Origin of the sequence: Alkaliphilus sp. B6464 (assembly GCF_018141165.1) — a bacterium.
Lineage (GTDB): Bacteria > Bacillota > Clostridia > Peptostreptococcales > Natronincolaceae > Alkaliphilus_B.
Map to the genome: position 1 here is coordinate 2,710,558 of NZ_CP058557.1, position 230,686 is coordinate 2,941,243.

At 31.8% G+C, this 230,686-nt stretch carries 238 protein-coding genes, 1 tRNA gene, 1 other RNA gene and 1 riboswitch (2 of these 241 running past the window's edge); of the genes, 20 read left to right on the forward strand and 220 right to left on the reverse strand.

Annotated elements, in window-relative coordinates:
- From tsf to HYG84_RS13990, 68 genes are all read right to left on the reverse strand, one after another.
- A protein-coding gene (tsf, locus tag HYG84_RS13655) for a translation elongation factor Ts (RefSeq protein WP_212378118.1) crosses the window boundary here: on the reverse strand, positions 1–572 show its 5' portion. 79 nt of this gene lie to the left of the window's left edge; 572 of the gene's 651 nt are visible here — the first part of the coding sequence; it begins with the start codon at positions 570–572; the stop codon falls past the left edge of the window.
- Positions 573–665: 93 nt separating this feature from the next.
- Complete coding sequence (gene rpsB, locus HYG84_RS13660; protein ID WP_212378121.1) at positions 666–1,364, reverse strand: 30S ribosomal protein S2; 699 nt, start codon at positions 1,362–1,364, stop codon at positions 666–668.
- 270 nt (positions 1,365–1,634) lie between these two features.
- Entirely contained in the window at positions 1,635–2,081 is a 447-nt protein-coding gene (locus tag HYG84_RS13665; protein WP_212378123.1) for a hypothetical protein, read from the reverse strand.
- A gap of 55 nt (positions 2,082–2,136) precedes the next feature.
- Positions 2,137–3,942 carry a FapA family protein gene (locus HYG84_RS13670; RefSeq protein ID WP_212378125.1) on the reverse strand — a complete coding sequence of 602 codons (1,806 nt, stop codon included), beginning with the start codon at positions 3,940–3,942 and terminating at the stop codon, positions 2,137–2,139.
- Between the two features lie 23 nt (positions 3,943–3,965).
- The gene (locus tag HYG84_RS13675; RefSeq protein WP_212378127.1) at positions 3,966–4,694 is read right to left on the reverse strand and encodes a FliA/WhiG family RNA polymerase sigma factor; all 729 of its coding nucleotides are present in this window, start codon (positions 4,692–4,694) and stop codon (positions 3,966–3,968) included.
- Positions 4,695–4,735: 41 nt separating this feature from the next.
- Positions 4,736–5,221, reverse strand: a complete 486-nt coding sequence (locus tag HYG84_RS13680; RefSeq protein WP_212378129.1) for a chemotaxis protein CheD — start codon at positions 5,219–5,221, stop codon at positions 4,736–4,738.
- Positions 5,222–5,839 (reverse strand): chemotaxis protein CheC, encoded by a 618-nt coding sequence (locus HYG84_RS13685; RefSeq protein WP_212378131.1) that lies wholly within the window; start codon positions 5,837–5,839, stop codon positions 5,222–5,224.
- 12 nt (positions 5,840–5,851) lie between these two features.
- On the reverse strand, positions 5,852–6,289 hold the full coding sequence (locus HYG84_RS13690) for a chemotaxis protein CheW (RefSeq protein WP_212378133.1): 438 nt from the start codon (positions 6,287–6,289) through the stop codon (positions 5,852–5,854).
- Between the two features lie 45 nt (positions 6,290–6,334).
- The gene (locus HYG84_RS13695; RefSeq protein WP_212378135.1) at positions 6,335–8,392 is read right to left on the reverse strand and encodes a chemotaxis protein CheA; all 2,058 of its coding nucleotides are present in this window, start codon (positions 8,390–8,392) and stop codon (positions 6,335–6,337) included.
- 4 nt (positions 8,393–8,396) lie between these two features.
- Positions 8,397–9,482 carry a protein-glutamate methylesterase/protein-glutamine glutaminase gene (locus HYG84_RS13700; protein ID WP_212378137.1) on the reverse strand — a complete coding sequence of 362 codons (1,086 nt, stop codon included), beginning with the start codon at positions 9,480–9,482 and terminating at the stop codon, positions 8,397–8,399.
- Position 9,483: 1 nt separating this feature from the next.
- Positions 9,484–10,140 carry a flagellar brake protein gene (locus tag HYG84_RS13705; RefSeq protein ID WP_212378139.1) on the reverse strand — a complete coding sequence of 219 codons (657 nt, stop codon included), beginning with the start codon at positions 10,138–10,140 and terminating at the stop codon, positions 9,484–9,486.
- 10 nt (positions 10,141–10,150) lie between these two features.
- Positions 10,151–11,041: a MinD/ParA family protein gene (locus HYG84_RS13710; protein WP_212378141.1), complete on the reverse strand. Its 891-nt coding sequence runs from the start codon at positions 11,039–11,041 to the stop codon at positions 10,151–10,153.
- A gap of 4 nt (positions 11,042–11,045) precedes the next feature.
- The gene (gene flhF / locus HYG84_RS13715) at positions 11,046–12,179 is read right to left on the reverse strand and encodes a flagellar biosynthesis protein FlhF (protein ID WP_212378143.1); all 1,134 of its coding nucleotides are present in this window, start codon (positions 12,177–12,179) and stop codon (positions 11,046–11,048) included.
- Complete coding sequence (flhA, locus tag HYG84_RS13720) at positions 12,180–14,210, reverse strand: flagellar biosynthesis protein FlhA (RefSeq protein ID WP_212378145.1); 2,031 nt, start codon at positions 14,208–14,210, stop codon at positions 12,180–12,182.
- Positions 14,211–14,220: 10 nt separating this feature from the next.
- Positions 14,221–15,309 (reverse strand): flagellar biosynthesis protein FlhB, encoded by a 1,089-nt coding sequence (gene flhB / locus HYG84_RS13725; protein ID WP_212378148.1) that lies wholly within the window; start codon positions 15,307–15,309, stop codon positions 14,221–14,223.
- A 4-nt stretch (positions 15,310–15,313) separates the two neighbouring features.
- Positions 15,314–16,108, reverse strand: a complete 795-nt coding sequence (fliR, locus tag HYG84_RS13730; RefSeq protein ID WP_212378150.1) for a flagellar biosynthetic protein FliR — start codon at positions 16,106–16,108, stop codon at positions 15,314–15,316.
- A 13-nt stretch (positions 16,109–16,121) separates the two neighbouring features.
- Positions 16,122–16,391 carry a flagellar biosynthesis protein FliQ gene (fliQ, locus tag HYG84_RS13735; protein ID WP_212378152.1) on the reverse strand — a complete coding sequence of 90 codons (270 nt, stop codon included), beginning with the start codon at positions 16,389–16,391 and terminating at the stop codon, positions 16,122–16,124.
- Between the two features lie 10 nt (positions 16,392–16,401).
- Entirely contained in the window at positions 16,402–17,172 is a 771-nt protein-coding gene (gene fliP / locus HYG84_RS13740) for a flagellar type III secretion system pore protein FliP (RefSeq protein WP_249168637.1), read from the reverse strand.
- Positions 17,173–17,256: 84 nt separating this feature from the next.
- Positions 17,257–17,598 (reverse strand): flagellar biosynthetic protein FliO, encoded by a 342-nt coding sequence (locus HYG84_RS13745; RefSeq protein ID WP_212378156.1) that lies wholly within the window; start codon positions 17,596–17,598, stop codon positions 17,257–17,259.
- 1 nt (position 17,599) lies between these two features.
- Positions 17,600–17,962, reverse strand: coding sequence for a response regulator (locus tag HYG84_RS13750; protein WP_212378158.1), 363 nt, complete (start codon positions 17,960–17,962; stop codon positions 17,600–17,602).
- 108 nt (positions 17,963–18,070) lie between these two features.
- Complete coding sequence (gene fliY / locus HYG84_RS13755) at positions 18,071–19,231, reverse strand: flagellar motor switch phosphatase FliY (RefSeq protein ID WP_212378160.1); 1,161 nt, start codon at positions 19,229–19,231, stop codon at positions 18,071–18,073.
- On the reverse strand, positions 19,224–20,219 hold the full coding sequence (gene fliM, locus HYG84_RS13760; protein WP_212378162.1) for a flagellar motor switch protein FliM: 996 nt from the start codon (positions 20,217–20,219) through the stop codon (positions 19,224–19,226). The genes fliY and fliM overlap by 8 nt, the downstream gene beginning before the upstream one ends.
- 15 nt (positions 20,220–20,234) lie before the next feature.
- Positions 20,235–20,651, reverse strand: a complete 417-nt coding sequence (locus tag HYG84_RS13765) for a flagellar basal body-associated FliL family protein (protein WP_212378164.1) — start codon at positions 20,649–20,651, stop codon at positions 20,235–20,237.
- Positions 20,652–20,671: 20 nt separating this feature from the next.
- Positions 20,672–21,424 carry an OmpA family protein gene (locus tag HYG84_RS13770; protein WP_212378166.1) on the reverse strand — a complete coding sequence of 251 codons (753 nt, stop codon included), beginning with the start codon at positions 21,422–21,424 and terminating at the stop codon, positions 20,672–20,674.
- Positions 21,424–22,209 carry a motility protein A gene (locus HYG84_RS13775; RefSeq protein ID WP_212378168.1) on the reverse strand — a complete coding sequence of 262 codons (786 nt, stop codon included), beginning with the start codon at positions 22,207–22,209 and terminating at the stop codon, positions 21,424–21,426. The genes HYG84_RS13770 and HYG84_RS13775 overlap by 1 nt, the downstream gene beginning before the upstream one ends.
- A gap of 35 nt (positions 22,210–22,244) precedes the next feature.
- The gene (locus tag HYG84_RS13780; protein ID WP_212378170.1) at positions 22,245–22,463 is read right to left on the reverse strand and encodes a flagellar FlbD family protein; all 219 of its coding nucleotides are present in this window, start codon (positions 22,461–22,463) and stop codon (positions 22,245–22,247) included.
- 58 nt (positions 22,464–22,521) lie between these two features.
- The gene (locus HYG84_RS13785) at positions 22,522–23,841 is read right to left on the reverse strand and encodes a flagellar hook protein FlgE (protein WP_212378172.1); all 1,320 of its coding nucleotides are present in this window, start codon (positions 23,839–23,841) and stop codon (positions 22,522–22,524) included.
- An 81-nt stretch (positions 23,842–23,922) separates the two neighbouring features.
- Positions 23,923–24,309, reverse strand: coding sequence for a TIGR02530 family flagellar biosynthesis protein (locus HYG84_RS13790; protein ID WP_212378174.1), 387 nt, complete (start codon positions 24,307–24,309; stop codon positions 23,923–23,925).
- Positions 24,310–24,398: 89 nt separating this feature from the next.
- Positions 24,399–24,824 carry a flagellar hook capping FlgD N-terminal domain-containing protein gene (locus tag HYG84_RS13795; protein WP_212378176.1) on the reverse strand — a complete coding sequence of 142 codons (426 nt, stop codon included), beginning with the start codon at positions 24,822–24,824 and terminating at the stop codon, positions 24,399–24,401.
- 12 nt (positions 24,825–24,836) lie between these two features.
- Complete coding sequence (locus tag HYG84_RS13800) at positions 24,837–26,270, reverse strand: flagellar hook-length control protein FliK (protein WP_212378178.1); 1,434 nt, start codon at positions 26,268–26,270, stop codon at positions 24,837–24,839.
- A gap of 137 nt (positions 26,271–26,407) precedes the next feature.
- Positions 26,408–27,643: a hypothetical protein gene (locus HYG84_RS13805; RefSeq protein ID WP_212378180.1), complete on the reverse strand. Its 1,236-nt coding sequence runs from the start codon at positions 27,641–27,643 to the stop codon at positions 26,408–26,410.
- An 11-nt stretch (positions 27,644–27,654) separates the two neighbouring features.
- On the reverse strand, positions 27,655–28,095 hold the full coding sequence (fliJ, locus tag HYG84_RS13810; RefSeq protein ID WP_212378182.1) for a flagellar export protein FliJ: 441 nt from the start codon (positions 28,093–28,095) through the stop codon (positions 27,655–27,657).
- Between the two features lie 11 nt (positions 28,096–28,106).
- Positions 28,107–29,420, reverse strand: coding sequence for a flagellar protein export ATPase FliI (gene fliI, locus HYG84_RS13815; protein ID WP_212378184.1), 1,314 nt, complete (start codon positions 29,418–29,420; stop codon positions 28,107–28,109).
- Between the two features lie 4 nt (positions 29,421–29,424).
- On the reverse strand, positions 29,425–30,216 hold the full coding sequence (locus HYG84_RS13820) for a FliH/SctL family protein (protein WP_212378186.1): 792 nt from the start codon (positions 30,214–30,216) through the stop codon (positions 29,425–29,427).
- Positions 30,209–31,228 (reverse strand): flagellar motor switch protein FliG, encoded by a 1,020-nt coding sequence (gene fliG / locus HYG84_RS13825; RefSeq protein ID WP_212378188.1) that lies wholly within the window; start codon positions 31,226–31,228, stop codon positions 30,209–30,211. The genes HYG84_RS13820 and fliG overlap by 8 nt, the downstream gene beginning before the upstream one ends.
- A gap of 10 nt (positions 31,229–31,238) precedes the next feature.
- Positions 31,239–32,780: a flagellar basal-body MS-ring/collar protein FliF gene (gene fliF / locus HYG84_RS13830; protein WP_212378190.1), complete on the reverse strand. Its 1,542-nt coding sequence runs from the start codon at positions 32,778–32,780 to the stop codon at positions 31,239–31,241.
- A 24-nt stretch (positions 32,781–32,804) separates the two neighbouring features.
- Complete coding sequence (gene fliE / locus HYG84_RS13835) at positions 32,805–33,107, reverse strand: flagellar hook-basal body complex protein FliE (RefSeq protein ID WP_212378192.1); 303 nt, start codon at positions 33,105–33,107, stop codon at positions 32,805–32,807.
- 14 nt (positions 33,108–33,121) lie between these two features.
- Positions 33,122–33,565, reverse strand: coding sequence for a flagellar basal body rod protein FlgC (flgC, locus tag HYG84_RS13840; protein ID WP_212378194.1), 444 nt, complete (start codon positions 33,563–33,565; stop codon positions 33,122–33,124).
- A gap of 6 nt (positions 33,566–33,571) precedes the next feature.
- Complete coding sequence (flgB, locus tag HYG84_RS13845) at positions 33,572–33,967, reverse strand: flagellar basal body rod protein FlgB (protein ID WP_212378196.1); 396 nt, start codon at positions 33,965–33,967, stop codon at positions 33,572–33,574.
- Between the two features lie 435 nt (positions 33,968–34,402).
- On the reverse strand, positions 34,403–35,185 hold the full coding sequence (gene codY, locus HYG84_RS13850) for a GTP-sensing pleiotropic transcriptional regulator CodY (protein ID WP_212378198.1): 783 nt from the start codon (positions 35,183–35,185) through the stop codon (positions 34,403–34,405).
- A 354-nt stretch (positions 35,186–35,539) separates the two neighbouring features.
- Positions 35,540–37,618, reverse strand: a complete 2,079-nt coding sequence (gene topA / locus HYG84_RS13855; RefSeq protein WP_212378200.1) for a type I DNA topoisomerase — start codon at positions 37,616–37,618, stop codon at positions 35,540–35,542.
- 74 nt (positions 37,619–37,692) lie between these two features.
- Positions 37,693–38,790, reverse strand: coding sequence for a DNA-processing protein DprA (dprA, locus tag HYG84_RS13860; protein ID WP_212378202.1), 1,098 nt, complete (start codon positions 38,788–38,790; stop codon positions 37,693–37,695).
- A gap of 237 nt (positions 38,791–39,027) precedes the next feature.
- Positions 39,028–40,560: a YifB family Mg chelatase-like AAA ATPase gene (locus HYG84_RS13865; RefSeq protein WP_212378205.1), complete on the reverse strand. Its 1,533-nt coding sequence runs from the start codon at positions 40,558–40,560 to the stop codon at positions 39,028–39,030.
- Positions 40,561–40,686: 126 nt separating this feature from the next.
- The gene (locus HYG84_RS13870) at positions 40,687–41,040 is read right to left on the reverse strand and encodes a YraN family protein (RefSeq protein ID WP_212378207.1); all 354 of its coding nucleotides are present in this window, start codon (positions 41,038–41,040) and stop codon (positions 40,687–40,689) included.
- A gap of 27 nt (positions 41,041–41,067) precedes the next feature.
- A complete protein-coding gene (locus tag HYG84_RS13875) occupies positions 41,068–41,679 on the reverse strand; it encodes a ribonuclease HII (protein ID WP_212378209.1) in 612 nt (203 codons plus the stop codon).
- 33 nt (positions 41,680–41,712) lie between these two features.
- On the reverse strand, positions 41,713–42,555 hold the full coding sequence (gene ylqF / locus HYG84_RS13880) for a ribosome biogenesis GTPase YlqF (RefSeq protein ID WP_212378211.1): 843 nt from the start codon (positions 42,553–42,555) through the stop codon (positions 41,713–41,715).
- A 76-nt stretch (positions 42,556–42,631) separates the two neighbouring features.
- Positions 42,632–42,982, reverse strand: a complete 351-nt coding sequence (gene rplS, locus HYG84_RS13885; protein WP_212378213.1) for a 50S ribosomal protein L19 — start codon at positions 42,980–42,982, stop codon at positions 42,632–42,634.
- A 124-nt stretch (positions 42,983–43,106) separates the two neighbouring features.
- Complete coding sequence (gene trmD, locus HYG84_RS13890) at positions 43,107–43,853, reverse strand: tRNA (guanosine(37)-N1)-methyltransferase TrmD (protein ID WP_212378215.1); 747 nt, start codon at positions 43,851–43,853, stop codon at positions 43,107–43,109.
- Positions 43,850–44,353: a ribosome maturation factor RimM gene (gene rimM / locus HYG84_RS13895; protein WP_212378217.1), complete on the reverse strand. Its 504-nt coding sequence runs from the start codon at positions 44,351–44,353 to the stop codon at positions 43,850–43,852. The genes trmD and rimM overlap by 4 nt, the downstream gene beginning before the upstream one ends.
- A gap of 108 nt (positions 44,354–44,461) precedes the next feature.
- Positions 44,462–44,692 (reverse strand): KH domain-containing protein, encoded by a 231-nt coding sequence (locus HYG84_RS13900; protein WP_212378219.1) that lies wholly within the window; start codon positions 44,690–44,692, stop codon positions 44,462–44,464.
- A gap of 23 nt (positions 44,693–44,715) precedes the next feature.
- Positions 44,716–44,961 carry a 30S ribosomal protein S16 gene (gene rpsP, locus HYG84_RS13905; protein WP_012159320.1) on the reverse strand — a complete coding sequence of 82 codons (246 nt, stop codon included), beginning with the start codon at positions 44,959–44,961 and terminating at the stop codon, positions 44,716–44,718.
- Positions 44,962–44,991: 30 nt separating this feature from the next.
- A complete protein-coding gene (gene ffh / locus HYG84_RS13910) occupies positions 44,992–46,338 on the reverse strand; it encodes a signal recognition particle protein (protein ID WP_212378221.1) in 1,347 nt (448 codons plus the stop codon).
- A 23-nt stretch (positions 46,339–46,361) separates the two neighbouring features.
- Positions 46,362–46,730 carry a YlxM family DNA-binding protein gene (gene ylxM / locus HYG84_RS13915; RefSeq protein WP_212378223.1) on the reverse strand — a complete coding sequence of 123 codons (369 nt, stop codon included), beginning with the start codon at positions 46,728–46,730 and terminating at the stop codon, positions 46,362–46,364.
- Positions 46,731–46,815: 85 nt separating this feature from the next.
- The gene (gene ftsY, locus HYG84_RS13920) at positions 46,816–48,165 is read right to left on the reverse strand and encodes a signal recognition particle-docking protein FtsY (protein WP_212378225.1); all 1,350 of its coding nucleotides are present in this window, start codon (positions 48,163–48,165) and stop codon (positions 46,816–46,818) included.
- Positions 48,166–48,175: 10 nt separating this feature from the next.
- Positions 48,176–51,760: a chromosome segregation protein SMC gene (smc, locus tag HYG84_RS13925; protein ID WP_212378227.1), complete on the reverse strand. Its 3,585-nt coding sequence runs from the start codon at positions 51,758–51,760 to the stop codon at positions 48,176–48,178.
- 178 nt (positions 51,761–51,938) lie between these two features.
- Positions 51,939–52,979 (reverse strand): elongator complex protein 3, encoded by a 1,041-nt coding sequence (locus HYG84_RS13930; RefSeq protein WP_212378229.1) that lies wholly within the window; start codon positions 52,977–52,979, stop codon positions 51,939–51,941.
- Entirely contained in the window at positions 52,972–53,691 is a 720-nt protein-coding gene (gene rnc / locus HYG84_RS13935) for a ribonuclease III (RefSeq protein ID WP_212378232.1), read from the reverse strand. The genes HYG84_RS13930 and rnc overlap by 8 nt, the downstream gene beginning before the upstream one ends.
- Positions 53,692–53,834: 143 nt before the next feature.
- Positions 53,835–55,073: a beta-ketoacyl-ACP synthase II gene (gene fabF / locus HYG84_RS13940; protein ID WP_212378234.1), complete on the reverse strand. Its 1,239-nt coding sequence runs from the start codon at positions 55,071–55,073 to the stop codon at positions 53,835–53,837.
- A gap of 51 nt (positions 55,074–55,124) precedes the next feature.
- Positions 55,125–55,355: an acyl carrier protein gene (gene acpP, locus HYG84_RS13945; RefSeq protein ID WP_212378236.1), complete on the reverse strand. Its 231-nt coding sequence runs from the start codon at positions 55,353–55,355 to the stop codon at positions 55,125–55,127.
- A gap of 155 nt (positions 55,356–55,510) precedes the next feature.
- Complete coding sequence (gene fabG / locus HYG84_RS13950) at positions 55,511–56,257, reverse strand: 3-oxoacyl-[acyl-carrier-protein] reductase (protein WP_212382305.1); 747 nt, start codon at positions 56,255–56,257, stop codon at positions 55,511–55,513.
- Positions 56,257–57,207, reverse strand: coding sequence for an ACP S-malonyltransferase (fabD, locus tag HYG84_RS13955; RefSeq protein WP_212378238.1), 951 nt, complete (start codon positions 57,205–57,207; stop codon positions 56,257–56,259). The genes fabG and fabD overlap by 1 nt, the downstream gene beginning before the upstream one ends.
- A 2-nt stretch (positions 57,208–57,209) precedes the next feature.
- Positions 57,210–58,160, reverse strand: coding sequence for an enoyl-[acyl-carrier-protein] reductase FabK (gene fabK / locus HYG84_RS13960; protein WP_212378240.1), 951 nt, complete (start codon positions 58,158–58,160; stop codon positions 57,210–57,212).
- Between the two features lie 69 nt (positions 58,161–58,229).
- A complete protein-coding gene (locus HYG84_RS13965; protein WP_212378242.1) occupies positions 58,230–59,225 on the reverse strand; it encodes a beta-ketoacyl-ACP synthase III in 996 nt (331 codons plus the stop codon).
- Entirely contained in the window at positions 59,218–60,225 is a 1,008-nt protein-coding gene (plsX, locus tag HYG84_RS13970; RefSeq protein WP_212378244.1) for a phosphate acyltransferase PlsX, read from the reverse strand. The genes HYG84_RS13965 and plsX overlap by 8 nt, the downstream gene beginning before the upstream one ends.
- Positions 60,226–60,236: 11 nt before the next feature.
- Complete coding sequence (gene fapR / locus HYG84_RS13975) at positions 60,237–60,806, reverse strand: transcription factor FapR (protein WP_330655479.1); 570 nt, start codon at positions 60,804–60,806, stop codon at positions 60,237–60,239.
- 168 nt (positions 60,807–60,974) lie between these two features.
- Entirely contained in the window at positions 60,975–61,154 is a 180-nt protein-coding gene (rpmF, locus tag HYG84_RS13980; RefSeq protein ID WP_212378248.1) for a 50S ribosomal protein L32, read from the reverse strand.
- Between the two features lie 13 nt (positions 61,155–61,167).
- The gene (locus tag HYG84_RS13985; RefSeq protein ID WP_212378250.1) at positions 61,168–61,719 is read right to left on the reverse strand and encodes a YceD family protein; all 552 of its coding nucleotides are present in this window, start codon (positions 61,717–61,719) and stop codon (positions 61,168–61,170) included.
- Positions 61,720–61,856: 137 nt separating this feature from the next.
- Entirely contained in the window at positions 61,857–63,050 is a 1,194-nt protein-coding gene (locus tag HYG84_RS13990) for an acetate/propionate family kinase (RefSeq protein ID WP_212378252.1), read from the reverse strand.
- A 199-nt stretch (positions 63,051–63,249) separates the two neighbouring features.
- Here HYG84_RS13990 and HYG84_RS13995 point away from each other — a divergent pair, with 199 nt between their 5' ends.
- The gene (locus HYG84_RS13995; RefSeq protein WP_212378254.1) at positions 63,250–64,515 is read left to right on the forward strand and encodes a nucleotidyltransferase; all 1,266 of its coding nucleotides are present in this window, start codon (positions 63,250–63,252) and stop codon (positions 64,513–64,515) included.
- A 154-nt stretch (positions 64,516–64,669) separates the two neighbouring features.
- A complete protein-coding gene (ylbJ, locus tag HYG84_RS14000; protein WP_212378256.1) occupies positions 64,670–65,986 on the forward strand; it encodes a sporulation integral membrane protein YlbJ in 1,317 nt (438 codons plus the stop codon).
- Positions 65,987–65,989: 3 nt separating this feature from the next.
- On the opposite strand, the gene HYG84_RS14005 is transcribed toward ylbJ, so the two are convergent.
- The 6 genes from HYG84_RS14005 to HYG84_RS14030 all read right to left on the reverse strand — a co-directional run bounded on the left by HYG84_RS14005 (position 65,990) and on the right by HYG84_RS14030 (position 71,732).
- Positions 65,990–66,436 carry an ATPase gene (locus HYG84_RS14005; RefSeq protein ID WP_212378258.1) on the reverse strand — a complete coding sequence of 149 codons (447 nt, stop codon included), beginning with the start codon at positions 66,434–66,436 and terminating at the stop codon, positions 65,990–65,992.
- Positions 66,437–66,470: 34 nt separating this feature from the next.
- Positions 66,471–66,944, reverse strand: coding sequence for a pantetheine-phosphate adenylyltransferase (coaD, locus tag HYG84_RS14010; RefSeq protein WP_212378260.1), 474 nt, complete (start codon positions 66,942–66,944; stop codon positions 66,471–66,473).
- Positions 66,945–67,505 (reverse strand): 16S rRNA (guanine(966)-N(2))-methyltransferase RsmD, encoded by a 561-nt coding sequence (rsmD, locus tag HYG84_RS14015; RefSeq protein ID WP_212378262.1) that lies wholly within the window; start codon positions 67,503–67,505, stop codon positions 66,945–66,947.
- A gap of 67 nt (positions 67,506–67,572) precedes the next feature.
- Positions 67,573–69,630: an ATP-dependent DNA helicase RecG gene (gene recG, locus HYG84_RS14020; protein ID WP_212378264.1), complete on the reverse strand. Its 2,058-nt coding sequence runs from the start codon at positions 69,628–69,630 to the stop codon at positions 67,573–67,575.
- Positions 69,631–69,713: 83 nt separating this feature from the next.
- Positions 69,714–71,318 (reverse strand): DAK2 domain-containing protein, encoded by a 1,605-nt coding sequence (locus tag HYG84_RS14025; protein ID WP_212382307.1) that lies wholly within the window; start codon positions 71,316–71,318, stop codon positions 69,714–69,716.
- Between the two features lie 57 nt (positions 71,319–71,375).
- Positions 71,376–71,732 (reverse strand): Asp23/Gls24 family envelope stress response protein, encoded by a 357-nt coding sequence (locus tag HYG84_RS14030; RefSeq protein WP_212378266.1) that lies wholly within the window; start codon positions 71,730–71,732, stop codon positions 71,376–71,378.
- Between the two features lie 347 nt (positions 71,733–72,079).
- Here HYG84_RS14030 and rpmB point away from each other — a divergent pair, with 347 nt between their 5' ends.
- Positions 72,080–72,271 carry a 50S ribosomal protein L28 gene (rpmB, locus tag HYG84_RS14035; protein ID WP_212378268.1) on the forward strand — a complete coding sequence of 64 codons (192 nt, stop codon included), beginning with the start codon at positions 72,080–72,082 and terminating at the stop codon, positions 72,269–72,271.
- A 60-nt stretch (positions 72,272–72,331) separates the two neighbouring features.
- Here rpmB and HYG84_RS14040 read toward each other — a convergent pair whose 3' ends face one another.
- From HYG84_RS14040 to dapF, 19 genes are all read right to left on the reverse strand, one after another.
- Entirely contained in the window at positions 72,332–72,496 is a 165-nt protein-coding gene (locus tag HYG84_RS14040; RefSeq protein ID WP_212378270.1) for a hypothetical protein, read from the reverse strand.
- Between the two features lie 96 nt (positions 72,497–72,592).
- Positions 72,593–73,234 carry a thiamine diphosphokinase gene (locus HYG84_RS14045; protein ID WP_212378272.1) on the reverse strand — a complete coding sequence of 214 codons (642 nt, stop codon included), beginning with the start codon at positions 73,232–73,234 and terminating at the stop codon, positions 72,593–72,595.
- Between the two features lie 21 nt (positions 73,235–73,255).
- The gene (gene rpe / locus HYG84_RS14050) at positions 73,256–73,912 is read right to left on the reverse strand and encodes a ribulose-phosphate 3-epimerase (RefSeq protein WP_212378274.1); all 657 of its coding nucleotides are present in this window, start codon (positions 73,910–73,912) and stop codon (positions 73,256–73,258) included.
- A 3-nt stretch (positions 73,913–73,915) separates the two neighbouring features.
- Complete coding sequence (gene rsgA, locus HYG84_RS14055) at positions 73,916–74,794, reverse strand: ribosome small subunit-dependent GTPase A (RefSeq protein ID WP_212378276.1); 879 nt, start codon at positions 74,792–74,794, stop codon at positions 73,916–73,918.
- Positions 74,795–74,805: 11 nt separating this feature from the next.
- On the reverse strand, positions 74,806–76,791 hold the full coding sequence (pknB, locus tag HYG84_RS14060; protein ID WP_212378278.1) for a Stk1 family PASTA domain-containing Ser/Thr kinase: 1,986 nt from the start codon (positions 76,789–76,791) through the stop codon (positions 74,806–74,808).
- Between the two features lie 4 nt (positions 76,792–76,795).
- Positions 76,796–77,545, reverse strand: a complete 750-nt coding sequence (locus HYG84_RS14065; RefSeq protein WP_212378280.1) for a Stp1/IreP family PP2C-type Ser/Thr phosphatase — start codon at positions 77,543–77,545, stop codon at positions 76,796–76,798.
- A 49-nt stretch (positions 77,546–77,594) separates the two neighbouring features.
- Positions 77,595–78,635 carry a 23S rRNA (adenine(2503)-C(2))-methyltransferase RlmN gene (rlmN, locus tag HYG84_RS14070; protein WP_330655481.1) on the reverse strand — a complete coding sequence of 347 codons (1,041 nt, stop codon included), beginning with the start codon at positions 78,633–78,635 and terminating at the stop codon, positions 77,595–77,597.
- 25 nt (positions 78,636–78,660) lie between these two features.
- Entirely contained in the window at positions 78,661–79,998 is a 1,338-nt protein-coding gene (rsmB, locus tag HYG84_RS14075; protein WP_212378282.1) for a 16S rRNA (cytosine(967)-C(5))-methyltransferase RsmB, read from the reverse strand.
- A gap of 75 nt (positions 79,999–80,073) precedes the next feature.
- On the reverse strand, positions 80,074–80,772 hold the full coding sequence (locus tag HYG84_RS14080; protein WP_212378284.1) for a zinc metallopeptidase: 699 nt from the start codon (positions 80,770–80,772) through the stop codon (positions 80,074–80,076).
- 82 nt (positions 80,773–80,854) lie between these two features.
- Positions 80,855–81,637 (reverse strand): DUF116 domain-containing protein, encoded by a 783-nt coding sequence (locus HYG84_RS14085; protein ID WP_212378286.1) that lies wholly within the window; start codon positions 81,635–81,637, stop codon positions 80,855–80,857.
- Between the two features lies 1 nt (position 81,638).
- Positions 81,639–82,571, reverse strand: a complete 933-nt coding sequence (fmt, locus tag HYG84_RS14090) for a methionyl-tRNA formyltransferase (protein WP_212378288.1) — start codon at positions 82,569–82,571, stop codon at positions 81,639–81,641.
- Between the two features lie 10 nt (positions 82,572–82,581).
- Positions 82,582–83,025, reverse strand: a complete 444-nt coding sequence (def, locus tag HYG84_RS14095) for a peptide deformylase (RefSeq protein WP_212378290.1) — start codon at positions 83,023–83,025, stop codon at positions 82,582–82,584.
- Between the two features lie 13 nt (positions 83,026–83,038).
- Entirely contained in the window at positions 83,039–85,525 is a 2,487-nt protein-coding gene (gene priA / locus HYG84_RS14100) for a primosomal protein N' (protein ID WP_212378292.1), read from the reverse strand.
- Between the two features lie 89 nt (positions 85,526–85,614).
- Entirely contained in the window at positions 85,615–86,808 is a 1,194-nt protein-coding gene (coaBC, locus tag HYG84_RS14105) for a bifunctional phosphopantothenoylcysteine decarboxylase/phosphopantothenate--cysteine ligase CoaBC (RefSeq protein ID WP_212378294.1), read from the reverse strand.
- 12 nt (positions 86,809–86,820) lie between these two features.
- Complete coding sequence (rpoZ, locus tag HYG84_RS14110) at positions 86,821–87,030, reverse strand: DNA-directed RNA polymerase subunit omega (protein ID WP_212378296.1); 210 nt, start codon at positions 87,028–87,030, stop codon at positions 86,821–86,823.
- Between the two features lie 14 nt (positions 87,031–87,044).
- Positions 87,045–87,647, reverse strand: a complete 603-nt coding sequence (gmk, locus tag HYG84_RS14115) for a guanylate kinase (protein ID WP_212382310.1) — start codon at positions 87,645–87,647, stop codon at positions 87,045–87,047.
- A gap of 25 nt (positions 87,648–87,672) precedes the next feature.
- Positions 87,673–87,954: an extracellular matrix/biofilm regulator RemA gene (gene remA, locus HYG84_RS14120; protein WP_212378298.1), complete on the reverse strand. Its 282-nt coding sequence runs from the start codon at positions 87,952–87,954 to the stop codon at positions 87,673–87,675.
- A gap of 13 nt (positions 87,955–87,967) precedes the next feature.
- Positions 87,968–88,849 carry a YicC/YloC family endoribonuclease gene (locus tag HYG84_RS14125; RefSeq protein WP_212378300.1) on the reverse strand — a complete coding sequence of 294 codons (882 nt, stop codon included), beginning with the start codon at positions 88,847–88,849 and terminating at the stop codon, positions 87,968–87,970.
- Between the two features lie 94 nt (positions 88,850–88,943).
- Positions 88,944–89,792 (reverse strand): diaminopimelate epimerase, encoded by an 849-nt coding sequence (gene dapF / locus HYG84_RS14130; protein ID WP_212378302.1) that lies wholly within the window; start codon positions 89,790–89,792, stop codon positions 88,944–88,946.
- 307 nt (positions 89,793–90,099) lie between these two features.
- On the opposite strand from dapF, the gene HYG84_RS14135 reads away from it, so the two are divergent.
- Entirely contained in the window at positions 90,100–91,884 is a 1,785-nt protein-coding gene (locus tag HYG84_RS14135; protein ID WP_212378304.1) for an Rqc2 family fibronectin-binding protein, read from the forward strand.
- A gap of 69 nt (positions 91,885–91,953) precedes the next feature.
- On the opposite strand, the gene HYG84_RS14140 is transcribed toward HYG84_RS14135, so the two are convergent.
- From HYG84_RS14140 to HYG84_RS14235, 20 genes are all read right to left on the reverse strand, one after another.
- Positions 91,954–92,607: a pentapeptide repeat-containing protein gene (locus HYG84_RS14140; RefSeq protein ID WP_212378306.1), complete on the reverse strand. Its 654-nt coding sequence runs from the start codon at positions 92,605–92,607 to the stop codon at positions 91,954–91,956.
- A gap of 21 nt (positions 92,608–92,628) precedes the next feature.
- A complete protein-coding gene (gene pyrR, locus HYG84_RS14145; protein WP_212378308.1) occupies positions 92,629–93,165 on the reverse strand; it encodes a bifunctional pyr operon transcriptional regulator/uracil phosphoribosyltransferase PyrR in 537 nt (178 codons plus the stop codon).
- Between the two features lie 19 nt (positions 93,166–93,184).
- Positions 93,185–94,114, reverse strand: a complete 930-nt coding sequence (locus tag HYG84_RS14150) for an RluA family pseudouridine synthase (protein WP_212378310.1) — start codon at positions 94,112–94,114, stop codon at positions 93,185–93,187.
- Between the two features lie 74 nt (positions 94,115–94,188).
- Complete coding sequence (gene lspA / locus HYG84_RS14155; protein WP_212378312.1) at positions 94,189–94,623, reverse strand: signal peptidase II; 435 nt, start codon at positions 94,621–94,623, stop codon at positions 94,189–94,191.
- Positions 94,624–94,705: 82 nt separating this feature from the next.
- The gene (locus HYG84_RS14160) at positions 94,706–95,389 is read right to left on the reverse strand and encodes a TraR/DksA C4-type zinc finger protein (protein ID WP_212378314.1); all 684 of its coding nucleotides are present in this window, start codon (positions 95,387–95,389) and stop codon (positions 94,706–94,708) included.
- 10 nt (positions 95,390–95,399) lie between these two features.
- Positions 95,400–95,705, reverse strand: a complete 306-nt coding sequence (locus tag HYG84_RS14165; protein WP_249168638.1) for a DUF5665 domain-containing protein — start codon at positions 95,703–95,705, stop codon at positions 95,400–95,402.
- A 73-nt stretch (positions 95,706–95,778) separates the two neighbouring features.
- Positions 95,779–96,564, reverse strand: a complete 786-nt coding sequence (aroF, locus tag HYG84_RS14170; protein ID WP_212378316.1) for a 3-deoxy-7-phosphoheptulonate synthase — start codon at positions 96,562–96,564, stop codon at positions 95,779–95,781.
- 13 nt (positions 96,565–96,577) lie between these two features.
- Entirely contained in the window at positions 96,578–97,276 is a 699-nt protein-coding gene (locus HYG84_RS14175) for a 5'-methylthioadenosine/adenosylhomocysteine nucleosidase (RefSeq protein WP_212378318.1), read from the reverse strand.
- Positions 97,277–97,421: 145 nt separating this feature from the next.
- Entirely contained in the window at positions 97,422–97,901 is a 480-nt protein-coding gene (locus HYG84_RS14180) for a DivIVA domain-containing protein (protein WP_212378320.1), read from the reverse strand.
- 25 nt (positions 97,902–97,926) lie between these two features.
- On the reverse strand, positions 97,927–98,715 hold the full coding sequence (locus HYG84_RS14185) for a YlmH family RNA-binding protein (RefSeq protein ID WP_212378322.1): 789 nt from the start codon (positions 98,713–98,715) through the stop codon (positions 97,927–97,929).
- An 18-nt stretch (positions 98,716–98,733) separates the two neighbouring features.
- Complete coding sequence (locus HYG84_RS14190) at positions 98,734–99,006, reverse strand: YggT family protein (RefSeq protein WP_212378323.1); 273 nt, start codon at positions 99,004–99,006, stop codon at positions 98,734–98,736.
- Positions 99,007–99,068: 62 nt separating this feature from the next.
- Positions 99,069–99,506: a cell division protein SepF gene (locus HYG84_RS14195; protein WP_212378325.1), complete on the reverse strand. Its 438-nt coding sequence runs from the start codon at positions 99,504–99,506 to the stop codon at positions 99,069–99,071.
- A 32-nt stretch (positions 99,507–99,538) separates the two neighbouring features.
- Positions 99,539–100,234 carry a YggS family pyridoxal phosphate-dependent enzyme gene (locus HYG84_RS14200; protein ID WP_212378328.1) on the reverse strand — a complete coding sequence of 232 codons (696 nt, stop codon included), beginning with the start codon at positions 100,232–100,234 and terminating at the stop codon, positions 99,539–99,541.
- A 15-nt stretch (positions 100,235–100,249) separates the two neighbouring features.
- On the reverse strand, positions 100,250–101,563 hold the full coding sequence (locus tag HYG84_RS14205; protein WP_212378330.1) for an HlyD family efflux transporter periplasmic adaptor subunit: 1,314 nt from the start codon (positions 101,561–101,563) through the stop codon (positions 100,250–100,252).
- Between the two features lie 172 nt (positions 101,564–101,735).
- Positions 101,736–102,116: a hypothetical protein gene (locus HYG84_RS14210; RefSeq protein WP_212378332.1), complete on the reverse strand. Its 381-nt coding sequence runs from the start codon at positions 102,114–102,116 to the stop codon at positions 101,736–101,738.
- 78 nt (positions 102,117–102,194) lie between these two features.
- On the reverse strand, positions 102,195–103,100 hold the full coding sequence (locus tag HYG84_RS14215) for an MBL fold metallo-hydrolase (RefSeq protein WP_212378334.1): 906 nt from the start codon (positions 103,098–103,100) through the stop codon (positions 102,195–102,197).
- Between the two features lie 100 nt (positions 103,101–103,200).
- On the reverse strand, positions 103,201–104,964 hold the full coding sequence (locus HYG84_RS14220) for a DUF4153 domain-containing protein (protein WP_212378336.1): 1,764 nt from the start codon (positions 104,962–104,964) through the stop codon (positions 103,201–103,203).
- Between the two features lie 184 nt (positions 104,965–105,148).
- On the reverse strand, positions 105,149–106,087 hold the full coding sequence (locus HYG84_RS14225) for a tetratricopeptide repeat protein (protein WP_212378338.1): 939 nt from the start codon (positions 106,085–106,087) through the stop codon (positions 105,149–105,151).
- Between the two features lie 332 nt (positions 106,088–106,419).
- On the reverse strand, positions 106,420–106,788 hold the full coding sequence (locus HYG84_RS14230) for a DUF2500 domain-containing protein (RefSeq protein WP_330655484.1): 369 nt from the start codon (positions 106,786–106,788) through the stop codon (positions 106,420–106,422).
- A gap of 421 nt (positions 106,789–107,209) precedes the next feature.
- Positions 107,210–107,695, reverse strand: a complete 486-nt coding sequence (locus HYG84_RS14235; RefSeq protein WP_212378340.1) for a prolyl-tRNA synthetase associated domain-containing protein — start codon at positions 107,693–107,695, stop codon at positions 107,210–107,212.
- Between the two features lie 193 nt (positions 107,696–107,888).
- On the opposite strand from HYG84_RS14235, the gene HYG84_RS14240 reads away from it, so the two are divergent.
- Positions 107,889–108,770 carry a LysR family transcriptional regulator gene (locus tag HYG84_RS14240; RefSeq protein ID WP_212378342.1) on the forward strand — a complete coding sequence of 294 codons (882 nt, stop codon included), beginning with the start codon at positions 107,889–107,891 and terminating at the stop codon, positions 108,768–108,770.
- A gap of 616 nt (positions 108,771–109,386) precedes the next feature.
- Here the strand turns inward: HYG84_RS14240 and HYG84_RS14245 are convergent.
- From HYG84_RS14245 to HYG84_RS14270, 7 genes are all read right to left on the reverse strand, one after another.
- Positions 109,387–109,695, reverse strand: coding sequence for a helix-turn-helix domain-containing protein (locus HYG84_RS14245; protein ID WP_212378344.1), 309 nt, complete (start codon positions 109,693–109,695; stop codon positions 109,387–109,389).
- A 176-nt stretch (positions 109,696–109,871) separates the two neighbouring features.
- Positions 109,872–110,021 (reverse strand): hypothetical protein, encoded by a 150-nt coding sequence (locus tag HYG84_RS14250; protein WP_212378346.1) that lies wholly within the window; start codon positions 110,019–110,021, stop codon positions 109,872–109,874.
- A 29-nt stretch (positions 110,022–110,050) separates the two neighbouring features.
- A complete protein-coding gene (locus HYG84_RS20535) occupies positions 110,051–110,179 on the reverse strand; it encodes a hypothetical protein (protein WP_256442546.1) in 129 nt (42 codons plus the stop codon).
- Positions 110,180–110,182: 3 nt separating this feature from the next.
- On the reverse strand, positions 110,183–110,356 hold the full coding sequence (locus HYG84_RS14255) for a helix-turn-helix domain-containing protein (protein ID WP_212378347.1): 174 nt from the start codon (positions 110,354–110,356) through the stop codon (positions 110,183–110,185).
- Positions 110,357–110,585: 229 nt separating this feature from the next.
- Positions 110,586–110,789, reverse strand: coding sequence for a hypothetical protein (locus HYG84_RS14260; RefSeq protein WP_212378349.1), 204 nt, complete (start codon positions 110,787–110,789; stop codon positions 110,586–110,588).
- Positions 110,790–111,230: 441 nt separating this feature from the next.
- Entirely contained in the window at positions 111,231–111,386 is a 156-nt protein-coding gene (locus HYG84_RS14265) for a hypothetical protein (protein WP_212376799.1), read from the reverse strand.
- Positions 111,387–111,632: 246 nt separating this feature from the next.
- Positions 111,633–112,454 carry an alpha/beta fold hydrolase gene (locus HYG84_RS14270; RefSeq protein WP_212378351.1) on the reverse strand — a complete coding sequence of 274 codons (822 nt, stop codon included), beginning with the start codon at positions 112,452–112,454 and terminating at the stop codon, positions 111,633–111,635.
- 390 nt (positions 112,455–112,844) lie between these two features.
- Between HYG84_RS14270 and HYG84_RS20420 the strand changes: the two genes are divergently transcribed.
- The 3 genes from HYG84_RS20420 to HYG84_RS14280 all read left to right on the forward strand — a co-directional run bounded on the left by HYG84_RS20420 (position 112,845) and on the right by HYG84_RS14280 (position 114,546).
- Positions 112,845–113,381 (forward strand): hypothetical protein, encoded by a 537-nt coding sequence (locus HYG84_RS20420; protein ID WP_249168639.1) that lies wholly within the window; start codon positions 112,845–112,847, stop codon positions 113,379–113,381.
- The gene (locus tag HYG84_RS20425) at positions 113,375–113,719 is read left to right on the forward strand and encodes a hypothetical protein (RefSeq protein ID WP_249168640.1); all 345 of its coding nucleotides are present in this window, start codon (positions 113,375–113,377) and stop codon (positions 113,717–113,719) included. The genes HYG84_RS20420 and HYG84_RS20425 overlap by 7 nt, the downstream gene beginning before the upstream one ends.
- 371 nt (positions 113,720–114,090) lie before the next feature.
- On the forward strand, positions 114,091–114,546 hold the full coding sequence (locus tag HYG84_RS14280) for a tyrosine-type recombinase/integrase (RefSeq protein WP_212378353.1): 456 nt from the start codon (positions 114,091–114,093) through the stop codon (positions 114,544–114,546).
- Positions 114,547–114,587: 41 nt separating this feature from the next.
- Here the strand turns inward: HYG84_RS14280 and HYG84_RS14285 are convergent.
- The 42 genes from HYG84_RS14285 to HYG84_RS14490 all read right to left on the reverse strand — a co-directional run bounded on the left by HYG84_RS14285 (position 114,588) and on the right by HYG84_RS14490 (position 155,754).
- Positions 114,588–114,664: transfer RNA gene (locus HYG84_RS14285), tRNA-Pro, on the reverse strand.
- A gap of 209 nt (positions 114,665–114,873) precedes the next feature.
- Positions 114,874–116,352 (reverse strand): stage IV sporulation protein A, encoded by a 1,479-nt coding sequence (spoIVA, locus tag HYG84_RS14290; protein WP_212378355.1) that lies wholly within the window; start codon positions 116,350–116,352, stop codon positions 114,874–114,876.
- A gap of 288 nt (positions 116,353–116,640) precedes the next feature.
- The gene (locus HYG84_RS14295) at positions 116,641–117,672 is read right to left on the reverse strand and encodes an NAD(P)H-dependent glycerol-3-phosphate dehydrogenase (RefSeq protein WP_212378357.1); all 1,032 of its coding nucleotides are present in this window, start codon (positions 117,670–117,672) and stop codon (positions 116,641–116,643) included.
- A 13-nt stretch (positions 117,673–117,685) separates the two neighbouring features.
- Positions 117,686–118,279, reverse strand: coding sequence for a glycerol-3-phosphate 1-O-acyltransferase PlsY (plsY, locus tag HYG84_RS14300; RefSeq protein WP_212378359.1), 594 nt, complete (start codon positions 118,277–118,279; stop codon positions 117,686–117,688).
- A gap of 3 nt (positions 118,280–118,282) precedes the next feature.
- On the reverse strand, positions 118,283–119,605 hold the full coding sequence (gene der, locus HYG84_RS14305) for a ribosome biogenesis GTPase Der (RefSeq protein WP_212378361.1): 1,323 nt from the start codon (positions 119,603–119,605) through the stop codon (positions 118,283–118,285).
- A gap of 20 nt (positions 119,606–119,625) precedes the next feature.
- Positions 119,626–120,957: a DUF512 domain-containing protein gene (locus tag HYG84_RS14310; protein WP_212378363.1), complete on the reverse strand. Its 1,332-nt coding sequence runs from the start codon at positions 120,955–120,957 to the stop codon at positions 119,626–119,628.
- A gap of 108 nt (positions 120,958–121,065) precedes the next feature.
- On the reverse strand, positions 121,066–121,524 hold the full coding sequence (locus HYG84_RS14315) for a DUF3189 family protein (RefSeq protein ID WP_212378365.1): 459 nt from the start codon (positions 121,522–121,524) through the stop codon (positions 121,066–121,068).
- A 19-nt stretch (positions 121,525–121,543) separates the two neighbouring features.
- Positions 121,544–121,816: a DUF3189 family protein gene (locus HYG84_RS14320; protein ID WP_212378367.1), complete on the reverse strand. Its 273-nt coding sequence runs from the start codon at positions 121,814–121,816 to the stop codon at positions 121,544–121,546.
- A gap of 13 nt (positions 121,817–121,829) precedes the next feature.
- Complete coding sequence (locus tag HYG84_RS14325) at positions 121,830–122,027, reverse strand: capping complex subunit for YIEGIA (protein ID WP_212378369.1); 198 nt, start codon at positions 122,025–122,027, stop codon at positions 121,830–121,832.
- Positions 122,028–122,030: 3 nt separating this feature from the next.
- Positions 122,031–122,969: a YIEGIA family protein gene (locus HYG84_RS14330; RefSeq protein ID WP_212378371.1), complete on the reverse strand. Its 939-nt coding sequence runs from the start codon at positions 122,967–122,969 to the stop codon at positions 122,031–122,033.
- Positions 122,970–122,984: 15 nt separating this feature from the next.
- Entirely contained in the window at positions 122,985–124,154 is a 1,170-nt protein-coding gene (spoIIP, locus tag HYG84_RS14335) for a stage II sporulation protein P (protein WP_212378373.1), read from the reverse strand.
- Positions 124,141–124,866 (reverse strand): DUF1614 domain-containing protein, encoded by a 726-nt coding sequence (locus tag HYG84_RS14340; RefSeq protein ID WP_212378375.1) that lies wholly within the window; start codon positions 124,864–124,866, stop codon positions 124,141–124,143. The genes spoIIP and HYG84_RS14340 overlap by 14 nt, the downstream gene beginning before the upstream one ends.
- Before the next feature lie 216 nt (positions 124,867–125,082).
- Positions 125,083–126,849 (reverse strand): two-component system histidine kinase PnpS, encoded by a 1,767-nt coding sequence (pnpS, locus tag HYG84_RS14345; protein WP_212378377.1) that lies wholly within the window; start codon positions 126,847–126,849, stop codon positions 125,083–125,085.
- 8 nt (positions 126,850–126,857) lie between these two features.
- Positions 126,858–127,556 carry a response regulator gene (locus tag HYG84_RS14350; RefSeq protein WP_212378379.1) on the reverse strand — a complete coding sequence of 233 codons (699 nt, stop codon included), beginning with the start codon at positions 127,554–127,556 and terminating at the stop codon, positions 126,858–126,860.
- A gap of 13 nt (positions 127,557–127,569) precedes the next feature.
- Complete coding sequence (gene pgeF, locus HYG84_RS14355; protein WP_212378381.1) at positions 127,570–128,382, reverse strand: peptidoglycan editing factor PgeF; 813 nt, start codon at positions 128,380–128,382, stop codon at positions 127,570–127,572.
- A 61-nt stretch (positions 128,383–128,443) separates the two neighbouring features.
- Complete coding sequence (gene nrdR, locus HYG84_RS14360) at positions 128,444–128,905, reverse strand: transcriptional regulator NrdR (RefSeq protein WP_212378383.1); 462 nt, start codon at positions 128,903–128,905, stop codon at positions 128,444–128,446.
- Between the two features lie 114 nt (positions 128,906–129,019).
- Positions 129,020–129,343 (reverse strand): YlmC/YmxH family sporulation protein, encoded by a 324-nt coding sequence (locus HYG84_RS14365; RefSeq protein WP_212378385.1) that lies wholly within the window; start codon positions 129,341–129,343, stop codon positions 129,020–129,022.
- A 102-nt stretch (positions 129,344–129,445) separates the two neighbouring features.
- Positions 129,446–130,219 (reverse strand): RNA polymerase sporulation sigma factor SigG, encoded by a 774-nt coding sequence (gene sigG / locus HYG84_RS14370; RefSeq protein WP_212378387.1) that lies wholly within the window; start codon positions 130,217–130,219, stop codon positions 129,446–129,448.
- A gap of 216 nt (positions 130,220–130,435) precedes the next feature.
- The gene (gene sigE, locus HYG84_RS14375) at positions 130,436–131,149 is read right to left on the reverse strand and encodes an RNA polymerase sporulation sigma factor SigE (RefSeq protein WP_212382313.1); all 714 of its coding nucleotides are present in this window, start codon (positions 131,147–131,149) and stop codon (positions 130,436–130,438) included.
- Between the two features lie 77 nt (positions 131,150–131,226).
- Positions 131,227–132,117, reverse strand: a complete 891-nt coding sequence (gene spoIIGA, locus HYG84_RS14380) for a sigma-E processing peptidase SpoIIGA (RefSeq protein ID WP_212378389.1) — start codon at positions 132,115–132,117, stop codon at positions 131,227–131,229.
- Between the two features lie 246 nt (positions 132,118–132,363).
- A complete protein-coding gene (gene ftsZ / locus HYG84_RS14385) occupies positions 132,364–133,461 on the reverse strand; it encodes a cell division protein FtsZ (protein WP_212378391.1) in 1,098 nt (365 codons plus the stop codon).
- A gap of 372 nt (positions 133,462–133,833) precedes the next feature.
- On the reverse strand, positions 133,834–134,187 hold the full coding sequence (locus HYG84_RS14390; protein WP_212378393.1) for a small basic family protein: 354 nt from the start codon (positions 134,185–134,187) through the stop codon (positions 133,834–133,836).
- A gap of 1 nt (position 134,188) precedes the next feature.
- Positions 134,189–134,914 (reverse strand): DUF881 domain-containing protein, encoded by a 726-nt coding sequence (locus HYG84_RS14395; protein WP_212378395.1) that lies wholly within the window; start codon positions 134,912–134,914, stop codon positions 134,189–134,191.
- 18 nt (positions 134,915–134,932) lie between these two features.
- A complete protein-coding gene (locus HYG84_RS14400; RefSeq protein ID WP_212378397.1) occupies positions 134,933–135,661 on the reverse strand; it encodes a DUF881 domain-containing protein in 729 nt (242 codons plus the stop codon).
- 3 nt (positions 135,662–135,664) lie between these two features.
- Positions 135,665–136,450, reverse strand: a complete 786-nt coding sequence (locus HYG84_RS14405) for a cell division protein FtsQ/DivIB (RefSeq protein ID WP_212378399.1) — start codon at positions 136,448–136,450, stop codon at positions 135,665–135,667.
- Between the two features lie 108 nt (positions 136,451–136,558).
- Positions 136,559–137,809: a UDP-N-acetylglucosamine 1-carboxyvinyltransferase gene (gene murA / locus HYG84_RS14410; protein ID WP_212378401.1), complete on the reverse strand. Its 1,251-nt coding sequence runs from the start codon at positions 137,807–137,809 to the stop codon at positions 136,559–136,561.
- 107 nt (positions 137,810–137,916) lie between these two features.
- Complete coding sequence (murG, locus tag HYG84_RS14415) at positions 137,917–139,023, reverse strand: undecaprenyldiphospho-muramoylpentapeptide beta-N-acetylglucosaminyltransferase (protein WP_212378403.1); 1,107 nt, start codon at positions 139,021–139,023, stop codon at positions 137,917–137,919.
- 5 nt (positions 139,024–139,028) lie between these two features.
- Positions 139,029–140,147, reverse strand: a complete 1,119-nt coding sequence (gene ftsW, locus HYG84_RS14420) for a putative lipid II flippase FtsW (protein WP_212378405.1) — start codon at positions 140,145–140,147, stop codon at positions 139,029–139,031.
- Between the two features lie 4 nt (positions 140,148–140,151).
- Positions 140,152–141,516, reverse strand: a complete 1,365-nt coding sequence (murD, locus tag HYG84_RS14425) for a UDP-N-acetylmuramoyl-L-alanine--D-glutamate ligase (protein WP_212378407.1) — start codon at positions 141,514–141,516, stop codon at positions 140,152–140,154.
- A 16-nt stretch (positions 141,517–141,532) separates the two neighbouring features.
- Positions 141,533–142,531, reverse strand: a complete 999-nt coding sequence (mraY, locus tag HYG84_RS14430) for a phospho-N-acetylmuramoyl-pentapeptide-transferase (protein ID WP_212378409.1) — start codon at positions 142,529–142,531, stop codon at positions 141,533–141,535.
- Between the two features lie 4 nt (positions 142,532–142,535).
- Entirely contained in the window at positions 142,536–143,927 is a 1,392-nt protein-coding gene (locus HYG84_RS14435; RefSeq protein ID WP_212378411.1) for a UDP-N-acetylmuramoyl-tripeptide--D-alanyl-D-alanine ligase, read from the reverse strand.
- Positions 143,924–145,387 (reverse strand): UDP-N-acetylmuramoyl-L-alanyl-D-glutamate--2,6-diaminopimelate ligase, encoded by a 1,464-nt coding sequence (locus tag HYG84_RS14440; RefSeq protein WP_212378413.1) that lies wholly within the window; start codon positions 145,385–145,387, stop codon positions 143,924–143,926. Before HYG84_RS14440 ends, HYG84_RS14435 begins: the two co-directional genes overlap by 4 nt.
- A 140-nt stretch (positions 145,388–145,527) precedes the next feature.
- A complete protein-coding gene (locus HYG84_RS14445) occupies positions 145,528–147,696 on the reverse strand; it encodes a penicillin-binding protein (RefSeq protein WP_212378415.1) in 2,169 nt (722 codons plus the stop codon).
- 14 nt (positions 147,697–147,710) lie between these two features.
- Complete coding sequence (locus HYG84_RS14450) at positions 147,711–148,202, reverse strand: septum formation initiator family protein (RefSeq protein ID WP_212378417.1); 492 nt, start codon at positions 148,200–148,202, stop codon at positions 147,711–147,713.
- A 33-nt stretch (positions 148,203–148,235) separates the two neighbouring features.
- The gene (gene rsmH / locus HYG84_RS14455; protein WP_212378419.1) at positions 148,236–149,171 is read right to left on the reverse strand and encodes a 16S rRNA (cytosine(1402)-N(4))-methyltransferase RsmH; all 936 of its coding nucleotides are present in this window, start codon (positions 149,169–149,171) and stop codon (positions 148,236–148,238) included.
- Between the two features lie 22 nt (positions 149,172–149,193).
- On the reverse strand, positions 149,194–149,625 hold the full coding sequence (gene mraZ / locus HYG84_RS14460; protein WP_212378421.1) for a division/cell wall cluster transcriptional repressor MraZ: 432 nt from the start codon (positions 149,623–149,625) through the stop codon (positions 149,194–149,196).
- A 414-nt stretch (positions 149,626–150,039) separates the two neighbouring features.
- Positions 150,040–150,189, reverse strand: coding sequence for an aspartyl-phosphate phosphatase Spo0E family protein (locus HYG84_RS14465; RefSeq protein ID WP_212378423.1), 150 nt, complete (start codon positions 150,187–150,189; stop codon positions 150,040–150,042).
- Positions 150,190–150,442: 253 nt separating this feature from the next.
- Positions 150,443–151,177 (reverse strand): prolipoprotein diacylglyceryl transferase, encoded by a 735-nt coding sequence (gene lgt, locus HYG84_RS14470; RefSeq protein WP_212378424.1) that lies wholly within the window; start codon positions 151,175–151,177, stop codon positions 150,443–150,445.
- Between the two features lie 136 nt (positions 151,178–151,313).
- Positions 151,314–152,606, reverse strand: coding sequence for an EF-P 5-aminopentanol modification-associated protein YfmH (yfmH, locus tag HYG84_RS14475; RefSeq protein WP_212378425.1), 1,293 nt, complete (start codon positions 152,604–152,606; stop codon positions 151,314–151,316).
- A gap of 13 nt (positions 152,607–152,619) precedes the next feature.
- Complete coding sequence (gene yfmF, locus HYG84_RS14480) at positions 152,620–153,888, reverse strand: EF-P 5-aminopentanol modification-associated protein YfmF (RefSeq protein ID WP_212378426.1); 1,269 nt, start codon at positions 153,886–153,888, stop codon at positions 152,620–152,622.
- 20 nt (positions 153,889–153,908) lie between these two features.
- Positions 153,909–155,063 (reverse strand): hypothetical protein, encoded by a 1,155-nt coding sequence (locus HYG84_RS14485; RefSeq protein WP_212378427.1) that lies wholly within the window; start codon positions 155,061–155,063, stop codon positions 153,909–153,911.
- A gap of 97 nt (positions 155,064–155,160) precedes the next feature.
- A complete protein-coding gene (locus tag HYG84_RS14490) occupies positions 155,161–155,754 on the reverse strand; it encodes a YhcN/YlaJ family sporulation lipoprotein (RefSeq protein WP_212378428.1) in 594 nt (197 codons plus the stop codon).
- A gap of 221 nt (positions 155,755–155,975) precedes the next feature.
- Here HYG84_RS14490 and ychF point away from each other — a divergent pair, with 221 nt between their 5' ends.
- Positions 155,976–157,070 carry a redox-regulated ATPase YchF gene (gene ychF, locus HYG84_RS14495; protein WP_212378429.1) on the forward strand — a complete coding sequence of 365 codons (1,095 nt, stop codon included), beginning with the start codon at positions 155,976–155,978 and terminating at the stop codon, positions 157,068–157,070.
- Positions 157,071–157,209: 139 nt separating this feature from the next.
- On the opposite strand, the gene HYG84_RS14500 is transcribed toward ychF, so the two are convergent.
- The 31 genes from HYG84_RS14500 to HYG84_RS14650 form a co-directional block, all read right to left on the reverse strand.
- Positions 157,210–158,184, reverse strand: coding sequence for a 2-hydroxyacid dehydrogenase (locus HYG84_RS14500; RefSeq protein WP_212378430.1), 975 nt, complete (start codon positions 158,182–158,184; stop codon positions 157,210–157,212).
- 74 nt (positions 158,185–158,258) lie between these two features.
- Complete coding sequence (locus HYG84_RS14505) at positions 158,259–158,831, reverse strand: flavodoxin family protein (protein ID WP_212378431.1); 573 nt, start codon at positions 158,829–158,831, stop codon at positions 158,259–158,261.
- Between the two features lie 64 nt (positions 158,832–158,895).
- Positions 158,896–160,716: a DUF2207 domain-containing protein gene (locus HYG84_RS14510; protein ID WP_249168641.1), complete on the reverse strand. Its 1,821-nt coding sequence runs from the start codon at positions 160,714–160,716 to the stop codon at positions 158,896–158,898.
- Between the two features lie 276 nt (positions 160,717–160,992).
- The gene (gene deoC / locus HYG84_RS14515; RefSeq protein WP_212378433.1) at positions 160,993–161,661 is read right to left on the reverse strand and encodes a deoxyribose-phosphate aldolase; all 669 of its coding nucleotides are present in this window, start codon (positions 161,659–161,661) and stop codon (positions 160,993–160,995) included.
- Positions 161,662–161,676: 15 nt separating this feature from the next.
- Complete coding sequence (gene pduL / locus HYG84_RS14520; RefSeq protein ID WP_212382315.1) at positions 161,677–162,243, reverse strand: phosphate propanoyltransferase; 567 nt, start codon at positions 162,241–162,243, stop codon at positions 161,677–161,679.
- A gap of 298 nt (positions 162,244–162,541) precedes the next feature.
- Positions 162,542–163,825, reverse strand: coding sequence for a 3-phosphoshikimate 1-carboxyvinyltransferase (gene aroA, locus HYG84_RS14525; RefSeq protein ID WP_212378435.1), 1,284 nt, complete (start codon positions 163,823–163,825; stop codon positions 162,542–162,544).
- The gene (aroB, locus tag HYG84_RS14530) at positions 163,806–164,903 is read right to left on the reverse strand and encodes a 3-dehydroquinate synthase (protein ID WP_212378437.1); all 1,098 of its coding nucleotides are present in this window, start codon (positions 164,901–164,903) and stop codon (positions 163,806–163,808) included. The genes aroA and aroB overlap by 20 nt, the downstream gene beginning before the upstream one ends.
- Position 164,904: 1 nt before the next feature.
- Entirely contained in the window at positions 164,905–166,071 is a 1,167-nt protein-coding gene (aroC, locus tag HYG84_RS14535; RefSeq protein ID WP_330655632.1) for a chorismate synthase, read from the reverse strand.
- 54 nt (positions 166,072–166,125) lie between these two features.
- The gene (locus HYG84_RS14540; RefSeq protein WP_212378439.1) at positions 166,126–167,907 is read right to left on the reverse strand and encodes a GAF domain-containing SpoIIE family protein phosphatase; all 1,782 of its coding nucleotides are present in this window, start codon (positions 167,905–167,907) and stop codon (positions 166,126–166,128) included.
- Positions 167,908–167,930: 23 nt separating this feature from the next.
- Positions 167,931–168,938, reverse strand: coding sequence for a restriction endonuclease (locus tag HYG84_RS14545; RefSeq protein WP_212378441.1), 1,008 nt, complete (start codon positions 168,936–168,938; stop codon positions 167,931–167,933).
- 246 nt (positions 168,939–169,184) lie between these two features.
- On the reverse strand, positions 169,185–169,358 hold the full coding sequence (locus tag HYG84_RS14550; protein WP_212378443.1) for a hypothetical protein: 174 nt from the start codon (positions 169,356–169,358) through the stop codon (positions 169,185–169,187).
- 134 nt (positions 169,359–169,492) lie between these two features.
- Positions 169,493–170,032: a hypoxanthine phosphoribosyltransferase gene (gene hpt / locus HYG84_RS14555; RefSeq protein ID WP_212378445.1), complete on the reverse strand. Its 540-nt coding sequence runs from the start codon at positions 170,030–170,032 to the stop codon at positions 169,493–169,495.
- A 299-nt stretch (positions 170,033–170,331) separates the two neighbouring features.
- Complete coding sequence (locus HYG84_RS14560; RefSeq protein WP_212378447.1) at positions 170,332–170,856, reverse strand: cob(I)yrinic acid a,c-diamide adenosyltransferase; 525 nt, start codon at positions 170,854–170,856, stop codon at positions 170,332–170,334.
- A gap of 207 nt (positions 170,857–171,063) precedes the next feature.
- Positions 171,064–172,032: an ABC transporter ATP-binding protein gene (locus tag HYG84_RS14565; protein ID WP_212378449.1), complete on the reverse strand. Its 969-nt coding sequence runs from the start codon at positions 172,030–172,032 to the stop codon at positions 171,064–171,066.
- A 25-nt stretch (positions 172,033–172,057) separates the two neighbouring features.
- Positions 172,058–173,026, reverse strand: a complete 969-nt coding sequence (locus HYG84_RS14570; RefSeq protein ID WP_212378450.1) for an ABC transporter ATP-binding protein — start codon at positions 173,024–173,026, stop codon at positions 172,058–172,060.
- Positions 173,027–173,054: 28 nt separating this feature from the next.
- On the reverse strand, positions 173,055–173,966 hold the full coding sequence (nikC, locus tag HYG84_RS14575; protein ID WP_212378452.1) for a nickel transporter permease: 912 nt from the start codon (positions 173,964–173,966) through the stop codon (positions 173,055–173,057).
- 120 nt (positions 173,967–174,086) lie between these two features.
- On the reverse strand, positions 174,087–175,016 hold the full coding sequence (nikB, locus tag HYG84_RS14580; protein WP_212378454.1) for a nickel ABC transporter permease: 930 nt from the start codon (positions 175,014–175,016) through the stop codon (positions 174,087–174,089).
- Positions 175,017–175,243: 227 nt separating this feature from the next.
- On the reverse strand, positions 175,244–176,809 hold the full coding sequence (locus tag HYG84_RS14585; RefSeq protein WP_212378456.1) for a glutathione ABC transporter substrate-binding protein: 1,566 nt from the start codon (positions 176,807–176,809) through the stop codon (positions 175,244–175,246).
- Between the two features lie 449 nt (positions 176,810–177,258).
- Entirely contained in the window at positions 177,259–178,227 is a 969-nt protein-coding gene (locus HYG84_RS14590; protein WP_212378458.1) for an ABC transporter ATP-binding protein, read from the reverse strand.
- Positions 178,228–178,252: 25 nt separating this feature from the next.
- Positions 178,253–179,221 carry an ABC transporter ATP-binding protein gene (locus HYG84_RS14595; RefSeq protein ID WP_212378450.1) on the reverse strand — a complete coding sequence of 323 codons (969 nt, stop codon included), beginning with the start codon at positions 179,219–179,221 and terminating at the stop codon, positions 178,253–178,255.
- A 28-nt stretch (positions 179,222–179,249) separates the two neighbouring features.
- A complete protein-coding gene (gene nikC / locus HYG84_RS14600) occupies positions 179,250–180,161 on the reverse strand; it encodes a nickel transporter permease (RefSeq protein ID WP_212378459.1) in 912 nt (303 codons plus the stop codon).
- Between the two features lie 51 nt (positions 180,162–180,212).
- Positions 180,213–181,142, reverse strand: a complete 930-nt coding sequence (gene nikB / locus HYG84_RS14605) for a nickel ABC transporter permease (protein WP_212378462.1) — start codon at positions 181,140–181,142, stop codon at positions 180,213–180,215.
- A 132-nt stretch (positions 181,143–181,274) separates the two neighbouring features.
- The gene (locus HYG84_RS14610; protein ID WP_212378463.1) at positions 181,275–182,825 is read right to left on the reverse strand and encodes a glutathione ABC transporter substrate-binding protein; all 1,551 of its coding nucleotides are present in this window, start codon (positions 182,823–182,825) and stop codon (positions 181,275–181,277) included.
- 465 nt (positions 182,826–183,290) lie between these two features.
- Entirely contained in the window at positions 183,291–183,716 is a 426-nt protein-coding gene (locus tag HYG84_RS14615) for a MaoC family dehydratase (protein ID WP_212378465.1), read from the reverse strand.
- Between the two features lie 124 nt (positions 183,717–183,840).
- Positions 183,841–184,032: a hypothetical protein gene (locus HYG84_RS14620; RefSeq protein WP_212378467.1), complete on the reverse strand. Its 192-nt coding sequence runs from the start codon at positions 184,030–184,032 to the stop codon at positions 183,841–183,843.
- A gap of 39 nt (positions 184,033–184,071) precedes the next feature.
- The gene (locus HYG84_RS14625) at positions 184,072–185,058 is read right to left on the reverse strand and encodes an ABC transporter ATP-binding protein (protein ID WP_212378469.1); all 987 of its coding nucleotides are present in this window, start codon (positions 185,056–185,058) and stop codon (positions 184,072–184,074) included.
- A complete protein-coding gene (locus HYG84_RS14630; protein WP_212378471.1) occupies positions 185,059–186,042 on the reverse strand; it encodes an ABC transporter ATP-binding protein in 984 nt (327 codons plus the stop codon).
- A gap of 15 nt (positions 186,043–186,057) precedes the next feature.
- Complete coding sequence (gene opp4C / locus HYG84_RS14635) at positions 186,058–186,972, reverse strand: oligopeptide ABC transporter permease (RefSeq protein ID WP_212378473.1); 915 nt, start codon at positions 186,970–186,972, stop codon at positions 186,058–186,060.
- Positions 186,973–186,990: 18 nt separating this feature from the next.
- Complete coding sequence (locus HYG84_RS14640) at positions 186,991–187,956, reverse strand: ABC transporter permease (RefSeq protein WP_212378475.1); 966 nt, start codon at positions 187,954–187,956, stop codon at positions 186,991–186,993.
- Between the two features lie 87 nt (positions 187,957–188,043).
- On the reverse strand, positions 188,044–189,753 hold the full coding sequence (locus HYG84_RS14645; RefSeq protein WP_249168642.1) for an ABC transporter substrate-binding protein: 1,710 nt from the start codon (positions 189,751–189,753) through the stop codon (positions 188,044–188,046).
- A gap of 341 nt (positions 189,754–190,094) precedes the next feature.
- Positions 190,095–192,191 carry a M28 family metallopeptidase gene (locus HYG84_RS14650; RefSeq protein WP_212378477.1) on the reverse strand — a complete coding sequence of 699 codons (2,097 nt, stop codon included), beginning with the start codon at positions 192,189–192,191 and terminating at the stop codon, positions 190,095–190,097.
- A 315-nt stretch (positions 192,192–192,506) separates the two neighbouring features.
- Between HYG84_RS14650 and HYG84_RS14655 the strand changes: the two genes are divergently transcribed.
- Positions 192,507–193,118, forward strand: a complete 612-nt coding sequence (locus HYG84_RS14655) for an NUDIX hydrolase (protein WP_212378479.1) — start codon at positions 192,507–192,509, stop codon at positions 193,116–193,118.
- Positions 193,119–193,153: 35 nt separating this feature from the next.
- On the opposite strand, the gene HYG84_RS14660 is transcribed toward HYG84_RS14655, so the two are convergent.
- Together HYG84_RS14660 and pglX are read right to left on the reverse strand one after the other, a co-directional pair.
- The gene (locus tag HYG84_RS14660) at positions 193,154–193,669 is read right to left on the reverse strand and encodes a hypothetical protein (RefSeq protein WP_212378481.1); all 516 of its coding nucleotides are present in this window, start codon (positions 193,667–193,669) and stop codon (positions 193,154–193,156) included.
- Positions 193,670–193,847: 178 nt separating this feature from the next.
- A complete protein-coding gene (gene pglX, locus HYG84_RS14665; protein ID WP_212378483.1) occupies positions 193,848–197,153 on the reverse strand; it encodes a BREX-1 system adenine-specific DNA-methyltransferase PglX in 3,306 nt (1,101 codons plus the stop codon).
- Between the two features lie 190 nt (positions 197,154–197,343).
- On the opposite strand from pglX, the gene HYG84_RS14670 reads away from it, so the two are divergent.
- From HYG84_RS14670 to HYG84_RS14680, 3 genes are all read left to right on the forward strand, one after another.
- On the forward strand, positions 197,344–199,014 hold the full coding sequence (locus tag HYG84_RS14670) for a sensor histidine kinase (protein ID WP_212378485.1): 1,671 nt from the start codon (positions 197,344–197,346) through the stop codon (positions 199,012–199,014).
- A 2-nt stretch (positions 199,015–199,016) separates the two neighbouring features.
- Positions 199,017–199,757 carry a LytR/AlgR family response regulator transcription factor gene (locus HYG84_RS14675; protein ID WP_212378488.1) on the forward strand — a complete coding sequence of 247 codons (741 nt, stop codon included), beginning with the start codon at positions 199,017–199,019 and terminating at the stop codon, positions 199,755–199,757.
- Between the two features lie 132 nt (positions 199,758–199,889).
- Positions 199,890–201,389: a carbon starvation CstA family protein gene (locus HYG84_RS14680; protein WP_212378490.1), complete on the forward strand. Its 1,500-nt coding sequence runs from the start codon at positions 199,890–199,892 to the stop codon at positions 201,387–201,389.
- 295 nt (positions 201,390–201,684) lie between these two features.
- Here the strand turns inward: HYG84_RS14680 and HYG84_RS14685 are convergent, their stop codons facing one another.
- Complete coding sequence (locus tag HYG84_RS14685) at positions 201,685–201,951, reverse strand: hypothetical protein (protein WP_212378492.1); 267 nt, start codon at positions 201,949–201,951, stop codon at positions 201,685–201,687.
- A gap of 241 nt (positions 201,952–202,192) precedes the next feature.
- On the opposite strand from HYG84_RS14685, the gene HYG84_RS14690 reads away from it, so the two are divergent.
- Together HYG84_RS14690 and HYG84_RS14695 are read left to right on the forward strand one after the other, a co-directional pair.
- Positions 202,193–202,513, forward strand: a complete 321-nt coding sequence (locus tag HYG84_RS14690) for a PadR family transcriptional regulator (RefSeq protein ID WP_212378494.1) — start codon at positions 202,193–202,195, stop codon at positions 202,511–202,513.
- A complete protein-coding gene (locus HYG84_RS14695) occupies positions 202,506–203,747 on the forward strand; it encodes a DUF4097 family beta strand repeat-containing protein (RefSeq protein ID WP_212378497.1) in 1,242 nt (413 codons plus the stop codon). The genes HYG84_RS14690 and HYG84_RS14695 overlap by 8 nt, the downstream gene beginning before the upstream one ends.
- A gap of 203 nt (positions 203,748–203,950) precedes the next feature.
- Here HYG84_RS14695 and HYG84_RS14700 read toward each other — a convergent pair whose 3' ends face one another.
- The 7 genes from HYG84_RS14700 to HYG84_RS14730 form a co-directional block, all read right to left on the reverse strand.
- Positions 203,951–204,592: a lactate utilization protein gene (locus HYG84_RS14700; RefSeq protein WP_212378499.1), complete on the reverse strand. Its 642-nt coding sequence runs from the start codon at positions 204,590–204,592 to the stop codon at positions 203,951–203,953.
- A gap of 150 nt (positions 204,593–204,742) precedes the next feature.
- Complete coding sequence (locus tag HYG84_RS14705; RefSeq protein WP_212378501.1) at positions 204,743–205,741, reverse strand: serine hydrolase domain-containing protein; 999 nt, start codon at positions 205,739–205,741, stop codon at positions 204,743–204,745.
- Between the two features lie 225 nt (positions 205,742–205,966).
- A complete protein-coding gene (locus HYG84_RS14710; RefSeq protein WP_212382322.1) occupies positions 205,967–206,416 on the reverse strand; it encodes a GNAT family N-acetyltransferase in 450 nt (149 codons plus the stop codon).
- Positions 206,417–207,245: 829 nt separating this feature from the next.
- Positions 207,246–207,636: RNase P RNA component class A (rnpB, locus tag HYG84_RS14715), an RNA gene on the reverse strand.
- Between the two features lie 74 nt (positions 207,637–207,710).
- Positions 207,711–208,118, reverse strand: coding sequence for a ribonuclease HI family protein (locus HYG84_RS14720; protein WP_212378503.1), 408 nt, complete (start codon positions 208,116–208,118; stop codon positions 207,711–207,713).
- 47 nt (positions 208,119–208,165) lie between these two features.
- Entirely contained in the window at positions 208,166–208,993 is an 828-nt protein-coding gene (locus HYG84_RS14725; RefSeq protein ID WP_212378505.1) for a Nif3-like dinuclear metal center hexameric protein, read from the reverse strand.
- Entirely contained in the window at positions 208,984–209,739 is a 756-nt protein-coding gene (locus tag HYG84_RS14730; RefSeq protein ID WP_249168643.1) for a tRNA (adenine(22)-N(1))-methyltransferase, read from the reverse strand. Before HYG84_RS14730 ends, HYG84_RS14725 begins: the two co-directional genes overlap by 10 nt.
- Before the next feature lie 44 nt (positions 209,740–209,783).
- Here HYG84_RS14730 and HYG84_RS14735 point away from each other — a divergent pair, with 44 nt between their 5' ends.
- Positions 209,784–209,987 (forward strand): hypothetical protein, encoded by a 204-nt coding sequence (locus HYG84_RS14735; protein ID WP_212378507.1) that lies wholly within the window; start codon positions 209,784–209,786, stop codon positions 209,985–209,987.
- A gap of 237 nt (positions 209,988–210,224) precedes the next feature.
- On the opposite strand, the gene rpoD is transcribed toward HYG84_RS14735, so the two are convergent.
- From rpoD to HYG84_RS14795, 12 genes are all read right to left on the reverse strand, one after another.
- Positions 210,225–211,340 carry an RNA polymerase sigma factor RpoD gene (rpoD, locus tag HYG84_RS14740; protein ID WP_212378509.1) on the reverse strand — a complete coding sequence of 372 codons (1,116 nt, stop codon included), beginning with the start codon at positions 211,338–211,340 and terminating at the stop codon, positions 210,225–210,227.
- Between the two features lie 18 nt (positions 211,341–211,358).
- Complete coding sequence (gene dnaG, locus HYG84_RS14745; protein WP_212378511.1) at positions 211,359–213,176, reverse strand: DNA primase; 1,818 nt, start codon at positions 213,174–213,176, stop codon at positions 211,359–211,361.
- Between the two features lie 204 nt (positions 213,177–213,380).
- Entirely contained in the window at positions 213,381–214,394 is a 1,014-nt protein-coding gene (locus HYG84_RS14750; protein ID WP_212378514.1) for a deoxyguanosinetriphosphate triphosphohydrolase, read from the reverse strand.
- A gap of 294 nt (positions 214,395–214,688) precedes the next feature.
- The gene (locus HYG84_RS14755; RefSeq protein WP_212378516.1) at positions 214,689–214,862 is read right to left on the reverse strand and encodes a hypothetical protein; all 174 of its coding nucleotides are present in this window, start codon (positions 214,860–214,862) and stop codon (positions 214,689–214,691) included.
- Complete coding sequence (locus HYG84_RS14760; protein ID WP_212378518.1) at positions 214,859–215,446, reverse strand: DUF1700 domain-containing protein; 588 nt, start codon at positions 215,444–215,446, stop codon at positions 214,859–214,861. The genes HYG84_RS14755 and HYG84_RS14760 overlap by 4 nt, the downstream gene beginning before the upstream one ends.
- Positions 215,439–215,756 carry a PadR family transcriptional regulator gene (locus HYG84_RS14765; protein WP_212378520.1) on the reverse strand — a complete coding sequence of 106 codons (318 nt, stop codon included), beginning with the start codon at positions 215,754–215,756 and terminating at the stop codon, positions 215,439–215,441. Before HYG84_RS14765 ends, HYG84_RS14760 begins: the two co-directional genes overlap by 8 nt.
- A gap of 332 nt (positions 215,757–216,088) precedes the next feature.
- The gene (locus HYG84_RS14770) at positions 216,089–218,140 is read right to left on the reverse strand and encodes a sigma-54 interaction domain-containing protein (protein ID WP_212378522.1); all 2,052 of its coding nucleotides are present in this window, start codon (positions 218,138–218,140) and stop codon (positions 216,089–216,091) included.
- Positions 218,141–218,327: 187 nt separating this feature from the next.
- On the reverse strand, positions 218,328–218,720 hold the full coding sequence (locus HYG84_RS14775; RefSeq protein WP_330655488.1) for a RidA family protein: 393 nt from the start codon (positions 218,718–218,720) through the stop codon (positions 218,328–218,330).
- Positions 218,721–218,738: 18 nt separating this feature from the next.
- Entirely contained in the window at positions 218,739–218,993 is a 255-nt protein-coding gene (locus tag HYG84_RS14780; RefSeq protein WP_212378524.1) for a glutaredoxin, read from the reverse strand.
- 12 nt (positions 218,994–219,005) lie between these two features.
- The gene (locus tag HYG84_RS14785; RefSeq protein WP_212378526.1) at positions 219,006–219,374 is read right to left on the reverse strand and encodes a RidA family protein; all 369 of its coding nucleotides are present in this window, start codon (positions 219,372–219,374) and stop codon (positions 219,006–219,008) included.
- Between the two features lie 17 nt (positions 219,375–219,391).
- A complete protein-coding gene (locus tag HYG84_RS14790; protein ID WP_330655489.1) occupies positions 219,392–220,663 on the reverse strand; it encodes a dicarboxylate/amino acid:cation symporter in 1,272 nt (423 codons plus the stop codon).
- Positions 220,664–220,684: 21 nt separating this feature from the next.
- Positions 220,685–221,854 (reverse strand): MalY/PatB family protein, encoded by a 1,170-nt coding sequence (locus HYG84_RS14795; protein WP_212378528.1) that lies wholly within the window; start codon positions 221,852–221,854, stop codon positions 220,685–220,687.
- A gap of 305 nt (positions 221,855–222,159) precedes the next feature.
- Here HYG84_RS14795 and HYG84_RS14800 point away from each other — a divergent pair, with 305 nt between their 5' ends.
- Together HYG84_RS14800 and HYG84_RS14805 are read left to right on the forward strand one after the other, a co-directional pair.
- Positions 222,160–223,449, forward strand: a complete 1,290-nt coding sequence (locus tag HYG84_RS14800) for an L-cysteine desulfidase family protein (RefSeq protein ID WP_212378530.1) — start codon at positions 222,160–222,162, stop codon at positions 223,447–223,449.
- 299 nt (positions 223,450–223,748) lie between these two features.
- Positions 223,749–223,901 (forward strand): DUF3796 domain-containing protein, encoded by a 153-nt coding sequence (locus HYG84_RS14805; protein ID WP_212378532.1) that lies wholly within the window; start codon positions 223,749–223,751, stop codon positions 223,899–223,901.
- A gap of 329 nt (positions 223,902–224,230) precedes the next feature.
- Positions 224,231–224,326, reverse strand: a riboswitch (guanidine-I (ykkC/yxkD leader).
- A 181-nt stretch (positions 224,327–224,507) separates the two neighbouring features.
- Here the strand turns inward: HYG84_RS14805 and HYG84_RS14815 are convergent.
- Together HYG84_RS14815 and HYG84_RS20900 are read right to left on the reverse strand one after the other, a co-directional pair.
- Positions 224,508–225,434 carry a DegV family protein gene (locus tag HYG84_RS14815; protein WP_212378535.1) on the reverse strand — a complete coding sequence of 309 codons (927 nt, stop codon included), beginning with the start codon at positions 225,432–225,434 and terminating at the stop codon, positions 224,508–224,510.
- 439 nt (positions 225,435–225,873) lie between these two features.
- Positions 225,874–226,053: a hypothetical protein gene (locus HYG84_RS20900; RefSeq protein ID WP_442860813.1), complete on the reverse strand. Its 180-nt coding sequence runs from the start codon at positions 226,051–226,053 to the stop codon at positions 225,874–225,876.
- Positions 226,054–226,282: 229 nt separating this feature from the next.
- Between HYG84_RS20900 and HYG84_RS14820 the strand changes: the two genes are divergently transcribed.
- The gene (locus HYG84_RS14820) at positions 226,283–226,798 is read left to right on the forward strand and encodes a DUF6143 family protein (RefSeq protein WP_330655490.1); all 516 of its coding nucleotides are present in this window, start codon (positions 226,283–226,285) and stop codon (positions 226,796–226,798) included.
- Positions 226,799–227,152: 354 nt separating this feature from the next.
- A complete protein-coding gene (locus HYG84_RS14825; protein ID WP_212378537.1) occupies positions 227,153–227,530 on the forward strand; it encodes a hypothetical protein in 378 nt (125 codons plus the stop codon).
- Between the two features lie 810 nt (positions 227,531–228,340).
- Here HYG84_RS14825 and HYG84_RS14835 read toward each other — a convergent pair.
- The 3 genes from HYG84_RS14835 to HYG84_RS14845 all read right to left on the reverse strand — a co-directional run.
- The gene (locus HYG84_RS14835) at positions 228,341–228,604 is read right to left on the reverse strand and encodes a hypothetical protein (protein ID WP_330655491.1); all 264 of its coding nucleotides are present in this window, start codon (positions 228,602–228,604) and stop codon (positions 228,341–228,343) included.
- A 186-nt stretch (positions 228,605–228,790) separates the two neighbouring features.
- The gene (locus tag HYG84_RS14840; protein ID WP_212378539.1) at positions 228,791–229,492 is read right to left on the reverse strand and encodes a lysophospholipid acyltransferase family protein; all 702 of its coding nucleotides are present in this window, start codon (positions 229,490–229,492) and stop codon (positions 228,791–228,793) included.
- A 604-nt stretch (positions 229,493–230,096) separates the two neighbouring features.
- Positions 230,097–230,686, reverse strand: the 3' portion of a protein-coding gene (locus tag HYG84_RS14845; protein ID WP_212378541.1) for a PLP-dependent cysteine synthase family protein. 370 nt of this gene lie beyond the right edge of the window; the window shows 590 of its 960 coding nt (coding positions 371–960); the start codon falls outside the window, past its right edge — the gene reads right to left on this strand; it ends in the stop codon at positions 230,097–230,099.

Below are 230,686 nucleotides of genomic sequence, written 5' to 3' on the forward strand. Positions count from 1 at the left end.
CTTGTAAATCTTCTAATAGTGATATTTTCTCCGATTTTAGATATTTTTTCTGTCAATAATTCCCCAATTGTAACATCAGGATTCTTAACAAATGGTTGCTCCAATAAACATATCTCTTTGTAAAATTTTTCAATTCTTCCTTCAACCATCTTATCAACGATTTTTTCTGGTTTACCTTCATTTAATGCTTGTTTCTTTAAAATTTCCTTCTCTTTTTCAATCATTTCTTGATCTACTTGATCACGGCTTACGTATTGAGGATTTGCAGCTGCAACTTGAAGAGCAACATCTTTTACAAAATCTTTAAATTCTTGATTTTTAGCCACAAAGTCAGTTTCAGAGTTAACTTCAACTAATACTCCAATTCTACCTCCATGTATGTAGGCTTCAACTAAACCTTCAGCTGCTATTCTACCTGCTTTTTTAGCAACAGCAGCTAGACCTTTTTCTCTAAGAACCTCAACTGCCTTGTCCATATTCCCATCTGTCTCAGTTAGTGCTTTTTTGCAATCCATCATGCCAGCACCTGTTTTTTCTCTTAATTCTTTAACCATTGCTGCAGTTATACTCATATCTAACTCCTCCTAGCATATTATTAAAGGTAAGGAGTAAGGGAAAATCCCTTGTAGCCCTTACCTTCTATAACTTAGTTGTTTTATATTATTTTATGCCTCTGTTTGAACCCCTTGTTTTCCTTCAATTACAGCGTTTGCCATAGTAGCAGTAAGTAACTTAACAGCTCTTATAGCATCATCATTCCCAGGAATAACATAGTCTACTTCATCTGGATCACAGTTTGTATCAACAATTGAAATAACAGGAATTCCTAGAGTGTGAGCCTCTTGGATAGCAATTCTTTCTTTTCTAGGGTCTACTACAAATAAAGCATCTGGCATCTCGGTCATGTCTTTAATACCACCTAAAAACTTTTCAAGTTTTTCTTGTTCATGACGAAGTTTAATAACTTCTTTTTTAGGCAATACTTCAAATGTTCCATCTTCTTCCATTTTTTCTAATTCATGAAGACGTTCAATTCTCTTCTTGATAGTTTTAAAGTTAGTTAACATTCCACCTAACCATCTTTGGTTAACATAGAACATTCCACTTCTCTTAGCTTCTTCCTCAATAGCTTCTTGCGCTTGCTTTTTAGTTCCTACAAATAAAATTGTTCCTCCTTCAGAAGCAATTTCCTTCATAGCACTATAAGCTTCTTCTACTTTTTTTACAGTTTTTTGAAGGTCTATAATATATATTCCATTTCTTTCTGTAAAAATGTACTCACCCATTTTAGGGTTCCATCTTCTAGTTTGGTGTCCAAAGTGAACCCCAGCTTCTAATAATTGTTTCATTGAGATTACTGACATTTTACTACCTCCTTAGTTTTTCCTCCATCTTAATCATTTCTACTTAGGACCATTTAGGCACTACTAAGTAAATTATAAGATGTGTGTTATCTCACCTTAAATATTCTAACATAGAGACCAGTATGAATCAATAGTTTATTTTAAAAATTGTATTTTCTGCTATATTATTTCCTTTTTTTTCTTAATTATTCATGCGGTACTTATTATTTAGTCAGATACATATCATCATATATATTTTTTAGTATTTATATCTTTATCAAAAACTTCACTTTATTTAACTAATTTTATTACCATATCTATTTCTCTTATACTCTTATTTAAAACTTTAGCTATTTCTTCTTTAGATATACCTTTTTCATGTAAATCAATAATAGTACTATTTTTTTCTTTAAATAGGTTATAGTTTAATACAGGTTTAAAACTGTTATTTTTTAGATTATTTTGATTAATTAAATTACTATTTTTTCTATGTTCTTCTATTATCCTATTATTCTCCTGCTTCAATATCAAAACTTCCTGTTCTAATCTCTTTATTCTTTCGACTATAATTTCATTTTCTACTTTAAATCCTTTATTTATTTCTGAACTATATTTTTCTTCTTTTTTATAGAATTCAAGTTTATTATGATTTCTCTTATTTTTAAGTATAAAAGATATAATTAACGGCACTACTAATACAATCCCGCCTACTAATAATAAAATATTGTTTCTTTCCATAATACACCTCTTTTGTTTTCATTAATATATTTTAATAAAAACAGATTAACTAAAATTACTTTTCATATGGACCAATTGAAACGTCACCATCTTTTACATATAAGGTACAATTTGATAGTTCATCGTAAATTTGTCGAGAGCTGCTGCCTATAGTTACCTTTACACCAGTATAAATAATTGTTATAACATGAATTTTACCGTTATTTGGCTCCTTGAATCTTGCTGATAATTCTTGCAATTCTTTGGTAATATCGTCATACTTAGCATTTAAAACCTTATATGTCTTTAATGATTTAACTAATAGTTCTTGCTTTTCATTAGTTAACTGCTGTTTTTTCGATATTTTATTTAATAGTTCAATAGCTTTTTTTGAGTTATCAATATTTTTCTCAATATCTAGCATTTCAACTTTAAGTTGTTCATAATATTTTTTTTCCTCAGGATCAATTCCAACTTCTATTTTAGTAATAGTTCCCATATTAGATCCTACTACATTAGCCCTTACTTCCTTACCAGCTTTTATATCCCCACCAACAATCAAGCCTTTTTTGCCCGAAACTATAATTTTTCCCTTAGTAGTAACATCACTGTGTAATATAGCATCCGACTCAACATTGCCGCCACATTTTACGCTTGCATTTTCAAGGTATTTTGCGTTTAAATTTCCAGAACATTGTAGATAAGCTTGGTTATTGCCTTGTACCCCTCTGTGAATAATAATATTTCCTTTAGAAACTAAGGTAGCACCTTCTACTACTCCCCCAATTTCAATATCCCCTTCTGCTTCAACCTTAAACCCTGACTTTACATTTCCCTTAATATTAACTTTACCATTAAATTGGATATTACCTGTTTCATTATCTATATCCCCATTGATATTTATAACTTCATCTACATATATAGTGCCATCTACGAAATGTACCTCTCCGTCTTTAGCAGCATAGATTTTCAAACTATCTTCACTTTCTACTACATTTTTTCCCTTTTTTATAAGAACTTCTTTACCGTTTTTAGCAACTATTTCATTTCCATAGACATCTACCCCATTTATACCTTCAGTAGGAGGAATGATTTCTATAAGTAAAGTACCTGCCTTCACATTCCGTATTCTATCCAAGTTTTTATAATCAATTCTTCCATCTTCATCAATGATTGTATTTCTACTTTCTGTTTCATCATTAAAAGGATAAATAATTTGTCCATCTTCTCCGCTTATAGCTGCCTTACCTTGTGCTATTAAAATAGATTGATTAAATACTTGTCTATTAACTACTTCTTCTATTTTTTTATTGATAATTCCAAACTTAATATTATTTTTATTTAAGTTGTCTACAATTTCAGTAGCAGATAATATTTTCCCGCCACTTGGCTCTGTCAGTAATATTGTTACTTCTAGTTTATTTTTAGACACATCTATTTGCAAACTGCTATCAATTAAAAATTCATCTTGAAAAGGTGCAATTTTCTCAGGATCGCCATTTTTATTCTCTAAACACCGAGCGATTTTCTCATAATCATAGTCTTTTACATGTTTTTTAGTTAAGAAATCTAATACATTTCCTATACTAACTTTTGATGGTGTATCTGTAATGGTAAGATAGACTCCATCTGGACAATAGTCTAGGTAAAATCCACTCTCTTTTGTATCATTTATATTTTTGTCTGATTGTATATCGGTGTCATAACTAATTGATATAGGAGTGATTTTTAATTTAAATAATCCTTTTTTAAATAAAAAACCTTTCTTTTCATCTAAAACTTCGACTTTAACTTGATCATCTGTTAAGTTTAAACTTTTTAATCCTTTAGTTAAAGCATCATTATAAGTCTCACCTTCAACAACAATATACTCATTTGTCATGATTCTCCCCCTTTGATCATGCGCTATTTTACGGTTAATTTAGATTTTAATCTTGAAATGGCTTTAGAGTGTAATTGAGACACTCTTGATTCGGATATTTCTAGTACCTGTCCTATTTCTTTATATGTTAAATTATTATAATAATATAGCGATATGACCTGTTTCTCACGTTCAGGTAATTGTACTATATTATTTTTTAGAGTATCATATGTCTCTTGGCTACACACTAACTCTTCAGGTAATTGTTTTTCATTTTCTATTTTTCCTAGTGTATATCCTTCGAAAACAGCCTCCTCTAATGAGATTACATTAAAGGAGGCTGTTTGTAGCATAATTTCTTGTAGCTCCTTAACCGTAATCCTCAATTCTCTTGCTACCTCTAAGTCAGAAACTGATCGTCCTAGTTGGTTTTCCAATCTACAATAAGCATCTTCAACTTGCTTGGATTTCTGTCTAGCAGATCTTGGAACCCAATCTAAGCTTCTTAAATGATCAATGATCGCTCCCCTTATACGTATTTGTGCGTATGTTTCAAACTTAACTTGTTTATCTAGATCAAATTTTTCTATAGCATCTATTAAGCCAAAAATACCGTAGCTAACTAAGTCATCATATTCTATATTTGTGCCATAAGATGTATATAATCGGCCAGCAATAACTTTTACTAGTCTAACATACTCTTCTATGAGTAATGTTTTTGCTTGTATATCATTATTCTGTTTGTAATTATGCCATAGGGTTTTATGCTCCATTTTCAAACCTCCTGGCTTCATTTATTGTTATAATAAGAATATTAAATTTCATGTACACCATGTCCTATAGTTTTAATAATAAGTTTTCCATTATTAGAATAAAATTCAATAGTTCGACCATAATTTCCACCAGTATCCTCTGCAATTATAGGTATATTTAGTAATTGTAATATTTCCTTAGTGGCTAATACATTTCGCTCACCTATTTTCATTATTTCGTTATTAGTTTGAAATGAAAACATTTGACTACCTCCAGCGATTTTCGCCGTAATTCTAGACCTAGTGCAACCTCTTTCCATCATTTTATCAAGCAATAATTGTATACCAGTGTCCGCAAACTTAGCTTTGTTCTCATTATTTTTAATATGTTTGCTGCTAGGTAACATAATATGAACTAAGCCAGCAGTTTTAATGGCCTTGTCATATAGAATGATCCCTACACAAGATCCTAGTCCTAGAGTTGTAATGACCCCCGGATCTTGAACTATATTCATATCAGCCATACCAACCTTAGTAATTGTTTGCATTTAAGTATACACTCCTAGACTATTTAATAAAGTTTTGAAAGATTTAGCTTCTGGAATGAGAAAAAAATTACCTTTTACTGTGTCATTACCATCTTGGAGTATTGTTTCAATTAATAAAACTTTATCCCCCATATATCCAAATTGTATTGCGGGTACACTGATTATTGCTCCTGCCATGTCTATACATAATGATGGAATAGATATTTTAATGTTTAAATTAGTTAAAGATGACAGTGAAGATATATAGGCTCCAGATAAAATATTTCCTATTTCCTGTAGAGCCGAATGATCCATTTCATCTAATTCATTGCTAGGATCTTCCCTACCCATTAAAATATTTGTTAAAACCTTTGCAGATCTTAAGTCAAGCAAAAACATAATATTACCTTCAATATCACCGTCAACTTCAAAATAAACACCAGATACAACAATTTCTTCTCCGCCCAAAACTGCACTTACATCATTAAAATCTAAAATTTTTACAGATGGTACATTCATATCTATTCTTTTATTAATCAATCCAGCTAAAGCTGTAGCTGCATTTCCAGCACCAATATTACCAATTTCTCTTAATACATCTAAATGCAAATTATTTAAATCCTCTATTGATAAATCCAATACTATTCCTCCTTACCCAGTAATATTATTTATTAGAAGTTTAGGAATATCTACTATAATGATCATTCTTTCATTAAACTTACCAATACCCTGAATATAGTCATCCTCAAAGGAACTTATTAAATCATAGGCTTTATCAATCTGGTTCGTATCCAATGTAACAACCTCAGAACATGAATCTACTAGTATCCCTACATTCATCTCTTCAAAAGAAAGGACAATAATTCTATTTTCATCTGTGTTACTAATATTTTCCAACTGAAATCTTCTTCTAAGATCTACTACCGGTATAACCTCTCCCCTTAAATTTATTACTCCACTTATGTAGTATGGTGCACTAGGAACTCTAGTTATTTCAGTAAGTTTTTCAATTGTTTCAACATAATCAATTAGTAATCCATAGCTCTCATTATTTAACTTAAATACAACATATTGATTCATCGAACTCATATTATTCACCCCTTAAAAAATTATCCTTTATTAGACTATAAAGAATTAAAAGAAAGAATTAGTATCTACAATTAAGGCTACTGATCCATTACCTAAAATTGTAGCGCCTGCAATTGACCGAATTGTTGAAAGATACTTACCTAATGATTTTATTACAATCTCCTGTTGTCCTATTAGTTTGTCCACAATTAGACCTGCATCCTTATCTCCCTTTTTTACGATAACCACGATTACATCTTCATCAAAATTATCACTATTGCTATCAATATCAATATCATTATTCGTATTAGGTACATTCAGTAACTCAGAAAGTCTTAATATAGGTAATGTCGAATCTCTATATAAAACAACTTCGTTTTTTTGAACTCTACGAATACTACTTTTCTCTATAGTTGTAATTTCTTTTATTGAATTTAAAGGTATAGCATACTTTTCTGACCCAACTACAACTAACAATGCTTGAATTATAGCAAGTGTAAGGGGAAGTCTAATAATAAACTTTGTTCCTTTTCCTAAAGTTGTATCTGCTTCAACTATTCCACCTAAGGACTCTATTTTCGTTTTAACTACATCAAGTCCAACGCCACGTCCAGAAATATCCGATATTTTATCAGCCGTGCTAAATCCAGGACTAAATAATAGCTGTATAAGTTCTTTATTATCCATTAATTGTGTATCCTGAGTTGTAATTATTCCTCTCTCAATTGCTTTATTTTTTACTTTCTCAATATTTATTCCGCTACCATCATCTTCTACTTCAATTACTACACTGTTACCATCAGGATATGCGGAAAGTTTAACGGTTCCAGTTCTTTGTTTTCCTAACTCTAGTCTTTTATCGATCTCTTCAATACCATGATCAATGGAGTTACGTATTAAATGAATAAGAGGATCCCCTATTTCGTCAATTACAGTACGATCTACCTCAGTTTCTTCTCCCGATAAAATCAGCGTTATATCCTTTCCTAAATCCTTAGATAAATCTCTTACCATTCGAGGGAAACGATTAAATACTCTTTCAATTGGAACCATTCTTACTTTCATTACTGCATCATGTAAATTTGTTGTTATCCTTTCTAGGTATTCAATAGCTTCACTCGTATTTTGTCTACCTCTTTCATCTCCAGCATCTTCTAATCGGGTCTTTATTATAATAAGCTCACTAACTAAGTTCATTAAGTTATCTAAACGATCTATATCAACCCTTACAGTTTTACTTGTTTTTGACTTTTTATTTTTCGCTTCTTCATTTTCTTGCTGCTTGTTTTCCTCTACTACTTGTATCTTGTCAGTATTATTAACAACATCATTTTTTGGAGATATATCAATACTTTCTGATAGCATCGGACTTATTTCTATAGATTCAACTTCAGATATAGAGCTTAGTTCCTTTCTAATAAACTCCTCATTGTGTTTTGTTATTAATACTAGTTCAAAAGATAGATCAAATTTTTCATCTTCAATCTCTTCTATACTAGGATTAGATTGAACTATATCTGAAAATTTTTCAAGTGTACTTATAATTATATAAGCTCTTGCTGACTTTAACATACAATTACTATCTAATGTTATTTTTATTAAATTAACATTAAGTCCATCTTTTATAGCTGTAGAAACAACATTACTCAGATATTCGTTGAATTCAATAGCTGATTTTATTGTTTTGTTAGTATTAGGATTTATTTTCTTTTCATCTTGGTCTTTACCATTAGCATTTATATCAGCTAGTTTGGATATTTGCAACTTGTCAATCAATTCTAATGCAGAATCATTTCCTTCTTCACTATTTGCTTCAACATTATTTATATAACCTTCCAATCTATCAAAACATTCAAATAAGAGATCTGTTATCTCTGTGTTGACTTTCATATTTCCTCTTCGGATATAATCTAAAACATTTTCCATCTCGTGAGTCAAATGTGCAATATTATTGAAGCCCATAGTTGCAGACATACCTTTTAATGTATGAGCTACTCTAAAAATCTCATTCAATGTATTTGTATCTTCGGGATGATTTTCTAAATACAATAAACTCGAATTCATGCTTTGTAAATGCTCCTTTGATTCTTCAATAAATATTTCTAAATATTGATTTATATCCATAGAATTACACTCCCAACTTTTTTAATATATAGTTTGTAATTTCATGTAATGGAACAATGTCATCTACAACTCCCATATTTACTGCACTTTTTGGCATACCATAAACTACACTCGTATCTTCATCCTGTGCAATAACATAACAGTCCGTATTATCTTTAAGTTCCTTTACACCATTTGAACCATCTGCTCCCATTCCAGTCATAATTACAGCAATAATATTTTCATCAATATTATTCGCAACAGATTTAAATAGTGCATCGACCGATGGTCTGTGTCCTGAAACGGGTTCTTCCTGTGATAGTTTAATAAAAGTATCACTGTTAGACTTTGTTTTTATCCCCAAATGATAATTCCCTGGTGCAATATAGGCATAGCCAGGGAGAATCTTTTCATCATCCTCGGCTTCTTTTACAGTAATATTTGACATGCTATTTAATCTTTCAGCTAAAGATTTTGTAAAGCCTGGTGGCATATGTTGAACAATTAAAATACTTGCTGGAATATCTTTAGGCATTAATGGAAGTACATGTTGCAAGGCTCTAGGCCCTCCAGTAGAAGTCCCTATAACAATAAAATAATGTTTGTTTTTTCTATTTTGGGTAGATGTTTTGTTGGAGTTTTGAATTAATTCTAATCTATTATCTTTTACAAATTGCTTTTTATTCTTAAAAGTCAAATCTACTTTTGAAGCAATATTGATTTTATTAACTAATTCTTCTTTAAGATCATCTATATTAATTCTAAAAACACTAGAAGGCTTTTGAACAAAATCGACAGCTCCAATATCTAAACAAGTTAAAGTTGCCTCTGCACCATCTGATGTTAAACTACTTAGCATTATTACCGGAACCGGATTAGTCTTCATAATTTCTTTTAGGGCATCTATTCCATTTAAAATAGGCATTTCAATATCCATAGTAACTACATCAGGCTTTAAAAGTTGTATAAGTCTTATAGCTTCTACTCCATTTTTAGCCATGCCTATTACTTCTACTGTTTCATTACTACTTAATATATCTGCTAAGATTTTTCTCATAAAAGCAGAATCATCCACAACAAGCACCTTAACCTTTTTATTGTTAGAACTCATTCTATATCAATCCTTTTTTACGCATTAATCTTTGTTTCTCAAAAATAAAACTAAATATTCTATCTGTGCCTGTTTCGTTAGTTTCTTTAAATTTAATCCCTATTTCATAAAGATTATTATCTGAATCTTTAGTAATACGAATTACTTCTCCGTCCATAGTAATTACCTGATCTTCATCAAGATAAATGTCAATTGTAATATCGTCTGACTTTTCCACTTCATTTTTACAAGCAACTTTAACTCCACCACCACTTAAATCCTTCGTGACACATTCGAACTCAAGAATTTTATCATTTTCATGTTTTTTTAAGATAGCATCAGTAACGATGGGTAGCCTATAATAATTTCTTCTTTGAATCTTTTGTACATCTCCTAGAAGCTTAAGTACAAAAGTTACGATATTTGATTCTATTTTTTTTACTACTGTAGCATCAAATTGGTATACTCCTTTTTTACGATAAAAAAACATAGTAATTTTTTGTCCTTCATAGAGAGAGTATCTTTTCCCTCTATAAATTGGAGATGAAATACATAAACAATTATCATTTATATCAATAAGCTGAGCATTAAGCATATTGTTTTCTGCTTGATTAGCATCTTTCTTGCAAAACTCTATACTTAATTTATCTCCAATTTTCAACTCAGAGAATATATTCATATTAGTCCTCCTATCTTAAAAAATTAACTAGCTTTTTAAAGAAGTTATCAAAAGCATTACTACTTTCAAATGTAACATCATTTACAAGTTTTATAGCAATATTTTTAATGTTTTTACTAGCAATGCTATTAGGATATTCCATTGTAAATGGTCTTTGTTTTTTTACGGATTTACTAACACTATTATCATCAAAAATATGACCTAATTTTTCTAAATTCATTGATAGAAAACGTTTAGACGCATTGTTTAATTTTTCAAAAGCAATATTACCTTCAGTTATATTCTCCACTCTGTTAACTATAACCTTTATTTTTTTATTTTTATCTTTTAAATTTATAGTTTTAATCATAGCATATGCATCTGTTATAGATGTTGGTTCAGGCGTAGTAACAATTATAATTTCTTGAGCTGAAAGAACAAAAGATAGAACTGAGTTAGATAAACCTGCTCCTGTATCAATTAAAATAATATCTGCGTAATTATTTATAGAATTGAGCTTTTCAATTAACTGCTGTATAGATGCTAAAGACATATCTACTAATTCAAGGACTCCCGATCCACCAGATATAATTTTTATGTCATTAGGGCCATTTATCATAACTTCATCTAAAGATTTATCATTATGTATAACGTCAAGTAAAGTATATTTAGGGACTGTTCCTAAAATTACATCAATGTTAGCTAGACCTAAATCTGCATCTATAATAACTACTCGATTATTTAATTTGGTCAATTCCATACCTAGATTAATTGTAAAGTTTGTTTTGCCAACCCCACCCTTTCCACTAGTAACACATATTATTCTAGCGTCCTTAGTGCTATTCTCATTATGTGTGGCAATTTGTTTAGAATACATTCTTCTACTATTAATTAACTCTCGCAATTTGGCGGCTTGGTCCATCTTATTAAATCTCCTTCAGTAACATATCTAAAATTTTATTTGAAGTTACCACTTCAATATCATCAGGAACACTTTGTCCAGTAGTTACATAGGAAATATATTCAGGTTCTCTCATAGCAATATTTAAAATTGGTCCGTAGGTGCTAACTTCATCTAATTTTGTAAAAATAATTTTATAACCATCTATAAAACTGTATGTTTTTAAAATATCTTTTAAATCACTATTCTTAGTGGTCGAGCTAATTACTAAATAAACACTTTTATTTTTTACTTCATTTAAAAGTAAAGCTAATTCATCTACATGTTCACTATTCTTATGACTTCTGCCAGCAGTATCAATCATGATTATATCGCTATTGCTAAGACGATCAAGGGCAGCATGAATTTCCTTAGGCGAATAAATTACTTCCAATGGAATATTTAAAATATCACTATAAACCTTCAATTGTTCTACAGCAGCTATACGATATGTATCTGCACTTATTAATCCAACATTTAAACCTTTTTCCAAATTATAGTTTGCAGCAATTTTCGCAATTGTAGTTGTTTTACCTACACCTGTAGGACCGACAAAAAATATAACCTTTGAATTAAAGTCTATATTGTTATTAATAGTTGTTGGTATAATCTGTGCCAGGATTTTTTTGATAGTTTCTTTGTCTTTCATTTCTAAATCGTTAATATCAATATCGCAGTTATTTAAAAGCTCATTAATTAATTCCTCATCTATTTCATTTTCACGCAAAACGTTATATATGTAGCTATTTTTTTTACTATTTAAATCATCAGTTGCTTTTGATAAGTTAATACTTTGCATTTGGTTGACTACAGTACCTAGCATAGATTTAATATCATTTATTTCCATTTGTAGTTCCTTATCTTTAGACTTTAACGTTGCTCTTTCTCTTAGATTTATCTCTTGAGCCTTAGCCATATTGGTTATATTAGTCATTGTTGTAGCTATTTCATTTTCTTCAATTGCAGCTACCACTTCTACAACTGATTTTTTTAAGAAACCAAATATACCTTTAGGTTTAACTTTTCTCTGATGAAGAATTACAGCATTTGATCCTAACTCACTCTTTACTTTAGTTATAACGTCATGGTTATCAACACCATAAAATTTTTTTACTTTCATCTATATTCTCACCATCCCAACAGATTCGATTTCTACAGATGGATCAACTTCATTGTAAGATAAAACAACTAAGTCAGAAGTAAGTTGCTCCGTTAATCTCTTTAAATACAGTCTAACAATTGGAGCAGTAATAATAATAGGCTGTTCCCCTAGATTAATTAATTTTTGTAGTTGATAAGATAAATTGTTTAAAATCGATTGAATTAAATCTGGATCCATTGCGATATATGTACCTCTATCAGTTTGTTGAATAGATTCCATAATTTTTTGTTCTAATTGCTGATCAACCGTTATTACTTTTGCAGGTTGGTTAGATATAAACTGTTTAGTAATAGCTCTACTTAAAGCTTGTCTTACATATTCTGTGAGCATATCTGCATCTCTAGTCATATTTGAATAATCAGCCAATGTTTCAAGAATAGTAACCATATCTCTTATTGAAACACCTTCTTTTAATAGATTATATAATACTTTTTGGATTTCTCCCAGACTCATTTGGGCAGGAATTAGCTCTTCTACTAAAGCAGGATGACTTTCTTTAACGTTATCTATTAACTTTTTAACATCTTGTCTACCTAATAATTCGTAGGCATGTTTTTTAACTACTTCAGTCAAATGCGTTGCTATAATCGAAGGAGGATCTACCACCGTATATCCAAATATCTCTGCTTTTTCTCGCTCTTGCTCGTTTATCCATTTAGCTGGTAATCCAAAGGCCGGTTCAATTGTGTCAATACCCTCTAGTTCACCATCAGCCATTCCCGGATTCATAGCTAAATAATGATCAAACATTATTTCACCTGACGTAATTTCAACACCTTTAATTTTTATTATATAATGATTAGGCTCTAATTGAATATTGTCTCTAAGTCTAAACATTGGAACTATAATTCCAAGTTCAAGAGCGCATTGTCTTCTAATCATAACTAAACGATCAAAAAGATCTCCACCTTGGCTAGCATCGGCTAGTGGTATAATTCCGTATCCAAATTCCAACTCAATAGGGTCTACATTAAGCAAAGGTATAACATTTTCCGGTTTTCTTTTTTCATCCACTGTTTCGGTAATTTTATCTGGTACTACTTCTGTTTCAGCTTTGATTACAGCTTTTCTTAAATTCATACCTAGATATAAAAATAATAGAGCTAGTAATATAAATGGTACTCGTGGTAATCCTGCAATAGCAAATACAACTAAAACCCCGGAAATTATAAACATTATTTTATGATTATTAAATAACTGCTTAATTAAATCATTACCTAAGTTTCCTTCAGATGCAGCTCTTGTTACAACTATACCAGTAGCTGTTGAAATTAACAAAGCAGGAATTTGGCTAACCAGTCCATCCCCTACTGTTAATATAGTATACTTTTGAATGGCCTCTCCAAAACTCAAATCGCCAGCTAGCATACCTATTGCAAATCCTCCAATAATGTTAATGATAGTAATAATAATACCTGCAATAGAATCACCTTTAACAAACTTACTCGCTCCATCCATAGCTCCATAAAAATCAGATTCTCTTTGTACTTTCTTTCTTCTTTCCCTAGCTTCTTGATCATCTATAAGACCAGCATTAAGATCTGCATCTATCGCCATTTGTTTTCCAGGCATTGCATCTAATGTAAATCTAGCTGCCACCTCTGAAACTCTTTCAGAACCCTTAGTGATTACCATAAATTGTATAATTATTATTATTAAAAATATTACAAATCCAACAACTGCATTTCCTTGCATAACAAAGCTACCAAAAGTATCAATTAATCCACCAGCAGAGCCAGTAGATAATATATATCTAGTAGTAGTAACATTGAGGGCTAATCTAAATAAGGTAGTAATTAACAAAAGAGATGGAAAAATTGAAAATTCCAAAGCTTCTTCTGTGTACATAGCTTTAATCAAAATCAACAAGGATAGAGAAATATTAAAGCTTAACAAAACATCAAGAGCACCTAGTGGAACAGGTATAATAATAATTACTATAATAGCTATTATTGCAAGTGTAACTACAATGTCTCCATACTTCTTCATGTTCTCTCCCCTATTCAATCTTATTATTAATACGATAAACGTAAGCTAATACTTCCGCAACAGCCTGATAAAGCTCAGGTGGTACAAATTGCCCTATATCTACGCTATCATATAAGGTTCTAGCCAATGGCTTATTCTCAACAATTGGAATGTTATTTTCCAAAGCAATTTTCTTAATATTTTGTGCTATAAGGTCTTGCCCTTTTGCAATAACCCTTGGAGCATCAAATTCTTTAGGATTATATTTAATTCCGATGGCAAAGTGAGTAGGGTTTGTAATAATTACATCTGCATTCGGAATATCTTGCATCATTCTTTGCATAGACATCTGTCTTTGTTTTTCTTTAATTTTTGATTTTATTTGTGGATTTCCTTCAGTTTGTTTATACTCTTCTTTAATTTCTTGTTTAGACATTTTTAAATTTTTATTATATTCATATCTTTGATAGAAATAATCTAAGGCGCCAAGTACGACTAATATTGCTCCTGCCTTTATCCCAATACTTATTGACATCTTTAAAATTAATTTTAATATTATTCCTATATCCATCCCTATAGTCTCTAAAATAGTGACTATTTGTCCTTTAACGTAACTATAAGATATATAACCAATAACTATAATTCGAATCAGTGCCTTTAAAAGCTCTATGATAGACTTCATAGAAAACATTCGCTTAAATCCTTCAATTGGATTTATTTTTTTGATATCAATAGCTAAAGGTTTTGTAGTAAACAAAACTCCAACTTGTAGGTAGCTTGCTAGAACACCAACTACCAAATTAGTTAAGGCTATAGGTGCTACAATAATAAAAAAACTTATTATAGCATTAATTAAAAGAGTTTGGAGGTTTTTTAATGAAAATATGAAGTCTAAAGCTAAATATTGATCATAAATATAACTTGTCGTATTTCTAAGAGTGATTCCAATAAATGTAGCAAAAGCATTTATCATTATAAATGTTGCTAAAAGAACAAAAGCCGAATTTATTTCTTTGCTCTGTAGAACATTCCCCTTTTCCCTAGTTTCCTTTTTCTTTTTGGGGGTTGCCTGTTCTGTTTTTTCCTCAGAAAAAAGCTGTAGATTAATTTTAAAATCCATAGAATCATCCTCTAGACAAAATTTGCATTAGTTCATATATGGATTGATACATTTTATCGAACAAACTTTCAGAGTAGGGTATAAAAAATCTTAAAGATAGCAATATAATAATAATACCTATAGCAATTTTCAAAGGTAATCCTACAATAAAAATGTTCATTTGAGGCATTGTACGTGCTAAAATCCCTAGGATTACATTAGCCAAAAAAATAGCAATCAAAATAGGTGCACTTAATTGAAATGCTAAAATAAATGTGTCTGTAAAAATTTTTATTAAATAGTTGATTAAACTCTCACTTACCGAGATATTAAACCCTATTGGAAGTATTTCATAACTATATATCAAACTTTTTATCATTTGATGGTGACCATTAATAGTTAAAAATACTAAGGTAAGTAATATATTATAAAACCCTCCCATTAGAGGCATCTGTGCATTTGTTTGAGGATCCATAATGTTTACCATACCAAACCCCATCTGAATATCAACTATTGTACCCGCAAGGTATACAATACTAAAATATATAAATGCAATAAGGCCAATAATAATACCTATCAAAAATTCAGATATTGACCAAAACATTAATGTTCTCATATTATCAATTTCTAAATAAAATCCATTAATTTTTAATGGAAGTAATATTAATGCTACTGTAATAGATAAACCAATTTTCATGATTGTGGGAAGATTATTACGACCAAATATTGGAGATATAACAAATAAGCCAGTTACTCTAACCAATATTAAGATAAACAGTTGAAAATTTACTAGTATAAAACTTATTAAATCACCTGTCATATTTAATCACTCTTTACTGAATAAAATTATTTAAATTTGTATATAGTTTTAATGTAAAGTTAATAATTATTGATAAAAGCCATGGTCCGAAAACCACTAGAGATCCCAAAACCGCTATAATTTTAGGAATAAAAGCTAATGTTGCCTCTTGAATTTGAGTTGTGGCCTGAAAAATACTAACAGCTAATCCAACTATTAGACCAATTACTAACATCGGGGCAGATAGAATTAAAATAGTAAACATTGTCTGCTGGCCTAATTCAATAATCATTGCTTCATTCATTTTTTCACCTCTATTTAAAACTTAATAATAAGGACTTAATTAAAACATTCCATCCATCTACCATTACAAATAAAAGAAGTTTAAATGGTAGTGAAATCATTGCTGGTGGCAGCATCATCATTCCCATTGACATTAGTGCACTTGAAACAACCATATCTAATACTATAAATGGAATAAATAATACAAATCCCATTTGGAAGGCAGTTTTTAGTTCACTAATAATAAAAGCTGGAATGAGTGAAGTTGTAGGGATATCATCTAACTGAGGATCACTCGATAATTCGGTACCACTGGCTTCTAAAAATAAGGCTATATCATTTTCTCTAGTTTGCCTAAACATAAATTGTCTTAACGGCTCCATAGCCTCTTCAATTGCTTCAGATTGAGTAATTTCCTCATTCAAGTATGGCTGCAATGCATTTTGGTTGATTTCTGAAGCAATAGGACTCATAATGAAGAATGTCAAAAACATAGCTAGTCCTATAAGTACTTGAGTTGGAGGAGTTTGCTGTGTTGCAATTGCATTTCTTAAAAAAGATAAAACAATTATTATTCTTGTAAAACTTGTGACCATAATCAAAATAGCAGGAGCTAATGATAGAACAGTTAATAAACCCAGTAACTGTAACGAGCTAGCAGTTTCTTCAGGACTACTTGCACCATCAATATTCAATTGTACATTGGGTATGCTAATATTAGTTTGAGCAAATGCCCTAGTTGATCCCAATAGAAAAAAAGAGACCATTATTAAACATAGTAATATAATATTTTTATTTTTCATATTAATTATTTGTTTGAATTTACAATTTAGATTTTTCATTATTCACACTACCATTCTAGCCCTATCTTTTATTTTAAAAAAATTTTATTTCTTAAATAATCTATTTTTAAATAAATTATTTATCCTATTGTTAATTTCAAATGAATTTTCATTTCCAGTAGTTAAAAAGTTCCATTCTGATTCATCAATTGCATCTAAAAGTTTAATTGTCTTTCCTTGTAAAGCAATGATATATATTTTTTTATTTATTTTTATAACTGTAATGCTTGCGTTCAGACCTATCATTGTTCTCTCTAAAACCTGAGTATATCGTCCCTTCATTAACTTATTTGTTTTTTTGCCTATTATAATAGTAATATAATAGGCAAAAACAATAGTAATAATTGTAGCTATCAATAAAAAAAGTCCAGACAGAGTATTATTCATTTTATCCGATCACTTTTTTAACAGCTTCTATTACACGATCAGCTTGGAATGGCTTAACTATAAAATCCTTTGCACCTGCTTGAATAGCTTCGATAACCATTGCTTGTTGCCCCATAGCAGAACACATAATTATCTTTGCACTCGGATCTATTTTTTTTATTTCTTTTACAGCTTGTATACCGTCAATTTCAGGCATTGTTATATCCATGATAGTTAGGTTAGGCTGTAGTTCCTTATATTTTTCAATCGCCCTAGCACCATTTTCAGCTTCGCCTACTACGTCAAAGCCGTTTTTAGTTAGTACATCTTTAATCATCATTCTCATAAATGCCGCATCATCAACAATTAAAATTCCATTAGACATTACTTTTCCTCCTCTTTCATTTAGATAGTAATCAGGTAGTAGATATATGTATATATTACCAACAGAATATAGGATAAGTCAATTTATATAGTTTCAAATCTATCTAAATTATTCATATGCCTTAGAAAGACGTTTGACAGGATTAACAATATCAGTAACCCGTATCCCATAGTTTTCATCTATTACCACTACTTCTCCTTTAGCTACATATTGGCCATTAACTAGTATATCTAAAGGTTCACCTACTAACTTATCTAATTCTATAATAGTTCCTGGACCAAACTCTAAAATTTCACTTATTTTTTTTACTGTTCTACCTAATTCAACAGTTATTTTTAATGGTACATCTTGTATTAATGAAATATTTTCAGGCATTCCAGCTTTAATAGATGATTCATCGAAGGACTGAAATTGTACAGGTCTTATATTTACTTTTTCATTAGCTTGGTTTATTCTTTTATCATTATTATAACTATTAGTTTCATACGTATAGGCGCTCTCTGTATTTCTTATCTCTCCTAAGTTAGCAGATTTAGTTTGAATCGATATATCGCTTTTAAGGTTTTCTTTAGCGCTGCTAGTAGTATTGTTTGATGTATCTGTCATATCATTGAATAATCCTTTAACAATTTCCTTAGCAAAATCAATAGGCATAAGTTGCATAATTTCACTATCTATTAGTTCACCAATTACCATACGAAAAGCGATTTTAACTACAGAATCTGTGTAATCTGAAAAATGTTTTAATAGATTATCTATAGATAAATTTAAAATGAAAGCGTCAGGCGGACTTATATCTATTTTTTTACCTAACATCTCTGATAATGATGTTGAAGATGATCCAACCATCTGATTCATAGCTTCACCAATAGCACTTAAGTGTAACTCTGTTAATTCACCTGATTGTACGTTTCCACTTCCACCCATCATCAAATCGGTAATAATGCTTACATCTTGTTCCTTTAATATAAGTAAGTTTGTGCCTTCTAACCCCTCTTTATATTTAACATCAACAGCTACAAATGGTAGAGGATATTCTTTTGATAACTGTTCAAGAGTTAAAACTTCTACCTTAGGTGTAGTAATCGTTACCTTTTGACCTAAAAGAGTAGATAGGGTGGTAGCCGCAGTCCCCATACTAATATTGCCTATTTCACCTATAGCATCCTTCTCTTCTTCTGTAAATCCAATAGAACTTTCATTGCTGCTAGGAGTGTCTGTCCCAGTTAATAGGGCATCAATTTCCTCTTGAGATAACATATCACTCATATAGCTCATCTCCTTTCTCTTCTACTCTAGTAATTTTAACAGCCACATTGTTTTTAATAGTACCAGGAGCTCCAAAATATTTATGTCTGGTCCCAACTTTTATTTCTAATTCTCTATTTGGATTATTATCTAATACAACTACATCACCTAGCTGTAACTCTAAAAAATCTTTAACAGTTATATAGGTATGACCAAGTTCAACAGCGACATCAACAGAGCTATTTGTTAACCTTTTTTCTAAAATATTTTTATCCTTTTCAGTTGCTTGTTTATTTATGTTAGAAAACCAAAATTTTGTGCTTAACTTTGGAAGAATTGGTTCTATTACAATATGCGGAATACATATGTTTAAATAGCCTTGAATATCACCTATTTTTAAATGTAAAGTAATTAGTGCTGTAGTCTCGTTTGGTGAAACTATTTGTGCAAACTGAGAATTTGTTTCAATTTTATCTAATTTAGGTTGAATCTCTATTACATTTTCCCAAGGATCTACAAGTAACGTGGTTAACTGCTTTATAACTTTTCTAATCAACGTCAGCTCTATTTCTGTAAAAGAACGACTCTCTTCTAATGCTCTACCTTGCCCTCCTAATATTCTGTCAATTAGTGTAAAAGCTATAGCTGATGACATATCAATAATTATTTGTCCCTCTAAAGGATAAAAGTCAATAATTGAAAGGACAGCTGGGTTTACGATCGAGTTACTAAACTCATAGTATGATAGTTCCTCTACACTTATAACTTCTGCCTGAACATAGGTACGAAGATAGCCAGATAAAAAGGTATTCAAGGTTCTTGTGAAGTTTTCATGTATAATTTGCAGTGTTTTTAATTGATCTTTAGCTAATTTTTTAGGACTTTTAAAATCATATCTCTTAATCTTTTTTTCAGATTTATCTTCTTTTATTTCCTCTACATCAACTTCACCAGTATTTAATGCATTAAGTAGGGCATCAATTTCATTTTGGGATAAAATATCTGACATTTCTTCACCTCCTGTTTATTGAATAATGTAGTCAATAAAATATATATTAGTAATTTTATCTGAATTAACAATGTCTGCCACTACTTTTAGAATTTCATTTTTCAACTCTAATTGTCCATTAGTATCCAATATTTCATCTGCTTTTTTTCCAATTAAAGTTGATATAATGCTATCTCTAAGTTCAGCATTTTTTTCTTCAAATTTAGCTGATAAGTTTTTATCAGTTGTTTCTATTATTATAGAGCCTTTAAAATAACTTCTTGTGCTTCCTAGATTAGTAGAGAATTCACCTGCATTATATTCGTATGTTTTATAGGTTATTGCAACTTCTCTAGGCTGTCTATTATTCATGAAATAAAACATTACTCCAAAAAAGAGACCTGATACTATAAAGCCAATTAATATATATGTAATTATTTTTTTTAGACCCATGATCTTCCCCCATTTTCATATTATTTAGGTTTAGAAGTAATGTATTCTGATCTTAATATTACAACATCCACTCTTCTATTTTTTGATTTATTTTCTGCAGTATCATTAGGCGCAATAGGATGGTATTCTCCATAACCAGATATTGAAAAACGCTCTGGTGCCAAACTCAAATCTTCTATTAAATATCTAACCACATTAGAAGCTCTACCCGCCGATAGTTCCCAATTAGTAGGATATAATGAACTTGGGTTAACTTTAACCGTATCTGTATGTCCCTCTATACGGATAGATTTTTCTAGAAACTCTGGAGTTTGTAAAAATGCAGAAATGTCTTTTAAAATTTCTTTTGATCTTGGTTTTAATTCAGCCCTTCCGGGATCGAATAAAACATTGTCCTGAAAACGTAACACAAGACCTGCATTTTCTTGAGATACTAAAACATCAGACTCTAGATTATAGCTTTCCAAATACTCTTCTAAAACTTCTTGAAGTTTTCTAAAATCTTCTAACTCTTGTCTTTGATTTGTAGTTAAATCTTCCTTCATAGCCTCAGTTATAAATTGATCCGTTTCAATTGCAGTACCCGAATCTAATATACCTAATGATCCTTGAAAAGATTGCATTATAGCTTGAAACTTCTGAGCATCTACAGTAGAAAATGAAAACAGTAAAACGAAAAAGCAAAGTAGTAAGGTAACCATATCACCATAGGTAGTCATCCATTCTGGTGCGCCAGCCTTAGGCTCTTCTTGGCTTGATCTTCTTCTTGCCATTATGCTCCAACACCTTCCTGTTTACCGTGAAAACCCTCTCTAGCTTTAGGTGGTAAAAATGCCTTTAGCTTTTCTTCAATAATTCTTGGATTTTCCCCAGCTTGTATTGATAGTAAGCCTTCTACCATAATCTCTTTTCTTAAAATCTCTTCTCGACTCTTTAATTTAAGTTTATTAGCTATTGGAATAAATACTAAATTTGCTAATAATGATCCATAGAATGTTGTAATTAATGCAACAGCCATGCTTGGTCCAATTGTATCAGGATTATCTAGTTTTTGAAGCATATTTATTAATCCAATTAAAGTACCAATCATACCAAAGGCTGGGGCAAATGATCCCATAGCCTCAAATATACCTTGTCCATTTTTGTGTCTTTCTTCAATAAAAGATAATTCTGTTTCTAATAAATTTCTCACCAGTTCTGGGTCTGTTCCATCTACAATTAACATAGCACCTTTTTTTAAAAATGGTTCGTCTATCTCTCCAGAGGCTTCTTCTAAGGCTAATAGTCCCTCTTTCCTTGCAATATTTGCAAGTGTGTTAATTTGTGCAATTATTTGGTTAGGATCTTCTGCTTTGTTTGAAAAAGCCTTTGCTGCAATTTTAACTGCCTCCATTACTCCCTTTAAAGGGTAGGCTACTAAGGTAGATGCAACTGTTCCACCAAATACAATTAAAATAGAAGCTAAGTTAAGAAAGTCTATTAAAGCTCCGTCTGCTAATATTCCGCCAACAACAAATACTAAACCAATAACTATACCAAGTATCGTAGCTATATCCACTTCTACACCTCAATTCTTATGTAAGTATTAATAATTTATATTAATTTATTTGGTTTTACTTTATCTATATTTTCAATATATATATTTCTTTTATATTCTATAATTTTTTGTACAACTTCATTTACGCTTTCTATTACAATCATTTTGTGTCCATTGGTTAATGTAATAACTGTATCTGGAGTCTCTTCAATAGTTTCTATTAAGTCCACATTTAGGACAAACTCCTTATTATTCATTCTTTTTAAATATATCATTTTATCATCCTTTCTCTCCCTTGATCTATAATCAAGGGAGAGGGATTGTTATATTACATTATCTTTTTATATTAACTATTTCCTGTAACATTTCATCACTTGTTGAAATAATTCTTGAGTTAGCTTGGAAACCTCTTTGTGTTGTAATCATATTAGTAAATTCATTAGATAAATCTACATTAGACATTTCAAGTGCGCCAGCTCTTAAACTACCAAATCCGCCCATACCTGCATCTCCAAACATAGCTTCACCAGAGTTAGCAGTTTCTCTATACATATTTGATCCTGTTTTAATTAGCCCTGCAGGATTTTTAAAGTTAGCTAATCTAATTTTTCCTAAAATCTGAGTTTGCCCATTACTAAATACTCCTTCTATCTCTCCATTAGCTGCTATTGTAAAGTCATCTAGCTTTCCACTTCCATACCCATTTATATTAAGGGCTGCAGCATCGGAGTTTTCTGCGTAGCTGGTTAATTTAGAAAAATCTAAGTTTATATCTAAAGGATTAGCTCCTTGGAATAGCCCACTACCAGCTGGGGCATCCTCTACTTTAATATCTACCGATTTATTCGTTGAAACTAATTTTCCCTCAGAGTTGAATTGAAGCTTAAAATCAATTAGATTTTCAGTTTGTTCAACATTATTAATCTTAGTAATGTTCACATCGAATTCTCTTGTTGCACCCTTTCCATCATCTGTTCTTTCAAAGGTCACTTCAATATTATGTGGATTTCCTAAGCTATCGTATACCTTCATAACAGAACTAAATTTTTCACCAGGAACAGCGGGAATTGGAGGAGTTGCTGTAGAATCTTCAGCTTGAGGTCCTTTTAATTTACTGTCAATATTACCTTCAAATATAGCTTTGTCTGTAGCTTTAGGAGGGTTTGTAATAGATCTTGAAATTTTAAGACCTGTTAAACTTTCAACAAATCCTCCCTCTCCATCCGATTCATACCCAAGTACATAATAACCATCTGGTGTTACAAGGTTACCATCTGTATCTAGTCCAAGATTACCTGCTCTTGTATAGCTTTTATTAGCTCCACCTGCTGTATCTGAAACTATAAAGAAGCCTTCGCCGTTTATCATAAGGTCTGTATTATATCCTGTAGTTTCTACAGCTCCTCTTATATGGAAGGTATCCATGGAGCTTATACCAACACCTAGCCCCACCTGCTGAGGGTTTGTTCCTCCTCGTCCACCTTCCTGTGGTCTACCTGCTCCACTTAATGTTTGACTAAAAACCTCTTGAAAAGTAACCCTAGATCCTTTATAGCCTACTGTATTAACATTGGCAATGTTATTTCCAATTACATCCATTCTTAATTGGTGAGCTCTTAAGCTTGATACTGCTGAATACATTGAACGCATCATAGTTAAATAAACCTCCTCTTATTTTGGTGTCCAATTTCATCTATCTTTCAGAAACGGAAGGCCTCCCACTAGGGGTCCAGCCTATGCGAATATAGCACCATCTATATTAGTAAATACATTTTCCTTTAGCTGCTTATCTGTTGCAGCTGTAATGACTGTTCTATTTGGCACGCTGGCAATAAAAGCTTTATTGTCCATTATAATCAAGGTTTCCTTAATACCTTTTTCAGCTGCCTTCGTAATAGCATTGTTGAGCTTATCTACCTCTTGAGTAGTCAACTCTATTTTTCTTTCCTCTAACCTCTCCAAAGCATGTTTTGAAAACTTGAGGTTATGATTTTTATGTACTTCTTTTTGCAGTAATGCTTCAAATGTAACTTTTTGATTGTTTATAGTATTTACATTTCTATTTTGATTTTGATTAATATTTTGGTTAATGCGGATTTGATTAATCTTAATTGGATACAATCCACTTCCCTCCTTTAGAAGTGTTGTTCCTAAGCTGACACTTCTCTACTGCCTGTAGTACTATTATGGATTTTATCAGCAAATTCAACTTAAGGCTCTACTACTTCGCCATCCTCAACATCTTCTGGTCCTTCAACATCTCCTGGTTCTTCAGCATCTTCACCATTTAACTTTTTTAGACTTTCATTTACTTTTTCTAATTGCTCTACTATATTGGTCTGACTTTTAACTAAGTTATTATTCATTTGTGCAATATGCTCTAGCAACGTAGCCTGTGTTAGAACAAATGTATCATTTAAATTCTGCATCTGCTCTAATGAGCTAAACTGAGCCATCTGCGCGATAAAGTCTCTATCTTCCATTGGATTTAATGGGTCTTGGTTCTGCATTTGAGTAATTAAAAGCTTTAAAAAAGCATCCTTATCTAAATTATTAGATTGTGTTTTTTGCTGTGCGTTATTTTCGTTATTATAATATCTATACCTATTTTCTTTTACCCCTGAAACATCCGACATTGTTTTACCTCCTTAAACTAAACCATTAAATTGACTTGAAACTAAATATGGGTTTTCTTGGCTAACTTCCTGTTCTAACGTTAAAAAAGCATTATTAGATACAGTAGAAACTTCTTTAGATCTTTGCTTGTTTGTTAATCTTGATTGGAATAACCTACTTCCAAAATTTTGAGGATTATCACCTACATGAACTTCCAGTCCTGAAATACTAAGTCCTTTTTCTTCCAAAGCATCTCTAAGTTGGTTTAAATTTGTCTCTATTATTTCTTTGACTGAATAGTTTTCGGCATAAATTTTCCCCGTTAGTGTTCCGTCATTTAATCCTATTTTAATAGATATCTTTCCAAGATTTTCTGGAGTTAGCTGTATACTCATTTCGTTTCTATCCTTAGACAAAAATGCACCAGCCTTATGAGCGATCTCACTAACAAATTGCTTTTGGTCAATAATTTCATTTTTCATAACCTTTACATTAATCTTTTGATCTAACTTTTCTTGTTGAGATACTAAAACATTATCATTAATTATTATGTCTTCATATCTCTCATGTTGTTTGAAGAAATCATCATTTTCTTTGGCATCAGATAAAGTTTGCTTATATAATTTTTTAGCTTCAGTATTACCTTCTTCATCTATAGCAACTGCATCAACTATTGTTGTATCATTTTCAGATATGTTTTTTGTTTCCTCATCCACTAAGTCAAGTTTACTTTTTATTTCTAGTTTTTGTAGATCACTATTTTTAGTCAAATCAACATTAGTTAAAGCAAGTTCTATATTACTTTTAAGTTCTTCTAAGTTACTTAATACTTCACTTACATTTTCTTTTTGTGTAAAGATTATATCTTTATTGTCCAATAGTGTTTGGTCAATCAGTTTAGTTATAGTTGAAAGTGTTGTGTCGATATTCTCTTTAAGTAATTCGACTGCTTCAATATCAATTGTATCTAATAAGAGATTCAATTGATTATTTAAATCAGCTAAACTTTCCATTTCAACTATACTTAGTTCTATATTAGCCTTAGAACCATCTTTTATTTTAGATATATCTACTTGGATACTAGCAATTAAACTTTGAAGCAAAGAAAGAATATGGTCTAATAGCTCACTATTATCTTTGTGTGTAGATTCACCATCTTCAAGTTTTAACTGTTCCTTTTCTTTAGAGTCTAAAACTTTATTAGTAGGTTTTGTGTCCTTATTAGAAACTTTGTTAGATGAAGATGTGGAGCTGCTCTCTATCTGTTTGCTTGTATTGTTGGTTGCATTCTGGTTATTATCCACAGCTTGTGCTTTCTTATCTTGCCTTTTAAAAATCAAACTTTTCTTTTCATTGTCGAAGACATCTGAAAATAGTTGTTTGTCCTTGCGGGTAGATATTTGATCCTTAGTTACAATAGTGTTTTTTTGACTAAGTAGGTTGTGTATACCTGCTGTATTCATCATTCTAATTTCACCTCCTTTCTATTTTTTTATAATACATGAAAACTATAAATCTCTTTAATATACACTTTCCATAAAATCCATTAGAACAAAGGCTTGTTTCATTTAAAAGGCTTATTCAAAAGCCTTTGTTCTAAACTTTAATCTAATAGTTTTTTAGAAAGAAGAATCCTATTCTTTTCACTCATTCTTTTTATCACTTCTGCTACCTTATTTGCTTTTAACTTGCTTAAGACATCAATTACCAATTGTGCTTCATTAAATACAATATCTTCAGTATCATTTAAACTATATTTTTGATATACCTCATTTTTGTTTAACATAGTCTCTAGCATTTTTGCTAGTTCATCAATAGATGTTTTTTCATATACAGAAGCTAATTCCACTATTTTTTTATCATAATCCTTATAAATTCCAACTCCTTTTATAATTGCAGGAGAAATATTTGGAGTCTCTTTTAATAACTCTTGTAACTGATTAATCTCATCGAATAGAGTTAACATAAAATCATTATCGTCAACTTCAGATAATATCCTAGATGACTTCACAATTGTTAACTCTTTAAATATGAAAGCTAGTTCCTCTATACTATATATTTTTAAATTTCCTAATTCAGCTACAGCCTCATCAAGAGACTTATTCTCATATGCTAGAGCTAGGGCAAATAGTTTTTGTTGTTTTGTTTCTAATTCCTGAAGTTTTTTTTCAATATTTCTTAATGAACTACTAGGTAACTTATATTTAATTTGCCTTCCTAACTCTACATCTAAATAGAATAGATATTTAGATGCTTGATCAGGCTTTAAATTTTGAAATAGGTTAACTAATTCATCTACAGATATTTCATTGCTTGCATAGGTTCTTTCTATTTCCTGCACACCTTTAGAGAGAGTTAAGGATGTATAATACTTTTGCAACGAATTTATTTTTTCTTCACTATCTTTATCAATCTCGCTTAAAATTCTATTTATAGGATCATTTTTTAAGTTTAATAACCTCAAATCTTCTTTTACTTTTTTCATTTTATTTGGATTTTCTTTACTCATTAGGATTAATAAATCCTTAAATAGTTCCTCGTCCTCTCCCTTTACAATAAGCAGCTTATCTACAATTCTACTTTGATCCAAATCTACATAATGCTTAGCAATATTTTTTTTAAGCTGTTCTCTCTCATTTTTTGTAGGTATAGATTGAAAGTAACTTCCTATACTCCCAGGTAATCCAGATAAAATCTTATTGGCATTATCTTTAAAATTTTCATTGCCGAAATACATTATACCCATGATTATTAATGGTAAAGCAATGAAGGATATAAGCATAATGGACAAAGTTTTAATAAAGGACTTTTCTTTAAATTCTTCTCTATTTATAGCCATTGGATCCCCCTTTATCTACACACAGCTTTATAGGATACAATTTCATCAGTTAAAGCATCTTCTTTTTTTAGCTGATTGTATTTATGCTCTTCATAGTCTTTTTCTTTTAATTTCTCAAACACCTTTTTTTGTTTTGAAGCCTCCAGCAGTTGTTTCCTTCTATTTTCTGTTTCAAATTCCGATTGTTCTACCACATTTAACTGTTTATCTATAATGTTTTGCATTATATCTAAATTATTAGATATACTCCTAAGTTCGCTTATTTTTACTATTTTATTTGACTTTTCTTGCCATTGGATTATCATATCATTTTTTCTCTGAAATAATCTTTGTAAGTGCTCCTGCTCAGTTACTAGTTTCTTCATTGAAATGCCAAGTTTATTTTTTCTATCTTCTTCAATTTTTTCTTTAGTATTTAAAATAGTATCAAATCGAAAGATAAATTTTTCCATTATTATCCTCCTTATGCTAGAATTTGTTGCATAACCTTAACTGCATCATCAAAGCTAGTTTTATCTTGTCTTTCCTGTTGCAAAAATTCGTTTATACCATCAATTTTACTAATAGCTTCATCTATTTTTTTATTTGTTCCTTTAATATAGGCCCCTATATTTATTAGATCTTCCGAACTATTATATATAGATAATAGTTCCTTAATTTGATTTGACAACTGAGTGTGATCTTTGCTAACTACATTTGGCATTACCCTACTTACACTAGCTAGAATATCTATAGCTGGATAATGATTACGGTTAGCAATTTTTCTTGACAAAACAATATGCCCGTCCAATATTCCCCTAACCGTGTCCGCTATAGGTTCGTTCATATCATCCCCATCTACTAATACAGTGTATAATCCTGTTATAGAACCTTTATCTGATGTTCCCGATCTTTCTAACAACTTAGGTAACACTGCAAAAACTGAAGGAGTATATCCTCTAGTTACAGGTGGTTCTCCAATAGCTAAGCCAACCTCTCTTTGGGCCATAGAAAATCTTGTTAAAGAGTCCATCATTAGTATTACATTTTTTCCTTGATCCCTGAAATATTCAGCTATAGATGTGGCTAGCAACGCTCCCTTCATTCGAATAAGGGCTGGCTGATCTGAGGTTGCTACAACAAGAACGGATCGTTTTAATCCTTCTTCCTGTAGGTCGTTCTCTATAAACTCCCTAACCTCCCTGCCACGTTCTCCTATTAAAGCTATTACATTTATATCTGCTTGAGTATTTCTAGCTATCATTCCAAGCAATGTACTTTTACCAACACCACTACCTGCAAATATACCTATCCTTTGTCCATTTCCACAGGTTAATAAACCATCTATTGCCCTAACTCCCAATGCTAAAGGTTCTTCTATTTTAGTACGAAGCAATGGGTTTGGTGGTGATGCCATAACAGGATATGTTTTGCAACTATCTAATGGGCCTTTCCCATCTATTGGATTTCCCAATCCGTCTAGGACACGACCAAGCAATGATTCTCCAACATTCACTTCCATAGTAGTTCCCAAAGCCTCCACCTTGCTACCTGGACCAATCCCTTCCATTTCACCTAATGGCATAAGTAGAACTTTTTTTTCTTTAAATCCAACCACCTCTGCCAAAATGGGTTCTGTGCCTTTCAGTGTGTATATTCTACATATTTCACCTAGTTTTACAGCTGGTCCTATAGATTCGATTGTTAATCCTATAACTTGAGAAACATAGCCAGTATATTTAATTAAATCTAACTTTAAAAGCCTATTTTCATATTTTTCTAATGAAATAGTGTGCATCCTATCACTCGCCTTTTAGAATATCATGAAATGTTTGTTCAATTTGTGCTATTTGGGTTTGAATACTTGCATCTACTGTACCTGAAGTTGTTTCAATAATAATACTACCAGTTTCCAGTGCTGGGTCCTTTTTCACTTCTATAGTGTCTATTCCTTCTGTCATCATATATATTTTGTTTTTAGATGAATTAACTATTTCATGATCATTTGTACTTACACGAATTATTAAGCTATCTGTATATGTACACTTTTCAATACCTTTTTCAACAAGATTAAGCAATAAAGCATGTTCTTTTTCTAATTCATAATTTAAAACTTTCTTAACGCATGAAATTACCAATTCTACTATTTCATTTTCTAAAGATTTAGCCATAGCCTTTTTTTCTAACAATGCATTTTCCTTTATCTCTTTAGCTTCCTCAATTATAGAGTCTACTTCTTTTAGCCCTATCTCTTGACCCTGCACTATCCCTTTGCTATATCCTTCTTCTCTTGCAGCCTCTATAATTTCACTAGCTTTTGTATAAGCTTCTGAAATTATAGCTTCTCTTTCTTCTTGGGCCTTACCGAGAATTTCATTGCACTCTAACTCTACATTTTCTAGCAAGCTATCTGCATCTTTTTTTGCTTTATCCATTATTGCTTCAGCATCTTTACTTATTTGTTCATTTACTTGTACTTGATCATCTTTTTGTTTGTCTAAATTTTCACTATGCTTCACTATTTGATTGATTTGAAGCTTAATCATTTTTTCTTCACCTAAAACAATTTCATTTCTTTTATATACTCTAGACAATTATTTCATCTCCCCCACCTCGAGAAATGATGATTTCTCCTGCCTCTTCTAATCTCCTAATAATATTAACTATTTTTTGTTGTGCCTCTTCTACATCTCTTAGTCTAACAGGTCCCATAAAGTCCATATCTTCCTTTATCATTTCTGCCATACGTTTTGACATATTAGCATAAATAACATCGGCGACTTCTTTGGTTGCTCCCTTTAATGCCACTGCTAATTCTTTATTATCAGTATCTCTAATAAATCTTTGAATAGATGTACTATCCAAGCCAATGATATCTTCAAATACAAACATTCTCTTTCTAATTTCCTCAGCTAATTCTATATCTTGAATTTCTAATGTATCCATAATATTCTTCTCTGTACCCCTATCAACAGAGTTAAGTATATCCACAATTGACTGTATACCTCCTGCCGATGTGTAGTCTTGGTTAACTAAAGAAGACAGTTTTCTTTCTAATACCATTTCAACTTCCCTAATGACTTCAGGTGAAGTTCTATCCATAGTAGCAATTCTTTGTGCTACTTCCGACTGCTTTCCTTGAGGTAAAGCAGATAATATTTGTGCTGATTGGGCTGAGGATAAATACGCAAGTATTAGCGCAATTGTTTGTGGATGCTCATTTTGAATATAATTCAGCAATTGACTCGGATCAGCCTTTCGAGCAAAATCAAATGGCTTAACTTGTAAAGAGGCTGTTAGCTTATTTATAATATCCATTGCCTTCTGAGACCCTAAAGCCTTTTCGAGCACATCCTTAGCATAATTAATACCACCTTCAGAAATATACTCTTGTGCTAGACATATTTCATAAAATTCATCTAAAACCCTGTCTTTTTCTTCAGGAGATACTTTTCGCATATTTGCGATTTCTAATGTAAGTTCTTCTATTTCTTCATTACTCAAATGTTTGAAAATTTGAGCAGAGTATTCTGGTCCTAAGCTTATTAATAGTATTGCAGCTTTTTCTCTTCCAGTAATATCTCCTTTAGACACTCTTCTCGCCATATGTTCACCTCTAATCTTCATTCAGCCAATTCTTTAAAAGTTGTGCAACCGCATCGGGTTTTTTATTTACCAACTTTTCAATCTGCTGCTTAACTTGAGATCCAGATAATTCCAAATCTATTTCTTGTATAGTATCTGGTATAATCATTTCTTCAATAGGTTCTATAATTTCTTCTTTAGATCTTCTATTTTTACTTACTATAAAGTATGTAGCGCCTAAAATAGTAGCTAATATAATTCCTATTGCCCATAATGGTGGCATTGCAGATGTTGTTTTTGACAAGTTATCATCTCCGGTACTATCAAAAGCATTTTTAAACTCCTGAACGCCAACCTGTACTACCTTTGTATCTAATCCAGCGGCTGCTGATATTATATTAGTTAAATCTTGTTTTTCTTCTACAGTTAAATCCCCATCGGCTAGAGCTGCTCTATTAAGAAAAACAGCTACAGTAACATCCTTAACCTGACCTTGAGCCTTAACAATTTTCTTATACAATTCGTTAATCTCATAGTTAATTGTCTTACTTGCTTCAGAATAGGTTGAGTAATCTTCATCACCCTCTACATATTCAGGAATATCTTCTGTATTGGTATCAGTTCCAGGTGCCCCGCCATTCCCACCATTTTTTACATTTTGTCTTAGTTCCTGCATACTTCTTGGTATACCTGTGGTTTCACCTTCAATTGGCGGTGCAAATTCTTTTATCTCTGTTACTTCACTATCAAAATCTAATTTAACATTAGCCATAACAACTACATTTCCATGTCCATAAACATTAGATAAAAAATTAGTAATACTTCGTTCAAGCTCATTTTTAACACTTTGTTGCAATGCTATATTGCTATTTGAATTAAATACATCCGAATTTTCTTCTACTCTTTGGTTTAATACCCTACCATCACTTCCATGAATCGTAACATTCTCTGGTTCAAGGCCTTCAACAGCATTTGACACTAAAATAGCAATGCCATTTATACTATTGCTATCTAAAACGGCATTGCCTTCGAGGTCTAGCCTTACAGATGCTTTTGCTCCACTTTGATTATTATTAATAATAAAGCCTGATTTTTCCGGCACAACCAACGCGACATCTGCGCTTTTAACTCCACGTATTTCTTCTATTATGCTAGACAGATAATTTTGTAGAGCATATATGTAACGCTTCGATCGTTCTTCACTTGTCATCATAAACGAGTTGCCAGAAAATGCATCTTCAAAGGAAAACTTTGCTGATGGTAATCCTTGGGTAGCTACTACAACTTGAGCTCTTTTTTCATCGGCCTTAGGCACCAAAACAGTCCCACTAGTCTGACCAATCTTAGCTCGTATATTATTACCCTCTAATGTTTCCACTATTGCACCAGTTTGCTCTGGAGCAAGATTTCTATATAATTCTATATATTCTGGTCGGGTAAAATAATAAATTATTCCAGTTAGTGCTAATAATGTAAAAATCGTGGCTGAGAAAAACATAATCCTTTGTTTTTTTTCAAGCCCCTGGAAGTAGTCATTTAGTTGATTTTTAATCTGACTTAAAGAATCTGACATTAACTCACCTCTCTTCTGCTACGATTAAATCTGCATCCTCATTATTTCTCTATATGCATCTAAAACTTTATTTCTAATTTGCATAGTTAGCTGAAGGGCAATATCGGCTTTTTGGGCTGCTATCATAGCCTCGTGTATGTTTTCCAATTCACCTGTGGCTAACTTTAAGCTATATTGTTCTGATTCCTTTTCAAGTGAGCTTACTTTCTCCAAAGACTCATTTAAAAATGTAGAAAAAGATACTGTGCTTTTTGATGTTTCTTCTGAATAATTATCTATAGATCCAAGCTTTACTGTATTAAGCTGACTGATATTATTAATTTTCATTGTATGTTTCTCCTTTATTTACCGATTTCTAAAGCTTTAAGAGCCATACTTTTTGTTCCGTTTAATGCTGTAACATTGGCCTCGTATGCTCTAGTTGCCGAAATCATATTCGCCATTTCAGTAACTATATCTACATTTGGCATTAATACATATCCACTTTCATCAGCGTCTGGATGTCCAGGTTCATAAACTTTTTTATATGGTGACGAATCATTTTGAATTGACGATATCTCCACCCCTGTTAAATTTGATGCTTTCCCGTTTGATCGTCTAAGATACTCAGAAAAGGGCATGTTGTTATCCTTGCTTTTGAATATAGCCACTTGTCTTCTATATGGAGTGCCATTAGCTGTTCTTGTTGTATTAGCATTAGCTATATTTTTTGTAACTATATCCATCCTTAATCTTTCTGCTGTTAATCCTGAAGCACTAATATTAATCGAGTTGAAAATTGACACTAATACCTACCTCCCTTCATTAATAACAAATTTTATTTTTTGAAATCCACTTTGCATTCTACTTGTTAAAGTATTGTATAAAATTTCATTTTTAGCTCTCTCTGCCATTTCCACATCAATGTCCACATTGTTTTTATCTCTTCGAGTACTAAAACTATCTTCAGTTTTTATTTTATATTTTAGCTCCTCAATATTTCCCCCGTTTATATGTATATGTTTTGGGTTTGTAACAGCTCCTTTTAATTTTTCTTCTGCCAAACTATCTTTTAAAATATCTTCAAAAACTACTTGTGACTTTTTAAAGTTGGGTGTCTCTGCATTAGCAATATTATTTGTAATTATTTCATTACGCTTCCATGAAGCATCTAAAGCTTTTGATAGAATATTAATATTATTATACATATTTCCCTCCATCGATATATTTCGATATTTTTCATGTTTTGTATCATTTAACCAACTTTCTTTTTAACTAAGTATACATCATCTTACAACAATAATAAAGATTTTACAGAGTAACGGACATATGAAATATGATTAAATGCATCATCTCTATAGACCATTGTTTAAAACCTCATATTGATTATACATAATTTATTTGACAAAATCAGCTAAAATCCTCTTTTTTTTTAGGTTTTTCAACTTTTAGGACCCAAGTACTACCACAATATTGTTAAAATTTAGGCCTTATAATTTAGATGTAGGAATGTCACATTATTTTTATGAATATATAGACAATATAGGATTCATTATTGTATTACAACATGAAAATACTAGCTGTTTTTAAATATACACAGCTAGTATTTTCATGTTTTAATTTCATTTAATTAAGATATATAACTATCTTTTTAACTTTCTTAATTCGTTAAGAAGATGATCATTTAAAATTCTAATATGTGTTCCCTTCATACCTAAGGATCTCGATTCGATTACTCCAGCACTTTCGAATTTTCTTAGGGCATTTACTATAACAGAACGTGTAATTCCAACACGATCAGCAATTTTACTAGCCACTAATAATCCTTCTTCTCCTTCTAATTCATTAAATATGTGTTCAACAGCCTCTAGTTCTGAATAGGATAGTGTTCCTATTGCCATTTGAACTACTGCTTTCTTTCTAGCTTCTTCTTCAATAGCATCAGATTCTGATCTTATAATTTCCAATCCTACTACTGTCGAGCTATACTCAGCCATTACTAGATCATCTTCATTAAAGGCTCTATCGAATCTAGCTAAAACAAGAGTACCAAGACGTTGGCCACTACCGTTTATAGGAACAATAGTCACTAACTTTTCGTAACTATCAATATCGTACTTAAAGAATGTTAGAAGCTCATCTTTAGTAATATTGGATCTGGTTTCATTTACAGATAATAACTGCTGGTTATACTCATCTGGAAATCTTTTTTCGCCTGTTTTGTCATCAGCAACAATAGGACAATCCGAAGTATCTGTTAAACTAACACCTAGTACTTTACCCTTTGAGCTAGCTACATATACGTTTGCATCTAAAACTTCACTTAAAATCCTGCATAACTCATTAAATGAAATAGTAACGTCTCCTGATTGTTGCAAAATTTTGTTAATTCTCCTTGTTTTTTCTAATAATGTACCACTACTCATTATTCTTCCTCCTTAGAAAACTTCATTTTAAATGTTATAGTTTAATATTAGTCTATGCTTTTATCCTATGTAGGAAATAATCTAATCATAATACAATAACCCTTTATATAATACAAATTACTAATCTAGCTATATTATTTATAGCTTTTTCTAAAAATCGACTTTCTATACTCACTGTACTTGTTTAAATTTATTTAATTAATATTTAACAATAAATATAACACAGTTAGTTAAATTATAGATTTTTTTAAATATTCCCATATCTTTCCATAGCAGTTTGAATATAAGCACATTAGCAATATTATCACAACTATTATTTTGTTTCAATATATATTTTATTAAATAAGAAAATTTTTAATTTTCAATCCCATACTCATATTTACAATCTTTATCGCTACACATAATTTTTTCACTTTTTTTATTTTTCTTATGTACCAATATATTGTTGCACTGAGGGCATTTTTTATCAATAGGTCTGCTCCAAGATACAAATCTACACTTTGGAAAATTGCTACATCCATAAAAAAGTCTCCCTTTTTTCGATCTTCGCTCTATCACTTCGCCATCTTCGCATTTTGGGCAACTTACTCCTATTTTATGAAGAAAAGGTTTTGTTTCCTCGCATTCAGGATAGTTTGAGCAAGCTAAAAATTTTCCATATCTACCATGTTTAATCAACATTATAGCTCCACAATTTTTACACTCTTCATCGCTTTCCTCTACAAAATCAATTTGTTCCATATGCTCTTCTGCATAGGCTAACATTACATGAAATTCATTATAAAACTCTGAAATAAGTTTCTTCCAATCATGTCCATTCTCTTCTATGTGGTCTAAACTTTGTTCTAGGTCCGCTGTAAAATTAACATCAATAACCTTAGAAAAGTATTCCTCTAATATTTCATTTATAATATATCCTAATTCAGTAGCTACTAAATTCTTGCCTTCTTTTTCAACATATCCTCTAGAAAGTATTGTAGATATAGTTGGGGAATAAGTACTAGGCCTTCCTATTCCTAATTCCTCCATTGTTCTAACCAAAGATGCCTCTGTATATCTAGCTGGCGGTTGTGTATAGTGTTGTTTAGGCAACTTTTCAAGAATACTAATTTTCTCTCCCTCGTTCAAAATGGGCAAATCTACATTTTCTGATGTATTAGCATAACTATATACTTTTAGGAACCCATCAAACTTCAGCCTAGATCCTGTGGCTTTGAAAATTACTTCGTTTATACTTAAATCCACAGATAACGTATCATATAAGGCTGGAGCCATATTACTAGAAACATACCGCTCCCAAATCAATTTATAAAGTAGGTGTTGATCCTTTGTTAATGAAGACTTAATAATATCAGGATGCTTATAAACATAAGTAGGTCTAATAGCTTCATGGGCATCTTGAACACTTTTTTTACTCTTATCTTCTTTTTGATTCTTAGCTTCCTTATTCCCATACTTATCGCCGATAACTTCATTAATATACTTTTTAACTAATTCAGTAGCCTCATTAGATATTCTAGTGGAGTCAGTTCTAATATAAGTAATTAACCCTACTGTGCCCTCTTTTCCAATATCAATTCCTTCATATAGTTGTTGTGCTAAAGACATTGTTTTTCTAGTAGAGAAACCTAATTTGTTTGCAGCCTCCTGCTGTAGGGTACTGGTTGTAAATGGTAAATTAGGATTTCGTTTTTTTTCGCCTTTTCTAACACTTGCAACAGTCAACTTATTATCCCCTACAGTGTTTAAAATCCTATTTACTTCTTTCTCACTATGTATTTCTTTATTCCCTAAATTATCAATTTGAAACTTAACTTGAAACTTTTCTTTTTTAGAATTTTCTACATTTAGATTTAAACTCCAATACTCTTCTGGTTTAAAATTTTTAATTTCTTCTTCTCTATCTATAATAAGCTTTGTAGCCACAGACTGTACTCTACCAGCACTAAGTCCCTTCCTAACGTTTTTCCAAAGTAGGGGGCTAATTTGGTATCCTACTAGCCTGTCTAAAACTCTTCTCGCTTGTTGAGCATCTACTAAATCACGATTAATTGCTCTAGGCTTCTTTATTGCATTAGTAATAGCTGTTTTTGTAATTTCATTAAATTCGATTCTACAGGATGTATCCTCTTCTATACCTAGAGCTCTTGCTAAGTGCCATGAAATAGCTTCACCTTCTCTATCAGGGTCAGTTGCTAAATAAACATTCTTTGACTTTTTAGCCAAAGTCTTAATTTCCTTCAAAACAGGTCCTTTACCTCTTATAGTAATATACTGCGGTTCAAAATTATTATCTATATCAACTCCGAGTTTACTTTTAGGTAAATCAATAATATGTCCCACCGATGCTTTTACAACATAATTTTTTCCTAAGAACTTTTCTATGGTTTTTGCTTTTGCTGGCGATTCAACAATTACTAAAGATTTTGCCAATTCATACACCTCCATTATGCTGTGATTTTCCTCTGGAATTATTAGACAAAATCAAGTCTTTACATTATATCAATTTATTTGGATACTGTAAATGTCTTACCCGGCATCTGGCTTATATAACCTTTAACTTCTAATATAGTTAAAATAGGATTCAATTCAGATGCCTTAATTCCTGTTTCATTTATAATTAAATCAATATTTATGGGTCTTCTTTTTATTATTTCATATATCAAGGATTCTAATTTACTTAGTTCTATTTTTGAGGATTCTTCTAAACTCTTTTTTCCTAATGAGTATTTATACTTAAGATTTTCAATCACATCATCAACCTCAAGTAAGATCCTAGCACCATCCCTAATCAGTTTATTAGATCCTTTACTTTGCATATTATTAATATTACCAGGTAGAGCATAAACATCTTTTCCTTGATCCAACGCATATTCTACAGTAATTAATGCTCCGCTGTTCTCAGATGCTTCAATTACTATTACACCATCAGATAACCCGCTAACAATTCGATTTCTTGCTGGAAAGTTATACTTTAATGGTGGCATCCCTAGGCAATATTCTGAAATAATACAACCATCTACAACCATCTTGTCCATTAGATTTCTATTAGAAGCTGGATAACACTGATCTAATCCACATCCTAAAACACCGATAGTATAGCCATCAGACTCTAATGCTCCCTTATGTCCATATGTATCTATACCTAAAGCTAATCCACTTATAATTCCAACATCCCATTTTGTTAGCTCTCTTGCAAACTGATAGGCTGCCCATCTGCCGTAGGGTGTTGACTTCCTAGAACCAACTATAGCTATTAAAGGTACGTCAAATTTAATTTTGTTTCCTTTTATATATATTACACAAGGGGGATCATATATGTTTTTAAGTTTAGAAGGATATTTATCATCAAAAATTGTTAAAGGAAGTATATTGTTATCATCTAAATTTTTTAAAATTTTAGTGATAAATTGCTCATTCCTATTTTTTATAATTTTATCCATAATTATTCTACGTTTATTCAATGCATTACTAATATGTTTTTCGTCTGCTACCCAAATATCTTCAAGGTTATGAAAATAATCCACTAAATTTCTAATATCTTTATTAGTAATGCCTTCTATATAACTTAACCATACAATAATTTCTTTTTCTTTCAACTCCATATTATTTCCCCCAAATATTGCTTTGTTTGAAGCAAATTATTTTAAATCTATGATTTTAATGAAATAAGTGATACTTTTGAATGTAGAAAAAGATACTGTGCTTTTTGATGTTTCTTCTGAATAAAGGTTTAACCTGTTTTTTACACAGTATTAATTATATACTATATAGAAAAAATAATAAATCTATTGTGTTGAATTTGCATAATAATGTATAGCCATCCTGTTTTCTCAACATAATTATTTGAATATTAATCCACTTAGATTTCTATACTGTAAAGCTTCAGCCAAATGATCTTCACAAATAACATCGCTGTCGCCTAAATCTGCGATAGTTCTTGCTACCTTTAAAATCCTGCTATAACCTCTAGCACTTAATTTCATTTTATCAAAAGCTAAATTCATTAATCGTTCTGAAGAAGGCGTTAATGAGCAGTATTTTTTTATTGATGCTCCATTTAGTTGAGAATTAAATAAATACTTAGTTTTTTTATATCTTTCTAGTTGAATTTCTCTAGCTTTCTCTACACGAAATCTTATATCCTTAGATGATTCTACATTTTTATCACTAATCAAGTCATTATAGTCTACAGCTGAAGTTTCAACAATTATATCTATACGGTCCATAAGAGGACCTGATATTTTACCTACATATCTATTTATCTGATACGGGGTACAACTACACTCCTGACCAGAATTAGTGCCATAATAACCACATGGACAAGGGTTCATTGCAGCTAGCAGCATAAAATCTGCTGGATAGGTATAGGATCCATTTATTCTTGATATGTGTATAGTTCTATCTTCTAAGGGCTGTCTTAATACTTCTAAAGTTGATTTATTGAATTCTGGTAATTCATCAAGAAATAGAACACCATAATGACTCAAAGAAACCTCCCCTGGTTTAGGAATTCTTCCACCACCTGTTAAAGCAACTAGCGAACTAGTATGATGTGGAGAACGAAAGGGTCTGTAACTGACTAACCCTTCATCAGAATTAAGTAACCCAGCAACACTATATATCTTAGTAATTTCTAGAGCCTCATGAAAGGTTAATTTAGGAAGTATTGATGGTAATCTTCTAGCCGCCATTGTTTTACCAGACCCGGGTGGACCTATCATTAGTAAATTATGATTTCCAGATGCAGCTATTTCTAATCCCCTTTTTAAATTTTCCTGCCCTTGGAGATCTTTAAAGTCTTCAGTCACAATTTCTGTCTTATACTCATAGTTGGAAGATCCCATACAACTATATATTCTATCTTCTCGTTTAAGATGGAGTGCTATATCGTTTAAATTTTTAGCGGCAATTATTTCTATATCATCAACAATTTTTGCCTCCTCTAGATTTCCGTCAGGAACTATCACCCTCTTAATACCCTCGTGATACATTTGTAATAGCATAGGGAGCACACCACTTACTTTATTAATTTTTCCATCTAAAGATAGTTCTCCCAGTACCAATGTATGATCTAATTCATCTAAAGGAATTTGCATAGATGCACCTAAAATCCCTAAGGCAATAGGCAGATCAAAATGACTTCCTTCTTTTTTAGTATCTGCTGGTGATAAGTTAATTGTAATTCTTTTTAAGGGAAAGTCAAACTCACTATTTTTTATGGCAGCTCTTACTCTTTCTTTAGATTCCTTTATAGACGTATCAGGAAGTCCAACAACATTTACATTTGGTAACCCATTGGCTATATCTACTTCCACTTCGATCATAGTAACAATTAGACCTGTTATGCAGCAGGTTTTTACCTTAGCTAACATAAATCCACTTCCTATTCTTCTATTCTACAATAAATTATATAAACTGATTCTATATATAAAGTTTTTTTCCTTTAATTTTCTTAATTTTTTGTAAATTTTTTTTAAGAAGCAGCATAGCTGCTGTAATTAAAATGCATTTTCAATATGGTCTATTTTGTATTTTTTACCTATTATCTTTACTTCTATTACATCAAATCTATAGTGACAACAAGTATTATTCAGCTTTTTATGCAATATATACTGCTGAGATAGTCTTTGTATTGTTTTCTGTTTTCTGTAATTAACAGCTTCCGAAGGCATTCCATATGTATTTGAGGTTCTAGTTTTTACTTCTATAAATGCAATAATATTATCTTTTTTAGCAATTATATCTAACTCTCCAAGCCTAGTACGATAATTCCGATCCAGAATATAATAGCCATTATCTCTAATATAATTTACAGCCAATTGTTCCCCTATCAAACCTAATTTTATTTTCATAATACTATCTCCCATATTTAGTATCAACTATAATATTTTGCTCAAAAATGATATTCTATGCATCGGACTTATGCCATACTGCTTCAATGCTTCTCTATGGGCCTTAGTCCCATAGCCTTTATTTTGTTTAATATTATAGTTAGGATACTCCATATGCCATCTTTCACAAAGTCGATCCCTTAGTACCTTAGCTACTATAGAAGAGGCAGCTATACCATGACTAATATCATCACCTTTAACAATAGCCATTTGAGGAATAGGTAAATCAATTTTCTCTGCATCAATTAATATGTAGTCTGGAGTAATGCTATTTTCACATTTATCTTTAATAGACAAAATTGCTTTTTTCATAGCTAACCTAGTAGCATTCTTTATATTAATCTTATCTATAATCTCCGCAGAAACTGTTCCTACTCCTATAGCTATAGATTTCTCTTTAATAATTTCATACAATTGTTCTCGTTTTTTAGGAGATAACTTTTTAGAATCTTTAACACCATCTATAATTAAACCTTTTGGCATAATTACTGCTGCAGCCAAAACAGAACCAAATAAACATCCCCTGCCTACCTCATCACAACAGGCTATATAATTATGTCCCGTATTCCATATTGTGCTTTCAATATCTAATGTTGGCATGTAATCACCCCTTTAGTATTTACTTTTTAAGAATTACGGGCGTTCTAATGAAATACGCCCGATTTTTCCAGACCTAAACTCATCTAATATAATGTTAGATATTCTTGAATAGTCAATTTCGTCACCTTTTAAAATACAACCTCTATTTCTTGAAATATGGTCCATTATATCTATAGTCGAATTATATTCTTCATTAATCTTATATCTTTCAATTACCTTTTCTTTATGATCATTCCATAAAATCTCTAATAATTTATAGGCTAATGTTTCAGTATCCATTATTTCATCTTTAATAGCCCCAGAAAACGCTAAATTTTGAGCAACAATAGGGTCTTCAAACTTTGGCCACAATATACCTGGTGTATCCAATAGTTCCATATCACCTTTTAATCTAATCCATTGCTTTCCTTTAGTTACTCCTGGTCTATCTCCAGTTTGTGTGCTCTTTCTTCCCGCCAATTTATTAATCAATGATGATTTTCCTACATTTGGTATCCCAGCAATCATTATTCTAGCTGGTCTGGCTTTTCTACCTTTCTTAATTAGTGCATCCATTTTTTCCTTTATTGCATTTTGACTTTCTTCTATTACTTGCCTTATGCCTTCACCAGTTATAGTATTAACTGGTATTACCGTCATACCTTCTTCTTTAAAGTAGTTTACCCATTTAGATGTAATCTGTGGATCTGCTAGGTCAATCTTATTAAGTATAATAACCTTAGGTTTGTTACCTATAATTCCATCAATATCAGGATTCTTACTACTCAGTGGTATACGAGCATCAAGCAACTCATAGACCACATCTACAAGCTTTAACTGTTCCTTTATTAACTCTCTAGTTTTTTTCATATGCCCTGGATACCAGTTAATATTCATTACTCCCACTCCTCCTATAATACAATATTATATAATATTATAAACAATAAAGGGACTGAATATCAGCCCCTTTACATTAATATTTCTTCTTTTCTTTGATCTTAAACGCAGCTTTACCGACTCTATCACGTAGATAGTAAAGTTTAGCTCTTCTAACTTGACCTCTTCTTGTTACTTCAACTTTTTCAACTCTAGGAGAGTGTACAGGGAATGTTCTCTCAACTCCTACACCAGAAGCTATTCTTCTAACTGTAAAAGTTTCGGCGATTCCACCGCCTTGTCTCTTAATTACGATACCTTCAAATATCTGAATTCTCTCTCTGTTACCTTCTTTAATTTTAACGTGTACTTTAACAGTATCCCCAGTATTAAAATCAGCAACATCTTTCTTTAATTGTTCGTTTGTAAGTGTTTTTAAAATATCCATAGTTGTCCCTCCTTCCATCGTAGACGTTCATATATTAATCCTATATAGAGGACCGTCCGTTCTACCTTGTAGATTATATCATAGTTATAAAAATATAACAATATATAATTGGCGAATATTTCATTTATTTTTCTTCTTTAATGCTCTCCAAAAAAGCCTCATCTTTTTTACTAAGTTCTACACCCTTTAGCAAGTCTGGTCGTCTTTCAATAGTTAACTTTAAAGACTCTCTTCTTCTCCACTCTTCTATCTTTTTATGATCTCCGGAAGTAAGTATATCTGGGACAATAAGTCCTCTAAAATCTTTTGGCCTAGTATACTGTGGATATTCCAACAATCCAGAATAAAAACTTTCTTCTTCAAAAGATTGATCTTGAGATAATACACCAGGAACTAATCTAGCTATAGCATCTATAATAACCATAGCTGGTATTTCGCCTCCTGTTAATACATAATCTCCTATAGAAATTTCATCAGTTACAATTTCATCTATTACTCTTTGATCAATTCCTTCATAATGGCCACAAATCATTACTATACTCTTTTCCTTAGAAAGTTCAATTGCCATCTGTTGATCAAATGTTTTACCTTTTGGAGACAGATAAATAACCCTTGGTCTTTGGTTTTCTTCTGTGACTAATGTGTCCACTATATTATTATAGCAATCAAAAATCGGTTGTGGAGTCATAACCATACCAGGGCCTCCTCCATACGGATAATCGTCTACCTTTTTATGCTTATTATCAGCATAATCACGCATATTAATATACGCAATATCAACAATTCCATTTTCCTTTGCTCGTTGAATAATGCTATTTCCCAAAGGACCTACAAACATCTCTGGGAACAAAGTCATAACCTTTATAATCATTCTATCATTCCTTCAATAGGATCAATAACTATTTTTCTCTTGTCTAAAGAAATTTCAGGTATAAACTCCTTAACTGCCGGTATCATAATTTCCTTATTATCTGTACCTTTTATAATATAAACCTCGCTAGAACCTGTTTGGATTATATCCTTTACCTTGCCAACATATTCATCTTTTACTGTATATACATCAAGTCCAATAATATCTGCAATATAATAAGTATCCTCCGGCAAATCTCTTCGTTGCGTTTCATCGATAAGTAGATATTTATCCTTAAATTTTTCGACTAAATTTATATCTTCATATCCTTTAAATGATAGAATAACAAGAGTCGGCTTATATTTTATATTCTCTATATAAAACTTTTCTCTATAACCATCTATATAAATCCATTCAAGTTCCTCAAAACGCTCCATATAATCCGTAAGAGGAAGTACCTTCACATCTCCTCTTATACCATGAGTATTAGTTATTTTGCCTACTCGTAGCATGTTTTTCATAGATACATACACCCTTTTCTCAAATAAATCATTTAGTATCATTATAAACACTGTAGTCAATATTTAAAACATATTATATATATAATAAGGACTAGGTTTCCCTAATCCTTACTGAATAATTTCAACAATTACTCTTTTATTTTGTTTTGTGGCAGCAGCTTTAACAACCGTTCTAATTGCCTTAGCAATTCTTCCCTGCTTACCAATTACCTTCCCCATATCCTCTGGGGCAACTTTAAGTTCTATAATAATAGATTGATTTCCTTCTACTTCAGTAACAGTTACCTGGTCAGGATTATCTACTAATCCTTTAGCAATAACTTCTACTAAATGACCCATTTATATACCCCCTAATTAAGGAATTACTCAATGATGCCATTCTTTTTAAATAAGTCTTTTACTGTGTCTGTTGGTTGCGCACCATTTTTTAACCATTTTTCTGCTTTTTCATTGTTGATTTTGATTTCTTTAGGTTCAGAAACTGGATTATAATATCCGATTTCCTCAATAAATCTTCCATCTCTTGGAGATCTTGCATCAGCAACAACTATTCTATAGAAAGGTTTTTTGTGTGCACCCATTCTTTTTAATCTAATTTTAACTGCCATTTTTTCACCTCCTTTAAAAAATAAAGCTTATTATCTACCGAAGAAAGGCATCTTAAACTTTCCACCTTTTTTCGCTGTTTTACCCATATCAGTAAACTGTTTCATCATTTTTCTAGTTTGGTCAAATTGTTTAAGTAGTTTGTTTACTTGCTGAACAGAAGTTCCACTACCTATTGCAATTCTCTTTCTTCTACTTCCATTAATAATGCTCGGGTTTTGTCTTTCGTCTTTAGTCATAGACTGAATAATTGCTTTAACATATACTAGCTCTTTCTCATCTACATCTAAATTTTTGAGTTGCTTACCACCCATACCAGGGATCATTTCAAGTAACTGACTTATAGATCCCATCTGTTGTACCTGCTGCAACTGATCAAGAAAGTCATCAAAAGTAAACTGCTGATTCTTAATTTTGTTTTCAAGCTCTTTAGCTTTTTTAGCGTCAAAATTTTCCTGTGCCTTTTCTATAAGACTAAGCATATCACCCATTCCTAAAATTCTTGAAGCCATTCTATCAGGGTGAAATGGTTCTAAATCATCAAGTTTTTCTCCAAGTCCAGCAAACTTAATTGGTTTATTAGTAACAGCTCTAACAGATAATGCAGCACCGCCACGGGTATCTCCATCTAACTTTGTTAAAATAACTCCATCGATACCCAGTTTTTCATTAAAGTGTTCCGCTACATTTACTGCATCTTGTCCAGTCATCGAGTCTACTACTAAAAGAATTTCATGAGGTTTCACCGTAGATTTTATATCTTGAAGTTCTCCCATAAGATTTTCATCAATATGAAGTCTACCTGCAGTATCTATTAAAACAACATCATTACCATGATTAACACCATGGTCTATACCAGCTTTAGCAATATCTACAGGACTTTGTTTGTCTCCCATTGTAAAAACAGGAACTCCTACCTTCTCTCCTACAACTTGTAGCTGTTTAATAGCAGCCGGTCTATATACGTCACCTGCTATTAAGAGAGGTCGCTTTCCTTGTTTTTTTAGCATACCAGCTAACTTACCTGTCGTAGTTGTTTTACCTGCACCTTGTAAACCTACAAGCATAATAATTGTAGGAGGCTTAGATGAAAAGTTAATCTTACTTTGAGCTTTCCCCATCAAATCAGTCAATTCATCATTTACTATTTTAATAACCTGTTGAGCTGGAGTTAAGCTCTCTAGTACCTCAGATCCTATAGATCTTTCCTTAACCTTGTTTACAAATTCTTTAACAACCTTAAAGTTAACATCCGCCTCTAAAAGTGCAAGTCTCACTTCTCTCATAGCTTCTGTTACATCTTTTTCTGTTAGTTTACCTTTACCCTTTAATCTTTTAAACGTATCTTGAAGCTTTTCTGCTAAACCTTCAAAAACCATCCTTATACCTCCCTTCTCAGGGCTTAATTATTTAGAAAACTATCTAATTCATGCTTAATTTCATTAATTTGTTTTTGTAATTGTTCTGAAGAAGAACTTAGGTTTAGTCCATTTTCTAAATCAATTACTTTATCTAATATTGTTAAGATTTTTCCATTTTTAGTCTGCAATAAGTTTATAAAACCAAGTTTTTCTTCGTACTGATATAAAAGTTTTTCTGTTCTTTTTAACATATCATAAACAGCTTGTCTAGATATATTAAATTCATCAGCTATTTCACCTAGAGACAGATCTTGATTATAATAAAGATCTACTATATCCCTTTGCTTTTCAGTCAACATTTGATTATAAAAATCATACAAAAGCGAAATTTCAACTGTTTTTTGTAACATATCAGCACTTCCTATTAGTTATCTGTAAAGTATATTCACTTTACAGATGTAATTTTATAATAAAAATAATCCTATGTCAAGCATTTTATTCTTCTTCTCCAAATATTGCCTTAACAAAAGTTTGAGGGTTAAATTCTTGCAAGTCTTCCATTTTTTCTCCAACACCTATTAATTTAACAGGAACATTTAATTCTCTACTTATACCTACAACCACTCCTCCCTTTGCAGTTCCATCTAGCTTTGTTAATACAAGGCCAGTAATTTGGGCTACCTCTTTAAAAGTTTTTGCTTGTTGCACAGCGTTTTGACCTGTAGTAGCATCTAGCACTAGCAATATTTCCTTTGTGGCACCATCATACTCCCTATCCACAACCTTAAATATTTTACCTAACTCATTCATTAAGTTCTTTTTATTATGAAGTCTACCAGCAGTATCGCATATAAGAACGTCAATGTTTCGGGCCTTTGCCGCCTGAATAGCATCATATATAACAGCAGCAGGATCTGCCTCTTCTTGGTGTCTTATTACATCGACCCCAACCCTATCTCCCCAAATTTTTAATTGATCAATAGCAGCAGCCCTAAATGTATCACCAGCAGCCAACAACACTTTTTTACCTTCGCTTTTAAAACGATGAGCCATCTTTCCAATGGAAGTTGTTTTACCAACTCCATTTACTCCTACTACAAGTATAATTGCAGGTGACGGTTCAATTTTAATTTCAGAGCCTGGTAGATCTTCTAATATTTCTGTTAGTTTTTCCATAAGTAGCTCTTTTACTTGAATAGGATCAGAAACTTTTTCCTTTCTAACTCTATCTCTTAAGCCATCTACTATTTCCATAGTTGTTTGAACACCCATATCAGAAGTAATTAGAATTTCCTCAAGTTCTTCAAATAAATCTTCATCTATTTTTTTATAGGATTTAAGTAAGTTATCCACCCTATCCGTAATACCACTTTTTGTTTTAGAAAGCCCTTCTTTTAGTCTTTTGAATAAATTAAATTTAGACTTTGTTTCCTTCACTTCTTCTATTTCTTCTTCTATTTCTTCTTCTACTTCTTCATTTTCCTCTTCTACTTCTTCTTGTACTTCATCTAACTCTATTTTTTCTTCTATTTCGATCTCTATATCTTCTAACTCAAATATATCAGTTTTTTCCTGCACTTCTTCTTGGAGCTCCTCTGTTTCCTCTGTTTCCTCTGTTTCCTCTGTTTCCTCTGTTTCCTCAACTTCCTCTAGCTTAGTTTCGTCATCCACGTTCTCTTCAATTATTTCCTGAAATGCTTCTTCCTCATTAAAATAATCTTCGACTTGTTCATCTTGTTCATCATTTTTTTTATCTTCATTAACCTCATTATTTTCTTCTACTTTAGTCAAATATTCTTTTTTCTTATCTTTTCCTGTAAGCTTATCAATAAACTTTTTAAACATAATACTCCTCCTAACTTGCTATTTCATCTTTTTTATTATCTGAGAGTTTTACTGAAACTAAGCTTGATATACCACTATCCTGCATGGTTACTCCATATAGCGCATCCGCACTTTCCATTGTTCCCTTTCTATGAGTAACAACGATAAACTGAGTATCTTCAGACAACTCTTCTAAAAATTGTGCGTATCTATAAACGTTAGCATCATCCAGCGCAGCTTCTATCTCATCTAATATACAGAATGGACTTGGCTTTACTAATAAGATTGCAAATAATAAAGATATTGCTGTTAAGGCCCTTTCTCCACCGGATAAAAGAGATAATGTTTGCAGTTTTTTTCCTGGAGGCTGAGCTATTATATCAATGCCACATTCTAATACATCTTCCTCATTTTCCAAAATAAGATCAGCCTTACCTCCACCAAATAGCTTAACAAAAACATTATTAAAATTCTCCTTAATAATCTTAAACTGATCTATAAATTGTTTCTGCATAGTTTGTTCCATATCACTAATTACTTTAACTAATGATTGTTGCGCCTGACTAAGATCTTCCTGCTGCCCCTTTAGAAAATCATATCTTTCCTTCACCTTTTCATATTCATCTATAGAATCTATATTTACGGTGCCAAGACCCTTTATTTGATCCTTTAATATCTTTATTTCTTTACTTGTATTACTGATATCTGAAATTTCTTCTTTAACACCTAAAGCTTCGTTATAGGTTAATTCATATTCATCCCACAGTTTGGTATAAAAGCTCTGTTGTTGCATCTCTAACCTAGTTCTCTTAACATCTAGTTTATGGATACTCTCCTGTAATTCTAATAAAACCGACTCTACTTGTTTTAATAACCTTTTAACTTCTACCTCTTTAACCTGATATGTTTCTTTATTTGATCTATGTTCTTTTAATTCATCTTCGTATGTTCTTAATTTCAATGACAATTTATTTAATTCACTAGCTAGGCTACTAATCTCGTCTTCACAAAGTACATTTATTTTGTTATTTTCTTTTAATTGATCTTCTTTATTTTCTAAAGCTATTTCATTATTCTTAATAGATTGCTGTAACCGTTCGATATCTTGTAAAAACGCCTTTTTTTGTTCCTCTACAGTCGCCAGTTGTACCTTATACTCAGTAAGTGTACTATTTATACTGTCTAGTTGTTGTTTTTTTTCTACTAATTCCTGTTGATTTTCATTTGCTTTAGTTTTAGTACTTTCAATTTCCAGTTCTAAATTTTTTATTTCGCCTTCAAGTGCTATATACCTGCTTGTAGTTTCTTGCTTTGTATTTTCTATTTGCCCAATTTCATTTTCAGAGTGCTTATATAGATTTTCTAATCTACTTTTCTCTTTGGCACATTGTTCTATATTACTATACAAAGTAGCAAGTTTAATTCGGTTTTCTTGTAAATTTGTGTTTAATAAATCTATTTCATCTGCAATAGTATTTATTTCTTTGTCCAGTTTAGCATACTCTTCTGTCTTTATATTTAATTTATCTTTAATAATATCTATTTCTATGATTAAATCCTCTAATTCTCTTTTTCTCCCCAAAATACTATTACTTTTACTAGAAATGCTTCCACCAGTTAAAGAACCCCCAATATTTAACACATCCCCATCCAAGGTTACTATCTTAAATTTATGTTTAAGTAACTTCGCAATTTCTATTCCCCTATCTAAGTTCGGAACAATTAATACCCTTGATAATAGGCTAGAAAAAATGTTTTTAAACTCTTCATCAAATGTAATTACATCAAAAGCTATTTCAGCATCCTTAAAGTTTCTAACAATATTTAGTTCATCATTAGTAATAAATCGTTCTTGTACAGTTGTTAATGGCAAAACCGTAATTCTACCTAAGTTATATTTTTTTAAGTATTCAATTAATCGCTTTCCATCCCTCTCATCTTCACTTACGATATACTGAAGAGCTGGTCCTAAAGCAGTCTCTATTGATATCTCATATCCTTTTGGTACTTGAATTAAATCTGCTACTGCGCCAAATACACCTTTTCCTAGTTCCTTGTTTTTATCACAGGCAACTAGTATGTTTTTTACACTTTTATTAAAACCCTCATGTTCTTTTTCCATATCTTCTATAATGTTTTTTCTAGTTTCTTTATTCCTGCCTTGGTTTTGAAGTTCATTAACCTCACTTGAAACTTCATTTAACTTTTTTATTAAACTATTTTTCTTATTACTCTTTTCTATAACATCATTTCCAATACTTTTATTATCCTTTTCTAGTTCCTGTAAACTATTATTAAGAAGGCTAAGCTCTTTGGTTTTTTCTACAATTTGTTCTTTATGTCCACTATACTCCAAGCTTACTTGTTCCATCCGTTCTTCCATTGTGTCTAACAAAGTTTTTAAGCTTTTAGATTCACTTTTTCGATCAGATATTTCGTTAATGGTATCTATAATAAAGGTTTTACAATCCTCTAAGTCCTTTTCTTTTTGAGAATTGATATTATATAGATTATTATATTCTTTATTTTGATTATTAAGGCGCTCTTTAATATCATCTAAATCGATACATACTTCTTTAAAATCTTTTAGTTTTTCTTCAAGTTTTTTAGAAACATCAGCTTGAGTATCTTGAATCTCCTTTATTTCTAATTTAATTCTTTCTATGTTTAAATCATTATTATTAGACTTTTCTTTTTTTAAATTGATCTGCCCTTCTATTTTTTCAATCATTTTCTGGACATTATAGTATTCATCTTGCTTATTAGATATCTCCATATCATACTGGCTAATTACCTTTTCTAAATCTTCCAAGTTAGAAGTATAAAATTGTTTTTGTCCCTGTTGTTCTTCAATAGATTTTTTTAGTACATTTATCTGTTCATATATATGTTTTAGTTCATCATCTATTTTGTCTATTTCCTTAATAAAAAGATTCACTTCCAATTTTAATAGTTTTTCTTTTAATACCTTAAACTTTTTTGCCTTAGTGCTCTGCTTCTCTAAAGGACCTAACTGACCTTCTAGTTCATTTAGTATATCTAAAACTCTTAGTAAATTTTCCTTTGTAGAAGATAATTTTTTTTCAGCTTCGTCTTTTCTAGTTTTATACTTAACTATACCAGCTGCCTCTTCAAAAATTTGCCTTCTATCTTCTGATTTATTACTAAGTATTTCATCAATCTTACCTTGCCCAATTATAGAATATCCATCTTTTCCAATTCCAGTATCCATTAACAGCTCCCGTACATCCTTAAGACGACAGGAAGATTTATTTAAATAATATTCACTTTCTCCTGATCTATAGACTCTCCTCGTAATTGTTACCTCACCATAATCAATCGGTAGGGCTTTAGAACTATTGTCCAGTGTAATTGATACCTCTGCCATACCTAAGGGCTTACGACTAGTAGTTCCAGAGAAAATAACATCCTCCATCTTACTTCCCCTAAGGGTTTTAGCACTTTGTTCTCCAAGTACCCAACGTATAGAATCTGAAATATTACTTTTACCGCTACCATTAGGTCCAACAACACCGGTTATGCCCGACTCAAAGTTAATTTCTATTTTATTAGCAAAGGATTTAAATCCCTGAATTTCTAACCTTTTAAGATGCAAAGATATCCCCCCATTATTACATATACTACATATTATAGTTACTGAAATATTTCATCCGAAACTAACAGCTCTAAGACGCCCTATTATACAAGAGGGAGTGAGAATTGTTAGCTCCTAGAACGAAATCACTTAACATTCAGTGGGAGAAAAGTTTCTCTCTGAATGTAGTCTTATTTTATCACAAAGCTGCTATTATCTCTACATTTACTTCTCCAGCTAGAATATTACTTAAGGGGTAAATTCTAATCTTTCTAAATCCATACTTATTTTCAAAATAATGCTTATTAGACTGATTATAGCCAGAAACCTTTGAACAGTCTTTAGAATTGCAATATATATTTAGTACCATTCCTTCTAATTTCTTATTCTTTGTTATTTTATTTTCTATAATATTTTTATACACTTCTGTTTCTACAATTTCTCGAAAGGCAGGGTGGTATGGACCTGCCACAATTCCCTTCCCTATAGATATTTCTTCCGTTGCTTGAAGCCCTAGACGAATAATAGGTATATTATTTTTGTTAAATTCTAAAACTAGCTGTTTGCACAAATAAACAGCCTCATTAAGGCTGATTGGTTTGTATACTCCATCTAAATACAATTTTTCTAATAACGTATCCTGTATAACTATTGTTGGATATATTCTAACAAAATCAGGTTTGCAATCAATAATATCTCTTGCTGTTTTTAGAAGTTTTTCTTCTGTATCACCATATAAGCCAACCATCATTTGAAGTCCAAGCTGAATGTCCCTTTCTCTTATTAAAGATACTGATCTAAAAACATCTTTTCTCGAATGTCCCCTATTGTTTAAATTTAGCACATCATCATCTGTTGATTGTACACCTAATTCAATTATCGAAACGCCATAATCTTGTAAAAAATCAAGAATCTCTTCATTAATATAGTCTGGTCTTGTTGAAATACGAATTTCATTAACTAGTCCTTGTTTTTTCTTTTCATATGCAATTGTCAAAAGCTGGCTTTGTTGTTCTCTTGGTAACCCAGTAAAGCTCCCTCCATAAAAAGCTATTTCCTTACTTTCATCTACGTTTTTTAAATTTTCCAGTTGAAGATTTACTATTTGAGAAACCTTATCGGCAGTTACATCGGTTCCTTCTCCAGCGATTTTCTTTTGATTACAAAAGCTGCAGTCATGAGGACATCCCTTGTGCGGTATAAATATAGGAATAATAATTTTTCTCTTATTCTTATTCATCTTCCATATTCACCTTCTCTAATGCTTTTTTTGCAGCCATTTGTTCTGCTTCCTTTTTACTTTTACCTTCTCCAGCTCCAAGAACTTGATCCCCTAATATTACTTCAATCCCAAAGGTTTTATTATGATCAGGTCCAGTTTCATTTACTACTTTATAACTGATTTTATCATCATATTTTCTTTGTAATAACTCTTGCAGATCAGTTTTATAATCCCTAAATAAACTTCCAGTACTAGCTAGTTCTATACTATGTGCTAACATATGCAAAATAAACTTGCGCGCTATTTCTATTCCACCATCTAAATACAAAGCTCCTATAACAGCTTCAAAGGCATCAGCTAATATAGACACTCTATCTCTTCCACCTGTCACTTCTTCGCCCTTTCCTAATAACAGATATTTACCTAACTTTATTTTCTTAGCTTGGTGTGCTAAAGAGGGCTCACATACAACATTAGCTCTTACCTTCGTCAACTCTCCTTCAGGTAAAGTATTATATTTTAAATAAATATACTCGCTAACTACAATGCTCAAAACCGAGTCTCCTAGAAATTCTAGTCTTTCATTATTATAAATATATCTATTACGACTTTCATTAGCATAGGAACTATGGGTCAATGCTTCATTTATCATAGTTATTTCATTAAATTTATATTCTATTATCTTTTGAAATTCTTTTATTTGTGCTATACGACTTGTATCTAATTTCATTTCTTACCTCCACCATTTCTTATATATGTATTAATAGCAATCAAAAATAAATTTGTTTTAATTGTACTATTATATTATTTAAATTGCAAAAATTATAGGAAGAAGTTTTTCCTTCTTCCTATAATAAGTATATTTATATAAGGCTATTCATATTTCTTAAAAATAACAGTTGCGTTATGGCCACCAAAACCTAATGAGTTTGAAAGGGCATAATTAACCTCTCTCTTTTTGGCCACATTAGCGACATAATCCAAGTCACATTCTGGATCTGGTGTTTCATAATTAATTGTAGGAGGTATAATTCCCTCTTTAATCGCCATAACACATGCAATAGCTTCAATTCCACCAGCAGCGCCTAGAAGGTGACCCGTCATTGACTTCGTTGAGCTTACGGCTAATTTATATGCATGATCCTTAAATACAGTTTTAATTGCAGCAGTTTCAAACTTATCATTGTATGGTGTACTTGTACCATGGGCATTAATATAGTCTATGCTATTATAATCAATATTAGCATCCTTTAATGCGCTAGACATAGCTCTAGCACCTCCTTCACCATCTGGGGCAGGAGCAGTGATATGATATGCATCAGCACTTGTACCATAGCCTATAACTTCCCCATAAATAGTTGCGCCTCGCTCAAGAGCATGTTCTAGCTCCTCTATTAAAAGTATCCCTGCCCCTTCCCCCATTATAAATCCATCTCTATTGGCATCAAAAGGTCTGCTAGCTTTTTTAGGATTATCATTATTAGTTGACATAGCCTTCATGGAGCAAAATCCAGCTATAGATAATGGTGTAATAGAAGCCTCAGCTCCACCTGTAATCATAATATCTGCATCACCCTTTTGAATTGTACGGAAGGCTTCACCAATAGCATTTGTTGAAGCAGCACAGGCCGTAACTATTGTTGTGTTTGGCCCCTTTGCTCCTAGAGCAATAGATACTTGGCCAGATCCCATATTAGATATTATCATGGGGATAAAAAATGGACTAACCCTCTTCGGACCTTTTTCAAATAGTTTCTTACTCTGTTCTTCTAATGTTTCAATTCCACCTACGCCAGAGCCTAGGATAACTCCAAAACGTTCAGTATTTATTTTTTCAATATTTAATTGGCCATCATTTACCGCCATTTGTGCAGCTGCAACAGCAAATTGAGTAAATCGATCCATCTTTTTCGCTTCTCTTTTATCGATATAATCTTCAACATTAAAGTCTTTTACCTCTGCAGCAATCTTGGTAGTAAAATCTTCTGTATCGAATTTTGTAATATAATCTATGCCAGAAACACCCGTTGTTAGTGATTTCCAAAATTCTTCTTTTCCAGTACCTACAGGTGTAATACATCCAATTCCTGTTATTACTACTCTTCTTTCCATAGTGCTACCTCCTCTATTACAAAATCCCGATTATATCGGGATTTAATATTACTATTTATTTAACTCTACATAATCAACAATATCCCCAATATTCTTAAACTTTTCAGCTTCATCATCTGGAATTTCAATACCAAATTCATCTTCAATTTCCATGATTATTTCAACAGCATCTAATGAGTCTGCTTCTAAATCGTTCATTAAAGAGGTGGCTCTAGTAATTTCGCTAACGTCTTCTACACCTAATTGGCCCGCAATAATCTTAACAACCTTTTCAAATGACATATAAAATTCCTCCTAATTGTTTTATATTTTTTATAACGCATAAGAAAGTATAAAACTCCTTAATATACACCTTCTATAAAATGCGTTTCAACAAATGCTTCTTTAGTTTAAAAAGTTTCGATAGAAGCCTTTGTTATTTCAAAGTGTTTAAAAACTTACATTGCCATACCGCCATCAACATGAATTACTTGACCAGTAATATAGCTAGCATTGTCACTACTTAAAAATAATACTAGATTCGCAATATCTTCCGGCTTACCATATTTCTTCATAGGAATAATTTCTAGCATACTTTCCTTTACATTTTCAGGTAAAACCTTTGTCATATCGGTTTCTATAAATCCTGGAGCAATTGCATTTACTGTGATGTTTTTACCTGCTATTTCCTTAGCCAAAGATTTAGTAAAACCGATAACACCAGCCTTTGATGCACAGTAGTTTGCTTGACCCGGATTTCCTACAACCCCTACTACTGATGATAAATTAATAATTTTACCATACTTTCGTTTTATCATTTTTCTAACAACTGCCTTTGTACATAGAAATACACCTTTTAAATTTATATCCATTACTTGATCCCAGTCTTCTTCTTTCATTCTAATAAATAGGTTATCACGTGTAATTCCAGCATTATTTACTAGAATATCAATTCCATCAAATATTTCTTCTATTTTGTACATCATGTAGTTTATTTCTTCAGCATTTGAAACGTTTGCCTTCACTGCTAAAGCTTTAACATTGAAACTTTCAATCTCTTCTACAACCTTTGCTGCACTTTCTTCATTGCTTGTGTAGTTTATAATAACATTTGCACCTTGATTAGCAAGGGCTAAAGCAATTGATCTACCTATACCTCTGGATCCCCCTGTTACTAAAGCTGTTTTGCCTGTTAAATTCAAAATTACACCTCCAATTTTACTTGTAGTACTTGTTTAAAGCTGTTTACATCTTCAACATTATAAATATTAACCTTCTTTTCTTTAGTCTTGGCTATTCTTTTTATAAATGAAGATAAGACTTTACCTGGCCCAATCTCTATAAAATTATCTACTCCTTCATCTAACATTAAAGAAACAGAGTCTTCCCATAGTACAGATTTACTTACCTGCTGAACTAAAGAAGGTATAACCTTTAATTTTGATGATAGTATCGATGCTTCTACATTAGTTATAACAGGGATCTCTGGATCATTTATTTTTAACAATTCAAGATCTTGTTGAAGTTTTTCACCAGCACCTTTAAGCAAACTACAATGAAAAGGAGCACTAACAGGTAATATAACAGCTTTTTTAGCACCAAGCTCTGCTGCCATTTTCACAGCAGCCTCAACTGCCTTTATTTCACCAGAAATAACTATTTGTCCTGGGCTATTGTAATTAGCCGCTTCTACTATTCCATATTGTCTAGCTTTTTCTATACATAGTTGCATCTGATCTCTATTTAATCCTAAAATAGCTGCCATGGTGCCTATTCCCATTGGTACTTCTTCCTGCATATATCTACCTCTTTTTTTAACCAATTTAACTGCATCTTTAAATGAAAATACTTTTGACTTAACTAAGGAGGTATATTCCCCTAGACTTAGTCCAGCAGTCATGTGACAGTTAAGTCCCTCATTTTCCAATACCTTTAGCATAGCAATCGAAGTAGTTAAAATGGCTGGCTGGGTATTTTCGGTCTTCATCAATTCATCGTCTGGTCCTTCGAAACAAAGTTTCTTCATATCAATATTTACTTCATCACTAGCCTCTTGAAAAATACTCTTTGCAACTGGAAAATTTTCAACAAAATCCTTCCCCATTCCTACATATTGAGCGCCTTGTCCTGGAAAAACAAATGCAATTTTCCCCATAACTATGCCTCCCCATTGAACTTGCTTACTAAAGTAAGCTGCTCATTTGCATCTGAAATTATTTCCTCTATTATTTCTTTACAGGGCTGAATTTTTGTAATCATACCAGCTATTTGTCCTGCCATTACAGATCCACTTTCTATATCTCCATCAATTACAGCTATTTTCAATTTTCCTTGTCCAAGTCTTTCAATTTCTTCCGCAGTAGCTCCGTCTTTCTCTAACCTGTTAAATTCTCTTACTAGCTTGTTTTTTAACACTCTTACAGGGTGACCTGTAACTCTTGCTGTAACTACTGCATCTCTGTCCTTAGCATTTATTATCATTTCTTTATACCTATTATGAGCTATGCATTCCTCTGCACAAATAAATCTCGTTCCAATCTGCACTCCTTCTGCACCTAGGGATAGTGATGCTAATAGACCTCTACCATCAGCAATCCCTCCGGCTGCTATAACAGGAATACTAACTATGTCTACAACTTGCGGTACCAGTGCCATTGTAGTAAGTTCTCCGATATGTCCACCAGCTTCAGTCCCTTCAGCTATAACCGCATCTGCTCCCAGAGTCTCCATTCTCTTTGCAAGGGCAACGGATGGGATAACTGGAATTACTTTTGTGGCAACACTTTTAAACTTCTCCATAAACCTTCCAGGATTCCCTGCACCAGTAGTAACTACAGGAACCTTATTTTTACAAACAACTTCTACTACCTCGTCAACAAAAGGAGATAACAACATAATATTTACACCAAAAGGTTTATTTGTCATATTCTTTGCTTTTAAAATTTCCTTTTCTACAATTTCACCAGGCGCATTGCCAGCTCCAATTATACCTAATCCCCCTGCCTCAGAAACAGCAGCTGCCAACTCCGCAGTAGCAACCCAAGCCATACCACCTTGTAGTATAGGATATTTAATATTTAATATTTCACAAAGTCTATTTTTAATCATATATTTGCCTCCAATACAATATGCCTGCTTCACGTCTTAACTACAGAGTATATATCCTTTAATAACAAACTATCTATACCACCTAATTACAGATGATCCCCAAGTTAAACCCCCACCAAATGCAACCAAGGTCACTATATCTCCTGTTTTAATGTTACCTTTTCTAACAGCTTCATCCAATGCAACAGGTACAGAAGCTGCAGACATATTCCCATAATTATTTAAATTTACATAGACTTTATCCATATCCAGATTAAGTCTCTTTGCAGCAGCTTCTATAATTCTAATATTAGCTTGATGAGGGATCATATAATCTATATCATTCAATTTAAGGCCGCTACTTTCTATGGCCTGCAATGTTGACTTTGCCATTATCCTCACGGCAAACTTAAATACTTCACTTCCATCCATTTGCACATAATGTAAGTTATTTGCAACAGTTTCAATTGATGCTGGTATTCGAGAACCACCTGCTGGCTGTGTCAAATAGTCACCACTGGAACCATCAGCTCCTAGACTGCTAGACAGTATACCGTAGCCTTCTTTAACTGGTTGTAATATGGCTGCCCCAGCTCCATCACCAAATAAAACACAGGTGTTACGATCCTTCCAATTAAGAATTTTACTTAGGGTTTCTGCACCAATTACCAAGACATTTTTATACACACCTGATTTAATAAACTGCTCACCAATAGTGATGCCATAAATAAAGCCAGAACATGCTGCTTCAATATCAAAAGCCGCTGCATTCTTTGCGCCAATATTTTTTTGCACAATACAGGCAGTAGAGGGAAAGGCCATATCAGGAGTTACAGTAGCTACTATAATTAAATCAACATCTTCAGCTGATATTCCAGCGTTATCAATAGCTTTTTTAGCAGCTTCTGTAGCTAAATCTGATGTAGCTATTTTATCTTCTACAACTCTTCTCTTGGATATGCCTGTTCTGGTTCTAATCCATTCGTCAGTTGTATCTACCATATTTTCTAAATCAAAGTTAGTTAACTCTTTTTCAGGAAGATAGCTACCTGTGCCTGTAATCCCTACAGATAAAAATTTACTCAAGTGTATCAACTCCCAAACTGGTGATTTCTGTAGTAATATCTTCAATTATATTATTATCTACAAATTTGATTGCCTGTCGTACTGCATTTTTTATGGCTTTCCCATCCGAACTTCCATGAGCTTTAATTAGTACTCCATTAACACCTAGAAATGGTGCACCACCATATTCTGTATAATCAAATCTTTTTTTAAAGTCCCTTAATCCAGATTTTAATAATAAGGCACCAATCTTTCTAAAAGTATTCTTAACAAATTCTTCTTTTAATAAACCAAAAATAGACGATGCCAAACCTTCTGTAAGTTTTAAAATAACATTTCCCGTAAACCCATCACATAAGATAACGTCCGCATACCCGCTAGGTATATCTCTAGCTTCTACATTGCCTTTAAAGTTAAATGATGCATCCTTACAAAGATTATGTGCTGCCTTTACAACATCACTTCCCTTTTCTTCTTCTATTCCTATATTAACAGTACATACCTTCGGCTTTTTAATACCAATTACCTTTTCAGCATAAATACTTCCCATAATTCCAAACTCTAAAAAGTTTCTCGGTTTACAATCAGCATTAGCTCCTCCATCAATAAGTACAGAAATTCCTTTTGTGGTAGGATATACAGGAGCAAGTGCTGGACGATCTATTCCTTTAATTCTACCTAGCAACAAAAGTCCGCCTGCTAATAGAGCGCCTGTATTTCCAGCAGATATAATAGCATCTGCCTTATTCTCTTTAACCAGCTTCAATCCTACAACCATTGAAGAATCCTTTTTCTTTCTAATTGAAATTACAGGTTTATCTTCATTTGTAATCTGCTCACTGCAATGTATTATTTCTATTTTTTCCCTTGGATAATCATATTTTGCTAACTCATTTTCTATCATTGGCTGGTTACCCGTTAAAATAATATTTACGTCATAACTCTTAACAGCCTCTATAGCTCCTTCAACAGTAACTGATGGAGCATTGTCTCCTCCCATTGCGTCAATAACGATTTTCATATTTGGCCTCCTTATTTACTTTTAATTATTACCAATATGAATTTACCACGAAATACTTGTATTTGATTAACGTATATTTTAACATGAACAAAGTGATTATTTCCCCGTACTCTTATCACTTCGGCCTTTGCTACTAGTTTATCTCCTGCACTAACAGGACTTAAGTATTTAATATTCGAAACCCCAGTTAGAGCTACTTCCGCATCTACTACAGCCATAGCTAAGGATTCTGCCTGTGAAAAAATATGGTGACCTCTAACTATACTGGTTTTACTAAAAGCCATTTCAGATGTAGTTTCTAAAATCGATATCCCACTAACACCTAGGTTTAAGTCCACTAGCTCTCCTACAATTTCAGCCCCTATAATACTTCGTACTTTTTCATAATTTTTTTCAGCCACATTTTTTATACGTTGTCTAAGTTCTGGAATTCCTAGTTCCAATCTGTCTAATCGAATAGTCTGTATACTTACTTTAAAGTTTTCGGATAAATCCTCATCGGTTACAAAAGGGTCTTCCCTTAATAGTTCTAATAACTTACTTTGTCTATTTACTTTACTTAATCTTCCAGTTCTACTCACCATTATCACCTCGATTTAGTACTAAAATTTAGTACCTGGTTATAATATAAAGTATATATTCACTTTATAAAAAAATCAAGTACTATATGTTTTTTTCAATAAAAAAATAGTAATGCATAACATAAATCAATGTACGCATTACTATTTTCCCTATATTTATATAATATATTATTGAGCAGCAACAACCTCTTTGTTTTTATAATATCCACATTCAGGACATACTCTGTGAGGTAACTTTGGCTCGTGACACTGTGGGCATTTTACAAACCCTGGTGCAGTGTATTTTGAGTTAGCAGCTCTTCTCATATTTCTTTTAGATTTTCCAGTTTTTCGCTTTGGTACCGCCATGCTTAACACCTCCTTAATCTTGTTCTAACAATTCCTTAAGCTTAGCCAATCGAGGGTCAACATCCTCATCAATAGACTGTGTATGACTACAATCACATGATTTGTCTTTTAATTTGATCCCACAATTTGAACAAAGCCCTTGACAGCTTTTATCACATACAAGTTTCATTGGAATGTTCATGATAATATTTTCTTTAATTAATTCATCAAGATCGATAGTGCTTTCTTGGTAATAAATTATATCCTCATCTGATTCATCAGTTTGATCAGTAGATAAATTTTCATGAACAAACTCTGCATTGATACTTGATTTAAAGGGGTAGGTAAAGGATTCTAGACACCTACTACAGTTTACCTGCATGTGGGTTTTTATTTCTAAATTCATATATAGTCTATCATCAATTACGTACAATTTACCATTCGCGTCAACAGGTGATATTATATCTATAATATCACCATAATAATCAATGGTGTTAAGATCTAAGGCGAAGTTTAAATCTAAAGCGTTCTTATCCCCTTTTTTTATACTATCTATATCAAGTTTCATAGCTCTCACCTCGATCATATCGCTAAGATAGATTATACAAATGATTTTTTTGTTTGTCAAGTATTTTATCTTGATAGCAGACAGTTGTAATTCCGTATCTTAGCTAAATATTTATTTTAAAAATTTTAAAAGGTAGGTATACCTACCTTTTAATATTATTGAACTATAGCCTTAGTCTCTCGTGCAATTGCAAGTTCTTCATTTGTAGGTATTAACAATACTTTAACCTTAGAATCATCAGTACTTACTATTGTTTCTTTTCCTCTTACATTATTTTTCTCATCATCAATTTTTACTCCTAAAAATTCAAGATTCTTGCAAGCTTCTTTACGGGTGTCTGGAGAATTTTCCCCTAAACCAGCTGTAAATACTATAGCATCTACTCCGCCCATTTCAGCAGCATAAGCTCCTATATATTTTGTAACTAATTTATGATATACATCAAGAGCTAATTGTGCTCTTTCATTTCCTTTAACAGCAGCCTGTTCAATATCTCTAAAGTCACTGCTAACTCCTGAAATTCCTAAAACTCCTGATTTCTTGTTCATCATTTCGTTAATTTCGTAGCAGGATAAGTGATCTTTTTCCATTAAAAAAGTAACAATAGCAGGGTCCATATCACCACATCTTGTTCCCATTGCTAACCCTTCAAGCGGAGTAAAGCCCATACTTGTATCTATTGATTTCCCTCCATCTACAGCAGTAATACTTGCACCATTTCCTAAGTGACAAGTAACAATTTTTAGATCTCCAATAGGTTTTCCCAGGATTTCAGAAGCTCTGTTTGCTACATACTTGTGAGATGTTCCATGGAATCCATATTTTCTAATTTTATGTTTCTCATACATTTCATATGGTAATGCATACATGAAGGAAGCCTTAGGCATAGTTTGGTGGAATGCAGTGTCAAATACTCCTACCATAGGTACATTAGGAAGTATTTCCTCGCAAGCATGAATTCCCATAAGGTTTGGAGGGTTATGTAATGGTGCAATATCTGAACACTTTTCTAATGCTTTTTTAACTTCATCTGTTATAAGCACGGAATCAGAAAATTCCTCTCCACCATGAACAACACGGTGTCCTACCGCTGATATTTCATCCATTGACTTTATAGCTCCATGATTTGGATCTACTAATGCATCTAATACAATTTGAATTGCTGCCTTATGGTTATCCATATTTTGTTCAATAACAACCTTTTCTTTACCAATGGTTTCATGTTTAACTACTGAACCATCTATTCCTATTCTTTCAGCTAAACCTTTCGCTATCAACTCTTCATTTTCCATATTAATAAGCTGATATTTCAATGAAGAACTTCCGCAGTTAACCACTAAAATTTTCATTTTAAAACCTCCTCGTTTGTATATACATATTTCATATAATTGATATAACATAAAATTCTAACATATCAATCATAATAAATTATAAGTGATTTATCAAGATATTTAAATATTTTTTAGTAAAATTTATATTTAATTTTAAGTCTTACCAAATTCCATAATATTTATTAAAATAGTAATATAAAATTTTTTAGGAGGTCATATGAAAATTTTAGGTTTAATTACAGAATATAATCCTTTTCACAATGGACATCTATATCATTTAAATGTATCTAAAGAGATTACAGGCGCTACTCATACAATTGCAGTAATGAGTGGTAATTTTGTTCAAAGGGGTGAACCAGCTATTGTGCACAAGTGGGAACGTGCTAAAATGGCTGTAAAATCAGGTGTGGACTTAATAATTGAAATTCCTACTCCCTATGCATGTGCAACTGCAGAGTTATTTGCTTATGGGTCAATAAGCCTACTTAATAGCTTAGGTGCTGTTGACTGCTTTAGTTTCGGTAGCGAAGTTGGTAATTTAGATTTGCTTTTAGAAATTGCAAATGTACTAACTAGTCCTTCCTCTGAATTTAAAAAAATATTAAAAGGCTATGTTAATTTAGGTTTTGCATTTCCTGTAGCAAGATCCATTGCTATAGTTAAATATTTTGAAGAAGTAAGATCATATAATGAGGAACAATTAACTTTAATAAATAATATTATAAAAAACCCTAATAATATTTTAGGTATAGAATATTTAAAAACCATTAAAGAGCTTAAAAGTTCAATTATACCCTATACTATTACTAGAAAGTCTGCCCACTATCATAACAAGCATATTACTAACAGCTCAATTGCCAGCGCTACCGCAATTAGAGAACATCTACTAAAGAACAAGCCTCTATCATATCTTAGCTCTGTTGTACCAAATGATGCTTTTAATATTCTATCTTCTAACATAAATAGTGGTATAGCTCCTATCTTTAGTACAGATTTTCAGGAATCTATTTTTGCTATATTAAGAAGAAGTAAGTTGGATGAAATAAAAAACATTTTTGATGTAGTAGAAGGGTTAGAGAACAGAATATATCAATGCTCTAATAAGGTAAATTCACTTTCTGATCTTTATAATTGCATTAAAAGCAAACGTTATACATTAACAAGGATACAACGTATTTTAATACATATTTTGTTGAATATAAGTAAAGATGATATTTCCTATTTTAACAATAATGGAGGGCCCCAATATGCACGTGTATTAGCATTTAATCACAAAGGACGGGAAATATTACAGACTTTAAAATCTAGCTCTTCTATTCCAATAATATCTAATTTAAAACACTATAAACCGCAAAATATGATTGCAGAAAGAATGCTAGATATAGATATCCGTGCAACAAATATCTATTCCTTAGCATTTAAAAATAAAGCAAATATAACAGGGCAGTTAGATTATACAACTAGTCCATATTATCAAAAATAATCAAATAAGTATCTATTACTAAACTAATAATGAATAACCTTCCTATTTATAAAATATATATTAGTATAGAATTTTGGAGATTGCATGACTTAGCTTAAATATGCAATTTCCTCATTTAATATACTATAATATAGTTTCATCTAGGAGGATAATTATGTCTATAAATATTATTTTAATTGTTAGTTTGCTCTTAATATTTTTTTTGATTTTATCACAGTTTAGAAAATTTACTCGAGGTAAGTCCTATAAAAATTTATCCTACTACTTCATAATATTAGTCATACTATTTCTAATAGCCTCCATTATAATATATCCTGGCGAATCTGTAGATGCAGCCTATGACGGACTAGTAATATGGACAACATTAGTTATTCCTGCTTTACTTCCTTTTTTTATTGGATCAGAATTATTAATTAATCTTGGTGTAGTTAAGTTTTTTGGTATACTTCTAGAACCAATTATGCGTCCAATATTTAATGTCCCTGGCGAAGGTTCTTTTGCCTTCGCAATGAGTATCACCTCCGGATATCCTGTAGGAGCTAAAATTGTTTCTAAGCTTCGTTTAGATAAAATCTTAACTCAAGTAGAAGCGCAAAGATTAATATCTTTTTGTAGCACCTCTGGACCATTATTTATGATTGGTTCTGTATCTGTAGGAATGTTTAAATCTTCAAAGATAGGTATTCTTATAGTAGCTGCCCACTATATTGGGACTATTATAGTAGGTATAATCTTTAGTTTCTATAAAAAATCATTAGATAATTATAGAACTGCCAAATCAAAGGAACACTTACTTAAAAGAGCCTTTAACCAACTATCCAAAGGTAATAATTCAAATTTCTCTATAGGAATAATTCTTGGAAACGCTGTGAAAAATTCATTAAACACCATATTAATGGTAGGAGGCTTTATTATTCTATTTGCTGTTGTTATCCGTATGTTAGAACTTCTGAAAATAATCGATTTAATTACTTCGATTCTAGTTATACTACTTATGCCTTTTAAAATATCACCTTCAATTATTAGTTCTTTTGTTGCTGGACTTTTTGAGGTGACAATGGGAGCAAAAATGGTTGCAGATAGCATAGGTATGGATCTACGCACGAAGGTTGCTATAGCTAGCTTTATAATAGGATGGAGTGGCCTTTCTGTACATGCGCAAGTTTCAAGTATTATTGGGTTAACAGATATAAAGACTTCTTTATATCTGTTTGCTAAATCTTTACATGCAGCTTTCTCTTCATTAATAACCTATTTTGTTTTCCCTATTTTCAGCAATTTTTTTGTTCTATCATTTCCAGTATATAATTCTTATCAAGAAATGAGTCTTCATAGAAAATTTTTATTTAACTGTCAATTATCAATAGAATTATTTATTGCGGTTTTAATAAGCTTACTTATTGTATCTTTACTAACTGCTCTTCTATTAAAAATCCAAATTTATTTTACCAAAGGAAAAGGTATGAAGTAGTAACTACTTCATACCTTTTATTTCATCTCTATTTTCTCTTACTGTATTTACAAGTTCCACCAAGTTTTCTTGTACAGATTCTAACAGACTATCTACATAATCCTTTGCACCTAATCGCATTTCCTTAGCACTATTTTGTGCCTGTGCAATTATTTCTTCTGCCTGATTATTAGCTAGTTTAGTAATTTCATTTTGATCAATCATTAATAAAATATGATCATTTGCTTCCTCTAAAATCGTATCTGCCTCTTGCTGAGCTTCTGCTAATATACGTTGTCTTTCTTCTTTAATCCACTGAGCTTGTTTAACTTCATCTGGTAAATGAATTCTAATTTCTTTAATAATCTCTAATATTTCTTTTTTATCTACTAATACTTTTTGTGCAAAAGGTATTGATGACCCATTTTCAACTATATCTTCTAGTTCTTCAAGCAACTTCAATACACTCATTAAATAATCCCCCTTACCTAATATAAAGTTAATATTAAAATCTATTCATTACTGCTTTATAAACAACTTCAGGAACTAATCCCTTTATACATCCACCAAACCTAGCAACTTCTTTAATTAAACTAGAACTTAAAAATGAATATTCACTACTAGTCATTAAAAATACAGTTTCAATACTAGGACATAATTTTTGGTTCATTAATGCCATTTGAAGCTCGTATTCAAAATCTGATATAGCTCTTAAGCCTTTAATAATAGCTGTAGCTTCATTTTCTTTTGCATATTCAATTAATAGTCCTGAAAAACAATCTACTGAAACGTTTGGATAATTTTTTATCGATTCCTCAACTAGTTTTTTTCTCTCCTCCAAAGTAAACAAAGGATTTTTATTTGGGTTATATATGACAGATACAATTAATTTATCGCACATTTTAGAAGCTCTTTCAATTATATCTAGATGCCCATTTGTAATAGGATCAAAACTACCAGGGTAAATTGCTACTCTCATCTATATCTCCTCCCTCAACTCGTAAAAAGAAACTGCTACATCTCCGTAATTATTAGTTCTATATTTTTGTAAATTATGCACACTCTCTGGAACTTCATCAGTTTTATTATGTTCAACAACAACTATACCATCTGGTTGTAGTATTTCAAAAGAAAAAATGTCCTCTAAAGTAGGTGCAACAAATCCTTTAGAATAGGGTGGATCTAAAAAGATAATATTTGCCTTTACACCTTGAGTACTTAATTTTTTTATAGCAGATAGCACATCCATCTGAATTACTATGGAACTATTAACTAAATTAGTTTTTTTAAGATTTTCTCTAATTGATTGAATGCTATTTTTATTATTATCTATAAAGTAAGCTTTACTAGCATTCCTTGATAAAGACTCAATACCTAGATTACCACTTCCTGCAAACAAATCAATTACAATACTATCATACAATTTCGATTGAACAATATTGAATATAGATTCCTTTACACGATCAGCAGTGGGTCTAGTGTTTAAACCTTGAGGTGCCTTTAAAGCATGACCTCTTGCTTTTCCTGAAATAACTCTCATATGTATCCTCCTACTTTAACTCTATAATTATTTTAGCACACTACACATTAGTAGACAAAATGTTTTTCTATAAAACCTCTTCTACCAATAGAAACTTTTCTTCTAATTTTACTTTAAGCAATGGATAATTATTTAGTGTTAAATCTGGATCAGCAGGAGTCATTTTCTCTATTTCTTTTTGTACTGTCTTTAGTACTGATATATGTCTAAACAAGTTAGCGATTTTCAGCTCTGGTAACCCGTGTTGTCTAGTACCAAAAAATTCTCCAGGACCTCTAAGTTTTAAATCCTTTTCAGATATAATGAATCCATCAGTCGTTTTTTCCATTATATCCATGCGCTCCTTAGAAATTTCCGACTTACTATTATTTACTAAAATACAGTAAGATTGATAACTACCTCTTCCTACCCTACCTCTTAACTGATGGAGCTGAGCTAGACCAAATCGTTCTGCATTTTCTACTACCATAATAGTTGCATTAGGAACATTTACACCAACTTCAATGACCGTAGTAGAAACCAAAACTTCTATATTTCCTGTTTTAAAATTACCCATTATTTCTTCCTTCTCTTTAGCTAACATTTTCCCATGGAGAAGTCCAATTTTATAACCATTTAACAGATCATAGGAAAGCTCATGTGCAATTTCTGTAGCTGACTTAGCTTCTATAGCCTCTGACTCCTCCACTAAGGGACAAACCACATAAGCCTGTCTACCTTCATCTAACTGTTTTTTTACAAAATTATAAATATCATCTCTCTTGTTAGAGGTACTACTATATGTTTTTATAGTTTTTCTACCTGGAGGTAAATGATCTATAATTGATATATCCAAATCTCCGTATAATATTAGAGCTAAAGTTCTAGGGATGGGCGTGGCTGTCATAACTAAAACATGAGGATTTTGTCCTTTGCTAGCAAGTATTGCTCTTTGTCTTACGCCGAATCTATGTTGCTCGTCTGTAATTACTAAAGCTAAATTACAAAATTTTACACCTTCTTGGATAAGCGCATGAGTACCAATTACTATATTAATTTCCCCAGATTCAACCTTATTTAATATTTTATTTTTCTCACCTTTAGATAGACTTCCTACTAAAAGACCTACCTTAATTCCAAGAGGCTCGAGTAACTCAGTTAAAGATACATAATGTTGCTCTGCTAATATCTCTGTGGGAGCCATAAAAGCACCTTGATAGCCATTTATTACTGATTTTAATAATGCTGCTATAGCCACAATGGTTTTTCCAGAGCCCACGTCTCCTTGAACCAGCCTATTCATCGGTGTATCTCTTTCTAAGTCTTTAGATATTTCATTAAGAACCTTTTCTTGAGCTTTGGTTAGTTTAAATGGTAGCTTTTTAATAAAGGCTTCTATTCCATTATTATTTGTAAGGGGTATACCTTTTTTATCTTGCACTATACCTGTTTTTATTTTAAAAAGTCCAAGCTGTAAGAGTAAAAATTCTTCAAACACCAATCTATATTTGGCTATTTTTAAGGCTTGAACATTACTTGGAAAATGAATATTGTTTAGAGCAAACTTTATATTACAAAGCCTACATCTATTCATAATCTCTTCTGGTAAATATTCTTCTATCGATTCATTAACTATTTGAAGAATCCTTTTTTGTATTGAAATAATTTCATTTTGACTCAAACCTTCGGTTAATGGATATATAGGAACAATGCCTTGTCTATTATCCCTATCTAACATATCTACCTTTTCTATAATTGGATTAACTACTTGTAAGCCCTTAAAGCCTTTTTTAATTTCTCCATTTATCATTACTCTTTGACCAGAAGTTAAAGTTTTTTTCAAATATGTTTTATTAAAAAATATAACTTCAATGGTCCCAGTTTCATCCTTAACATTAAATTTAATTAAAGAAAGATTTTTTCTAGGCTTTGATACATCACCTTCACCAAGTATACTCCCATAAAAAGTAGCCTTTTCTCCTGGTCTTAAATTAGCAATCCTTTTTATATTTGTCCTATCCTCATAGTCCCTAGGCATATACCATATCATATCTTCAACAGTGTTAATATTAAGCCGTTTTAAAAGATAAGCCTTCTTTGGTCCAACACCTTTAATATACTGAATATCCTGTTTTAAAATATTCATACTACACACTCCAAATGTCTTTTTGTCTTTATTATAACAGAATGTTGTAATAATGTTAAAGGGAAGCAGCTCATGCTGCCTCCCTATTCAATAGAGAAAATATAATAATATAATGGTTGTCCACCATAGTACAATTCAATATCTATATCCTCGTATTTATTTTTTAATACTTCAAGCAATTCTCTAGTATCTTCCTCTGTAACATCAGACCCATAAAAAATAGTTATTATTTCACTTTCGTCAGTTATCATTTCCTCGATGAGTTCTATAGATACTTCTTTAATATTTTCTCCTACGGATTTTATTTCGCTATCACCAATTCCTAAAATATCACCTTCATGTATTTCTAAATCATTATAACTAGTATCTCTCACCGCATAAGTTACCTGACCTGTTTTAACTGCTTTAATTGCTTCTATCATCGTCTCTTCGTTTTCCTCTGGAGTAGATTCAAGGTTAAATGCTAATAAAGCTGATAATCCCTGCGGTACAGATTTTGAAGGAATTACAATAATATTTTTACTTGAAATAGCTTTAGCCTGACTAGCTGCCATAAAGATATTACTATTGTTAGGTAAAATAAATATTGTTTCAGCATTAATATTATCAATGGCCTTAACAAAGTCTTCTGTACTTGGGTTCATAGTTTGACCACCTTCGATTACATGGTCAACAGTAAAGTCCCTAAATATTTTAGTTAGACCTTCACCCATTGTAACTGTAATAAAACCATACTTCTTCATTTCTTTTTCTATTACAATTTCAGTATTTACATTATTTTTATCTTCGGTTTGCTTAAATATCTCATGCCTATGCTGTAATCTCATATTATCTATTTTAATGTCGCTTAAAGATCCAAGTTCTAAAGCATGTTCCATAACTTTACCTGGATGATTAGTATGTATATGTACTTTTACAACACTATCATTACCAACAACTAACATAGAGTCTCCATATCCCTCTATAATCTTCTTAAAATTATTAATATCGGCAGCACTAGAACGAATAATAAACTCTGTACAATATCCAAATTCAATTTCTCCGTCGATTTCTTCTATATTATGTATATAACTATTGTCTACAATAGCTTCCTCTTCAATAACAGGCATATTACCAGTAATTGCACCTAAAGCACCTAAATATATATATACTAGTCCTTTACCACCAGAGTCAACAACCCCTGCATCCTTTAACACCTTAAGCATTTCTGGTGTCCTACTTAATGATTTTTCCGCATATTTAATAACTTTTTCAATAAATGTAACAATATCTTTTTCCTTGTTAGCAATTATTAAAGCTGCTTCTGCACTTTCTCTAGCAACGGTTAAAATAGTACCCTCTATTGGCTTCATTACAGCCTTATAGGCAGTATCTGCCCCGGATTTTAGTGCTTCTGCTAAGTCCTTCGTATGAATTTGACTTTTGCCTTTAACTCCCTTTGCAAACCCTCTAAAAAGCTGAGATAAAATTACTCCTGAGTTACCTCTAGCACCCATTAAAGAACCATTAGCAGCAGCATTAGCAATATCTTCTAGCAAATCTGATTGTGTTCCTTTCACTTCCTTTGCTGCTGACTGCATAGTTAAAGACATATTAGTACCAGTATCACCATCAGGCACAGGAAATACGTTAAGCGCATTAACTATTTCTTTATTTGTCTCCAGAGACTGTGCTCCAGATATTATCATTTTCTTTAAAAGATGCCCATCAATATATTCAATTTTCACAACTAGTACCTCCTTAAGTTACTTTTGCACTCTGACACCCTGAACATTAATATTAACCTTTTTAACGTTCATTCCTGTCAAATGCTCAATGTTATATTTTACTTTTTCTATGATATTATTTGCAACTACAGATATACGGGTACCAAATTCTACAATTACGAATATATCAATTGTTATTTCATCTTCCTCAGTATGTACCTTCACACCTTTTCCAGACTGCTCTCTTTTTAATAATTCTACAAGGCCTCCAGCCGCAGATTTAGCAGCCATTCCTACTACCCCATAGCATTCCATAGCTGAAACACCTGCAATGGATGTTAAAACATGGTCATCAATTATAATTGTACCTAATTTAGTAACTAATTTTCCTGGCATTAAAAAACCTCCTTTATTTTCTTCTATCTTATATTTATTCCCCACTTTACTTACAATATTATACTTAAAATAGTGATAGTTGTATAAATATCTATAATATATAATATCATATTATATATTATGTTTTAAAATACTGATAGCTAGAATATCACATTATAATATTATATTGTATATGAATACCAAAAATAGTTCAACAATAACCATAATCATAATAAATTTTTATATTAATAATTTACTAAAGCATTGTATTTTACATATATTAAAATATTATTATTGCAAAAATTTGTTATATATGATACTATTATTATGTTTTAGAGGATGAGCTAGGCTTGAAGGAGGTGTTCGTAGTGGCAAGAGTATGCGAAGTTTGTAATAAGGGTAGAGTTTCAGGTAATCAGATCAGTCACTCCAACCGTCATAACAGAAGAACTTGGGAACCTAACTTAAGAAGAGTTAGAGCTATAGTTAAAGGTACAGCAAAGAGAATCAATGTATGTACAAGATGCCTACGTTCTGGAAAAGTTGAAAGAGCTTTATAATTTTATATAAAAAAGCCCCCATTTAAATGGCGGCTTTTTATATTAAGTATCTTTTTTTATTTAACATATTTTAAATATTAGTAATCCTATTGTTACAAATAGGCCAGCAATAATAAGATACCATATTTGTAATGGAATAATATATAGGAACATTAATGCTCCAACTAGTGTAATTATTAATCCAGTAAGTTTTAATGAAGAATGCCTTCTTCTCCTTTTAAACATATCACCACCTACCTTAGAGAATAATATATTATTATACTATTCATAAGCAGTAAAAAATGTCACTAAAAGTTCTAACAACCTTTAGTGACATTTAACTTATACTTCGCCTAAAACCTTAATAATTAAAACAGTTCCTTCTTTAACTGAAATAGTTGCCCTATCTTTTATAAATCTATTACTAATACCTAAAGAGCTTCCCATATCGATATCGTGATTAGTTAAAGGATATTCTAGCCCTTCTAATGTAACACCCTTTACATCTCCACTAATAGGTATTACAGAAATAGTTTGTCCTATTTTCCCTGCTATATTTATAGTACTATCTGTTATAGTAATATCGTTTATCTCATTAATGATATTTGCCTTAATACCCATTTTATGAATTTTATACAGTAACATTATATTACCTAAACTATGGTCCATACGAGAACCTATGGCGCCTGCAATAGTTATTGCGCTCGGTGACTGCTCTAACGCAAATTCTACAGCTAACTCCGTATCTGTCATATCCTTCTTTACAGGAAACTGCTGAACCTTGACTCCGCCGTTTTCTATCCACTGAAACGCATCCTTGTTAATGGAGTCGAGATCTCCCACCAATATATTTGGATAAATATTTAATTTCATTAAGTATTTAGCTGCACCATCTGCACAAATAATATAATCACTGTTTTGAATAACAGATTTTAAAATATTCATGTTTTCAATATGACCATTTGTTACTACGGTTACTTTCATCTTTGCCTCCATATCTACAATTTATAAATTAGCATTTTCTCTAAATTGTTTTACTGTTTGTGTAATATCTTCACTATTAAATATGGCAGAACCAGCAACAACTATATTGGCACCAGCATCTATAACCTTTTTAACATTATCTACTTTAATGCCACCATCTACTTGAATATCGACATTAAGTCCCCTGGTATCTATTATTTTTCTTAATGCCCTTATTTTTAATAGGCTTGATTCAATAAAGCTTTGTCCTCCAAATCCAGGATTAACTGTCATTATAAGAACCATATCTAAGTCCTCAAGTACATGCTCTATTACATTTAAAGGTGTGGCTGGATTAAGCGCAACAGCTGCCTTTGCACCATTATCCTTTATAAGTTGTATAGTTCTATGCAAATGAATACAAGCCTCACTATGGACAGATATTATGTGAGCTCCTGCTTTAGTAAACTGAGGAATATATCGATCTGGATTTTCTATCATTAAATGTACATCAAAGGGAAGCTTAGTTTTACCCTTCAGACTTTCCATAACAAGTGGACCTATTGTAATATTTGGAACAAAATGCCCATCCATTACATCTATGTGAAGAAGATCACAGCCTGCCTCCTCGACTTTTTTTATATCTGCTAATAAGCTAGAAAAATCTGCTGACAATATTGATGGAGCTAATTTCATCATAAGTTAGTACCTCCTACTCTTTCTAATCTCATCAATAAATTGAATATAACTAGTATATCTATTTTTAGATACTTTACCTAATGCAACTGCTTCTTTAACACCACAACTAGGTTCATTCATATGCTTACAGGAATTAAATTTACAATTATCCATACAGGGTACAAACTCTGGAAAATGAAAGTGTAGATCATCTTCATGGATAAAATCCATATTTAGAGAACTAAATCCTGGAGTATCTACAACCCAACCATCTTCCTCAACGGCCATAAGTTCTGCATGTCGTGTTGTATGTTTTCCCCGCCCAATTTTTATACTTATCTCGCCAGTTTGTAACTTTAGCCCAGGATGGATATAATTTAAAAGCGTAGATTTACCTACTCCAGATGGCCCTGCAAACACTGTGGTCTTATTTTTTAACTCTTCTCTTAAATCACTTATTCCTATATCCTGCTTACTACTAGTTAGTATTACTTTGTAACCAGCAGAAGTATATATATTAACAATTTCTCTATACTCTTCTTCCTTTAGTAAATCGATTTTATTAAGACAAATAATTATATTTAGCCTCTGACTTTCTGCCAATACTAAAAATCGATCTAAGAGTGAAAGGTGAGGATCTGGCTGGGTTACTGCAAATACAACTATAGCTTGATCTACATTAGATACAGAAGGTCTAATTAATTCATTGTGCCGTTCGTTAATCTTTTCCATGACACCCTTCTTGTTTTCCCTATCTATAATATCTATTTCAACGTAATCTCCAACTACAGGAACAACCTTCTTTTTTCTAAAAAGACCACGAGCTTTACATTCAAATATTTCTCCATTAATATCAACGTAATAAAAACCGCCGATCCCTTTTATCAACCTACCACTATACATTAAATACCTCCCTAAAAATCAACTTCTACAGGATTTTGTTTTTCACCATTTAGATAGACAGTATATTGTTGACGACCTATTCCAGTTACCTCTACTCGAATAGGACTTTCTTCTTTATCTGCATTATGATCTTTACTATATACTTTCTTGCTATTTGAACCGTCTATTTGATAAATCTCCACATTAACCTTACCCGTATATTTGTTTAAAGGAATCTGAATAGTTTGTGTTCCCTCTGTACCATTTTGATTTTCATCTTCTTCTATTTCTTCCATTTGATCTGGTACATCGCTTCCTTTACTAACGACTAAATTAACTACAGATCCTTCACTTACTTCTTTATCAGCTGAAATATTTTGTTCCATAACATAGCCTCTTACATATACATCGCTATATTCTTCTGTAATACTTCCTTCTTCAAGTTTAAACTGTTTTAGTATGCTTCGAGCTTCCTCTAAAGTTGTTCCTAATAGGTTTGGCATAGGGAAAGTTTGAACCTTTGGCCCTGTGCTCACTACATAATCTACAGCAGATCCAGCAGCAACTTCAACCCCTTTACGTGGGTTTTGATCAATAATAGTTCCTATAGGGTACTCATCACTAGAATCTTCACTTACTTTTCCTGGCTCTAATCCTGCATCTCTTAATAATCTTTTAGCATCTGTAGCATTTTCGTTAACTAAATCAGGAACATAAACTGAAACTAGTTTACTTCCTTCACTAACAATTACTTTAACCTCAAATCCTTTTCTAACCGTCATACCTGCCCGAGTTGTTTGATTAATTATTTCATCCTTTGGAACCTCACTATTATGTTGTGTACTTACATTTAGACTTAGTCCTTTATCCTCTGCCAATTCCTTAGCCTTTTCAATATTCATACCTTTAAAATCCGGTACCTCTACATTCTCTACTTTAAATAAATCGGATATATAAAAGAATCCAAATGTAAATACTAAAGCAGCAACTAATGCAGCAGCAATAGCAGATCCAATTACAAGTTTACGTTTATTATCTTTTTTACTATTGTCTTTTTTACCTTTTTTATTTTTTATATTCATAGTTTTTACTTCATCTTGGCTATCAGTTAATTGTCTTATCTCATTGGCAGTAACCATTGGAATAATTTGAGTCGGTGAATCTTCAATTTTTAAAGTATTATCAATATCATCTAAATCAAAATTGTTTTTTATTTTATATAAGTCTTCTATTAATGCAGAAGCATTAGCATATCTAGCAGACTGCTCTTTTTGAGTTAATTTAATAATTATAGCTTCTAACCCCTTCGAAATAGAAGGATTATACTTAGAAGGAGGTTCTGGCTTTTCCTGAATATGTTTTAATGCAATTGTAATTGGTGCATCTCCTTCAAAGGGTACTCTTCCAGTGGCCATTTCATACATAACAATACCTAAAGAATATAGGTCTGATTTTTCATCAGTATAGCCTCCTCTAGCCTGTTCCGGAGAAAAATAATGGACAGAACCAATTATACTTCCAGTATTGGTAATTGTAGACGAGGTAGCAGCTAAAGCGATTCCAAAATCTGTAACTTTAGCTCTATTATCCTCTGTTACTAAAATATTATGAGGTTTAATATCTCGATGAACAATATGATTGGAGTGAGCATGTTTTAATGCTAAGGCTATTTGTCTTGTAAAATCCAATATTTCGCCCTTAGACAGCTTCCCCTTTTCCTTAATTAACTCTTTTAAGGTTTTTCCATCCACATACTCCATAACAATATAATATACACCATCTTCTTCTCCTACATCGTACACATTAACTATATTAGGATGAGATAAACTAGCAGCAGCTTGGGACTCTTTTCTAAACTTATCTAGTAGATCTTTATCGTTAATAAATTCCGGTCTTAACACTTTAATTGCAACGTAACGATTTAATAGGTTGCATTTAGCCTTATATACTAATGCCATCCCGCCCCCGCCTATTTTTTCAACAATTTCATATCTATTGCCTAATATTTTACCAATCATATATTCACCTACTCTCTATATTTTTCTCATTATTTTTTGCGACTAATACTGTAATATTATCATAGCCACCTCTTTTATTTGCCATTGATACCAACCTTTCGCATGCTTCATTACTATCTTTAAGTTCTGATACAACCTTTTCTATCTCATAATTATCTACAAAATTACTTAAACCATCTGTACATAAAATTAGAGCATCTGCAGCATTAAAGTCAATGGTAAAGATATCCACTTTAATACTTTTACTTGTTCCTAATGCACGGGTAATAACATTTTTCTGGGGGTGCTTCATTGCTTCCAATTCAGTAATACTACCGCTTCTAACTAATTCTGCAACCAGAGAATGATCCTGAGTTACTTGCTCTATAGCACCATCTCTAATAAGATAAGCCCGACTATCACCTACATGCCCTATATAAAGAATAGAATTAATTTTCAATACTAGCGTTGTGGTTGTTCCCATCCCATCACAAGACAAATTTTCATTTGCATGAATAAGAATTTTTTCATTTGCACGATTAAAGGCTTCGTATATAATTCCCTTTATAGATTGTTCTTCCATATCTATAGAAACATATTTATTAATATGATCCTTAATACTATTAACAGCAAGAAAGCTAGCAATTTCTCCTGCATTATGACCACCCATACCATCAGCCACTATAAATAACCCATAACCCTTTTCAGAAATACAATAATTATCTTCGTTAATATCTCTTACCTTCCCAATATCTGAAATAGCACTAACATTCATCTTTTGCTCGCCCCCCTTTATATCTAATCTTGTTGTTCATATTATTTTATCATTTTTGTTGGTTTTGTAAATGTTTTCTTCTTAGTTGACCACAGGCTGCATTAATATCGGAACCCATTTCTCTTCTAACAGTTGCTTCTATACCTGATTTTTTTAATACTTGTTGGAAACTCTTAATAGTCTCTATACTCGGCTTTTTATATCCTCTTTCCTCTACACTATTTACAGGTATTAGATTTACATGACAAAGCATACCCTTTAATAGAGTAGACAGCTCATTAGCATCTTTTTGTCCATCATTAACCCCTTTTATTAAAGCATATTCGAAGGTTATTCTGCGGCTAGTTTTATCAATATAATACCTACAACTAGCTATTAATTCTTTAATAGAGTATTTTTTAGCTACAGGCATTGTCTTTCGTCTTAGCTCATCATTAGGAGCATGTAAAGATATAGCTAAATTAATAGGTATTTGCAAATCAGCTAAGGCTTTAATTTGTGGCACCAGTCCTGAAGTTGATAGAGTAATGTGTCTATTTCCGATATTTAATCCATTCTCATTATTTATTATGCTAAGGAAATTTATAGTCTCATCAAAATTATTTAATGGCTCCCCACTTCCCATCAATACTATGTTAGAAATTCTATCCCCTATATCATTCTGCATTGTTAGTATTTGATCTATCATTTCTCCAGCTCTTAAGTTTCTAACTAGACCTTCAAGTGTAGATGCACAAAAGCTACATCCCATAGCACAACCAACCTGTGTGGAAATACAAGCAGTTAGCCCATGATTATATTGCATAACCACACCTTCTATTATATTATAATCATCCAATAAAAATAAGTATTTTATTGTGCCATCTATACTAGAAACTAATTTTTCTTCAATTTTAATATTAGTAATATAGGTATGCTCCTCTAGTTTGTCTCTTAGAGCTTTAGATAAATTCGTCATTTCGTCAAAGTTTTTGATTCCTTTATTAATCCATTGAAATATTTGTTTTCCTCTAAATTTTTTTTCATTCATACTAACTAGCAATTCTTCTATTTCTGTCAATGTTAAACTTAGTAAATCTTTTTTTTCCATAATTATAATTAACCTCCCGAATTTTCTACTTAATTCGTTTTATCTTGGAAATAAAAAATCCATCCGTATTATGTAAGTTAGGATAAAGTTGAACTGTACTACTATTATGCTCACCTGGAACAAGGTCTTTATACTCCTTATTAAGGTTAATTAGAACATAACTAGGATTGTCTTTTAAAAATTTCTGTACAATATCCTCATTTTCTTTAGTATTTATAGTACAGGTACTATAGACTAATTCTCCACCTGTTTTTACGTATTTAGCCGCATTTTTAAGTATATCATACTGTATAGCTGTAATGGATTTTATATCTTCATCTTGTTTTCTATATTTTATTTCAGGTTTTCTACGAATAATTCCGAGTCCAGAGCAAGGTGCATCTACCAGTACTTTATCAGCCATATTTAATAGTTTTTCATCTAAATCATTTCCACTAAAGTTTTCTGTATGAATAATTTTTATCCCTAGTCTTTGAGCATTCCTTTCTACAAGTTTTAATTTATGCTCATGGATATCTCTAGCGATTATTGTCCCCTTATTGTTCATTATTTGTGCCATATGGGTGGTTTTACCTCCTGGAGCACTACATACATCAATTACATATTCACCTTCCTTAGGATCTAGAACTTTAGCAACTAGCATGGAGCTAAAATCTTGTATTTGAATATATCCTTTTTTATATAAATTAGATTGTTCTATATTCTGCAATCCTTTAACAGCAACTGCCTCCCTTATCAATGGACTTTGCTTTATAGTGTAACCTTCATCAGTAAGAAGCTTTATACAGTCATCTATGGATATTTTCAGTGTATTTATACGAACATACAGCTCTGGCTTAGTATTGTTAGCTTTTAAAAGTTCTTCTGTAAAATCCTTGTCAAAATTATTTAAAAATGTTTTAACCAACCATTCTGGGTGTGAATACTTTACAGATAAATATTTAACAATATTCTCCTCAGGGTTTGGTAGCTTAATATTTTTCATATTTCGTTGAACATTTCTTAAGACTCCATTTATAAATCCTGTTGTTTTTTTGCAATACTTTTTTGATAGATTTACAGTTTCATTTACAGCTGCAAAACTAGGTACTTTATCTAAAAAAACTAATTGATATATTCCAAGTCTTAATAAGTTTAATGTATATGGATTCATTTGCTTTATGGCAAAGGTTGAAAACTGTCCTATTATATAGTCAATATAAATTTGATTTTCTAAGACACCGTAAACAAGCTCCGTCAATAAATTTTTATCTAATTGATTATAAGAATTCCTTCTCAATTCCTTATTTAAAGCGATATTTGAAAAAGCTTCCTTTTCGTTTATTTCATATAAAGTTATTAATGCTCCTTCTCTTGGGTTCATATCCTTGCCTCCTGTATAAATTAAAAATTTATATTTCCTTAGATTATAAAAATAAAAAGGCGTGCTCGACGCCTTTTAGTCTCTTTGTTGACCTCTTATAAGAAGTAATCGGATTAATTGGGACACTGCTGTAGCCGTAGCTGCTACATAAGTAAGAGCTGCCGCTCTTAGTACTTTTCTAGAGTGATTATATTCATCCACTACAATAAAACCACCCTCATCTAATAATTTCATCGCCCTACTACTAGCATTAAACTCCACAGGAAGAGTAATAACTTGAAATAGCACAGCAGCCGTAAATAGTAATATTCCTATATTTACCAAAGTTGGGGCTGACATTATAAGACCAAAAATGACAAAAAACCACGCCGCTTGTGATCCAAAGCTGGCTACTGGAAAAATTGCATTTCTAAAACTAAGAGGTATATACCCGTGAGCATGTTGAATTGCATGACCTGTTTCATGGGCTGCAACACTAATGGATGCTAATGATGTACTATGGTATACCTCATTAGATAGACGTACGACTCTTTTCCTTGGATCATAGTGATCGCTTAACTGACCCCTAGTTAGTTCAATTGGAACATCCCTCATCCCATTATGATCTAATATATATCGGGCAACTTGATATCCTGTATATCCTTTTTTTCCATTTACTCTTAAATATTTTGCAAAGGTTGTTCTAACCTTAGTTTGAGCATACATAGCAAATATAATAGATGGAATCAGAAAAATCATAGTTGGATCAAAACCAAATCGATATGGATAAAACATAGTATCACTCCTCTACATTTACAAAATTGTGCTAGTTCTCTCGCAACACTTCATATTTAGTCACTCTTAATAATTACAAAATTTACTCTTTCTTAGATAATAAAAAATGCTTAATCGCTCTTTCAACTTCGTCTAAGTCAACTAAGGTATTAACACATGGGCCCTCTGGCCGTCTGTTTACTACTGCAATAACCGGTAGCTTTTTTACGTCCTGTAACCCACTAATTAAATCTCTTTCGCATGCTATAGCAACAATAGCTTTAGGTAGTACATCTACAATTATCTTTCTTGCTAAAGTGCCCCCAGTCACTACTCTAAAGCTTACTCCATACTTTTCTTCCAAGCCTATAAGATTATCTACATTACAATTACCACATCGTTTACAATTTTTAATATCTGTAGTAATTTTGTGAGGACATAAAGATTTTTGAATGCAATGGGGGGTCAAAATTAATATATTCTTTCCCTCTATATGATATTCATTACTAAATACTAATTTATTATTTAGCTCCGTGAAAGCTCTTCTTATAGTATTTTCGTTGTATTGCAATAACTTACCTAAAAAAAGTATCATTGGATATATGACTGTAATGGAGGGCTCCAATATTCTTTTGGAAGCCTTAGGTATAGGATAGTCATACCATAAAAGAATAACTGTAATAATAATAGATAATAACAATAGACCTACTCCAGCTAGAGTTATAGTTATAATGAAAAATGTAAACTTGTAAAAATATTGATTTCGTCCTTTTGCAAGTAACATTAAAGTTGTTACAGAAAGGGCTATTATACTAAACATGAGTACTAGCAGAAAAACAAATTTCCTATATACAATGTTTTTCTTTGACTCATTTTGAATCTCCATGCTATTCACCTAAATTCTTATTTGCTTCAATATTATTCCCTATTAAATAATCCTTTACACTCATTCTTTTCTTGCCACTAAATTGTATTTCTTCAATAGCTAATATATTTTTACCCGTAGCAACAAGTATATATTCCTTTGTTATTTCTAAAATTTTTCCTGGTGCATGCTCCTTGTTACTTTCAATTATTCTACTTTTCCATATTTTCATAACCTGACCATTATAGGTAGTGTAAGCCGTCGGCCATGGAATTGTTCCTCTAATTAGATCTTTTATTTCTTTTGCAGACTTACTCCAATCAATTTTACCAAGATCTTTAGTAAGCATTGGTGCATATGATGAATTATCATGATTTTGAGGAATACCCCTTATTTCATCAGTTTCTAATAGTTCTATTGTTTTATCTAATACCTTAGCGCCAAGTTTCATTAAACGATCGTGCAGCTCGCCAGCTGTTTCATTCTCACCTATTTCGATTTCTTCCTTTAACAGCATATCACCTGTATCTAGACCAACATCCATATACATTGTAGTAATTCCAGTCTTTTTCTCACCATTAATAATAGCCCAGTTAATAGGTCCTGCACCACGATATTTTGGTAATATGGAAGCATGGACATTAATACAGCCATACTTAGGTATTTCAAGAACTTTTTTAGGTAAAATTTGACCATAGGCTACAACTATAATAATATCTGGATTTAACTCCTTTATTTCATTAATTACATCCTCATTTTTTAAGGTAGTTGGCTGAAATATAGGAATATTATGTTCTAAAGCCTTCTCCTTTACAGGAGTTATATTAACTTTTTGACCTCTGCCACTCGGCCTATCTGGTTGTGTAAAAACACCAATTACCTCATGTTTGCTATTTACCAAAGTCTCCAAGCAAGGAACAGCAAATTCTGGAGTCCCCATATAAATTATTTTCATTAAATCACCCCTATTTCTTTTCAACTCTATCTGTAAACAGTATTCCATTTAAGTGATCAATTTCGTGGCAGAGTGCTCTAGCTAAAAATTCTTCACCTTCAATAATAATTTCCTGTCCTTTTCTATTTAGACCTTTAACTCTAACAATAGCTGGTCTTATAACTTCTCCTGTGGTTCCAGGTATACTAAGACATCCTTCAGAATCACATTGATTACCTTCTTCATATATAATCTCAGGATTTATTAATTCTATTATACCTTCACCTACATCAATAACTATGACTCTTTTTAAAATTCCAACCTGTGGAGCAGCAAGCCCTACTCCATCTGCATCATACATTGTTTCTATCATATCATCTAGTAAATAGAGAATTTTATCGTCGATTTTATCAACTATCTTTGAAGTCTTTCTAAGTACTGGATCATCTTCTTTACGAATAATTCTAATTGCCATATTTTCTACCTCCTTAAATAATTGTAAATGGATTTATATCAATACTACAAGTTAAGTTTTGTGGAATATATTTATTTCTATTATCTATTAATAAGTACTTTACAGCCTTTTTTAATAATCCAAACGGTACATCCACATCCTTTAGTAAAATTTGATATCTATAGTTTTCTTTTATTTTACTTATCATACTTGGATTAGGACCCAAAATATTATAATCAAAAGTATTGTACCCTTGAGAATTTAAAATATATTTAATGTGATTTGCAACTGAATTAGCTGCATAATCAACTGTTTTTTCATCCTTACCAGAAAAGTTTAATAAAATTAAGTTAGTAAATGGTGGATAATAAAATTCTTTTCTAATTATCAATTCATCTTGAAAAAACTTTTCATAATCGTGATTTCGTGATGCTATAATACTGTAATGATTTGGTTCGTAGGTTTGAAGAATTACTCGGCCTTCTTCTAAGCCTCTACCAGCCCTACCGGCTACTTGAGTAACCAACTGAAAGGTTCTTTCTGCCGCCCTAAAGTCCGGTAAATTCAGTGCAGAATCAGCTGAAATAATACCTACAAGAGTAACATTAGGGAAATCTAACCCTTTAGATATCATCTGAGTACCTATAAGAATATCAATCTCTTGATTTTTAAAACTTTCAAGTATTTTCTCATGAGAACCTTTACGACTTGTAGTGTCCATGTCCATCCGCATAATTCTTGCAGTTGGCAAATAGTGCTTAACTAAATCCTCAATTTTTTGGGTTCCTGTCCCTGAATATTTAATGCTATCACTATTACAACTAGGACATACTGCTGGTACATGCTTCATCTGTCCGCAATAATGACATTTCAGTCTTTCATCTGTTCTATGAAATGTCATTGTAATGTCACAATGCTCACATTTCAAAACATAACCACAGCTTTTACATGATATAACACTAGAATGCCCTCGACGATTTAAAAATAAAATAGTCTGCTTTTGATTTTTAAGATTTTCCTCCATTTCAGCTATTAATTGACTGCTAAAAACTGCCGTATTTCCTAGTTCTAGTTCTTTTGTCATATTAACTACTTCAATATGAGGAAGCTTTGCATCTGTAGCTCTTTTTGTTAAAGTAATTAAATTTAGATTACCATTTAAAGCTTTATGGTAGGTTTCTATGGATGGCGTAGCAGATCCTAAAACTAGTACTGTGTTCTCTAATTGACTACGATACTCTGCAATATCAGTGGCCATGTATCGTGGCGTCTGGTCAGATTTATAAGTATGTTCATGCTCCTCGTCTATAATAATAATTCCTAGATTTTTAAGAGGTGCAAAAATAGCGGATCGTGCACCTATAACGATATCTACCTCATTCATTGCAATTCTTCGCCATTCATCGTATCTTTCTCCATCAGAAAGACTACTATGAAGTACAGCTATTCGGTCGCCAAACCTTCCCATAAATCTTGATACAGTCTGAGGGGTAAGGGAGATTTCAGGGACTAAAACAATTCCTTGTTTGCCCTTTTCTATTACCTTTTCTATCAATTGTAGATAAATTTCAGTTTTTCCGCTACCTGTAATACCATGTATTAAGCATCTATCATTTATATTATTTTTTATAGAATTACCTATTCTATCTATAGCCATTTGCTGCTCTTTATTAGGAACAGGCTTTGGAAAGGCTGAAAAGCTTTTATTAGCAAATGGATCCCTTTTAACCTCTACATCCATAAAACCTATATACCCTTTATCTTTTAAACTATTCAATGTTGTCATTCCAGTATTGGCCATGTATAACAATTCTTTTACACTACACTCACCCTGTTGTTTTAATATCTCTAAGGATACTTTTTGTTTTCTAGCATTTTTTAACGAAGCTAAAGCTTCATTCCATCTGTTATCCTTCACATTTATATATACATATCGCTCTGTCTTTATATTTATTTTACTATTAAATTCATATTTTATATCAATTATATTTTTTTCAAGCAAGGTTTTAATAGCATCGTTAATTTCCTTATAATCTATGTGTTGCATTAACAAATCTAAATATACCTTCCCACCTAAATCATTTATTGTAGTAAGTATATTTTTCAATTTACGTTGACTAGGGGAAATCAATGTATCCCATTGATTATTTACTAATATAATTAATTTTCTTTCTTTATTTATCATACCTTTAGGTATTAGACAATGTATAGCCTCAATGTATTTGCATAAATATTGATTTCTCATCCAAAATGCTAGTCTTAATTGATGTTCTGATAAAATAGGTTGCTCATCTATAACAGCAAGTACTTTTTTTAACTTCATGTCTTTGGCAGACGAGGTAGTTACATTAAATACATAGGCTTCAAGTCTTTGGTTTCCTCTACCGAATGGAACCATTACTCGCATTCCTCTAGTTATTTTATTATATAAATGGGTGGGGATTTCATAGTCAAATAATTTATCAGTTTGATAGCTATTATTATTTACTATTACCTGTACTATTTTAAATTCCTTGCTCAAGAGCCCACCTCCTTATAACAAAATTATGCTATTGCCTTCGCAACGCTTCATAAAATATAAAAGGACTATAAAAGCCCTTTTATTGTACTTTATTTAATAAATTTCTTTGCTTTATCTAAAATACGGTGCGCAATTTCTCTTTTGCTTGATTTTTCTACTTTTTCTATTTCACCATTTTTATCGATAATATTAACAATATTTGTGTCGGTGCCAAAGCCAGCACCTTCCTCTGTGATATCGTTTGCAACAATAAAATCTAAGTTTTTTCTATTAATCTTACCCTTAGCATTTTCAATAACATTATCGCTTTCTGCTGCAAATCCAACTAAAACCCGGTCTTCCTTTAAGCAACCAAGTTCCTTCAAAATGTCAGGATTCCTAACTAGAGTTAATGTTAAATTTCCTTCATTTTTCTTTATTTTACTAGTGGATACCGTTTCTGGACGATAATCTGCAACAGCCGCAGATTTAATAATGATATGTTGATCTATATAATTCTTCATTACTGCATTGTACATGTCTAAAGTAGTATTTATTTTAATTAGCCTAACCCCTTTAGGTGGACAAAGGTTAGTAGGACCACTTATAAGGGTTACATCGGCTCCTCTTTCTACAGCTGCTTCAGCCAAAGAATACCCCATTTTACCCGATGAATGATTAGTAATAAATCTAACAGGATCAAGAGATTCCCTAGTTGGACCAGCTGTTATCAAAACCTTTTTTCCTTCTAAATCCCTATTAGGTTTAGCTATGTTTATTACAAATTCAATAATTTCATCTACATCGGCTAGCTTTCCTCTGCCGATATCACCACATGCAAGGCGTCCTGAAGCTGGTTCAATAAATTGATATCCTAATGAAGTTAACTTTTCTATATTTTGTTGTACAATTCTATTTTCATACATTTTAGTATTCATAGCTGGTGCAAAAATAACCTTCGCAGTAGATGCCATAATTGTAGTAGAAAGCATATCATCTGAAATACCATTAGCAACTTTACCTATAATATTGGCAGTTGCAGGTGCTACTAGTAAGATATCGGCCTTTTGGGCTAATGAAATATGTTCGATATCCCAATATCTTGGTGTGCTAAATGTATCTGTAATTACAGGGTTTTGACTTAAGGCTTGAAAGGTATGGGGCTGAACCATTTCCGTTGCAGATTTAGTCATAATAACATCCACATTTGCCTGAAGTTTCTTTAGTCGACTAACAATATCACAGGCTTTATATGCTGCAATTCCTCCTGTTACACCAAGTACAACATTTGTATTTTTCAACATATCTTCACCTTCTTAATTCGATTCTTCTTCTCCACTTGTGTAAAGTACTTGATCTTCAAATATTTCCTGGGTAGCAATTGATACTGGTTTTGTGGAATAAGGATCAACAATTTTTACTTCATCCCCATCGATTAATTGTCTTGCCCTTTTTGCCGCAGCTACAACTAAAGTATATCTGCTATCTACTTTATCTAATAGTTCATTAATTGGTGGATATAACATTTTATCATCTCCTATTAAAATTTTGATAATATTTTTTCATAATTTCTTAAAACCTTAGATTTTTCTGCCCTTATAATAGCTTCGATATCTTTGACAGCTCTAGTTACATCATCATTAACAACAGCATAATCGTATTTAATCACCTGTTTAATTTCAGAAATAGCAGAACCATAGCGTTTTTCAATATCTGATAGGGTTTCTGTTCCTCTTCCTATAATTCTATTTTTTAATTCCTCTAAGGAAGGAGGTAAAATAAAAATAAATACTGCATCCTCAAATCTTTCCTTAATTTGCAGGGCACCTACAATATCTATCTCTAGTAACACATCATTGCCATTTTCTAAGTTATTCATAACATATTGTTTAGGTGTTCCATAATAATTATCATAAACCATGGCATATTCTAAAAAATCATCACCATCTATCATATTTTCAAATTTATCTCTATTAATAAAGAAATAATTTACTCCATCTTCTTCTCCAGTCCTGGGTAATCTAGTAGTAGCTGATATTGAAACCTTAATTTGAGAATTATTTTTTAATAATTCTTTACAAATAGTTCCTTTTCCTGCTCCAGATGGTCCAGATACCACAACTAGCAAGCCTTTACTAACCATGCTTTTCTCCTCTTCCTGTCTAATATTATTCACCTTCAACAACATTTTCTGCTTCTTTTGTATTATCTTTAGAGTTTAATCTATGTGCTACAGTTTCAGGTTGAACAGCAGAAAGAATAATATGATCACTATCTGTTACTATTACTGCTCTAGTTCTTCTACCGTAAGTAGCATCTATAAGCATCCCTCTATCTCTAGCCTCTTGAATAACTCTTTTAATAGGAGCTGATTCTGGACTTACAATAGCTACAATTCTACTGGCAGATACAATATTACCGAATCCAATATTAATTAGCTTTATATTCATTAGTATTTCCCCCTTATTCAATATTTTGTACTTGCTCTCTCATTTTTTCAAACTCACTTTTTATATTAATAACCAAATTAGCTATAATTAAATCATTAGCCTTAGAACCAATTGTATTAGCTTCCCTGTTCATCTCTTGAAGTAGGAAGTCTAATTTCCTCCCAATTGCATCATCCTCTTGCAAAGTGTTGCTAAATTGATTTATATGACTATATAGTCTAACAATTTCTTCTGTTATGTTGCTTTTGTCAGCAAACAATGCCACCTCTGCTGCCACACGATTATCGTCTAATGAAAACTCTTCATCTAATATTTCTTTAATTCTTTCTATTAGTTTTTGTCTGTATTCTTGAACAATTATAGGACTTCTATCCTTTATTTGAGCAACAAAATCCCTAGTTTTGTTCAAACGTTTTAATAAGTCTACCTGTAATTTGTCCCCTTCCTCTTGTCGCATTATCACTAATTGGTTAAGAGCATTATTAAGAGCCTCTTGTAAGCATTGCCAAATTTCATCCTCATTTTCTTCTTTTTTTTCTACTTTTATTACGTCAGGAAAACGGGCTATTACAGATGTTGTGACATCAGTTTTTATGGCTAATTCTTCTTCTATTCTTAGTAATGCTTTTAAGTACTCTTTTGCTAAGGGCATATCTACAGCTACATTAATATCGCTCTCCCCAATACTTTCATAAGTAATGTAAGCTTCTATACGACCTCTTTGTATATTTGATTTTATAACTTTACGGATGCTTTCCTCTAAGTATGTAAATTTTTTAGGTAACTTTATACTTACATCCATATATCTATGATTAACAGATTTAAGTTCTACCTGAAAACATTTATCTCCAACTTGAGAATCACCTCTGCCAAAGCCTGTCATGCTTTTTATCATAACTTACTCATCCTTCCGTTTGTGTTTCTCGCCTACTATTTTATATTTATATACTAATAATTACAAGTAGATTTAACATTAATTTAATCTAAAACTAAATGAAGTATACTCCAGAACAAATATTTTGGGCAGGCCCATCCATAAATACACTTTCATCTTCCATAACTTCAATTTTAATATTACCACCTTCGGTATTTATATTTACCTTATTATCTACAAGACCTAATCTATAAGCTACCCCAACAACACTACTTACACCAGTTCCACAAGCTAGCGTGTATCCTGCTCCTCGCTCCCAGGTTCTTACTTCTATATTGCCCTCGTCTCTTATTCTAGCGAAGCTTACATTTGTATTTGCAGGATATATATCATGTTTTTCAATTAAGGGACCATAGGTTTTAATCTCTTCTAAATTTAAGGTATCCGTAAAAATAACAGTATGGGGTACACCCATCAAAACTGTAGTAACCGTAAAATTTCTGCCATTTACCATAATTGTTTCATTAATAAAACTAGACTTGTCAGAAGTAACTGGAATTTTACTTGACTCGAAAATCACCTCTCCCATATTAACTTTTACACTTTTAGTCTTATCGCCATCAGTATTAAGACTAACTTTTTTTACACCGGATAAGGTTTCGACTGTAAATAGTGATTTATTTATTAAGCCTTCATCATATACAAACTTAGCAAAGCATCTAATACCATTTCCGCACATAGCTGCTAAAGAACCATCACTATTATAATATTGCATTTTAAAATCTGCAATATTAGACTTATTAACTACTAGAAGTCCATCCGCTCCTATCCCAAAATGTCTATGGCAAGTTTTTTGAGCTAACTCTTTAAATCTTTCTTCAAAGGGGAAATCTTCATATTTGATTACAATAAAATCATTTCCTGCGCCATGCATTTTTTTAAAAACAATACCCCTATTCTCCATATTTTTACCCCATTACTATTATAATTATTAGTTCTATCTTATAAAATTCATATTTTTAATATTGTATTTTTTAGTTAATAATTATATAATAGTGATTTAAAATTTCTAACTAATTTAATTCAACCTTAAATCTTATTTTCCTTTTAATTATTACATTTTTTTAATTTATTTTCTTAAACCTCCATTTTTACATACTTTATATTCGGTGTATTATTAAGATTCAGCTGAAGTTAAAATTTTATCTGAATCTAGTTTTCTTTATCAAATTATGCTATTATGATTACAAATTAAATAGGAGGTAATACTAATGGCTTTAGACGGATTTGTTGTAGCTGCATTAACACATGAATTAAAATCTAAACTATGTAATGGTAGAATAGATAAGATCTATCAACCAGAAGCAGATGAAATAATTTTAACCGCAAGAAGTGGTGGAAAAAATCATAAAATTTTATTATCTACAAATAGTAACTATCCTAAAGTTCATTTTACAAATTCTAGCAAAGAGAATCCAGCAACTCCTCCTAATTTTTGTATGGTGCTTAGAAAACACTTACTTGGAGGAAGAATTATAGATATACTACAGCCTGAGTTTGAAAGAATGATTAAATTAGTTATAGAATCTCATGATGAGCTTAATATATTAAAATCTAAAGAGCTTATAATAGAGATGATGGGTAAACATAGTAATATAATTTTAGTAGACTCAGAAACTAATAAGATAATAGATAGCATAAAACGTATTCCTTTTGATATCAGTAGATATAGACAGGTATTACCTGGGCTAGAGTACGCTATGCCTCCTTCCCAGGATAAAGTTAATCCTCTAGCAATTGTTACAAAAGATGAATTTAACTCTATTATTAAGAGTAAAGATCAACGTACTTCACTATATAAAGCAATATATAGTAGCTTTACTGGGGTATCCCCACTGATTTCTATGGAAATTTGCTACAGATCATCTATAGATGAAAATATAATATTATCAAATTTAGATGAAGAAATGATAAACATAATTTATAATTCCTTTGTAGATACAATCAATATGACAAAAACAAATAATTTTAATCCATCTATTTACTACGATGATACAACAGGAAAATATGTAGACTTTAGCTCTATTAATATTACCCACCTTCATTATTATGAAGAACAGTCCTTAGAATCATCTAGTGAAATGCTAGAGAATTTTTATCTTCAAAGAGATTCTAAGGAACGAATGAAACAGAAAACACATGATTTACGCAAAAGTGTTTCTATTAAATTAGACCGGTTATATAACAAACTAAGCAACCTAAACAAAGACTTAAAAAAGGCTCATGAGGCGGAAAAGTACAAACTTTATGGAGATTTAATTACAGCTAATATTTATCAAGTGGTAAAAGGGCAAGAGGAAGCAGAACTAACTAATTATTATGATACAGATTATAGTACAGTTATAATTTCATTAGACAAAAGATTAACGCCAGCTCAAAATGCTCAAAGATACTTTAAACTATATGCTAAAGCTAAAACTGCACTTTCTCAGGTCAATCATCAAATAGAGAAAACTAAAGACGAAGTTAATTATTTAGAACAAATTCTTATAAGTATTGATCAATGTACACATATTTCTGATATTGAAGAAATTCGCACAGAACTTGAAGAAACTGGATTTATAAAACGTAGAATTAGTAAAAAAGGCATGAGTTCTAATCAGAATAAAAAATCTAATTATCTTAAATACATGTCTTCTGAAGGATTTGAAATACTTGTTGGTAAAAACAACAAGCAAAATGATGAAATTACCTTTAAAGTATCCTCTAAAGATGATCTTTGGTTCCATGTTAAGGATATGCCTGGTTCCCATGTAATATTAAAACAAAATGATAAAACTACAGGAAATTCATCTATATTACAAGCAGCAACACTAGCAGCTTACTATAGTAAAGGTAAAAACTCTACTAAGGTTGCAGTGGATTATACCGAAAGAAGAAATGTAAAAAAACAAAGTGGAGCTAAGCCAGGAATGGTAATTTATGATAATTATTCAACTGTATTAGTTGATAGTGACGACAAATCTATTGCAAATATTTTAAGACAAAATTTATAATACTTCCCAATAAGTGCAAATATAAATAGGTTCCGCTGTTAGCGGAACCTATTTATATTTGCACTTATTTTAGTCTACAATCTTTATTCCCAAAAGCCTGGAAAGCGACACAGCTTGTATAGACGACACTGTAGCTCCATAGACGTCTTCAGGCCTAACTCCTATTCCATCAATGTCACAGCTTGTAAAATCTATACCTTCTAGTTTCGTACCAGACATTTCAGTTTGTTGTAAATTAGAATCCTTGAAATATATATTCTTAAAACTTGAGTTTTGAAAATCTGATTTCTGTAAGAGACAATTTTCAAAACCTACTTGCTTACAATCTAAAAACCTAAAAAAAGCATAGCGAGCATCACAACTATTAAATATAACATTTCTTAACGCTACTTCACTAAAATTTGCACCGAGAATCTTACTATTTAGTATCTCTACTCTATGAAAAACCCCTTCTCTAAAGTCTACATTTGATAGATCACAGTTTTCAAACCTAACATCTGTACAGTCTATTTGCCTAAAGATCACTTGTTTAAACACTACATTCTTAAACACAATCTCTTTAAAAGTAAGTTTTTCTGTAATTTTATCTTCAAATAAACAATCCTTTATAACTCCAGATAAAACTAGACCTTCATTCTCAATATTTTTGTCCTGCAACTGTATTTCTTCTAGTTTACTTGGTAATTTAGGAGATATTATTTTTTTTGTCTTTGAATTTTTCATATAATATACCTCACACTCAATCTATTCGCCTCCAATTATTACAATATTATCCCCATCTATTTCCTCTAGTTGTACTTTTATAATTTCGTCCTTTGAGGTTGGTACATTTTTACCAACATAATCTGCTCTAATTGGAAGCTCCCTATGTCCCCTATCTATAAGTACAGCTAGCTGAATTATCATTGGTCTACCTATGTCTACTAATGCATCTAATGCGGCCCTTGTTGTCCTTCCTGTATAAAGTACATCGTCCACTAAAATAACAATTTTATTATTAATATCTGCTTCAATATTAGATCCATGAATAATAGGATCCATTTGTTCCTTTGTTAAATCATCACGGTATAATGTAATATCTAATATACCTACAGATACTTCTCCGCCTTCAATCATTTTAATTTTTTCTGCCAATCGGTTAGCCAATGGTACTCCACGTGTTTTTATTCCAACTAAAACAACATCCTTTGCCCCTTTATTTTTCTCAAGAATCTCATGGGCAATCCGAGTAATAGCACGGTTAATCGCCTTTTCGTCCAAAAGTTGAACTTGCCTTTTCATTCCAACACTCTCCCTAAAATTATTGTTCTATAGAATAGCTATTATTAAATATTCTTAATAGCTTATTAAAGTATTCTGGTAACTCCGATGTAAATTCCATATACTCTCTCCTAACAGGATGAATAAAGCCTAAGGTTTTTGCATGAAGAACCTGACCTTTTAGATTAAATTTCGAGGTTTTAGCTCCGTACATAGGATCGCCTAATAAAGGATTTCCAATATAAGATAGATGAACTCTAATTTGATGAGTTCTACCCGTTTCTAATCTAGCCTCTATATATGTAAAATTTCTGAATCGTTCTAGTACTTTAAAATGAGTGACAGCATGTTTACCATCACTAATAACAGTTCTTTTTAGTCTATCTACAGGATGACGACCAATAGGAGCATCTACAGTAGCTTCTTCTTCTTTTATATTTCCTACAACAATGGCATGATATTTTCTAGTATTGGTGTGCTCTTTAAACTGCTTTGCCAATATTTCGTGAGAATGATTATTTTTAGCCACTACCAATAGTCCAGAAGTATCCTTATCTATACGATGAACAATTCCCGGGCGCATTACTCCGTTAATATTTGAAAGATTATTTCCACAGTGGTGCAAAAGCGCATTAACTAAAGTACCCGAATAATTACCAGGTGCTGGATGCACCACCATGCCTTGTTGTTTGTCAACCACAAGTACATCATCGTCCTCATAAACGATTCGGATAGGAATATTTTCTGATTCTATTAATATCTCTTGCACCATTGGAAGCTCTATCTCTATTTCATCCCCAGTTTTGACTATATACTTTGATTTTTCTAGTTTTCCATTAACCTTAACAAGTTCTTCTTTTATAAGTTTTTGTATATGACTACGACTTAATTCTTCGTACTGATCCGCTAAATAAACATCTAATCGATTATCCACATCTTCTTCTGCTACTATTAATTTTTCCTGCTCCAAAGCTTATCACTTCCTTTTACACAAATTATTCGATAGTTAATAATTCTAATATTCCATTTAAACTAACTCTTTGTTTATCTATCATATTTTAAAATAAAAATACCTATTAAAACTGCACCAACTACAACAGCAGAATCAGCTATATTAAACACTGGAAAATTTATAATTACAGCATTAAAGTAATCAACAACAAACCCTAATCTAACCCTATCTATTAAATTTCCAATAGCTCCACCTGCTACTAAACTAAGTCCAACTATCATCATTTTGTTTAGCCTATTATGATGTGCATAAAACCATATGAAACCTAATACTAAAAGAGTAGTAATAACAAAAAATAATTTCTGATTTTGAAAAAGTCCAAAGGCAGCACCGCGATTTTCTACATAGGTTAAATGAAATATATTGTTAATAATAGGAATATCTCCAACTGGCACTAAGTATTTCAAGGCTAATATTTTACTCAACTGATCTAATATAAGTACTGCAATAACAATGATATAGTTCATATGTACTCCCCTTCCTATATTTTCTTTCAATAAATGATTATATCATTATTAAAAGAAAAAAGATACAAAATGTATCTTTTTATCAACTATTTTCCTTGTCCATTTGTTCCCTCGCATCCATCATTCCGTCACCAGTATATGGGAGTTGAGATTTATAATAATCCTCTGATATATTTTCTATTTCCTGAACAGTTCCAATATTATAATCATCAAATATACCTAGATGATCTCCTGTAGCAAAGGATGGGTCATTCTTTATATCATTAAATTTGGCTACAGCTTGATATGCATCTTCTCCGTCAAATCCAGTATAATCGTCATAATCTTTATAGCTTGTTCTAAAAGAAGGAGATATTACTTCTTCCTCTACTGGTCTGTCGGTACTTAATCTATGTGCCTCTAGCTTTCCTTTTGCACATTCCATACAAATATTGGCTTCTGGCATAACCTCTAGCCTTTCTTGCGGAACATCATTGCTACAAAGCTGACAGCTACCATAGGTACCATTCTCTATCTTTTCAAGAGCTCTATCTATTTCTGTAATCCTATACCGTTCGTGATTTTCTAGATTAGCCTGCATAGATACCATGAACATCTCTGTACCTAAATCTGCAGGATGATTATCATAGGCTGAAAGTTCTGATGTGTATTCCCTGATGGAAGCATCTGTTGGATGATGTTCTTCCATCATTTTAAGTGTATTCATTGTAGTCTTTTTTTCTTCTAATAATCTTTTTTTAAAGTATTCTAATTTATTTTTATCCAAGGAAATCCTCCTATCTGTAGCCATCTATAATATTTAAAAGATCAGCAACTATTTTACCAATATAAGGGAGATTAACCCAGCTCCGCAATAAGTATATTACGATACCAGCCAAAACTGTAAAACCAATACCCATTCCTAATCCTCTAGCTAACCCTGCAACAAAGTTCATAAAAATGATCCTTCTAGGGTTAGATATCATTTCTACATACTCTGCCACTCTCATATTATCCATCTTTCTTGATAATCTTTCTATTTGACCCATATTAGTTATTTCATTAGCTATTTCACTAGCATGGTTTTGTTTGTTTTGAGACATAATTAACCACCCCAATATTATTTTATCCTATAAACTGATTTTTATCCGATAGCTAAGGATTCTAAGAATTCCTTTATTTTATTTCTTTCATTAAAGCATTAAACTCATAAAAATCTAAAGACTGTTCACCATCTGACAAAGCTTCGCATGGATTTGGATGGATTTCTAGCATAATTCCATCAGCTCCAGCTGCCAAAGAAGCCTTTGACATAGGTAATATAAGCTCTTTCCTACCTGTTCCATGGCTCGGGTCTACTATAATAGGAAGATTAGATAAATTCTTTATTATAGGAACAGCTGTAATATCCAATGTATTTCTAGTATATGTTTCGAAAGTTCTAACCCCACGCTCACACAATATAATGTTTGAATTACCTTCATATGCTACATATTCCGCAGCCATTAGCCAATCTTCTATAGTAGCAGTCATACCACGCTTTAGTAAAATAGGTTTGTTAGTCCTTCCTACTTCTTTTAACAAACTAAAGTTTTGCATATTTCTTGATCCTATTTGTAATATATCAACGTATTTGCAAACCATATCTACATCTCGCGTATCCATTACTTCAGAAACTACAGGTAATCCATGTGCATCTCCTGCTTCTTTTAAGAGCCTTAGTCCCTCTTCGCCAAGCCCTTGAAATGAGTATGGTGAAGTTCTAGGCTTAAAAGCTCCTCCTCTTAAAATATGTCCTCCCAGCTCCTTTACAGTATATGCCGCCTTTTGAATTTGATCTTTACTTTCAACAGAACATGGCCCTGCTATTATTACAGGGTTTTCTTCACCTATTTTTACGCTTTTTACTACAATAACTTTAGTTTTCTCATTATTATTTTTTCCTACTAATTTTAATTTCATATTTTATTCCTTCTTACATCTGTTTTAACATTATTTTTACAATATCCTTAGAATGATCTGCTGCCTGCTCTACAAATTCATTAAAATTACTATGAGCTGATCCATCTGCCTTGTCCGACATAGCCCTAATAATAACAAAAGGCATATTATTAACATAGCATGTATGACCTATTGCCGCACCTTCCATTTCTGTACAGTGGGCACCAAAATTTTCTAATAGACTTTCTTTTAATTTAGAATCACTAACAAATATATCACCTGAAACAATTCTACCACTCACTGTCTTATTTTCCTTTAGCACTTCCTTAGAAGCAATCAAAGCCTTATTTATCAAGTTTTCATCTGCAGGGAAAATAGACTTTTCCATTCTAGGAATTTCACCTAATTTATGTCCAAACCCAGTTACATCAAAGTCATGTTGCTGTACGTCTGTAGAAACAACGATATCTAGTACATCTAAATCATTACTTATAGCACCAGCTACTCCAGTGTTTATAATTACATTTGCATCTAGCTCACTAATTAAAACTTGTGTACATATAGCCGCATTCACCTTACCTATACCACATCTAACAAGAACTATTTCTTTTTTCTCAAGATTTCCTATGTAAAAATTCATATTTGCTATTGATCTTACTTCTTTTACTTCCATTTCACTCTTTAAAACATCCACTTCCTCATCCATTGCACCTATTATACCTATTCTACCCATAAAAAAACCTCCTTAACTATATAATATCCAAATTATTTATTATATTTCATATCTCATAAATCCTTCACCACACAAAAGCCGCATCTCTATGCGGCTTTTATCTAATGCGTTTTCAGTTGTATTATATATATCATCAACCTAATAGTCAAGCTGTTTGACTATCTTGATTTTCCTCAACTAACTCGTCAGAAGATTCAATAAGAGAATCTAATTGAGATTGCAATAATGTTCTAAACCTTGTTTTAAAAATTTGCATTTGCTTTTTTGTACTTTCAAATTCATTTCTAATGTCTTCTACTTCTATATGAGCCTTGGCTATAACCTCTTTAGCTTTTGACTCAGCTTCTTGGATAATAAGCTCTGATTTTTTGTGAGCATTAGCCCTAACATCTTCTGCTGCATTTTGAGCTACTATCAATGTATTTTTCAATGTTTCTTCTATTCCTTTATATTGATCCATTTGATGATTCGCGGCTTCTAGCTTATCCTTTAGCTCTATATTTTCCTTGTAAAGCTTTTCGTAATCAATCATAATTTGATCTAAAAATTCGTCAACTTCGTCTTCTTTATAGCCTCTAATTCCTCTTTTAAATTCTTTATTTTGTATTTCTAAAGGCGTTATCATATTAGTGTGCACCCCCATTATCTATTTAAATAGGTTTATGTAATTTAATTAAAATTCTTTCAGATCTAGTTTTTCCTTCTATTGAAGCTATTATTACTCTGCCTCTTCCTTTAAGAGATATAATATCCTTCTCCATAACTTCGTAGGAAGCCTTTGTAACTTGCATCCAATTAATGCTGACCCTCTCCTTAGATATTAAGCTTTGAGCTTCTGTCCTCGAAACTTTAAAAGCTAGACTTAATACTGCATCTAATCTAAGAGAAGCTACATTTCCATTAATTTGTTTATACGCTATTTGAGATGGAGTGATTTCATCTAATTTTAACTCTTTTACTTTTACAGAAGCATTACCAACTTTGCTTAAATTATATAAAATATAATCCTTAAGGCCACTATTTACTACTACTTGACATGTATTGTTATGTACTATAATATCTCCAATTTTTTCACGTTTTAGTCCCATACCTAAAATCGCACCTAAATAATCCCTATGATCTAAATGTTCAAATTGGGATGTACTCCTAATCTCAAATGCAACTATAGGAGTATCTACTGTATACTCATCTAAATAATCAGGAAAAAGAACCAGTGCCTTTCTTTCAGCTTCCTCATATCCACCTGTTACCATATACCTTATACCTTGAATACCATTTAGTAAGTCACATGCTGCCTTTGTTTCATAGGGAGTTAAGAAATCTGTAGATTTAACGTCATGCCTTTTAAGTACACCATCAGCTTTATCTAGTATCTTAAGCATTACATCTCTTAGTGTTTGTTCTTGAACATGCTCTAATAATTTTTCCTTATCTAACATCAAATCCACCTCTTACAATTATAACATTCTTAAAATTAGAATATATACTACTTGAATTATCAACATTGCTAATAGAGGAGAAAAATCTAAAAATCCAGTATATCCAAATACACTATTAATGATACTACGAGCTGGTGCTAAAATCGGCTCCGTTACACCATATATAAATTGCACAATAGGGTTTGATGGGTTGGGACTTATCCATGGTAAAATAATTCTAATTAAAATTAAAATATTGATAAGCCTAACTAAATAGTATAAAGCCATTGCTATTACTTGTGGTTCAAACAAAATCTATCACCCTCCTCTTTTTCTAATATATAATAGTTCTAAATTCTATCTAATTCGGTTATTTATTTTTGCCAAGGAAATACACCTTTATTTTTTAACTCTTCTTTAATATTGCCAGAAATATCTACATTATTTGGTGCTAATAGAAAAATTCCCGAAGAAACTTTCTGAATATTTCCATCTAGCGCATATAGAGCTCCATTTAAAAAGTCAAAAAACTTTTTGGCCAAATCAGGTTCAATATTTTCTAAATTAATAATTACTGGTTTTCTATTTTTCAAATTATCAACAATACTTGGCGCTTCTTCAAAATTAGTTGGTTCATAGAGTACAACCTTCATTTGAGTAGTAGTATGTATATTAACAACTTTGTTTCTCTTATTATTTACAACCGGAATTAATTCTTCTTCCTCTTCTATTATTTCATCTTCTATTTCTTCTTCCTCAAAAACATCAAACCCCATAAATACCTTAACTTTATCTATTATCTTTGCTGACATATTTGTCCCTCCTTATTAATTTTATCCTTTGCCTACTTAGAGTAATCTCTTTCGCCAAATATAGAACTTCCGACTCGTATAAGACTTGCCCCCTCCTCTATAGCAATTTCAAAGTCATTAGACATTCCCATGGATAAATATTTCATTTCAACATTTTCTAAACCTATTTCAGAGATTTCTTCCGATAAAGTCTTCAATGCGCTAAAATATTGTCTAGTTTCCTCCTGATTCTCTACATGGGGGGCCATTGTCATTAATCCAACAATCTTTACATTATTAAGAGTAACAATTTCCTTCAAAAGTTCCTTTGCACCTTTAACACTTATACCATATTTGCTTTCTTCACCTGATACATTTACTTGCAGCAAACATTCAACAACACGGTTTATCTCCTTAGCCCTTTTATCAATTTCCTCAGCCAATCTGTAAGAGTCTAAGGAATGGATAAGGTCTACCTTATCAATAATATATTTAACTTTGTTACGTTGAAGATGTCCAATTAGATGCCACTTTACCACAGGACCAATTGCTTCATACTTTCTTACTAACTCCTGTACCTTGTTTTCTCCTACGTGTACGATACCATATTCTATAGCCCTTTTCATAATATCTATATCTACGGTTTTAGTTACAGCTATTAACTTAACCTCCTCAGGATTTCGATTGGAAGCAATTGCTGCCCTTTCTACCCTATCTAAGATATCTTCAATATTTTTTTCTAATGTCAATCCAACCCCTCCTAGTTATCTTACTCTTTGTCCTTCATTAGCTTTATCACCATTCATTACTATTTCATCATAAAGATTAATTGTATTTACCCTCTCGGTCTTTTCAGGATTCTCTTTAGACTTAGCTTCAAAATAGCCATGATGAAGTATAGAATATTCTTGATTTGAAGTTTTAATCTTTATTGGTTTAAACTTAGCTATACCATTAACATCTACAGTATATACACCTTTTATTCCATCTTTTTCTACTATAGATGAATTAGCAACCATTACCCCTTCATATCGGCTTTGTATAATCTCTACTGTTAATGTTCGTATATTATAAAAATCATCTATAAACTCATCTAAATCAAATATTACTATTTTTTTACTCTCTTCTTCAATAATATTACGAATAGTAGCTTTAAGCTCTTTATTTTTATCTGTAGGCCTTATTCTAACAACCTTGCCTTTTTCTATTGTATCAGCCTGTTTAGCATCCAGTTCTACAATAATACTCCATTTATAATTTTCTATAATTCTAATAACCGGAGCATCTTCCTCAAGGTCTTTTGAAGGCAAATTTAATTTAGCATTCTTTAATATTTTTAACTGATCGCTATTAATTTCGTGTAGTGTTTTGTAGTTTAATAACTCCTCAAATCCATCGCTACCCATGGCAACAAAACCTGGAGAATCACTATAAATTACCTGAATTGAAGAATTTACTTTATCTTCTAGTTGAACCTTTTGCTGCTCCAATTGACTTATATTTTTTCCTGAAAAGCTCTTTTCACCAACAATAATACTTTTTTTATTTAATAAATCCTCAAGCTCTTCCTTCATAGAAGTTATTCTATCATATCTTTCATCATTTAAATCTTGTTGAATAGATTTTAATAAAGTTGATATTTGCTGTTCAAGTTTTTGAATATCGCCTTGAAAAATATTTTTATCGTCCTGTTTTTCTTTAATATTTTGCAATCTAGAGTTAATAGATTCTAAGTCTTTTCTAGATTTATCATCCAAGCGATCTAAATATACTTCAGCTAGCTTTTCTCCCTTTGCGACCTTTTCTCCTTCTGAAACAAAGTACTTTACATCACCTTTTCCAACACTTGTAAATATTTTTTCTTCTCTTGCAACATAGCCTATAGCTTCTATATTTTTTTCAATTTTTCCATATTCAGCTGGATATGTACTTTGTGATGATGCTAAAAGTAGAGGTGGCATTCTGGAAATGAAGTATAGAACAATTATAAGAACAATTATATATGGACCTTTTTTCCTAGCTCTTCTTTTTTTAATTCTCTTCTTTTCTTTAGCCTGACTCAAAAAATCACCTACCATCAATATTAAATAATATAATTCTTCATTTTCATAAAAAATCCTTCAAATATCAATATATATTTTATAATTCTTAAGCACTAAAACAAAAAACCCTTCATAATGAAGGGAAAAATATTATCTACTAAAGAGTTATACCTCTTTAGTTTTAAATTATGCACTTTTATTAAAATTTCTAAAACCTAGTAAAAAATTTCCCATAACGGCTTATAACTTTTAATTTTCTAATAGACTTAATACTCAGTTGCTCAATATCCCTTCCTTTAGTAATAATAGCAATTGTGTTATTAGATTTATTAGCTCCAAGTACAGTTCCAACAAACTTATTATCGTTTTCAAGCATTATTTTAACTTCATCTCCGACCATAATTTCTGTAGATCCTAACATAAAATGCTTAATGTCTAAGTCTTCCAGATCTTCTTGGTTTAAGTTTTTATGGTCAAGAAAAACAATATTATTATTCAAGTATACTTTCTCTTTTAAAATCATAAGTACATAACCACTAAATGCTAAAACAAACATAGTAATAGATATTGATATTAAACTATCTATCATGCTTTGTCTCACTCCCTAACTATAGCTAAGCTTCATTTTTATAATATTCGGGATGCGACTTATTAATATTGCATTTTACTATAGAGTCGTATTCATCCAACAAATTTTGTTATTTTCTACTGTTTTAATTATACGCTTTTGATTAAATAAATAGTTAACATGAGCTACTATTGCTGTTTTTAATAGAGAATATTGAGTAAGGTTTGTGATTGTTATTTCATAATGTTTAAAAAGATGGCATTCAATCTCCTCTAATGATTTATAAGTTTTCAAATTTTCTACTATAATATTATTTATATTTTCTAATGTTCTTAAGTTCTCATCTACTGCCTTAATAAGTTCCTCCTTATTCATTGGAGAGCAATGGGAAGGAATATAAACTTTGTATTTGCTTTCTCGTAAAAAATTTAATGTTTTAATTTGTTCCTCTATATTTACATTAAATGGAATTTTATGCTTTGTTAGCAGCATTTCATTAAGAATAGAATCTCCACAGAACAGTACGTTATCTATACCAATACCTATATGGTTAATAGCATGACCTAATAATGGCACAACATCTAAAACAACTGAATCAATATTTAGCTTTGTATCAGTTTTATTAATAATATAGTTTACCTTTGAAGGCTTAGCCATAAGAAACTTACCCGTAAGCTCCTTTAAAGGTGTAGCTCCCGCTGAAAGATATATAGGCTCTAAATATGGATTTTCTATAATTGCTGACTCAAATTCTGGAGCATAGATTAATACCCCTAATTTGTTTTGCATATAATTGTTACCACCACAATGATCTGCATGGGAATGGGTATTAATAACAGCCTTTACTTTATAACCTTCACCATCTAAAAGTTTAATTATCTTTTTAGCCACTGTATCTTCAAGGCCACTATCTATTAATATTACGTCTTCGCCGATAACAATATAACCGATATTACATGAATTTTCAATATATCCTAAATTACTTTTAATATTAATAAGCTCCATTTCCCTACCCCTATCTTCAGTAAATTTCATTACATACATATTATAACATATATTTATAGATGGTTATAGGCAAGGGCTTGTAGCCCTTATCTATAAGTATTTACTTTATTTTTACAAATATATAAAACATAGGTGGATGTATTGTTGTTTTAGCACCTGAACTTTCCGTACCTGCAATATTATTAAATACATATTGCACTTCCATATATGGAGTATCATCAATATAGGTCATTTCTTCAATACTAACTTCATGTTTATCAACATTGCTTCCACGAATTTTTTCATGAATTGTAGATGTGATATCATCTATGTTTCCAGTGTAAATTACATTACCATTTTGTAATATTTCTAGTCTTCTATTTGCTTCAGAATAAGATATGGAAATAGTATCCTCTGTATTTTTTGTCTCCATTGCTCTATAAGAAGTGTAGTCTACAAAATAATCATAATTTTTAATATTTAAAAATCTACCATCTTCAGCGATGCTATAATTAAAATATTTATCTTTAGATCCTCCCCAGTATTCCTGCTCTAGTTTAAACCCAAACACATCTTCAGTATGACCTATTTCAAAATCCTCTGGTAAATATTTTAAATCATCTAAATCATGCTTATTTTGAAAATATAAAAGTATAGAGCTAATTTCTTCCCTATCAGTTTTATCTATAGCCGATGATGGTTTTATTATTTTATCATTTGAAATCATATTATTTGCCTTTAATATTTTTTCAAACCTCATATTTTGACTAAACTTAGAAACAGAATAACTACTCAATGGACCTGTAACTACCATTACAGAAATTATTGCTAAGGAAATAGTAAAAACGATATTTTTAGGATTTCTATTTAAAATATAATACAACATACAACCAGTTACCCATAATCCAGCAACTAATACAAAGTATCTATTTTCGGTTATCCCATAGGCATTTATTCGAATACCTAACGAAACAAACATCATTATTAATAGTGGTATTAATAATTTTGGAAAAAAAGATGTGAAGGTTTTAACCCATTGGTTTGTATTACGAAGCGGATAGATAAAAAATATTACAATAGTGCTTATAATAGAAAACCACAGTACAAGATTTGCAAGTATCCCTTGAGGCCATTGGGCCGTTACTAATATTTTTATAAAATATACATATAAGATAGCAGAGTATGCTACTATTAATGGCATTACTATATACAGTAAAAGTACCTTTAAAACCTTAGAATATTCTCTTATATTTAGTTTCTGTCCAAACTCTGGTATGTCAGCCAAGAAAAATGCTGGTGCAAAGATTCCTACGACAATTAGCCAGAGATCGAGATAAATTCTGCCTGAAATATTAGCTGTAAACAAGATATTAATTGTAGATATAATTGCAACTAAACCTAAAAACAATATAACTGAATATAGATAGGTTGTAACAAATCTATTAAAAAGTGTAATTACATAAAGCTCATAATTTTCCTTTTTAAAAAAATATGGTATAAAAGAAAAAGTTAAATATAATGAAATACTAAAGGCGATATATCTAGATACTGATATGTTATTCACCTCATTAAGCATAAATATATAATATAAAACGAGTGCTACTATTGTGCTTAAATATACACCTAGTTTTAATCCTTTATTCAGACTTTGCTTTCTTTCAAAAAATACCTTAATACATAAACATAGTGGAATACCGATAGCTAAAACCATAGCAATACGAGTTAAATCTTCACGAGCATTCATATTTCCATAATCTAAATGATTCATGTAGATTAGAGTAATCACTGTGGATGTTGCTAGTAAAATTGTTTCTGGAAACCGATTTATGCTTGTAACCAGCTTGCTAGTTAATAATTGAAAATACGAGATCATCTTTTTTATCATATTCATATCACCCCTTGTACTTATTTTAATTTTATTGCCATGGAAATAGTGAAATTTCAACATTTTATACTATTCGGTTTTCTTTTTTTATGTATTTTATCGAACAAAGTCGAAAACCCTACGCCCTTACTTAATTATACCATATCCAAGTTCATCTACCTACTAATTGTAAATGAACTATAAATTAATCTATACCAATATTTTCTTCAAATAACAATTTATACGCATCTAAATTTCTTATTGGATTTAGCTCATTGTCATGCTTCATATAATCTATAAGATCTGGGCTCAAACTAGTAGCTTTAATTAAATCCCGTATACCTTTCTCTAATTTCCCAAAATGATATACATAAAGACATGCTCGGTTATAGTAAAGTACGGCTGTATCATTGTTGTATTCTATACCCATAGTAAGTACTTCTACTGAATCCTCATATTCCTCTCTTTCCTTATGGATAATTGCGAGATTTAAAAAACTATTAGGAAACCAGGGATTTTTATCTATAGCTTGTTCATAATAGCCCACAGCTCTATCCTTCTCCCCTAATTTATTTAATATAACTCCCATATTAAATAGAGCTTTAAAATTCTCAGGATTAATTTCCAGCCCTCGGTTTGTCATTTCAAGAGCCTCTTCATTCCGATTTATCTCTTCAAGTATAGATCCTACATTTACATAAGCCCAAAAATCAAAGGGATTTATTTCTATTACCTTTTTATAATACTTAATAGCCTTATCCTTTTCTCCAAGTTCATCATAAATATTAGCTAGAAAAAAATATGCCTTATCATAATATTCATCCATTTCTACAGCCTTCTCATAGTACCTAATAGCCTTGGTAAAGTCTTTTTGGTTGTCATATAGAGTAGCTAAACTATAATATCCCCTAGCATCTTCCGGATCTATGTTTAAAACCTTACTATAATATTCTTCAGCCTTTTCATAATCCTCCAGCTCATCATATAAAAGTCCTATATCTAAAATTAAGTCTATATCTTCATTTCCACCCTCGCAGCCATATGCTTTTTTATAAAACTTTAGTGCTTTTAATAACTGATCCTCTTCTTTAAATTTATTTCCTATTATTTTATAGTTATCTAACATATATTGATTATCACTCATAAAACAACCTTCTTTCATAACATCTTATATGTCTATTAATATTTGTATTTGAAATAGTATTATACCAACACTGAAGTCTAAATACAAAGGTTTTTAAGAAGTGGACTAGAATTTTTATCATTAGAAATACTTGCACTGAAGATTTAAAGCCCTTAGTCTCAAGGCGACCTAAGGGCTTTAAAATTATTCTTTTCCTTTTTTAATCCAGGTGGAACAATAATTGCACCCAGTGTACCATTAATTTGTCTAATATAAGAAAATAATAGGCATTAATCATTTAAAATGACTATTACCTATTACTGAATCTACTCAAATTTGATTGTTTTATTCGATTATAATGTTATTTTTCTCTCGAACTTATGATAGCGTGTTCCTTGAAAAGTTAACTTGCCAATATCTCCCTCTGCTAAAAGACCATACTCCTTTGCAGCAACTCCAAACTCCATTCTATCTCCGCTTTCTACCTCAAAGGTAACATAATAGCTTGTGGAAGTATGGTGATGATGATGTCCTTCATGATTACTACTATTTCTCGAAGTATGATTACGCTTTGCAACTATTTTAGCTTCTACGTTTAAAACTGGTTGTTGATTATTTTCATGCCACTCTTTAACTTCTTTAATTAAAGTAAATATGATAATACCAAATACAAGAATAAAAAACAAAGGGAAAATTGAATACATAATGTCAAACATATCCATAATTACCTCCTAACTAGTCAATCTTAATAGATATTTGTATATTATAATATATTAGACAAAACCTTATAGTATCCTTCAAAAAAATAAAAATTCACCTCTAACTTATTTTAGAGGTGATACATCTACAATATATATTACTTTGATTTTTTCCATGCAGTTAAATATTCTCTTAATTCTTTTACAGTTCCTACAAATACTATTGATTTCATAAATAATTCCTCCTATCAAACGTATGTTCTTGATATCATTATATCCGAACACACGTTTGTTGTAAAGAGAAAAATTCAATTCAATTATTCAATTCTTGGGTTAAAATATTTACTAAGGAATGGACTGGAATCTGAACTATTTATGGACAAAGTTCAGATAAGAATTGAGTTCAAACATACACCAGTCAAATTCATTGATTTATCTCTTTCATTCAAATTGTAAGATAGATGATAGAATTCCCATGTGTATTGATCATGTTTGCCAAATCGGATAACGCTAGCCATACAGTTGCTGTATTTTCATTCGGATGTATACCAATAGCATGAAATGAATGCAAATCCCTATCGAATATGACTTCAACTTTTCGGTTAACATCGTTCAAAATTCCAAAGGGAGTAACAGCGCCTTTCTTCAAACCAAGATAGCTAAACAAATCTTCTTCTGATGCAAAGCTAAGAGGGCGTGAGCCAAGCAACATACGTATTTCTTTTAGATTCACTTTTTTGTCTTTTTGTATGACTAACAAATAGTAGTGCTTCTTTTTGTCGTCACGAAGGAATAAATTTTTTACAATCTCATCCCCATCAGCAATATGAAATGCATCGATTTCTTCAATGGTATTTGCAGGAGGATGCTCTATAATTTTATAACTTATCTGAAGCTTGCTGAGCATATCTAAAATCTGTTGCTTATTCATTTATTTTTCACCTATTTCCTTAATTTTTAAGTTGATATACTATACACTATATTTAACATTAAATATTATGCGTTTTTTTCTTGCAACATGAATATATCTCATGTTATTATTATACATAAAGTAATTAGTTTTGTAAAATTCAACTTTTTAATTAGGTACATGACAATCTTGCATACTGATTTTAGGAGGTACTATGGATACAAAGAAATTTGAGACACTATTAAAAGTCATTGATTACAGAAGCATTACCAAAGCTGGAGAAGATTTAGGATACACGCAATCAGGTGTTAGTCATATGATTAAAGCTATTGAAAAAGAATTAGGTTTCCCTGTTCTTGTAAGAAACAAATCCGGGGTTGTTCCTACTGAAGATTGTAAAAAAATCATTCCCGCATTAAGACAGTTAGTCAATTGGAATGAACAATTTGAACAAATAACTGCTTCCATAAAAGGGATTACAATAGGTAAAGTTCGGATTGGAACATTTACTAGCATGTCAGTGCATTGGTTGCCACGAATTATAAAAGAATTTCAAACAGATTACCCTAATATTGAGATTGAACTTGAGGAAGGGGGTAACCGGACATTATCATACGGAATCGAAAATGGCTTGATCGATGTAGGTTTCTGTAGCAAACCCACAGATATAGATGTAGATTGGATACCATTATTTGATGATTGTTTAATGGCAGTTCTGCCACCAACATTTGAGGTAAGTGGAATGAATACATTTCCTTTGCAGATGTTTAATAAAACCCCCTTTATTGCACTTTCAGAAGATTTTGATTGTGAAGTTCAGAAAATTTTTCAACAGAATAGTATTTGTCCTGATGTGAAATTTTCATCAACTGATGATTACACAATTATCTCTATGGTTGAACAAGAGTTAGGATTCAGTATACTTCCAGAGATGGTTTTGCGAGGATATAAGCATTGTAGTGTTCAGACTTTAGTGTTAGAGCCCTATTGCAAACGCCAGCTCGGTATTGCGCTCTCTTCTATTAAAAACGCTTCTCCTGCAACCAAGAAGTTTATTCAGTACGCAAAGAAAATAATTGATTACAAAGACAGATAGCAGGTGTCATCCTGATTCGCTCGGTCTTTCAGGTAGATATCCACAGCTACAACACGGTGCGGGATTTTATAAGCGTATAAAGAAAACACCCATCCTTCATAAAAAAGCGGAGTGCATATATGCAAAACGGGAGTTTCGAATTCTCCATTCAAAACTCCTGCCAGGCCTCATAAACACCAGGTTTTTAAACCCTGCATCTATATTGACCTAATGTTATGGTCTGGCTGACAGGAATCGAATCAGTGTTTAATATTTTTATATGGTTTGATATAAACTTGTATAGTTGAAAAATAGCCAATTTTGCTCTTGTAATTTCTGTATATTCACTTGCTCTTGGCTCTATTGTGGCACAAATGGCACGCAAAGTGGCACGTGTTTATATATTAATATTATACATTGTATGTAGTAAAGCAGGAAGTTTTATTCCTGCTTTATTTTAATAACGGTGGTAAATGCGATAAAATACATACTTCTCTGTTTGTGTGTTTTATTATTGTATACTATGAAATATTATTTAAAAGAGTGAAAGGACACTTTTAGGACACCGATGTACAATAAGAATATTCTAGGAGTTTACTCAGGGCATTTTTTATATTTTAATTCAACTATAATAAACTTAATCCTTTTTCTCAGTTAACATTCCCACTACTAAAGTACTTTGTTGAAAAATATTTCTAGCATACTCTTTTAGCAACTCATTTTCTTCTCTTAATTTCTCAATTTCCAATTCTAATTTTCTTCTTTCGATTGGAGAAAATTGTTCTAGTCTTACACCTTCTAGTTCAGCAATATGTTGACGACTAAACCTTATAGCCGGGATACCTTTACAAGGTGTTATAACTCCTTCATTTCTATACTTAGTTATAGTAGCAACGTCAACTTGCCACTTTTCAGCTAAATCTTTTTGAGTTAATAGTTTGTCCATTTAATTGTCTCTCTTGTCTTTTAAAATTCTGTCTGTATAATCTGCTTTATATCTAGGTTACTCAATAACTTGTTGCCGTTTTGAATGGCTAGTAACAATACTTGTTTTTCTTCCTAATTTCTCTGTAGTTAAAATTCTTTGATCCTTAAATTCTATTGTGATTAATTCATTCGCTCTTAATCCACCTCTGCATATTCTTTTAAGCTTGGAAAATCCTTAGTAGTAACGACTTTGAGTTTTTGAGCAAGCGCCTTTTGTACTTCCTCTAATGTATGTCCACCTTCAATTCGGTGTGTAATTAGTAAACCTGTCCCTTTCTTCTTCATTGTTTGTCCTCCTTTGTTTTAAATACAGGCTATTTAGCCTTTTTTTCTTTTGCCATTTTCTCGTTGTAAGCTTTTAAAACAGCTTCTGTAAAAGCTTTTTTAGCATTTGGTATTGCTTCTGGATTTCGAATAACTATTCTTATTTCTCTTTTTTTCATAGCTTAATCTCCTTTTATTAGTCCAACTAATCGTTCTACTTCCCACAATGGTATTCTCCTTACAGTACTAACTTTTACTGTAGCTATTTCTCCCCTTTCAACCATTCTAAATATTGTTGAATAACTCACACTAAGCATTTCAGCTACTTCTTTTAACTTATAAGCTAGTTTTTGCATAATCAACCTCTCTTTCATAAATCAATTTTCGAAATTTCTGATAATAATTTTAGTATTTCTCTAATACCTCATAGAATTTATTTTAAACAATTTTATTTTAAATAGGATTAATCTACAGACGAGTAAAAAGTAATTGAATATAACTAATTCTGTAAGGTGTTTTATTTTAAAAATACATAAAAAATAGGGTAAAGCCTAAGCCCTACCCTAATTCTGTTAGTCTATCTATTTAGTTAAAGAAAAAACCACGTCCGCATGAACAAAATAGTACAACAAGTAATAGGAAGAAGAATAGTAAACTATCTCCTGATTCTGCAAAAAGACCACAGTTACAGAAAATTATTACTAAGATCAAAAAGAAGAAAAGCAAGCTACTTCGATTTCCAAAAAAACCACCGCCGCAACCTCCACCCTTTCCAAAAATTTCGCTCATTTATGACACCTACCTTTTTTTATTTTAAGTACTGCTAAATACATAACTTAGTTTATCTTTTAGGAGTATATTTAGCTGTAATATATACTATGAAATTTCGTATAAACTGTTCTATATTTTATGTTGGAAATAAAAAAAGGTAAAGCCTAAGCTCTACCCTAATTATGTTCCCCTTATCTTTTTCAATCGCAAAGCCTACGTCAATATCTACGTTCGCGCCGACATGCACAACATAATATAATAATTAAGAAGATTAAAGAAAACATATATTTCACTACCTTTTGAAACTAAGTAGGTGCAATATATAAGTGGCTTCATCTTTGGTTGTAATATATATTATGAAACAAATTATATATTGTGATATCTATATACAAAATAGAAAAAGAGTAGAGTTTATACTCTACCCTAATCACCTTTCCTTTGCTTTTTACAATTACAGAACTAGCATCCACACCCGCATCTACGTTCACGTCCAAATAGTCCAAATACAAAACATATTATAATAATTATAAATATGAAGGAAATGAAACCGCCTCCGAAAAAACCACCACAACCACAGCCTCCAAATAAACCTTTATTTTCAACGTTTTCACTCATATATTACACCACCTTTCTCAATTTAAAATGTTAGTAGCTGTAATATATGTTATGAAACTACATATAGATTGTGATATCTTTATATAAAATAAAAAAGGTAGCCTACGACTACCACTAATTATCTATTTATTCTTTATCTTTTTCTTTTACTTCTGATGCTATCCCAAATTTCGAAAACTACACCTGCTAATTCAATTATTATATCTAGAATATCATCCCACATAATATCCTCCAAATAACATACGATTATAACTTCTTATCCACCCTTATAAGCCATTCATTAACTAGTGAATTAAATAGTTCTTCTTGTTCTATCTGCAAATTATGTCCAGCCTTATCTAGTACAGAAAAAGTTGCTCTAGGAAAATTATCTAAAATGTTCCATGCATCCTTATATCCTACACTGGAGTCTTGTTTACCTAACAATATGAGAGTAGGTTTATCAAATTTTTTATTTATATTATCTACATCAAATGAAAATTCGTAGCCATTTTCTTTAAGACTTTCTAAAAATCTAATATCTGCTATTTTAACACCAGATATTATTTCGTTTTTATATCTTTCATAGATTATATTATTTTGAACCACTGCCATAGAATTAAAATTTTCAGCATCCTCTGGTATCAGTTCAGATAATAATATATTATCTTTTACTAAAACAACATGTTCAGGAACATTTCGTTTTTTATTATTTGCTATTATAACAGGACAAATTAATAAAACACCATCTACCTTATCCGCCATTTTGTAGATTATTCCTCTTGATAGATAGCCTCCGTACGACTCACCTGCGAGTAGAAAATTTTCATTCGGAATGATTCTTTCAATAAAATCAATTACAATTTCAAGCATAACATCAGAGTTAGTAATCCATTCTGCACTCTCTGATTTGCCCATACCTGGTAAATCAATATATATTCTTTTGTAGTTATCTTTAACACTAAATATAGGTTCCATACATCCAGTCATTAATCTATGATCTGGAGAATAACCATGTAACATAATAATTGGCTTCCCATCACCTATTACTTCGTAATTTATAGATATGTTTTTTATCTTACACTCCATTCTTTTTCCTCCCCTTTGTGTAGTATGCATTTTTACCAGTATGTTCTTAATTGTATACTATCAGAACGTCAGTTCCGTGTAAAGACTTATATAATATAATTAGGTTAAATGAAAAAAGAAGATTTTAAACGCAACCATAAAAACCTTACCTTTGATGAACGATTTTATATCGAAGGATGACTTAAAGAAGGACTAAGCTTTACTGAAATTGCAGATTTATTGAAACGTAATAGAAAGACAATTGCTAGGGAGATAAAAAGTAGGAGATTTGCTAAATGTAAAGATCCAAAGCTTAAGAAAAGTAAATGTGCTTATTTAAAGACGTGCAGCATAACAAATCTTTGTGATAATAGCTATTGTAAAAGAAATGTCCCATGTTCTAAACGCAAAATGCGTACTTGTTCACAGTATTGTAATAACTATGTCCCGGGGACTTGTCCTAAGCTATTAAAGCCACCTTATGTTTGTAATGGGTGTACTTATCCTAGAACTTGTGGTTATGACAAAATGTACTATCGTGCAAGTTATGCAGATGATACTTACCATGATGGCATGTCTTCATCAAGAAAGGGAATAGATTTATCACCCGAAGAACTCAATGAGCTTGATCAGCTTATATCACCTTTACTTCTTAAAGGACAATCTATTGCTCATATTTATGCTACGCATGCTGATGAAATCAAGTGCTCAAAGCGTACTTTATATAGTTATGTGGATCAGGGAGTACTCAAAGTTAGAAACATTGATCTACCGAGAAAAGTACGATACAAGCTAAGGAGTAAAAAGCAAAAAACAGTAAAAATTAGCCAAGAATATAGAGTTGGCCGTACTTATGAAGAATTCCTTGCATTTACAGAAATGAATCCTGAATTAAATGCAGTAGAGGTGGATGTTGTAGAAGGACAAAAGGTGGAAAAGTATTGTTGACACTTTTATTTAGAAACTGTAATTTGATGCTTGTATTCTTATTAAATTCAGCATCACAAGAATGTGTAGCCAATGTTTTTAATAGCCTCGGAGAGGTTATAGGGACTGAGGGAATTAAAAGATCATTTCCTGTTATTTTAACTGACAATGGTTCTGAATTTAAAGACCCTTGGTCAATAGAGCTAGATGATTATGGAGATGTAAGAACACGAGTGTTTTATTGCTATCCACATAAGGCATATCAAAAGGCTAGACTAGAAAAAATCATGAATTTATACGATATATTTGGCCTAAATGAAAATCATTCGATCAACTTAGTCAAGAAGATATTATCTTAATGACAAATCATATTAACAGCATAGCAAGAGCCAGCTTAAATGAAAAAACTCCATTTGAACTGGCTAAGTTGCTACTTGATAATGATTTGTTAAAAGCACTAGATCTTCATCAAATTCCTCATGATGAAGTTCTACTCAAATCGAAGTTACTGAAAAAATAGTAACATAAGTGCAGGCAGACAACGATCCATAAACTATTTTTGGTAAGTGGACAATAAGTCTTGCACACTTATGTCCAGTTGCTTGTTTGCCATGCTAATTTTTCAATAGTATCTACTGCTTTAAGTCAATTATACATTAAATTAAACTATTTTAAGGTGATTTTTGGCACAATGAGTTTTGCATAGCTAGAAAGTGATTGAAACGGGACAATGACTTTTTCAATCAACGCATTCCCAAAAATGCTAATAGACTTGATTATACAACATAAAGAAGATGAACAATTAAGAAGAGAAATGATGGGAGATGAATGGGTATATAAGGATAAAGATACTTCTGAGGATTTTGTTTTTACTCAAAGAAATGGAAAAATGGTCTTTGTAGGCACTATTCCAGACTGGTTTAGAGACTTCATTAGAAAGCATAACCTGAAATACATCACATTTCACGGTTTAAGGCATACTAATGCAACTATTCTAATCAGTAAAAAAATGAATGTAGTAAGTATCGCACACTTACTAGGACATTCTAGTACCTCTACCACTACAGATATTTACGGGCATCATATTAAATCTGTTGAGCAACAAATGGCGGATGAATTTAATGAAATTCTTAGTAGTGGCACAGAAAGTGGCACACAAAGACCAAACTTGAAAGTTGTAAAATGAATACAAACCTTGAAAACACTAACTTTTTAAAGATTTAACACTGGTCTGGCTGACAGGAATCGAACCTGCGACCTCTAGAACCCCATTCTAGCGCGCTACCAAACTGCGCCACAGCCAGATATGTATAGATGAAACTAGTATTGTTTTAGCAACTCTATTGTAAGAGGAATATATCACCTTGTCAAGGATAAAATATATTTAAAATAGTATATATGGCACTCTATAATCATTTATAAAATTTGAGTTAATAATACATTAGGAAGGGCTATAGACCCTTCCATCCAATATATTTCATATAACATCCTTCTCTACAGATTATATATAGTTTTATAGTATTATAGCTATTAGCCCGCCACTACCTTCGTTAACAATTTTTTGAATAGTTTTTTGGAGTTTGACTCTAGTATCATCCGGTACCATAAATAATTTATTTTGTAACTGCTCTTTTACTAAATCATGCAATGACTTACCGAACATATTTGTTTCCCAAATTTTTTCTGGATTTTGCTCAAATTCCTCTAATAAATATTTTATTAACTCCTCACTTTGTTTTTCAGTACCTACTACAGGCGAAACTTCTGTAGCTATATCTGCTCTAATAAAGTGAAGTGACGGTGCATTTGCTCTAAGTTTTACACCAAACTGATTACCATGACGGAACATCTCTGGTTCCTCCAATGTCAATTCATCTAAAGAAGGCGGAACCAATCCGTATCCAATATTCATTACATCGTTTAATGCGCTTTCTATTCGATCATATTCCTTTTTGGCTTTTGCAAGCTCCGTAATCATAGCAATTAGCTGGTAATCTCCTTCTATTTCATATCCAGTTTTCTCTTGTATCACTCTATAAAATAAATTATCTGGGGTAATAAGGTCTATTAATGCAGATCCTTCCCCCATTTTTATTGTATCTAAATTAGCTTTTTTAACATTTTCTACTTCATTTAAACTATTTACTAATACTTCGATATCTCTTAGTCTTTTTACTTCTGCTGCTGCAGATTTTATAGCTTCTAATATTGAACTCTTTAACCAATGGCTAGGTTCGATACTTTCTAACCAGCCAGGTAGATTAATATTAATTTCTGTAACTGGAAACTCGAACAATACATTTTCTAATATCTCATGGATATCATTCATATTAAGCTTAGCACAGTCCTTTATAACAACAGGCACATTATGCTTTTCTTCCAATTGAATCTTTAACTCATATGTAGCTGGGCTATCAGGTTCTCGGCTATTTAGAATCATTACGAATGGCTTATTAATTTCCTTGAGTTCTCTGATAACTCTTTCTTCAGCCTCAACATAACTTTGTCTATCAATATCAGTAATAGATCCGTCTGTAGTTACAACTAATCCGATTGTTGAATGCTCTTTGATTACCTTTCTTGTGCCAATTTCGGCAGCTTCTTCAAAAGGAATTTGCTTTTCAAACCAAGGAGTGTTTACCATTCTAGGTTTCCCATCCTCTTGATGACCTAAAGCACCATTTACTAAGTATCCTACACAGTCAATCATTCTGAGCTTAAATGTAGCATTTTCCTTTAAAACAAGCTCCACTGCCTCGTTTGGTACAAATTTTGGTTCTGTAGTAGTAATAGTTTTACCTGTTCCACTTTGTGGTAGCTCATCCTTTGCTCTTTCTTTCTTATAGGCATTTTCTATATTTGGTAATACTAACAAGTCCATAATTCGTTTTATCAAAGTAGATTTTCCAGTTCTAACAGGCCCTACTACGCCTATATAGATGTCCCCCTGCGTACGTCTAGCAATATCTCTGTAAATATCGTACCTTTCCATACCTTTCCCTCCTTCTTATCTAAATAGGAATAGCCCATTCATATCCTTAACATTATAAATATATGCTTGGATACTAATAATATGACTAGACCAGTTCTTTATTCTATTTAGTATTTTATATTTAAATCTTTGTAGCTTTATGCTAAATATTTTTCAAAAAATTAATAGGAAGGGTCGATAACCCTTCCTATTAATTATATGTATTATTTTTGAGCACTTGAAATTCTAAGCAAAGCTTAGAATTGAGTGCGACATAAAGTTTGTGAGTACAAACGAACAAATTTTATTTTACCAATCTGCATTTATACTATCTACCACTTCTTCAATTTCATGAGTACGGTTTCGGCACATTAAATTAGATACAGCGTCTTTAGCATTATTATTACTATAAAGAATACTATAAATTTCTGATGTAATCGGCATTTCAATATTATATTGCTGTGCTAGTTCATAGGCTACTTTTGTAGTTGTTATTCCTTCTACAACCATTCCTATTTTCTTAAGGGTTTCCTCTAGTCCTTTACCTTCACCAATTAAAATACCCGCTCGCCTATTTCTACTGTGCATACTTGTACAGGTAACGATAAGATCGCCAATACCTGAAAGTCCTGCAAAGGTAGATATATTTGCTCCCATAGCTTTGCCTAATCGTGTAATTTCACTAATACCCCTAGTAATTAAGGCAGCCCTTGCGTTATCTCCAAACCCTAACCCATCTGCTATTCCTGCTCCAAATGCAATTACATTTTTTAGTGAACCTCCAAGTTCTACTCCAATCACGTCTGGATTAGTGTATACTCTAAAGCTTGGTGTAATAAATAAATCCTGTACAAACTCTGCTGTTGATTTATCTTTTGAAGCAACTACAACAGTTGTAGGTATATTTTTAGAAACTTCTTCTGCGTGAGAAGGCCCTGATAATACAACAAATGGATTATTAGGTAGCTCATCACAAGCAACCTGTGAAATCCTTAAGTGAGTATCTTTTTCTAATCCTTTTGAGGCATTTATAATTACTTCATTACCCTTTAAGTAAGGTTTGATATTTTTTAAAATTTCTCTAACAGACTGAGATGATACAGATATTAATATAGCATCTGCATCTAAAACAGCTTTTTCCAAATCTATATATAGGTTCAAATTCGAAGGTAAAACAACATTAGGTAAGTACTTGTTGTTTTTACCTGTCTTTATCATATCTTTATATTGCTCTTCATTTCTCATCCATAGATTAACTTCGTGTCCTTTACTGCAAAGTACCATACCTAGGGCAGTTCCCCAACTACCAGCGCCTAAAACGGCAATCTTTGAATAGCTCATTTTAAACTCTCCTTTATTTCACCCTTGATTTTTCTCCTATTTTTCTTTCATTACCCGCTAAAAGCCTTTTTATATTTTCACGGTGTCTATATATGGCTAATAAAGCTAGAATTAGTCCAAATAATAAATAATTTATTCCATATATAACTATAGTAAAAGGTAAAAGGCTAATCGCAACAATAGAAGCTAAAGAAACGTATTTGTATTTATATAATATAACAACTCCTATAGAAACACAAATAAGTGCTACAAAGGGTTTAATAATTAGAACAACCCCAATAGTTGTTGCAATCCCTTTTCCGCCTTTAAATCTTAAAAGCACGGGCCAATTATGGCCTATAACTACGGATATACCACAAGCCAATGCTAAAGTTTCTCCACCAAATTTATTACCTAAATAAACAGCTAAAACTCCCTTAAATAAATCTCCTAAAAATGTACAAGCAGCGGCCTTTATGCCTAGTGTTCTAAGTACATTGGTGGATCCTGCATTGCCGCTACCATGATCTCTAATATCAATTTTAGCAAATAGTTTTCCTATAAAATAAGATGTTGAAAAGTTTCCGATAAAATAGGCAATTAAAATAAGTAATAGATTGCCCCACATCAATTAATCCCTCCCTGTTTTTTGACGCAAAATAAATCGGATAGGTGTTCCCTCAAAGCCAAAGTTTTCACGAATCTTATTTTCTAAATACCTTAAATATGAAAAATGCATCAGTTCCTTATCATTTACAAATAAAATAAATGTAGGTGGCTTTACAGAAGCCTGAGTAGCATAAAATACTTTTAGTCTTTTCCCCTTATCCGATGGCGCTTGGTTTAATAATATAGCCTCTCCAATTACCTCATTTAAAGATCCTGTTGGTATTCTCATAGCATTTTGGTTAGAAACATGTTTTACTTCTTCCAATACCTTATTCATTCTTTGCCCAGTTAATGCGGAAACAAATAAAATTGGAGCATAACTTATATAAGTAAGCTCATTACGAATTTCTTTTATAAATTCATTCATAGTATGGTTATCTTTTTCTATAATATCCCACTTGTTAACAATGATAATCATACCCTTACCATTTTCATGACTATATCCTGCGATCTTCTTATCCTGTTCTGTGACTCCTTCAGATGCATCTATAACAAGCAAACAAACATCAGATTTTTGAACAGCTGCAATAGCACGAACAATACTGTATTTTTCAACATTTTCCTTAATACGGCTCTTTCTTCTTATACCTGCCGTATCTATAAGTACATATCGATCCTCTCCGCTAGTAAATGGAGTATCTATAGCATCTCTTGTAGTTCCTGCAATATCACTAACTATTACTCTGTCCTCTCCTAGTATGCGATTAATAAGAGAGGATTTACCTACATTTGGTTTACCAATCATAGCAACCTTAATAACGTCCTCATCATACTCGTCATCACCATTAGTATTAAAGTGTTTTACAACTTCATCTAAAAGGTCACCAATACCAAGTCCAAGGGAAGCAGATATTTCAACTGGATCTCCCATACCTAACTCATAAAATTCATAGAAGTGCTCGGATTGGTGCTTTGTATCTACTTTATTTAGTGTAATTATCACTGGCTTTTTAGTTTTTCTAAGCATCTCTGCAACATCACGATCTACAGAAGTCAATCCTTCTCTACCATCCGTAACAAAAACTATTACATCGGCAGTTTCCATAGCTAGTTCTGCCTGCCTTCTCATTTGAGCTGGTATTATCTCTTCTGACTTTGGCTCTATTCCTCCAGTATCAATTAGAGTAAAATTATAATTCAGCCATTCAACTTCTGTATAGATTCTATCTCTAGTTACACCTGGCTTGTCCTCTACTATTGAGATTCTCTCTCCTGCAACTTTATTAAATAAAGTTGATTTACCTACATTTGGTCGCCCAACAACGGCAACAATTGGTCTAGACATTTACTCCACCTCTAATTCTATTATTTCATTCTTAAATTTAATACTCTTTGTATAAACTTTTTACCTTCAACTTCACATACTTGAATAGGTACTCCGAGCTTTTCTTCTAATAGTGTAACAGTATAATCATCTAAAAATATTTCTTCCTCTGCTTTCATCATAGACTCTGGAATAAGTAATTTATCGCCTAAATATTTATCTTTTAAAGTATTATATATATCTTGTCCAGTAATTAAGCCACTTACAGAAACATGTCCACCAAAAAATTTATTTTCTACGCAAATTACTTCTACTTTTAAATTCCCTATTTTTTCTGTCAAATCATCGCACATTGTTTTAATTAATTTGTATGCAGCAGTACCTGTAGCTACTGTAATATGCTTAGGCGTTTTAAGTGCAATTGGCAATCTTCTTAAATATTGATAAAACTCATATTTAAATTTGGTTGACATTCCTACCCCATTTTCTAATTGTGGAAAACCTTCATAGCTTTCGTAGTTAGGGAAGTCTATATCAGCCAGAACATAAAACTCATCTGAAACATGAACAAAATTACGACCAATAGAACTTTTAAATTTCTTCTGCCATTTCTGCACTTGACCTATAGTGTAGGACGCCGTTTCTTTATTAAACGGATCCATCTTATATAATCCTTCTCTATAGGCAGTTAAACCTACAGGCACAACAGCTACACTACCTATACTATAGCTAAGGTTACCTAAATCTTTAATTGTATTATCCAGTTCTTCTCTATCATTTAAATCGGGACAAAGCACAATTTGACAATTCATCTCAATATTGTTTTCTGCGAGTCTTGTTAATATATTTAATATATTGCCAGCAAATCGATTGTTAAGCATCTTCTTTCTAAGCTCACCATTAGTTGTATGTACGGATATATTAATAGGACTAATACGATACTTAATAATTTTATTTATATCTTCCTCACTCATATTAGTTAAGGTAATATAATTTCCTTGTAAAAATGATAACCTAGAATCATCATCCTTAAAATAAAGACTTTGGCGCATATTAGGAGGCAATTGATCTATAAAACAAAATACACATTTGTTTCTACAACTTTTAGCCTGATCTATAATAGGGTTTTCAAACTCTATACCTAGATCCTCATCGTACTCTTTATCAATCTCTACAATCCAATGCTCTCCATCGGTTTTTAAAATTTCCACTTCTAAATACTCATCTGCTAAATAATATTTATACTCAATAATATCCTCTATTTCATGGCTATTTATTTTAAGTAGCTCGTCTCCTACTTGTATACCAACCTCTTCTGCTATACTTCCAGAATACACTTTACTAATAATATTTTTTAAACCTATTTCTCTCAATACTACACCTACTTTTACTTAGTTTTAATACTAGGTACCAATATTGTACCACAGTAAATTACTTGCATCAAATTATATTATCATTTTATTTCAATATCAGTCAAGAGATTAACATCTTTTTTTAACATCCTCTACTAATTCTATAAAAAGATTATACCTTTTCTGTATTCCTGCTACAGTTAATGGTCTTCCTAGTTTAATTAACCCTACTCTTCTAGACAAAAACCCTCCTATCTTCACAGAAAAACTTAATAACGGAATAACATTTATTATTTGAATATTTTTTTTCACATCGTTGCTAAGCTGAAATGCAAAGTTATAGGCTATTTCTGTATATTCTCTGCGGTAAGGTCCCATCCCTAAGGCATATATTTCTCTTAATTTTTCATCTGTACCAATATAAATAGGTGTACCCCTAAATTCTTTTGGCGACTGATCATAATAGGGAATATTTAATATTTCTTCCTTAGTAGGTATACGATCTACTGGTAAATATCCCATGTGTATTGCAGATGCTACAATCGAAGAATGAGCACCACCATAACAAGTATATATTATTTTCATCATTTTATCATCTTTCTTTATTTTATTTGTTATCTAAATCTATAATTACCACTTCTTCATCATATATATTTGCAAAGCCATTTAAAAGATTTTTTAAAATATAACTATTTTTACTGATATAAAGTAAATATACTTCATTTAACCCTTCATCCAAACCTAAGTAATAAAAATATCCTTCTTTACTATAGTTATTTTGAATATTTCTAGGATTTTCAGGGATATTTAATTTTAAATGCACATATGCAGCTGTAATAGCTGCATATGGATTTGTCTTATATATATATATAATTTTCATAACCATAAACACCCTAATGTTTTACAATAATGTATGTTCCCATACCCAGGTCGTGTACTGCCCCATCAACGATCTTTGCAATTGTAGATGATAAATGTATTAATTGTTCTTCATGTTGAGCATAAAAAACTGGAGTCATAGATCCCGGGCTTACCATATCCTTATTCAATGTTACAACTGCAATTATAAATTCTTTTAATCCGATTTCCATAAACTACCCCCTTTTCATATTATCTCTTGATTTTATATGGTGTGCAACAGTTGCATCTGAAGGTTTTCTTTTTGAAGACTCCAATAATGGAGTCTTTTTTACAACTTCAATTAAAGCATCTATATCGGGTTTCATTAAAGTTATAGCCATTACTATATTCCCATTCTCGGCGTTTCTTCTTGCTATTGGTGTAAGCTCTGGTTCATCAACATCCTTTCGTATTCCTAGCTGATTAGCTGCATTATGTTGTATAGCTTGTCTCTGACCAATGTTAGATAAATATGCTATTGCATTTTCATTTTTGGGGATAATTTCCACAGCTAATCCATTTTTTAAAAATATATCTCTTGTTTGTTGTAGACCAACATTCTTAATTACTATATCATTTATTTTTAGCATTGGGCCGTCAAAAGAAATATGTGCTTCTTTTACATCAGCTACATCACCAACTTCTTCACCATGTAATAAATTTTTTATATATATATGTGTTATCAATCCACCTATAACTCCTAAAAATATACCTATATACTTGGTAATTTTTAAAAGTGTAGTAATATATATTATAGCGGAAGTAACTAAAGCAGTAATTGTGGCCATGTAATTTCTTGCTTCAAAGGCCTTGGCAATATCTTCAATATAAGCGGTTCCTCTTGGTACCATCTCTGTTATTTCAATATTATCAAGACTTTCTCTTTCCATACTTCTTACATCTCTAAAGTGTTGGGCGGCCAATGCTAAAAATGTCATGGCTGCAAACTCCTTTTCAATTAGGGCAGGTATAGCTACTGCACCTAGACCTGCAGCGATAAATCCAAGGGTAAAGTGAGTTAAATATCCCTTTGGATATGTTGGATACTGCCTATAGTCAGACTTCATCATATGAACCCTTGCGATTGTTCCCATTATTAAAGCTGGTACAATTAAAATATAATATTTATTCAATACTAAATCACCTATCTACTTTTTATTTTTGCTTCTTCCTAAAAAGTTTGTAAATTCTTGGCCGAAATTAGATATCTTAGACTTCCATTCTGTACCTCCACTACTTAAAAACATAAACCCTACTCCTCCAATTACAATTACAGCTAAAACACCTAATATTCCCGCTCCTGATCCTTTATTGCTTTGTCCAGTGGATTGAGACGGTTTTACTTCCTTTACCACATTTGTCTTTTCTTCCTTAAATGTACCACCAAATAGTGCGGTTGTAATTACTTCTGATATATATCCAGCAGACTTTTCAGCTCTTTCTCTTGTATGTTTATAGGTACCCATTTCTAAAAGCATGGCCCTAGGTGTCAAATCTTGATTATAGTCGCCTTTTGCATAGAAAATATCCTTAATTAAACCTGGATGCATCTTATCTGCTACTGCCTTTACCTTCATTGCCATTTCCTCATTGGCCTTAAAATTTTGATTCCTTCTTCCAACAACTAACCTTACCTTTGAAGTAGGGTCTCCATTAATTTCTGTTAAGTATTCTTCTGCAGGTACTGCGTCCCTGTGCACGTCAACTAATGCAGTAGGTTGGTGCTGTCTTATTAATTGCAGCGCAGTTCTACGTGATCTTTTATAGGCTCCTGCGTCGTGGGGGTCATGAGGTGTATTATCAAATATTGCACTTACTCCATTGCCTTCAAACCCTTCTTTTAACTTTTCTGCTACTTTAAGTACACCACCAGCACCGACTATACTTTCAGTTCCATCAGAGGGTTCATAGGATTCAGCAGTGTGGCTTGCATATATTCCTACTTTTCTTTTACTTTTATCGCCTTGTTCTGCCTGTGTCAATATTGCACTTATATCTATTTTTTGATCTAGTGCCAGCTTTATATTAGCAAAAGCTTCTTCATCTATTTCTGGTAATGAAACATCTTCTACAAACTTTGCATAAGCAATATTAGTTTTCTTATTTACCTTAGTTATCTTATACATTTTGTTATCACCACTTAAATATTGGTCATTCTTTGTAACTTCTCTAGCAGTTTTGAATAATAGTTCATTAGTATTAGAATCATATACTCTGTAATATCCTGATTCTTTACTATACCAATCATCAGCTACTGCTATTTGTGCCATCAATGTAATTAATACTAATAATATACAAAAAAATCTACTTTTCTTCATCCTTATCACCTCTGGTCTCATCTGTTTTTATTTCAATTCTCTTTTCATTTTCACCTAGTGAGCTGACGAAATGTCCTTTATCAAAATGTAAGCGTTTTTTTTCTGTTCCTCCTTGTAGCTTTTCTCTAGTTTCTCCTACTATTTCTGCAATAAGTACGGCCAATATACCTGTAATAACTGTTGTATCTACACCACCAGCTCCACCGAAGCGTGTCGGTGCAGGTATGTTATTAATATTATTCAAAATAAGCTGAATCAAATCACTAATTACAACTCCAACTACCCCAGCAATAAATGCACCTCTCCTAGATCTTCCCAATGCATAAGCTATTATAGCGCCTACAATAGGATAAACATAGTTAGGATCTATGGGTAGTTTCTCTGGCTCAGCAGGAAGTAGGTATCTCTGTACTAAATAAATAGCGACCCCTGCTGCTAATGCACCAATAATTGATCTTGCCTTTTCTTTTCCTGTTTCTGCTTTAATAAATAGATAAATAGCTAATCCCATAGGTATCACAAATCCGCCAATATTAATAGACACTCTATTCGTTATATCAATATCGGGAATAAAAATCGTTGATACAACTATTGCTATAAGTATAGCAAGCGCTGCTTTATCACTCAGTCTTAGCCTATCAAGTACTCTATGCCCTAATCCCATTAAAGTGAGTACTGCTACAACTACTAGTAAAATCATTCCTCCAGACATCTTGATTCCTCCTTGTAAAAAAGTAATTAACTAATTGAATTTTACAAAAACTAGCTACTTATGCTTCAATAATTAATCATATAGTTTATTATTTTAGTTGAATTTATGTTTCCCTTACAATAATTAAACTATACTAAAAGGTATAGTCTAATTTAAAATCTTATATAAAAAAAGATGCTCAAAAAAGTGAACATCTTCTTAAATGACAGGTTAGTATTAAATTTCTTTATTTACAGGAATTATCACAGTAAACTCTGTACCCTTTCCTTCTTCGCTATTTACCTTGATTCTTCCATTTAATGATAATACTATATGTTTTACAATGGCTAATCCTAGACCTGTTCCTCCAACCTTTCTGCTTCTTGCTTTATCAACCCTATAAAATCTCTCAAAGAGTCTGCTAATATGCTTTTTAGGAATACCTATACCAGTATCTTTGACTATAATTATAATATTATTATATTTTTTATAGGCTATTAATTGAACTTTACCACCTGGTGGAGTATACTTAATTGCATTATCTAATAAATTGATTATTAACTGTTTAAACCAATCTGCATTACCATATATAGTAGGTAAATTAAGATCAACTTCGGTATGCAATTCGATTTCTTTAGAATTTGCAATTGGTGTAATAAAATCAGCTACCTCCTTTAAAGTATCTCCAGGGAAAATTTCATGGATAATTAAGTTAGTTTCAATATTTTCTATTTCTGATAATGTTAAAATATCGTTTATTAAACGTTTTAATCTATCAGTTTCAATTTCTATTATATCTAAAAAACGCATTGTTACTTCTTCATCTTCAACGGCTCCTGTCTTTAATGTTTCAACAAATCCACTAATTGATGTAAGTGGAGTTTTTAGCTCGTGAGAAACATTGGTGACAAAATCAGATCTCATCTTTTCTAATCTTCTAATTTCTGTAATATCTTCAATTAGTGCTACTGTTCCTAATGTTCTAATTGGATCATGATCAAGTTGAATTGGATTAGTATGTATTTTTAGTACTTTTTTTTCAGGATAATTTATATTTATTTCAATACGACTTTTATTATTAGTAAATACTTCTATTAGCTGTCTATCTAATGAGTACTTATTTATGACCTCTAATATATCTCTGCCTAAAACATCATTAGTATTTACTTTAAAAAGATCTTCCGCTGATTGATTGAATAATATAATATGTTGATTATTATCTATTGCTATAATTGGATTTATCATACTTGTTAGCAAAGCTTTAAACTTCGTATTACTATCAGATAATTGTACTATCGTATTTTCTAGATGATCTGCCATATGATTAAAATGATTAGCTAACTCCCCAATTTCATCATTTGACTGGACTTTAACTCTTCTATCGAATTTTCCATTGGCAATTTTTTTCGAAGCTTCTATTATTTGTTTAATTGGCTCCATTAGTTTACCAATAAATCTATATCCCAATAATAAGGCAGCTACTAAACTAAATAGAATTGACGCTCCAGTATAATAAAATAGTCGCTGGTTTATCTTATCTCTTTCTACAAGATCCATAGATAATCTTATTACCGCTATATTTTCAGCTTCTAAGTGTGATGGCAATGCAATATATAACATATCTTCTTTTACAGTGCTACTGTAACGGATTTCCATGCCGATCTCACCATCCATAGCTTTTCTTACCTCTGGTCTATTTCCATGATTTTTAGCAGGCAAACTATTAGGCAATGTATCTGCTAGTACTTCCCCGTTTTTATCCATAATTGTTATTCTTGTACCAATTTTATTACCTAAATCCTCCGATAGTCTCTGTAACTCTACAGTATTCGCCAGCTCTTTATTTTCATTAATTACACCCTCTATTAATTGTGCATTTGAAATCAATCTCTGTTCAAGTTCGTTAGTATAATTATTAGTTATAAGGCTTAATGAAAGAAATCCAGTTAACAATGTACTAACAAGCAGTATTAGAGTAAAAATAGCAAATATTTTTTTCTGCATAATGTCACCTACTTCATCTTATATCCTACTCCTCTTATTGTTTCAATATATTCGTTTGACTTATCATCCCCAATTTTTTTTCGTAAATGTCTAATATGTACATCTACTGTTCTTGTCTCTCCAAAATATTCATATCCCCAAATTTCATCAAGTAAAAAGTTTCTAGATAATACCTTTCCCCTGTTCTCTGATAATATTTTAAGAAGTTCAAACTCTTTATAGGTTAATTCTATTGGATCTCCATTAATAGTGACTATATGCTTTTCCGTATCGATAATCAAATTTTTTACACATATGATTTTTTCCATACTTTCCTGTCTACCTTCACTTCTTCTAAGCACCGCCTTTATTCTAGCTATTAGCTCTCTGACACTAAATGGCTTAGTTATATAGTCATCTGCACCTAACTCTAATCCTAGCACTCTGTCAGCTTCTTCACTTTTAGCAGTTAACATAATAATTGGTAGGTTTTCAAATTCATCTATTCTGTGAAGTCTTTTACACACTTCAATTCCACTCATTCCTGGAAGCATCAAGTCCAAGACTACTAGATCAACAGCATTATTCTGTACCATAGAAATACTTTCTTCTCCGTTATCACATAGCAAAACATTATATCCTTCTCTTTCTAGATTAAACTTAATTAGCTCTAAAATATGCTCTTCATCATCAATTACTAATATTGTTTTCTTATATTTTCGATTCATTACGCACCTCACATTATATTAATTGAATTATTGCACCCATTCTACCTGTATTACCTTTTTCCTTTCTATAGGAATAAAATAGATCTAAATTACAGCCTGTGCATAAACCCGATATTATAATATTTTCACTTAATAAACCTGCTTCTTCCAAAGTAATACGGTTAGCATTCCAAAGGTTAAGCTGATACTTATATTCTTGCTTTGGAAATACAAATTTGGATGTATCTATAAAACTATTATTAAATTCATTGATTAGCCTTTGGTCTACCTCGTAGCAGCACTCCCCTATAGATGGTCCTATTACTGCTATTATGTCTTTTGGATTTGATTCATACTCATGCATCATAACTTCTACTGTCTTCTTTCCTATCTTTAATCGAGTTCCTTTCCATCCAGCATGGCTTACGGCAATGACTTTCTTTGTAGGATCTACAAAAAATATAGGTACACAGTCAGCAAATATAGTCATTAAAGGGATGCCCTTAACATTTGTAACTAAACCATCTATCCCACTATAATCCCTTTCTTTGATGTAACCTTTTCCCTTATCTTCATTATTAACAACCTTAATTACATCGCTGTGCACTTGATCTGATATAACTAAGTTTTCATTATCCACCCCTACTGCCAATGTAAATTTCTCAATATTTTTTCTTACATTATTTTCACTATCCTCAGTTTTTAGACCTAAATTTAAAGAATTATATGCACCTTCGCTAACCCCACCTATTCTAGTGCTAAATCCATGTTTAATAAATGGCATATTGTTGAACCTCTCAAAGGTTATAAATTGAACTTCATTTTTATTTACAATATTATATTCCATCTCTACTCCTCCCTAAGCAATAAATAAGAGCAAGAAAAGACCTGCTCTTATAAAATACCCATTATTGTGGTTTTTCACTTAAAATTTTTTTAACTTCATCCATAAAAGTATTTATATCTTTAAACTCTCTATAGACCGATGCAAATCTCACATAAGCAACCTCATCAAGATACTTAATTTTATCAATTACTAAGTTTCCTATTAGCTCTGTTGTAATTTCCCGCTCCATTGTATTATATATTTGCTTTTCTATTCCATCTACTAATTGTTCGATATCTCTTAGCGATACAGGCCGTTTTTCACAGGACCTAATTACTCCATTTAATATTTTATTCCTATTATAAGGCTCCCTATTCCCATTTTTTTTAACTACTATCAATGGGATTTCATCAACTTTTTCATATGTAGTAAATCTTTTAGAGCATAGAATACATTCTCTTCTTCTTCTAATCGCTTGTCCTTCATCAGTTGGTCTGGAATCTACTACCTTTGATTCATGATGTGAGCAAAATGGACAATTCATAATCGTTCCTCCTTCCATTTATCATAGGTTTAATATAAGCCCTTTACCCTAAACGACAAATCATTTTAAACTTATCTATATTATAATATAGTAAAATTTAGATGTCTAATTCTTTTAAAAAGTTTCAGAAGAAGATGTTGTTACTACTTTGGGTATATATATAACTTCCTCATCACCAGATGAAGCTTTTAAAGGCTCCGATCCATCTTTTATTTCGACTAATATTACGTCCTCACCAATTTTTTTTATTTGATTCCATCTAATCTCAAATTCTAATTCTTTACTAAATAATCCTCTTAACCTTCCACTATCTGGAATTATAATGGCATTAATTTTACCCTTTTGTAAATCAACTTCCATATCGGCAATCATCCCTATTCTTTTACCATCAGTTATATTAACTACTTCTTTTTCTGTTAAATCTGATGCTTTTATCATACTTTATCTCCTCCACTTTATAGATTGCATTTTGTCCTATATCTATATTTATATATGTTATATAAAAATTATTACAAAAATAAAACCCCTCACTAGGAGGGATTAAATATGTTTTCTCATATGTCTTAAAGCTGTTTTTTCTAATCTAGATACTTGAGCTTGAGATATACCTATCTCATCTGCAACTTCCATTTGAGTTCTACCTTCAAAAAATCTTAAGGATAAAATATGTTTTTCTCTAGCATTTAGTTTTCTCATAGCTTCACGAAGTGCTATTCCATCAATCCAACATTCATCTTCGCTTTTTTCATCACTCACTTGATCCATAACATATATAGCATCACCACTATCTTGATAGATTGGTTCAAAAAGAGAAACAGGATCTTGGATAGCATCTAAAGCAAATACTACATCTTCTCTCGGTATATTTAATTCTTCAGCAATTTGTGCAATAGTTGGTTCTTTAGAATTTTTATTGATTAGTTGATCCCTTACTTGGAGAGCCTTATATGCTGTATCTCTTAATGATCTACTGACTCTGATCGAGTTGTTATCTCTTAAGTATCTACGTATTTCTCCAATAATCATAGGAACTGCATATGTAGAAAAACGTACATTATGACTTAGATCAAAATTATCAATAGCCTTTATAAGACCTATACAACCAACTTGAAATAAATCATCGACGTGCTCTCCCCTATTGTTAAATCTTTGGATTACACTCAATACTAGTCTCAAGTTTCCTTGAATAAACTCTTCTCTAGCACTATTATCACCCTTATGAATTCGATCAAACAATACCCGCATCTGGCTATTCTTTAATACTGGTAATTCTGATGTGTTTACGCCGCAAATTTCAACCTTATTAATATGCATTGTTTTTCAGTCCTTTCACTATGAATTACCCCTTTAGTATTTTAGATTATTGACCATTTACCCGAAATTATACTGCTAAAATAAAAATTCCTACACTGCTATGTAGTGGTTACTATAGCAGTGTAGGTGCATCTGAAAATATTGCTACAGCTTAAAATCTATCACCAATCAGAAATTTGCTATTTTCTTATACAAAAAAAGCAGCAAAGCTGCTTTTTACACCAAACGATTTATTTCTTTTTGTAATCTAGTTATAATCCTTTTTTCTAATCTTGAAATATAGGACTGTGAAATTCCTAAGATATCTGCAACCTCTTTTTGAGTCTTTTCTTGTCCAGTATTTAATCCGAATCTTAATTCCATTATTTTTCTTTCTCTTTTAGATAACTTTTCTAATGCTATCTTTAGCAGCTCCCTATCCACTTCTTCCTCTAAAAATTTATGTATAATATCATTCTCTGTTCCTAATATATCAGAAAGTAATAGCTCATTTCCATCCCAATCAATGTTTAGTGGCTCATCAAATGAAACTTCCATTCTTACTTTACTATTTCTTCTTAGATACATTAAAATCTCATTTTCAATACATCGTGACGCATAGGTAGCAAGTTTAATATTTTTTTCTGGGTTAAATGTATTTACTGCCTTTATAAGTCCAATTGTACCTATAGAAATTAAATCTTCTATTCCTATTCCTGTGTTTTCAAACTTTCTAGCAATATATACCACTAAGCGTAAGTTTCTTTCAATTAAAATGGTTCTAACAGTACTTTCATCATCCTTAAGCTTAGCTATTAAAAAACTTTCTTCATCATTGCTTAAAGGTGGAGGTAAAGCCTCACTACCTCCTATATAATATAAACTATCTTCATTATAAAGCCTAACTTTCTTTAAAATTTTAATTAAATAATATCGATACATTAGCTTCATTTTGTTAATAATTTTATTCAATTTATATACCTCCAATTTCAATTTTGTATAGAAGGGTTTATAACCCTTCCTATTCGCTATATAATGTCTGGATGTAATAACGCCATATAATCTCCAGTTTTAGACAGTTTCTTATGATAAATAGCAACGATTATTTCCTTAATATCCCTATTATGTTTATCATCATGGATTAGTACATTATCTGGCTTAAATCCAACTAACATTCCGTTTTCGGTACCTAGTGCTTGATAAGGTATTATTCTAAATCTTGTTATCCAATTGCTATCAACCAATTGTTCAACTACTTGTTCAAAGTTAAACGCATGATTATTTAGAAAAACATCTTTAAGTTCAACAGGCAAAAGGCTTTTTATTGCATTATATTCTACAATTATTACAGGATACTTACTAATTGGATCTGTTAACGAGTTACCCGTATCCACTATGCCTTTTAGATCTACTATCTCATCATTAATTTTAATTCTAACATTCATTAATATTTTTTCTTTTGACAGCTGTTTCTGAATATAACCCCAACAAAATTGAATTAAAATATATCCTATGCCACAAGAAATAAATATGTTTTTTATTGATATATTTGTCATGTAAAAGATTCCATTACTTACAATTCCATTGAAGCTTGTGAAATAAAAAAGTGCAAAGCCTGCTCCTCCAAATACTAGTGTTATTAAATAAAATATACCCATTAACCTAAAAAAGTCTTTGAAACGATATGGTGTGAAGGATAAAATAATTATTAACATGGAACAAGCAATCTTCATTAATATTGAAAATAAAAAATATAGAGATGGAAAAAAAATAATAAATGCATATAAAGCTCCTAAGGAAGATGCTAAAATTAATTTTGTACGTTTAGTAGGGTATTTAGCAAACTTACCTGTTAAAGATAATATTATATAATTCATAATAAAGTTTTCTAAAAATACATATTCAGCATATACAATCATAACTCTCCCCCTTATAGGGACATAATATATTCTCTATAAAATTATTCATTTTTTTTGGATTTATGTATATTATATAGGATTGTATATTATTTTTTTGTCATTATCTGTAGTCGAAAAACCACTTTGTATTATATTTTAGGTGGAAAAATGTTAATCAGAAAAGGCATCTTATATTATTAGATTGTGAGAAAAATAAAAAGACCATAGATTTGGTCTTTTATATTTTTTATTTAGTTTATTCAGATATTATCGTTTTCTCCTAAGAAAAATAGGTATATCTAGATCTTCATTTCTATCATTTTTCACATCTTCTTCAGTTGTGGCAGCAACTTCTTTTATTTCAGGTTTCCTAATGATATGTTGTTCTTGAGTATCTATCATTTTTATCATATCTTTTTCAAAACCAGTAGCGATTACTGTAATTCTAATTTCATCTTTTAAATTTTCATCAATTACTGCACCGAAAATAATATTTGCATCCTGATCTGCAGCTTGTGCCACTAATTCGGCAGCCTCATTCACTTCGAATAATCCTAAGTTAGATCCGCCTGTAATATTTAATAAAACTCCCTTTGCACCTGCAATTGATGTTTCTAGTAATGGACTTTGAATTGCTTGCTTTGCAGCCTCAGCAGCACGGTTTTCACCACTTGCATTACCTATACCCATATGAGCTAGACCTTGTTCCAACATAATTGTCTTTACGTCAGCAAAGTCAAGATTAACAAGTCCTGGTACAGCAATTAAATCTGAAATACCTTGAACGCCTTGCTTTAATATATTATCTGCTATTCTAAAAGCCTCTAGCATAGTTGTTTTCTTTTCAATTACTTGAAGTAGTCTATCATTAGGAATAGTAACTAAAGTATCAACACGAGTTTTTAATTCCTGTATACCTTGCTCTGCATGGATCATTCTTCTTCTACCTTCAAAAGTAAAGGGTTTTGTTACTACCCCAACAGTAAGTATACCTAGTTCCTTAGCAATTTCCGCAACAACAGGTGCAGCGCCTGTACCTGTACCTCCACCCATACCAGAAGTGATAAATACCATATCTGCTCCTTGTAGTAATTGGGCTATATCTTCCCTACTTTCCTCTGCTGCTTTCTTCCCAATTTCAGGATTCGCACCAGCACCTAAACCCCTCGTAAGTTTTTCACCAACTTGCAATTTATGTTCAGCTTTAGAAGTGAATAAAGCCTGTTTATCTGTATTTACAGAAATAAACTCCACTCCCTTTAGATCTGACTCAATCATACGATTTACAGCATTATTACCTCCACCGCCAACACCAATTACTTTAATATTAGCGAATGGCTCAATATTCATATCAAATTCCAACACAATATTACCCCCTTGTTATGTAAATAGCTTCATTCGTTTTTATGTCATGGCATAATCCATGGTTGTCTTCAATAAATATTAAATCTATTTAAGAACAAAATCTTTTTCAAAGATTCTCAATGTTGATTTTGTTGAAACACATTATGGAAATTATGACTTATCCACAGTTTTAAAAAGTACATAATTTACTATGTGTTATAAGAAATAACATTTGTATTATTTTATAAACTATAGATTAATTCAACAAAAATCACAGATTTCCTTTTTTTTATATACAATAATATATAAAATTTTATTGTATATAATTTGGAATAAAAAACACCAACAAAAGTCCTAGTTTTTCATTAAAATTTCTGTGACTATTAGCCCAACTTATTTCGCAGTTGATTTAAAACGAATTTTATCTAATAAATGTCTACGGATAATGGCAAAGTTTTGGAAAAGTCTTCCTCCAAATGCAAAGATTGCTGCATAGTATAAAGGTACACCTAAACGGTCACCAATATATGCTAAAAATCCAGCTAGAATAGCATTACCAAAAAAACCTGAAACAAATATTTCAGTATTAAATTTATTTTCTAGCATGGAACGTATTGCACCAAAAACAGAATCTAGAGAAGCCAAAATAGCTACAGAAATATAAAGAGCATATTTGGCCGGATAAGTTATATCTAACTTTAATCCTAAAAAGACTCCTAACATCAATCCTAATATAGCAAAAATCATTTTATTCACCTTCCTTCGGCGTTAGGTATTTCCAAACAATACTATTATTATATTTGGCAATTCTTACATGCTCATCAGTTTCTACCTCTAGTCCTAGTCCATATACTTCTTTTAACATAAAAGCATTAGAATCCGGTGATTTAACTGCTGCACTTAAAGTATCCTGATTGCCTATAGCTTTTATAATAAATGGTTGTCCATAGGTATGATTATTTATAGTAATAGTATATCCTGCACATTGAATTTCTGATATACTCATTATTCTTTGCCCATTAATAGAAAGTGCTTCTGCTCCTGCTATTTTTAAATCATTTATAATATTGAGTACATCTGCATCATGTACAATAACATCATTTGGATTTTCCCACTCGTACAATTCTCTCTCGCTATCACTAAGCTTAATAATAACTCCAGGACCTTCTAAGTCCACAAATCCACTTATCGTTTTGAGTTGTTCATTTTCTTTTTTCAAAACATCTTTAATACTTCCGCCTTCTCGAATAGCATTTTCATATTCAATAAGTTTACTTTTATTAGAAGCTATTAGTTCTTTCATATTTGAGACTTCTTCCTGCTCTCTTTTTACCATATTTTGAAGGTCTGTTATCGTCTTTAAGCTTACAAAACTATAATCACCTTGTACGTTCTTCACCTGAATAGCTATAAAAAAACCAAGAATAGTGCATAAAAGAATTATTATTATTATTTTATTTAACTGTATTTTCATAATTACACCTCTACTTTTCTAAGAAGTAGCATCTATAGGTTTTGCATATTTAAAGTTAGTTGTTTTATTATAACGAGGTATTACAACCTTGTTTTCCTTTTTTATATTAACCTGCAAATTGTATAGTTCTCTCATTTCTTCAATAATTCCAAACCTCATATTAAGGGCTGCGTATAATGATTCTGCATCACCAACTGCTTTTATAGTAAAGGGTGGTAAGGTAGGTACAGAATTAACTAGTACAGAATTTGAAGTGTAATAAATTTCAGTTGTTGAAGTATATCTTTGATCATTAATTGAAATAGCCTCTGCTCCTGCTCCATTTAGTTTGTTAATAACACCTAGAAGAATATCATAGTTATACATAATAAAACTGTTTTCTCCATGGCCAGGATGATTTTGTATAGGATCATCAATTGTAACAACAATTCCGGGGCCCTCAATAGTTTTATATCCAGCTACTACTTGGTATTTTTCCAAATCCTTTTTTAAATTTTTAATAATAAAACTTTCATCAGCCTCTGACATTTCATATTCCTTTAATCTTTTTTCCAATTGTGTTAACTCTTCTGTCAGACTACTTTTTTCAACTCTTAGCTCCTTTAACTCTAATGCCAACTGCTGTGCCTTTTGACTAGATAAGAATCCTCCGGCATTTCCTTTTACTGCTTTAAATTGCATAGATATAGTTAAACCTAAAATAGCGCAAAGGACACCTAAAGCAACCTTACCGTTTAGTTCTTTCATAAGCTAGTCCTCCCATGTGTTCCTATCTTTTACAGAAATATGACCTTCATATCTCATATCAATTACAACATTTCTAATATTTTTTGTATATAGATTCACTAGTATTTCATCTAAGGCTACCATAAGATAGGCAGGATTTTTCCCTTCACCTAACAATACATCTACGCCATCCAAGGTAATTAAACGAATATTATTTTCCTCTGTAATATTAATTTCAGATATCATCTCAAATATTGAAGTCATTTTTGCAGCTTTTAGCAAATCCATAACGACCTTTAATCCTTTATCATTAGTAGTCTCAATCTTTTCGCCTACCTTAAAACTTTTAAATTCTACACCTGTAATTAATATATGATCATTAGCAATATAACTATCCGATGCCTTTAGTACTATATTTTCTTCATCTATATATATATATGACCCCATATATGGTATTATAGCATATTCTTGTCGTTCCTTCACTTCAATTGTAATAGTTCTAGGAAGTTTTCTCTGTACCTTCGATTCTTTAATGTATGGATGAGATATTATGTCTTTTTCTATTTCTTTCAAGTTATACTTGAATATATTTCTATTAATAACTAAATTAGAAAGATTAATAATTTCTTCTGATTCTACCTGTTCATTACCCTCTAACACTATGTTATTTAAGTTCATCAAATCTGACTGTAATAAATAATATATTCCCCAAAATATAAATACTAAAGCAAATAATATACTAGAAATTCTTGTCTTTATTTTACGGGCTTTCTTTCTCTTTTCAATGTAGCTTTTCTCTTCAGCCGCCATCTTTTCACCCCTACCTTCACAGCTTGTCCACTAAAAGACTATATTAAGTGCAGCTATTTGGCCGCTCCTAATATAAACCTATATTCATTTAACTTTTAATAGACAGGTTTACTTTTTTGTTATTCTAGCACCCAATGTACCTAACACTTCATGGATATTTTCATAGCCTCGTTCTACATGCTTTATGTTCTCTACAATTGTTGTACCTTCCGCTGCTAGACCTGCTATTATTAAAGCAGCTCCACCTCTTAAATCCTGTGCGACTACTGTTGCACCACTTAATTTGCTCTCACCTTTAACTATAGCTATTCGTCCATCCACTTTAATATTAGCTCCCATTCTCACTAATTCATTAGCATGCTTATAACGATTTTCAAATATATTCTCAGTAACTATTGTTATTCCATCACTTAGAGTCATTAAAGTCATCATTTGTGCTTGCATATCCGTAGGATAACCAGGATAAGGTAGGGTTCTAATTGATTCTACAGCTTTAATTTCTTTAGGAGCTATAAGTTTTAGACTACGATTATAAATCTGAACTATGCATCCACTCTCCCTAAGTTTATACAATGTTGATTGCAAATGTTCATGTATAACATTTTTTAACACTATTTCACCTTTTGTAATAGCCGTAGCTATTAAATAGGTACCAGCCACAATTCTATCCGGTATTATAGTATGATCTACATCATATAGCTTCTCTACGCCTTCGATACGGATAGTGGCCGTTCCAGCACCTGAAACCTTAGCACCCATAGCATTTAAGAAGTTTTCTAAATCAACAATTTCAGGTTCTCTAGCAGCATTTCTAATAACAGTTGTTCCTTTAGCAAATATTGCTGCCAACATAATATTTTCTGTAGCACCAACACTTGGAAAATCTAGCTGAATATCAGAACCCCTTAATTTAGTAGCTTCACAAGTTAAAAAACCATGTCTTTCCTCTATTTTGGCTCCCATTTCTCGTAAAGACTTCAAATGTAAATCTATAGGTCTTGGCCCAATTTCACAACCACCTGGGTAACTTATTTTCACCTTACCACATCTTGATAACATAGCTCCTAAAAAAATTATAGATGATCTCATTTCCCTAACTAGTTCTTCTGGTATTTCGTAGTTTGTCAATTCTTTAGAATTTACAACAATTGTTCCATTTTCTCTTTTGACTGAACAACCCAAAGATTTTAATATTTTTTCCATAATATCTACATCTAAAAGCTTAGGTATATCGTGAACAACATTAATACCACCATTTAATACAGTAGCAGCTAAAATCGGTAATACAGAATTTTTAGCCCCACCTACTCTAACCTCTCCACCAATCCTATTGCCTCCATCAATAATGAGTTTACTCACTATCCAGTCACCTCCAGAACTAATAAATATTTATTAAAAATTGCATAGTATGTATCAAAAACAAATATATAAACATCATATGCAAAAGTTCTAAAGGTGTGTCATTATTAATGATTAATGTTTTTTAGAAGACTTTCTATTTCCTTATATATACGATCAGCAGCATCGGTAATTCCTTCCTTTCTACTTGCAGCTTCCATGGACTTTAAGGTGTCCTTATTATTTAATATTTTTTCAATTTGTCTATTTAACACTTCTCCACTTAGTTCGTCTTCACGAATAACTACAGCTGCTCCTTTACTACCCATAGCATTAGCATTATATTCTTGATGATTTTCAGCCGTATGAGCTTTAGGAATAAGTATAGCAGACTTCCCTACTGCTGTAACCTCTGCAATAGTAATCGCACCTGCGCTACATACAATCAAATCACAGGCCTTTAGGGCATAAGGCATATCATTAATATAAGGAAGTATTTCATGATTATTAGCTAAATCCTCTTTATTGATATTTTCAATTGTATTTTTATATAATCTTTTACCAGTAACTAAAATAACATTAAAATTTTTAGGCTTATATAGCTTTAACATCTCTACTACAGCATTGTTTATTTTAAGAGCACCACCACTACCGCCTACAACAAGTACATTAGGCAAGTTTGACTTAATGCCATATTTTTTTTTTGCTTCTTCCTCTGTAACATTAAAAAACTCTCCACGTATAGGGTTTCCTGTTACTACTAGTTTGTTCTTACTTTTAAAGTATTTTTCTGCCTCTCTAAAACTAAGCGCAATTTTATCTACATACTTATCTAAAATCCGATTAGTAAGACCTGGAAATACATTTTGCTCATGTATTATTGTCTTAATACCTAGCTTAGATGCCATGTAAACAACAGGACCACATACAAATCCGCCTGTTCCTATAACAATATCTGGCCTAAAATCTTTTATTATCTTTCTTGCTTCTAATATACCTTTAAAGAGCATACCTGCACTTTTTATATTGTGAAGAGAAATTTTTCTTTTTAAATAACTTACGGTAACAAACTTTATTGAATAGCCGGCCTTAGGTACAATATCACTTTCCATACCTTTCTCAGTTCCAATAAATAATATTTCTGCATTTGGATGCTTTTCCTTAATTTTGTTGGCAATAGATATTGCAGGATAAATATGTCCACCAGTACCCCCACCACTCAAAATCACTCTCATCTTGTTCAGCTCCTGTCTAAGTTAGTATGTTTAGATATGTTTAGCAGAATTCCTATAGACGCCATAAAAGTAACTAGAGAACTTCCTCCGTAACTTATGAAAGGAAGAGCCATACCTGTAACAGGCATAGATGATGTTGCAACTGCAATATTTATCATAACCTGTACAGCAATCATAGTAATAATACCAGTAGCCATAACGCATCCTTGTATATCTCGTGCACTCATAGCAATTTTTATTCCTCTCCATATTAAAACCATAAATAAAAGAATAACAGTTGCCCCCCCAATGAAACCTAGTTCTTCTGCAATAATAGCAAATATAAAGTCATTTTGTGGCTCTGGCAAGTAAAAATGCTTCTGTACGCTTCTACCAAGACCTCTACCAAATATGCCACCAGTACCTATGGCTAATAAGGACTGTATTACTTGAAATCCAGTATCTGTTGGGTCCTGCCATGGATCTATGAAAGCTGTAATTCTATCGGTTTTATATCCTTTTCCAGTCAATAAAATAACTGCAAGCATTGCAATTAATCCCGTAACTCCAGTTGCAGCTATTGCCATAAAGTGCGAGAACTTAATGCCTCCCACAAAGACCATAGCAAAAATCATAACAACTACTACAAAGGCTGTACTAAAGTCTGGCTGTTCATAAATTAATCCAAAGTATAGTCCCATAATTAATAAGTATGGCAGAATACCTTGTGAAAAAGTTTGCATTTTTTCTTTTTTACGACTAATGCTAGTTGATATAAATATTACTGATGCAAGTTTAGCTATATCCGAAGGCATAAATGTAAGAGATCCTACCCCAAGCCATCTTTGTGCATAGTTTCTTGTGATACCTAATGGTGTTAATACTGCAATTAAAAGAATTATACTCACAACAAAAGCAAGATTCGCATATTTAGACCAATGCCAATAATTTATTCTAGAGAAAAAAATCATGGCAAAAGTACCAACGGTAGACCATATTAAAACTCTTTTTAAATAAAAATATCCATCGTCCATATTCACTAAAGTATATGAATAACTTGAACTAAACACCATAATGATCCCAATTATAACCAACATACATACGGAAATAAGTAGAATAAAGTCTTGGGGCTGTTTTCTAGCCATACTTTTACCTCCTTAACTGTGCAACAATTTCTTTAAAATGTTTTCCTCTCATTTCAAAGTTTTCATACATATCCCAGCTAGCACATGCTGGAGAAAGTAGTATAGTATCTCCATTAGTTGATATATTGTAAGCACTTTTAACTGCATCTCCTAAATTTTCAACTCTAGTTACATAGTCAAAGTTTAGTCTCTTAGCAGTTTCCAATAAAGTCTGGGCTGTTTCTCCATATACAAACATATGCCTTACCTTTCCATTAAAAGCATTGATAAAATCATCAAACTCTGTTCCTTTATCAAGTCCACCTGCCAATAATAGAATAGGAGTATCTATAGCTTCTAAAGCTTTAATAGCCGCATCAGAGTTAGTAGCCTTGGAGTCATTAATGAACTTTACTCCATTAATAATATCTACAGGCTCTATTCTATGTTCTACTCCTTTAAATGTCTTTAAAGTATGTTTAATAACTTCTATATCCACATTTAAAGAAAGAGCTATGGCAGTAGCAGCTAAAGCATTTTCTAAATTATGCTTACCTGGAATATATATTTCATCTATAGAAATAATATCTATTTTTTCTCCGTCTTTTATGAATACAATCTTTTGATTATCAACAAAAATACCTTCTTTTAATAGTGTCTTTCTACTAAAATAAATTTTAGTTGCGCTTAATGTCTTACTTCTCTCACGTAATGTTAAATCATCATAGTTTATTACTGCAATATTGTTAGCTACTTGATTTTTAAACAAATTGAATTTTGCGTCTTGGTAATTTTCCATAGTTTTATGTCGGTTTAAATGATCTGGAGTTAAATTAAGAATTGCCCCTACCTCTGGTTGGAAGTCAACTATGCTTTCTAATTGAAAACTACTGGTCTCAATTACAATTACATCATCCTCATTTGTTTCTAGTGCCTTGGATATAAAAGCTACACCAATATTACCAACTACATGAGTAGTTCTTCCAGCATTTTTAAAAATTTCTCCAACCAAAGCAGTAGTAGTTGTTTTGCCATTGGTTCCTGTAATGGCTACAATATGTCCTTTAGACAACCTATAAGCCAATTCTATTTCACCTATAATTTCTATTCTTTTGTTTTTTATTTGATCTATAAATGGTATATCTAATGGTACCCCTGGAGAAACCACTACTAGGTCTAGGTGCCCTAATGACTCTATAGTTTCTGGATGTTTTCCTAATATGTAGTTAACATTTAGATCTGACAACAAGCTAATGCTGTCTGTTAAATCCTCTTCTTTTTTTAAGTCATTTACAACTACATTGGCACCTAACTGACGCAAAGCCTTTACCAATGGTACTCCTGTAACTGCTAAACCAATAACTAGTACATTTTTACTCTTTAGATTCATACATACACCTGCTTTCTTAATTTAAAGCCAATACTCCTACTAAGCAAAGAATAACGGTAACAATCCAAAACACGATTACTACCTTAGTTTCTGCCCATCCACTAAGCTCATAATGATGGTGCAATGGGGTCATTTTAAATATACGTTTTCCTGTCAGTTTATATGAAACTACTTGTAAAATAACCGATAAAGTTTCTGCAAAATATATACCACCTACTATAGGTATAATTAAAGCTACATTCATAAGTATGGCAACAGCCGAAATTGCTCCCCCTAATGCTAATGAACCTGTATCTCCCATAAAAACCTGAGCTGGATGAGAATTAAATTTTAAAAAACCTAGACATGCTCCGGTTACTGCAGCAGAAAAAATAGCTAGGCTAGTATAGCCCCAGTTCATAGCCAATAGAGCAAAGAAAGCTGCAATAATAAGAGTTACACCAGAGGCTAATCCATCTAAACCATCAGTTAAATTTACACTGTTTACAGTAGCTACTACTACAAAGACTATAAATGGTATATATAAAATTCCTAAATCTAAGTATTGAGGTATAACAATATTCCCAAAAGTAAAGCTTCCTTTTATAAATGGGACAATTATTTTAGTTCCCATAACAGAAATACTAGATTGATATATTGCTAGAAAAATTGCAACTACGATTTGAAGACTTAATTTTTGATATGCCCTTAGCCCTAAAGACCTTTTTAATACTACCTTTATAAAGTCATCAATAAATCCAATAAATCCAAAGGCCACAGTGGCTCCTAATGCAACTAATAAATCTCTGTTAATTAAGCCTGATGTAAAGGAAGTAACTAATATAGATGCAATTATAATTATGCCTCCAATAGTAGGGGTTCCAGTTTTTTGTAAGTGACTTTTAGGCCCCTCTTCTCTTACTGTTTGACCCACTTTAAGTTTCTTTAAAAATGGAATTATTAATGGTCCCAAGATTAGGGTAACAAAAAATCCTATAATAATAGTGTATATAATCTGTCTATGTTCTAACATCATTGTATTATCTCCTCTCTTGTAAAAACCTTACAATTTCCTCCATTGTCATACCTCTAGAACCTTTTACTAAAATTGCATCATTTTCATTTATATGCTTTTCTAGAATATTGATAGCTTCCGTATTGTTAGGCACTGAAAAAATTTTCCGCTCATCTAGGCCATGTTCCTTAGCTTCTAAACCTATCCAATCGGCCATATCCCCAACAGTAATTAATATATCAATTTTCTTTCTAGCTAAATACTCTCCCACGCTTCTGTGTCCTTCTTCCGCAAAGCTTCCCATTTCAAACATATTACCTAATACTGCAATCTTTCTATTAGCTTTCATGGTTTGTAAAACATCTAAAGCTGCTTTCATAGAATCCGGACTAGCATTATATGCATCATTAATAATTTTCATATTATCCTTCTCTATTACTTCTAGCCTCATTTTAGATGGTTCGAAGTGGTCTAATCCCCTTTGTATTTCTTCTACAGTCATATCATATTTTAGACCAATCCATACTGCAGCTAATCCATTATATACATTATGTAAACCAAGCTGTTTTATTTTAAATGTTATAGGCTTACCTTCAATATTTACTGTAAAGTTACTTCCACTCTCACCTAAATCCTCAATCTTAATAGGGTAAAAATCATTACTAGAGGATAGTCCATAAAAAATTACTTCATAATCTTTATTAGTTTTATCAATATTTTTTAAATGTTCATCATCTCCATTAACTAGCAAATAGTTTCCCTTAACTAGGTTAGTAGCTATCTCCATCTTAGCCTTCATAATATTCTCTTTACTACCAAAATGTTCGATATGAGAAACGCCAATATTTGTTATTACTCCAATTTGTGGATTTACAATATTAACTAGATCTAATATTTCTCCATAGGATGACATACCCATTTCAAGTACAGAAATCTGATGGTGATTTTCTAAATTTAAAAGCGTCATAGGTAGGCCAATCTGGTTATTAAAATTACCAATGTTCTTATGTACACTATACTTACCAGATAAAACCCCACTAATTAAGTCCTTAGTAGTTGTTTTTCCAACACTACCTGTAACACCTATAAATGGAATATTAAATAGGTTACGATAGTAGCGCCCTATATTCATTAATGCTTCTAAAGTATCCTTTACTTGTATAATAGTTATATCCTTAGGTATACTTATATTTTCTAGCTTACCTTCTTGTATTAGTACGGCACTGGATCCATTTTTTATGGCATCTTCAATAAACATATGTCCATCAAAATTTTCACCTATTAAAGGAATAAACATGCTACCTGCTTCAATTGTACGAGTATCTGTAGATATTTTATTAACTGTCTCCTTATTACCTTTATTAATTATAACACCATTACATGCCTCCACAATGGCTTCAATACTTTGTTCAATCATATTAGTCCTTCCTTCCTAGCTATTTCTATTGCTACCTTACGATCATCGAAAGGTAGCACATCTTTACCTATAGTTTGTGTTACTTCATGACCCTTACCTGCAATAATAATTATATCGTTATTTTTTGCAATTTTCATGGCATATTCTATTGCAGATTTTCTATCCTCTACAACCTTATATTTATCTGTTACTTTTTTTATGCCTGCTTCAATCATTTCTATTATTTTTAAGGGATCTTCAGTTCTTGGGTTATCAGATGTAATAACGCTATAGTCACTAAGTCTACCAGATATTTCACCCATTACAGATCTTTTAGTTATATCCCTATCTCCACCACATCCAAATACTGTAATTATGCGATTTTTAGCGAATTCCTTGGCAGATTGAAGTATATTTTCAAGAGCGTCTGGAGTATGAGCATAATCTACGATTACTGCAAAATCCTTTATTTCTTCAATTATCTCAAATCGCCCTGGTATACCCTTCATACCATTTAGTCCAGTACATATTTCGTCTAAGCTTAATCCAAGAATGTAGCAGATTACAATTGCTGGCATTATATTATAAACAGTAAATATACCAGGTATTTTAACATAAATAGATCTTGTCCCAACTGGTGTATGTATGTCAAAATGTACGCCTTTAATATCTACATTTATATTAGTAGCATAAATATTAGCCTTTTCTTTAATACCGAAGGTAAGTAAAGGTACTCTAAGTTTTTTTATTTCATCTGCTATAATCTTTCCATGAAAATCATCGACATTAATAATATTACATAATGTTGTCTTATAAAACAACTTTTTCTTTGCATTTCTATAATTATCCATATTGCTATGAAAGTCTAGGTGATCTGGAGTTAAGTTAGTGAATACGCCTATAATGTATGTACATCCTTCTACCCTTCCTAATTCTAAAGCATGGGATGAAACTTCCATTATACATGTATCTATTTCTTTTTTTATCATTTCAGCAAATATTTTTTGCAAGTCTAAGGCTTCTGGCGTAGTTCGAACAGCCTCCCTTTCTATATCTCCAATCCAGTTTGATATAGTACCAATTAGACCAACGTTTTTGCCATGAAACTCCAAAATACTTTTAACCATATATGTAATTGAAGTTTTTCCATTTGTACCTGTAATACCTATTACCGGTAATTGTTTTGTAGGTTCCTCGTAAAAACGATTTGCAATTAATGCCATTACTTTTCTCGAATCTTCAACTTGAATAACAGTTACATCATCTGTTTCAATTTCCTTTTCTGTAATAATTGCTGTAGCACCTCTATTAATTGCATCTCTTACATATAAATGTCCAGTAGTTTTAAAACCATCTATACATATAAATAAATTGTCTTTTTTTATTAATCGTGAATCAAAATGAACATCACTAATCTCTATATCAATATTTCCTTTAACTTTAATAACTTCAATATTGTTTAATAATTCTTTTAAGAGCATCTGGACACCTCCAAGTACTATTAGGTATTATTAACTGTTATGGTGCTTTTTAAAAGGCAACTAAAAATTAAAGTATAATTCTTTAATTTTTAGTTGCCCACTTTAAAAATATTATTATGTCATATACACCGTTATCGATCTTATTCGGGCTTGAATTCAACACTTATTATTGTACCTGTTTCAACCGTTGTACCTACCTCAGGATATTGACTAGATGCTAAGCCACTTCCACTTATTTTTAGCTTTAGACCCAAATTATTTAAAATTATATTAACTTCCTTTATAGTCTTACCCTTTAAATCTGGAACTTCTACAGTGGAAGGAATATTTTCATTTGGTTTAGTATAAAGTAAAATAATAGATTTTTCTGGTACATTAGCCCCTGGCTTTGGGAACATATCAACAACGATAGCATTTTCATCTGCATAATATTCTGGTTCAGTCCTAAATTGAAGATTATTGTCAAGTAATATTTTAGATGCTTCTTTAACAGTAATATTTCTAACCTCAGGTATTGTTACTTTTGCTCTACCAAACTCCTCTTCCTCTTTATCCGTATATCTTGGCTTAATATCTAGATACCTAAGTGACTCTTCCAATACTTCTTTAACTATTGGAGCTGCCGTTGTACTTCCGTAAGTACTAAAGCCCTGTGGCTCGTCAACTATTGCTAATATAGCTAGCTTTGGATCATCAGCTGGTGCTATTCCGACAAATGAAGATACATATAATCCTTGGGCATAACCTTTTCCAACAACTTTTTGTGCTGTACCAGTTTTCCCTCCCACCCTATATCCAGGAATATATGCATGACTTCCAGAACCATCAGCAACAACTGCTTCCATCATCTCTCTCATTATCTTAGAAGTTTTTTCCGAAATAACCTGTCTAATCATTGTTTCTTCAAAGCGATGAACTACATTACCATCATCATCAGTTAACTCCTTGACTATTCTAGGCTTCATTAACTTTCCATCATTTGCAATAGCGGCTACTGCATTAACTAACTGTATTGGTGTTACAGAAATACTTTGACCAAATGAAATTGTTGCAAGTTCCACTGGTCCCACATTATTTACAGAATACATAAGAGACTTTCTCTCTCCTGGCAAATCTATTCCTGTAATATCTGATACACCAAATCCATCTAAATAATTATAAAATGTTTCTACTCCCATTTTCTGTCCTAACTCAACAAATACCGGATTACACGAGTTTTGTACTGCCTCTACTAAGGTTTGATGCCCATGAGGATTATACCATCTCCAACATCTAATCCTCTGTCCTGACACCATTATATATCCGTTATCAACAAATGTACTCTGCGGTGTGACAACTCCCTCTTCTAGAGCTGCAGCTGTAGTTAGTAGCTTGAACGTAGATCCCGGTTCATAGGTATCATTTATTACTGGATTCCTCCACATAGCGTACCATGCTTCTAATTGCTTCTCTTGATCCATTGTCTCAATTTGTTTTTTTAATTCTTCATCTAATGGGGTCCTTGGAGAGTTAGGATCATAATCTGGTTTAACAGCCATTGCCAACACTTCACCAGTCTTAACATCAGTTACAATTACAGACACACGTTTCGCCTTATTAACTTCTAATGCATTTTGAACTGCCTTTTCTGCAAAGTGCTGTATAACCTCGTCTATTGTCAACACCACATTGAGACCATTCTCTGCTTGGTGATACTTTTCTGTACTAAAAGAAAGTTGTCTACCAGCTCCATCTGTATTTTTAATCCATCTACCTGGTATACCACTTAGATATTTTTCATACTCTAACTCAATGCCAGACATACCCTTATTATCATCAGTTGTATGACCAAGAATATATGCAGCAAAGTTTCCATAAGGATAAAACCTTTTATTATCTTCAGAAACAGAAATACCCTTTAGTCTTTCTGCTCTAATCGCTTTTGCGCGTTCATCATCGATATATGGAGCAATCTTTACTATATACTGGCTAGTTTTTATTTTTTTCAATACTGTTTCTTCATCTAATTCTAAAATACTCGATAAAACTGCTGCTGTTTTTTCAGGTTCCTGTACTTCGTTAGGATGTACCCATACTGTATTTGTACTGGCACTTATTGCTAGTTCTTTTCCATTTCTATCATAAATTACTCCGCGTTTTGCAGGTATAGGAATATCCCTGGTTTGATATTTATTGGCTAAATCCTTATACTTTTCTCCTCTTACTATCTGTATCCACCCTAGTCGTATTATAAGTCCAAATAAAACTAAAGATACGGCTGTGAAAATAAATAAAAGTCTTCTTTTGCTAGAAATACTAGGTTGTGACACATAAATTTCCCCCTTTAAATCCTTATATAGCTAACTAGTTTTGAAAAAAAACTACTCAAATTTTTATTTTCGTCTTGTTGACCAAAATTATCATCCTTTGCTTTATTAATCTCGCTAGTAAGCATTGCAACCTTTGTAGGATTGATATTAATATATATCATTTGGTCTGAAGATGGGTAATCCATTCCTAATCTGGTTTTTGCTTCATTTTCAATCCATCCTGATTTTGAAACCTTTTCAACTTCTACTCTCAACTTTTCCTTTTCAGTCTCTAATTTCTCTATCTGATTTTGCAAGCTATTAACTCTATGCTTTACTTCGGTAATAGCCATGAATCTTGTTAATAATAATATGCTAAAGGCAAATACAGTAGCAAGAGCAATAGCTATAACAAATTTTTCGAATTTATAGTTTTTCTTTAGCTTTTTGTTTTTACGAGTTTTAGGCTGTTGCTTTTCTTCTACTTGTTCATGTATATAAGCAGATTCTTTTCGGGCTAATACCAATTTTATTCATCCTCTCTCCAATTTAGAACTGGACTATATTTTTTCAATTACACGTAACTTAGCACTTCTCGATCTTGGATTTATTTCTAGTTCTTCATCTGTAGGTAATATTGGCTTACGTGTAATTATTTTAACCATAGGTTTTTTATTACATTGACAAATAGGAAACTCTGTTGGACAAGTACAAGGATTACTAAGAGCTCTAAAAGCATTTTTTACAATTCTATCTTCTAGAGAATGAAATGTAATAATACAGATCCTTCCACCTTTATTAAGTTTTTCAACTGCTGCTTCTATAGTATTTCTAATAATATCCAGTTCCCCATTTACTTCTATTCGTATAGCCTGAAATGTCCTCTTGGCTGGATGTGGTCCATCAATACGAGCCCCCTTAGGGATTGCCCGTTTAATAATATCTACCAGCTGGTGAGTAGTAACTATCTCTTCATCATTTCTAAACTTTACAATAAACTGTGCTATACGTTTTGCCCATTTTTCTTCCCCATAACTTTTGATTACATCTTCAAGATCTTGTTCAGAATAGTTATTTACAATGTCTTTAGCTGTTAAAATGTTGCGGTTGTCCATTCGCATATCTAACGGCGCATCATTCATATAAGAAAATCCTCTTTCAGCCTCGTCTAGCTGATGGGAAGATACGCCTAAATCAAGAAGGAGCCCATCAAATCCTAACATTCCAAGGCTTTCTAATACACAACTTAAATTACTAAAATTATCTCTAACTAATTTAACTCTATCCATCATATTCGACAGTTTTTCAGAAGCTGCTTTAATCGCATTTTCATCCTGGTCAATTCCAATTAATAAGCCATTTTGTCCTAAACGCTTTGCAATTTCCTTAGAATGACCCGCACCTCCCAGAGTACCATCTACATAAATACCATTTTCTTTTATATTTAAGTTTTCTATGCACTCTTCTAATAATACTGATATATGTTTAAATTCCATCTAATCACCTTCATCATATATATTAAATACCTAGTTCTGCCATTTTACTTGCTATCTCATCATAGCTTAAATTTTCATCACTATTGTATTCTTGCCATTCTACATTGCTCCAAATTTCTATTCTTGTACCTACTCCTATAATTACTGCATCTTTTTCTAAAATAGCATGTTCTCTTAAATTGGTGGGGATTCTTATTCTTCCCTGACTATCTAATTCACATTCAGTTGCTCCAGAAAAAAAGAATCTCACAAATGCTCTTGCATCCCTATTTGTTAATGGTAATTGCTTTAGTTTATTTTCTAATATACTCCACTCATCCATAGAATAAATAAATAAGCAATTATCCAATCCCTTTGTAAGGATGAAACGCTCACCGAGTTCTTCTCTAAATTTTGCTGGAATACTCACTCTTCCCTTAGTATCTACCGAATGTCCATATTCCCCAATAAACATTTTCATCCCACCTTTATGGGCTTTTAACCCACTACATACCACTCTGCACCACTTTTACATACTAATTCTATCATTTTTCCTAAAATCCTTCTATATATTAAATTAAATTGCAAAAAATAAAAAAAGTCGTATATTTTATCACATCGACTCCTGTCACAAGTAAAAGTTAGTCTAAATTGTTAATTGCTCAAAATATTGTTAGTCTCTAGTTTTTTAATATGTTAGCCTAATAAAAAGATATTTAGTTTTTCAAAAAAATAAAAAGCTGCCGTTTCCCATGGCAGCTATGATTAGCTATCTAATATATTAGTATAACTATTATTAAAATTTTGTAATTAACTATCTAGGTTTTTAGTATAGTTAATTCTATATATTTAAAACATGTTTTTATCTTTAACTAGTTATTAAGGTAACTTAGTTAGAAGTTAATTTTATCTGTTTATAGTAACTCACTATCAATTCATCTAGTTGAGTACTCAAATCATATATTAAGCTATTGTCTACCTTATTTAAAATCATTTCATTTAACATCCCCTGTAATCTCTCGATTTCATTTTTCAACATGTTTTCACCCCAATTTTCCTTTTCTCATGTTTAACAATGTCATTATACGATTAGTCATGATTAAATATTAGTTAAATAATCAAAGTTTGTCAAATAAAATTAGGGTGATTTATATTCATATTATTGATATTTTCTGTTTTTTTCTCTTAATTTCTCGATTTAATAATCTAAATCTTTCTTTATGGATAACTTTGTATTATTATAGAGTTTTTTTGTGCTTTATATAAATATCAAATAATTATTCTTTATAAATCTATTCTCTTATTCTCCGCTTTCTTAAAATTTGACCCATTAAAATGGCACCTATAATGCTTACTATACTTATCAATTGAGCAACTCTAAACGGTCCAAACATTAAACTATCAGTCCTTAAACCTTCTATAAAATATCTCGCAATAGAATATAAAATTAGATACAGAATAAATATTTGCCCCTCATACTTTTTCTTTTTAGAGTAATACAATAAAAATATAAAAACTCCAAAATTCCATAATGATTCATACAAAAAAGTTGGATGCACTTTAACTCCATTTATTTCAATACCCCAAGGTAGGTTTGTAGGTCCTCCATGAGCTTCCTGATTAACAAAATTACCCCATCTTCCAATTGCCTGCCCTAATATAATACTTGGAGCGCATATATCAGCTAAAGTCCAAAACCCAATTTTTTTATACCGACAAAATAAATACCCGACTAATACACCCGCAATAATAGCGCCATGTATAGCTAAACCCCCATTTCTTGTATTTATAATCTCTTTTGGATTTTTACTATAATAATCCCAGCTGAAAATAACATAATATGCCCTCGCTCCAACAATTGCTGCCGGTACAGCTATAAGTGCTAAATCCATTATAACATCATTATATAAACCCTCTTTTTTAGCACGATAAGTAGCTACTGCGATTCCAAACAATATACCTAGAGAAATCAAAATACCGTACCAGGCAATATCTACTCCGAAAATTCTAAAAGCTATCGGATCCATTTTTAACACCTCTCCTATAATTTACTATAAACATATTTTAAAATCGATATAGTAGATTATATTACATTTGACCAATATTGAAAAGGCAATCGGTAATATTTTAAAATTGGAAGGATGCCATATATAACTCATACAACTAGGATCCCTTTATTATCGACAGAACCTGTCTTTCTTTTAAGAAGTGATTTTTTAATCTTTCTTCAACTTTTTCAAAAGAAGTTTCTTTTAAAACATCTATGTATTCAATAAAATTTATATCCTTAAAAAAATATGATATAAAGGAGCTTCCAATGAATTCTATAGAGTTAAAATAACTAAGATTTTCTCCAATTTGCTTTTTCTTTATACGCTGAAAGTCCTCCTTATTAAGCCCTTCTTTTATTTTTTTCTCTATATAATTATTAGTAATCTTTAATACTTCCTTAGGATCCTTTGACTCTCCACCAATAATAGTATGTCCATAATTTAAACCACCTGAATACTCTCCTCCAAAAGAATCATCAATTAGCCCTTTATCATATAAACTTTCAAATAGTTCTGAGCTCTTTCCAAATAGAATGTCTAATAAAAGCCTTAATTCTACCTCCTTCTCTAAAAGTTTCCGTCCCTTTAAATCTAAATCAATATCCTTATATCCAATATAAAATAAAGGTGTAGATACAGACATCTCCTCTTCCATTAGTACTTGGCCTATTGATATACTTTCCGCTGGATAATACCTGTCTATATCAATTGGATCTTTATTTTTAGAACTATCTTTAAAATATTTTTCTATAGTTTGAAACACTTTATCTTTATCTAAATCTCCAACTATAAATACAGCCATGTTGCTAGGATGGTAAAATGTATTGTAGCAATTGTATAAATCTTCTTCTGTAATTTTATTTACACTTTCTACAGTTCCTGCAATCTCATTTTTTACTGTATGTTCCTTATACATAGATTTAAGTAAATTGAAATATCCTTTCCATTCTGGGTTATCATCATACATTTTAATTTCTTGTGCAATAATACCCTTTTCTTTTTCCACATTTTCCTTAGTAAAATATGGAGACTGAACAAAAGAAATTAAGTCCTTTAAGTTTTCATAAAAATGATCAGTTGAAGTAAAGTAATATGCAGTAATATTAAAATTAGTATATGCATTTACATTAGCTCCCCTAGCGGCAAATTTATCAAAAGCATTACCTTCAGGCTCTTCAAACATCTTATGCTCTAAAAAATGTGCAATACCTTCAGGAACCTCATAGACATTATCTTCTTTGTTTGTTTTAAACTTTAGGTCATTAGATCCAAAGTTAGTAGCAAACATAGCATATTGTTTCGTATATCCCTTTTTAGGCATATAAAATATTTTAAGTCCATTATTTAATCTCTTTTCATAAACTATCTCTTTAATTAAATTCCCTCTATGTTTAATAATTTCCATAAAGTATACCTCCCTATGCTTCATTTGTAAGAAAATAAATAGTATCTAGCTTTATTTTCTTTGCAACTTCTACAATCTGATCTATTGTAACTGACTCTATTTTTATAATTAAGTCTTCTATAGGCTCAATATTATTACTAAATACTTGACCATATAAATACTCTGCTAAACTACTAGAGCTATCCCCAAATTCTCTTATTGAGTTAATGATTGACTTTTTAGCATAATCTATTTCCTGATCTGTAATATTTCCTTTTTCCATTTCAATTAGCTGCCTAGCAATTACATCCTTTGTCATTTCGAAATTCTCTATCTCTATACCACTGCTAATCAACATTAGAGACTTGTATTTTTCAACTCTTGAAAAAATATAATAACAAAGACTATTTTCTTCTCTCACTTTTATAAAAAGCTTAGAGTGAGCCCCCCCACCCAGTATACTCGAATATAGCATTAATGCAGGATATAAAGTGTCATAATAAGGTATATTTGTTCTATACCCTAATGTTAGTTTGCCTTGGCTAATATCTGCTTTTTCTTTTATTTCCTTTACTCTTAAATGTTTTACTTCTTCTATTTTGTTTTCAAGATAAACAATTTCATCAATATTTATTTTAAGCGTATTTAGCAATATTTCTTTTATATCATTATGCTTCATATTTCCGACGGCTATAATATCTAATGGGCTAGTTGTAATCACTTTTTTATAGTGATTATACAGACTTTCTGCGGTTATATCCTCTAAATCCAATACATTACCATATTCATAAATACCGTAATTTTCATCTTTACACATTATCTCAATACATCTATCTATTGCATATTTCATTTTATCGTTGATACGACTATTTATGCGATTTTTTAAATTTTCCTTTTCTTGATTAACATAACTTTTTATAAATGAATCATTATCCAAAATAGGATTTATTAGAATATCATTGGCAAGCTCCACACCTTCCTGTAAAACATTGCCCTTTCCTATATAATTTTCATCAGCTACAGACATTGAAAATCTAATAATTTGTCTCTCGCCCTTTTTAGCTACATCACCAAATACATATGCACCGTATAAATCCTCTAGCTTCTTAGATAAATCCTTAGAAGTTTTATATGTATTAGTACCTCTCTGTAACACCATTGGTAAAAGTGCATTGTATGTAACCTCTTCCTTAATCAAGGGTCTTTGGAAATAAAAATTAATTAGGTTTGTTTTAAACTTATCTTCATTAAGTGTATGTAAACATACATTTTTTTTAATTTCTTCACTTTTAATTTTATTCATTTGTATACCTCCTAATGTAATTACTTATTATCCTTATATTTTGCAAGCTCTATTCTTTTTAATAATTCTTGAAGCATGTATTCATCTGGTGTCCACCCATATATCTGGATAAATTTTATATCTTGTGGAGCTTCCAAGGATTTTATTACATTTTGTACCATTTCTAAAGAAGAATTCTTTTGAGATTGATTTGAAATATGTACAATTATAATCTGCCCAACACCATATTCCATTAGTCTTTCCATTTCTTCCTCAATTAACCTTTTATTTAAAAAACTTAATCTAATTTTATTATTATCATATCCATCTTTTTTTAGTAAATTTCTTATTTTTTCTCTAAATAAAACATCTTGCTTTATATAAGTTTCATTTAAGGTTTCTTTATTAAATATCTCTCCAATTAATATTATTCCAGCTCTACTTTTATCCATAACCTGTATGCTCGAATTAACTTTTTCTAAATATGATTTTGCTATTAACTCACTATCCCATAGATAGTTAGTAGATTTAAGTTTCACATCTTCAGTTTGAAATTTAGTCTCTTGAACTATACCCTGGTGTAGCTCTATATCTTTTGTTCCTACTAATGAAATGGGTGTAATAATAATTTGAGAGTTCCCATTATTTATTGCTTGTTGTATGGTTTCTTCTATATAAGGAGCTTGATTTACATATCCTTTATAAACTACATAATCTTCCCCTAGATTTTCTTGTAGCTTTTTGGTCATTAGTTCACTATAAAATGTATTTATATTCCTACCAAGCTTTTCTATCAAAATCTTATGCTTATATAAATCAAAAGGTAGTTTATAAAACTTAAGAAATGCATTAGTATCTTTGAAGTTTTTAATAAGAATTGATGGTTTATATGTTGGTGGGTCAATGTCAAACAATAATATAATTGCCGTTTTATTATCACCGATATTATTATTAAACTTTTCATATGCAATTTCATATTTGCTACCTATAAGAATAGTATTTGCAACCAAATATCCTATAATTAATCCACTTATAGCTTTTTTATAATATCCAAATCTATTATTTTTTTCTTTACTAATTATCAGATATAATAAAATTCCTAAAATCATATATAATATCCTCTCAAATGTACCATTTGTAAGAAGACTTAGTATTGTAATTAATATAAATAAAAAAGATCTGATAAAAATACTCATCTTTACCCCCCTTTCCAAATCAAATACTTCTTAATATGAATATATGTAGTCAAAAATGAATAAAGACGAAGAATATCTTCGCCTTTATTCATTCTATCTATGCACCTGGGGTTATTCTCCTGATAATTTCTTCTACTTCTGTAGCAAACCCGCTTATTGGGCGGCCTTGTCCTATATCTCTAGCTATATTTCCTATTCTTGTAAATAAATCTGGGTCTGCAGTTACAGAAACCCTATCTATATTTCTATCAGCTTTTTTAACTGCGTCCTCTACTTCTTTTTTAATTTGAGCATTTAAATTTCCCTTTGTACCTGATGTCAAATTAATACCAACCAATGCAGTACTATCAGTAATAACTACTGTTGCACTTTTAACATCCTTTAATTTAGTAACTTCTTTTACAATCTTATCAGCCCTATCAGATAAAACTCTATTATCTGTAGTTGTCCTATTATCTGTAGCTATTCTATTGTCTGTAGTCATTCTATTGTTTTCTGGTGCCATTCTGTTTCCTGGTGCCATTTCGTTTGTGTTTGGAAGATTAGTACCAGTTGTAGTTCTATTCCTGTCTATAGTTTGTTGATTTGGAGCGGTTCGGGGCACTGGTCTTTCAGCTGGTCTACATCCTATTGATGCTATTGATACAAGGAGTACAATGCAAATTACTAATAACATATTTTTATTTTTCAAAATATCACCTCCTATATATATTGTTGCTCTTAGATGTTTTTTTATTTAACTACTTTTTTCACTATTTTCTATTGATTAACATGGTTTTTTTTTCATATTTTTGCATACTACTACTTTAAACATATTATTGCTAACAAATGTAGAATAATGTATAATCTTATCTGTGTGCATTTTGTTATAGATTTTAATTTTATATTTTATATATAGAGAGGAAGATTTAGATGAAACTAGGCATTGTTGGTTTGCCTAATGTTGGGAAAAGTACATTATTTAATGCAATTACACAGGCAGGAGCAGAATCTGCTAACTATCCGTTTTGTACTATAGAACCCAACGTAGGAGTTGTATCAGTACCTGATTATAGATTAAATATTCTTAGAGATATGCATAAATCTGAAAGAGTACTGCCGGCTGCAATTGAATTTTATGATATTGCAGGTCTTGTAAGAGGTGCTAGTAAAGGAGAAGGTCTAGGAAATAAGTTTCTATCTCATATCCGGGAAGTAGCTTCAATTGTTCACGTAGTTAGATGCTTTGAAGATTCAAATATTACTCATGTTGATGGAAACGTTGATCCTTTAAGAGATATAGAGACAATAAATCTTGAACTTATTTTTTCAGATTTAGAAGTAGTTGAAAAGAGAATTCAAAAAACTGAAAAGCTACTAAAAAGCGATAAAAATTTAGCAGCAGAGCTTGAACTTCTAAAAAAGGTTGCAGTAGCTCTGGAAGAGGGGATCTCTGCTAGAGCTCTCGAGTATGATGAGAATGAAACTGAAATACTTAAAACATTTAACCTACTATCTACAAAACCTATTATATACGTAGCGAATGTTTCTGAAAATGAAGTTGCAGAGGACGGAGTAAATAATCCATATGTACAAAAACTAAGAGAGTTTGCTAAAGGCGAAGAAGCAGAAGTAGTTGTTATTTGTGCTAAAATAGAAGCAGAAATAGCAGAGCTAGATGAAGATGAAAAACAAATGTTTTTAGAAGAGTTAGGATTAAAGCAATCAGGTTTAGATCGTCTAGTACAAGCATCTTACTCACTTTTAGGTCTTATTAGCTACTTAACAGCAGGCCCAAAGGAAGTAAGAGCTTGGACTATTAAAAAAGGAACTAAGGCACCTGGAGCGGCAGGTAAAATTCATACAGATTTCGAGAGAGGATTTATTCGTGCTGAAGTAGTAGCTTTTAAAGATTTAGTAGAACACGGTAGCCATACAGCAGCTAAAGAAAAGGGGCTTGTACGTCTTGAAGGCAAAGAATATGTAGTACAGGATGGAGACGTTATTTTATTTAGATTTAATGTGTAAAAAGGAAGAGTCTGTGACTCTTCCTTTTTATCTATTTTTTAGCTTTTTAAATTTGCTTAATATTTCATTAGGAAGTAATATTTTTATATATTTACTTCCATTTCTTCCAATTTTAACAATTCTAAAGATAGATCCCTACTTATTCATCTAGTTCTGGTACAACATTAGGCGCCTTTTCTCCAGATAAAGCTCTAACAAGGTTAGTAGCAGCTAACATAGCCATCTCAGAACGTGTTTTCTCAGTGGCTGATCCTATATGAGGTACTGTAACTACATTCGACATTTTAAGAAGAGGATTATTTGGCTCAATCGGTTCTTTATCATAAACATCTAACCCTGCGCCAAATATTTTTTTATTTTCAAGGGCTTCAATTAACGCTTTTTCATCTACTGTTTGTCCTCTAGAAGCATTAATAAAAATTGCTTTTCTTTTCATTAAATCAAATTCTTTAGAGCCTATAAGATGATATGTATCATTATTAAGTGGAGTCATTAATACAATAAAGTCACTCTGCTTTAAAAGTTCTTCAAAGTCACAATATTTTGCGCCTAAAGATTCTTCTATTTCATACTTTCTATTTCTATTGTAATAAAGTACTTCCATATCAAAACCAAATTTTGCCCTTTTTGCTACAGCCTCACCTATTCTTCCCATGCCGATTATACCAACAGTGGCATGGTGAATATCTAGACCAAAAAGATTCTCATTATCCTGTAGTTTCCATCTGCCATCCTTCATATATCTATCTAGTTCTGTAATTCTCCTAGCAGTAGATAACATAAGAGCGAATATTAAATCTGCAACAGAATCATCTAATACTCTTGGTGTATTGGTTCCTATAATATTTCTTGTCTTCATTGCTTTTAAATCGAAATTATTGTATCCAACTGAAACATTACTAACAACCTTTAGTTTTGGAGCACGATGTAATAGTTCTTCATCAATACTAATTCCAGCTAAAAGCAAACCTTCTTTATCATGAATTTTTTTTAGTAATTCACTTCTAGGAATGGGGCCTTCTCCTTCCCACTTCTCATAATCACAAAAATTAGCAATATAGTCTTCGACTTTCTTCGGAATTTTTTGTGCAATATATACTTTGTGTTTGCCCAATGTGATCACTCCAATCTATTTTTGTATTTAGTTATATTATAATAGAGCAAGATCTTGATTTACACTACCTCTATTTAATCTTGTGCAAGCTTAGCTCCCATTTCATATGCTGTTTGAAGAAGTTCTTTAGAGTCACCTACAAAAACTTCATCTGTATTATCCACAAGCATATTATATGAGTATTCAGTATTAATTGCTTTAAAAAATAGATCCATAACTACTGTAGCTCCAATAAACCCTTCTTCTGGCTGTTTTGCTCCTCCTACACATACAAACATGCCTTTTCTTCTTTTATTTTTATCTATTGAGGATTTATTTAATACATATTTACTAGACCAAAAGGATTGGCATCTGTCAATCATAGCCTTCATTATAGCTGTTACAGAGTTAAAATACATAGGTGATCCAATAACTATAATGTCAGCATGATTAAACTTATCGTAAATGCCTGTCATATCATCCTTTTTATAGCAATGTCCAGTTTTACCACAAGAATTACAAGATATACAAGGTTCAAATTTTAAACCCCCTAATTCTATTTTCTCTACTTCCACTCCTTGTGATTTTAGACCTTTAATTACTTCACTTAATAAAATGTCTGTGTTCATTTTAATTCTTGGACTACCTAAAATAACTAAAGCTTTCATCTTAAAACCCCCACTTATCAAAATTCAAATTTCTTTGATGCTACCAGATCGACCAAAGGCCCACTTAAAAACCTCCTGCTCCTCCACCGCCAGCACCACCTCCTCCGCCACCAGTGAAGCCTCCACCGCCTCCTACTGGGGGAGTAACGCTACTGAAAGAATTATTAATACTTTTATTAAATACATTACTTTTATCATTGTTTAAAATAAAGTACCAATACATCCATCCATATCCATAAGGAAAAGTACTTTCACCGTAGTTTGTTTCAATATTAAACTTATTTAATATATCATTATCAATACCTAATGCTAAACCATATATTAAGGAAATATCTTTTGGATATTTAGCTAAATCATCTGTTGAATCATCTTTTTTAAGCTTTTTCATATATTTTTTAAATTCCAGCCATTTTCTATATTGTTCATATCCATAATCAGATTTTCTTGATAGCAACACGATGCCTTGTATTAAAATTAAAACTGAAGTACCCAGTAATACAAACCCAAATGCAGATTCATAAACTAAAGTTACTATACTAATAATTAAAGATATGGGAAAAAGCAACACTAGTGGCAGGCCAAACTTTTTAGTACTATTATCAAAATATCCCTTTGTAATTACATCTTTCTTTATTCTCCTCTGCCACTCCAAATAATGTTTTGTAAAAATTGATCCATTAGTTTTGCTATAGTTTTCTATATCCTTAGTAGTTACAGTTTGGCCATCTCCCATATCGTTAATTAACCAACCTATAAAGTACCTTTCGTGGGACATTAGCTTATCGTCTTCTTCCCTTACCTTAGTTATAGTAAAGTCCTTTAACACATCTTGTTTCTTTTTAAACTCGTCTCCATCCTCTATCCTTACATAACCTTTTCTATAGAGATCAAGTATTGTAGCAATTATGGTGTTGCCACTAATAGTATTGCTTGTAATATATGTAGCTATAGCCGGAGTACAGTCTTCAGGCACATCTAAATATTTTCTTTCTTGTTGAATATCAGTTAATCTTCTAGTCTTAATAGCTAGCAAAGTAAATATAACAACTTCAATTGCCGAAACTATAGCTGCAATTTTGGCAAATAGAGCTCCCCTTGCTTCCCTTTTAATTCTATTCTCTTCAATTTCCTCTTGTAGCCGTGCTTCTTCATTCATAATATTTGAGTAAGCATCTTTATCTACAATATTTTGCGAAGCAAATATAAATTCTCTTGGAAAAAGTATCCTTCCCTCTATAAATGTATCTTTTGGTACATCCTCTACTTGTAAATTAATAGTATTATCTGATATTTTATTTATTTCTCCGTTTAAAGGACCATGAGCAAAAATTTTCACTTTATGGTTTACATCTTTTTCAGGCAGTTTTATATTCACAGAGAAAAAATCTATAGGAGTATCATTTTCTGTTCCTAAAAATTTATAATAAAGCTCACCTATATCATTGTACTTTTTTCCAATATTTTTTATTGTATAGATTATTCTAAATGTCTTTTCTTCATTTTTAGATGGAGAAAATATTTGTAATATTACACTATTGTTTTTCTCTTTGGCTAAGAAAACATTACTATCTCCTTTTTTGGCATCTTCTACTTTTTTGTACTCTAAAACTTTGTCTTTACTGTTTTCTACTACACGTATCCCCTCAATACCTGAGGTGTTTTCTAAAACTATTTCTCTAAATACACCATTATATTTTCCACTAAACTTAAATGTTATATCTTCTACTATTGAAAGGTCCCCATTTTCTAAAATATTGGATTCTACCAGCCATTGGGTAATACCTAATGACTCTTCTCCGCTTGACATTATAGTAGAGCTTATAACCGTTGTTAAAGTAAGAAGTAATAAGGCTATAATTCTAAATGATCTTTTAATTTCAAACACTTCCTTCTTTTTCTAATATTTACTATGAATTTATTTACTTCTTTAATTTAATTATAGGTTAGTTTTTGTATTAACTCAAATCATTATGAAAAATCATTAGACACTATTACATAGACTCCTATAATACTTAATTTTTTAACCTTCATTTAAATTTCAAATGCTACCAATGTTCACAGTCTATTATTTCTTAAAAATGATTGGTAATTGGAAATTTTATACTTTTCTATATATAAAAAAATCCTACTACAATAAATGCAATAGGATTTTTTGAAAAATCTAATAACCTTCTACACTACTATTTTCATCTTTTACTATACTTACAGATGCACTTGCACCAATGCGTGTAGCTCCTGCTTCTATCATTGCTAGAGCAGTTTTTAAATCCCTTACTCCACCAGAAGCCTTTACTCCCATTTCAGGACCTACTGTTTCTCGCATAAGCTGTACATCTTCTACTGTTGCACCACCTGTACTAAAACCTGTGGAGGTTTTAACAAAGTCCGCTCCAGCTTTTTTGGCTAGTTTACAAGCTAATATTTTTTCTTCATTAGTTAACAAACAATTCTCAATAATTACTTTAACTATAGCTCTACCACTTGCAGCATCGACTACAGCTTTAATATCATTTAAAACCTCTTCTTCCTTACCTTCTTTAAGTGCTCCGATGTTGATTACCATATCTATTTCTTTAGCACCATTATCAATAACATCTTTAGTTTCAAATGCTTTAGCCTCTGAGGTCATAGCTCCTAAAGGAAATCCTACTACAGCAGCTACTTTAACATCGGTTCCCTTTAATTGTTCATAGGCAAAAGCAACATTTACTCCATTAACACAAACAGAAAAAAATCCATGTTCCCTTGCTTCCTCACATATCTTTTTAATTTCGTCTTTCTTTGTTTCAGGTTTTAATAGTGTATGATCTATATATTTTGCTATATTCATAATACATCCTCCAAATTAATCTATAATCAACTCTACCATCTCGCCATTTTTAAGAGCAGCTGCATTTCCTTCATCTACGTCGATATGCATTTCCAGCGCATATGTTTCATGAGCCCTTACTAATACATTTTCAAATATAACGGCTCTTTCTCCAGTTGTTCTAACTTTTACTCTTTGCTTATCTACTACACCAAAAGCCTCTGCATCGCTAGTATGCATATGTATATGTCTTGCTGCAGCAATTACCCCTTCTTGCATTTCTACTTCACCATTTGGTCCTACTATTTTAACTCCTGGACTACCTGCAACATCTCCAGAATCTCTTATTGGAGGCTTAACTCCTAAAACAAAGCCATCTGCTAATGATATTTCAACCTGTGTTTTTCCTCTAGCTGGTCCTAGTACTCTTACACCTTTAATTGTTCCTTTAGGACCTACTAAATCTACCTTCTCTTCCGCAGCATACTGTCCTGGTTGCGATAAATCCTTAAACTTAGTTAGATCATAGTTTTTTCCAAATAGTGCTTCAATATCCACCTGACTTAGATGAATATGTCTGTTTGATAGTGCAGCTGGCAACATTTTTTTACTCACAATAATTCCTCCTCCAGTACTTTTAGCCTTTACATAGCTAATAAAAATATGAATTTATAATATTAAAATCATGGTTGTATACAATATTATTATACGTGCTTTTAAATTAAAAATCAAACATAGCTATATAAAATTCTAATTTTTCTTAATCTTTATATAAATAAAAGCTAATTTAGACGGAGCTAGAACTATTAGCTATCGGATAAAATAATAATATTTTGAGGAAAGCATTTGTATTATTATTTTTACTTTCAAATTAGATTTACATAATATGGTTATAGTATATCTACCTAATTATTTTCTTTAATATGTCTTCAAACTCCGGAAAAGATATCGATATACAGCTAGACCCTAAAACCTTTGTCTGGCCTTCTGCCATCATTCCAGCAATAGCCAATGCCATAGCTATTCTATGATCAGCACCACTATCCACTACTGAACCTTTTAGTTTAGTAGGTCCTTCTATTATCATTCCATCCTCTGTTTCTTCTATTTTTGCTCTCATCTTTCTCAGTTGGGTTACCATCATTTCGATCCTGTTGGATTCTTTAACCTTCAGTTCTTCTGCATTTCTTATAATAGTTTTACCTTCTGCAAAGGTAGCAGCAACGGCTAATATGGGTATTTCGTCTATTAGCCTTGGAATTATATTGCCTTCTATGGTTGTTCCTATTAAATTACTATTCTTAACCATAAGATGTCCGTATCTTTCTCCATTAGATACTTTTTCAGAAATTATTTCAATATTAGCTCCCATAGACTTTAATGCATCTATAATGCCTGTTCTAGTTGGATTAAGTCCAACATTCTCGATTAGAAGTTCTGACTTAGGTGAAATTAGGGCTAGAACAATTAAAAATGCAGCAGATGAAATGTCTCCAGGAACAAAAACCTCATTACCTACTAGTTTTTGACTACCCTCTATTTTTATAAAGGTCTCATCTTTTTCTATCTTACCTCCAAAATGATTGACCATTATTTCTGTATGATCCCTCGTTACTTCAGGTTCCTCTATTACAGTAGTACCCGTGCTCTGTAGCCCGGCTAAAATAATAGCGGATTTAACCTGAGCACTAGCTACAGGCAGTTTATAATTAATTGCTTGCAGGTTACCACCCTTTATTATAATAGGAAGCAAGTTATTTTTCTCTACAAAACTAATATTTGCTCCCATTTCCTTCAGTGGATCTGTAATTCGTTTCATAGGTCTGCTTTTTAAAGAATGGTCCCCAGTAAAGCAATAGCTATTATTACTCCCACTAATTAAACCTAACAATAATCTAACAGCAGTACCTGAGTTGCCTGCATCTAGCTGTCCATAATACGGTTTATAGTGTTTGGGCGGCATACCTTTAACTACTGTAATATCATTTTGTTGCTCTACTATTACTCCTAATTTTCCAAGGCAATTTATAGTGTTTTTAACATCCTCAGATAATAATAGATTATGTACATGGGTTTCATTTTCTGCAATACCGCCTAGCATAATACTTCTATGGGAAATGGACTTATCTCCTGAAACTGCTATTTTCCCAATCACTTTATTTACTTTACTTACAACTAAATCCATAATTAACCTCCGCAATGGCTTTTCTGATAATTTCCATAGGTATGTTATTAAATACCTTTACTTGTTCTTTGTCTGTAGGTAGTACAAATGTAATATAATTATCCTTATTCTTTTTATCCATAGCCATAGACTTTAATATTTCTTCACCATTAAATTTATATTCAAATAGATTAGAATAGTATTTATATATTATCTTTTTTATAAACTTATAATAATCTGCTGTAATTAACCTAAGAAAAAAAGATAGATTAGCAGCAAGTAATAACCCTAATGCTACAGCCTCGCCATGAAAAAACTTATTGAAGCTAGTGGATGATTCTATCCCATGAGCAAATGTATGTCCCAAATTTAACGTTTGCCTAAGTCCAAGGTCCATTTCATCCTTTATTACAATTTGCTCCTTCATTTTAATACATTTTAAAATTATTTTATCTAAATCTATATCTCTATTTAAGTACTTCACATAGTTTTTATCTAAATCAACTAATAGGTTGTAGTCCCCTAGCATTCCATATTTTATAACTTCTCCAAATGCAGCTATAAATTCCCTATTAGGTAATGTATTTAAAGTATTAGTATCTACAACTACAGCTTTTGGATGATAAAATGTGCCTAACAGATTTTTGAAGCCTTCGTAGTTTATACCAGTTTTCCCTCCAATACTACTATCTACCTGTGCTAAAAGAGTGGTAGGTATGTGAATCATATCTATTCCTCTCATATATGTAGATGCCACGAAACCACCTAAATCACCAATTACTCCTCCGCCTACAGCAATAAGTACTGAGTTTCTATTATATTTTTCATCAGTTAGCTTATCTATAATTTTTCTATAGTTATCAATAGATTTACTTTCCTCTCCAGATGGAATTATAAAGTGATCAAACTTAGCTCCATTGTTCTTTAATACATCTATTATTGTTTTGCCATAATGATTAAATACATTTTCATCTGTAAGCATAAATACAAACCTGTTTTTAATATAGGAACTTAATAATGAATCAAGCTTCACTATTAAATCCTTAGCCATATATAGAGGATAGGGTTCTCTACCTATATTTATTTGTGTACATAGCATATTATCTACTCCTTAAATAGTCTATATATCTTTTATAGTTTGATAGCATCTCCTCTATACTATCTCCCCCAAACTTTTCCACCATTTCCATTGCTATAATAAAGGCACATATTCCTTCTGCTACAACAGACGCTGCTGGTACTGCACAATTATCACTTCTTTCTACTATAGCTTCTTTTTCTTTCTTAGTTAACATATTTACTGTTTTTAGTGGCTTAGTAAGTGTAGGTATAGGTTTCATATATCCCCTTATAATAATATCCTCCCCATTACTTACACCTGCTTCAATTCCGCCTGCTCTGTTAGTATTACGATAATATCCTTGTACTTCAGAATACCCAATTTCATCATGGAACCGAGATCCTGCTTTACTAGACCCATCTATTCCATCCCCGATCTCTACAGCCTTAATTCCTTGCAATCCCATAATACCTTGGGCTAATATTCCGTCCAATTTTCTATCAAAATGAGCATAGCTCCCTAGCCCGACTGGAACATTTCTAATTACTACTTCAAATGATCCACCTAAGGAGTCCCCAGTTTGTTTGGCCATCTCTATTTCTTGTATCATTTCTACTTCCACATTAGTATCAATACATCTTACTGGAGATTCATCTATTCTATTTTTATAATTAAATATGTCTTTTTGGCAAAATCTATAGTTAACTTGTCCAATTGATATTACATGACCTAATATTTCTATATTAAATATAGATAAAAATTGCTTGGCTATACTACCAACCGCTGTACGAATAGCAGTTTCTCTAGCACTAGCCCTTTCTATTACATTTCGGATATCCATGTGATTGTACTTCAATGCTCCTACTAAATCTCCATGACCTGGACGAGGTTCTTTAATATGATTTTGTTCCCCTTCTAGCTTTTCAAGTCCCATAATATTTGTCCAGTTTTTATAGTCAATATTTTCAATCATAATAGTTAAAGGGCTACCTAGGGTTTTACCGTCTCTTACTCCAGTAATTATCTCTACTCTATCCTTTTCTATTTTCATTCTATTGCCCCTACCATATCCCTGCTGTCTTCTTCTTAAATCTTCATTTATAATATTTATATCAATAGGTATGTTTGAAGGTAAACCTTCTATAATTGCTACTAATCCTTTTCCATGAGACTCTCCAGCAGATAAATAACGAAGCATATTCTTCATCCCTTTCACACTATTAACTATAAAAAGAGAGAGCATATATCCCTCTCTTTACACCTATTTATTATTCATAATAATTAGCATTATATCATCTTTTGGTTGTTCCTGATTAGTATGTATAAATAATTCTTCTCTAATTTTATCATTAATCTCATCATTGCTCTTGCTATAATTATCTATTAATATTTTTTTAAGTCTATCTATGCCAAACATTTCTCCATCAACTCCATAGGCCTCGATAATACCGTCCGTAAAAACACAAATTAATTCATAATCGGATACATTATAGTAATCATCTTCGTATTTTGTATCACAGAAGATTCCTAAAGGTAACCCTCTGTTAAACACAATTTCTTCAGCTATAATAGTAGTACCTTCTTTTTTTATACCTATAGGGAAATGGTGTCCTCCATTTGCTATATTTGTCCTATGAGTCTTTAAATCAATAATAGCAAGTCTAGCTGTGGCATATATATCTAAAGAATTAAAGTCCTCACATAGATTATGATTAATTATAGTTAAAATTTCCGCGGCGGTTTTTTTATCATCTATACAGGACTTTAGAGCACCTTTAATCATAGCAGAGAAATAATTAGCTAAAATACTATGTCCCATAACATCTGCAATGAAAATACACAAGAAGTGATCATTCATAAAAAATATATCACAAAAGTCCCCACCTAAGTTAGCCGTAGGATAAAAATAGTAAGATACTTTAGTCTTATTTGGTAGTGTAATGTTATTGTTAGGCATAATTAATCTTTGTTTTTCCTGAACAAGTTCTAATTCCTTTTCCATCATTTTATGCTCAATTAGTTTAGATGCATTTTTGTATCTCTCTATAGCAAATATAATTTGTGTAGCAAATATATTTAATATCTTCAAATCATCTTCACTATATCTTGATGCATTAGCAACTGCTATATATCCAATCACAATATCATCAATAACTAAATTGTGATAAAGTATAGTTCTTATACTTTCATTTTTAATAAATGAGGGTATATTGCCTTCATTAAAATATTTTCCATTAATTATCTTATATTGTTTATCTTTGAGCTTTATATGAAGATTTTCTGCCAATACTTTTAAATCCTTATTTTTTCCATATGTACTTTCATGGTAAATTCCTTTATCAAAGCCCTTCATAACTATAATAGCAGATTCGCTAAAAGTTACGTTGCATATTTGTTTGCTCAAAGGCTTTAAGAAACTATCTAAATTTAAGTTTTTATACAACTCATCCGTAGCCTTATTAATAAAATTCAGTGATCCTCTTAACTTTTTGATCATAAAATCTGAATCTCTTTTTTTTCTTGTTATTTCAATAGATAATCCTATTAAAGAAGCTACTGATGCAATAAAATCTATATCTTCATCTGTATATTGTGCGCTTTCTTCAATAAAGAAGCAAGTCATGAACCCAATAACCTCATTACTAGATATAAGCGGAAAAACTGCCCTAGATTTATAACCTTCATTTTGCGCCAGAAATCGTTCACTTTTAGCGCGCTCGTCCTTAAAAATATCCTTTATCCATACTATTTTTTTCTCTCTAATTGCCTCATGTATATAGATAGGATAGCTGTCAAAAGCTATGTGATGCTCCTTTTTTTCATTCCTCTTAAAAAAATTCGGAATAAAATCTAAAGTCGAAGAACAAACTAAATGAGCATATTTATAATCACGAATAAATAAATTAACACAAGCTTTAGCAGGAACTATTACATCTAGCATTTTTTCTATAATATCATCTTTTATGTCAAAGAAATTATCTGTTGAAGTTACCATTGTAGAAATTTCTACTAATGCTCTTATTCTGCTATCAGCATATTGCATAATTCTTTCCCCCTAAACTTCTTTTACATATCATTTAATAGTTTTTCAAAGTCAACTCCCTTTTCTTCTTCATCCCTAGCCTTATTTATGATATTAGATAAAAAAGTAATAAATGCTAATGCCAAAATAATGCTAGATACAATCATGTAATAAATAGTATACGGTGTATACCAAGCTGTTATTGCAAGATAAATACTTAAAATAACATATCCCTTAATCTTATTTTTAGATAAAGCTACCTTTTTGTATTTATACCATTTCTTTTCTCTTCTGCTTATTTTACTTTCAATTATTTCATCTATTTCTTCATCATTAGGGAATAAGCCATTATTTTCAATTATTTTTAGTAACTGCTCTTTGTTTACAAGTAATAGTCCATATCTTCCATTTAACTTGCTTACAAAGTCATAACTATCGTTAGTAAAATCTGATGTTGTAACTAAAATGCCTTTTTTTATCTTGTTATCCGTTAGCAAATAAAGAAATTCTTTTACTTCCTTTAGCTCTACATCAAAATCACTTTTATATATATTAAATAATAACATAATTTCTTCTTCCCTGTATACAGAATTTAACAATATATATCTTTGATCACATTCTATAAAATTAAATTTACTAAAACCCATAGGTGCAAATACTTCTCTGATATACTCTTTCATTTCATCAACTGTCTTATTCATAATTTCATTGTAAACCCTTTGACTTGCAACATACCGCCTTTTTTGCTCTTTTAATTGTTCAAATTTATGTTTTCTCCCCATTATAGCTAAGCTATGTACTATAATAAAGCTAACTGTGGAAAGTAATATGGATAAGTATAATTTGTTTGTTTTTAAATATAGATATAAAAATGCTATAAAGAACACAAATATTCTCCAAATAGAATAGTCAAATACTTTAGCAAAATTATTCCTTTTATCATCTTTAACACTTAAGTAATAGTTTTTAAAACGCAGACTATTACTTCTATTTTTTTTATGACCTTTTAATTGATTAGCTATAAAGCGAAATAGTGAATCTATTTTTTTCATTTTTTATCCTCCTATATATTGGACTGAAACTATACATATAAATAATATTATTTCTACTTTTTCCAATAATAGTAAAGTTATACTTAAGAGAAATAAAAAAAGACCTTCTTTCATATTTACTTCAACTTTTGGGTACAGATTTACGCAATAGAATAGCCACAGGATACATGAAATATCCTGTGGCTATTCAAAAACTTAGAAAACATACTTATTGAGCTTGGCCTAATTACAAAAAAAATTTTTTATTTAACCCATAGCTTTTTCTAACTTATCTAAATGTTGTAGAGGAAAATGTCTTAACAGTTCTTTAAACTGCTCAACAGTTAATCCAGAAGTTGTTGTGTAAATCTCGATTTTTTCATCTAATCCAGCATTGATAAATCTAGTTTTTATTTCCTCAAAATTTACTGATGAATTCATATTAAACCCTCCTTGAATAGATTTCAATTATAGTATGAATATATATATACTTTTCTATTCAAAGTACATAAGTTTAATATGATATTAATTTATTCTATAGATAACAATTCTAAATCTCATCTAATATATAAATTTTACTTATATGTTTCTTCTTTTAACGAGGCTACATAAGGCAAGTTTCTATATTTTTCTCCATAATCAATTCCATATCCTACAATAAACTTATCTGGTATTTCAAATCCTATATAATCAATATTTAGATCACATTTTCTTCTTTTAGGTTTATCCAGTAGTGTACATATTTTTAAACTCTTAATATTTCTTGACTTTAAATTATCTGTTAAATATTTTAAAGTTAATCCTGTATCTATAATATCCTCTATAATTAGAACATGTTTTCCTTCTACTTCTAGGTCTAAATCTTTTAATATTCTAACTATACCAGAGCTTTCTGTAGAATATCCATAACTAGAAACAGCCATAAAGTCAATATAAACAGGTATATCAATTTCACGTATAAGATCTGCCATAAAAACATTGGCGCCTTTAAGCACACCTACTACAACTACTTCATCATCTCTATTATAATCTTTTGATATTTTCTCACCTAATTCCTTTACCTTACGAGAAATATCCTCCTTTGAAAATAATATTTCTTCAACATCATTATGCATATGATCACCCTTTCTATTATCTTATAAGATAAAAAATTGTCTGATGCTATCACATCAACTTCTACTAATTTTTAACCTTTGTTAAAAATTTTAAGTACTAAGACTACTGCTAATATCTTTCTTCCTTAAAAACTGCCATCAAATTAGAAAAGTATCCTTTCTTGCTTGTAAATAAATAAATTGAGGAAATTATATATAATATACAATTTCCTCAATTATAACATAATATAATCTTTTTCTGAATATTTTCCTTTAAAATCATATTAATATTCGATGCATTAACTATTACATATTTACTTTTAAAATTCAACGTATTTTAAATCACTTTCTAAGTACCTTGCTAATGCATAGATGGTATCGGATAATCGATTAACATATTTAATAAGTACATCACTAACATATTCCTCTTTCTTTAAGGTTAATATTCGTCTTTCTGCTCTTCTACAAATAGTTCTCGCCACATGAAGGCTAGCAGATGCTTTATTTGTTCCAGGAATTATAAATTTATCCATCTTTGGCATCTTTTCTAAATAGTTATCTATAGTTTCTTCTAAATATTTAATCTGCTCTTCTGATACTTTTGTTTTGAATTTTTCGCCATTTTCAGTTGCAAGTTCTCCTGCAACATTGAACAATTCCCTTTGTATACGATATATTATTTCAACTATTTCCTTGTCATCTATAAAATTTCTTGCTAAGCCGAGCATAGAGTTTAATTCATCAATAGTACCATAACTTTCAACACGTATATCATCTTTTTTTACTCTTTTACCATCATATAAACTAGTTTCTCCACTATCCCCTGTTTTAGTATAAATTCTCATAAATAGCCCTCCTTATCTTATTATATATAAACAAAAACTCACCTATTTTATCCTATATATAACAATTCTAATATTGTACCCTCTTTTTGTGAAAGAGATACAGAATTATACTTTTAAGGACTTCTTAAAACTAAGTTCTTACTAGAGTTAATACCCAACAAGAACCCAGTTTAAGCGAAAGATGAGTTTTATTATTTTATTATTTTATTATTTCGTAGACTTTAAATTTCCTGTAAAGTGGCATGCTACAAATGTTTCATTACCTATGTCTTTTAATTCTGGTGTTTCTTGCTTACAGATATCTTGTCTATACATACATCTTCCGTAGAAACGACAACCTGCCGGTGGATTAACTGGGCTTGGTACGTCTCCTTCTAGTAATATTCTTTCTTTCTTTATATCAATTTGCGGAACTGGAATAGCTGAAAGTAGAGCTTGTGTGTATGGATGCTGTGGTGATTTAAATATTGATTTGTAATCTGAAAGCTCAACAATTTTTCCTAAATACATAACGGCAATTCTGTCACTTACGTGTTTAACAACACTTAGGTCATGAGAAATGAATAAATAGGTTAGCCCCATTTCTTTTTGCAAGTCATCCATCAAGTTTAATATTTGCGCCTGAATAGATACGTCTAGTGCTGATACTGGCTCATCCTGTACAATAAACTTTGGATTTAGAGCTAAGGCTCTTGCTATACCTATTCTCTGTCTTCTTCCACCATCTAGTTCGTGAGGATAGACATTTGTAAGTCTTTCTGCCAAACCTACGGTATCCATTAGTTCTTTTACTCTTTTTTGCATATCAACTTTAGATTTAAATACTTTATTTACTACTAATGGCTCTGCAATAATATCTGATAAGCTCATTCTTGGGTTTAAAGATGCAAATGGATCTTGGAAAACTATTTGCATTTCTTGTCTCATTTGTCTCATTTGCTGTTTGTTAAATTGAAGAATATCTTTACCTTCAAATATTATTTCTCCATCTGTTGCTTCTAATAGTCTTAATACTACCCTACCTGTAGTAGACTTACCACAGCCAGATTCTCCTACTAGTCCTAATGTTTCTCCCTTATTTATATAAAAGTTTACATCGTCCACTGCGTGGAGTAATCCTTTTTTAGTATTAAAATATTTTTTAAGATTTCTAGCTTCTATTAGTCTTTCTGCCATTTTTTTCACCTCCTAGGTTAGTACTTTATTTTTCATATAATAAACAGTTAACGTAATGTCCTGGCTCTACTTCTGTCTTCTTAGGTATCCTTTTACTACATTCTGCTGTTGCCTTTGGACATCTTGGATGGAAAGGACAACCAGTTGGTAGATTCGTTGGATCTGGCATTAATCCCTTAATTGGCTTTAATCTATCTTCGTCTTCTTCGATGTTTGGTATTGAATTAAATAGTCCTAATGTGTAAGGATGTTTTGGGTTTGTAAATAACTTTCTTTTATCTGTATATTCTACTACTTTTCCTGCATACATAATAGCTACCTTATCGCATACATCTGCAACTATTCCTAGGTCATGGGTAATCATAATCATAGATGTTTTAAATTCTTCTTTAAGCTTTTTCATAAGTTCAAGTACCTGTGCTTGAATAGTTACGTCTAGTGCTGTTGTAGGCTCATCTGCAATAAGTAGAGTTGGGTTACAGGCAAGTGCTATCGCAATAACTACCCTCTGTCTCATACCACCACTAAATTGATGTGGATAATCCTTTGCTCTTTCTCCCGGAATTCCTACTGTTTCAAGCATTTCTTGAGCCTTTGCCCATGCTTGTTTTGCATTAACCTTTTGGTGGAGTTTTATAACTTCTCCAATTTGATCTCCAACTGTCATTACTGGGTTTAATGAAGTCATAGGATCTTGGAAAATCATTGATATTTTATTACCTCTAACTTTTCTAAGTTCTTGTTGGTTTTTCTTTAAAAGGTCTTCACCTTCAAATAATATTTCTCCACTAACAATTTTACCCGGAGGGTCTGGAACAAGTTGCATAATTCCTAGAGCTGTTGTTGTTTTGCCAGCTCCTGTCTCTCCTACTAATCCTAGAGTCTCACCTTTTCCAACTTCTAAACTCATATCTTCTACGGCACGGACTGTTCCATCCTCCGCTATATAATGAATAGCTAGGTCTTTTATTTCTAATAAATTATTTTTACTCATTCTCTTTCTCACTCCTATCCTTTTGAGATTAGTTCTTTAGTCTAGGATCAAGTGCATCTCTTAATCCGTCACCTAGAAGGTTTAGAGCAAATATAGTAATCATAATTGCAAGGCCTGGAAATGTAGCTACATGCCAATGATCTCTAAGGTATTCACGACCACTAGATAGCATTGCTCCCCACTCTGGTGTTGGTGGCTGAATTCCTAAACCTATAAAGCTTAGTCCAGCTGCTGATAAAATTGCTCCCGCAACTCCTAATGTTGCTTGTACAATAATTGGTGCCATTGAGTTTGGCAGAATATGCTTTGTAATAATTCTAAAATCACTTGCTCCAACAGCTCTCGCCGCTTCAATAAACTCCTGATCCCTAATAGATAATACAGAAGCTCTAACTATACGGGCATAGGATGGAATCGATCCAATACCTACGGCAATCATTACATTTTTAAGTCCTGGTCCTAGAGCTGCTACAATTGATATAGCAAGTAGGATTCCAGGAATAGCAAGTAAAATATCCATTACCCTCATAACAAAGTTATCTAATTTTCCACCATAATATCCTGCTATAGCTCCAAAAGCTCCTCCTATTATGGCAGAAATACCTACGGCTATAAATCCAACTTGAAGAGAAATTCTTGAACCATAAATAATACGACTAAAAATATCTCTACCAAAGTTATCTGCTCCTAGTAAATACTTACCCCCTGGAGCTTGCAGTTTATCCTTTAAATTCTGATCGTCAAAACCGTATGGTGCAATAAAATCTGCAAAGATTGCTGCAAAGATTAAAAGTAAAATAATAAAAAGACCCACCATAGCCATTTTATTTTTCTTTAATCTTCTCCACACATCACGCCAAGGGCCTGATTTTCTCTTTTTACTAACTGTTTTTTTATCCTGACCATCTATATTTTTAACAATTGATTTTGTTTCTGACATAGAGCTGCCCCCTTTCCAATTAACACATTAAATATTATTAATGCTTTTTTCTATAAAATAAATAGTTATTTTACAATAACGAATTATATAACTTTCTTAATTAATAATTAATAATTAAAACTACTTATATTGTGACTTAATTCTCGGATCTACAAAGGCATATAGAATATCTACAAGAAGGTTAATAATACTAAACGTAATAGCAATAAATAATACTCCACCTTGTACAACTGGGAAGTCTCTAGATTTAATAGAGTCTACCATTAAACGTCCTACTCCTGGAATAGAGAAAATAGATTCCGTTAATACGGCTCCGCCTAAAAGCCCCCCAAATTGAAGTCCGATAACTGTAATAATTGGAATAAGTGCATTTTTAAGGGCATGTCGATTTATTACAATGGATTCTGTCTGACCTTTAGCTCTTGCTGTTCTAATATAATCTTGACGCACTACTTCAAGCATACTAGATCTAGTCATACGAGTAATAATAGCTGCAGAGCTTGTTCCTATAGTAATTGCAGGTAATACCATGTGCTTTAGGCTAGTAAAGCCAGATGATGGAAACCATTTTAAATATACAGAAAAAAATAGAATCATCATAAGTCCTTGCCAGAAGTTTGGCATAGAAACTCCGATTAAAGCTGCAACCATACTAACTGAATCAAATATAGAATATTGTTTTGTAGCTGAAATAATTCCTGTAGGAATACCTAAAAGAACAGCAACTATAACCCCTGCGGCAGCTAATTTTAAAGTAGCTGGAAATCTATCTGTAATTTCACCTACTACAGGTCGTTTTGTTACGTAGGATCTACCTATATCTTGATTAACTACTGCATTTTTAACATATCTACCATATTGAACAAGAAAAGGATCATCTAACCCCATTTCCTCTCTTAATCTTTCAACTTCGGCTTTAGGTGCTGTCTCACCAAGCATAATTTTTGCAGGATCTCCAGGTGTAAAATACATTAGGGTAAATACTATAAATGATACGCCTAACATAACAGGGATTAACATAATAAGTCTTTTAAATATATATTTATGCATTTAAAATCCTCCTTTCTCAATTTCCTAACTATAATTGTGCATTATAACAAAATCCTTCTTCATAAGATTTAAATATTAATTTTGTTGAAATCCATTACAGAAATTATAACCTTTTAACAATTTTATAAAGCAGATAATTTCCTCTGTTATATAAAATATAGGGCCATATAAATATGACCCTATATTAAAATGCAGTTACGACTTTACTATGCAGTTAAATTATACTATTACTCGAAGTACACAGAACCTAATCTATGATGTCCTGCTGGATGTTGTACAAAACCTTTTACATTACTTCTTAGTCCTTCAACGTTTTCACCGTTGTTTAAGAATATCCATGGAGCATCATCTCTAACAATTTCTTGAACTTCTAAATATGCTTTTTCTCTTTCTGCTTGGTCTGTACTCCTTCTTGCTTTATCTAACAATTCGTCAATTTTAGCATTACCATAGAATGTTCTGTTACCAGCATCTCCAAATTGTGAGGAGTGGAACAGAGGATATAGACCATAGTCAGGATCTCCTGTTACAGTAACCCATCCAAGGATAAACATGTCATGTTCACCTTTAGCTGTACCATCTAGATAAGCACCCCATTCAACTACCTTTACTTCAGCTTCAATATTGATTGCTTTTAATTGGTTTTGAACAATTTCAGCTATATCCATTCTTACTTTACTATCGTTTGTCCAAATAGATGTTTTAAATCCATTTTCAAGACCTGCTTCTTTCATTAGCTCTTTAGCTTTTTCTACATTGTATTCGTATGGCACTAATTTTTGGTTTGAAGCCCAAACGTTTGGTCCTAATGGTCCGTTAGCTAGCTCTCCAACACCTTGCATTACAGCTTCGATAATTGAATCAACATCTACAGCATGGTTAATAGCTTGACGTACTCTCACATCATCAAAAGGTTTCTTTTGAACGTTAAATCCAATATATGTTGTTGATAAGTTTTCTTGTCTCATCAATACCAAATCTTTATCTTCTTCTATTCTTTTAACATCAGTTGGTAAAACATCATATATAATATCAACTTCACCAGTTTCAAGGTTAATAGTTCTGTTTGTTGCTTCTGATATACTTCTAAATTTAACCTTTTCAACCTTAGCTTTTTCGCCATGATATCCTTCAAATTTTGCTAGATTAATTTCATCACCATTTACCCAGCTTTCAAACTTAAATGGACCTGTTCCAACTGGTTTTTGTCCATAGTCATTTCCACCATCTGTTACAGCTTTTTCATTTAAAATACTTGAAGCTGTATGGGCCAAGTGAGAAAGTAGTGGCGCAAATGGTTCTGTAGTAGCAATTCTAATTGTATAATCATCTACTATTTCAATCCCATCTTTATTAATTGCTCCTACAATATGTCCAACATGTGGAGACTCTAAAGCTCTTAATAATGTAAATTTAACGTCACTTGCTTTGAACTCTTCACCGTTATGGAATTTAACACCTTGCTTTAATTTAAATTCAAATGTTAAATCATCAATCTTTTCCCAAGATTCTGCAAGGCCTGGTTGTAGCTCCATATTCTCATCTTGTACTACTAATGTGTCGTAAATTTGCTTAATAACCCTTGAAGATGCATTATCATTAGTGCCGTGTGGGTCTAGTGTTTTAGCATCTGAATTTTGAGCTACTACTAATGTGTCTTTTACAGATCCAGTATCCTTTGGTTGGTCTGTATCTGGATTGTCAGTTGTAGTAGTTTTTCCACATCCTACAACAATTAATGCAAATGCAAGAATCATGCTTAACAGCATTAATAATTTTTTGTTCTTTTTCATTGTTTTTCCCCCTTATATTAATATATTTATTTTGCCAAAGGGCAAAAATTGTAACTAAGTAATTGTGCTCAAACTCTGAACTTATCTACATATTATGTTTATTTATAATGATATATTACCGAAAAAACGGCAGATACATTAGGTAAATACTTTACTGTTATGATCCTTAATTATAATTGCTATTTAAGATTCCAATCTGCAATTTTGCAAATTATATTTTCGTTTCATTTAAAATTTTTAATTATGAGAATAGTCTTTTTTGTATTTCCTCTATTATATACCTGCATAAGTAAATATTGCAATAATAATTATTTTTTATTACATTTTGTTAATATTTGTCCTCTTTTTTAATATTTTTGTTACATTTTTGTAATAAATTAAAATAAAATAAAAATAGATAAGCCCCTTAACCATTATCGACGGTTAAGGGGCTTAATATCATTTTTTTACTACTTCGCAGGCTTTAAGTTTCCTGTAAAGTGGCATGCTACAAATGTTTCATTACCTATATCTTTTAATTCTGGTGTTTCTTGCTTACAGATATCTTGTCTATACATACATCTTCCGTAGAAACGACAACCTGCCGGTGGATTAACTGGGCTTGGTACGTCTCCTTCTAGTAATATTCTTTCTTTCTTTATATCAATTTGCGGAACTGGAATAGCTGAAAGTAGAGCTTGTGTGTATGGATGCTGTGGTGATTTAAATATTGATTTGTAATCTGAAAGCTCAACAATTTTTCCTAAATACATAACGGCAATTCTGTCACTTACGTGTTTAACAACACTTAGGTCATGAGAAATGAATAAATAGGTTAGCCCCATTTCTTTTTGCAAGTCATCCATCAAGTTTAATATTTGCGCCTGAATAGATACGTCTAGTGCTGATACTGGCTCATCCTGTACAATAAACTTTGGATTTAGAGCTAAGGCTCTTGCTATACCTATTCTCTGTCTTCTTCCACCATCTAGTTCGTGAGGATAGACATTTGTAAGTCTTTCTGCCAAACCTACGGTATCCATTAGTTCTTTTACTCTTTTTTGCATATCAACTTTAGATTTAAATACTTTATTTACTACTAATGGCTCTGCAATAATATCTGATAAGCTCATTCTTGGGTTTAAAGATGCAAATGGATCTTGGAAAACTATTTGCATTTCTTGTCTCATTTGTCTCATTTGCTGTTTGTTAAATTGAAGAATATCTTTACCTTCAAATATTATTTCTCCATCTGTTGCTTCTAATAGTCTTAATACTACCCTACCTGTAGTAGACTTACCACAGCCAGATTCTCCTACTAGTCCTAATGTTTCTCCCTTATTTATATAAAAGTTTACATCGTCCACTGCGTGGAGTAATCCTTTTTTAGTATTAAAATATTTTTTAAGATTTCTAGCTTCTATTAGTCTTTCTGCCATTTTTTTCACCTCCTAGGTTAGTACTTTATTTTTCATATAATAAACAGTTAACGTAATGTCCTGGCTCTACTTCTGTCTTCTTAGGTATCCTTTTACTACATTCTGCTGTTGCCTTTGGACATCTTGGATGGAAAGGACAACCAGTTGGTAGATTCGTTGGATCTGGCATTAATCCCTTAATTGGCTTTAATCTATCTTCGTCTTCTTCGATGTTTGGTATTGAATTAAATAGTCCTAATGTGTAAGGATGTTTTGGGTTTGTAAATAACTTTCTTTTATCTGTATATTCTACTACTTTTCCTGCATACATAATAGCTACCTTATCGCATACATCTGCAACTATTCCTAGGTCATGGGTAATCATAATCATAGATGTTTTAAATTCTTCTTTAAGCTTTTTCATAAGTTCAAGTACCTGTGCTTGAATAGTTACGTCTAGTGCTGTTGTAGGCTCATCTGCAATAAGTAGAGTTGGGTTACAGGCAAGTGCTATCGCAATAACTACCCTCTGTCTCATACCACCACTAAATTGATGTGGATAATCCTTTGCTCTTTCTCCCGGAATTCCTACTGTTTCAAGCATTTCTTGAGCCTTTGCCCATGCTTGTTTTGCATTAACCTTTTGGTGGAGTTTTATAACTTCTCCAATTTGATCTCCAACTGTCATTACTGGGTTTAATGAAGTCATAGGATCTTGGAAAATCATTGATATTTTATTACCTCTAACTTTTCTAAGTTCTTGTTGGTTTTTCTTTAAAAGGTCTTCACCTTCAAATAATATTTCTCCACTAACAATTTTACCCGGAGGGTCTGGAACAAGTTGCATGATTCCTAGAGCTGTTGTTGTTTTACCAGCTCCTGTCTCTCCTACTAATCCTAGAGTCTCACCTTTTCCAACTTCTAAACTCATATCTTCTACGGCACGGACTGTTCCATCCTCCGCTATATAATGAATAGCTAGGTCTTTTATTTCTAATAAATTATTTTTACTCATTCTCTTTCTCACTCCTATCCTTTTGAGATTAGTTCTTTAGTCTAGGATCAAGTGCATCTCTTAATCCGTCACCTAGAAGGTTTAGAGCAAATATAGTAATCATAATTGCAAGGCCTGGAAATGTAGCTACATGCCAATGATCTCTAAGGTATTCACGACCACTAGATAGCATTGCTCCCCACTCTGGTGTTGGTGGCTGAATTCCTAAACCTATAAAGCTTAGTCCAGCTGCTGATAAAATTGCTCCTGCAACTCCTAATGTTGCTTGTACAATAATTGGCGCCATTGAGTTTGGCAGAATATGCTTTGTAATAATTCTAAAATCACTTGCTCCAACGGCTCTCGCCGCTTCAATAAACTCCTGATCCCTAATAGATAATACAGAAGCTCTAACTATACGAGCATAGGATGGAATTGATCCAATACCTACGGCAATCATTACGTTTTTAAGTCCTGGTCCTAGAGCTGCTACAATTGATATAGCAAGTAGGATTCCAGGAATAGCAAGTAAAATATCCATTACCCTCATAACAAAGTTGTCTAATTTTCCACCATAATATCCTGCTATAGCTCCAAAAGCTCCTCCTATTATGGCAGAAATACCTACGGCTATAAATCCAACTTGAAGAGAAATTCTTGAACCATAAATAATACGACTAAAAATATCTCTACCAAAGTTATCTGCTCCTAGTAAATACTTACCCCCTGGAGCTTGTAGCTTATCCTTTAAATTCTGATCGTCAAAACCGTATGGTGCAATAAAATCTGCAAAGATTGCCGCAAAGATTAAAAGTAAAATAATAAAAAGACCCACCATAGCCATTTTATTTTTCTTTAGTCTTGTCCACACATCTATCCAAGGACCTCTTCTTTTTTTCTTAGCAACTGATTGTTTACCTTGTTCATCTATATCTTTAATAGCTACTTTTGTACTAGCCATATATTTACCTCCTTTTCCAATTAACTTTGTAAACCTTTATTATATGAATGTTTATTTATACTGAGACTTAATTCTTGGATCTACAAAGGCATATAAAATATCTACAAGTAGGTTGATAACACTAAAAGTAATAGCGATAAATAATACTCCACCTTGTACAACTGGGAAGTCTCTAGATTTAATAGAGTCTACCATTAAACGTCCTACTCCTGGAATAGAGAAAATAGATTCCGTTAATACGGCTCCACCTAAAAGTCCTCCAAATTGAAGTCCGATAACTGTAATAATTGGAATAAGTGCATTTTTAAGGGCATGTCGATTTATTACAATGGATTCTGTCTGACCTTTAGCTCTTGCTGTTCTAATATAATCTTGACGCACTACTTCAAGCATACTAGATCTAGTCATACGAGTAATAATAGCTGCAGAGCTTGTTCCTATAGTAATTGCAGGTAATACCATGTGCTTTAGGCTAGTAAAGCCAGATGATGGAAACCATTTTAAATGTACAGAGAAAAATAGAATCATCATAAGTCCTTGCCAGAAGTTTGGCATAGAAACTCCGATTAAAGCTGCAACCATACTAACTGAATCAAATATAGAATATTGTTTTGTAGCCGAAATAATTCCTGTAGGAATACCTAAAAGAACAGCAACTATAACCCCTGCGGCAGCTAATTTTAAAGTAGCTGGAAATCTATCTGTAATTTCACCTACTACAGGTCGTTTTGTTACATAGGATCTACCTATATCTTGATTAACTACTGCATTTTTAACATATCTACCATATTGAACAAGGAAAGGATCATCTAGCCCCATTTCCTCTCTTAATCTTTCAACGTCTGCTTTAGGTGCTGTCTCACCAAGCATAATTTTTGCAGGATCTCCAGGTGTAAAATACATCAGGGTAAATACTATAAAGGATACACCTAACATAACAGGGATTAACATAATAAGTCTTCGTAATATATACTTATGCATTTAAAATCCTCCTTTCTAAATTTTCAAGCTATTATAAAGCATGTTTTAGAATATTTTTTATAGTATATAAATATAGGAGTATAGGGTCATTTCAACTATGACCCTATAAACATATAATTAATTACAATTAATTTATTCGAAGTACACAGAACCTAATCTATGGTGTCCTGCCGGATGCTGTACAAAGCCTTTTACGTTACTTCTTAGACCCTCAACGTTTTCACCGTTGTTTAAGAATATCCATGGAGCGTCATTTCTAACAATTTCTTGAACTTCTAAATATGCTTTTTCTCTTTCTGCTTGGTCCGTACTCTTTCTTGCTTTATCTAACAATTCGTCAACTTTAGCATTAGCATAGAATGTTCTGTTACCAGCATCTCCAAATTGTGAAGAGTGGAACAGAGGATATATACCGTAGTCAGGATCTCCTGTTACTGCTGTCCATCCAAGGATAAACATGTCATGCTCACCTTTAGCTGTACCATCTATATAAGCACCCCATTCAACTACTTTTACTTCAGCTTCAATATTGATTTCTTTTAATTGGTTTTGAACAATTTCAGCTATATCCATTCTTGATTTGTTATCGTTTGTCCAAATAGATGTTTTAAATCCATTTTCAAGACCTGCTTCTTTCATTAGCTCTTTAGCTTTTTCTACATTGTATTCATATGGAACTAATTTTTGGTTTGAAGCCCAAACGTTTGGTCCTAATGGTCCATTAGCTAGCTCTCCAACACCTTGCATTACAGCTTCGATAATTGAATCAACATCTACAGCATGGTTAATAGCTTGACGTACTCTCACATCATCAAAAGGTTTCTTTTGAACGTTAAATCCAATATATGTTGTTGATAAGTTTTCTTGTCTCATTAATACTAAGTCTTTATCTTCTTCTATTCTTTTAACATCAGTTGGTAAAACATCATATACAATATCAACTTCACCAGTTTCAAGGTTAATAGTTCTATTTGTTGCTTCTGATATACTTCTAAATTTAACCTTTTCAACCTTAGCTTTTTCGCCATGATATTCCTCAAATTTTACTAGACTAATCTCATCACCGTTTACCCAGTTTTCAAACTTAAATGGACCTGTTCCAACTGGTTCTTGACCATAGTCATCGCCAGCATCTGTTACAGCTTTTTCATTTAAAATACTTGAACCTGGATGAGCTAAGTGAGCAAGTAGTGGCGCAAATGGTTCTGTAGTAGCAATTCTAATTGTATAATCATCTACTATTTCAATTCCATCTTTATTAATTGCTCCTACAATATGTCCAACATGTGGCGATTCTAAAGCTCTTAAGAATGTAAATTTAACATCACTTGCTTTAAGCTCTTCACCGTTATGGAATTTAACACCTTGCTTTAATTTAAATTCGAATGTTAAATCATCAATCTTTTCCCAAGATTCTGCAAGACCTGGTTGTAACTCCATATTTTCATCTTGTTCTACTAATGTTTCGTTAATTTGCTTAGTAACCCTTGAAGATGCATTATCATTAGTGCCATGTGGGTCTAATGTTTTAGCATCTGAATTTTGAGCTACTACTAATGTGTCTTTTACTCCTCCGTTAGCACCACCAGTAGCGCCGTCACCTGAGTTTCCACATCCAACAGCTACTAATGCTAGTACAATTATCATGCTTAATAATGCAAGCATTTTTTTGCTTTTAATCATTTTTACTCCTCCTTAGATGTTATAATTTTTTGCTTTAGGTAAAAAGTAGTAGTGCTTCGTCTAATTGCAATTGTAGAAAAGTAAATTGCAAATGACATCATATTTGAATTTTTTAGATTAAAAACATTATATAATCTCTCTAACGCTTATTGCAAGGGTAATTGTCGAATTTTAAAATATCTTAATATTTGAAAATCACCATCTTTGTGACTTTATTAACCAACCATATATATGTGTATTTGCCAATGCTTAAAGGTACCTTAATTTAAATTTGATTTTTAGATTTTTTCTTGTTTTTTAAAAAATTTTTAACTTTTCTTAACAAAGTTGACCAAGGTCTGAATTGTTTAAATATTTTATATTTATATATAAAAAAAATAATACCTTGCAATAGGATACGAGGTATTATTTAAGTATATCTATATTTAATTCTAAAATTATAACAACATAAAATTCTAAGACTTATTATTTTTTTGCTCTTGGTGGCATAACAGTAGCAATTCCGTCTAATACAACTATATCGTCCTGATTTGTACAAGTAGTTTTTAACTTCACTCTATTTTTCTCATTATTTATTTCTATAATTTCTACTGTCGCCTTAACAGTATCTCCAATTCTAACAGGAGCTAAAAACTTAAGCTCTTGACCTAGATAAATAGTTCCTGGTCCTGGCAAATACATTCCAAGAACTGCTGATATAAGCCCTGCACTTAACATTCCATGTGCAATTCGCCCTTTAAACATACTGATTTCTGCTTCTTTTTGATTAATGTGAGCTGGATTTAAATCTCCAGTAATTCCTGCATATAAGTATACATCTGTTTCAGTAATTGTCTTTTCAAAGTATGCAGTATCCCCAATATTTAATTCCTCAATTATTTTCCCTCTCATTACACCCCAACTCCTATTCAGTAATATTTTTAATTCTACTATTTTATAATATAACCAAATATTTCTTTATGCAAGAAAACAAGGAGGTGCTATTCCTCCTTATTTTCATTAAAAATTTTCTCTATTATTTCATCCAAAGATTTAAAAGAAAAGCTACTAATAGAAAAGATCCTACAGTTCCTACAACGTAGGGAAATAAAACTTGGAAAAATGCTATAATAAATGCTAAAATATCAGTCCAGTCAAATTCTATTTTTTCATTTTGACCATTTTCCCAATATTCTGTCGGGTCCTGCTGCGATTGTTTCTTTAACATTTCTACCCCTCCGTTACACTAGTTTTAGATTAATGCAAATTATAGCAAATGACAAGCTACAAAATGTTCCGTAGCTACCTCTCTAAACTCAGGAACCTCTTCTTTACATCTTTCCATTGCATGGGGACATCTAGTATGGAATCTACACCCACTTGGTGGATTTGCAGGGCTAGGTATATCACCTTTTAAAATAATTCTATTCCTCTTCATCGTTGGATCTGCAATAGGAATAGCAGATAATAGCGCCTGTGTATATGGATGTAGTGGCTGCTTATATAGTTCGTCTTTTGGTGCTAATTCCACTAAGCTACCTAAGTACATTACACCAATTCTGTCACTGATGTGTTTTACAACACTAAGGTCATGAGAAATGAATAAATATGTTAGCCCCATATCTTCCTGAAGATCCATCAGTAAGTTTATAACCTGTGATTGTATAGAAACGTCAAGCGCAGAGACTGGTTCATCGCACACTATAAATTCTGGATTTAGTGCTAATGCCCTCGCTATACCAATACGCTGTCTTTGGCCCCCACTAAATTCATGTGGATATCTTCTTATATGATAGGGTGCCAAACCACATTTTTCTATAATTTCACTAACCCTATCGTTTACTTCCTTCCCCTTTTTAGCTAATCCATGTTCGACTAAAGCTTCTCCTACAATTTGAGCAACGGTCAAACGTGGGTTTAAGGAGCTATATGGATCTTGGAATACGATCTGCATTTTAGTACGAAGTTTAATTAATTCCTCTTTTGGAAGACTGAAAATTTCACTTCCTTTATAGTAAACTTCACCATCAGTTTTTTCTAGGAGTTTTAGGAGTGTACGACCAGTTGTCGACTTACCACAGCCTGACTCACCTACAATACCTAAAGTCTCTCCCTTTTTAATGGTGAAGGATATGTCTTCAACAGCACGAACATGACCAACTGTTCGTTTTAAAAACCCACCTTTTATCGGAAAATACTTTTTTAAATTTTTAACTACGACTAAGTCCATATTTTCCTTTATTAGTTCTGCCATCTATTCCACCTCTCCTTCATTATCATATAACCAGCAACGAACTTTACGCCCTGTGTCTATAGACTTTAATTCTGGAACTTTACTTTGGCATATTTCCATTGCATGACTACATCTTGGATGGAATGAACACCCTTCTGGCATAGCTAAAGGATTTGGTACACTACCTGGTATTACATCTAATCTCTTTGCTCCACCTTCTAAGCTTGGTTTTGATTTCATTAGTCCAACTGTATAAGGATGTTTTGGCTTCTTAAATAAATCTACTACTTCAGCTTCTTCTACTACTCTTCCAGCATACATGACTATAACATGATCTGCCATTTCTGCCACAACTCCTAAGTCATGGGTTATTAACATTATCGCAGTGTTTAGCTTCTCTTTTAATTCTTTCATTAACTCTATAATCTGAGCTTGAATAGTAACGTCTAAAGCAGTGGTTGGCTCATCAGCAATTAAAAGTTTTGGATTACATGACAATGCCATGGCTATCATTGCTCTTTGCCTCATACCACCACTAAATTGATGGGGATAATCATCCACAACTTCTTCTGCTCTTGGTATACCAACAATTTTTAACATTTCAATGCACTTTTCACGTGCGGCTTTTTTATCCATATTTTGATGAAGCATTATAGCTTCCATGATTTGACTTCCAATTGTAAATACAGGGTTTAATGAAGTCATTGGCTCTTGAAAAATCATTGCAATATCATTTCCCCTAATTCTTCGCATTTCTGATTCTGATAATTCTACTATATTTTTATCATCAAATATAATTTCTCCATCAACAATTTTTCCTGGAGGTGTTGGGATAAGTCTCATAATAGACATTGAAGTAATACTTTTTCCACATCCTGACTCTCCAACTATTCCTAAAGTTTGACCTGGCTTTAAATTGAAATCAACACCATTTACAGCTGGTACAACTCCGTCCTCTGTATAAAAGTGGGTCTTTAAGTTTTTTACTTCCAATAAATTTTTCATATCTACACCTCCTACCTATTGTTTTAGTCTTGGATCTAGTGCATCTCTTAATCCATCCCCTAGTAAATTCAAGCTCATAACGGTTACAAATATTGCAAGTCCTGGTGGTATCCATTGCCACCAACGATATTTAAGTACATATTGACTTTTAGCATCGGTTAACATATTACCCCAAGATGGTATTGGCGGAGCTACACCTAGACCTAAGAAACTTAGGGAGGATTCCGTTAATATAGCTCCTGCAATTCCTATAGTAGCAGAAACTATTACAGATGCCATAGTATTTGGCAGAAGATGAGCTACAATTTTTCTAAAATCGCTAATACCAAGTGCTGTAGCAGCTTCCATAAATTCTCTTTCTCTTAAAGACAGAATTTCTGCCCTTACTATTCTGGCAATACCTGGCCAACCTAAAACACCTATTACGAGCATAATATTATAAATACTCGGCTTAAGCATAGCAACAATCGTAATAGCTATAGGCAAAAATGGCAAACAAGCAAAAACGTCTGCAACTCTCATAATTACATTATCTACACTTTTGCCATAGTATCCAGCTATACCTCCTAATAAAACACCCAGAACTATCCTTATTCCTGTTGAAACAAATCCTACAGTTAGGGAGATTCTACCACCATATAATAATCTTGTGAAAATATCTCGTCCTAGTGAATCTGTACCTAAAAGATGTTCGCTACCAGGTTTTGCATTTGAATTAACAAGATTAACAGCATCACGTCCATAGGGAGTTAAAAATGGTGCAAATATAGCTGCAATAGCCATTATTGTTATTACTATTAGTCCTAACATAGCTAATTTATTTCTCCTAAGTCGTTTCCACATTATTTTCCACGGGCCTATTACAGTACTTTCTGTAGCTAAGTTTTTTCCTTTATTAATATCTATTTTTTGTTTTTTTTCACTTATCATATATATTTTCCCCCCTTCTTAATCTACTCTTATTCTAGGGTCTACAAATGCATAGGATATGTCTGCTACTAGGTTGCCAAATAAAGTAAAAATAGCTAAAAACATATTTATCCCCATCATTAGTGGATAGTCCCTTTGCAGTACTGCCTGATGTTGAAGTTTACCTATACCAGGAAGTACGAATACCATTTCAGTCATTAATGCGCCTGAAAATAGGGTAGGTAGAGAAAATCCTAGAAGTGTAATTACAGGTATTAAAGCATTTCTTAAAGCATGTTTATATATTACAACCTTTTCCCTTAAGCCCTTAGCTCTTGCTGTACGTACATAATCTTGTCTAATTACTTCTAGCATACTAGATCTTGTATATCTCATAAAACTTCCTGCACCACTTAAACTAAGAACTACCAAAGGCAATATACTATGTTTAAGTATGTCCGGAAAGTTTGTCCTAAATGATAGTGGCATACCAGGAGTCACTAAACCCGATATAGGAAACCATCGAATATCAATAGCAAACCATTTAATTAAAAGTAATGCAAAGAAAAATGTTGGGATAGATATTCCAATTAAGGCAAATACAGTACCACCATAATCAAAGATTGAATACTGTTTTGTTGCCGAAATTACTCCAATAGGTACAGCTATTATTAAACTTATTATTAATGATACAAAAGAAATATAAAATGTTGCCCACATTCTTTCGCCTATTAGCTTTGCAACAGGCTGTTTTAATTGAATTGAATTACCAAAGTTCCCTTTTAGCATATTACTAATGTAATCTATATATTGTTCTGGTCCAGATTTGTTGAGTCCATAGGCTTCTTCTAATCTTTGAAGTTGCTCTACAGTCATGTTTGGATCTGAATAAAATGATGCTAGGGGAGACCCTGGAGCTAACTGAAATATAGAAAAAAGCAGAATACTAACTCCAATCAAGATTGGAATTTGCTGTAGTAATCTTCTTACAATAAACTTACCCATATATAATCCTCCTTCTGTAAGGTTTAGTAAGTACATATAGCCTAGAGAACTAGGCTATATGTATATAGAATTGATTAGAAACTCTAATTATTGAACAATTTCGATTAAATGAGAATTTGTTGACCATTGAGTGAACTCTGTAGGATTAAAGTTTTTAACTCTCTTGTTTACTAACCATGGGTTCATTCTTACATAAACGAATATATATGGTAGTTCTTCGTTAAATTCTTTAGCAAGCTCTAAGTAAATATCTTTACGCTTTGCTTCATCAAATTCAGTTTGACCTTTAACCATTAATTCTTCAATTTTATCATTTTGGAAATATCCTTTGTTGTTTCCTGGAGGTAATGTAGTCTTACTGAAAGTAGAATACATATCTGGGTCTGCAGTTAATCCCCAAGCCGCATTAGTAATATCCCACTTCCCTTTATTACCTGGATCACTTGTTAACTCCGATAAAGAGTTAAAGTCCATTAAAACGATTTCACAATCTACACCGATTTGCTTCCAGTTTTCTGCCGCTAGAGCACTAACCTTTGTAGACCATTCTGCCTCATTGTAAGATGTCCATTTAAATGCTAATTTCTTTCCATCTTTGTATCTAAATCCATCGTTACCCATTGTCCAGCCAGCTTGATCTAATAATTCGCCAGCTTTTTCTGGATTATATTTATATTCGTTTAATTGGCTTAGGTCTGGATATGCCCAGGATACTGGTGAAATTGGAGTATGGGCAACTTGACCACCCAAGTCACCAAAGAAGGACTGAACAAATCCATGTCTATCTAGTCCATAAACAAGGGCTTGCCTAACTAATTTGTCTTGGAAAATTGGGTTTGTAAAGTTAAATGCAGCATATGCATAGCCGTTATTCCAGTTGTTAATTAATTCTGAATGTTTATAACCTTCTATAACCTCGTAGTTTTCCTTAGCGTTTTCAAAGTTTACAGCATCTACAGAACCGACTTCAAACTCTGCTAATTCGTTTTCGTTAGCAACTACTTTCCATATAATACCATCAAGTTTTGGAGCACCTTGCCAGTAATCTTTGTTAGGCTCTAACTCCACATATTGCTCAACTTCATATTTCTTTAATTTAAATGCTCCATTTCCTAATGGATCACGGTCTAAAGCTGCCATTTCCTCTGCATTTGCTTTTTCATAATAGTGTTTTGGTACTGGGTAAAAATTTGCTATTTGTCTTAATGTAACTGACATAGCTTTTTCTACAATAACTTCAACTGTATATTTATCTAATGCCTTTATACCTTCTGCAACTTCTGCTTTTCCATCTTTTACATCCTTAGCACCAACTATACTTTGTATTCCTGCGATATATAGTTTACCTTTATAATCTGGTGCTAATATTGTGTTATAGCTGAATACAACATCATCAGCAGTTACTTCAGTTCCGTCATGCCATTTTATACCTTCTCGTAAATGGAAAGTATAAACTAATCCATCATCAGATACTTTATATTCCTTAGCTAAAGCACCATCTGTAGTTAAAGCTCCACTTGGCTCAACTTGTAGTAATGGATCAAATATTAATTCGTATATGTATCGATCATATGTCGTACTAGATGTAAGTGGGTTAAATATACCCTGCGGGCTTGTTCCACCTACTGTTAACACATTACCTCTTTCAGCACCTGGATAAACTGCACCTGGTTCTTCTGTCACTTCATTTCCTGGGCCCGGTTCAACCGCAGCCGGTTCCTTAGGTGTACAACCTATAAGGAATGTAGATACTACCATTGCGAAAATCAATAATAATACAACACTTTTTTTCAACATTTTGTTTCCCCCTTAAATATTTTTATTAGTTTAAAATTATAGTAAATATTTTTAAGCATACCCCCTTTCAAGTTATAATTTAATTTTAAAAGTCGTAGATGTTATAAATATTTATATTTTTTGTATAGCTATATATGTATTTTGTTCTTCTTGCCAGTTATAAAATAGCTTGATTATACTGCATATAGTGGTTCAAATTTATTATTATTTGTTATTAGTTTAAAAATATTCATCGATTCTTAATAATAGTAATCCTTATTTTATTACATTTTATTAATAATTTCAATAATTTTTATTAACATTTGTAATAATTTTCAGTATTCAGATAATGGATCTTAGTTTTATAGCTTTAATCTACTATCTGTTGATTTTAAGTTTATTACTTCCTTTGAAATAACATAAGGACTATATGTAAAAGTTGTTAATATGATAAATACTGTTAGAAACATAATTGTCAATTTTAAATAGTTCTTTGTCTGAGTCTCTTTATTAAATATCCAAGTTACAAACAAAGAAAATAATAGAATTAATAGAATAACTATATATTGGGAGTTATAAAAAGATAGTAGTTTAGGATAAATAATAGAGTATCTATAGTCATAAAAATTATTAAATCCCTTCATAAATACAATGTAAGTGACTAATGACACAAATAATAAGTAACTGGTCTTATTAAATTTCTTTGAAAAATAATGTAATATAGTTATGATTAAAATAATCAATAGTAAAACAATACTTAAATAGACTATCATAGGTAAGGTAGAAAAAATATTATTAGCTAACATATAACCCAAGGAAATTGACGTAACATTAACATCTTGCATAAGCAGTCCTGTAATTTCACTTATATTATGCTTAGTTTGCATGATTAAAACAGTAATGAAAAACGACATCAATAAATATGTAGTTATAATCGGTTTAGAATTTAACCATAATCCTAGTTTATTTTGTTTAGATTTATTTGATATATAGCATTTTAAAAGCACTAATACAGCTCCAATAGGAATTAACCACCATGTAGCCATAAAAATATAAGCTACTTCTAAAAGTAAATGTTTATTCCCATAATATTCAATATAGTTATTGATTAAAATACCGACTTCTTTGATCTTAGATAGATTAATATTGCTAACAGTATTTAAAGTTGTACCAATATTTTCATTATTATTATAAGTAAGTATTGAAGCTACAATGCCAGAATTTCTAAATAAGATATGTTCTCCATCCACATAACTATCATCTAACTCATGTGAAATTTCTAATTGATTACTAATATTATCAAATTGATTTAATACCTTCTTCCCTACTAATCTATTAACCCTTGGATTTAAAAATGTAGCAATTTTTAATATACTCTCTTCTGGTGCAGATACATTATCTAAATAAATTATTTCAGTTTTCTCTGGTGGAACTAGAAGATCTCTTAAATACTCCATAATCCCTACAGATCCAATGTGTTTACCATTAAACCCTGCAAATACAATGGTAGAATCTATCTTTTCATCTTTAGCTGCAAGTACACGGGCTAGTTCAAGCATTAAAGAGGTAGATGTAGCATTATCCGACGCTCCTAGATATTGTTCCTTTTTGCAATTCATTCCTAAGCCATCTATAGAGGTTGCTATTATAATATAATTACCATTAGGATAACTAGACCCTGGTATAAATCCATAAATATTATTAGATAAGACTGTATTAAAAGAAATCGGCACATGTATATCAAGCTTATATCCTTCATTTGTATAAGAGATTAATTTCTCATACGTCCCATCATTTACACCAATTTTAATAAATCCTTTAGTTGGAAGCCATTTGTTTTTATATCCTAAGTTAATATTTGGTTCTTTAATGGGATGAGTTTCTGGATAAATAATTACGCTAGTTTTTCCTATATAGTATAATCTGTCATCTACTTCTTCTTGACTAAGTCCTAGCTTTTTTATGCTATCATCTTCATAGTTAATAAGAATAGCTTTATCTTTAAATTTATCACTAGATTCAATAAGTTCTTTAGGATTAATAACATGTGTTATATTTCCTTTAAAGCTCCCTCCCATACTCATATTATCTAATCTAATTGTAAAGTCTTTCCTTTCTTCATATGAATCAACTATATCTCCATTGTTATTAATTACGTTAAACCTTGGTGATCCAATCCATTCAAAACTAACTGTTTCAAATTCTTTTTTATATCCTTCTTCAATAAAACTATGTAATCCAATGGATTTAAAGTGATTTTCTATATACTCCACGGTTTTTTCATTACCTTTAGTACCAATTAATCTTCCTTCGTATTTTGCTGAGGTCAATATATCTATATGGGATTTAATATTAACTTCCTCAATATTTGCTTTTATTGGCTGCCCAATAGCATAGCCAGTTGTAAAGACTAAAACAAATAATAAGAGAAAAATTAATTTTAAATATACATTTTTCAAATTTGTTACCTCCTAGATATTTTGTACTATTTAGAATTTTATACTATATTCTATATATTCTGTAATTATCCTGCTAATATTTTCTAAATCTTTCTAAATTTTATATATACTTCTCAATCTATAGATATGCGTATTAACTTAACCTATTCTTAAAATATAATCCAAGCCTTTATTTAAACACGTTTTACAAAATATCTATTTAATAAGATTTATACTTTTCTATGGGTTATAAAACTAGAAGGATTACAATCTATTTATAAAAAATAATGATATAATAGAATACACCGAATATTAACAGGAGGAGCATTTCATACTATGGATATTAAATTGATTAAAGAAACAATAAAAAGCAAGAAACCTGTTATTCTAGATATTATGTATGAATCTGCAGTTATTGTTCCAATAATTAAAGTGGATGGAGACTATCATATTCTTTTCCAAGTTCGATCCTTTTCGCTTAATACCCAACCAGGTGAAATATGTTTTCCAGGAGGTAGATTAGAAGATAATGAAGATGCATTTAGTTGCGCTATACGGGAAACATCTGAAGAACTAAATATTTCTAAAGACAATATTGAAATTTTAGGTGAGCTAGACTACTTAGTAACTCCATTTAATATGGCTATATATTCATTTTGTGGAATTCTTAATGATGTTCAATTTAATTCTATTGAATATAACAAAGATGAAGTTTCTTCTATATTTTCTGTACCTATAAAGGAGTTGTTAAAACAAGAGCCTCAAGTAAGTAACATGACAATCCACACTGAGCCCATAGACAATTTTCCATTCCAGTTAGTGCAAAATGGAAAAGCATATGATTGGAAGTCAGGTATATACCCAGTTTATTTTTATAAGTACAAAGATCATATCATATGGGGAATTACTGCTAAAATATTAAAAGGTTTTTTAGATACATTTAAATAACACTCGTCGGATGCTACGCAAAAAAGAAGAACCTATTAGTCTCCAACTATAGGTTCTTCTTCTGTATTTGTCTCAAAATAGTCAACTATCTTCTGTATACTATTGTTTTTTGAAGTAAAGTAATAGCCTTCTATATAAATAAACTTATCTTTTATTAACCCATAAATAGGTTCACTTGATGCAGGATAAAAGTTTACTGTGGCAACTAAATTTTCCGCAGAGGAATGTTCATAATTATCTATGGCGCTATGTGCAAATATATCCTCTACTACTTTATTGATCTTTTCTCCAGTACTTATTTTGCCTATAATCTGATTGTCAAGATTTTTAACTTCAATACTAGTAGACTTGTCCAATAGATCTCTTAATTGTGTTAATGTAAAACTATCCCGTTTTTGCATTTCTCCATTAACAATTGAATCTGCTAGACCTACATCCTCTTCTTCTAATGAATTATTATCCCCTTGTTTCTCTGTACATCCTGTCATCATAATAACTATAACACTAATTATAATTATCAATACAAGTAAGTGGTTTCTTATTAATTTCAAAGCTATCACCTTCTTAATTAAATTTAAGCTTAATAATCTTATTTCTATTATTGCATTTATTTTAAAATCTATAATTCAATAATATGTTTTTAAAAATATTTATATTGTACTTTTATTAATCCAACTACTACCTTGAAGTTTGTTATTAACTTTGAGTCTAGCCAAAGTATTTTTAACATTAGCCACTAATAATTTTTTCGTAATTTACTTTCACTCCATCATCTAAATTTATATTTTTTATTTTATCAATAATTGACTCTTTATGTCTATGCATATATATTAAAAATTTAGAGTCTGCTTCTTTTTTACAATCTAACATCCAGTAAATTGGCCTTTTTTGATATATCTTTACATGATCTAAAAAGAAGTCCTTAAGAAAGTAACGTCTTAATTTTTCATTTGCAGTTTCATTTGTTTCTCCATATAAAACTGTAGCAACATAATTTAAGTTTTCCTCTAATGTCTCTTCTCCAAAGGTGATTTTTACAAACTCAATAAATCTACTTACTATATCATTTTTAGAAGATTTGTTCTCCGTAATAGGGATCATATTATCTGTTACAATATTAATAGAAGATTTTTTCCATCCACTCTTAGTATTTACTCTCCAAGCCCCATCTTGAAATTTAAATTTATACTTAAAATTTCCACCAGCATAAATAAGACCTTCCTCATCTAGAGAATATCTGCCAAACATGCAACCTACTCCATATGAAATAAAGGATTTAATATCTCTTTCTTCCTTAGCTCTTTTAATTGTTATATTTTCATATTCAACTTCAGGAGTAAGCTCTTCCTGTATTCCATAAATATTAATAAATATACTATTTAACTTTTCTTCATTTTGCTTTAATCTATTAAATTGATATTCTGTAAAATCTGCCCAATTCTTATAAGCTTCCTTAATCGTTTTAGCTTTTAACTTATAATGTAATATCGGATGTTTTTTAAAATCCCATGAGATTTCAAAGGAATCCCAGTCATTTTTTGAAATATTAATATTTTCAATAACTAAATTATCAATATCTCCATATATATTATTATCTACTGGTTCAATTATTGGTATGTTTTTTATATCTCCAACTTGTATATTAAGACTAGGGTTTAAGAACTTCATATAATGATTTGATAATTTAGAAGCAACCAAGCCTAAAATGTAATAAAGCTTGCTTTTTTCAACAAATATCATAGATCCAGCAACATCAAAAATAAAGCCCTTTGGTGAAAGCCTAGGTCCAATATCCTTTCCAATAAAGGTATAGGTTATTCCTTCTTTGAAATAAAATTCTTCGTTTTTTATTGTTCTAGTATAATTGCCGTATAAATTTTCCGCGTACTCCTTAATTTCATAACCATTATTTTCCCAGTTTATAACAAAACAATTATTGCCATACCATTTTCTATATCCTCCACCTTTATTATATGGGACCCATTTATAATTTAGGATATTAGAACTTGTATTAGAAAACCATATTTTCTCCATATTTACCTCATACCAATATCTTAAAAACCTATTATTATCTGAAGTAGCCATACCCTGTCTAGGTTTCCCTATTTCATTTAATTTTTTGCCATTTTCAAGGGTCTTAATCGTATTTTCTCCAATCCAGAATGCTATTTTACAACCTGGTATTCTTTTGAAAATATTTTGATCTATAATAAACTTATTCTCACTGTTCTTTAGCACTTTACCTTCTACTTTTCTATCTCGCTCTCCTTCTCTATCAACTAATTTAATAAATGTAGATTCAGTCCCTACATTACATTTTCTAATTACAAAAGTACTAATAGATACTGATGCATCTTTAAATCCATCATCCTCTAATTGAATCAAGCTTAGTAACTGATAGTTGTTAATTATATCCTTTCTTAAATTCTCATAGGATGAAATAAATTGCCATACATTTGGAGTCATGAAACCAGCAAGGCCATTATCCTTTGTAAAATTCATATTCCTCATCATGAATACGGAAAATAAATCATATTTATAGTCCCAATAGTGCTCTTCCACAAATCTTTTCAGTATATTATTAAATTTCCTTAGTCCACTGTAAGGGGGATTTGCCACAACTACATCATACTTCTGGCTCATAATCTTTCCCTGCTTAATCAAAAGAGGTAATTTCTCTAATATAATTTGTCTGTGTTGAAACTGAAATAGATCTGATGCGGGTAACCTCCTAATTTTTTCGATTTTCATTTCTAAGGACCCAAAGTCAATAGGTTTTATATTAAGTAATGCTCCATACTCTTTGGCATCTTGAAAAGTATTAACTAAATACTCCACAGCCTCCCTAGAAACTTGACTTTCTAAATTAGATACCTCTGCGTTTATAAAAAAATCTATTGTCTCTTTAGAAATTTCGTTACTTTCTTGAATAGTTGCCAAGTTTAACCTCGGTTGATATTTAAAAATATTTTCATTTTTACTTCTTGCTTTCATTAAAAGTGCAAATGCTGCTAATTTTCCGACTCTGTCATCTATATCTAGTCCATAAAGATTTTTCTCCAATATAAGTATTGGAATTTCTTCTTTTGAATAACCTAAACTGGAGTAAATATCATAAAAAACATCAAAGGCATGTACTAAAATATGTCCGCTCCCCATTGCAGGATCAAGCACCATTATTTTTTCAGGATCTAGGTCTGAACTTATACATTTTTTTAAGAATTCATCATTTCTTAGATTAACATCTACATCTTCTATAAAGTACTCCCATTTTTTTCTTAACACTTCATTTGGATACGATTCTAGCCAGAGTTTTCCTAGGGAATTTTCTACCATGTATTTAACAATCCATTTTGGTGTAAATATTTGTGTAGCAACAGGAATATTTTGTTTTGTTAGCTTTTTCTTTTTAAGATCTGAAAACACCTCTTCTTTGCTTATTGAAAAGTAGTATTGATGAAGCCATCCTATTATTTCTATACCACAGTCACCTTTTTCTACTTCTAGTTTCTGTCCGCCACAACCTGATCCAATACTCCAATAGAATTCTTCTATATCTTGTAACACATCTATAATAATAGTGGATTTGTAAAAAATATTATCAGGGAATAATAACTCAATATAATCCTCAATCTTTTCAAAAATTGTAGGCATTTGTTCTGCTAACTCATTACATATATTAATGAAAGCATATTTATCAAACTCATCCTTTTTAAAATTAAAGGATATATAATCATTTACTTCCATAAACCTAATAGCTACTAATCGAATAAACCAAATATATGCAACATCCTCAATCAATTGTTCAAACCCATTTTCTTTAATTTTATTAATCAAGTTGCTCCTTTGTTTTATTTCATATTTTTTAAAAGTTTTACTATCTTTTCCGCCTTTTACTTTAAAGCCATCTTCTAGATATTCAATATCTAATATACAATTCTTTGTAATGCCAAGATCATAGATTCTTGCAATAATGCCTTCAGTCAATTTATGTCTTGCCTTAATGGCAAAATTTTTAATTGCTGTTTTATCCATCTATATTTCTCCTTATTACTTATATATTTTAATATATATTTCTTCCATACCATGGGGCAATCCTTTCTGATATAATAATTATAAAATTCTACAAACTTAGCTTAAATCCTTTTTTATCTTCGGTTATTGCCCGTAATATTGATAATGTGCTAAAATTAACTTAATCTATGCTAATATTGGAGGCGAAATTATGGAGATATTTAAAATTGCATTAGATCTTGTAAATAGTCTTTCTCTAATGTTTGTTATAACCTTTCTATTATCAAAAACTAATTCATTTAAAAATTTAGTTTTAAATAAACAAAATACTTTTTATAATAAAATATTTTTAACTATAATATTTGGACTTTTTGGTATTTTTGGTACCTACTATGGGTTTCCCATAGATGGTGCTATTGCCAATTCTAGAGCAATAGGGGTTGTAGTAGCAGGATTATTGGGTGGTCCATTTGTAGGTATTGGCTCTGGACTTATTTCAGGTATCCATAGATGGGCTATCGATATTGGAGGGTTTACAGCCCTTGCATGTATGTTATCTACTATTTGCGAAGGTATAATTGGAAGTATTGCATATAAGTACAAAAATAAAGTAAAAAGAAAGTGGCTACTAGGATTTTATATTACTGTATTAGCAGAAATACTACAGATGATCATTGTAATCTGTGTGGCTAAACCCTATGCTTTAGCCATTAAGCTAGTAGGAAAAATAATTATGCCTATGACATTAGTAAACTCTGTAGGTGTTGCATTGTTTATCATACTTTTGGAAAACATTTATAAGGAACAACAAAGGGAAGCTGCGGCCCAATCAGAATTAGCTCTAAAAATTGCAGACAAAACACTACCAATATTAAGAAATGGTATTAACAGAGAAACTGCTTTAGCCACTTGCAATATAATACATTCAATAGCGAAGGTAGATGCAGTAGCAATTACCGAAGGCTCTGAAATTCTTGCCCACGTTGGCATTGGTTCAGACCATCACTTACCTGGGGAAATGATAAAGACATCCGTTACTAAAACAGTACTTGAGACTGAAAAATCTATTATTGTAGACAATCATAACAAAATTGGATGTCAAAATAAATCCTGTAAACTTAACTCTGTTATCATTGTCCCTTTATTTAAAAAAGATCGAGTTATAGGAGTATTAAAAATATATAAAACTAAAGAAAATGGCATTTCAGATGTAGATGTACAATTAGCTGAAGGATTAGCTAAACTTTTTTCAACTCAAATTGAACTTGCAGAGATAGATTATAATGCTCAGCTTTTATCTAAAGCCGAGCTGAAAGCGTTGCAAGCTCAAATTAATCCCCATTTTCTTTTTAATGCATTAAACACTATAGTATCTATGTGTAGAATAAATCCTGAAATTGCCAGAAAGCTATTAATAAATCTAGGTAATTTCTTGAGAGAAAGCTTTAAAGAAAACAATGATATAGTTGATATAAATAATGAAATAAAACATGTGGAAGCCTATTTAGAAATTGAACAGGCAAGGTTTGGAGATAAATTAAAAGTAGTCTATGATATAAATACTGATAACTTTCAAATTCCCCACCTAATACTGCAACCATTAGTAGAAAATGCTGTTAAGCACGGTATATACCCTAAAAAAGAAGGTGGAACAATTGCTATAGCTATAAGGGATTATGGAGATTGCTATAATATAAAAATTGAAGACAATGGTGTTGGATTTGATCAGCCCTTTGAAAAACCTACTAATCATGGAATAGGAATAAACAATATAGATAAGAGGCTTAAATCTATATATGGGAGTGATTATGGACTGAAAATTGAAAGCAAGAAAAGCTTAGGCACTAAAGTTTTAGTTAATATTCCAAAAAGGAGTGCTTAATATTGAATATAAGAGCTGTAATAATTGATGATGAATATTTATCAATTGAAGAACTAACATTTTTACTATCTAAAATCCATTATATAGATATTGTCGGAAAGGCTGATTGTGGGATTGAAGGACTAGATCTTGTAAAAAAACTAAGGCCAGATTTAGTTTTTGTTGATGTAAGGATGCCTGATATTGATGGGATTCAACTTAGCAAAGAAATTAATAAACTAAATATTGAATGTAAAATTATTTTTACTACCGCCTATGACCAATATGCGATAGAAGCCTTTGATGTAGATGCCATTGATTATATATTAAAGCCCTACGAAGAAGAAAGAGTTTTAAAGGCAGTTTCTAAGGTAAGATATATAATAGAAAACAATTATACAAATAATAATAAAGTATCAACAAACAATATTTCTCTTAATAAACTTCCTGTGCTAAAGGATGATAAGCTACTTTTAATAGATGTAGAGGACATTCTTCTAATATATACAGAGGATCGAAATATATTTATAAAAACAAATAAAGAGACATTTTCCTCTAGCAGTTCTCTACAAGAACTAGAAGAAAAACTTAACGAAAAAGGTTTTTTTAGAACCCATAGGAGTTATTTAGTTAATCTTAATAAGATAAGAGAAATTTCACCATGGTTCAATGGCTCCTATGTAGCAATTGTAGAAGGAATTAATGATGAAATACCAATAAGTAGAAATCAAGTGAAACTATTTAAACAAATATTAGGAATTTAATACTAGCCTTTCGACGCAAAAAACGGGTCTTTTAGATCTGTTTTTTGTTATTTGGTGCTTTTTTTGACTTTTTGAGAATAAAGAATTATAAGATAATTAATGGAATATTAATAAATTAAGGAGGAGAAAAAAATGACAACTTTTCTTATTGGGCTAGCAATACTTATTATTGGCGGACTTATTTATGGAAAATACTGTGAGAGTGTTTTTGGTCCTGACGATAGACCTACGCCAGCTGTTAGTAAGGCTGATGGTGTAGACTATGTAGTAATGAAATCATGGAAAAACAGTTTAGTGCAATTATTAAACATAGCAGGTACTGGGCCTATTCTGGGACCTATCCAAGGTATTTTATTTGGACCTATAGCATTTTTAACTATACCCCTTGGATGTGTTCTTGCCGGTTCTATGCATGATTATTTCTCTGGAATGATCTCTATGAGAAATGGTGGAGCTCAAATGCCTAAGATGGTAAATAAGTACTTAGGCGGTGGGGTTCATAAGGTATACAATATTATTATGTGGGTATTGATGCTTTTAGTTGGAGCCGTTTTTGTTTATACACCTGGAGACTTAATAGTTACTGAGTTAATTGGCCAGGAAGCTGTTGCTTCAAATAAGGTATTGTGGATAGTATATGGTGCTATATTTCTTTATTATCTAATTGCAACCTTATTCCCAATAGATGCAATTATTGGTAAGGTGTATCCGGTGTTTGGTGGAATTCTTATACTATCAGCTGTTGGGGTTTTTGTAGGAATAATAATGGATGGTGGAGCGAATCTTACAAATTTAGCTTTAAATGCTAACATATTCTCTCAACATCCTTCTAAACTTCCATTTATGCCTATATTCTTTATCACTGTTGCCTGTGGTATAATGTCAGGATTCCATTCAAGTCAAGCAACATTACTTTCTAGAACTGTTAAGAGTGAAAAAGAAGGAAAAATGACATTCTTTAACATGATGTTAGTAGAAGGATTTATCGCCATGGTATGGGCTGCAGGAGCTATGATATTATTTAATAGAGGAACAGCTCTTGACACAAATGCAACTCTAATGATAGGTCTTGTTTCAAGAGAATTCCTAGGAAGTATAGGAGCAATCTTTGCGATTATCGGGGTTATAGTACTTCCTATAACATCAGGAGATACTGCATTTAGATCTTTAAGACTTATGATTGCAGAACAATTCAATATAGATCAAAGTGATGCTAAAAAGAGAGTCGCTGTTACTGCCGCTATATTTGTGCCAGCACTTCTAATATTAGGATATGCTAAATTAAATCCAGCTGGGTTTAACATACTATGGAGATACTTTGCTTGGACAAACCAAACAGTTGGAATATTTGCACTGGCAATGATTACAGTTTACCTATCTATTCATAAGAGAAACTATTGGATATCATTGATACCAGGTATGTTATATACATTTGTTATATCTAGTTATATCTTCCATGCTCCTATAGGATTTGGTTTAGAAGGCCGAATTGGTTCTATGTTTGGACTTAGCCCAGATAGTTATATGATTTCTTATGTATTAGGTGCAATTTGTGTATTACTTTACACATTTGGTATTTTTAAAAGAGCTTCTAATAAAGAAGAACAAATCTTACAAAATGCATTAGATTAAAATAGTATATAATTTAAACAGGATTACCTTTGAAAGTAATCCTGTTTTTTGTATGACTACAGCAGTAAATACTTAAAGGGACTATCCTTGATATTAGCGATAGTCCCTTTAATATTTAATGAAAGTTTGTATTTACTTTCACTTTCTATTTTGCTTCAACCTTGTTTTGTTTTAAAATATCTCTTATTTCTTCTAATAAAAGTTCTTCCTTTGATGGTTTCGGTGGTGCTTGTGGTGCAAATTTTTTAAACTCATTTAACATGAAATTCCTATCTTTGTAATAATTTTATTTGTTTTATCCTCTTATTAAATCTTTTATTCGTTTTTGTATATATTTTAAATCATAAGATATAAAATCTTTTTTTCCATTTACAATTATCGCTTCATCATCTATTCTATATTTTATAGTGAAATATCTTTTTTCTGCCTCTTCATCTATTTTATCACCATAACTATCATACTTTTCATATTTCCACTGTCTTCCCTCTTGATAAATAATAAAATTCAACTTACCTTCTTCTAAGTCTTGTTGTATTTCTTCCGCTAATTCCTGCAATCTCATTTAAAAACCTCCTGATAATCTCAGTTTATCTTTTACATAATTAAGATAATAAACTTTTGTGCTTCATATGTCAATAGGTTGAAATATAAATCATTATATATTATAAGCTCTGGCAATAATTTAATGTATACTACTCATTAATTTGGATAAGATGATATAGTTATTGTTTTAAATTAGTACCTTGCATTAAAAGGTAGTATATTATATAATGTACTAAAGAATATAATAGGGAGAGAAACTTATGAACATACAATTTAAAAAAGGCGTACTAGAACTTTGTGTTCTTTCCTTGCTAGTTAAAAGAGATTATTATGGCTATGAGTTAGTAGAGCATATTTCTATATTCATAAGCATATCTGAAGGAACTATCTACCCTTTACTTAGAAGATTTCGTACAGAGGGATATGTAACTACTTACTTACAAGAATCTCAAGAAGGTCCACCTAGAAAGTATTACAAAATAACTTCTAAAGGCAAGGAAGTATATGATGAATTAGAAATAGAATGGGAAAGTTTCGTTAATGGGGTTAATAATATTATAAGGGGTGTTTTTAATGAATAGAAAAGTATACTTAGAACAATTAAAATTTGCCTTACAAGGCATGCCTAATGATGAGTTGCAGGATATTTTGTATGACTACGAAGAACACTTTGACATAGGACTTTCTAAAGGAAAATCCGAAGCAGAAATTTCAAATGAATTAGGAGATCCTCAACAAGTTGCAAATAATTATAAAATAATATCTAATCCTGCTAATTATGATAAAAACTATAATAAAAATAACAATTATTCTAATGACAATACAAGCAAAATAATATCTAAAAAAATATTACCTATTTTAGCTGGAGTAACTATTGTGGTCTTTGGAGTTGGTCTACTATATTTAATGATAAGCAATAATTATAGACCTGGAAATTTTATGAATATTATGTCTATAGATGGAGTAGTAAAATCTGAAACTATTGATAAAAACATGACTGAAGGTATTAATGGAGTTAACAGCATTTCTGCTATTACCAGTTTTGTAGATATTAAAATTATTCCACAAGAAAGAGACGATGTAAGAATTTATTACCACGGAAGCATTATATCCAATATTGTACCAGATTTAAATGTAACCAAAGAACTAAATAATTTAAAGATAGAGTTGAAAACTCGAAAAAATATTTTTACAAGTGTACGTAAATCTGATTTAGTTTTAGAAATATTCGTTCCGACTACTTTTGATGGAAGTTATAATATAACTTCCTCTTCTGGCGATATAGATATAAGTGATTTAAAAGGAGAAAAGTTTAATATTAATGCTAGTTCTGGTGATATAGATATAAGTAATCTAAAAGGAGAAGAGTATAATATTTATGCTAGTTCTGGCGATATAGATATAAGTAATCTAAAAGGAGAAGAGTATAATATTAATGCTAGTTCTGGCGATATAGATGTAAAAAATATTAATGGTGAAACATTAAATATAGTAACTTCTTCTGGTAATATTAATGCACAAAACTGTATAGGTTATTTATATATGACTAGTAGCTCGGGTGATATTATATTAGATCTTGAAAATACATCTGGAAATATAGATTTATCTACATCTTCTGGAGATATGACATTAAAACTATCTGATAAATCAAACTATGCAGTTACAGGTTCAACTTCTTCAGGAACCTTTAAATCTAATATTCCAATGACTATAGATGAAAATAAGAGTGGTAGATTTAAGGGAACAATAGGTTCTGGAGATAAATATATTAAGATATCAACTTCATCTGGAGATGTTAGATTTGATAAAAGATAAATAAAGTTTAAAGGATATTTTATTGAATTTATCCGAGAGTATAGATAAATATTAAATATTAATAGGAGAAAAGGAAAAATTCGCTAATAATTTAGTGAATTTTTCCTTTTTATTATCTTCTTTTTTATATATTATGAATCTTAAAACCATTCTTTTATTAGAGCTCTATAAAAAAACACATGTCTAAATTTTCAATAATATAATCAATAGCCTAACTCCTTATTAACAATGATTACATGAATCCTTCCTTTCGCACTCTGTCTCTTAATTACTGTATATTCATTACAGATTCTACCCTCAGTTTTACAATCCATGCAATGCCCTACCTTTGTACAAGGATTATTTTTGTGAAGCCTTATATTATTAGCAGGGGCTGCCGTCTCCTCAACTCTTGAAATAGCCTGCTCTATATTTTTTACTAACTTATTGATTCCTACTACTACTATAACTTGATCTGGTCCATATAACATAGCTGCTACTCTGTTCCCATTTCCATCTACATTATAAAGTTCGCCATTTTCAGTAATAGCATTACTGCCTGTTAAGTATGTATTAGCAAAAAAACTCTGTCTAAAAATTTCTTTCATATCTGCAGGAGCTATACCTTCTTTATATCTATCTAAAAGTTTATAATTTCCCTTTCTAAGAAGATCAATAGCACCTATTTCAAAAAGTGTCATAGAACCCCCGATTCCTACTAAGCTTCCTTCTTCTACTAACTCTTTAATTTTTTCCAAGGCTTCCTTTTCTGTTTCTACATAATATCCACTCATATTGTTATTTTCTAAATTTTTTATGGTTCTTTGTACTCTAGCATCTACAATAAATTTAGCATTTGAATCCATTGCTTTCCACTCCCCATTTTTATACTATTATAACATATATAAATTATAATCTCAAAATTGATATGGTAAGTTTAATTTTTGGAATGACAGGATGTATTGTAAGAAATCAAAGTTCAGTACACAATACTATTACGGAAGGTCAGAAAGTGACTATTTGTTAATGGAACTAAATATATTCCTTCTTAATTCCCATACATTGCATCCAAAATTACTTACTGCCGTAATACTAGTATTGTTAACTGTATCATAACTCGATATAAAACTTACCCCTGGATCGCAACCTTGAAAATATGGTATATATGTATTATCTTCTATCTTACCAAGCCAAATACCATATCCATAGTATTCTGAATTACTGCTACTTTGTACACTTAACATCTGTTCCAACATTTTATTAGAAATAAGTTTTTCACTTAATAAATTTGACCAAAACTTATTTATATCTAAAACTGTAGTAAATCCTCCTCCTGCACCAGTTCCTTTAACATCTACACTATAAATATTGGTATAATATTCTCCACGTTGTTTGTCATATATATACGAGTTAGCACAATTTTCAGGTAATCTATCCAATTCATAGTAACCTGTATCAAACATACTACAAGGTTCAAAAACATTCTTTTTTAGGTATTCATCAAATAATTGACCTGTTAACTTTTCAATAATTAAACCTAATACAACAAAGCCAGTATTATTGTATTGAAATCTTTCTCCTGGTCGATACATCATAGCTTTGTTAATAAAAAGTGGTATTAAATCAGATGACTTCCTAATTTTATAGTTAGGATAATCTTTCCACAACTCATCATATTCACTCATTATACTTTCATCAAAGTAATCTGGAATTCCAGATGTATGACACAACAGTTGTCTAACTGTTATTCTCTTATCAATTTCCTTTAAACCAAAATCAAGTAAATTTCCTATGTTATCATCAAATCTTAATTTTCCACTTTCTATTAGTTGCAAAATGGCAACTGCAACAAAAACTTTTCCTGCCGAAGCAGTAGCAAATTTGGTATTAAGTTTATTAGGAATTTTATTGGACAAATCAGCATAACCATAGTTTTTTTCAAAAATCACAGTTCCATTTTTAACAACAGAAATACAGCCACTAAAATCTTTCTCTACCATCTCTTCAAATTCCATTTTTCTCCTCCATTTATATTAAATAATTTTTACTTCGCTATATTTTACTGATGTTTATTAGCATTATGCAAATCAATCTGTTACGTCTAAAAAGATGATACGCAATATAGTTTACTAAAAGATAATGCTTTTAACCTTTCTAATCTTTTTTATAGAGCTCACACAAAAATCCACTACCTCCAAATATAGAAATAATTGAACTAAATATTAAAGTGCTCTCATAAGTCATAGAAAAATTAGACCATATACCATCATTGAATAAAGTAAGTAATTATCAGAAGATGGTCTCGAATCCTTAGTTTGCCTAAACCGACCTCCTTCCATTTCTTCTAATAAAACTTGTGTAATATCGTGATTAGTTATTTCTATTTTCAAGCTATCTCTAGAACCTCGCTCTCCGATTTCTAGCATTTGAATCTTATTAGCTGAAGTTAGTACAGAAATATCAAATAATATTTCCATCTCTAAGGTTTGCTTAATTTCCCATGATCCACGAAATTGATCAAATATGGAAAATGCAACTTTCTTACCTACTCCTTTTCCTCTATAATTACGCATTATAAAAAAATCACTAATTACATTAGTTTTCTCTACTAAACTTAATACTGTAAACTCCTTAGGAACATCAAGAATAATAAAAGCAAACCCAGCGATTTCATCGTCAACTTTGACTATAAATGGGCGCCGATAATTATCTGTCCATTGATTATCTAAATACTTATATGAATATAACCCATGTTTATTTAATACATGTCCATCAAATTCACTAGAATCATATCAATATAACTGAATCAAATTATATAAAATAGTTTTATCTTCATATGGGACAAGCGTTACTTGAATATCCATTTTTAAGACTCCTCTCATACTTGTTTTAAATTTTAAAAGTTACACTAGTACATACCTATCTACAAATATGTATCAAATCATATTCTCACTATATGCTAATTATAACATTAATTTCAAAATATTGTATATCAGTAAAAACATCTGCTATCTTTCTTTAAAATTAGTATCTTTGTATATAAGTATATTTAGCTATAATGCCATTAAAGCTATTTTAAATTTTCTATGTACATTAATGTGTTAAATATCGAATTAAAAAAGCAGCTCAAAAATCAAACTACTTCTTTTTTATGTACTATTTTAAATTCATAAGTGTACTTGTACTTATTGGCATTTCTAAAATATCTTTATCCTTTATAGACTGTAAATAACGCCTTGTAGCTTATATTCTCATATTCTAATATCCTGTAATTTATCTAATGTTGCTATTTATACGGTACAATTTTGATACATTTTTGTATCAAAATCGTACCGGCTTTTTGTTGTTAATATTAAACTTGAAAATAGATGTCCCCTATAGTTCTGGCGAAGGTTTTATGACAATATAATTTAAACTAATTCGGAATTAGGAGTATAACATTTCAATATCAGAACTTAGAAAAAAACCTCGCAAAAACAATAAAAAACACCAGCCCTTAAGCTAGTGTAATTAATATTTAAAGTGAGCAAATCTATAAGCCGAGTTCTGTGTTAGACGATCATCTATCTAGGCCGGCTGTTACCAGACGGCTCAAGCAACCTACCACGGAACACGACGGGTCGCCGCTTTTTTGTTCCTACTTGGTCTTGCTCCAGGCGGGGTTTACATAGCAGACTAGTCACCTAGCCTCTGGTGAGCTCTTACCTCACCTTTCCAGCCTTACCAGACAGCTACAAGCTGTTCTCACCACAAACTCAATATTTCTACTGAGCAATGGTTCTGGCGGTATCTCTCTGTTGCACTTTCCTTGGGGTCGCCCCCACTGGGTGTTACCCAGCGCCTTACCCTATGGAGCTCGGACTTTCCTCGTTCACAGCATAGCTGTGCCCGCGATCATCTGACTTACTCACAATATTATTTTTTTAAAGTAGATTTTAATCATAACACTATTTAATCAAAATGTCAAAATGTAAAAAATGGTACCTATTTTTTGTCCATAGCTTCATTAGCTAATTGATCTGCCCTTTTATTTAACTCTCTACGTATATGTATAATTTCAAAACTCTTAAACTTTTTAACTAGTGGCATAACCATATTATACATTGGGATCATTCGTTCGTTTTTAACTTTATATTCTCCTTTAATTTGCTTTACTACTAGTTCGCTATCTAAATAGCATGTTAATTTTTCAATACCAATGTCTAGGGCGGCTTCTAGTCCACGGCTAAGAGCCTTATATTCTGCAACATTATTAGTTTGCTCTCCAACATATTGGCTAATTTCTCTTATTACATTTCCGTCTTTATCTTCTATAAGTATACCTATTCCTGCTATTCCTGGGTTACCCCTAGATCCTCCATCAGTATAAATTATCGCCTCTTTTAAGTCCATACAATCACCCTTTTAATATATTTTTAGTGTTATTATTATATATGTAATTAAAGTGTTTGAAAAGGATTAATGTCTATACTCGATGCTATAATATTTACATTTAATCCTCTTTTTCTTACTTCATCAGATAAATAGTCGGCTAAAAAGTTAGCAAAAAATTTTTCGCTATGGTAATGTTCAATATCAATTACATTTATTCCCTGGGAAATTGCATCTTGAGCATCGTGATACTTTACATCTCCAGTAATTACACATTGACAGCCTTCATAGATGGCGGACTGTATAAGATCTGCACCACTTCCATTAATTACAGCTACATTTTCAATAGTAGCCTCTAAATCTCCTGCTACTCTAATATATTTAATATTAATTTGTTCTTTAATTTCTGTTACCAGCCTAGCTAGTGTTTTAGGATTATTTAACCTTCCAACTCTTCCAATTCCATTGGATGGTTCTTCATCTTCTATAGAATAAATATTATTTCCTACTTCTTCTAAAATCTTTGTATCTTTTATATTTAATCTATCTGCAATATAATCGTTTAATCCTCCAGATGCTGCATCTATATTAGTATGGGCAGCATAAATACTAATATTGTTTTTAATAGCCTTATAAATAAGTTTTCCTTTCATATCTTCCTTTGTAATATTTTTTAATGGAGAGAAAATCATTGGATGGTGAGTAACAATCATATTAACATTATTTTTAATAGCCTCGTCTAAAATATCTTCTGTTATTTCTAGTGTTGTCAAAACAGCAGTTACACTATCTTCTTTACTTCCTAGCTGTAAACCTACATTATCCCATTTATATGCGTAGCTTAAAGGAGCTAAATTTTCGATAATCTGAGTTATATCGCCTACTTTTATAGACACTCAAGCACCTCCTCTAGTTTTTTTAGTTTAATATTCATCTCTTTTAATTTTTCAACTGAAGGCTCAGAGGCATTATTGGATATGTTTTCTATAACCATTTTTGTTGCTCTTATTTTCCCACTAATAAACTCAATAGCTAATGGTTTTGGATTACTATTTATGTGAAATCCAATTTCATAGCAAATTTGATCCCTTATTTCTTGTATTCCATGAGTTGCCACAATAATTTCATAAATATGATGGTCTTCTTTAACTAATAGATCCTTTTCTATAGTAAAGCCATTATTTATTAAATACTTTCTTAGTTCTGGTTGGGCTTGCATTGGCTGAAGAATTAAGGTATTAAGTTTTTCTACTACTTTCTTTGAAGTAGTTAATAAATCACTTATTAATAATCCACCCATACCTGCAACAATAACAGTATCTACTTCCCCAGGTTTTAAAATTGAAAGTCCACTTCCTAGTCTAGTTTCTGCCACGTCTGAAAGGGCATATTTTTGAATATTATTTTCAGCACTCTCTAAAGGTTTTTGGTTAATATCCCCTGCTATTACAAAGGGACTTATTTTATTTTTCAATAAATATATAGGAATATATCCATGATCTGTTCCTATATCAGCTACAACATCTCCTTCTATAACTTGATCTACTATTTTTTGTAATCTTGGAGTTAGTTTTATGCTCAATTCTAAATCACCTCTTTTAAATTTAGCTATTGAATTATCATTTACAAAAGGTACCATCATATTTTTTATAAACCTTCCCAAACTAATTGAAAGGAGGTTTCATCATGCCAAATACTAAAAAAAGACCTAAAAAAGTTATACGCCCAGAGGAATTGATAAGCTTTAGCTGGGGTGGAACAACTCAAGAATGGGAAGAAGAAGCGGATCAAATAATGCACATCTTACAAGACCAACTAGATAATCAAGAATCCGATGAAGAACTTCAGAATAAAATAGAATATGGACTTAGATGGAACTATTGGCATTAAATATATCCTAAATATTAACTACCTATTTTGTTAGTTTATTATCAAAAATAGATTCGCATTTTTGCGAATCTATTTTTCATTATATGAGAACGTATAAATTAAAAAATTATTAATTATCTTTAAAGAAGTAGAAGATTGGTAGTATTTAAGGCACTTGAAAATTCAGAGTAAATTTTGAGTGTACTATAAACCGATACAATACCATCAGACAAATTGTTATAAAGCGAAACTATATTTTTACTCTAAATAATCCTTTAACTTTTTACTTCGACTAGGGTGTCTAAGCTTTCTTAATGCTTTTGCTTCAATTTGTCTTATTCTCTCTCTTGTTACATCAAACTTTTTACCTACTTCTTCTAAGGTTCTTGCTCTACCGTCATCTAATCCGAAACGTAATCTTAATACTTTTTGTTCTCTAGGTGTTAGTGTATCCAATACCTCAACAAGTTGCTCTTTCAATAATGAAAATGCTGCTGCCTCTGCTGGAGCTGGTGCATCATCATCTGGAATAAAATCTCCTAAATGACTATCTTCTTCTTCACCAATAGGTGTTTCTAAAGAAACTGGTTCCTGAGCAATTTTAAGTATCTCTCGAACCTTGTCCTCTGAAAGATCCATTTCAACCGCAATTTCTTCTGGTCTTGGGTCTCTTCCTAACTCTTGTAACAACTGTCTTGATACACGAATCAATTTGTTAATTGTTTCAACCATATGAACGGGTATTCTAATAGTTCGGGCTTGATCCGCTATTGCTCTTGTAATTGCTTGACGTATCCACCATGTAGCATAGGTACTAAACTTAAATCCCTTTTTATAGTCAAACTTTTCTACAGCCTTAATAAGTCCTAAATTTCCTTCTTGAATTAAATCTAGAAAGAGCATACCTCTACCTACATATCGCTTTGCAATACTTACAACTAACCTTAAATTGGCTTCAACTAACTTTTTCTTTGCCTCTTCGTCTCCTGCATCCATTCTTTTTGCTAGATTAATTTCTTCTTCAGCAGATAATAAAGGCACTTTCCCAATTTCTTTTAAATACATTCTAACAGGATCATCTATATTGACCCCTTTTAGCAAACTAGCATCATCTTCAATATGTTCTTCTACTTCCATCTCCGGTTCTAATGCAGATTCATCAATATCTATGTCTTCATCTGTATCTTCCTTATCACCTACAATATCTATACCCATTGTAGCGAAGTGATCATATATTTCATCTATTTGATCCTTATCTAAATCGACATCCTCTAATACATCCATAATTTCGGAATAGGTAATCATCCCGCGCTTTTTACCTTTTTCTATTAGCTTTTGAATTGTCTGTTTTTTTGTATCTTTTATATTATCCAATGTTACACCCTCCCTTCATTACGCCTTCAGCTTTTGTATTTGTACATTCTTTCTCACTATTTCCATGCCTATATTTAGCAACTTGCTCTCAACCTCTTCCTTAGTTAAATTTGAATCTTTCATAATGCTATTTTGTTCTTCCTCTAATCTCTTTATATCGTAAAGTAACTTATATTTCTTTAAGTTAATAACATACTTTTCCAATGTATTATTTAACTCAATGTGCTTAATATCAGTTGACAATATCTGCTTTATATCTTCTTTTAAATGAGGAAGTATTTCTTCTATTTGCTTTTCATCAATGCTTTTCACGTTATCAGCTAAATATGCGACTATTTCTTGATGGCTCCAAACTGAAAAATCCTCCACAGATATACTATTCAATATATGTTGTATTAGTTTATTATCTGTAAGCATAAATTTTATTAACTGTTTTTCTGCAATAATATGTCCCTTTTGTTCTACTAAAGGAATTATTTCTATATACTTATTATCCCTTTTGTAGTTTGAACTATACTTAACGTTATTTCTATTCATTGATATGTTTTTAGACTTACCTAATACTTCTAGTTTTATAGCTTCTTTTGAGATGCCTGTCTCATTTGCGGCCTTTTCAATGTAGGCTTCTTTTTCTATTGGACTTTTAATATCTCTTATAATAACTGCAATTCTTTTTGCAAGTTTTACCTTATCTTCAATAGTATTACTAGAATACTTATTTTTGGCTAAAAGTATTTTATAATCTATTAGACTAATTGCATTATTAATTTGTTCCTTAAATGCTTCATTACCATAAAACTTTATGAAATCATCTGGATCTTTTCCTTCAGGTAAAGTCATAATTCTAAATTGACACTCTACTTCATTTAGTATATCAACACTCCTCATAGTTGCTTTTATACCTGCTGTATCTCCATCAAAACATATTATAACTTCATCACAATATTTTTTTAATAGTTGACCATGATATTTTGTTAAGGATGTGCCTAATGAGGCTACTACGTTTTTAAAACCTGCCTGATGCAGGGCTATTACATCCATATATCCTTCTACTAATATCATTTGTCTGTTATTAATATTTTTACGAGCAAAATTTAAACCGTAAAGTATATTGCTTTTATTAAATATTTTTGTTTCTGGAGAATTTAGATATTTTGGTAATGAATTATCCATTACCCTTCCACCAAAACCAACCACATCTCCACGTATATTGAATATAGGAAACATTATACGATTGCGAAAATAATCATAATATCCATTTTGTTTATTTGGTCTTATTAATCCGCACTTTTGGATATCACTTAACTGATAACCCTCCCTTTGTAAGTATAAAATAAGGTTGTCCCAGCTATTAATAGCATAACCTAATCCAAAGCTCGCTAAGGTTTTGGGATTTAGTCCCCTATTTACTAAATATTCTAAAGCTGGGTTAGGCTTTTTAGTCAAGTTACGATAGAAATATAGCCCTACTTTTCGATTAATTTCATAACAAAGATTCTTTTCTTTTATTTCTCTTTTTACTTCTTCTGAAGACTCTGTACTTTTGATTTCGATATTAGCTCGTTTCGCTAATAGTCTTACAGATTCTATAAAGTCTAAGTTTTCAATTTTCATAATAAAGCGAACCACATCGCCACCTTCGCCACAGCCAAAGCATTTGTAAATTTGCTTTTCACGATTTATAATAAAGGAAGGTGTGTTTTCACTATGAAAAGGGCATAGGGCTTTGTAAGAAGATCCTACTGATTTAACTTGTATATATTGCGAAATTACATCTATAATCTCATTACTGTCTTTTACTTCATTAATTAACTCTTCGGGAAAAAAATTCTCCATTATAATCACCTATAAATATTTATACTATATACTTCTGCTTATTTTTATAATCTCCTTCTAGCAGCATGCAATTCCTTAAAGGTTTTATCAACAATTTTTCTCCACTAGCATATGATGAAATTTATTCGACATATATCTTAGTAATTCCTTCTTTAGAACCTAAAAAAAAACATTCTGAATATTTATCATGGTAGAACATATATATTATTTCTTAGAAGGAATAAATTTTTCATGAAAAATTTCAATTGCATGGGAGTCTGTACATGTTGCTATAAAGTCAGTTACGCTTCTTTCCAAACCTTCTTTGCTAATGTTACCATAATATTTTATGGGCATTTCCTTAGGGTGACTTAAAAAATAAGTATACAAAGATTCGACAATAAATTCTGCTTTCTTTTTTTCTTCAGAACATATTTCACCATAATATACATTTTTAAACATAAAGTTTCTTAATATGTTCATCGCTTCTAAAATCTCATCACTTTGATAAATATCTATATTTATACCTTCTTTATGATTTTTATTCGTTTCATTAATAACATCAATTACAAATGTATTAATTCTTTCACTATGGCTACTACCAAGTCTTTTCAATACAATGGATGGTAAATCTTCTATTTTAAGTATACCAGCATTTATACTATCTTGAATATCGTGACATAAATAGGTGATACGATCTACTTTCCTTACTAATTTTCCTTCTAGCGTTAGTGGCTCTTTTGGTCCTGTATGGTTTAATATTCCATCTCTAACTTCCAATGTTAAATTTAAGCCTCTACCATCTCTCTCTAAAATATCTACCACTCTAAGACTCTGCTCGTTATGTCTAAATCTGCCACTTAACCTATCTAGCACGTCTTCACCTCTATGTCCAAAGCATGTATGACCTAGATCATGACCTAGTGCAATGGCCTCTACTAAGTCCTCATTTAGTCTTAATGCTCTAGCAATAGTACGTGCAATTTGATTAACTTCTAATGTATGAGTTAGTCTAGTTCTAAAAAAATCATTTTTTACAATAAACACCTGAGTTTTTTCTTTAAGGCTTCTAAAGGATTTACAATGAATTATTCTATCTCTATCCCTTTGATATATCGTACGAATATCACATTCTTTTTCTGGTATTATTCTACCTTTACTATTTTTGCTAAACTGAGCAAAAGATGAAAGTGTAGTTTCTTCTAATTGTTCTGTAGTATGTCTAATAGATAGAGTCATAAGCTCCGACCTTTCTATATTTCATTTTCAAAATTAATACTATGCTGTGCTAATAATTTTCAAATTTTTTCTTTATTATATATACCTCATAACTTTAAAAATTCCTCTTTATCGAACATATTTTCTATAACATAAATTTTTACTAATTATATTTTATTTATACCCAATTTAACATTTTAAATTACACTATTGCTATATCATATGATAATGCCCCAGATTAATCTTCCTATGTTGTGCTAGTACTCATCAATATACAACTGCATATGGTACAAAAATAACCGACTATGTCGGTTATTAAAAGTTATAGCCTATATTAATAGTACGATACCATTTATATGAATCTGTTGCTTTAAATTTACTTAGATCAAAACCAGTTAGTCCAAATCCTACTATTGTAATAATAGTACCTGTTATAATTAAACTAATGCCTAACGTAATACATTTCTTTTTGTAATTTTTTATTCTCATATCCTCACCACTTTCTCATTAATCACTCTACCTAATTTTGATCTGAATGTTTTCATTATACCAACTAGTTTTTTATACAAGTAAGTAGTAATTAATGCTAACAAAATCGACAATCCCATAAAAGCAATCCCTAATCCAAGTTGAACAATTCCCACAGGTAGTGTTTCTACCATTACAAATGGTGCTCCCAAAATACTAACTAAAGATCCAATAAAAAATGAAATTGCACTTACCCCTGTTACGAAAGGAAAACTCCACATAACAATACAAGCAGATAAAACAAATAACATCGCTGATAATGCTAAAGACCCCCATAATGGGAATCCTAAAATTAATAATACTTTATTTATAACTTTACTCCCAGTTGACGGCACTTTAATAATCATATCTTCTTGCTCTAATAAAATAGTATCGGCTATATCTCTTGGGTTACCTACTTTTTCGATTGCATCTACTTCTTTGCATCCATCTTCTTTATAGTCCTCAATCATTTCCTCATAATATCTAATAAATTTATCACGGTCTTGTTTTCCTATACATTTTAGATATCTCTCTAATGTATTTAAAAATTCTAATTTATTCACTCTCCTTACCCCCTTTTATAAAATGATAAATATTCATAACTTGTTGCCAATCATTTAAAAATTCATTTATGTGATTTTTCCCTTCTTCTGTAATCCGATAATACTTACGTAATCTGCTATTATGTTCTACAGAATATGTTTCAAGGTATGCGTTTGATTCTAGACGCTTTAATATTGGGTACAATGTAGATTCTGAAATCTCAATACAATCAGAAACATCTTTTACAATTTGATAACCATACGAATCGGATTTTCTCAATACTGCAAGAACACAAAATTCCAATAAACCCTTTTTTAATTGAATATCCATCTCATACCTCCTGACACCTTATACTATACAATGCATAGTATAAGGTGTCAAGTATTGTTTTTTTAAACAACTATCATTTTTCAGTAGAGATTAAAGTAAGTACATAGCCTTTCAAAAACAGAAACACTATATACTCTGAAAGCCATTACTCCTTTAATAAGAACAACAGATTCAAAAAATAATCACATTATTAGTTGCCTAATAATGTGATTATTAAATAATATTTGATTATATCAAGTTTTCGATACATACCTTAATAGTTATATCCTTCTACTGGTTTTCTATAAACACTAACCATCAGAAGTTCAAGAACAAAATGCCCACCACTTTCATCAATGACACATATCCCGACTCTGCCAATATTCCCTTCCCTTCAAGGTAAGCCTGCTGCCGCCTCTTCCTTTTCTGATTTTTACAAAACCCTTTTCCTCCATGTCCTTTAAAATATCTCGAATATCCTTTTGGGACAATAGAAGATGCTGCTTCTTTGCTTCCATCATCAATTTATCTCTTCCGATAAACTCATTCCGCTCCGCTGCCATATAAAGCTCTTCCAGAACAAACCAGAAGGGAGAAACCACCTCCTGCAGTCTCTCCTTCTTCTCCACATTCATCGGTCTGGATGTCCGGCCATGGAAAATAGTAGGCGGTAAATCATCTATCTCAATCACCTGTTTCCCGGTATAAACAAAGTATTCCACTGTGTTATGCAGTTCTCTGATATTTCCCGGCCAGGAATACTGATGCAGAAAGTCTTTCACCTCCTCTGATAACTTAAAGTCACCCTGGAGCTCCTCTTTAAAATGCTCCATCAAAAGAAAAACATCCTCTCCCCGTTCCCGTAGCAGCGGTACTACAACTGTCAAGGTATTTAGACGGTAATATAGGTCCTTTCGGAAGCTTCCTTCCTCAACCTTCTGATCTAGGGATTCATTGGTTGCTGCAACAATTCTTACATCAACGCTTATGATTCCGCTGCCGCCTACACGCATGACTTCGCCTTCCTGCAGAACTCTCAGTAGCTTTACCTGCATGGCCTGACTCATACCTTCTACTTCATCGAGGAACAAGGTACCGCCATGGGCAAATTCAAACAGTCCGGTACGTCCTCCTTTTTTCGCACCAGTAAATGCACCCTCTTCATAGCCGAAAAGCTCGCTTTCCAGAAGATTTTCCGGCATAGCTGCCACATTAATGGCGATAAAAGGACCCTTACTTCGCTTAGATGCACAATGTACCGCATGAGCCAGCAGTTCTTTTCCCGTTCCTGTTTCACCTGCAATTAAAACCGGACTTTCGGTGGCCGCCATCCGTTTTAAAATCTCCTTCGTCCGGCAGATACAATCTGACTCTCCGATTACATCATCAAAGGTGTACTTGGCACAATGACCTTTTTTCAGCAGCTGGCTTCTTAACTCATTCTGTTTGGATTCCAGCTCACTAAATTCCTGCAGGGTAGCAAATGCACCGATGCATTCCTTTTGCCGCAGAACCGGTATAACTGCAATACTTACGTTTACGCCGCCCAGCTTAATCACTTTAGGCGGAATTTCTTTCTTGTCTTTCAAGGCGCTATAAAAAGGAATATACGGAAATACTTTTTCCCCGCACCTGCCAAGGACAAGATTCTCCTCAATCTTTGCAATCTGACAGGCTTTCTTGTTGCATGCAAAGATTTCACCCTTTTCATTAACGCCTATCAGCCCCTCATCCAATATTTCCATCAAAATATGGAACTGGCTTTCCAGTCTTCTAGAACGGGCGTATATCTGATTAAAGCTGTAATTATTCGTTGCCATTGCCTGAAAATAATTCTGGAATTTTTTCGTATCCAGCAGCTGTTCAAGTCCCAGACGCAAGGCAATCTCAATCATCATCCCCGATGTACAGGAACGGTCTCCGATATTTAAAACCTTCTTTACGCTCTGAGGTACATATCTCTCCTCCTCCGGCGTTACAGCCATATCCACCGGCTCTTCCAAAACAGCACCTGGATAAAATGGAATAAAACGAATATGGTTTATCCCCAGCTGCTGCAGCTGTGCAATAGCCTCCCGGGCCATGGTATCCGTCAAATTTACAAAAAGCGCCCGGGTTCCCTTTGGTATCATACTGAGGTTTTGCAGCGTACTCCATCGGTAGGAAACCTCAATTCCCATGGTCTGGCTGTCTATTGGAACATGACGGGCCACTTCTTCTGCGGAACCATATGCATCTGTTGAAATCGCAAATAAATCTGCCTTAGGCAACGCTCCCATGGCAGACCCATCGCTCACGCTGTAGGATGCTATTTTTACATATTCTCCAAACAGTTCATTAATTTCTTTTGCATAAAACTCTCCGGCCTTGGAATCAAAAGCCACTACAGATATCGTTTTTTTCATGTTTCCTCCATAATTTCCTCATATTAGTTACATATATTATAGCTTAAATATTAAGTGAATTCAATTTATTACTTTTTTATATTTCCATGACAAAAGAATGCTGCAAATTCTGTTATACCAACATACATCTTTCTGCAGCATCCATTTTATTGCTATTTTTCTCTCTCTTTAACAGCCAATCCTCGCCTTATTTTACAGCAATTGCTTCAATTTCACATAATACACCCTTTGGAAGGGTCTTTACTGCTACACAACTGCGGGCTGGCTTTGATACGAAATACTTTGCATAAACCTCATTAAAAATTGCAAAATCTCCCATATCCGACAGAAAGCAGGTAGTCTTAAATACTTTTTCAAATCCGGTACCTGCCGCTTCCAGGATGGCACCTACATTTTCACAGCTTTGTTTTGTTTGTTCTTCAATTCCCTCCGCTATTTCTCCATTTTCCGGATTAACTGGAATCTGGCCGGAAGTGTAAACAATCCCGTTTACTTCATAACCTTGAGAATATGGCCCGATAGCTCCGGGCGCTTTTGTTGTTTCAAGAATTTTCATGTGTTCTTCTTCCTTTCTTTTCATATATTATAGGTATTTTTCTTAGTCCTCCAGAGCCTTGTTAATATCCATGGTCAATTCATTGTTTTCTAAAACAAAGCATGGAATTCCTAGGCGTTCTGTTCTTCTGATTTCATCGTAAAGAACATTAGTATCTCTCAGTTTTAGATATTCCTTTAAATCTGCATGACAGGACAGGATATTCTTAAAATCGATATCTGCTCCAGCAGCAGAAAGCTTGTTTAATGCAGCTAGGGTATCTGGGCAAAGATGGCTTCCAATTACAGTAATTTTCATATGATTTCCTCCTTATTTTACAGCTATTGCTTCAATTTCGCATAATACACCCTTTGGAAGGGTCTTTACTGCTACACAACTGCGGGCTGGCTTTGATACGAAATATTTTGCATAAACCTCATTAAAAATTGCAAAATCCCCCATATCTGACAGAAAGCAGGTAGTCTTAAATACTTTTTCAAATCCGGTGCCTGCTGCTTTCAGAATGGCACCTACATTTTCACAGCTTTGCTTTGCTTGTTCTTCAATTCCCTCCGCTATTTCTCCATTTTCCGGATTAACCGGAATCTGGCCGGAAGTGTAAACAATCCCATTTACTTCATAGCCCTGAGAGTATGGTCCGATAGCTCCAGGCGCTTTTGTTGTTTCAAGAATTTTCATGTGTTCTTCTCCTCTCTTTATATTTTACTTTTCTCTATCTTTAACATCCAATCCTTACCTTCCACTAAACGTGCGACAATCATGGAGGCAATGGTATCACCTGACGCATTGAGGCAGGTAGCTGCCGGGTCCACCAAAAATCCGATGGTGGCAACTAATGGAAATGCTTCCCACGGGAAACCAAAGAGACTGACAATCAGCATTTCTCCTACCAGACCGCCGCCTGGAGCACCGGATAATACAAATGCACTTAAAATTGCTACCAAGACAGCCATGGCATAGGTCCCCACTCCTGTAAACGGCATTTGGAACACACCAAACAGGAAAGCAATTTTCGTTATGGACGAAAGTACAGAACCGTCCATATGCATGGTAGCTCCCATAGGCAGAACGATGTTAGAAATATCCTCCGGTACTCCAATATTTTTACAGGCTTCCATATTAACAGGCAGGGTAGCTACAGAACTTTGTGTGGCAAATGCAGTAATTGCAGGATTGAAAATGTTCTGAACCATTTTCTTTACTCCCAGCCTTCCCCCAGCAAAATATGCATAAGCCGGGTAGAAAACCACTCCATAAACAAGACACATAGGATAATAGATCAGCATCGTACGTCCATAATCCCCAATCAGCTGAGGACCAAACTCACCAATCAGGTTTGCAAAATAAGCGCCCAATCCAATAGGAGCTAGCTTCATAATCATTTCCACAATCTTCATAATGACCCTATTCAGGTTTCCTAACAACTGGCCTACATAGCTTTCTTCCCCACCACAGGCAGATACAGCCAGACCAGAAATGATGGCAAATACAATAATCGGCAGCATGTTTTTACGGCTCATAAGACCAGAAAAATCGTCAACCGTCAAAGAGCCTACAATCATAGAGCTGATGCTTGCACTCTCCTGCATCTCTGCGCTTCCCATTGTAATTGCAGTATTCGCTGCTGGCGGCCAGACATTGACAACCGTCAGGACTAGAACTGCTGCGAAGCATCCAGTTACCACAAAGGTCAGCACCATACTTCCCAGAATTTTACCCAGACGTTTCATATTCAGCATACTGCCTACAGCGGTTGCAATTGAAACAAATACCATCGGAACTACGATAGTAAACATTAAATTAATGAAAATATCCCCCAAAGGCGCAAATACTGTTGCCTTTTCCCCCAAAATAACACCCAGTATAGCTCCTGTAATAATCCCACCAAGTAAAATGAGAGGAAATCGATAATTCTTCCATATTTTCTTCTTATCCATATGTTTATGCTCTCCTTTCCATAATTTCATAAAAATGCTCTCTTTTATATTTTATAATTTATCAACTGCTTCTTTTAATTGTTTCAATGCCTGTTCCAGTATAGAGCGCGGACATGCTGCATTAAGTCTCATGTAACCGGAAAGGCTACGTCCAAAGCTGCATCCTTCATTTAAGCCTAGACCAGCCTTCTGAATCATGAAGTCACGGAGTTCTTCATTGCTCATGCCTAATTCTCGGCAGTCCAGCCAGACCAGATATGTAGCATCTGGAACATTGGGCTTAATTTTTGGGATGTTTCCATCAAAATATTTCTTAATAAAATCAAAGTTTTCTGATACGTAAGCAAGCAGTTGTGTCAACCACTCTTCACCTTCATTGTAAGCCGCTTCCATGGCTACTGAGCTGAAAGCATTGTTTCTATGAATATCCATATTCATCCAAAAACGGTCGAACTTCTGCTTCATCTGTTCATTTGGAAAGATAGTCGTAGAAGCCTGAAGACCTGCTAAGTTGAAAGTTTTAGTTGCAGATACACAGGTAATGATTTTTTCCGCAATTTCTTTGGAAAGTGTTGCTGTAGGCGTATGCTTCTTTCCATGGAAAATCAAATCTGAGTGTATCTCGTCTGACACCAGAAGAACATCGTTTGCAATACAGATTTCCGCCATCCTCTTTAATTCCTTAGGCTCCCATACAATGCCAAGGGGATTGTGAGGATTACACAGAAAAAAAATCTTACACTCTTTTGCCTTTTTTTCAAAGTCCTCAAAATCAATATACCATTTTCCATTTTTCTCTATCAACTGATTTTCTACCACTACTCGTTCCCAAGCCTCTGTGACATCATAAAACTCTGAATAAACCGGAGTCTGAATCAAAATTTTGTCGCCGGTGTGGGTGAAAATTTTAACAATAGTCGACAATGCAGGAACAACTCCTAAGCTCCAGCTCATCAGAGATACATCAACATCCCATTGATTCCTCCTTTTTTGCCATTCCTGTACGGCCTTAAAGTAGCTGTCCGGTCTGGAAGTATAGCCCCAGATGCCTTCCTCAGCTTTCCTTTTGCAAGCATCGATGATTGGCTGAGCAGTTCTGAAATCCATATCCGCAATCCACAAAGGAATCACTTCACTTGTATCGAATTTCCCCACCCGTTCATCATACTTTGCAGCACGGTTATTACTGCGGTCAACGATTTCATCAAAATCATATTTCATAATAAATCTTCCTTTCCTCACTGCCCTTGCTGTTTGCAGTTGATACTAAATATAATGAGCAAAAACCATGCCAAAATTTTTTTCGGCATTTTTTTAAAAAAATTTATATTTTTTAGCCTTTTCAGTTTATTTTAATTGGTCTATTTGGTTATATATATGGTCAATCTGACCATTTTAACCATATTCTTTGTTCATTTTACCTTTCTTTCCGATTCTAACCTCCCCTTTTTCTCCGATTCAAAATTGGCATATTTTTTGCTCTATATAAAAAGTAAAAAAGCAAACCCTGAAAGGAGATTTTCCCAATGCTAACAAAAGAAAATTTATTAGCCTTATTAAAGCAGGAGGTTGTTCCCGCCCTCGGATGTACCGAACCTGTTTGTGTAGCCCTAGCTGCGGCAGACGCCTACCATGCCATTGGAGGCAAAATTGTTTCTATTAAAATAGAGGTAAATCCTGGAGTTTATAAAAACGGAATGTCTGTAGGTATCCCCAACTTCGACCGCGTAGGCCTTAAATATGCGGCCTCACTGGGAGCAACCATGGGAAATCCTGAGAAGAAGCTGGAGCTTTTAGAGGACATCACACTAGAGGTAAGTCAGAAAGCCATAAAAATTGTAGAAAACAGCCAGGTTATAGTAGTGATTAAGCATGAAGAAACTCAATTATATGTACGATCGGAAATTATCACCACTGCTGGAATCGGTATCAGCGAAATCCGCGGCACCCATTCCAATATCATTTTTACCAAACGAAATAATGATGTACTTCTGCAGAAAGAATACTTTGCCGAATCTGACGATTCCCTTCATCAACAGCTTAAGCTTATGAACATAGCTGAAATGCGTGAGTTGATTGGTCAGTGCAGTGAAGAAGAACTTTCCTTCCTGCTAGATGGCGTTGATATGAATGAAAGGCTGGCAGACTATGGTCTGGAGCATTCTCTGGGAATCGGCATCGCTTCTGCCCTACAGGAAAAAATGACTGCAGATATTATGGGAGATAATTTATTCAGCCGAACTATGCTCCGCGTTGCCAGCAGCGCCGAAGGTCGTATGAGCGGTTGCCCATACGCTGTCATGAGCAGTGCCGGCAGCGGCAATCACGGAATCACAGCTATTCTTCCCGTAGCCGAAATGGCCCGTTACTTAAATTCCTCTAGAGAGCAACTGGTAAAAGCACTGGCATTTTCACACACTCTGAACGTTTATATCAAGCTTTTTACAGGCAAGCTATCTGCCACCTGTGGCTGCGGCGTATCCGCTGCTACAGCAGCATCAGCAGCTATGGTATGGCTGATGGGCGGAAATGACCGCCAAATTGCCAATAGTATTATTAACATGAGTGGAAATTTAACCGGTATGATTTGTGACGGCGGCAAAATCGGCTGTGCCTTAAAGCTGGCTACTGCAACAAATGCAGCATTAATGTGTGCTTATCTGGCTATGTCTGACGTAGCGCTGCAGCCATCAGACGGAATCTGCGATATAACAGCAGAACAAGCTATACGAAACATGGGACAAGTTAGCAATCCTGGCATGGCTGAAACAGACCGAACCATTCTCTCTATCATGATAGAGAAAGACCAGAGGTAGTAAACTGTACCCTGTAAGATAGATGCAGAAAAGAGGCTGTGTTAACTTACAGGGTACTTTTTTTATTAGTAGCTATTATTATTTCCTCTGTATTATTGCTATTAATATCGTTAACAAAACATTGATTGTTACAGTAAACATTAGAACTGCAACACTTCTTAACCGTATATTTCTAACTATTCTAGCTAACTGCAGAAACTAAAAATTATGCGTTATAAATATAAACGTATTATGTTATATATTTATAACTCTATTAATATATATATTAATGTGAAAGACATGTGAAAGAGGGATTATTTATGAAAAAAAAATTTAATGACGTAAATAAGTTAGGCTATTTAGGTTTATTCGGATTGTTAGGTTTATTGGGATTATTCACAAATAATACGAATTATTTTGGATTTCTTGGATTCTTTGGATTTTTCGGCTACTTCAAGGTGGTACAAGATTAGTTATTAAGATGAGAATTGTGCCTCAATCGATGACCTTGCACCTTTCTTTGTTTTAAATTTTTGAGATGCCTCTCTCCATACTTTTATAACTTCGTTACTGCTGAGTTCTGCATTCTTCAAATGTTTTAAAGCTTCCTTTTCTGAATTATAAATCATATCAGTATAGTTGTCTTATCTTTTATAGAGTTATCTATGCCATGGCAAACAACAACGCTAATCCATGCATTTGGAAATAGGTTCAAAAAGTCATCTTCAATAATAAGCTTTTGCATTAAAATATACCTCCTTAAAGATAGATAATAAAAAAAGCCATAGAAATATTATTAAATATCTCCCAGGCTTTTATCCCTCCGTGTACACAGTTAACTGTGTGTTTTCTCTCGGACCTGCCAGGTACAAACTGCGGAACCCTAGAAAACTTAAATATATAATTAAATTATGATTTACAGGTCTAAAGTTATAAACTAATTTTAGGATAATATTAAGATTGAATCAACTTGTATACCTTCCTTCACAAAATCTTACATATCCGATTCTAATATAAATCTTTCTAAACCAGTAGAAATTTTATACTACTATTATGTCCTAGAATTTATATTTTTCCTATCATTCACTTTTCTTTTCAATAAAACTACGTACTGTATTTCTAACTAATCCATCTTTTATATGTCCCTTCTCTATAAAAAACATAGATATTGCTCCTAAACCAACATGAGTTCCTACAGAAACTCCCATCTGCATAATATATATGTCTCCTAAAAAATCAGTTTCGTTTTGAATTTTTATTTTTAAATTTTCAGCAACTTCTATATCTGATGTATATCCTATTATAATAAAATTTGTAATATCTGTGTCATTTCTGTTAATAAATTCATTAATATAGTAATTTAATACTCTTTTCTGTCCTCTTTCCTTTGCAACTATTGCGCCCTTCCCTTTCCTCATGGTCATTATTGGTTTTAAACGTAAAATCTTACCAATAAATGCACTTGCATTTGTAAGCCTTCCACTTTTTATTAAATGATCTAAATCGTCAACGGAAAGAAAGTGCTTTACATTTATTTTATAAACTTCATTAAATTCAACTATTTCTTCAAATGAAGCTCCACTTTCTCTCATCATTGCACTTTTAAGAATTAACCAACCACTTCCATGACTCATGCATTTGGAGTCAACAACATGTATTTTAATAGAAGAGTCAGGATTTTTCTCATTGAAATAACCCTTTGCAATTACAGCTGATTGATAAGATCCACTTGTTCCACTGGACATACATATACATAATATTTCTTTGTATCCATCTTTAACCGCCTTATTCATTATATCTAAAAATTCTGTTGGACTTGGCATACCTGTTGTTGGATACTCGGATAATCCCTCCATAATTCCATAGAAATCATTGGGCTGAATATCTATCCTATCTCTGTATATCTTCCCCTCTATATTTATCGTCAAGGGCGCCAAGCTTATATCGTATTTTTCAAGTATTTCATTTGACAAGTCACATGTTGAATCAGCTATAATTTTTATCATACATACCCTCCAAAATAATCTTTACCATTTAGAATAAATTATTTTATATCTATATATTTATATGTATTCTACATTTTTCCCTATAATTCCTCTAAAATTGACATTTATTTTTATTTTATTTCGATTCAATCTCATTCCTACCAATATTATTAAAAATCACCAGATATTATTATGTCTTCATTATACATCTAATGATCGGTTTAACATTTTTACCTAATGAATCTATACTATATACAAAGAAGATATCTCCAGACATAACATATTTCAATAAAAAATAGGGTATTATCTCTTAAGTTACTAAGAAATAATGCCCTTGATTTATTTTATACTAAATCTATCAAACCATTGCTAGCAAAATATACCAACCTACCTTTTTCACATTAAGGAACACTTCTAATGAAAAAAATATATGTGGTTATAAATTCATGTACTGCGAATATTATTTGTATACTATCTTCCTGACCGTTTCCGGTGAAAGACAGTATTCCTCAGCAAGTTCTTCAATGCTTGCTTTGTTAAAAAATCTATTTCGAATTTCTTCATTTCGCTGTTTGTAAAACATTCTTGCCCCAGTATCATGCCCCCACTTCTTGCGTTCTATATTGCTTGGAATATACAGAGTCTCGCCCGAGGCATATTTCCACCATTATTTAGCACCATTTATATGATACTCTTATTAGTTAGTGAGCATATAATGTATCGAATAAAAATAAAGGAGTCTGATATATATGGAAAATTATTGCACCTCAAACTTTACAGAGCAGCAAGATAATCACTGTGGGTGTAGATACTATCATCCCTGCAGATTTCCAAAGCCCTCAATATATTCACCCTCTATGGAGTATACAGTGTCAGTACCAATAAACTTAGCAAAATCTTTAGAGGGGAAGTACTTTGTTGGTTATGCAGATAACCTTACCTTCGGAAAAGGAACCAGCGCATGGGCAAGACTTTATAACCCACCTAATTCTGGTGTGAATTTGCATGTAACTGTTTGGACTGTTACAGACATATCAGAAAGTCCCTTCAGAGCTCAAATATGGTTTAATGCAGTTCCACCAGGAACACCGCAGGATTCTCAGTTAGTAACCCCTGCTAACCTTGCCCTTTATCCAATACCGACACCAAAAGTTAGACTTCAGTATGCCTCTACGGTGACAGGTGAACCAACTGGAGGAATCAAGGCCTTTGTTCGTCGTGGCCAACCTGAAACTACACTAGTTGATGATGAGCAAGGCAAATTTATCTTCCCACCAGGCGGCTCTTTTCTAATTTTCTTATCTAATCCTGAGGCACCTGATATTACAGCTGGAGGAAGAATAGCCTTTGGCTGGTGGGAAGAACCTATAGTTTGCGAAAGATAACTCCAGTAGATTAAATATTTAATCAAAAATAACTAGCTAGTACTTAATACTAGCTAGTTATTTTTTTTAACCTATACTTATATACGAAATTGGCGGCTACAATCATAATAGAGCAATCGCACTTTGTCACCATTATAGGACACTTCTTTCGAACATAAATTTTATAGTTGTTCTGACTAACTGCACAAAATATAAATATTGTGAAGTAAATAATGTTCTTTGAAAACTGAATAATGCAGTATTATAAAATAGAAATTTACTATAACAATATAGAAAATATGGTATAATTTTCTTGTTGGGTAAATCAGATTAGTAGCAAACAATGAATCAAAACTGTTAAGGGGGTGAGGCAATATGAAAAGAAAGTTTCCGATATTAATTATTATGGTAAGTTTAATTTTTGGAATGACAGGATGTATTATAAGAAATCAAAGTTCAGCACACAATACTATTACGGAAGGTCAGAAAATAACTGATACCTATATCTATACTGTTGAAGATGACTTTAATGGAATGAAATTAGAAATAAATTTAGCACTCACAAAAGGTGAGGTCGAATTTGAGCTTAAAGACCCAAATGGAGTTATAAAATGGGATGGAAAAGCTACTTCAGAAAAATCGATTAATGAAATTAGAGAATTTGAAAAAATAGTTGGAGAATGGACTTTAATTTTTAAAAGTATTGATAATACAGGTGAAGGGAAGTTAGAATTACAGTTTAATAGATTGTAAAAAATATAAAAGTTAAATAATTATTTAAAATACCGTATTATTCAGGAATGAATTTTACGGTATTTTTTATGTCGCAATCTAAGAATATTATGTATTAGTATTACTAAATATTTAGTAATGCATTTGAAATTTCACCAGATCTTTCAACCGTTATACCAAGTTTTTTCTTAAATCTTTCATCCTACATTCTTGCAATAATTATCTTGTTGGGGGATATTTCCTTAATAATACTTGTTATCTTCTGAATTGATTCTTCATCATCGTTATAGCCCTTAATGATAGTAATTTCAAATATAAATTTCCCTTTGTATTGTTTATTAAAGGAAATCATGTTTGAAATATATTCTACTAACGTATATCCTTAAATCGATCTTTGGATTTTTTGAAAATCTTCTTCTGTTATTAGTTTTATCTCTCTAACAACCTCATCACATTTATTAGCAATTTTTATATATTTATCTCTACCTAGTAAATATCCATTAGAAAGCAGTCTTACAGGTAAACCTTTGACTTTGATAAAGTCGACAATATCACCAATTTTATCATTTACTAAGGCTTCTCCTTTTGAGTTAATAAAAATTAATGTGCTTTTGTATTTTCTATCATGCTTTCTAGTTCAATCAACAAACTATCTATTTTATCAAATGACTTTTGGGTATCTACCTTATTTTTTGACCTTCAAATAGGACAAAATATACAGCCAAAGTTACAATGATTTTCTGGAAGTATGTTAACTTCCAGCACCTTTCTTCCATCTTCAATATAGATATCTTTATAACTGAAACCGCCCATCACCTTATCCTTCTCAAATTACTTTATTGATACTTCTTTATTGTTAATATCAAGAATTGAAACCTTACATGTTCCACCTAGATTATCCTGTACTGTTTTTGCTAAATCTTTTAAAGCATTCTCAAACTCTTTTAATCTTCTTTCATCAATTAATTCAATGCATAAAAAAGCATTTTTGGTATTTTCAGTGAGCATTGTTCTTACTGATTCGCGCCAATTCCAACACCTGCAAATTGCTCCTTCATTAATGCCCAACAACATGCCATATCGTAATAATACCACTTTTAAGAGCCTTCTTTATTAAGGGTTGTCGATAACTTGACAATGGATGACTTCTCATGAAACATTCTAAAAGCTCTTTCATAATATTGAATGCTTCTATTATAATTTTCATGTCTCTACTAGATTGAAATTATATGTAAGGGTGTAGCAGTAGACAAACCATTTGAGAATGGTATATTAGCCTACTTATTTATATACTCCTCTATAATTCTCAGGTAACAATTCTGCTATTTTCTTCATTATATATTTTGTAGCAAAATCTTCATATTCTTTTTTATCTTGCTCTTTCGATCTCTTGGGAGATTCAAATTGTTTTCCAATGTTGATATGAACATCTGCATAATAAAAGGTTTCCGCACTCATATCCCCTTCTTTATTTATAGGCAACAGTTTTTCTGTCCCATATAATCCTATAGGTACAATAGGGGCTCCTGTCATTGTTGCTATAAGAAGGATTCCTTTTTTTGCTTCTATCAAACTACCAACTCTACTTCTAGTCCCTTCTGGAAAAATCAATAAGCTTTCTCCCTGCTTAACAAGCTTAATAATTTTTCTAAGACCCTCTTTATCAGCAGTATTAGGTTTTATATTTGTAGTCTTTATTACATTAACACCTATACTTGTGATAACATTATTTGATAGCTTCACACCTGCTACAAAAGTTGGATCAATCTCTTTTAAAGCCTTGTCTAATACTAATCCATCAGAATTGCTTAAATGATTACATATAAAAATAGTTGGTGTTTTAATTCCCTTTAAGTTTTCACTTCCCTCTATGTTTATATTCGCATATTTTTTTAGGTATTTATCAACAATTTTTTTAGATACATATGTGACAAATTTATCCGGTAAAATATTTATAATTTTTGCCGTTGCAGTGCCTATCATCTACTTCCCCCTCCCAAAGGTTTCTATACATGAGATTGAACATTGAGACACGTAAAATGTCTAGAAACGATTATTGTTATGTTGTGTAGTTATGCACCAATCTTAGAAGACTATCTTCCATGGAGCGAATAAGTTCAACTACTTTCGAGTAAATGTGTCCTTATTTCTAAGAGCCTGAATTTACTATTTTATAAATTTTTCTATATTTCACTCATATTTCCTTCTTTTTTTACAGATTATCCCTTAGATTATTTACTCTTTTGGTTTGTGCCACAATTATAAGAAGTTTATAATACAAAACAGGGTATGCCACCAAGCCTTCACTTGAATTACAGCACACCCTGTTATACCGACGCTATAGAGCAATCGTTTTGGGTTATACATCTAGGTTTATGTGTATGCGTCTCTAATTAGATCGGAGGACGTTGTCAATTACTGAGGATGACGTAGTGATGCATGGGCAGCTGCTATCAAAATAGACCAATCTACTTTTTTTACATTATGGAACACTTTTTGTAACCATAAATCTATAGCTGTTTTGACTTACTGCTTCAAATAACAATATTACAGTCTGATTTATCTATACTGATTACTGTAAATACATTTAAAATAGATCAGTACTTAAGTATTTTAATCCGCTATCATTAAGTGTTAGTACAATATTTTTTCCCTTCTCTTTATCTTTCAACAGTTGAATTGCTGCACAGACATTAGCTCCTGATGAAAAACCAACAAATGTCCCCTCTAGTCTGGCTAGATCCCTTGTCATTTGGATAACTTCTTCGTCTGTGACTTGTATGCATCCATCAATTAATTCTTTATTTACCTTTGATAAATCCATAGCATATCCGCATCCTTGAACCTGATGACGTCCTTCATTGATGAGATCTTTTCCTGCATACACTGCAGCATTAGCAGGTTCAACAATATAGCAACGTATATTTTTATTATACTCTTTAAATTTTTCTGCACATCCTTCAAAGGTACCGCCACTTCCTACAATATCAACGAAACAATCTATTTTCCCATCGCTTTGTTCTAATATTTCTACAGCAGTATGAAGTAGATGAGCTCTATAGGAACTATCCAAATTGAACTGGTCTGCACGAAATGCATTTCTTTCCTTTGTTAATTTTACAGCCATTTCTTCTACTAGTTTTAAATCTTCTCCTGATACTTGCCCTTTTACTGAAT

What these genes read in the sequence shown, in the direction of transcription:
- rpsB (WP_212378121.1), bottom strand. Translation starts at nt 1,364, where the DNA reads ATGTCAGTAATCTCAATGAAACAATTATTAGAAGCTGGGGTTCACTTT.
- HYG84_RS13665 (WP_212378123.1), bottom strand. Translation starts at nt 2,081, where the DNA reads ATGGAAAGAAACAATATTTTATTATTAGTAGGCGGGATTGTATTAGTA.
- HYG84_RS13670 (WP_212378125.1), bottom strand. Translation starts at nt 3,942, where the DNA reads ATGACAAATGAGTATATTGTTGTTGAAGGTGAGACTTATAATGATGCT.
- HYG84_RS13675 (WP_212378127.1), bottom strand. Translation starts at nt 4,694, where the DNA reads ATGGAGCATAAAACCCTATGGCATAATTACAAACAGAATAATGATATA.
- HYG84_RS13680 (WP_212378129.1), bottom strand. Translation starts at nt 5,221, where the DNA reads ATGCAAACAATTACTAAGGTTGGTATGGCTGATATGAATATAGTTCAA.
- HYG84_RS13690 (WP_212378133.1), bottom strand. Translation starts at nt 6,289, where the DNA reads ATGAGTTCGATGAATCAATATGTTGTATTTAAGTTAAATAATGAGAGC.
- HYG84_RS13695 (WP_212378135.1), bottom strand. Translation starts at nt 8,392, where the DNA reads ATGGATATAAATCAATATTTAGAAATATTTATTGAAGAATCAAAGGAG.
- HYG84_RS13700 (WP_212378137.1), bottom strand. Translation starts at nt 9,482, where the DNA reads ATGAGTTCTAACAATAAAAAGGTTAAGGTGCTTGTTGTGGATGATTCT.
- HYG84_RS13705 (WP_212378139.1), bottom strand. Translation starts at nt 10,140, where the DNA reads ATGAATATATTCTCTGAGTTGAAAATTGGAGATAAATTAAGTATAGAG.
- HYG84_RS13710 (WP_212378141.1), bottom strand. Translation starts at nt 11,041, where the DNA reads ATGGACCAAGCCGCCAAATTGCGAGAGTTAATTAATAGTAGAAGAATG.
- flhF (WP_212378143.1), bottom strand. Translation starts at nt 12,179, where the DNA reads ATGAAAGTAAAAAAATTTTATGGTGTTGATAACCATGACGTTATAACT.
- flhA (WP_212378145.1), bottom strand. Translation starts at nt 14,210, where the DNA reads ATGAAGAAGTATGGAGACATTGTAGTTACACTTGCAATAATAGCTATT.
- flhB (WP_212378148.1), bottom strand. Translation starts at nt 15,309, where the DNA reads ATGGATTTTAAAATTAATCTACAGCTTTTTTCTGAGGAAAAAACAGAA.
- fliR (WP_212378150.1), bottom strand. Translation starts at nt 16,108, where the DNA reads ATGACAGGTGATTTAATAAGTTTTATACTAGTAAATTTTCAACTGTTT.
- fliQ (WP_212378152.1), bottom strand. Translation starts at nt 16,391, where the DNA reads ATGAATGAAGCAATGATTATTGAATTAGGCCAGCAGACAATGTTTACT.
- fliP (WP_249168637.1), bottom strand. Translation starts at nt 17,172, where the DNA reads ATGAAAAATAAAAATATTATATTACTATGTTTAATAATGGTCTCTTTT.
- HYG84_RS13745 (WP_212378156.1), bottom strand. Translation starts at nt 17,598, where the DNA reads ATGAATAATACTCTGTCTGGACTTTTTTTATTGATAGCTACAATTATT.
- HYG84_RS13750 (WP_212378158.1), bottom strand. Translation starts at nt 17,962, where the DNA reads ATGTCTAATGGAATTTTAATTGTTGATGATGCGGCATTTATGAGAATG.
- fliY (WP_212378160.1), bottom strand. Translation starts at nt 19,231, where the DNA reads ATGAGTGATATGTTATCTCAAGAGGAAATTGATGCCCTATTAACTGGG.
- fliM (WP_212378162.1), bottom strand. Translation starts at nt 20,219, where the DNA reads ATGTCAGATATTTTATCCCAAAATGAAATTGATGCCCTACTTAATGCA.
- HYG84_RS13765 (WP_212378164.1), bottom strand. Translation starts at nt 20,651, where the DNA reads ATGGGTCTAAAAAAAATAATTACATATATATTAATTGGCTTTATAGTA.
- HYG84_RS13770 (WP_212378166.1), bottom strand. Translation starts at nt 21,424, where the DNA reads ATGGCAAGAAGAAGATCAAGCCAAGAAGAGCCTAAGGCTGGCGCACCA.
- HYG84_RS13780 (WP_212378170.1), bottom strand. Translation starts at nt 22,463, where the DNA reads ATGATATATTTAAAAAGAATGAATAATAAGGAGTTTGTCCTAAATGTG.
- HYG84_RS13785 (WP_212378172.1), bottom strand. Translation starts at nt 23,841, where the DNA reads ATGATGCGTTCAATGTATTCAGCAGTATCAAGCTTAAGAGCTCACCAA.
- HYG84_RS13795 (WP_212378176.1), bottom strand. Translation starts at nt 24,824, where the DNA reads ATGTCGGATGTTTCAGGGGTAAAAGAAAATAGGTATAGATATTATAAT.
- HYG84_RS13800 (WP_212378178.1), bottom strand. Translation starts at nt 26,270, where the DNA reads ATGATGAATACAGCAGGTATACACAACCTACTTAGTCAAAAAAACACT.
- HYG84_RS13805 (WP_212378180.1), bottom strand. Translation starts at nt 27,643, where the DNA reads ATGGCTATAAATAGAGAAGAATTTAAAGAAAAGTCCTTTATTAAAACT.
- fliJ (WP_212378182.1), bottom strand. Translation starts at nt 28,095, where the DNA reads ATGGAAAAATTTATCTTTCGATTTGATACTATTTTAAATACTAAAGAA.
- fliI (WP_212378184.1), bottom strand. Translation starts at nt 29,420, where the DNA reads ATGCACACTATTTCATTAGAAAAATATGAAAATAGGCTTTTAAAGTTA.
- fliG (WP_212378188.1), bottom strand. Translation starts at nt 31,228, where the DNA reads ATGGCGAGAAGAGTGTCTAAAGGAGATATTACTGGAAGAGAAAAAGCT.
- fliF (WP_212378190.1), bottom strand. Translation starts at nt 32,780, where the DNA reads ATGTCAGATTCTTTAAGTCAGATTAAAAATCAACTAAATGACTACTTC.
- fliE (WP_212378192.1), bottom strand. Translation starts at nt 33,107, where the DNA reads ATGAAAATTAATAATATCAGTCAGCTTAATACAGTAAAGCTTGGATCT.
- flgB (WP_212378196.1), bottom strand. Translation starts at nt 33,967, where the DNA reads ATGTATAATAATATTAATATTCTATCAAAAGCTTTAGATGCTTCATGG.
- codY (WP_212378198.1), bottom strand. Translation starts at nt 35,185, where the DNA reads ATGAGTAGTGGTACATTATTAGAAAAAACAAGGAGAATTAACAAAATT.
- dprA (WP_212378202.1), bottom strand. Translation starts at nt 38,790, where the DNA reads ATGGAGTTGAAAGAAAAAGAAATTATTGTATGGTTAAGTTATATAGAA.
- HYG84_RS13865 (WP_212378205.1), bottom strand. Translation starts at nt 40,560, where the DNA reads ATGTTAGCTAAGGTAAAAACCTGCTGCATAACAGGTCTAATTGTTACT.
- HYG84_RS13870 (WP_212378207.1), bottom strand. Translation starts at nt 41,040, where the DNA reads ATGAAAATAAAATTAGGTTTGATAGGGGAACAATTGGCTGTAAATTAT.
- HYG84_RS13875 (WP_212378209.1), bottom strand. Translation starts at nt 41,679, where the DNA reads ATGCCAACATTAGATATTGAAAGCACAATATGGAATACGGGACATAAT.
- ylqF (WP_212378211.1), bottom strand. Translation starts at nt 42,555, where the DNA reads ATGAATATTAACTGGTATCCAGGGCATATGAAAAAAACTAGAGAGTTA.
- rplS (WP_212378213.1), bottom strand. Translation starts at nt 42,982, where the DNA reads ATGGATATTTTAAAAACACTTACAAACGAACAATTAAAGAAAGATGTT.
- trmD (WP_212378215.1), bottom strand. Translation starts at nt 43,853, where the DNA reads ATGATTATAAAGGTTATGACTTTGTTCCCAGAGATGTTTGTAGGTCCT.
- rimM (WP_212378217.1), bottom strand. Translation starts at nt 44,353, where the DNA reads ATGAAAAACATGCTACGAGTAGGCAAAATAACTAATACTCATGGTATA.
- HYG84_RS13900 (WP_212378219.1), bottom strand. Translation starts at nt 44,692, where the DNA reads ATGGGTCATTTAGTAGAAGTTATTGCTAAAGGATTAGTAGATAATCCT.
- rpsP (WP_012159320.1), bottom strand. Translation starts at nt 44,961, where the DNA reads ATGGCAGTTAAAATTAGATTAAAAAGAATGGGTGCACACAAAAAACCT.
- ffh (WP_212378221.1), bottom strand. Translation starts at nt 46,338, where the DNA reads ATGGTTTTTGAAGGTTTAGCAGAAAAGCTTCAAGATACGTTTAAAAGA.
- ylxM (WP_212378223.1), bottom strand. Translation starts at nt 46,730, where the DNA reads ATGTTACAAAAAACAGTTGAAATTTCGCTTTTGTATGATTTTTATAAT.
- ftsY (WP_212378225.1), bottom strand. Translation starts at nt 48,165, where the DNA reads ATGTTTAAAAAGTTTATTGATAAGCTTACAGGAAAAGATAAGAAAAAA.
- HYG84_RS13930 (WP_212378229.1), bottom strand. Translation starts at nt 52,979, where the DNA reads ATGAATAAGAATAAGAGAAAAATTATTATTCCTATATTTATACCGCAC.
- rnc (WP_212378232.1), bottom strand. Translation starts at nt 53,691, where the DNA reads ATGAAATTAGATACAAGTCGTATAGCACAAATAAAAGAATTTCAAAAG.
- fabF (WP_212378234.1), bottom strand. Translation starts at nt 55,073, where the DNA reads ATGGAAAGAAGAGTAGTAATAACAGGAATTGGATGTATTACACCTGTA.
- acpP (WP_212378236.1), bottom strand. Translation starts at nt 55,355, where the DNA reads ATGTCATTTGAAAAGGTTGTTAAGATTATTGCGGGCCAATTAGGTGTA.
- fabD (WP_212378238.1), bottom strand. Translation starts at nt 57,207, where the DNA reads ATGGGGAAAATTGCATTTGTTTTTCCAGGACAAGGCGCTCAATATGTA.
- fabK (WP_212378240.1), bottom strand. Translation starts at nt 58,160, where the DNA reads ATGATTAAAAATAGACTTTGTGAAATATTAAATATTAAATATCCTATA.
- plsX (WP_212378244.1), bottom strand. Translation starts at nt 60,225, where the DNA reads ATGAAAATCGTTATTGACGCAATGGGAGGAGACAATGCTCCATCAGTT.
- rpmF (WP_212378248.1), bottom strand. Translation starts at nt 61,154, where the DNA reads ATGGCGGTACCAAAGCGAAAAACTGGAAAATCTAAAAGAAATATGAGA.
- HYG84_RS13985 (WP_212378250.1), bottom strand. Translation starts at nt 61,719, where the DNA reads ATGATCGAGGTGAGAGCTATGAAACTTGATATAGATAGTATAAAAAAA.
- HYG84_RS13990 (WP_212378252.1), bottom strand. Translation starts at nt 63,050, where the DNA reads ATGAAAATTTTAGTGGTTAACTGCGGAAGTTCTTCATTGAAATATCAG.
- HYG84_RS13995 (WP_212378254.1), top strand. Translation starts at nt 63,250, where the DNA reads ATGAAAATTTTAGGTTTAATTACAGAATATAATCCTTTTCACAATGGA.
- ylbJ (WP_212378256.1), top strand. Translation starts at nt 64,670, where the DNA reads ATGTCTATAAATATTATTTTAATTGTTAGTTTGCTCTTAATATTTTTT.
- HYG84_RS14005 (WP_212378258.1), bottom strand. Translation starts at nt 66,436, where the DNA reads ATGAGTGTATTGAAGTTGCTTGAAGAACTAGAAGATATAGTTGAAAAT.
- coaD (WP_212378260.1), bottom strand. Translation starts at nt 66,944, where the DNA reads ATGAGAGTAGCAATTTACCCTGGTAGTTTTGATCCTATTACAAATGGG.
- rsmD (WP_212378262.1), bottom strand. Translation starts at nt 67,505, where the DNA reads ATGAGAGTTATTTCAGGAAAAGCAAGAGGTCATGCTTTAAAGGCACCT.
- recG (WP_212378264.1), bottom strand. Translation starts at nt 69,630, where the DNA reads ATGAATATTTTAAAACAGGATATTCAGTATATTAAAGGTGTTGGACCA.
- HYG84_RS14025 (WP_212382307.1), bottom strand. Translation starts at nt 71,318, where the DNA reads ATGATAATATCTGGAGCACAGTCTCTGGAGACAAATAAAGAAATAGTT.
- HYG84_RS14030 (WP_212378266.1), bottom strand. Translation starts at nt 71,732, where the DNA reads ATGCCAGGAAAATTAGTTACTAAATTAGGTACAATTATAATTGATGAC.
- HYG84_RS14040 (WP_212378270.1), bottom strand. Translation starts at nt 72,496, where the DNA reads ATGTTTAAAAGGAGAAGAAGGCATTCTTCATTAAAACTTACTGGATTA.
- HYG84_RS14045 (WP_212378272.1), bottom strand. Translation starts at nt 73,234, where the DNA reads ATGAAAGTAACCGTAGTAACAAATGGTCATATTGAAAACATGAATATT.
- rpe (WP_212378274.1), bottom strand. Translation starts at nt 73,912, where the DNA reads ATGATGAAATTAGCTCCATCAATATTGTCAGCAGATTTTTCTAGCTTA.
- rsgA (WP_212378276.1), bottom strand. Translation starts at nt 74,794, where the DNA reads ATGTATAGTGGTAGGTTGATAAAAGGGATCGGCGGTTTTTATTACGTT.
- pknB (WP_212378278.1), bottom strand. Translation starts at nt 76,791, where the DNA reads ATGATTGGTAAAATATTAGGCAATAGATATGAAATTGTTGAAAAAATA.
- HYG84_RS14065 (WP_212378280.1), bottom strand. Translation starts at nt 77,545, where the DNA reads ATGAATGTTAGTGCTATTTCAGATATTGGGAAGGTAAGAGATATTAAC.
- rlmN (WP_330655481.1), bottom strand. Translation starts at nt 78,635, where the DNA reads ATGGAAAAAAAAGATTTACTAAGTTTAACATTGACAGAAATAGAAGAA.
- rsmB (WP_212378282.1), bottom strand. Translation starts at nt 79,998, where the DNA reads ATGAACCCAAGAGAAGGAGCATTAATAACTTTATATGAAATAAACGAA.
- HYG84_RS14080 (WP_212378284.1), bottom strand. Translation starts at nt 80,772, where the DNA reads ATGTTTTATCCATATCGATTTGGTTTTGATCCAACTATGATTTTTCTG.
- HYG84_RS14085 (WP_212378286.1), bottom strand. Translation starts at nt 81,637, where the DNA reads ATGGAGATTCAAAATGAGTCAAAGAAAAACATTGTATATAGGAAATTT.
- fmt (WP_212378288.1), bottom strand. Translation starts at nt 82,571, where the DNA reads ATGAAAATAATTTATATGGGGACTCCAGAATTTGCTGTTCCTTGCTTG.
- def (WP_212378290.1), bottom strand. Translation starts at nt 83,025, where the DNA reads ATGGCAATTAGAATTATTCGTAAAGAAGATGATCCAGTACTTAGAAAG.
- coaBC (WP_212378294.1), bottom strand. Translation starts at nt 86,808, where the DNA reads ATGTTGAAAAATACAAATGTTGTACTTGGTGTAACAGGAGGAATTGCA.
- rpoZ (WP_212378296.1), bottom strand. Translation starts at nt 87,030, where the DNA reads ATGTTATATCCACCAATTAATGAACTATTAGATAAAGTAGATAGCAGA.
- gmk (WP_212382310.1), bottom strand. Translation starts at nt 87,647, where the DNA reads ATGGTTAGTAAAGGCTTGCTAGTTGTGGTATCTGGACCATCTGGAGCA.
- remA (WP_212378298.1), bottom strand. Translation starts at nt 87,954, where the DNA reads ATGAATATAAAGCTAATTAATATTGGATTCGGTAATATTGTATCTGCC.
- HYG84_RS14125 (WP_212378300.1), bottom strand. Translation starts at nt 88,849, where the DNA reads ATGATAAAAAGCATGACAGGCTTTGGCAGAGGTGATTCTCAAGTTGGA.
- dapF (WP_212378302.1), bottom strand. Translation starts at nt 89,792, where the DNA reads ATGGAGAATAGGGGTATTGTTTTTAAAAAAATGCATGGCGCAGGAAAT.
- HYG84_RS14135 (WP_212378304.1), top strand. Translation starts at nt 90,100, where the DNA reads ATGGCTTTAGACGGATTTGTTGTAGCTGCATTAACACATGAATTAAAA.
- HYG84_RS14140 (WP_212378306.1), bottom strand. Translation starts at nt 92,607, where the DNA reads ATGAAAAATTCAAAGACAAAAAAAATAATATCTCCTAAATTACCAAGT.
- pyrR (WP_212378308.1), bottom strand. Translation starts at nt 93,165, where the DNA reads ATGAAAAGGCAAGTTCAACTTTTGGACGAAAAGGCGATTAACCGTGCT.
- lspA (WP_212378312.1), bottom strand. Translation starts at nt 94,623, where the DNA reads ATGAACTATATCATTGTTATTGCAGTACTTATATTAGATCAGTTGAGT.
- HYG84_RS14165 (WP_249168638.1), bottom strand. Translation starts at nt 95,705, where the DNA reads ATGTCTCAAAACAAACAAAACCATGCTAGTGAAATAGCTAATGAAATA.
- aroF (WP_212378316.1), bottom strand. Translation starts at nt 96,564, where the DNA reads ATGAAATTAAAATTAGTAGGAAAAAATAATAATGAGAAAACTAAAGTT.
- HYG84_RS14175 (WP_212378318.1), bottom strand. Translation starts at nt 97,276, where the DNA reads ATGGGTAGAATAGGTATAATAGGTGCAATGGATGAGGAAGTGGATGTT.
- HYG84_RS14180 (WP_212378320.1), bottom strand. Translation starts at nt 97,901, where the DNA reads ATGATAACGCCTTTAGAAATACAAAATAAAGAATTTAAAAGAGGAATT.
- HYG84_RS14185 (WP_212378322.1), bottom strand. Translation starts at nt 98,715, where the DNA reads ATGTTAGATAAGGAAAAATTATTAGAGCATGTTCAAGAACAAACACTA.
- HYG84_RS14195 (WP_212378325.1), bottom strand. Translation starts at nt 99,506, where the DNA reads ATGTCAGCAAAGATAATAGATAAAGTTAAGGTATTTATGGGGTTTGAT.
- HYG84_RS14205 (WP_212378330.1), bottom strand. Translation starts at nt 101,563, where the DNA reads ATGGTAGGTGATTTTTTGAGTCAGGCTAAAGAAAAGAAGAGAATTAAA.
- HYG84_RS14210 (WP_212378332.1), bottom strand. Translation starts at nt 102,116, where the DNA reads ATGATAGATAGTTTAATATCAATATCTATTACTATGTTTGTTTTAGCA.
- HYG84_RS14215 (WP_212378334.1), bottom strand. Translation starts at nt 103,100, where the DNA reads ATGGAGCTTATTAATATTAAAAGTAATTTAGGATATATTGAAAATTCA.
- HYG84_RS14220 (WP_212378336.1), bottom strand. Translation starts at nt 104,964, where the DNA reads ATGATAAAAAAGATGATCTCGTATTTTCAATTATTAACTAGCAAGCTG.
- HYG84_RS14225 (WP_212378338.1), bottom strand. Translation starts at nt 106,087, where the DNA reads ATGAGTGATAATCAATATATGTTAGATAACTATAAAATAATAGGAAAT.
- HYG84_RS14230 (WP_330655484.1), bottom strand. Translation starts at nt 106,788, where the DNA reads ATGGATATGTTTGACATTATGTATTCAATTTTCCCTTTGTTTTTTATT.
- HYG84_RS14235 (WP_212378340.1), bottom strand. Translation starts at nt 107,695, where the DNA reads ATGAATAAGCAACAGATTTTAGATATGCTCAGCAAGCTTCAGATAAGT.
- HYG84_RS14240 (WP_212378342.1), top strand. Translation starts at nt 107,889, where the DNA reads ATGGATACAAAGAAATTTGAGACACTATTAAAAGTCATTGATTACAGA.
- HYG84_RS14245 (WP_212378344.1), bottom strand. Translation starts at nt 109,695, where the DNA reads ATGGACAAACTATTAACTCAAAAAGATTTAGCTGAAAAGTGGCAAGTT.
- HYG84_RS14250 (WP_212378346.1), bottom strand. Translation starts at nt 110,021, where the DNA reads ATGAAGAAGAAAGGGACAGGTTTACTAATTACACACCGAATTGAAGGT.
- HYG84_RS20535 (WP_256442546.1), bottom strand. Translation starts at nt 110,179, where the DNA reads ATGAAAAAAAGAGAAATAAGAATAGTTATTCGAAATCCAGAAGCAATA.
- HYG84_RS14255 (WP_212378347.1), bottom strand. Translation starts at nt 110,356, where the DNA reads ATGCAAAAACTAGCTTATAAGTTAAAAGAAGTAGCTGAAATGCTTAGT.
- HYG84_RS14260 (WP_212378349.1), bottom strand. Translation starts at nt 110,789, where the DNA reads ATGAGCGAAATTTTTGGAAAGGGTGGAGGTTGCGGCGGTGGTTTTTTT.
- HYG84_RS14265 (WP_212376799.1), bottom strand. Translation starts at nt 111,386, where the DNA reads ATGAGTGAAAACGTTGAAAATAAAGGTTTATTTGGAGGCTGTGGTTGT.
- HYG84_RS14270 (WP_212378351.1), bottom strand. Translation starts at nt 112,454, where the DNA reads ATGGAGTGTAAGATAAAAAACATATCTATAAATTACGAAGTAATAGGT.
- HYG84_RS20420 (WP_249168639.1), top strand. Translation starts at nt 112,845, where the DNA reads ATGCGTACTTGTTCACAGTATTGTAATAACTATGTCCCGGGGACTTGT.
- HYG84_RS14280 (WP_212378353.1), top strand. Translation starts at nt 114,091, where the DNA reads ATGACTTTTTCAATCAACGCATTCCCAAAAATGCTAATAGACTTGATT.
- spoIVA (WP_212378355.1), bottom strand. Translation starts at nt 116,352, where the DNA reads ATGGAAAGGTACGATATTTACAGAGATATTGCTAGACGTACGCAGGGG.
- HYG84_RS14295 (WP_212378357.1), bottom strand. Translation starts at nt 117,672, where the DNA reads ATGAGCTATTCAAAGATTGCCGTTTTAGGCGCTGGTAGTTGGGGAACT.
- plsY (WP_212378359.1), bottom strand. Translation starts at nt 118,279, where the DNA reads ATGTGGGGCAATCTATTACTTATTTTAATTGCCTATTTTATCGGAAAC.
- der (WP_212378361.1), bottom strand. Translation starts at nt 119,605, where the DNA reads ATGTCTAGACCAATTGTTGCCGTTGTTGGGCGACCAAATGTAGGTAAA.
- HYG84_RS14315 (WP_212378365.1), bottom strand. Translation starts at nt 121,524, where the DNA reads ATGATGAAAATAATATATACTTGTTATGGTGGTGCTCATTCTTCGATT.
- HYG84_RS14320 (WP_212378367.1), bottom strand. Translation starts at nt 121,816, where the DNA reads ATGAAAATTATATATATATATAAGACAAATCCATATGCAGCTATTACA.
- HYG84_RS14325 (WP_212378369.1), bottom strand. Translation starts at nt 122,027, where the DNA reads ATGGAAATCGGATTAAAAGAATTTATAATTGCAGTTGTAACATTGAAT.
- spoIIP (WP_212378373.1), bottom strand. Translation starts at nt 124,154, where the DNA reads ATGAAGAAAAGTAGATTTTTTTGTATATTATTAGTATTAATTACATTG.
- HYG84_RS14340 (WP_212378375.1), bottom strand. Translation starts at nt 124,866, where the DNA reads ATGTCTGGAGGAATGATTTTACTAGTAGTTGTAGCAGTACTCACTTTA.
- pnpS (WP_212378377.1), bottom strand. Translation starts at nt 126,849, where the DNA reads ATGCAGAAAAAAATATTTGCTATTTTTACTCTAATACTGCTTGTTAGT.
- HYG84_RS14350 (WP_212378379.1), bottom strand. Translation starts at nt 127,556, where the DNA reads ATGAATCGAAAATATAAGAAAACAATATTAGTAATTGATGATGAAGAG.
- pgeF (WP_212378381.1), bottom strand. Translation starts at nt 128,382, where the DNA reads ATGGAATATAATATTGTAAATAAAAATGAAGTTCAATTTATAACCTTT.
- nrdR (WP_212378383.1), bottom strand. Translation starts at nt 128,905, where the DNA reads ATGAATTGTCCATTTTGCTCACATCATGAATCAAAGGTAGTAGATTCC.
- HYG84_RS14365 (WP_212378385.1), bottom strand. Translation starts at nt 129,343, where the DNA reads ATGATAAAAGCATCAGATTTAACAGAAAAAGAAGTAGTTAATATAACT.
- sigG (WP_212378387.1), bottom strand. Translation starts at nt 130,219, where the DNA reads ATGCATATTAATAAGGTTGAAATTTGCGGCGTAAACACATCAGAATTA.
- sigE (WP_212382313.1), bottom strand. Translation starts at nt 131,149, where the DNA reads ATGAAGCTAATGTATCGATATTATTTAATTAAAATTTTAAAGAAAGTT.
- spoIIGA (WP_212378389.1), bottom strand. Translation starts at nt 132,117, where the DNA reads ATGATTGTATATGCTGAATATGTATTTTTAGAAAACTTTATTATGAAT.
- HYG84_RS14390 (WP_212378393.1), bottom strand. Translation starts at nt 134,187, where the DNA reads ATGATTTTTGCTATATTAGGATTGATGTTAGGAGTCTTTTTAGGATTA.
- HYG84_RS14395 (WP_212378395.1), bottom strand. Translation starts at nt 134,914, where the DNA reads ATGAAAATACAGTTAAATAAAATAATAATAATAATTCTTTTATGCACT.
- HYG84_RS14400 (WP_212378397.1), bottom strand. Translation starts at nt 135,661, where the DNA reads ATGAAAGAACTAAACGGTAAGGTTGCTTTAGGTGTCCTTTGCGCTATT.
- HYG84_RS14405 (WP_212378399.1), bottom strand. Translation starts at nt 136,450, where the DNA reads ATGGCGGCTGAAGAGAAAAGCTACATTGAAAAGAGAAAGAAAGCCCGT.
- murG (WP_212378403.1), bottom strand. Translation starts at nt 139,023, where the DNA reads ATGAGAGTGATTTTGAGTGGTGGGGGTACTGGTGGACATATTTATCCT.
- ftsW (WP_212378405.1), bottom strand. Translation starts at nt 140,147, where the DNA reads ATGGCTAGAAAACAGCCCCAAGACTTTATTCTACTTATTTCCGTATGT.
- murD (WP_212378407.1), bottom strand. Translation starts at nt 141,516, where the DNA reads ATGAATCTAAAGAGTAAAAATGTACTAGTTATTGGTTTAGCAGTTACA.
- mraY (WP_212378409.1), bottom strand. Translation starts at nt 142,531, where the DNA reads ATGATGTTAGAACATAGACAGATTATATACACTATTATTATAGGATTT.
- HYG84_RS14435 (WP_212378411.1), bottom strand. Translation starts at nt 143,927, where the DNA reads ATGATTGAACAAAGTATTGAAGCCATTGTGGAGGCATGTAATGGTGTT.
- HYG84_RS14440 (WP_212378413.1), bottom strand. Translation starts at nt 145,387, where the DNA reads ATGCTCTTAAAAGAATTATTAAACAATATTGAAGTTATTAAAGTTAAA.
- rsmH (WP_212378419.1), bottom strand. Translation starts at nt 149,171, where the DNA reads ATGGAATTTAAACATATATCAGTATTATTAGAAGAGTGCATAGAAAAC.
- mraZ (WP_212378421.1), bottom strand. Translation starts at nt 149,625, where the DNA reads ATGTTTATTGGGGAATATGGACATTCGGTAGATACTAAGGGAAGAGTG.
- HYG84_RS14465 (WP_212378423.1), bottom strand. Translation starts at nt 150,189, where the DNA reads ATGTTGAAAAATGAAATCGAGAGATTACAGGGGATGTTAAATGAAATG.
- lgt (WP_212378424.1), bottom strand. Translation starts at nt 151,177, where the DNA reads ATGGATCCGATAGCTTTTAGAATTTTCGGAGTAGATATTGCCTGGTAC.
- yfmH (WP_212378425.1), bottom strand. Translation starts at nt 152,606, where the DNA reads ATGGAAATTATTAAACATAGAGGGAATTTAATTAAAGAGATAGTTTAT.
- yfmF (WP_212378426.1), bottom strand. Translation starts at nt 153,888, where the DNA reads ATGAATAAAATTAAAAGTGAAGAAATTAAAAAAAATGTATGTTTACAT.
- HYG84_RS14485 (WP_212378427.1), bottom strand. Translation starts at nt 155,063, where the DNA reads ATGAGTATTTTTATCAGATCTTTTTTATTTATATTAATTACAATACTA.
- ychF (WP_212378429.1), top strand. Translation starts at nt 155,976, where the DNA reads ATGAAACTAGGCATTGTTGGTTTGCCTAATGTTGGGAAAAGTACATTA.
- HYG84_RS14505 (WP_212378431.1), bottom strand. Translation starts at nt 158,831, where the DNA reads ATGAAAGCTTTAGTTATTTTAGGTAGTCCAAGAATTAAAATGAACACA.
- deoC (WP_212378433.1), bottom strand. Translation starts at nt 161,661, where the DNA reads ATGAATATAGCAAAATATATAGATCATACACTATTAAAACCTGAAACA.
- pduL (WP_212382315.1), bottom strand. Translation starts at nt 162,243, where the DNA reads ATGTTGCCAGCTGCACTATCAAACAGACATATTCATCTAAGTCAGGTG.
- aroA (WP_212378435.1), bottom strand. Translation starts at nt 163,825, where the DNA reads ATGGATTTAGTTGTAAGTAAAGTAAATAAAGTGATTGGGAAAATAGCA.
- aroB (WP_212378437.1), bottom strand. Translation starts at nt 164,903, where the DNA reads ATGCTATGTACACAAATAAATATAGGTAGAGAACCCTATCCTCTATAT.
- aroC (WP_330655632.1), bottom strand. Translation starts at nt 166,071, where the DNA reads ATGAAGAATATGCTTCGTTATTTATCTGCTGGAGAGTCTCATGGAAAA.
- HYG84_RS14540 (WP_212378439.1), bottom strand. Translation starts at nt 167,907, where the DNA reads ATGCAATATGCTGATAGCAGAATAAGAGCATTAGTAGAAATTTCTACA.
- HYG84_RS14545 (WP_212378441.1), bottom strand. Translation starts at nt 168,938, where the DNA reads ATGAAAAAAATAGATTCACTATTTCGCTTTATAGCTAATCAATTAAAA.
- HYG84_RS14550 (WP_212378443.1), bottom strand. Translation starts at nt 169,358, where the DNA reads ATGAATTCATCAGTAAATTTTGAGGAAATAAAAACTAGATTTATCAAT.
- hpt (WP_212378445.1), bottom strand. Translation starts at nt 170,032, where the DNA reads ATGCATAATGATGTTGAAGAAATATTATTTTCAAAGGAGGATATTTCT.
- HYG84_RS14560 (WP_212378447.1), bottom strand. Translation starts at nt 170,856, where the DNA reads ATGAGAATTTATACTAAAACAGGGGATAGTGGAGAAACTAGTTTATAT.
- HYG84_RS14565 (WP_212378449.1), bottom strand. Translation starts at nt 172,032, where the DNA reads ATGGCAGAAAGACTAATAGAAGCTAGAAATCTTAAAAAATATTTTAAT.
- HYG84_RS14570 (WP_212378450.1), bottom strand. Translation starts at nt 173,026, where the DNA reads ATGAGTAAAAATAATTTATTAGAAATAAAAGACCTAGCTATTCATTAT.
- nikC (WP_212378452.1), bottom strand. Translation starts at nt 173,966, where the DNA reads ATGTCAGAAACAAAATCAATTGTTAAAAATATAGATGGTCAGGATAAA.
- nikB (WP_212378454.1), bottom strand. Translation starts at nt 175,016, where the DNA reads ATGCATAAATATATATTTAAAAGACTTATTATGTTAATCCCTGTTATG.
- HYG84_RS14585 (WP_212378456.1), bottom strand. Translation starts at nt 176,809, where the DNA reads ATGAAAAAGAACAAAAAATTATTAATGCTGTTAAGCATGATTCTTGCA.
- HYG84_RS14590 (WP_212378458.1), bottom strand. Translation starts at nt 178,227, where the DNA reads ATGGCAGAAAGACTAATAGAAGCTAGAAATCTTAAAAAATATTTTAAT.
- HYG84_RS14595 (WP_212378450.1), bottom strand. Translation starts at nt 179,221, where the DNA reads ATGAGTAAAAATAATTTATTAGAAATAAAAGACCTAGCTATTCATTAT.
- nikC (WP_212378459.1), bottom strand. Translation starts at nt 180,161, where the DNA reads ATGGCTAGTACAAAAGTAGCTATTAAAGATATAGATGAACAAGGTAAA.
- nikB (WP_212378462.1), bottom strand. Translation starts at nt 181,142, where the DNA reads ATGCATAAGTATATATTACGAAGACTTATTATGTTAATCCCTGTTATG.
- HYG84_RS14610 (WP_212378463.1), bottom strand. Translation starts at nt 182,825, where the DNA reads ATGATTAAAAGCAAAAAAATGCTTGCATTATTAAGCATGATAATTGTA.
- HYG84_RS14615 (WP_212378465.1), bottom strand. Translation starts at nt 183,716, where the DNA reads ATGAGAGGGAAAATAATTGAGGAATTAAATATTGGGGATACTGCATAC.
- HYG84_RS14620 (WP_212378467.1), bottom strand. Translation starts at nt 184,032, where the DNA reads ATGTTAAAGAAACAATCGCAGCAGGACCCGACAGAATATTGGGAAAAT.
- HYG84_RS14625 (WP_212378469.1), bottom strand. Translation starts at nt 185,058, where the DNA reads ATGGCAGAACTAATAAAGGAAAATATGGACTTAGTCGTAGTTAAAAAT.
- HYG84_RS14630 (WP_212378471.1), bottom strand. Translation starts at nt 186,042, where the DNA reads ATGAAAAATTTATTGGAAGTAAAAAACTTAAAGACCCACTTTTATACA.
- opp4C (WP_212378473.1), bottom strand. Translation starts at nt 186,972, where the DNA reads ATGATAAGTGAAAAAAAACAAAAAATAGATATTAATAAAGGAAAAAAC.
- HYG84_RS14640 (WP_212378475.1), bottom strand. Translation starts at nt 187,956, where the DNA reads ATGGGTAAGTTTATTGTAAGAAGATTACTACAGCAAATTCCAATCTTG.
- HYG84_RS14645 (WP_249168642.1), bottom strand. Translation starts at nt 189,753, where the DNA reads ATGTTGAAAAAAAGTGTTGTATTATTATTGATTTTCGCAATGGTAGTA.
- HYG84_RS14655 (WP_212378479.1), top strand. Translation starts at nt 192,507, where the DNA reads ATGGATATTAAATTGATTAAAGAAACAATAAAAAGCAAGAAACCTGTT.
- pglX (WP_212378483.1), bottom strand. Translation starts at nt 197,153, where the DNA reads ATGGATAAAACAGCAATTAAAAATTTTGCCATTAAGGCAAGACATAAA.
- HYG84_RS14670 (WP_212378485.1), top strand. Translation starts at nt 197,344, where the DNA reads ATGGAGATATTTAAAATTGCATTAGATCTTGTAAATAGTCTTTCTCTA.
- HYG84_RS14680 (WP_212378490.1), top strand. Translation starts at nt 199,890, where the DNA reads ATGACAACTTTTCTTATTGGGCTAGCAATACTTATTATTGGCGGACTT.
- HYG84_RS14685 (WP_212378492.1), bottom strand. Translation starts at nt 201,951, where the DNA reads ATGAGATTGCAGGAATTAGCGGAAGAAATACAACAAGACTTAGAAGAA.
- HYG84_RS14690 (WP_212378494.1), top strand. Translation starts at nt 202,193, where the DNA reads ATGAACATACAATTTAAAAAAGGCGTACTAGAACTTTGTGTTCTTTCC.
- HYG84_RS14695 (WP_212378497.1), top strand. Translation starts at nt 202,506, where the DNA reads ATGAATAGAAAAGTATACTTAGAACAATTAAAATTTGCCTTACAAGGC.
- HYG84_RS14700 (WP_212378499.1), bottom strand. Translation starts at nt 204,592, where the DNA reads ATGGATTCAAATGCTAAATTTATTGTAGATGCTAGAGTACAAAGAACC.
- HYG84_RS14705 (WP_212378501.1), bottom strand. Translation starts at nt 205,741, where the DNA reads ATGGAATTTGAAGAGATGGTAGAGAAAGATTTTAGTGGCTGTATTTCT.
- HYG84_RS14720 (WP_212378503.1), bottom strand. Translation starts at nt 208,118, where the DNA reads ATGGACTTAAAAGAGGCGATAATTTATACTGATGGAGGATCTAGGGGT.
- HYG84_RS14730 (WP_249168643.1), bottom strand. Translation starts at nt 209,739, where the DNA reads ATGATGGTACCTTTTGTAAATGATAATTCAATAGCTAAATTTAAAAGA.
- HYG84_RS14735 (WP_212378507.1), top strand. Translation starts at nt 209,784, where the DNA reads ATGCCAAATACTAAAAAAAGACCTAAAAAAGTTATACGCCCAGAGGAA.
- dnaG (WP_212378511.1), bottom strand. Translation starts at nt 213,176, where the DNA reads ATGGAGAATTTTTTTCCCGAAGAGTTAATTAATGAAGTAAAAGACAGT.
- HYG84_RS14750 (WP_212378514.1), bottom strand. Translation starts at nt 214,394, where the DNA reads ATGACTCTATCTATTAGACATACTACAGAACAATTAGAAGAAACTACA.
- HYG84_RS14755 (WP_212378516.1), bottom strand. Translation starts at nt 214,862, where the DNA reads ATGAGAATAAAAAATTACAAAAAGAAATGTATTACGTTAGGCATTAGT.
- HYG84_RS14765 (WP_212378520.1), bottom strand. Translation starts at nt 215,756, where the DNA reads ATGGATATTCAATTAAAAAAGGGTTTATTGGAATTTTGTGTTCTTGCA.
- HYG84_RS14770 (WP_212378522.1), bottom strand. Translation starts at nt 218,140, where the DNA reads ATGAAAAAAACGATATCTGTAGTGGCTTTTGATTCCAAGGCCGGAGAG.
- HYG84_RS14775 (WP_330655488.1), bottom strand. Translation starts at nt 218,720, where the DNA reads ATGAAAAGAAAGGAAGAAGAACACATGAAAATTCTTGAAACAACAAAA.
- HYG84_RS14780 (WP_212378524.1), bottom strand. Translation starts at nt 218,993, where the DNA reads ATGAAAATTACTGTAATTGGAAGCCATCTTTGCCCAGATACCCTAGCT.
- HYG84_RS14785 (WP_212378526.1), bottom strand. Translation starts at nt 219,374, where the DNA reads ATGAAAATTCTTGAAACAACAAAAGCGCCTGGAGCTATCGGACCATAC.
- HYG84_RS14790 (WP_330655489.1), bottom strand. Translation starts at nt 220,663, where the DNA reads ATGAAATTATGGAAAGGAGAGCATAAACATATGGATAAGAAGAAAATA.
- HYG84_RS14795 (WP_212378528.1), bottom strand. Translation starts at nt 221,854, where the DNA reads ATGAAATATGATTTTGATGAAATCGTTGACCGCAGTAATAACCGTGCT.
- HYG84_RS14800 (WP_212378530.1), top strand. Translation starts at nt 222,160, where the DNA reads ATGCTAACAAAAGAAAATTTATTAGCCTTATTAAAGCAGGAGGTTGTT.
- HYG84_RS14805 (WP_212378532.1), top strand. Translation starts at nt 223,749, where the DNA reads ATGAAAAAAAAATTTAATGACGTAAATAAGTTAGGCTATTTAGGTTTA.
- HYG84_RS14815 (WP_212378535.1), bottom strand. Translation starts at nt 225,434, where the DNA reads ATGATAAAAATTATAGCTGATTCAACATGTGACTTGTCAAATGAAATA.
- HYG84_RS14825 (WP_212378537.1), top strand. Translation starts at nt 227,153, where the DNA reads ATGAAAAGAAAGTTTCCGATATTAATTATTATGGTAAGTTTAATTTTT.
- HYG84_RS14840 (WP_212378539.1), bottom strand. Translation starts at nt 229,492, where the DNA reads ATGATAGGCACTGCAACGGCAAAAATTATAAATATTTTACCGGATAAA.